226 protein-coding genes, 5 tRNA genes, 1 other RNA gene and 1 pseudogene (1 of these 233 running past the window's edge) are annotated in these 225077 nt (G+C 63.2%); 125 read left to right on the top strand and 108 right to left on the bottom strand.

Annotated features, from left to right (window positions below; translation table 11 throughout):
* The 5 genes in view from K3178_RS08755 to K3178_RS08735 are tightly spaced (at most 49 nt apart) and all read right to left on the bottom strand, a layout consistent with a single transcriptional unit that may run on beyond the window.
* On the bottom strand, nucleotides 1-703 hold the 5' portion of the coding sequence (locus K3178_RS08755; RefSeq protein WP_221571021.1) for a CCA tRNA nucleotidyltransferase. Its footprint begins 473 nt before the window's first position; the window shows 703 of its 1176 coding nt (coding positions 1-703); its start codon is at nucleotides 701-703; its stop codon lies beyond the left edge, outside the window.
* Between the two features lie 19 nt (nucleotides 704-722).
* Nucleotides 723-1316, bottom strand: a complete 594-nt coding sequence (locus K3178_RS08750; protein WP_221571020.1) for a CoA pyrophosphatase — start codon at nucleotides 1314-1316, stop codon at nucleotides 723-725.
* Nucleotides 1313-1861, bottom strand: a complete 549-nt coding sequence (locus K3178_RS08745) for a DUF1285 domain-containing protein (RefSeq protein ID WP_221571019.1) — start codon at nucleotides 1859-1861, stop codon at nucleotides 1313-1315. The genes K3178_RS08750 and K3178_RS08745 overlap by 4 nt, the downstream gene beginning before the upstream one ends.
* Before the next feature lie 36 nt (nucleotides 1862-1897).
* Nucleotides 1898-2443: a GNAT family N-acetyltransferase gene (locus K3178_RS08740; RefSeq protein WP_221571018.1), complete on the bottom strand. Its 546-nt coding sequence runs from the start codon at nucleotides 2441-2443 to the stop codon at nucleotides 1898-1900.
* Between the two features lie 49 nt (nucleotides 2444-2492).
* Nucleotides 2493-3659: a PQQ-dependent sugar dehydrogenase gene (locus K3178_RS08735; RefSeq protein ID WP_221571017.1), complete on the bottom strand. Its 1167-nt coding sequence runs from the start codon at nucleotides 3657-3659 to the stop codon at nucleotides 2493-2495.
* Between K3178_RS08735 and K3178_RS08730 the strand changes: the two genes are divergently transcribed.
* The gene (locus K3178_RS08730) at nucleotides 3658-4281 is read left to right on the top strand and encodes a ribonuclease HII (RefSeq protein ID WP_221571016.1); all 624 of its coding nucleotides are present in this window, start codon (nucleotides 3658-3660) and stop codon (nucleotides 4279-4281) included. The two genes, K3178_RS08735 and K3178_RS08730, sit on opposite strands and share 2 nt — an antisense overlap.
* On the opposite strand, the gene K3178_RS08725 is transcribed toward K3178_RS08730, so the two are convergent.
* Nucleotides 4278-5465, bottom strand: coding sequence for a fumarylacetoacetate hydrolase family protein (locus tag K3178_RS08725; RefSeq protein ID WP_221571015.1), 1188 nt, complete (start codon nucleotides 5463-5465; stop codon nucleotides 4278-4280). The genes K3178_RS08730 and K3178_RS08725 overlap by 4 nt on opposite strands.
* A 282-nt stretch (nucleotides 5466-5747) precedes the next feature.
* Between K3178_RS08725 and K3178_RS08720 the strand changes: the two genes are divergently transcribed.
* Nucleotides 5748-6884, top strand: coding sequence for a site-specific DNA-methyltransferase (locus tag K3178_RS08720; protein WP_221571226.1), 1137 nt, complete (start codon nucleotides 5748-5750; stop codon nucleotides 6882-6884).
* A 3-nt stretch (nucleotides 6885-6887) separates the two neighbouring features.
* On the opposite strand, the gene K3178_RS08715 is transcribed toward K3178_RS08720, so the two are convergent.
* The 4 genes from K3178_RS08715 to K3178_RS08700 all read right to left on the bottom strand — a co-directional run bounded on the left by K3178_RS08715 (nucleotide 6888) and on the right by K3178_RS08700 (nucleotide 11682).
* Nucleotides 6888-8111 carry a DmpA family aminopeptidase gene (locus K3178_RS08715; protein ID WP_247713666.1) on the bottom strand — a complete coding sequence of 408 codons (1224 nt, stop codon included), beginning with the start codon at nucleotides 8109-8111 and terminating at the stop codon, nucleotides 6888-6890.
* 136 nt (nucleotides 8112-8247) lie between these two features.
* Complete coding sequence (locus tag K3178_RS08710) at nucleotides 8248-9468, bottom strand: DUF418 domain-containing protein (protein ID WP_221571014.1); 1221 nt, start codon at nucleotides 9466-9468, stop codon at nucleotides 8248-8250.
* A 236-nt stretch (nucleotides 9469-9704) separates the two neighbouring features.
* Nucleotides 9705-10364, bottom strand: coding sequence for a potassium channel family protein (locus K3178_RS08705; RefSeq protein WP_247713665.1), 660 nt, complete (start codon nucleotides 10362-10364; stop codon nucleotides 9705-9707).
* On the bottom strand, nucleotides 10354-11682 hold the full coding sequence (locus K3178_RS08700; protein WP_221571013.1) for a TrkH family potassium uptake protein: 1329 nt from the start codon (nucleotides 11680-11682) through the stop codon (nucleotides 10354-10356). Before K3178_RS08700 ends, K3178_RS08705 begins: the two co-directional genes overlap by 11 nt.
* A gap of 232 nt (nucleotides 11683-11914) precedes the next feature.
* Here K3178_RS08700 and folP point away from each other — a divergent pair, with 232 nt between their 5' ends.
* Nucleotides 11915-13027 carry a dihydropteroate synthase gene (folP, locus tag K3178_RS08695; RefSeq protein ID WP_221571012.1) on the top strand — a complete coding sequence of 371 codons (1113 nt, stop codon included), beginning with the start codon at nucleotides 11915-11917 and terminating at the stop codon, nucleotides 13025-13027.
* Here the strand turns inward: folP and K3178_RS08690 are convergent.
* The 3 genes from K3178_RS08690 to K3178_RS08680 all read right to left on the bottom strand — a co-directional run bounded on the left by K3178_RS08690 (nucleotide 13024) and on the right by K3178_RS08680 (nucleotide 15821).
* Nucleotides 13024-13803 carry an SDR family oxidoreductase gene (locus tag K3178_RS08690; protein ID WP_221571011.1) on the bottom strand — a complete coding sequence of 260 codons (780 nt, stop codon included), beginning with the start codon at nucleotides 13801-13803 and terminating at the stop codon, nucleotides 13024-13026. The genes folP and K3178_RS08690 overlap by 4 nt on opposite strands.
* A 156-nt stretch (nucleotides 13804-13959) precedes the next feature.
* On the bottom strand, nucleotides 13960-14403 hold the full coding sequence (locus K3178_RS08685; protein WP_221571010.1) for a hypothetical protein: 444 nt from the start codon (nucleotides 14401-14403) through the stop codon (nucleotides 13960-13962).
* The gene (locus K3178_RS08680) at nucleotides 14403-15821 is read right to left on the bottom strand and encodes a sigma-54-dependent transcriptional regulator (RefSeq protein ID WP_221571009.1); all 1419 of its coding nucleotides are present in this window, start codon (nucleotides 15819-15821) and stop codon (nucleotides 14403-14405) included. The genes K3178_RS08685 and K3178_RS08680 overlap by 1 nt, the downstream gene beginning before the upstream one ends.
* Before the next feature lie 209 nt (nucleotides 15822-16030).
* Here K3178_RS08680 and K3178_RS08675 point away from each other — a divergent pair, with 209 nt between their 5' ends.
* The 17 genes from K3178_RS08675 (at nucleotide 16031) to K3178_RS08595 (ending at nucleotide 31645) form a co-directional block, all read left to right on the top strand.
* Nucleotides 16031-16156 carry an aa3-type cytochrome c oxidase subunit IV gene (locus tag K3178_RS08675; protein WP_221571008.1) on the top strand — a complete coding sequence of 42 codons (126 nt, stop codon included), beginning with the start codon at nucleotides 16031-16033 and terminating at the stop codon, nucleotides 16154-16156.
* Between the two features lie 7 nt (nucleotides 16157-16163).
* A complete protein-coding gene (locus K3178_RS08670; protein ID WP_221571007.1) occupies nucleotides 16164-17285 on the top strand; it encodes a Re/Si-specific NAD(P)(+) transhydrogenase subunit alpha in 1122 nt (373 codons plus the stop codon).
* Nucleotides 17282-17710: a hypothetical protein gene (locus tag K3178_RS08665; protein ID WP_221571006.1), complete on the top strand. Its 429-nt coding sequence runs from the start codon at nucleotides 17282-17284 to the stop codon at nucleotides 17708-17710. Before K3178_RS08670 ends, K3178_RS08665 begins: the two co-directional genes overlap by 4 nt.
* Nucleotides 17710-17994 carry an NAD(P) transhydrogenase subunit alpha part 2 gene (locus K3178_RS08660; protein WP_221571005.1) on the top strand — a complete coding sequence of 95 codons (285 nt, stop codon included), beginning with the start codon at nucleotides 17710-17712 and terminating at the stop codon, nucleotides 17992-17994. The genes K3178_RS08665 and K3178_RS08660 overlap by 1 nt, the downstream gene beginning before the upstream one ends.
* The gene (locus K3178_RS08655) at nucleotides 17994-19610 is read left to right on the top strand and encodes an NAD(P)(+) transhydrogenase (Re/Si-specific) subunit beta (protein ID WP_247713664.1); all 1617 of its coding nucleotides are present in this window, start codon (nucleotides 17994-17996) and stop codon (nucleotides 19608-19610) included. Before K3178_RS08660 ends, K3178_RS08655 begins: the two co-directional genes overlap by 1 nt.
* A gap of 4 nt (nucleotides 19611-19614) precedes the next feature.
* On the top strand, nucleotides 19615-19956 hold the full coding sequence (locus K3178_RS08650; protein ID WP_221571004.1) for a hypothetical protein: 342 nt from the start codon (nucleotides 19615-19617) through the stop codon (nucleotides 19954-19956).
* A 61-nt stretch (nucleotides 19957-20017) separates the two neighbouring features.
* Entirely contained in the window at nucleotides 20018-21544 is a 1527-nt protein-coding gene (locus tag K3178_RS08645; protein ID WP_221571003.1) for a tetratricopeptide repeat protein, read from the top strand.
* A gap of 58 nt (nucleotides 21545-21602) precedes the next feature.
* A complete protein-coding gene (locus K3178_RS08640; RefSeq protein ID WP_221571002.1) occupies nucleotides 21603-22790 on the top strand; it encodes a parallel beta-helix domain-containing protein in 1188 nt (395 codons plus the stop codon).
* The gene (locus K3178_RS08635; RefSeq protein ID WP_221571001.1) at nucleotides 22787-23785 is read left to right on the top strand and encodes an SO2930 family diheme c-type cytochrome; all 999 of its coding nucleotides are present in this window, start codon (nucleotides 22787-22789) and stop codon (nucleotides 23783-23785) included. Before K3178_RS08640 ends, K3178_RS08635 begins: the two co-directional genes overlap by 4 nt.
* A 171-nt stretch (nucleotides 23786-23956) precedes the next feature.
* Nucleotides 23957-24958 carry an alpha/beta fold hydrolase gene (locus K3178_RS08630; protein WP_221571000.1) on the top strand — a complete coding sequence of 334 codons (1002 nt, stop codon included), beginning with the start codon at nucleotides 23957-23959 and terminating at the stop codon, nucleotides 24956-24958.
* Between the two features lie 52 nt (nucleotides 24959-25010).
* Complete coding sequence (locus tag K3178_RS08625; RefSeq protein WP_221570999.1) at nucleotides 25011-25700, top strand: aspartate/glutamate racemase family protein; 690 nt, start codon at nucleotides 25011-25013, stop codon at nucleotides 25698-25700.
* A gap of 140 nt (nucleotides 25701-25840) precedes the next feature.
* The gene (locus K3178_RS08620; RefSeq protein ID WP_247713663.1) at nucleotides 25841-26980 is read left to right on the top strand and encodes a S8 family serine peptidase; all 1140 of its coding nucleotides are present in this window, start codon (nucleotides 25841-25843) and stop codon (nucleotides 26978-26980) included.
* Nucleotides 26981-27135: 155 nt separating this feature from the next.
* Nucleotides 27136-28296, top strand: a complete 1161-nt coding sequence (locus K3178_RS08615; RefSeq protein WP_221570998.1) for a deoxyguanosinetriphosphate triphosphohydrolase — start codon at nucleotides 27136-27138, stop codon at nucleotides 28294-28296.
* Entirely contained in the window at nucleotides 28289-28984 is a 696-nt protein-coding gene (locus K3178_RS08610) for an NAD(P)H-binding protein (protein WP_221570997.1), read from the top strand. Before K3178_RS08615 ends, K3178_RS08610 begins: the two co-directional genes overlap by 8 nt.
* A gap of 11 nt (nucleotides 28985-28995) precedes the next feature.
* Entirely contained in the window at nucleotides 28996-29448 is a 453-nt protein-coding gene (locus K3178_RS08605) for an ABA4-like family protein (protein WP_221570996.1), read from the top strand.
* Between the two features lie 56 nt (nucleotides 29449-29504).
* Nucleotides 29505-31055 carry a fatty acid--CoA ligase gene (locus K3178_RS08600; protein WP_221570995.1) on the top strand — a complete coding sequence of 517 codons (1551 nt, stop codon included), beginning with the start codon at nucleotides 29505-29507 and terminating at the stop codon, nucleotides 31053-31055.
* On the top strand, nucleotides 31052-31645 hold the full coding sequence (locus K3178_RS08595) for a DUF938 domain-containing protein (RefSeq protein WP_221570994.1): 594 nt from the start codon (nucleotides 31052-31054) through the stop codon (nucleotides 31643-31645). Before K3178_RS08600 ends, K3178_RS08595 begins: the two co-directional genes overlap by 4 nt.
* A gap of 53 nt (nucleotides 31646-31698) precedes the next feature.
* On the opposite strand, the gene K3178_RS08590 is transcribed toward K3178_RS08595, so the two are convergent.
* On the bottom strand, nucleotides 31699-31830 hold the full coding sequence (locus tag K3178_RS08590) for an entericidin A/B family lipoprotein (RefSeq protein WP_221570993.1): 132 nt from the start codon (nucleotides 31828-31830) through the stop codon (nucleotides 31699-31701).
* Between the two features lie 12 nt (nucleotides 31831-31842).
* Nucleotides 31843-31974, bottom strand: a complete 132-nt coding sequence (locus K3178_RS08585; protein ID WP_221570992.1) for an entericidin A/B family lipoprotein — start codon at nucleotides 31972-31974, stop codon at nucleotides 31843-31845.
* 88 nt (nucleotides 31975-32062) lie between these two features.
* Here K3178_RS08585 and K3178_RS08580 point away from each other — a divergent pair, with 88 nt between their 5' ends.
* Complete coding sequence (locus tag K3178_RS08580; protein ID WP_345719880.1) at nucleotides 32063-32332, top strand: hypothetical protein; 270 nt, start codon at nucleotides 32063-32065, stop codon at nucleotides 32330-32332.
* Nucleotides 32333-32335: 3 nt separating this feature from the next.
* On the opposite strand, the gene K3178_RS08575 is transcribed toward K3178_RS08580, so the two are convergent.
* Nucleotides 32336-33862, bottom strand: a complete 1527-nt coding sequence (locus K3178_RS08575; protein WP_221570991.1) for a TadA family conjugal transfer-associated ATPase — start codon at nucleotides 33860-33862, stop codon at nucleotides 32336-32338.
* A 197-nt stretch (nucleotides 33863-34059) separates the two neighbouring features.
* On the opposite strand from K3178_RS08575, the gene K3178_RS08570 reads away from it, so the two are divergent.
* The 5 genes from K3178_RS08570 (at nucleotide 34060) to K3178_RS08550 (ending at nucleotide 40937) form a co-directional block, all read left to right on the top strand.
* Complete coding sequence (locus K3178_RS08570) at nucleotides 34060-35358, top strand: O-antigen ligase family protein (protein WP_221570990.1); 1299 nt, start codon at nucleotides 34060-34062, stop codon at nucleotides 35356-35358.
* Between the two features lie 3 nt (nucleotides 35359-35361).
* Nucleotides 35362-36264, top strand: coding sequence for a DMT family transporter (locus K3178_RS08565; RefSeq protein WP_221570989.1), 903 nt, complete (start codon nucleotides 35362-35364; stop codon nucleotides 36262-36264).
* Nucleotides 36265-36319: 55 nt separating this feature from the next.
* Nucleotides 36320-38143 carry a glutamine--fructose-6-phosphate transaminase (isomerizing) gene (glmS, locus tag K3178_RS08560; protein WP_221570988.1) on the top strand — a complete coding sequence of 608 codons (1824 nt, stop codon included), beginning with the start codon at nucleotides 36320-36322 and terminating at the stop codon, nucleotides 38141-38143.
* Nucleotides 38143-38514, top strand: a complete 372-nt coding sequence (locus K3178_RS08555; protein ID WP_221570987.1) for a GFA family protein — start codon at nucleotides 38143-38145, stop codon at nucleotides 38512-38514. Before glmS ends, K3178_RS08555 begins: the two co-directional genes overlap by 1 nt.
* A 65-nt stretch (nucleotides 38515-38579) precedes the next feature.
* On the top strand, nucleotides 38580-40937 hold the full coding sequence (locus K3178_RS08550) for a putative bifunctional diguanylate cyclase/phosphodiesterase (protein WP_345719879.1): 2358 nt from the start codon (nucleotides 38580-38582) through the stop codon (nucleotides 40935-40937).
* Nucleotides 40938-40945: 8 nt separating this feature from the next.
* Here K3178_RS08550 and purQ read toward each other — a convergent pair whose 3' ends face one another.
* Complete coding sequence (purQ, locus tag K3178_RS08545; protein ID WP_221570986.1) at nucleotides 40946-41623, bottom strand: phosphoribosylformylglycinamidine synthase subunit PurQ; 678 nt, start codon at nucleotides 41621-41623, stop codon at nucleotides 40946-40948.
* A complete protein-coding gene (gene purS, locus K3178_RS08540) occupies nucleotides 41623-41856 on the bottom strand; it encodes a phosphoribosylformylglycinamidine synthase subunit PurS (RefSeq protein ID WP_221570985.1) in 234 nt (77 codons plus the stop codon). The genes purQ and purS overlap by 1 nt, the downstream gene beginning before the upstream one ends.
* Before the next feature lie 293 nt (nucleotides 41857-42149).
* On the opposite strand from purS, the gene K3178_RS08535 reads away from it, so the two are divergent.
* Nucleotides 42150-44411: a TonB-dependent receptor gene (locus tag K3178_RS08535; protein WP_221570984.1), complete on the top strand. Its 2262-nt coding sequence runs from the start codon at nucleotides 42150-42152 to the stop codon at nucleotides 44409-44411.
* Nucleotides 44412-44481: 70 nt separating this feature from the next.
* Here the strand turns inward: K3178_RS08535 and K3178_RS08530 are convergent, their stop codons facing one another.
* On the bottom strand, nucleotides 44482-47361 hold the full coding sequence (locus tag K3178_RS08530) for a M16 family metallopeptidase (protein ID WP_221570983.1): 2880 nt from the start codon (nucleotides 47359-47361) through the stop codon (nucleotides 44482-44484).
* A 167-nt stretch (nucleotides 47362-47528) separates the two neighbouring features.
* Between K3178_RS08530 and K3178_RS14390 the strand changes: the two genes are divergently transcribed.
* Nucleotides 47529-48410 (top strand): diacylglycerol/lipid kinase family protein, encoded by an 882-nt coding sequence (locus K3178_RS14390; RefSeq protein ID WP_221570982.1) that lies wholly within the window; start codon nucleotides 47529-47531, stop codon nucleotides 48408-48410.
* Here the strand turns inward: K3178_RS14390 and purC are convergent, their stop codons facing one another.
* Both purC and K3178_RS08515 read right to left on the bottom strand, forming a co-directional pair.
* Nucleotides 48411-49217: a phosphoribosylaminoimidazolesuccinocarboxamide synthase gene (purC, locus tag K3178_RS08520; protein WP_221570981.1), complete on the bottom strand. Its 807-nt coding sequence runs from the start codon at nucleotides 49215-49217 to the stop codon at nucleotides 48411-48413.
* 112 nt (nucleotides 49218-49329) lie between these two features.
* Nucleotides 49330-50652, bottom strand: coding sequence for a cation:proton antiporter (locus K3178_RS08515; RefSeq protein WP_221570980.1), 1323 nt, complete (start codon nucleotides 50650-50652; stop codon nucleotides 49330-49332).
* Nucleotides 50653-50720: 68 nt separating this feature from the next.
* Between K3178_RS08515 and K3178_RS08510 the strand changes: the two genes are divergently transcribed.
* On the top strand, nucleotides 50721-51623 hold the full coding sequence (locus K3178_RS08510) for an HPr kinase/phosphorylase (RefSeq protein ID WP_221570979.1): 903 nt from the start codon (nucleotides 50721-50723) through the stop codon (nucleotides 51621-51623).
* A gap of 36 nt (nucleotides 51624-51659) precedes the next feature.
* Nucleotides 51660-53561 carry a transglycosylase domain-containing protein gene (locus K3178_RS08505; protein ID WP_221570978.1) on the top strand — a complete coding sequence of 634 codons (1902 nt, stop codon included), beginning with the start codon at nucleotides 51660-51662 and terminating at the stop codon, nucleotides 53559-53561.
* A gap of 16 nt (nucleotides 53562-53577) precedes the next feature.
* Here the strand turns inward: K3178_RS08505 and K3178_RS08500 are convergent.
* The 5 genes from K3178_RS08500 to infA form a co-directional block, all read right to left on the bottom strand.
* Nucleotides 53578-53653: transfer RNA gene (locus tag K3178_RS08500), tRNA-Phe, on the bottom strand.
* An 87-nt stretch (nucleotides 53654-53740) separates the two neighbouring features.
* A complete protein-coding gene (yacG, locus tag K3178_RS08495) occupies nucleotides 53741-53920 on the bottom strand; it encodes a DNA gyrase inhibitor YacG (protein ID WP_221570977.1) in 180 nt (59 codons plus the stop codon).
* Nucleotides 53913-54860 carry a ribonuclease E/G family protein gene (locus K3178_RS08490; RefSeq protein WP_221570976.1) on the bottom strand — a complete coding sequence of 316 codons (948 nt, stop codon included), beginning with the start codon at nucleotides 54858-54860 and terminating at the stop codon, nucleotides 53913-53915. Before K3178_RS08490 ends, yacG begins: the two co-directional genes overlap by 8 nt.
* On the bottom strand, nucleotides 54853-55428 hold the full coding sequence (locus K3178_RS08485) for a Maf family protein (RefSeq protein ID WP_221570975.1): 576 nt from the start codon (nucleotides 55426-55428) through the stop codon (nucleotides 54853-54855). The genes K3178_RS08490 and K3178_RS08485 overlap by 8 nt, the downstream gene beginning before the upstream one ends.
* A 6-nt stretch (nucleotides 55429-55434) precedes the next feature.
* Complete coding sequence (gene infA / locus K3178_RS08480) at nucleotides 55435-55692, bottom strand: translation initiation factor IF-1 (protein ID WP_108786584.1); 258 nt, start codon at nucleotides 55690-55692, stop codon at nucleotides 55435-55437.
* 208 nt (nucleotides 55693-55900) lie between these two features.
* On the opposite strand from infA, the gene K3178_RS08475 reads away from it, so the two are divergent.
* Nucleotides 55901-58636: a TonB-dependent receptor gene (locus K3178_RS08475; RefSeq protein WP_221570974.1), complete on the top strand. Its 2736-nt coding sequence runs from the start codon at nucleotides 55901-55903 to the stop codon at nucleotides 58634-58636.
* 6 nt (nucleotides 58637-58642) lie between these two features.
* Here the strand turns inward: K3178_RS08475 and K3178_RS08470 are convergent, their stop codons facing one another.
* The 4 genes from K3178_RS08470 to K3178_RS08455 form a co-directional block, all read right to left on the bottom strand.
* Complete coding sequence (locus K3178_RS08470) at nucleotides 58643-59422, bottom strand: esterase/lipase family protein (protein WP_221570973.1); 780 nt, start codon at nucleotides 59420-59422, stop codon at nucleotides 58643-58645.
* On the bottom strand, nucleotides 59419-61062 hold the full coding sequence (locus K3178_RS08465; RefSeq protein WP_247713662.1) for a WS/DGAT/MGAT family O-acyltransferase: 1644 nt from the start codon (nucleotides 61060-61062) through the stop codon (nucleotides 59419-59421). Before K3178_RS08465 ends, K3178_RS08470 begins: the two co-directional genes overlap by 4 nt.
* 118 nt (nucleotides 61063-61180) lie before the next feature.
* Entirely contained in the window at nucleotides 61181-62305 is a 1125-nt protein-coding gene (locus tag K3178_RS08460) for a BaiN/RdsA family NAD(P)/FAD-dependent oxidoreductase (RefSeq protein ID WP_247713700.1), read from the bottom strand.
* Between the two features lie 54 nt (nucleotides 62306-62359).
* Complete coding sequence (locus tag K3178_RS08455) at nucleotides 62360-63706, bottom strand: APC family permease (protein ID WP_247713699.1); 1347 nt, start codon at nucleotides 63704-63706, stop codon at nucleotides 62360-62362.
* Between K3178_RS08455 and uvrC the strand changes: the two genes are divergently transcribed.
* Complete coding sequence (gene uvrC / locus K3178_RS08450; protein ID WP_221570971.1) at nucleotides 63705-65672, top strand: excinuclease ABC subunit UvrC; 1968 nt, start codon at nucleotides 63705-63707, stop codon at nucleotides 65670-65672. The two genes, K3178_RS08455 and uvrC, sit on opposite strands and share 2 nt — an antisense overlap.
* 35 nt (nucleotides 65673-65707) lie before the next feature.
* On the opposite strand, the gene K3178_RS08445 is transcribed toward uvrC, so the two are convergent.
* The 10 genes from K3178_RS08445 to hisG all read right to left on the bottom strand — a co-directional run bounded on the left by K3178_RS08445 (nucleotide 65708) and on the right by hisG (nucleotide 79372).
* Nucleotides 65708-66163, bottom strand: coding sequence for a DUF4440 domain-containing protein (locus K3178_RS08445; protein ID WP_221570970.1), 456 nt, complete (start codon nucleotides 66161-66163; stop codon nucleotides 65708-65710).
* 225 nt (nucleotides 66164-66388) lie between these two features.
* Nucleotides 66389-68026, bottom strand: a complete 1638-nt coding sequence (locus tag K3178_RS08440; RefSeq protein WP_221570969.1) for an SGNH/GDSL hydrolase family protein — start codon at nucleotides 68024-68026, stop codon at nucleotides 66389-66391.
* Nucleotides 68027-68169: 143 nt separating this feature from the next.
* On the bottom strand, nucleotides 68170-69960 hold the full coding sequence (locus K3178_RS08435; protein ID WP_221570968.1) for a DEAD/DEAH box helicase: 1791 nt from the start codon (nucleotides 69958-69960) through the stop codon (nucleotides 68170-68172).
* Nucleotides 69961-70176: 216 nt separating this feature from the next.
* Nucleotides 70177-72795: a M14 family metallopeptidase gene (locus K3178_RS08430; protein ID WP_221570967.1), complete on the bottom strand. Its 2619-nt coding sequence runs from the start codon at nucleotides 72793-72795 to the stop codon at nucleotides 70177-70179.
* A 28-nt stretch (nucleotides 72796-72823) separates the two neighbouring features.
* Nucleotides 72824-73720, bottom strand: a complete 897-nt coding sequence (locus tag K3178_RS08425) for an acyl-CoA thioesterase (protein WP_221570966.1) — start codon at nucleotides 73718-73720, stop codon at nucleotides 72824-72826.
* Nucleotides 73721-73813: 93 nt separating this feature from the next.
* Entirely contained in the window at nucleotides 73814-75967 is a 2154-nt protein-coding gene (locus K3178_RS08420) for a sodium-translocating pyrophosphatase (RefSeq protein ID WP_221570965.1), read from the bottom strand.
* Nucleotides 75968-76114: 147 nt separating this feature from the next.
* Nucleotides 76115-76984, bottom strand: coding sequence for a thiamine-phosphate kinase (gene thiL / locus K3178_RS08415; protein ID WP_221571217.1), 870 nt, complete (start codon nucleotides 76982-76984; stop codon nucleotides 76115-76117).
* The gene (gene nusB / locus K3178_RS08410; RefSeq protein WP_221570964.1) at nucleotides 76981-77433 is read right to left on the bottom strand and encodes a transcription antitermination factor NusB; all 453 of its coding nucleotides are present in this window, start codon (nucleotides 77431-77433) and stop codon (nucleotides 76981-76983) included. Before nusB ends, thiL begins: the two co-directional genes overlap by 4 nt.
* A complete protein-coding gene (gene hisD, locus K3178_RS08405) occupies nucleotides 77430-78719 on the bottom strand; it encodes a histidinol dehydrogenase (RefSeq protein WP_221570963.1) in 1290 nt (429 codons plus the stop codon). The genes nusB and hisD overlap by 4 nt, the downstream gene beginning before the upstream one ends.
* On the bottom strand, nucleotides 78719-79372 hold the full coding sequence (hisG, locus tag K3178_RS08400; RefSeq protein WP_221570962.1) for an ATP phosphoribosyltransferase: 654 nt from the start codon (nucleotides 79370-79372) through the stop codon (nucleotides 78719-78721). The genes hisD and hisG overlap by 1 nt, the downstream gene beginning before the upstream one ends.
* Before the next feature lie 44 nt (nucleotides 79373-79416).
* On the opposite strand from hisG, the gene K3178_RS08395 reads away from it, so the two are divergent.
* The gene (locus K3178_RS08395; RefSeq protein ID WP_221570961.1) at nucleotides 79417-80484 is read left to right on the top strand and encodes a DUF2332 domain-containing protein; all 1068 of its coding nucleotides are present in this window, start codon (nucleotides 79417-79419) and stop codon (nucleotides 80482-80484) included.
* Here the strand turns inward: K3178_RS08395 and K3178_RS08390 are convergent.
* The 4 genes from K3178_RS08390 to K3178_RS08375 are packed head-to-tail and all read right to left on the bottom strand — an operon-like array spanning nucleotide 80481 to nucleotide 83383.
* A complete protein-coding gene (locus K3178_RS08390; protein ID WP_221570960.1) occupies nucleotides 80481-81377 on the bottom strand; it encodes an alpha/beta fold hydrolase in 897 nt (298 codons plus the stop codon). The two genes, K3178_RS08395 and K3178_RS08390, sit on opposite strands and share 4 nt — an antisense overlap.
* Nucleotides 81377-82192: an SDR family NAD(P)-dependent oxidoreductase gene (locus K3178_RS08385; protein ID WP_221570959.1), complete on the bottom strand. Its 816-nt coding sequence runs from the start codon at nucleotides 82190-82192 to the stop codon at nucleotides 81377-81379. The genes K3178_RS08390 and K3178_RS08385 overlap by 1 nt, the downstream gene beginning before the upstream one ends.
* 10 nt (nucleotides 82193-82202) lie before the next feature.
* Entirely contained in the window at nucleotides 82203-83093 is an 891-nt protein-coding gene (locus K3178_RS08380; RefSeq protein ID WP_221570958.1) for a pirin family protein, read from the bottom strand.
* A 17-nt stretch (nucleotides 83094-83110) separates the two neighbouring features.
* Nucleotides 83111-83383, bottom strand: a complete 273-nt coding sequence (locus tag K3178_RS08375; RefSeq protein ID WP_221570957.1) for a BolA family protein — start codon at nucleotides 83381-83383, stop codon at nucleotides 83111-83113.
* A 59-nt stretch (nucleotides 83384-83442) separates the two neighbouring features.
* On the opposite strand from K3178_RS08375, the gene K3178_RS08370 reads away from it, so the two are divergent.
* Nucleotides 83443-84033: a DnaJ domain-containing protein gene (locus K3178_RS08370; protein WP_221570956.1), complete on the top strand. Its 591-nt coding sequence runs from the start codon at nucleotides 83443-83445 to the stop codon at nucleotides 84031-84033.
* On the opposite strand, the gene K3178_RS08365 is transcribed toward K3178_RS08370, so the two are convergent.
* Genes K3178_RS08365 through K3178_RS08355 form a run of 3 tightly spaced genes read right to left on the bottom strand, consistent with a single transcriptional unit; the run spans nucleotide 84030 to nucleotide 85507 of the window.
* Nucleotides 84030-84527 carry a VOC family protein gene (locus tag K3178_RS08365; RefSeq protein WP_221570955.1) on the bottom strand — a complete coding sequence of 166 codons (498 nt, stop codon included), beginning with the start codon at nucleotides 84525-84527 and terminating at the stop codon, nucleotides 84030-84032. The two genes, K3178_RS08370 and K3178_RS08365, sit on opposite strands and share 4 nt — an antisense overlap.
* Nucleotides 84520-85155, bottom strand: coding sequence for a glutathione S-transferase family protein (locus K3178_RS08360; RefSeq protein ID WP_221570954.1), 636 nt, complete (start codon nucleotides 85153-85155; stop codon nucleotides 84520-84522). Before K3178_RS08360 ends, K3178_RS08365 begins: the two co-directional genes overlap by 8 nt.
* Nucleotide 85156: 1 nt before the next feature.
* Nucleotides 85157-85507 (bottom strand): DUF1428 domain-containing protein, encoded by a 351-nt coding sequence (locus K3178_RS08355; protein ID WP_221570953.1) that lies wholly within the window; start codon nucleotides 85505-85507, stop codon nucleotides 85157-85159.
* Nucleotides 85508-85576: 69 nt separating this feature from the next.
* Between K3178_RS08355 and K3178_RS08350 the strand changes: the two genes are divergently transcribed.
* Nucleotides 85577-86260, top strand: a complete 684-nt coding sequence (locus K3178_RS08350) for a winged helix-turn-helix transcriptional regulator (protein ID WP_247713661.1) — start codon at nucleotides 85577-85579, stop codon at nucleotides 86258-86260.
* Between the two features lie 29 nt (nucleotides 86261-86289).
* On the opposite strand, the gene K3178_RS08345 is transcribed toward K3178_RS08350, so the two are convergent.
* Together K3178_RS08345 and K3178_RS08340 are read right to left on the bottom strand one after the other, a co-directional pair.
* Nucleotides 86290-86622 carry a hypothetical protein gene (locus K3178_RS08345; protein WP_221570952.1) on the bottom strand — a complete coding sequence of 111 codons (333 nt, stop codon included), beginning with the start codon at nucleotides 86620-86622 and terminating at the stop codon, nucleotides 86290-86292.
* Nucleotides 86623-87003: 381 nt separating this feature from the next.
* Entirely contained in the window at nucleotides 87004-87798 is a 795-nt protein-coding gene (locus tag K3178_RS08340; RefSeq protein WP_345719878.1) for an oxygenase MpaB family protein, read from the bottom strand.
* Nucleotides 87799-87904: 106 nt separating this feature from the next.
* Between K3178_RS08340 and K3178_RS08335 the strand changes: the two genes are divergently transcribed.
* Both K3178_RS08335 and K3178_RS08330 read left to right on the top strand, forming a co-directional pair.
* Complete coding sequence (locus K3178_RS08335; RefSeq protein WP_221571214.1) at nucleotides 87905-88897, top strand: AAA family ATPase; 993 nt, start codon at nucleotides 87905-87907, stop codon at nucleotides 88895-88897.
* A 50-nt stretch (nucleotides 88898-88947) separates the two neighbouring features.
* Nucleotides 88948-91134: a transglycosylase domain-containing protein gene (locus tag K3178_RS08330; protein WP_221570951.1), complete on the top strand. Its 2187-nt coding sequence runs from the start codon at nucleotides 88948-88950 to the stop codon at nucleotides 91132-91134.
* Here the strand turns inward: K3178_RS08330 and K3178_RS08325 are convergent.
* The gene (locus K3178_RS08325) at nucleotides 91131-91544 is read right to left on the bottom strand and encodes a PaaI family thioesterase (RefSeq protein WP_221570950.1); all 414 of its coding nucleotides are present in this window, start codon (nucleotides 91542-91544) and stop codon (nucleotides 91131-91133) included. The genes K3178_RS08330 and K3178_RS08325 overlap by 4 nt on opposite strands.
* The gene (locus tag K3178_RS08320; protein WP_221570949.1) at nucleotides 91537-91995 is read right to left on the bottom strand and encodes a PaaI family thioesterase; all 459 of its coding nucleotides are present in this window, start codon (nucleotides 91993-91995) and stop codon (nucleotides 91537-91539) included. The genes K3178_RS08325 and K3178_RS08320 overlap by 8 nt, the downstream gene beginning before the upstream one ends.
* A gap of 134 nt (nucleotides 91996-92129) precedes the next feature.
* Here K3178_RS08320 and K3178_RS08315 point away from each other — a divergent pair, with 134 nt between their 5' ends.
* Genes K3178_RS08315 through K3178_RS08305 form a run of 3 tightly spaced genes read left to right on the top strand, consistent with a single transcriptional unit; the run spans nucleotide 92130 to nucleotide 94153 of the window.
* Complete coding sequence (locus tag K3178_RS08315; protein ID WP_221570948.1) at nucleotides 92130-92294, top strand: hypothetical protein; 165 nt, start codon at nucleotides 92130-92132, stop codon at nucleotides 92292-92294.
* Between the two features lie 24 nt (nucleotides 92295-92318).
* Nucleotides 92319-93275: a hypothetical protein gene (locus K3178_RS08310; RefSeq protein ID WP_221570947.1), complete on the top strand. Its 957-nt coding sequence runs from the start codon at nucleotides 92319-92321 to the stop codon at nucleotides 93273-93275.
* On the top strand, nucleotides 93263-94153 hold the full coding sequence (locus K3178_RS08305) for a transposase (protein WP_221570946.1): 891 nt from the start codon (nucleotides 93263-93265) through the stop codon (nucleotides 94151-94153). Before K3178_RS08310 ends, K3178_RS08305 begins: the two co-directional genes overlap by 13 nt.
* 4 nt (nucleotides 94154-94157) lie before the next feature.
* On the opposite strand, the gene K3178_RS08300 is transcribed toward K3178_RS08305, so the two are convergent.
* Genes K3178_RS08300 through pyrE form a run of 10 tightly spaced genes read right to left on the bottom strand, consistent with a single transcriptional unit; the run spans nucleotide 94158 to nucleotide 101086 of the window.
* The gene (locus tag K3178_RS08300) at nucleotides 94158-94295 is read right to left on the bottom strand and encodes a hypothetical protein (RefSeq protein WP_221570945.1); all 138 of its coding nucleotides are present in this window, start codon (nucleotides 94293-94295) and stop codon (nucleotides 94158-94160) included.
* 18 nt (nucleotides 94296-94313) lie between these two features.
* Nucleotides 94314-94784 carry a Holliday junction resolvase RuvX gene (gene ruvX / locus K3178_RS08295; protein ID WP_221571213.1) on the bottom strand — a complete coding sequence of 157 codons (471 nt, stop codon included), beginning with the start codon at nucleotides 94782-94784 and terminating at the stop codon, nucleotides 94314-94316.
* Nucleotides 94778-96034, bottom strand: coding sequence for a DUF3089 domain-containing protein (locus K3178_RS08290; RefSeq protein ID WP_221570944.1), 1257 nt, complete (start codon nucleotides 96032-96034; stop codon nucleotides 94778-94780). Before K3178_RS08290 ends, ruvX begins: the two co-directional genes overlap by 7 nt.
* On the bottom strand, nucleotides 96035-97180 hold the full coding sequence (locus K3178_RS08285; protein ID WP_221570943.1) for an AI-2E family transporter: 1146 nt from the start codon (nucleotides 97178-97180) through the stop codon (nucleotides 96035-96037).
* Nucleotides 97177-98052, bottom strand: a complete 876-nt coding sequence (gene lepB / locus K3178_RS08280; RefSeq protein WP_221570942.1) for a signal peptidase I — start codon at nucleotides 98050-98052, stop codon at nucleotides 97177-97179. The genes K3178_RS08285 and lepB overlap by 4 nt, the downstream gene beginning before the upstream one ends.
* Nucleotides 98049-98450, bottom strand: coding sequence for a holo-ACP synthase (acpS, locus tag K3178_RS08275; protein WP_221570941.1), 402 nt, complete (start codon nucleotides 98448-98450; stop codon nucleotides 98049-98051). The genes lepB and acpS overlap by 4 nt, the downstream gene beginning before the upstream one ends.
* Nucleotides 98447-98719 (bottom strand): hypothetical protein, encoded by a 273-nt coding sequence (locus K3178_RS08270; protein ID WP_221570940.1) that lies wholly within the window; start codon nucleotides 98717-98719, stop codon nucleotides 98447-98449. The genes acpS and K3178_RS08270 overlap by 4 nt, the downstream gene beginning before the upstream one ends.
* Nucleotides 98716-99456 (bottom strand): pyridoxine 5'-phosphate synthase, encoded by a 741-nt coding sequence (locus K3178_RS08265; protein ID WP_221570939.1) that lies wholly within the window; start codon nucleotides 99454-99456, stop codon nucleotides 98716-98718. The genes K3178_RS08270 and K3178_RS08265 overlap by 4 nt, the downstream gene beginning before the upstream one ends.
* The gene (locus tag K3178_RS08260; RefSeq protein WP_221570938.1) at nucleotides 99453-100508 is read right to left on the bottom strand and encodes a serine hydrolase domain-containing protein; all 1056 of its coding nucleotides are present in this window, start codon (nucleotides 100506-100508) and stop codon (nucleotides 99453-99455) included. The genes K3178_RS08265 and K3178_RS08260 overlap by 4 nt, the downstream gene beginning before the upstream one ends.
* Nucleotides 100505-101086 (bottom strand): orotate phosphoribosyltransferase, encoded by a 582-nt coding sequence (pyrE, locus tag K3178_RS08255; RefSeq protein WP_221570937.1) that lies wholly within the window; start codon nucleotides 101084-101086, stop codon nucleotides 100505-100507. The genes K3178_RS08260 and pyrE overlap by 4 nt, the downstream gene beginning before the upstream one ends.
* Before the next feature lie 212 nt (nucleotides 101087-101298).
* On the opposite strand from pyrE, the gene coxB reads away from it, so the two are divergent.
* The 15 genes from coxB (at nucleotide 101299) to K3178_RS08180 (ending at nucleotide 112960) form a co-directional block, all read left to right on the top strand.
* On the top strand, nucleotides 101299-102333 hold the full coding sequence (gene coxB / locus K3178_RS08250; protein ID WP_425594612.1) for a cytochrome c oxidase subunit II: 1035 nt from the start codon (nucleotides 101299-101301) through the stop codon (nucleotides 102331-102333).
* 33 nt (nucleotides 102334-102366) lie between these two features.
* Nucleotides 102367-104088: a cytochrome c oxidase subunit I gene (gene ctaD, locus K3178_RS08245; protein ID WP_221570936.1), complete on the top strand. Its 1722-nt coding sequence runs from the start codon at nucleotides 102367-102369 to the stop codon at nucleotides 104086-104088.
* A gap of 81 nt (nucleotides 104089-104169) precedes the next feature.
* Nucleotides 104170-105129, top strand: coding sequence for an alpha/beta fold hydrolase (locus tag K3178_RS08240; protein ID WP_247713659.1), 960 nt, complete (start codon nucleotides 104170-104172; stop codon nucleotides 105127-105129).
* A gap of 29 nt (nucleotides 105130-105158) precedes the next feature.
* Nucleotides 105159-106079, top strand: coding sequence for a heme o synthase (locus K3178_RS08235; protein WP_221570935.1), 921 nt, complete (start codon nucleotides 105159-105161; stop codon nucleotides 106077-106079).
* Between the two features lie 123 nt (nucleotides 106080-106202).
* Nucleotides 106203-106766, top strand: a complete 564-nt coding sequence (locus K3178_RS08230) for a cytochrome c oxidase assembly protein (RefSeq protein WP_221570934.1) — start codon at nucleotides 106203-106205, stop codon at nucleotides 106764-106766.
* Between the two features lie 76 nt (nucleotides 106767-106842).
* On the top strand, nucleotides 106843-107664 hold the full coding sequence (locus tag K3178_RS08225; RefSeq protein ID WP_221570933.1) for a cytochrome c oxidase subunit 3: 822 nt from the start codon (nucleotides 106843-106845) through the stop codon (nucleotides 107662-107664).
* Between the two features lie 74 nt (nucleotides 107665-107738).
* Complete coding sequence (locus K3178_RS08220) at nucleotides 107739-108317, top strand: SURF1 family cytochrome oxidase biogenesis protein (protein WP_221570932.1); 579 nt, start codon at nucleotides 107739-107741, stop codon at nucleotides 108315-108317.
* A gap of 51 nt (nucleotides 108318-108368) precedes the next feature.
* A complete protein-coding gene (gene thrC / locus K3178_RS08215; RefSeq protein ID WP_221570931.1) occupies nucleotides 108369-109760 on the top strand; it encodes a threonine synthase in 1392 nt (463 codons plus the stop codon).
* Nucleotides 109760-110647: a class I SAM-dependent methyltransferase gene (locus K3178_RS08210; protein WP_221570930.1), complete on the top strand. Its 888-nt coding sequence runs from the start codon at nucleotides 109760-109762 to the stop codon at nucleotides 110645-110647. The genes thrC and K3178_RS08210 overlap by 1 nt, the downstream gene beginning before the upstream one ends.
* A gap of 12 nt (nucleotides 110648-110659) precedes the next feature.
* Nucleotides 110660-111073, top strand: coding sequence for a hypothetical protein (locus tag K3178_RS08205; RefSeq protein WP_221570929.1), 414 nt, complete (start codon nucleotides 110660-110662; stop codon nucleotides 111071-111073).
* 11 nt (nucleotides 111074-111084) lie between these two features.
* Nucleotides 111085-111459: a dihydroneopterin aldolase gene (locus tag K3178_RS08200; RefSeq protein ID WP_221570928.1), complete on the top strand. Its 375-nt coding sequence runs from the start codon at nucleotides 111085-111087 to the stop codon at nucleotides 111457-111459.
* The gene (locus tag K3178_RS08195) at nucleotides 111456-111761 is read left to right on the top strand and encodes a Rossmann fold domain-containing protein (protein ID WP_221570927.1); all 306 of its coding nucleotides are present in this window, start codon (nucleotides 111456-111458) and stop codon (nucleotides 111759-111761) included. The genes K3178_RS08200 and K3178_RS08195 overlap by 4 nt, the downstream gene beginning before the upstream one ends.
* Complete coding sequence (locus K3178_RS08190) at nucleotides 111758-112000, top strand: MoaD/ThiS family protein (RefSeq protein ID WP_221570926.1); 243 nt, start codon at nucleotides 111758-111760, stop codon at nucleotides 111998-112000. The genes K3178_RS08195 and K3178_RS08190 overlap by 4 nt, the downstream gene beginning before the upstream one ends.
* Complete coding sequence (locus tag K3178_RS08185) at nucleotides 111993-112460, top strand: molybdenum cofactor biosynthesis protein MoaE (RefSeq protein WP_345719877.1); 468 nt, start codon at nucleotides 111993-111995, stop codon at nucleotides 112458-112460. The genes K3178_RS08190 and K3178_RS08185 overlap by 8 nt, the downstream gene beginning before the upstream one ends.
* A 74-nt stretch (nucleotides 112461-112534) precedes the next feature.
* Nucleotides 112535-112960 carry a hypothetical protein gene (locus tag K3178_RS08180; RefSeq protein ID WP_221570924.1) on the top strand — a complete coding sequence of 142 codons (426 nt, stop codon included), beginning with the start codon at nucleotides 112535-112537 and terminating at the stop codon, nucleotides 112958-112960.
* Nucleotides 112961-112966: 6 nt separating this feature from the next.
* On the opposite strand, the gene K3178_RS08175 is transcribed toward K3178_RS08180, so the two are convergent.
* Entirely contained in the window at nucleotides 112967-113647 is a 681-nt protein-coding gene (locus K3178_RS08175; protein ID WP_221570923.1) for a Crp/Fnr family transcriptional regulator, read from the bottom strand.
* Nucleotides 113644-114162, bottom strand: a complete 519-nt coding sequence (locus K3178_RS08170; RefSeq protein ID WP_221570922.1) for a hypothetical protein — start codon at nucleotides 114160-114162, stop codon at nucleotides 113644-113646. The genes K3178_RS08175 and K3178_RS08170 overlap by 4 nt, the downstream gene beginning before the upstream one ends.
* 190 nt (nucleotides 114163-114352) lie before the next feature.
* On the opposite strand from K3178_RS08170, the gene rplU reads away from it, so the two are divergent.
* The 3 genes from rplU to K3178_RS08155 all read left to right on the top strand — a co-directional run bounded on the left by rplU (nucleotide 114353) and on the right by K3178_RS08155 (nucleotide 115882).
* Nucleotides 114353-114856, top strand: a complete 504-nt coding sequence (rplU, locus tag K3178_RS08165) for a 50S ribosomal protein L21 (RefSeq protein ID WP_221570921.1) — start codon at nucleotides 114353-114355, stop codon at nucleotides 114854-114856.
* A 12-nt stretch (nucleotides 114857-114868) separates the two neighbouring features.
* The gene (gene rpmA, locus K3178_RS08160) at nucleotides 114869-115138 is read left to right on the top strand and encodes a 50S ribosomal protein L27 (RefSeq protein ID WP_006833595.1); all 270 of its coding nucleotides are present in this window, start codon (nucleotides 114869-114871) and stop codon (nucleotides 115136-115138) included.
* 204 nt (nucleotides 115139-115342) lie between these two features.
* Nucleotides 115343-115882: a GNAT family N-acetyltransferase gene (locus K3178_RS08155; protein ID WP_221570920.1), complete on the top strand. Its 540-nt coding sequence runs from the start codon at nucleotides 115343-115345 to the stop codon at nucleotides 115880-115882.
* Between the two features lie 64 nt (nucleotides 115883-115946).
* Here the strand turns inward: K3178_RS08155 and K3178_RS08150 are convergent, their stop codons facing one another.
* A complete protein-coding gene (locus K3178_RS08150) occupies nucleotides 115947-116825 on the bottom strand; it encodes a metal-dependent hydrolase (RefSeq protein ID WP_221570919.1) in 879 nt (292 codons plus the stop codon).
* 117 nt (nucleotides 116826-116942) lie between these two features.
* On the opposite strand from K3178_RS08150, the gene K3178_RS08145 reads away from it, so the two are divergent.
* Nucleotides 116943-117542, top strand: coding sequence for a TetR/AcrR family transcriptional regulator (locus K3178_RS08145; protein ID WP_221570918.1), 600 nt, complete (start codon nucleotides 116943-116945; stop codon nucleotides 117540-117542).
* Here K3178_RS08145 and ygfZ read toward each other — a convergent pair.
* Nucleotides 117523-118266, bottom strand: a complete 744-nt coding sequence (gene ygfZ / locus K3178_RS08140) for a CAF17-like 4Fe-4S cluster assembly/insertion protein YgfZ (protein ID WP_221570917.1) — start codon at nucleotides 118264-118266, stop codon at nucleotides 117523-117525. The genes K3178_RS08145 and ygfZ overlap by 20 nt on opposite strands.
* Before the next feature lie 39 nt (nucleotides 118267-118305).
* Between ygfZ and pyrC the strand changes: the two genes are divergently transcribed.
* The gene (pyrC, locus tag K3178_RS08135) at nucleotides 118306-119352 is read left to right on the top strand and encodes a dihydroorotase (RefSeq protein WP_221570916.1); all 1047 of its coding nucleotides are present in this window, start codon (nucleotides 118306-118308) and stop codon (nucleotides 119350-119352) included.
* Here pyrC and rarD read toward each other — a convergent pair.
* Entirely contained in the window at nucleotides 119330-120232 is a 903-nt protein-coding gene (gene rarD / locus K3178_RS08130; RefSeq protein ID WP_221570915.1) for an EamA family transporter RarD, read from the bottom strand. The genes pyrC and rarD overlap by 23 nt on opposite strands.
* Nucleotides 120233-120413: 181 nt before the next feature.
* Here rarD and K3178_RS08125 point away from each other — a divergent pair, with 181 nt between their 5' ends.
* A complete protein-coding gene (locus K3178_RS08125) occupies nucleotides 120414-120908 on the top strand; it encodes a glycine zipper 2TM domain-containing protein (RefSeq protein WP_247713658.1) in 495 nt (164 codons plus the stop codon).
* A 108-nt stretch (nucleotides 120909-121016) separates the two neighbouring features.
* Here K3178_RS08125 and astD read toward each other — a convergent pair whose 3' ends face one another.
* A complete protein-coding gene (astD, locus tag K3178_RS08120) occupies nucleotides 121017-122465 on the bottom strand; it encodes a succinylglutamate-semialdehyde dehydrogenase (protein ID WP_345719876.1) in 1449 nt (482 codons plus the stop codon).
* Nucleotides 122466-122530: 65 nt separating this feature from the next.
* Nucleotides 122531-123943: a protein adenylyltransferase SelO family protein gene (locus K3178_RS08115; protein ID WP_221570914.1), complete on the bottom strand. Its 1413-nt coding sequence runs from the start codon at nucleotides 123941-123943 to the stop codon at nucleotides 122531-122533.
* A 79-nt stretch (nucleotides 123944-124022) separates the two neighbouring features.
* On the opposite strand from K3178_RS08115, the gene K3178_RS08110 reads away from it, so the two are divergent.
* The 4 genes from K3178_RS08110 (at nucleotide 124023) to K3178_RS08095 (ending at nucleotide 128266) form a co-directional block, all read left to right on the top strand.
* Nucleotides 124023-124892 carry an alpha/beta fold hydrolase gene (locus K3178_RS08110; protein WP_221570913.1) on the top strand — a complete coding sequence of 290 codons (870 nt, stop codon included), beginning with the start codon at nucleotides 124023-124025 and terminating at the stop codon, nucleotides 124890-124892.
* Nucleotides 124889-125992: a glycosyltransferase family 4 protein gene (locus K3178_RS08105; RefSeq protein ID WP_221570912.1), complete on the top strand. Its 1104-nt coding sequence runs from the start codon at nucleotides 124889-124891 to the stop codon at nucleotides 125990-125992. The genes K3178_RS08110 and K3178_RS08105 overlap by 4 nt, the downstream gene beginning before the upstream one ends.
* 125 nt (nucleotides 125993-126117) lie before the next feature.
* The gene (locus tag K3178_RS08100) at nucleotides 126118-126897 is read left to right on the top strand and encodes a tetratricopeptide repeat protein (protein ID WP_221570911.1); all 780 of its coding nucleotides are present in this window, start codon (nucleotides 126118-126120) and stop codon (nucleotides 126895-126897) included.
* 28 nt (nucleotides 126898-126925) lie between these two features.
* Nucleotides 126926-128266, top strand: coding sequence for an outer membrane protein assembly factor BamB family protein (locus K3178_RS08095; RefSeq protein WP_221571208.1), 1341 nt, complete (start codon nucleotides 126926-126928; stop codon nucleotides 128264-128266).
* A 15-nt stretch (nucleotides 128267-128281) separates the two neighbouring features.
* Here the strand turns inward: K3178_RS08095 and K3178_RS08090 are convergent, their stop codons facing one another.
* Genes K3178_RS08090 through K3178_RS08080 form a run of 3 tightly spaced genes read right to left on the bottom strand, consistent with a single transcriptional unit; the run spans nucleotide 128282 to nucleotide 130768 of the window.
* A complete protein-coding gene (locus K3178_RS08090) occupies nucleotides 128282-128584 on the bottom strand; it encodes a putative quinol monooxygenase (protein ID WP_221570910.1) in 303 nt (100 codons plus the stop codon).
* 14 nt (nucleotides 128585-128598) lie between these two features.
* The gene (locus K3178_RS08085) at nucleotides 128599-129969 is read right to left on the bottom strand and encodes a glutamate--cysteine ligase (protein WP_221570909.1); all 1371 of its coding nucleotides are present in this window, start codon (nucleotides 129967-129969) and stop codon (nucleotides 128599-128601) included.
* Nucleotides 129970-130012: 43 nt separating this feature from the next.
* Complete coding sequence (locus K3178_RS08080; protein ID WP_221570908.1) at nucleotides 130013-130768, bottom strand: 16S rRNA (uracil(1498)-N(3))-methyltransferase; 756 nt, start codon at nucleotides 130766-130768, stop codon at nucleotides 130013-130015.
* Nucleotides 130769-131051: 283 nt separating this feature from the next.
* Between K3178_RS08080 and K3178_RS08075 the strand changes: the two genes are divergently transcribed.
* From K3178_RS08075 to K3178_RS08060, 4 genes are read left to right on the top strand one after another with little or no spacing between them, the layout of a single operon-like run.
* Nucleotides 131052-131435, top strand: coding sequence for a hypothetical protein (locus K3178_RS08075; protein ID WP_221570907.1), 384 nt, complete (start codon nucleotides 131052-131054; stop codon nucleotides 131433-131435).
* Entirely contained in the window at nucleotides 131432-132352 is a 921-nt protein-coding gene (gene ubiA, locus K3178_RS08070; protein ID WP_221570906.1) for a 4-hydroxybenzoate octaprenyltransferase, read from the top strand. Before K3178_RS08075 ends, ubiA begins: the two co-directional genes overlap by 4 nt.
* The gene (locus K3178_RS08065; RefSeq protein WP_221570905.1) at nucleotides 132345-132965 is read left to right on the top strand and encodes an SOS response-associated peptidase; all 621 of its coding nucleotides are present in this window, start codon (nucleotides 132345-132347) and stop codon (nucleotides 132963-132965) included. Before ubiA ends, K3178_RS08065 begins: the two co-directional genes overlap by 8 nt.
* A gap of 4 nt (nucleotides 132966-132969) precedes the next feature.
* Nucleotides 132970-133422, top strand: a complete 453-nt coding sequence (locus K3178_RS08060) for a tRNA (cytidine(34)-2'-O)-methyltransferase (protein ID WP_221570904.1) — start codon at nucleotides 132970-132972, stop codon at nucleotides 133420-133422.
* Between the two features lie 62 nt (nucleotides 133423-133484).
* Here K3178_RS08060 and K3178_RS08055 read toward each other — a convergent pair whose 3' ends face one another.
* On the bottom strand, nucleotides 133485-133859 hold the full coding sequence (locus tag K3178_RS08055) for a VOC family protein (RefSeq protein WP_221570903.1): 375 nt from the start codon (nucleotides 133857-133859) through the stop codon (nucleotides 133485-133487).
* 115 nt (nucleotides 133860-133974) lie between these two features.
* Between K3178_RS08055 and soxR the strand changes: the two genes are divergently transcribed.
* Nucleotides 133975-134412 carry a redox-sensitive transcriptional activator SoxR gene (gene soxR, locus K3178_RS08050; protein ID WP_221570902.1) on the top strand — a complete coding sequence of 146 codons (438 nt, stop codon included), beginning with the start codon at nucleotides 133975-133977 and terminating at the stop codon, nucleotides 134410-134412.
* Nucleotides 134409-134981, top strand: coding sequence for a protein-methionine-sulfoxide reductase heme-binding subunit MsrQ (locus K3178_RS08045; RefSeq protein WP_345719874.1), 573 nt, complete (start codon nucleotides 134409-134411; stop codon nucleotides 134979-134981). Before soxR ends, K3178_RS08045 begins: the two co-directional genes overlap by 4 nt.
* On the opposite strand, the gene K3178_RS08040 is transcribed toward K3178_RS08045, so the two are convergent.
* From K3178_RS08040 to K3178_RS08020, 5 genes are all read right to left on the bottom strand, one after another.
* Nucleotides 134978-135478: a ComEA family DNA-binding protein gene (locus K3178_RS08040; protein ID WP_247713655.1), complete on the bottom strand. Its 501-nt coding sequence runs from the start codon at nucleotides 135476-135478 to the stop codon at nucleotides 134978-134980. The genes K3178_RS08045 and K3178_RS08040 overlap by 4 nt on opposite strands.
* Before the next feature lie 87 nt (nucleotides 135479-135565).
* Nucleotides 135566-136093: a SixA phosphatase family protein gene (locus tag K3178_RS08035; RefSeq protein ID WP_221570900.1), complete on the bottom strand. Its 528-nt coding sequence runs from the start codon at nucleotides 136091-136093 to the stop codon at nucleotides 135566-135568.
* A gap of 104 nt (nucleotides 136094-136197) precedes the next feature.
* On the bottom strand, nucleotides 136198-137031 hold the full coding sequence (locus K3178_RS08030) for a sterol desaturase family protein (protein ID WP_221570899.1): 834 nt from the start codon (nucleotides 137029-137031) through the stop codon (nucleotides 136198-136200).
* 110 nt (nucleotides 137032-137141) lie between these two features.
* A complete protein-coding gene (locus K3178_RS08025; RefSeq protein ID WP_221570898.1) occupies nucleotides 137142-138176 on the bottom strand; it encodes an AraC family transcriptional regulator in 1035 nt (344 codons plus the stop codon).
* A complete protein-coding gene (locus tag K3178_RS08020) occupies nucleotides 138173-140932 on the bottom strand; it encodes an ATP-dependent DNA helicase (RefSeq protein ID WP_221570897.1) in 2760 nt (919 codons plus the stop codon). Before K3178_RS08020 ends, K3178_RS08025 begins: the two co-directional genes overlap by 4 nt.
* A 167-nt stretch (nucleotides 140933-141099) precedes the next feature.
* Here K3178_RS08020 and K3178_RS08015 point away from each other — a divergent pair, with 167 nt between their 5' ends.
* From K3178_RS08015 to K3178_RS08000, 4 genes are all read left to right on the top strand, one after another.
* Nucleotides 141100-142191 carry a TonB-dependent receptor plug domain-containing protein gene (locus K3178_RS08015; RefSeq protein ID WP_221570896.1) on the top strand — a complete coding sequence of 364 codons (1092 nt, stop codon included), beginning with the start codon at nucleotides 141100-141102 and terminating at the stop codon, nucleotides 142189-142191.
* 19 nt (nucleotides 142192-142210) lie between these two features.
* Nucleotides 142211-142351: a hypothetical protein gene (locus K3178_RS08010; protein WP_247713654.1), complete on the top strand. Its 141-nt coding sequence runs from the start codon at nucleotides 142211-142213 to the stop codon at nucleotides 142349-142351.
* A gap of 267 nt (nucleotides 142352-142618) precedes the next feature.
* Nucleotides 142619-144247, top strand: coding sequence for a lysine--tRNA ligase (locus K3178_RS08005; RefSeq protein ID WP_221570895.1), 1629 nt, complete (start codon nucleotides 142619-142621; stop codon nucleotides 144245-144247).
* A gap of 149 nt (nucleotides 144248-144396) precedes the next feature.
* Entirely contained in the window at nucleotides 144397-145518 is a 1122-nt protein-coding gene (locus K3178_RS08000) for a PAS domain-containing protein (RefSeq protein ID WP_282098851.1), read from the top strand.
* A gap of 9 nt (nucleotides 145519-145527) precedes the next feature.
* Here K3178_RS08000 and K3178_RS07995 read toward each other — a convergent pair whose 3' ends face one another.
* On the bottom strand, nucleotides 145528-146196 hold the full coding sequence (locus tag K3178_RS07995; protein ID WP_221570893.1) for a prolyl hydroxylase family protein: 669 nt from the start codon (nucleotides 146194-146196) through the stop codon (nucleotides 145528-145530).
* A gap of 102 nt (nucleotides 146197-146298) precedes the next feature.
* On the opposite strand from K3178_RS07995, the gene K3178_RS07990 reads away from it, so the two are divergent.
* Entirely contained in the window at nucleotides 146299-146856 is a 558-nt protein-coding gene (locus K3178_RS07990) for a cytochrome b (protein ID WP_221570892.1), read from the top strand.
* Nucleotides 146857-146940: 84 nt separating this feature from the next.
* Here the strand turns inward: K3178_RS07990 and K3178_RS07985 are convergent, their stop codons facing one another.
* Nucleotides 146941-147915, bottom strand: coding sequence for an RcnB family protein (locus K3178_RS07985; protein WP_247713653.1), 975 nt, complete (start codon nucleotides 147913-147915; stop codon nucleotides 146941-146943).
* Nucleotides 147916-148085: 170 nt separating this feature from the next.
* On the opposite strand from K3178_RS07985, the gene K3178_RS07980 reads away from it, so the two are divergent.
* Together K3178_RS07980 and K3178_RS07975 are read left to right on the top strand one after the other, a co-directional pair.
* Nucleotides 148086-148661 (top strand): pyridoxamine 5'-phosphate oxidase family protein, encoded by a 576-nt coding sequence (locus tag K3178_RS07980; RefSeq protein WP_247713652.1) that lies wholly within the window; start codon nucleotides 148086-148088, stop codon nucleotides 148659-148661.
* A 76-nt stretch (nucleotides 148662-148737) separates the two neighbouring features.
* Nucleotides 148738-149565: a substrate-binding domain-containing protein gene (locus K3178_RS07975; protein ID WP_221570891.1), complete on the top strand. Its 828-nt coding sequence runs from the start codon at nucleotides 148738-148740 to the stop codon at nucleotides 149563-149565.
* A gap of 3 nt (nucleotides 149566-149568) precedes the next feature.
* Here the strand turns inward: K3178_RS07975 and K3178_RS07970 are convergent, their stop codons facing one another.
* The gene (locus K3178_RS07970; protein WP_221570890.1) at nucleotides 149569-150852 is read right to left on the bottom strand and encodes an aminotransferase class V-fold PLP-dependent enzyme; all 1284 of its coding nucleotides are present in this window, start codon (nucleotides 150850-150852) and stop codon (nucleotides 149569-149571) included.
* 137 nt (nucleotides 150853-150989) lie between these two features.
* On the opposite strand from K3178_RS07970, the gene mddA reads away from it, so the two are divergent.
* Nucleotides 150990-151724, top strand: a complete 735-nt coding sequence (gene mddA, locus K3178_RS07965; protein ID WP_221570889.1) for a methanethiol S-methyltransferase — start codon at nucleotides 150990-150992, stop codon at nucleotides 151722-151724.
* A gap of 274 nt (nucleotides 151725-151998) precedes the next feature.
* Here mddA and K3178_RS07960 read toward each other — a convergent pair whose 3' ends face one another.
* Complete coding sequence (locus K3178_RS07960) at nucleotides 151999-152436, bottom strand: FKBP-type peptidyl-prolyl cis-trans isomerase (RefSeq protein ID WP_221570888.1); 438 nt, start codon at nucleotides 152434-152436, stop codon at nucleotides 151999-152001.
* 268 nt (nucleotides 152437-152704) lie between these two features.
* On the opposite strand from K3178_RS07960, the gene K3178_RS07955 reads away from it, so the two are divergent.
* Complete coding sequence (locus K3178_RS07955; RefSeq protein ID WP_282098850.1) at nucleotides 152705-153985, top strand: APC family permease; 1281 nt, start codon at nucleotides 152705-152707, stop codon at nucleotides 153983-153985.
* An 89-nt stretch (nucleotides 153986-154074) separates the two neighbouring features.
* Here K3178_RS07955 and ettA read toward each other — a convergent pair whose 3' ends face one another.
* Complete coding sequence (gene ettA / locus K3178_RS07950; protein ID WP_221570886.1) at nucleotides 154075-155748, bottom strand: energy-dependent translational throttle protein EttA; 1674 nt, start codon at nucleotides 155746-155748, stop codon at nucleotides 154075-154077.
* A 140-nt stretch (nucleotides 155749-155888) separates the two neighbouring features.
* Here ettA and K3178_RS07945 point away from each other — a divergent pair, with 140 nt between their 5' ends.
* Together K3178_RS07945 and K3178_RS07940 are read left to right on the top strand one after the other, a co-directional pair.
* Nucleotides 155889-157046, top strand: a complete 1158-nt coding sequence (locus tag K3178_RS07945; RefSeq protein WP_221570885.1) for a glycosyltransferase — start codon at nucleotides 155889-155891, stop codon at nucleotides 157044-157046.
* Between the two features lie 107 nt (nucleotides 157047-157153).
* Complete coding sequence (locus tag K3178_RS07940; protein ID WP_221570884.1) at nucleotides 157154-158365, top strand: GGDEF domain-containing protein; 1212 nt, start codon at nucleotides 157154-157156, stop codon at nucleotides 158363-158365.
* Here K3178_RS07940 and K3178_RS07935 read toward each other — a convergent pair whose 3' ends face one another.
* The gene (locus tag K3178_RS07935) at nucleotides 158366-159643 is read right to left on the bottom strand and encodes an MATE family efflux transporter (RefSeq protein ID WP_221570883.1); all 1278 of its coding nucleotides are present in this window, start codon (nucleotides 159641-159643) and stop codon (nucleotides 158366-158368) included. It abuts the gene before it with no gap.
* A gap of 319 nt (nucleotides 159644-159962) precedes the next feature.
* Complete coding sequence (locus K3178_RS07930) at nucleotides 159963-160631, bottom strand: OmpW/AlkL family protein (RefSeq protein WP_221570882.1); 669 nt, start codon at nucleotides 160629-160631, stop codon at nucleotides 159963-159965.
* Nucleotides 160632-160772: 141 nt separating this feature from the next.
* Here K3178_RS07930 and K3178_RS07925 point away from each other — a divergent pair, with 141 nt between their 5' ends.
* The 11 genes from K3178_RS07925 to hemN all read left to right on the top strand — a co-directional run bounded on the left by K3178_RS07925 (nucleotide 160773) and on the right by hemN (nucleotide 170905).
* Nucleotides 160773-161474, top strand: a complete 702-nt coding sequence (locus K3178_RS07925; protein ID WP_221570881.1) for a helix-turn-helix domain-containing protein — start codon at nucleotides 160773-160775, stop codon at nucleotides 161472-161474.
* Nucleotides 161475-161553: 79 nt separating this feature from the next.
* Entirely contained in the window at nucleotides 161554-163227 is a 1674-nt protein-coding gene (gene ccoN, locus K3178_RS07920) for a cytochrome-c oxidase, cbb3-type subunit I (protein WP_221570880.1), read from the top strand.
* A gap of 12 nt (nucleotides 163228-163239) precedes the next feature.
* The gene (gene ccoO, locus K3178_RS07915; protein WP_221570879.1) at nucleotides 163240-164004 is read left to right on the top strand and encodes a cytochrome-c oxidase, cbb3-type subunit II; all 765 of its coding nucleotides are present in this window, start codon (nucleotides 163240-163242) and stop codon (nucleotides 164002-164004) included.
* Nucleotides 164001-164165: a cbb3-type cytochrome c oxidase subunit 3 gene (locus K3178_RS07910; protein WP_221570878.1), complete on the top strand. Its 165-nt coding sequence runs from the start codon at nucleotides 164001-164003 to the stop codon at nucleotides 164163-164165. The genes ccoO and K3178_RS07910 overlap by 4 nt, the downstream gene beginning before the upstream one ends.
* On the top strand, nucleotides 164155-165066 hold the full coding sequence (gene ccoP, locus K3178_RS07905) for a cytochrome-c oxidase, cbb3-type subunit III (protein ID WP_221570877.1): 912 nt from the start codon (nucleotides 164155-164157) through the stop codon (nucleotides 165064-165066). The genes K3178_RS07910 and ccoP overlap by 11 nt, the downstream gene beginning before the upstream one ends.
* Nucleotides 165053-166636 (top strand): cytochrome c oxidase accessory protein CcoG, encoded by a 1584-nt coding sequence (ccoG, locus tag K3178_RS07900; protein ID WP_221570876.1) that lies wholly within the window; start codon nucleotides 165053-165055, stop codon nucleotides 166634-166636. The genes ccoP and ccoG overlap by 14 nt, the downstream gene beginning before the upstream one ends.
* The gene (locus K3178_RS07895; protein WP_345719873.1) at nucleotides 166633-167082 is read left to right on the top strand and encodes a FixH family protein; all 450 of its coding nucleotides are present in this window, start codon (nucleotides 166633-166635) and stop codon (nucleotides 167080-167082) included. The genes ccoG and K3178_RS07895 overlap by 4 nt, the downstream gene beginning before the upstream one ends.
* Nucleotides 167079-169202 (top strand): heavy metal translocating P-type ATPase, encoded by a 2124-nt coding sequence (locus tag K3178_RS07890; protein WP_221570875.1) that lies wholly within the window; start codon nucleotides 167079-167081, stop codon nucleotides 169200-169202. Before K3178_RS07895 ends, K3178_RS07890 begins: the two co-directional genes overlap by 4 nt.
* Entirely contained in the window at nucleotides 169199-169354 is a 156-nt protein-coding gene (gene ccoS / locus K3178_RS07885) for a cbb3-type cytochrome oxidase assembly protein CcoS (RefSeq protein WP_221570874.1), read from the top strand. The genes K3178_RS07890 and ccoS overlap by 4 nt, the downstream gene beginning before the upstream one ends.
* The gene (locus K3178_RS07880) at nucleotides 169351-169560 is read left to right on the top strand and encodes a hypothetical protein (protein WP_221570873.1); all 210 of its coding nucleotides are present in this window, start codon (nucleotides 169351-169353) and stop codon (nucleotides 169558-169560) included. Before ccoS ends, K3178_RS07880 begins: the two co-directional genes overlap by 4 nt.
* Nucleotides 169561-169591: 31 nt before the next feature.
* Nucleotides 169592-170905 (top strand): oxygen-independent coproporphyrinogen III oxidase, encoded by a 1314-nt coding sequence (gene hemN, locus K3178_RS07875; protein ID WP_221571202.1) that lies wholly within the window; start codon nucleotides 169592-169594, stop codon nucleotides 170903-170905.
* A 33-nt stretch (nucleotides 170906-170938) separates the two neighbouring features.
* Here the strand turns inward: hemN and K3178_RS07870 are convergent.
* From K3178_RS07870 to K3178_RS07860, 3 genes are all read right to left on the bottom strand, one after another.
* Nucleotides 170939-171015 (bottom strand) — tRNA-Pro (locus K3178_RS07870).
* Between the two features lie 34 nt (nucleotides 171016-171049).
* A tRNA-Ile gene (locus K3178_RS07865) sits at nucleotides 171050-171126 on the bottom strand.
* Between the two features lie 79 nt (nucleotides 171127-171205).
* The gene (locus K3178_RS07860; protein ID WP_221570872.1) at nucleotides 171206-172888 is read right to left on the bottom strand and encodes a sensor histidine kinase; all 1683 of its coding nucleotides are present in this window, start codon (nucleotides 172886-172888) and stop codon (nucleotides 171206-171208) included.
* A gap of 239 nt (nucleotides 172889-173127) precedes the next feature.
* Between K3178_RS07860 and K3178_RS07855 the strand changes: the two genes are divergently transcribed.
* The gene (locus K3178_RS07855) at nucleotides 173128-173589 is read left to right on the top strand and encodes an Lrp/AsnC family transcriptional regulator (protein WP_221570871.1); all 462 of its coding nucleotides are present in this window, start codon (nucleotides 173128-173130) and stop codon (nucleotides 173587-173589) included.
* Nucleotides 173590-173612: 23 nt separating this feature from the next.
* On the opposite strand, the gene K3178_RS07850 is transcribed toward K3178_RS07855, so the two are convergent.
* The 6 genes from K3178_RS07850 to K3178_RS07825 form a co-directional block, all read right to left on the bottom strand.
* Complete coding sequence (locus K3178_RS07850) at nucleotides 173613-173999, bottom strand: c-type cytochrome (protein ID WP_221570870.1); 387 nt, start codon at nucleotides 173997-173999, stop codon at nucleotides 173613-173615.
* 57 nt (nucleotides 174000-174056) lie between these two features.
* A complete protein-coding gene (gene accC, locus K3178_RS07845; RefSeq protein WP_221570869.1) occupies nucleotides 174057-175406 on the bottom strand; it encodes an acetyl-CoA carboxylase biotin carboxylase subunit in 1350 nt (449 codons plus the stop codon).
* Nucleotides 175407-175415: 9 nt separating this feature from the next.
* On the bottom strand, nucleotides 175416-175874 hold the full coding sequence (accB, locus tag K3178_RS07840; RefSeq protein WP_221571201.1) for an acetyl-CoA carboxylase biotin carboxyl carrier protein: 459 nt from the start codon (nucleotides 175872-175874) through the stop codon (nucleotides 175416-175418).
* 107 nt (nucleotides 175875-175981) lie between these two features.
* Entirely contained in the window at nucleotides 175982-176416 is a 435-nt protein-coding gene (locus tag K3178_RS07835; RefSeq protein WP_221570868.1) for a type II 3-dehydroquinate dehydratase, read from the bottom strand.
* 51 nt (nucleotides 176417-176467) lie between these two features.
* A complete protein-coding gene (locus K3178_RS07830; RefSeq protein WP_221570867.1) occupies nucleotides 176468-176845 on the bottom strand; it encodes a hypothetical protein in 378 nt (125 codons plus the stop codon).
* 66 nt (nucleotides 176846-176911) lie between these two features.
* Nucleotides 176912-177325, bottom strand: coding sequence for a holin family protein (locus tag K3178_RS07825; protein ID WP_221570866.1), 414 nt, complete (start codon nucleotides 177323-177325; stop codon nucleotides 176912-176914).
* A gap of 148 nt (nucleotides 177326-177473) precedes the next feature.
* Between K3178_RS07825 and K3178_RS07820 the strand changes: the two genes are divergently transcribed.
* From K3178_RS07820 to K3178_RS14305, 5 genes are all read left to right on the top strand, one after another.
* Entirely contained in the window at nucleotides 177474-177968 is a 495-nt protein-coding gene (locus K3178_RS07820) for a hypothetical protein (protein WP_221570865.1), read from the top strand.
* 191 nt (nucleotides 177969-178159) lie between these two features.
* Nucleotides 178160-178408: a hypothetical protein gene (locus K3178_RS07815; RefSeq protein ID WP_221570864.1), complete on the top strand. Its 249-nt coding sequence runs from the start codon at nucleotides 178160-178162 to the stop codon at nucleotides 178406-178408.
* 102 nt (nucleotides 178409-178510) lie between these two features.
* Nucleotides 178511-179860 carry an O-antigen ligase family protein gene (locus K3178_RS14385; RefSeq protein ID WP_221570863.1) on the top strand — a complete coding sequence of 450 codons (1350 nt, stop codon included), beginning with the start codon at nucleotides 178511-178513 and terminating at the stop codon, nucleotides 179858-179860.
* Nucleotides 179850-180539, top strand: a complete 690-nt coding sequence (locus K3178_RS07805) for a polysaccharide biosynthesis/export family protein (RefSeq protein ID WP_221570862.1) — start codon at nucleotides 179850-179852, stop codon at nucleotides 180537-180539. Before K3178_RS14385 ends, K3178_RS07805 begins: the two co-directional genes overlap by 11 nt.
* 19 nt (nucleotides 180540-180558) lie before the next feature.
* Entirely contained in the window at nucleotides 180559-181131 is a 573-nt protein-coding gene (locus K3178_RS14305; protein ID WP_221570861.1) for a serine O-acetyltransferase, read from the top strand.
* A 6-nt stretch (nucleotides 181132-181137) separates the two neighbouring features.
* Here K3178_RS14305 and K3178_RS07795 read toward each other — a convergent pair whose 3' ends face one another.
* On the bottom strand, nucleotides 181138-182403 hold the full coding sequence (locus tag K3178_RS07795) for a glycosyltransferase (protein WP_221570860.1): 1266 nt from the start codon (nucleotides 182401-182403) through the stop codon (nucleotides 181138-181140).
* A gap of 110 nt (nucleotides 182404-182513) precedes the next feature.
* On the opposite strand from K3178_RS07795, the gene K3178_RS07790 reads away from it, so the two are divergent.
* From K3178_RS07790 to K3178_RS07780, 3 genes are all read left to right on the top strand, one after another.
* Nucleotides 182514-183584 (top strand): glycosyltransferase family 4 protein, encoded by a 1071-nt coding sequence (locus K3178_RS07790; RefSeq protein ID WP_221570859.1) that lies wholly within the window; start codon nucleotides 182514-182516, stop codon nucleotides 183582-183584.
* 98 nt (nucleotides 183585-183682) lie between these two features.
* A complete protein-coding gene (locus K3178_RS07785) occupies nucleotides 183683-183946 on the top strand; it encodes a spike base protein, RCAP_Rcc01079 family (protein WP_221570858.1) in 264 nt (87 codons plus the stop codon).
* Between the two features lie 4 nt (nucleotides 183947-183950).
* Nucleotides 183951-185423 carry a hypothetical protein gene (locus tag K3178_RS07780; RefSeq protein ID WP_221570857.1) on the top strand — a complete coding sequence of 491 codons (1473 nt, stop codon included), beginning with the start codon at nucleotides 183951-183953 and terminating at the stop codon, nucleotides 185421-185423.
* Between the two features lie 4 nt (nucleotides 185424-185427).
* Here K3178_RS07780 and K3178_RS07775 read toward each other — a convergent pair whose 3' ends face one another.
* Nucleotides 185428-186690, bottom strand: coding sequence for a lipopolysaccharide biosynthesis protein (locus tag K3178_RS07775; RefSeq protein ID WP_221570856.1), 1263 nt, complete (start codon nucleotides 186688-186690; stop codon nucleotides 185428-185430).
* Nucleotides 186691-186798: 108 nt separating this feature from the next.
* Between K3178_RS07775 and K3178_RS07770 the strand changes: the two genes are divergently transcribed.
* Nucleotides 186799-187719 carry a sulfotransferase gene (locus K3178_RS07770; protein WP_221570855.1) on the top strand — a complete coding sequence of 307 codons (921 nt, stop codon included), beginning with the start codon at nucleotides 186799-186801 and terminating at the stop codon, nucleotides 187717-187719.
* On the opposite strand, the gene K3178_RS07765 is transcribed toward K3178_RS07770, so the two are convergent.
* Genes K3178_RS07765 through K3178_RS07750 form a run of 4 tightly spaced genes read right to left on the bottom strand, consistent with a single transcriptional unit; the run spans nucleotide 187720 to nucleotide 193111 of the window.
* The gene (locus K3178_RS07765; RefSeq protein ID WP_221570854.1) at nucleotides 187720-189018 is read right to left on the bottom strand and encodes a hypothetical protein; all 1299 of its coding nucleotides are present in this window, start codon (nucleotides 189016-189018) and stop codon (nucleotides 187720-187722) included. It abuts the gene before it with no gap.
* Nucleotides 189015-189806 carry an alpha/beta hydrolase gene (locus K3178_RS07760; RefSeq protein WP_221570853.1) on the bottom strand — a complete coding sequence of 264 codons (792 nt, stop codon included), beginning with the start codon at nucleotides 189804-189806 and terminating at the stop codon, nucleotides 189015-189017. Before K3178_RS07760 ends, K3178_RS07765 begins: the two co-directional genes overlap by 4 nt.
* Nucleotides 189803-190951, bottom strand: coding sequence for a hypothetical protein (locus tag K3178_RS07755; protein WP_221570852.1), 1149 nt, complete (start codon nucleotides 190949-190951; stop codon nucleotides 189803-189805). Before K3178_RS07755 ends, K3178_RS07760 begins: the two co-directional genes overlap by 4 nt.
* Nucleotides 190952-190954: 3 nt before the next feature.
* On the bottom strand, nucleotides 190955-193111 hold the full coding sequence (locus tag K3178_RS07750) for a GumC family protein (RefSeq protein ID WP_221570851.1): 2157 nt from the start codon (nucleotides 193109-193111) through the stop codon (nucleotides 190955-190957).
* Nucleotides 193112-193616: 505 nt separating this feature from the next.
* Between K3178_RS07750 and K3178_RS07745 the strand changes: the two genes are divergently transcribed.
* On the top strand, nucleotides 193617-195008 hold the full coding sequence (locus tag K3178_RS07745; protein WP_221570850.1) for an exopolysaccharide biosynthesis polyprenyl glycosylphosphotransferase: 1392 nt from the start codon (nucleotides 193617-193619) through the stop codon (nucleotides 195006-195008).
* Nucleotides 195009-195045: 37 nt separating this feature from the next.
* Complete coding sequence (locus tag K3178_RS07740; RefSeq protein WP_221570849.1) at nucleotides 195046-196218, top strand: glycosyltransferase family 4 protein; 1173 nt, start codon at nucleotides 195046-195048, stop codon at nucleotides 196216-196218.
* A 61-nt stretch (nucleotides 196219-196279) separates the two neighbouring features.
* On the opposite strand, the gene K3178_RS07735 is transcribed toward K3178_RS07740, so the two are convergent.
* Nucleotides 196280-196356: transfer RNA gene (locus tag K3178_RS07735), tRNA-Pro, on the bottom strand.
* 212 nt (nucleotides 196357-196568) lie between these two features.
* On the opposite strand from K3178_RS07735, the gene yajC reads away from it, so the two are divergent.
* From yajC to secF, 3 genes are read left to right on the top strand one after another with little or no spacing between them, the layout of a single operon-like run.
* A complete protein-coding gene (yajC, locus tag K3178_RS07730) occupies nucleotides 196569-196883 on the top strand; it encodes a preprotein translocase subunit YajC (protein WP_221570848.1) in 315 nt (104 codons plus the stop codon).
* 28 nt (nucleotides 196884-196911) lie between these two features.
* On the top strand, nucleotides 196912-198507 hold the full coding sequence (secD, locus tag K3178_RS07725) for a protein translocase subunit SecD (protein ID WP_221570847.1): 1596 nt from the start codon (nucleotides 196912-196914) through the stop codon (nucleotides 198505-198507).
* A gap of 12 nt (nucleotides 198508-198519) precedes the next feature.
* Nucleotides 198520-199497 carry a protein translocase subunit SecF gene (secF, locus tag K3178_RS07720; protein ID WP_221570846.1) on the top strand — a complete coding sequence of 326 codons (978 nt, stop codon included), beginning with the start codon at nucleotides 198520-198522 and terminating at the stop codon, nucleotides 199495-199497.
* A 17-nt stretch (nucleotides 199498-199514) separates the two neighbouring features.
* Here the strand turns inward: secF and K3178_RS07715 are convergent, their stop codons facing one another.
* Nucleotides 199515-200087, bottom strand: a complete 573-nt coding sequence (locus K3178_RS07715) for a helix-turn-helix transcriptional regulator (RefSeq protein WP_221570845.1) — start codon at nucleotides 200085-200087, stop codon at nucleotides 199515-199517.
* Between the two features lie 95 nt (nucleotides 200088-200182).
* On the opposite strand from K3178_RS07715, the gene K3178_RS07710 reads away from it, so the two are divergent.
* Complete coding sequence (locus tag K3178_RS07710; RefSeq protein WP_221570844.1) at nucleotides 200183-200656, top strand: DUF6456 domain-containing protein; 474 nt, start codon at nucleotides 200183-200185, stop codon at nucleotides 200654-200656.
* A 67-nt stretch (nucleotides 200657-200723) separates the two neighbouring features.
* Here the strand turns inward: K3178_RS07710 and K3178_RS07705 are convergent, their stop codons facing one another.
* The 3 genes from K3178_RS07705 to K3178_RS07695 are packed head-to-tail and all read right to left on the bottom strand — an operon-like array spanning nucleotide 200724 to nucleotide 204703.
* Complete coding sequence (locus K3178_RS07705; RefSeq protein WP_425594611.1) at nucleotides 200724-201299, bottom strand: uracil-DNA glycosylase family protein; 576 nt, start codon at nucleotides 201297-201299, stop codon at nucleotides 200724-200726.
* On the bottom strand, nucleotides 201296-203101 hold the full coding sequence (locus K3178_RS07700; protein ID WP_221570843.1) for an ABC-F family ATP-binding cassette domain-containing protein: 1806 nt from the start codon (nucleotides 203099-203101) through the stop codon (nucleotides 201296-201298). The genes K3178_RS07705 and K3178_RS07700 overlap by 4 nt, the downstream gene beginning before the upstream one ends.
* A 42-nt stretch (nucleotides 203102-203143) precedes the next feature.
* Entirely contained in the window at nucleotides 203144-204703 is a 1560-nt protein-coding gene (locus K3178_RS07695; protein WP_247713650.1) for an amidohydrolase family protein, read from the bottom strand.
* A gap of 129 nt (nucleotides 204704-204832) precedes the next feature.
* Here K3178_RS07695 and K3178_RS07690 point away from each other — a divergent pair, with 129 nt between their 5' ends.
* The 5 genes from K3178_RS07690 to K3178_RS07670 all read left to right on the top strand — a co-directional run bounded on the left by K3178_RS07690 (nucleotide 204833) and on the right by K3178_RS07670 (nucleotide 209047).
* Complete coding sequence (locus tag K3178_RS07690; protein ID WP_221570842.1) at nucleotides 204833-205552, top strand: SIMPL domain-containing protein; 720 nt, start codon at nucleotides 204833-204835, stop codon at nucleotides 205550-205552.
* 62 nt (nucleotides 205553-205614) lie between these two features.
* Nucleotides 205615-205932, top strand: a complete 318-nt coding sequence (locus K3178_RS07685) for a PepSY domain-containing protein (RefSeq protein ID WP_221570841.1) — start codon at nucleotides 205615-205617, stop codon at nucleotides 205930-205932.
* Between the two features lie 97 nt (nucleotides 205933-206029).
* Entirely contained in the window at nucleotides 206030-206710 is a 681-nt protein-coding gene (locus K3178_RS07680; protein ID WP_221570840.1) for a response regulator transcription factor, read from the top strand.
* Nucleotides 206658-208151 carry a sensor histidine kinase gene (locus K3178_RS07675; RefSeq protein WP_425594610.1) on the top strand — a complete coding sequence of 498 codons (1494 nt, stop codon included), beginning with the start codon at nucleotides 206658-206660 and terminating at the stop codon, nucleotides 208149-208151. Before K3178_RS07680 ends, K3178_RS07675 begins: the two co-directional genes overlap by 53 nt.
* A 41-nt stretch (nucleotides 208152-208192) precedes the next feature.
* Entirely contained in the window at nucleotides 208193-209047 is an 855-nt protein-coding gene (locus tag K3178_RS07670) for a hypothetical protein (RefSeq protein WP_221570839.1), read from the top strand.
* Here the strand turns inward: K3178_RS07670 and K3178_RS07665 are convergent.
* The gene (locus K3178_RS07665) at nucleotides 209044-209358 is read right to left on the bottom strand and encodes a chorismate mutase (protein ID WP_221570838.1); all 315 of its coding nucleotides are present in this window, start codon (nucleotides 209356-209358) and stop codon (nucleotides 209044-209046) included. The genes K3178_RS07670 and K3178_RS07665 overlap by 4 nt on opposite strands.
* A 67-nt stretch (nucleotides 209359-209425) precedes the next feature.
* Between K3178_RS07665 and K3178_RS07660 the strand changes: the two genes are divergently transcribed.
* Entirely contained in the window at nucleotides 209426-210442 is a 1017-nt protein-coding gene (locus K3178_RS07660; protein WP_221570837.1) for a polyprenyl synthetase family protein, read from the top strand.
* 49 nt (nucleotides 210443-210491) lie between these two features.
* Here K3178_RS07660 and K3178_RS07655 read toward each other — a convergent pair whose 3' ends face one another.
* Nucleotides 210492-211295, bottom strand: coding sequence for a hypothetical protein (locus K3178_RS07655; protein ID WP_221570836.1), 804 nt, complete (start codon nucleotides 211293-211295; stop codon nucleotides 210492-210494).
* A 190-nt stretch (nucleotides 211296-211485) separates the two neighbouring features.
* Here K3178_RS07655 and hrpB point away from each other — a divergent pair, with 190 nt between their 5' ends.
* The 8 genes from hrpB to K3178_RS07615 all read left to right on the top strand — a co-directional run bounded on the left by hrpB (nucleotide 211486) and on the right by K3178_RS07615 (nucleotide 220466).
* Entirely contained in the window at nucleotides 211486-213912 is a 2427-nt protein-coding gene (gene hrpB, locus K3178_RS07650) for an ATP-dependent helicase HrpB (RefSeq protein WP_345719872.1), read from the top strand.
* A gap of 17 nt (nucleotides 213913-213929) precedes the next feature.
* Nucleotides 213930-214208 carry an ETC complex I subunit gene (locus tag K3178_RS07645; protein WP_221570834.1) on the top strand — a complete coding sequence of 93 codons (279 nt, stop codon included), beginning with the start codon at nucleotides 213930-213932 and terminating at the stop codon, nucleotides 214206-214208.
* Nucleotides 214209-214217: 9 nt separating this feature from the next.
* Nucleotides 214218-215105 (top strand): class A beta-lactamase, encoded by an 888-nt coding sequence (gene bla / locus K3178_RS07640; protein WP_221570833.1) that lies wholly within the window; start codon nucleotides 214218-214220, stop codon nucleotides 215103-215105.
* Nucleotides 215106-215135: 30 nt separating this feature from the next.
* Nucleotides 215136-215230, top strand: an RNA gene (gene ffs / locus K3178_RS07635) — signal recognition particle sRNA small type.
* Nucleotides 215231-215291: 61 nt separating this feature from the next.
* Complete coding sequence (locus tag K3178_RS07630) at nucleotides 215292-217106, top strand: DNA polymerase III subunit gamma/tau (protein WP_221570832.1); 1815 nt, start codon at nucleotides 215292-215294, stop codon at nucleotides 217104-217106.
* 11 nt (nucleotides 217107-217117) lie between these two features.
* The gene (locus tag K3178_RS07625; protein ID WP_221570831.1) at nucleotides 217118-217459 is read left to right on the top strand and encodes a YbaB/EbfC family nucleoid-associated protein; all 342 of its coding nucleotides are present in this window, start codon (nucleotides 217118-217120) and stop codon (nucleotides 217457-217459) included.
* Between the two features lie 129 nt (nucleotides 217460-217588).
* Nucleotides 217589-219979, top strand: a complete 2391-nt coding sequence (gene lon, locus K3178_RS07620; protein WP_221570830.1) for an endopeptidase La — start codon at nucleotides 217589-217591, stop codon at nucleotides 219977-219979.
* Between the two features lie 214 nt (nucleotides 219980-220193).
* Entirely contained in the window at nucleotides 220194-220466 is a 273-nt protein-coding gene (locus K3178_RS07615) for an HU family DNA-binding protein (protein ID WP_006834374.1), read from the top strand.
* 87 nt (nucleotides 220467-220553) lie between these two features.
* Here K3178_RS07615 and K3178_RS07610 read toward each other — a convergent pair whose 3' ends face one another.
* Together K3178_RS07610 and rlmB are read right to left on the bottom strand one after the other, a co-directional pair.
* Entirely contained in the window at nucleotides 220554-221408 is an 855-nt protein-coding gene (locus K3178_RS07610) for a hypothetical protein (protein WP_247713680.1), read from the bottom strand.
* A 33-nt stretch (nucleotides 221409-221441) separates the two neighbouring features.
* Entirely contained in the window at nucleotides 221442-222233 is a 792-nt protein-coding gene (gene rlmB, locus K3178_RS07605) for a 23S rRNA (guanosine(2251)-2'-O)-methyltransferase RlmB (RefSeq protein ID WP_221570828.1), read from the bottom strand.
* 154 nt (nucleotides 222234-222387) lie between these two features.
* Between rlmB and K3178_RS07600 the strand changes: the two genes are divergently transcribed.
* Nucleotides 222388-222473 (top strand) — tRNA-Tyr (locus K3178_RS07600).
* Between the two features lie 640 nt (nucleotides 222474-223113).
* Nucleotides 223114-225077: pseudogene (locus K3178_RS07595) on the top strand (hypothetical protein); the annotation flags it as partial.

The raw sequence follows: 225077 nt of genomic DNA, 5'->3' as shown, positions 1-225077 counted from the left end.
CGGGCAGGACTTCCTGCAGCACGCCGAGTTCGCGCATTTTGAACACGGTGGGCGAGGGGTCGGGCAGGACGAGAAGGTTCTGCAGTTCCCATCCCACCCGCTCGCGGCTGAGACCCTTGAGCGTGGAGGCAAGCTCGGAACAGGCGCTTGTCGCCTCGTCGTCCCAATCGTCGCCGAAGCGGGTCTGGAAGCGGAAATACCTGAGGATACGCAGGTGATCCTCGCGGATGCGCTCGGCAGCATCGCCGATGAAGCGCACGCGGCCGTTTTCCAGATCTTCGACGCCGCCGAAATAGTCGCTGATCTCCAGCGTTTCGGGGTGGGCATAGAGCGCGTTGATGGTGAAATCGCGGCGCGAGGCGTCTTCCTTCCACTCTGTGGCGAAGGCAACGGTGGCACGGCGACCGTCGGTCGTGACGTCGCGGCGCAGCGTGGTGATCTCGACATTGCCGCCGTCCATGATGGCGGTGACTGTGCCGTGATCGATACCGGTGGGGATGGTGCGGATGCCCGCCTCGCCGCAGCGGTCGATCACCTCGGCGGGGGTGAGCGGGGTAGCGCAGTCGATATCGTGGATGTCCTTGCCCAGCAGGCTGTCGCGCACCGCGCCGCCGACGTAGCGCGCATTGTCCGCCCCCAGCGCTTCGATCAGCGCTGCGAGGTCCTCGCGCCGGGTCCAGTCTGCTTGGGGCAATTGCGTCATGGGCGGGCGTTTAGCGGGGTCAGTCGAACCACGCCAGACGGCGCGAGAGATTGATGCAGATCGCCGCAGTCACGCCCCAGATGCGGTAGCCTTCGTGGTCCATCTCGTAATAGCGGCGGTTGGCGCCTTTCCAGAATACCTCGTTCTCGTTCCAGCGCCGCGCGTCCATCAGCAGGTCGAGCGGGGCCTCGAACCAGCTTTCGACCTCGCGCGCATTCGGTCGGATGTCGAGGTCGGCGGGGACGGTGGCGAGGACGGGCGTGATGTCGAAACCTGTGCCGGTCTGATAGCGGTCGGTCGTGCCGATGACGCGCACGGCCCCGTGCTCGATGCCCAGTTCCTCCCATGCCTCGCGCAGCGCGGCCTCGGTCGCATTCTCGCCCGCGTCGATCTTGCCGCCGGGGAAGGCGACCTGGCCCGGATGATCGCGCATGGTGCGCGGGCGCTTTGTGAGGAGCACGGTCGGATTCTCGCGCTCGGTCACGGCAATGAGCACGGCCGCATCGGCAGTGCGGTCGAGGTCGGCGAAACGCGCGTCGGACAGCAAATCGGCCACCTCGCGCGAATGGCCCTGCTCGAACAGCTCGGTAAGGCGGTCGAAGATGGCGCTCATGCGGGCAGGAGCGAGTAGGTCTCGCCGCCGCTGGTGACGGTCCAGTCGTCCCCCTCGGCGAGCGCGATCTGGGCAAGCTGCTGGTAGGTCGAACGGTTCAAGCGCGCCTCGCATCCGCGACGGATGTGGATGTACAGCGCAGGCGCTTGCGGGTCGCCCTCGGCGCGAATGGCGTTGTCGGGTCCCGCCACCACCAGTTCGTCGGTGTTGAGGCGGAAAGCGAGATCGCCGTCCACCTGGCTGACGTCGGTGGCGATGAAACAGGCGTCTTCGACCTCGATCGAGAGCTTCTGGTAGGGCACGACCAGCCAGTAGCTGCCGTCCTCCTCGCGGTTGAGGAGGCCCGAAAAGGCGCGCACCATCGCCGGGCGGGTAATCTCGCTGCCGTCATGAAGCCACGTCCCGTCGGTACGGATGACCATGTGGCTCTCGTCGACATTCTCGGGCGACCATTGCTCGACCGGGGGCAGGCGCCGTTCGGCCACCGCCTCGGCGATTTCGGCAAGGCTCATTCCGGCGAGTTCGGGGGGCGGGGTATAGACCATCGGTGCTCCAACCGATGGCAGAGGCGAAGGCTCCCTTCAATCCTTCGCTGCGTGCGTGGTCTCTTCGGTCCAGGGTCCGAGCATGCCTTCGGGGGGTAGGATCGCCGGATTGCCCGTGCGCAGCAGCAGCCGTTCGCGCTCGAAGGGGCCGGGGCAATGCCAGCCACTGGTATGCTCCGCGGTAAAGTCCCAGCGGTCGTAATAGTCGGGATCGCCGATCATCACCTGCGGAAAGGGCGGGGCGCCTTCATCGAAAGCGGCATCGATCGCGCCGAGGCTGGCGGCCATCAGCGCCTTGCCGAAGCCTTCACCCTGCCGTCCGGGCATGACCGCGACCGGTCCGACCATGATCAGCGGATGCGGGCGCCCCTTGGGATCGGTCAGCGCGACCGGCCAGAGCTGGATCGAGCCGGCGAGATAGTCCTCGTCGTCCAGCGCGGCGAAGCTGAGGCCGGGCAGGTAATCCCCCCCTTCGCGGATACGATAGGCGGTGCGCGCGTGCCGTCCCTCGCCGAAAGCGGCGTCGAGCAACTGTTCGACCAGCGCGGGGTCGATCGCATCGAGAGGGACGAGTGTCGCCATGGGCCGCGGCACCTAGGGGCGGCGTGCTGCGGTGTCGATATAATTCGGCTTATCCGGGGCGAAGTTCGAGCAGACGTCCGCCTTCGCCGTTTTCGAGCACCCACAGGGCTCCGTCGGGCCCTTCGATGACTGAGCGGATGCGCTTGCCCATGTCGTAGCGCGCGGCCTCGCGGGCCGTAGTGCCGTCGAAGCTGACCCGCACGAGCGCCTGGCTGCGCAGCCCAGAAATGATCGCATCGCCCTTCCATGCGGAGAACAGATCGCCTTCGAGGATGGTCATGTTGCCGGGAGCGATGACGGGGGTCCAGCCGACGACGGGCTTGGCGAAGCCGTCGTCAGCAGAATGGTCGGTGATCGGATCGTCATTGTAATGCACCCCGTTCGAACGGGTCGGCCAGCCGTAATTCGCGCCGCGCCGCACCAGGTTGAGCTCATCGCCGCCCTTCGGCCCGTGTTCGACCTCCCACAGCCTGCCTTCTGCATCGAAATCCATTCCGAGAATGTTGCGGTGGCCGTAGGACCATATCTCGTCGCCGAAGGGATTGCCCGCAGCGGCTGTGCCGTCGAGATTCAACCGCACGATGCTGCCGAGCGTGTTCGAGCGGTCCTGCGCGGGCTCGAGCTTTTGCCGGTCGCCGCTGGCGACGAACATGTAGCGCTCGTCCGGGCTGAACAGGATGCGGTGCGAATAATGGCCGCGACCGTCGGTCTTGGGCGACTGGCGCCAGATGACGCTCATGTCCTGGATGGCGCAGGTCTGGTGCTCCTCGCACAACAGCTTGCCGCGCCCGACAACGGCGCCGCGCGTGTCGCCTTCGCCCGCCTCGACCCAGCTGAGGTAGATAGTGCGCCCGGACAGCGGCATTCCGGCCTCGCTTTCGAGGAAGGCGACATCGCCAAGCCCGCCCTGACCGCCATAGTCCACCTCGGGCACGCCTTCGAAGAAGATGGCGCGCTTGTATTCGCCTGTCCGGTATCCCCGAATGCTGCCGCTTTTCTCGGTGATGACGATAATGTCAGTGCCGGGGACGAAGGCCGCTGCCCAGGGCTCGTTGTATTTCCCGTGCACGGTCGTCGCGAACCCTGCGAATTCATCGGTCGGGGCAGGCGTGGAAACCGCTTCTCCCGTGTCCTCTCCGGTGGAATATCCCGAACCGCAGCTTGCGAGCAGCGCGAGGGGGGATAGGGTGGCGGCGAGTTTGGCAAGGCGCTTCATGTTTTCATCTGCTCCCGATTATGGACTTGGCGACGCCCCGCTCGTGATCGGGGTGGACGAGGCTGGGCGCGGTCCGCTGGCAGGGCCGGTAGTGGCCGCTGCAGTGGTGCTGTGCAAGCCGTGCCCGGGCGGCCTCGACGATTCCAAAAAACTCAGCGCCACCAAGCGTTCCAAGCTCGAGCCGCAAATCCAGCGCCGCTGCGTCTGGGGGCTGGCGGTGGTGCAGCCGGAGGAGATCGACCGGCTCAACATCTTCGGCGCGACCATGTTTGCGATGACACTCGCGACGCAGCGCTGTGTCGAGGCCCTGGGCTGCGAGCCTTCCGAGGTCCTCATCGACGGAAACATGACCCCGCACGGTCGCCGCGAGGAATGGCGCTGGCCCGCCCGCGCGATCGTGGGCGGCGACGGCAAGGAAGCATGCATCTCGGCAGCCTCGATCCTCGCCAAGGAATATCGCGACCGGCTGATGGTGGAGGCCGCCGAGGCGCACCCGCAATATGGCTGGGCAAGCAACAAGGGATACGGTTCGAAGGAGCACATGGAGGCCCTGCGCATACACGGCCCGACCCCGTTGCACCGCCGCAGCTTCGCGCCGGTCAGCCAGATGGTGCTGATCTAGCGCACCACCTCGACCTCGATATCGCCGAGCCAGTTGGACGCGTAGCGCACGCGGTCGCCCGGCTGGAGATAGTGGCGTGATTCCAGCTCATTGGCGATGAAAGTGCCGCGGGCGGAGTCCATGAACCCGCGTCCCGAAAGCGGCCCGCCCTGCAGGATATATGCGACCACTGCCTCGATCATGTCGCCGCGGGTTGGTGCGGTGAAGATCGTGCCTTCGGACGTGCCCGACATCAGCGTGGTGGAGGTATCGATCCGCCCCTCCTCGGCCAGCTTCACGAAACGGCCGTCGTATGAGAAACGCGGGCTATCCATGTCGCGCAGCGCCTTTTCTGCAAGCTCGCCGAAATCGAGCGTCATTTCGCGACCGCGTGCATCCTGCCGCGCTTCACCGTTCACACTGGTGGTCATTCGCAAATCGGCTGTGAAGGCTTCCCAGTCGCGCGGAATCACCAGGAAGGGGCCGGTGGGGAAGAAATCGGGGCCGCTTTTGGCATCGGAAAAGCCGAAACCGCTGTCGAGATTTTCGGGATCGGCCATTTCGACCAGCGCATTGCGATTGGTGAAGTCGGCGCAGAGGAACAGGCCTTTCACCGCAGCCTCAAAATCCTCCCGGCTGGCAATGTCGCGGTCGAAGCGCATGCAGAACTCGACCTCGTAGTCGAGCAAGACGTCTTCTTCGGCGCGAACCTTGGTGCGGGCAGGGGTGGCGGGGCCAAACTTGGGGAAGATGAAGACGCTGGAGCTATTCGCTTCCTCGGCGTGTTCGGGGAAATTGGTTCCGATGCCGATATGACGGCTGCCATTGGTGCCGCTGGGCAGGAGGTCGGCCACCGCCACCGTCCTTTGGGGGAAACGGCCGAGTGCGTAATCTGAGAATTCGCCCATATCGGCAGAGGCGAGCGCTGCGAAAGGATCTGCGAGGGGCTCTGCGCCCAGTTCGCCGAGGTCCACCCCGGACACATTCGTGCCGTCGAAACTGCGCACTAGCATGGTGCCGGTCCCGCCGTCTTCGTCGCGGAATTGCGCCAGCGTCAAGGCCACTTCGAGCGGGGCCAGCCGCACCGAAACCGGCTCGTCCTCGAAGCTCGCGGGATTGAAGCGCGGATCGGGAGATGTGGCCCAGGCAAGCGCGATGCCCGCAACGGCAAACCCACCCACTCCCAGGATAATCTTGCCGATCAAAGCTTCTTCACCCCCCAGTCCCGTCTTACGCCTGAATTACACCCCGAACCTAGGGCCGGAGAGGCTTCAAAACAAATGCTGCCTTCGAAATCGAAGTGAGTCCTTCGCGCCACACCGCACCATCTTGAGTCCGCCCCGCAAGGCCGGACTCAATATCTTGTGGGGACTCGTTTCGTTCCGCTTATGGTTAACACCATCTTTAGAGGTTGCCCCTAAACAACTGTCTTGACTGGGAGTCCCTTTGGACTCACCCTGTGGATAACTATGACGGGGGTAAGCACGATGGCGGTCCTTGAGACCACGAAACCGCGCGCCAAAACGGCGGCGAGGACCAAACAGATTTCGCTGGAACTGCCGCTGGGGCAGATCCTCGATGGCGACTGCGTGGAAGCCATGCGCCAGATCCCAAGCGGCAGCATCGACCTCGTCTTTGCCGATCCGCCCTACAACCTCCAGCTTGGCGGCGATCTCAACCGGCCCGATGGCAGCCATGTCGATGCGGTGACCGATGATTGGGACAAGTTCGACACCTTCAAGGCCTATGACGATTTTACGCGCGACTGGCTGGTCGAAGCCAAGCGCATCCTCAAGCCTGACGGCGCGCTGTGGGTCATCGGCAGCTATCACAACATCTACCGCGTCGGCGCGATCCTGCAGGACCTGGGCTTCTGGATCCTCAACGACATCGTCTGGCGCAAGTCCAACCCCATGCCCAATTTCCGCGGCACCCGCTTTACCAATGCGCACGAAACGCTGCTGTGGTGTTCGCAGGGCGAAAAGGCGAAGTACCATTTCAACTACCGCGCGATGAAGACGCTCAATGACGAGCTACAGATGCGCAGCGACTGGGTGCTGCCGATCTGCAACGGGGCGGAGCGGCTGAAGGAGGGCGGCCACAAGGTCCACCCGACGCAGAAGCCCGAGGCGCTGCTCTACCGCGTGCTACTCTCCACCACCGAGCGCGGCGACGTGGTGCTCGATCCCTTCTTCGGCACCGGCACCACCGGCGCGGTCGCCAAGCGCCTGGGACGCCAATGGATCGGCTGCGAGCGCGAGGGGGTCTATCGCGAAGCGGCGCTCAAGCGGATCGAAAAGGAACTCCCGCTCGACGAAAGCGCGCTCACCACCATGCAGGCCGGCCGCAGCGCCCCCAAGGTGGCCTTCGGTGCGCTGGTCGAGAACGGCTATCTCAAGCCCGGCACCGAGGTGTTCGACAAGAAACGCCGCTGGGTCGCCACCGTGCGCGCGGACGGCTCGCTCGCCTGCGGCAAGCAGACCGGCTCGATCCACGGTCTCGGCAAGGACCTACAAGGCGCACCCAGCTGCAACGGTTGGACCTTCTGGCACTACGAGAACGGCGGCGAGGTCAAGCCGATCGACGCCGCGCGGCAGCTCTATCTGCTGGCGGTCGAGGATTAGAGCCTAGTCCGTTTCGGTTGGTCCGCTTTCCACCAGTCGCCCGTATTTTCTCAGCACTTCTCGCAGCCGGTCGTGGGGCAAGGCATGGGCAGTATTGCCGTTGATGCCGGTCATGGTCTTTGCTGCGACAAGGGCGTTGATTACCGCTTCCTCGGTAGCTTCGACGGTGGCGCGGAAGATCGGGCTTAGCGCGTCATTCGAAAGGCTAGTCACATTTGCCGGTTGCTCGCGGCTCCAGGCACCCGGATTGCCGGTCGAAAAAGCGATGAAGATGTCGCCCGAACCGTTCGACGCATAGGAGCCGTTGCGCGCTACGCCCATGGTCGCGCGCTGCGCCACGCGCTTGAGCTGGTGCGGCAGCAGGGGGGCATCGGTAGCGATCACGATGATGATCGAGCCGGTTTCCTGGTTATGGTCACCATAGGTCGTGGTCAGATCCGTAATCTCCCGGCCGACCGGCACACCCGCGACGGTGAATGTGTCCCTGATCCCGTAGTTGGACTGGACCAGCACGCCCACGGTGAACTCACCCCCGCCGGTTGAAACGACGCGCGAGGATGTACCGATCCCGCCCTTGAAACCGTGGGTGATCATGCCCGTGCCGCCGCCGACATTGCCCTCGGCAACCGGGCCTCCCGTCGCACCGTCAAGCGCCGCGAAAACATGCTCTTTCTTCACATGGAAGCCGTTGATGTCGCTGAGGTCGCCATCATAGGTCTCGCCCACGACCGGAAGCATCCAGAAGGTGTCCGGCTCTCCCGCCAGCGGCGCGAAGAACCTGCGCTTGTGCGCCCATTCGATGGTGGAATCGCGTACCGTGCCGACGCTGTGCGTATTGGTGATCATCACCGGCCCTTCGAGCCAGCCCGATTCCTCGATCCAGGTGGTGCCGGTAAGTTCTCCATTGCCGTTGAGCGCATACCAGCCCGCATAGACCGGATCATAGGTCTTGCCCCGAGGGAGGATCGCGGTGACGCCGGTTCGAACGGGTCCTTCTCCCACGACAAGGTCGCCATCGCCCGAGATCAGCGTGGTGTGACCCACTTCGATGCCGGGGACGTCGGTGATTGCGTTCAGCCTGCCGGGCGTACCGTCGAACGGGACGCCCAGATCGCGCGCACGGGGCGGATCAGAGGGAGGCGCGGCTTGCTGCGCCACCGAGCTAGCAGCCGTGGCCATCATGCCGAGCGCAAGCATTGCGCCGGTCGCCCGTTTCGCCAGTTCCATTATTTCGTCCCTTCCGGCCGTGCATCGCAAGACCTCTAATCCTATGTAACGTCAAAGAAAATGGCCAAAAAGGAAGGCTGCGGCGCACGCCTGAGGAAATCGACCGGACCCGCAGCCACACCAATCCGGGGCCACGTCACGTCGCTCGCGGGGTGACCCGCATCGGCACCTTCCAGTCGGTCAGCGTGGCGGCACGCCAGGTCCACTCGAGCGGGCCGTAGCGGTAACGCGCGTACCACCAGCGCGCAAAGACAATCTGCGCGCCATAGAAAACCAAACCTGCGAACAGCATGTCGCGGGTCGACCAATCGTCCCACATTCCGAGGCCGAAACTGTACAGGACCGGGACCGCGATGACCGAATGGGCGACATAGAGCGTCAGCGTCATCCGACCGGGTAGCTTGAAGATTTCGACCAGCTTTCGGGCCGGCGAATTCCAGAGCATGGCCAGGAGCGAAATCTGGATCGCCACGAAGGCCAGCGAGTACCACTGGTTGACGAAGGCTGATGCGCTGAAGACGCCCAACGGGAACTTGTCACCGTCGAAACTGGTCGGGATGAGCGGCTCCGCCAGAAAATGAAGCGCGGCAATCAAGAGGCCGCCACACACAATGACTTTCAAGGCCAGCCTGTGCTCCTGCGACAGGCGGGCGAAGAAAGCGGTCCGCTGCATGACCATGCCGAGCGCGAACAGGCCCGCGATCTCGCTCACCCGGCCAAACGACCAGTTAACCGACCATTTGAATTGCTGGCCTGCTGTCGCGTTGGTCATCACCACATCGGCAAAATCGCCCGTCTTGAAGGTCTCGAAGAATGTCGCGCCCATGAAATAGGGTTGTCTGGCAGCGAGGGCGTTGCCTGCCTCCGCCGCGAGCCATTGAGCGAGGAGCGGCAACTGGAGGAAACACGCCAAGGCGATGACCAGCAACACGGTATTGCTGCGGATCTTGTCGATCGGGATCAGCAGCAGGCCGATCAGGGCCAGGACCTGCAGGATATCGCCCCAATATATGAGGCTGTGCAGCGTTCCGACTGCCAGGAGCAGGAGCAGTCGCCAGGCGAAACGCTTGGTGAAATCCACCCCGCGCGCACGCTGGTTCGCCATGATCGTGGCGAAGCCGAACCCGAAGAGCAGGGCGAAAATCGTGAACGCCTTGCTCTCGAAGAGGAAGTAGACGACGTCGCTCCAGACGGTTGGAACAGCTCGCGCGGTCCCGGTGCCGAAGCCGTCCACCGAGTGTACCATCAGCAATCCCAGAAGCGCGTATCCGCGCAGAGCGTCGACGAATTCGAGGCGAGAAGACTTGGCTTTCGCCACCGTTGTGCTGCTGTGAGCTGCCGCCTGCTCGTCCGTCATGCCGTTTCCCCTCGGCAACCCGGCAGCAAGAAGGGCCGGTTGCGGACGAAATGTCAATACTGACCGCGACTGCCTGCCGCCAGCAGACGGGCCGCTCCGTGGTCTCTACAAGGAGCTACAAGGCAATCCCAGCGGCAATGGCTGAACCCTCTGGCATAACGAGGTCGATGGCGACGTGAAGCCCATTGACGCCGCGCGGCAGCTGTATTTGCTTGTGGACGGGAAGAAATCTCCGCTCAGATCGAAGAAAACTTCTCGATGTCCTCGATCTTACCCGAGACCACCAGTTCGTCGTCCTCGAAGATGATCGTGTCTGGGACCGCGTGGATGAAATTCTCGCCCTCGCGCTTTACGCCCACAACTGTGACGTCGAACTTCCGGCGGCATTCGCTTGTGACCAAGGGGACTCCAACGATTGGCTCAGGCGCCTTCAGGCGCGCGATGGCAAATTCGTCGCCGAAGGAGATGAAGTCGAGCAGGCGCTCGTTCAGAAGGTGGGCGACACGTTCGCCCATGCGTTGCTCGGGGAAGACGACATGATGGGCGCCGGTGCGTTCGAGGATGCGGGCATGGTTATCATTCGTGGCCTTTGCCCAGATGTTCTTCATACCGAGGTCGGAAAGCGCCAGCACTGCCAGCACACTGGCTTCGATATTGGTCCCGATCGCCACAACCGCGGCCTGGAAATCGCCGACCCCCAGTTGCTGCAAGGTGGCGGCATCGGTGCAATCCGCCTCGATGACCTTGGTCAGCCGTCCTGCGTGCTCCTGGACTAGACGCGCCTCGGTATCGACACCCAGCACCTCGTGACCCATGCGTTCGAGCGTCTGGGCAACAGCCGCTCCGAAACGGCCTAGGCCGATAACCAGGACAGGTTTGCGTTGATCAGCCGACAATGGGGTTCTCCTCGGGATAACGGAATGGTCGTTCTCGGCCGCCCAGCGCCAGCGCGGTGGCAACCGTAATGGTCCCTACGCGTCCGACGAACATCAGCAGGCACAGTACGAGCAGGGCGGATGGGGGCAGGTCTGCCGTGATGCCGGTAGAAAGGCCCACGGTCGAAAAGGCGGAAATGCATTCGAACAATATGTCGTCGAGCGGCAGCGGGCTGACCATGGCAATATAGGTCGTTGCCGCGAAGACCAGCGTAGCGGCGAGCACGGTAACCGACAGCGCCTGTCGCTCGATGGCGCGCCCGAAGCGCCGGTTGAACAGGCCGGCATCGCGGCGCCCGAGCACTTCCGAAAGGACGATTGCGAAGAGCACCAGGAAGGTCGTGATCTTGATCCCGCCGGCAGTACCCGCGCTGCCGCCACCCACGAACATGAGGAAGTAATTGCTCATGATGGTCTCGTCGGCAAAGGCACCCACGTTGAGGCTGTTGAAGCCCGCGGTGCGCGGCATGACCGAATGGAAGGCGGCATTCAGCATCTTGCCGCCAATTCCCATCGGGCCGAGCGTGTCGGGATTGCTCCATTCCATCGCCAGAGTGGCGAAAAAGCCGAACAGCAGCAGGCCGAGGGTACCCGTGACGGTGATCTTCGTGTGCAGCGACCATCGCCGCCAGGACAGGCGGTGGTGCCGCAAGTCCTGCATGACGGGAAAGCCGAGCGCTGTCAGGATTACCGCCAGCATGATCGGGCCCAGTATCAGGCCGTCCTGCTGAAAGCCCATCACGCTATCGGAAAAACTGGAAAATCCCGCGTTGTTGAAGGCGCTCACGGAATGGAACAGGCCGTGCCAGGCTCCCTCGGAGAGCGTCATCCCGTGCGCGGTCGTGAAACGCCAGGTCAGGATCAGCATGACTGCCGCCTCGACGACAAGCGTTATAAGCAGCACCAGCTTGAGAACGGAGATGGCGTCGCCGCTTTCCAGACGGCTCCGTTCGACCTGTGTGGCGAGCCTTTCCTTAAGGCCGAAACCCCTGCCGACCATGAGGCCGAACAGCGTCGCTGCCGTCATGATGCCGAAGCCGCCGATCTGGAATAGCAGCATGATGACCGACTGACCGAACCTGGACCAGAAAACCGGCGTGTCCTCGATGATGAGGCCGGTAACCGATACTGCCGACACCGAAGTAAAGAACGCCGAGAGGAGCGGCGCCCTGCTTCCATCGGCCGTTGCGACCGGAAGTGAAAGCAGGGCCGTGCCCGCAAGGATGAGACCGGCGAACAGCAGGGGGATGAGGCGGATCGGATCGCGCAAGCGTGTCATGAAGGGAGGCAAACTCACACGAACTCAGTCTAGGTTGGGAGTGAGCAAGTCGCCTGTTAGTTCCCGCCCTGTCCTACAAGGGGCCGGGCCGCTATTGGAGTGGTCATGGCAAGCATGCGATTTCCTGACCAATTGTTCCGGACGCGCAAAAACCGGAGGCGCCCAGATTTCTTCTCCAGGACCGCGTTCCACCTGTTCCATCCTGTCGGCAATCGGCTAGGGCAATCCAACCATGACTGACAGCATCTACATCCGCCCCTTCGGCCTCGTGCCCGGTCCGCAGGCAGAGCATGGCAATGCCATCCGGCTGGCGGGCGGGATGGTCTATGCGGCCCGCTTTGCGGTCGTGCTGCGCAGGGATGGCAAGGTGGTCGAACGCTGGCTCGCGTCGCCCGATACGATGGCCGAGGTGCTGGGCCAGCTGCCGGATGACCTCGCTGCCGATGCGGAAACGCAGTGGGCCAACCTCACGCTTGCGCATCCGCCGCTGGAGATGGGCGGGCGCACGGTTCGCCTCGACCAGCCGCAGGTGATGGGCATCCTCAACGTCACGCCCGACAGCTTCAGCGACGGGGGCGAGTTCATGGACAAGCCCGACGTCCAGCGCGAGGTGGCCTCCGCCATGCTCGAGGCGGGCGCGGCGATCATCGACATCGGCGGCGAGAGCACGCGCCCGGGTGCCAAGCCCGTTTGGGAAGGCGACGAGATCGTGCGCGTGGTCCCGGCGATCGAGATGTGCACAGCCATGGGCGCGGCGGTCAGCGTCGACACGCGCAAGGCCGCGGTGATGGAGGCAGCGCTCGATGCGGGTGCGAGCCTCGTCAACGACGTTTCCGGGCTTACCCACGATCCGCGCTCGGCCGAGGTGGTGGCGAGGGCCGGTTGCCCGGTGGTGCTGATGCACGCGCCGGGGACGGGACAGGACCTGCATGAAGGCGGCGACTACGAGAACGTGGTGTTCGAAGTCTTCGACGAGCTACGTGCCCGCCGCGATGCGGCGCTTGAGGCGGGTATCGACGCCAGCCGCATATTGCTCGATGTCGGGCTGGGCTTCGGCAAGACCGTCACGCACAACCTCGCATTGCTGAACGCGCTGCCGCTGTTCCATGCGCTCGGCCACCCGCTGCTGGTGGGGGCGAGCCGCAAGCGGATGATCGGCGCGATGAGCAAGGAAGAGGATGCCGACAAGCGCCTCGGCGGCAGCCTTGCGCTGGCGCTGAAGGCGATGGACGGCGGCGCGCAAATGCTCCGCGTCCACGATGTCGCCGACACGGTGCAGGCGCGCAATGTGTGGCGAGGTATGCGCGATGCGGCGCTGGTCGATTTCGGGGATTTGCCGGGCTAGCCGGGCGAAGCGGCGCTGCCTGCCAGCAGTCCTCCGTCGAGCGTCAGTTCCGCGCCGGTCATGTAGCCGCTTTCCGGCGAGGCGAGGTAGACGCAGAGCGACGCGACCTCCTCCACCGTGCCGAAGCGCTTCAGCGGCGTGTCCGCGACCAGCGCGGCCATCTTGGCATCGCGGTCGGGCCCGTCGCCCAGCATGGGCTCCCAGATTTCGGTCAGGATCGCTGCGGGATGGATCGAATTGCAGCGGATCGCCCAGCCGTTCTGCGCGGCATAGAGCGCGACCGACTTGCTGTGGTTGCGGATAGCCGCCTTGCTCGCCGCATAGGCCGCCGCGCCGGGAATGCCGACGAGGCCCGAGCGCGAGGACATGTTGATGATCGATCCCTTGCCTTTCGCCCTCATCGCCCGCAGCGCATAGCGGCAGCCGAGGAAGCAGCCGTCGGTGTTGACCGCATGGACGCGGTGCCATTCGGCAAGGCTCGCATTCTCCGGATCGTGTTGCGCGGGACCGTCCTCGAAGCCGGTGATCCCGGCGTTGTTGACGAGCACGTCGATGGCGGGGAAGGCTTGGGCCAGCGCGTCCCACTCCGCCTCGCTTGCCACATCGAGCCGGTGCCAATCGCAGCCCAGTTCTTCGGCAGCTTTCCTGCCCTCGTCCTCGTCGATATCGGTCAGCACGACGCGCGCGCCTTCAGCTAGGAATGCCGCGCACACGGCCTTGCCGATGCCGCGCGCACCGCCGGTTACCACGCAGAGCGTGTCGTTCAGTTTTTGCATGGGAAGTCTTTCGGAAAAATCAGGTGAGGCAGATCGGGACGCATGGTCCCGCCATTGTATCATATCCGCCGTGGCGGTGGCCTTAGTTCACCTGACTTGCTCCTCGATTGCCTGTCTTCGCTACACAGGATGCGGGACAGTGTCCACCGGTAGGGCTCAGTAGCCCGTATCGTTGCCCCAGCCGTTCGCATCGAGGTTCTCGCGCTGGAAATCCTCGAATTGCTCTTCGCGAGAGGCCACATTTCCGGTGCCCGGAGTCATACGGCGATAGAGCGTGTTGAGCCCGGCAACATCGCTTCGCGACAGCACGACCGGTCCATCGGGCGAGGGAAACTGCATCCGCGCGCCGTCGGTATCGCTGCCCTCGTATTTGCCCGAGGCCCGCCACTGGGTGAGAGCGACCTGCATTCGGGAATCGAACAGCGAGGCGTCGAGCCGGGGCGCGGAAGCCATTGCCTCGGCAGCCGTGCGGGGCGCCGCATTGGCCGAGGGAGGATTGATGAAGTTGTAAATCTTGCCGACCACGAAGATCGAGCAGGCGAGGGTGAAGATCACCCCCATGCGGAATATGAACCGCTTGAAGTACAGTCCAAAATCCATCACGCGGCGTTGTCGATGCCGAGTTCGTTCAGCTTGCGGTAGAGCGTCGAGCGGCCGATGCCTAGGCGGCGGGCGACTTCGGTCATCTTGCCGCGATAATGGCCGATGGCGAGGCGGATGATGTCGGCCTCGATATCTTCCAGCGCGCGGATGTTGCCGTCGTCTTCGTACAGCAGCACTCCGAGCCCGCGTGCCCGGCTCTCGCCCCGGTCGGCATCGCCGAGCAGTTCGTTCAAGTGCGGGAAGCTGTGCGCGGTGAGTGCCTCGCGCTGTTCGTGGACGCAGGCGCGGAACAGCACGGTCTGCAACTGGCGGACATTGCCCGGCCAGTCATAGGCCTCGAGCAGCGACAGTCCGCTGTCGGCGATCGAATGTTTGCTCAGCCCTTCGATCTCGCCAATTTCGGAGAGGAAATAGCGGGTGAGGGCAGGGATATCGCCCGGTCGCTCGCGCAGGGGCGGAAGGATGATGCGCGTTGCCGAGAGCTTCTCGTAGAGCTCGGGCGAGAAGTGGCCGTCCTCGACCTGGTATGCGAGCGGGCGGTCGCTTGCGGCGATGATCCGCACGTCGATCTTGAACCCGTGCGCTGCGCCGGTCGGACGCACGATGCCGCTTTCCAGCACTTCGGCGAGCCGTTCCTGGATATCGCGTTCGAGCGTGTCGATCCCGTCGAGCAGCAGCGTACCCGTATCGCAGGCAGCCAACGCGCCTTCCTGCCGGTCGAAGGCGCCCGCAAAGGCGCCCTTTTCGTGGCCGAACAGCATGGATTCGAGCGTGTTGTGCGGCAGGCCCTCGCAATTGACGAGGCGGGTGGGGGCCTTGGCGCGGCTGGAGGAATGCTGGATGGCCTGCATCAGCATTTCCTTGCCCGTCCCGCTCTCGCCCTCGACCAGCACGTGGCCATGCCCGCGCGCGGCGGTGGCGGCCTTGGCGAGCGCGGTGCGGAAATGCGTATCGGTCCCGACCATCGCATCGAATTCGAGGATGGGGGAGAGTTTTTCGGAAAGCGGCTGCAATTCGTCTCGCACGGCGGCGGCAAGCCGTGTCGTGCCCTTCAGCGCTACCGAGAGCCTTTCGGGCGCGACGGGCTTGATGACATAATCGTTCGCGCCTGCACGCATCGCCTCGACCGCGAGCAGCGGCGAGGTGCTGGCCGTGAGCATGATGACCGAGGCATCGGGCTTCTCTACCTTGACCTGGCGGATGAATTCGCACGAGTTTTCGCCTGGCACGCGCCCGTCGATCAGGATGGTGTCGACGTCCAGCCCGTCGGCGGATTTGAGCGTTTCGAGCGCCGCCTCGCAGCTTTCGACCACGAGCGAGCGCCACCCCTCGCGGTTGGCGAGCGAGGAAATGACCCGCGCCTGCGCGGGTTCGTCGTCGACCAGCATCAACAGGCGGCTGTCGTCTGTTGCCATCGCGCGTCTGCTCCATCTTGCGCAAGGGCCGGAAATGGCATGCGCATCTTGGCGGAAACGCTAGCGCAAATGGGTAAAGGGGCGATTAAGGGCGATTTGCGGTGCCGGAGCGGGTTTGGGGAACCTTGGTCCAATGCCCTTGTCGATTGGCGAAGTGCATTATAGACCCTCGCCCCAACAGTCAGACCAAACTCAAGGGTAATACGAACATGGAATCCGCCAACGACCGCAAGGCGCATGAGAAAACCTACGGCTCCTTCATCGCCATGCTCAAGTGGACCATTCCCCTGCTCGCGGTGATCACCGCTGTCGTCGTCGTCCTGATCTCGAGCTAAGCGCCCTTTGCGGATCGCGGTACTGAGGGAGCGGGCAGCCGGCGAAAGCCGGGTCGCCATCACGCCCGAAACGGTGAAGAAATTCGCCGCGCTGGGTGCCACGGTTGCAGTCGAGGAAGGGGCGGGGCTTACCGCCTCGATCACCGACGAGGCCTACCGCGAAGCTGGCGCAGAAGTCGCCCCTGAAGCGAAGACGGTCGAGGGCGCGGACATCGTGCTCGGCGTACAGGCGCCCGATGTGGCGGCGCTGGCAGGGGCCAAGCCGGGCGCATGGGTCGCGGCAACCTTCGATCCCTTCCGTAATGGCGAGCTGGTCGAGGCCTATGCCAAGGCCGGCTTCGAAGCGCTTTCGATGGAATTCATGCCGCGCATCACGCGTGCGCAGAGCATGGACGTGCTCTCCAGCCAATCGAACCTCGCCGGCTACAAGGCGGTGCTTACCGCCGCCAACGAGTATGGCCGCGCCTTCCCGATGATGATGACCGCTGCCGGCACGGTGCAGGCGGCCAAGGTCTTCGTCATGGGCGTGGGCGTGGCGGGCCTGCAGGCGATTGCCACGGCCAAGCGGCTCGGCGCGCAGGTGAGCGCGACCGACGTACGCAGTGCTACCAAGGAACAGATCCAGTCGCTTGGCGCCAAGCCGGTCTTCGTAGAGGACGTCGCGGGCATCGAGGGCGAAGGCTCTGGCGGTTATGCCACCGAGATGAGCGAGGAATACCAGAAAGCACAGGCCGAACTGGTGAGTTCGCACATCGCCAAGCAGGACATCGTCATCACCACCGCGCTGATCCCTGGGCGGCCCGCGCCGAAACTGATTTCGGACGCGCAGATCGCCACGATGAAAGCGGGCAGTGTGATCTTCGACCTCGCCGTGGCGCAGGGCGGGAATGTGGAAGGGTCTAAGCCCGACCAGACGGTCGAAAGGCACGGCGTGAAGATCGTCGGCTACTCGAACACCGCAGGACATCTTGCGGCGGACGCTTCGGCCTTGTTCGCGCGCAATCTGTTCAATTTCCTGTCTGCCTTCTGGGACAAGGAGGCGTGCAAGCCGATACTCGACGAGGAAATCGGCGATGCCGTGCGACTGACACAAGGTGGGAAGGTCGTTAACGAGAGGCTGGCAGGTTGAAGCTGGCGATCCTAATGCCCGCCTTGCTCTTAGCTTCCTGCGGGGATGCAGGAAAAACTATTGCCTATAATGAAGCCGATGCGCGCGATGGAGCGGAATTCCGACACGTCGCGGGTCAAGTTCTTATGAGGCTTGATCAAACGTGTCCGTACTCGACCGAGCCTGACCTGACTGGGTTATATGATGCGCCCAACAGTCGCTTCGCCAATCTGGTTTTCCGATTGGATGGAAGCGCGCGCGGCATGGATCTGGCGATCGCGCAAGCCGATTATGATTATCGGATGAGCCAGATGGTGCTCGAATGTGCGATGCCGGACCAGATCAATGCAGAAGACAGCATTAGGTCGCAGGTTGACCAAGCGATGGAGCTTGTCATCCGCCTCGAAACACTCGCGGCACATATGACAGCTGGGGAGGCTGGTTAGTGGACTTCATTTCGATCCTGTCGATCTTCGTGCTGGCGTGTTTCGTCGGCTATTATGTGGTCTGGTCGGTCACGCCCGCGCTGCACACGCCGCTGATGGCGGTGACCAATGCGATTTCCTCGGTGATTATCGTCGGCGCATTGATCGCGGCAGCGGCGGCTGAGGTCGCAGGGGCGAAGTGGCTTGGGCTGCTCGGCATCGTGCTTGCCAGCGTCAACATCTTCGGCGGGTTCGCGGTGACGGCGCGCATGCTCGCGATGTACAAGAAGAAGGAGAAGAAGTGATGCACCGCCTTCTCCTGGTCACGCCATTCGCGGCGGTGGCGGCCTTTGCTGCGGACGCGGTAGCGGCGGCCGTACCGTACACAACCCAAGTACGCGCAATAGAGAAGATCGCTCACGGTCCAGTGAACCCGTGGGTGGCGCTCGCCTATCTCGTGTCGGGCGTGTTCTTCATCCTCGCGCTGCGCGGCCTGTCCTCGCCCGCGACGAGTCGGACGGGCAACCGCTTCGGCATGGCGGGCATGCTGATCGCGGTGGTGACGACGCTGGTGACGCACGTAAGCCTGTTCAATTCCGAGCCGTGTCCAGAGTCTCAATCCTCAGAAAGCTTCGGAATCATCGTCGACTGTCAGGTCGATTTCCCTTCTCACTTATTTTCCTTCGGCGAAATCCTCGTCGCCATCGCCATCGGCGCGGTGATCGGCATCACCATCGCCCGCCGCATCGCCATGACCTCGATGCCCGAGCTGGTCGCGGCATTCCACTCGCTCGTCGGCCTTGCCGCGGTGCTGGTGGGCTGGGCGGCCTATCTCAATCCGGGCGCCTTCGGCCTGCTGGTGGGCGACAGCATCGGTGCGGTCTCCAAGGTCGAGATGGGCCTTGGCATCGCTATCGGGGCGATCACCTTCTCGGGCTCGGTCATCGCCTTTGCCAAGCTTTCCGGACGCATGAGCGGTTCACCGATCCTGCTGCCTGCGCGGCATGTCATCAACCTCGGCACGCTGGCGGCGATCATCGTGTTGACCGCGCTTTTCGCCATGGCTGGCCCCGCCGAGACCATGCCGCTGATCATTGCGCTGACGGTGCTGGCCTTCCTCATCGGCTTCCTCCTCATCATCCCCATCGGCGGGGCGGACATGCCGGTCGTGGTCTCGATGCTGAACTCCTATTCGGGCTGGGCAGCCGCCGCGATGGGCTTCACGCTCGGCAATACGGCGATGATCATCACAGGTGCGCTGGTCGGCTCCTCGGGCGCGATCCTGAGCTACATCATGTGCCGCGCGATGAACCGCAGCTTCATCAGCGTTATCGCGGGTGGCTTCGGTGCGGACGACAGTAGCGCGGGCGGCGGCGAGGCGAAGGAGCAGCGCCCCTACAAGCAGGGCAGTGCGGCGGACGCAGCCTTCATGCTCGAACAGGCGGAAAAGGTCATCATCATCCCCGGCTACGGCATGGCGGTGGCGCAGGCGCAGCACGCGCTTCGCGAAATGGCCGACATGCTGGAAGAGAAGGGCGTGGAGGTGAAATACGCCATCCACCCCGTCGCAGGCCGCATGCCCGGGCATATGAACGTGCTCCTCGCCGAAGCGCAGGTGCCTTACGAAAACGTCTTCGAGCTGGAGGACATCAACAGCGAATTCGCGCAGGCCGATGTCGCCTTCATCATCGGCGCGAACGACGTGGTGAACCCCGCAGCCAAGACCGACAAGTCATCGCCCATCTACGGCATGCCCGTGTTCGACGTGGACAAGGCCAAGCAGGTCTTCTTCATCAAGCGGAGCATGGGCGGCGTCGGCTATGCCGGGGTCGACAACGATGTCTTCTACATGGACCAGACGATGATGCTGCTGTCCGATGCCAAGAAGATGGTCGAGGAAATCGTGAAGGCGCTCGACTGACATCATGCGCAAGGTTTTGATCGGGATCGCGCTGCTGGCGCTGGTCGGCATCGGTGTCTGGGGGCTGATGGGCGGCTTCGAGCGGGTCACTGCGGGCCGGATCGAGACTGCGCTGGTCGAGCGCGGCGTGCCGCAACCTGTCGCAGCCTGCATGGGAACGCGCCTCTCCGAACGCCTCACCATCTCGCAATTGCGCGAGCTCGAGCGCATCGGCGAGCGCGAACGCGAGGCGGGCGTTCCCACCTCGACGGTCGAATTCCTCGAGCGCATCCGCTCGGTGGAGGACGTCGAGCTGATCGAGGTCGTCGGCACCTCGGCCGCAATCTGCTCCTTCACCGCGCGATAGGGACGCCCTTCCCAAGCTTGAGGTGGCACGGCATGATGCGGTCTCCACGGGGAGAGACATCATGAAGATCCGGCTCATCGCACCTTTCGCAATCGCCCTGGCGACGGCGGCCCACGCTCACGACGGCCATGACCACGCGGCAAGCGAGGCGGCTGGCAAGGTCGGCGCGGAATACATGGTCATGGAAATCAGTGCGGAAGAAGCGGCAAAGGCACCGTTCCTGCGCGGCCTCGCCCTGCTGCATAATTTCGAATACGACCGGGCCGCCGAGGCCTTTCGCGAGGCGCAGGCTGCCGATCCGGATTTCGTCATGGCCTATTGGGGCGAGGCGATGACCTACAACCACCCGTTGTGGGAACAGCAGGACCGCGAAAAGGCGCTGGAGGTACTCGCGAGGCTCGACGGCACGCGGGAAGGGCGCTTAGCCAAGACCCGCACGCAGCGCGAGGCGATGTGGCTCGATGCAGTGGAGACGCTGTATGGCAAAGGCACGAAGGAAGAGCGCGATTTCCTCTACCTGGCCAAGATGCGCGCCCTCTTGGCAAGCGACCCCGCCGATATCGACGCGCGCGCTTTTACCGGTCTCGCCATCCTCGGTACCGCACATGGAGGTCGCCAGATCCCGCTTTACATGGAGGCGGCGGGCCTTCTCGAACCGGGGTTCATGACTCATGAAATGCACCCCGGCATCCTGCATTACCTGATCCATTCCTATGACGATCCGGTCCACGCCCCGCTCGGCGCGCGCATGGCCGAACGCTATGCGCTCGTCGCGCCCGATGCAGGCCACGCACAGCACATGGTCAGCCACATTTTCCACGCGCTGGGCGATTGGGAGGCATCGGAAAGAGCCAATACGCTGGCCGATGCCGTGGTGGACCGGCAACGGGCTGTGGCGGGACGCCCGCCGTCGGATTGCGGCCACTACAACGAATGGTTGGTCTATTCGAAGCTGCAGCAAGGCAAGGATGCGAGCGATATCATTTCTCGCTGCCGCCTTCAGGCGATTGCCGCGATCGAGAGGGGTTCCGACCAGAAGCTCGGCTTCAGCGCTGCCTCGAGCTACGGCAATATCGCCCTCTGGAACGGCGTGGTGACGGGCAACTGGCCCGAGGAGCTGCCGATCACGGGCGATGGTTTCCTTCTCACACGCTTCGACATGGCAACTGCCAAGCTGTTGTCGAACCGCAGCGACATCGCAACGGCTTCCGAAGCGCTTGGCGAGATGCGTGCGATTGCCGAAGACATCGAGGCCGCGCTGGCCGCCGAACAGCCGCTCAACACCTACATCATGCCCTGGGTCACGCGGCAGCTCTCGCAGGGCGAGGCGGTAGTCGCGCTTGCATCGGGCGATACTTCGCGGGGCTTGTCCTTGCTCGAAGCTGCCGGTGCCGCCGAGGCGAACCTGCCGGAAGTGTTCGGTCCCCCGCCGATGGTCATGCCCAGCTATGAGATGCTGGGGCTGCACTTGCTCGAGCAGGGTCGAGCCAATGATGCGGCAGAGGCGTTCCGCAAGGCCCTCGAACTCGCACCCGGCCGCAAGATTTCGGTCGATGGCCTGGCGAAGGCATATGCAGCCATGAACTAATCCGCAGCTTGCATTCGTTCATCCTCTTGGCACTATGCGGTCCGAGAGGGAGAGACTCATGATCCGCACTGCCATTTCCGCCGTCCTGCTCGCCAGCGCCACTCCGGTTCTGGCCGAGATTCACGAGATTGCGCCGGGCGAAGGCGCGCAGGAGGCGCTGCAGGAGGCGCTGATCCTTGTCGAGCCGGGCGACGAAATCGTGCTCGCAGCAGGGCGCTACACCATCACCGACGGGCTTAGCCTCGATGTCGACGATGTTACGCTGCGCGGTGCAGGGATGGATGGGACGGTGCTCGATTTCACCACGCAGCAAGGCGCGGGCGAGGGACTGCTCGTCACATCAGACAATGTCACCCTGCGCGATTTCGCGGTCGAGAACCCCAAGGGCGACGGGATCAAGTCAAAGGGCGCGGACAATATCGTCTACCACCGCATCCGCGTCACCTGGACGCGCGGACCGCATCCCGAAAATGGCGCCTATGCCGTCTATCCGGTCGAAAGCACCGGCGTACTGATCGACGGGGTCAAGGTAACGGGGGCCTCGGACGCAGGCATCTATGTCGGCCAGTCCAACCGCATCACGGTGCGCAATTCGATTGCCGAAGCCAATGTCGCGGGGATCGAGATCGAGAACAGCCGCAACGCGCTGGTCGAGCACAATATTGCCACGCGCAACACGGGCGGCATCCTCGTGTTCGACCTGCCCAACCTGCCCGTGATGGGCGGGGGCAATGTTATCGTACGCAACAACCTCGTTGTGGCAAACGATACGCCCAATTTCGCGCCTCCGGGCAATATCGTCGCGGGCGTGCGGCGCGGGACGGGCATCATGGTGATGGCGAATGAGGACGTGCTGATCGAAGGCAATATGCTCTCGGGCAACCCGACCGCGCCTGTGATGGTGATTGCCTATGTCCAGCCCTTCGAGGACGAGCGCTACAACCCGCTCGCGCGCAATATCGTGGTGGGCGCGAACGCCTTCGATGGCGGCGGCTATGACCCGCAGCTTGACGGGGCGGAGATGCTGCTCGCGGCCTTCGGAGGGGCGCTTCCGCCTATCATGTGGGACGGGCTGGGGAGCCTCTATGTTGCGGGCGAGACGCCCGGCTGGACGCTCAACCTGACCGAGGCAGGCGTGGGACTTGGCGCAGCGCGGCCCGGACCGCTCGCTGCGCCTGCGCCAGAGGGTGAATTCGACGATTCGGGAATTGGCGCACCGGCAGAGCTGGACGACCGGCTGGGATGAAACTTGGAAGTGCTCTCCTTGGCCTCGCGGCACTCTCGTTGACGGTAGCGGCGACCGGACAGGCTGTGCCGCCGATTGACCGGGACGAAGTGATTAACAGCCAAAAGCTTCCTCGCAGTTTGAGGGAGTTTGGCTTTTTTATCGACCCGGCAGCCCAGGTGCCAGACCAGCGCGTCGTACCCTATCGGCTCAATACGCCGCTTTATTCGGACGGGGCCGACAAGCTGCGCTTTGTTTACCTTCCTGAGGGCGAGAAGATTAGCCTCGGGCAAGATGGTCTGCTGCAATTCCCTGTTGGGAGTGCGCTTATAAAAACCTTTGCCTTTGGCGAGGGCGATGACCGGCGGCTTATAGAGACCCGTGTGTTGCTGCATCGCGCCGACGGCTGGTTGGCGCTCCCTTATCTTTGGGATGACGAACAGTGGGATGCCCGTCTCGCTGTCGCAGGCGCGCGTATCGACCTGACCACGCCAAAGGGCGAGGCGATCAGCTACCGCGTGCCGAACAAGAATCAGTGCAAGGAATGCCACGGGCTCGATGGCGCAGTGACGCCGATCGGGCCCAAGGCACGCAACCTTTCCTCCGAGTGGCTTGAGGCCAATCTCGGTTCGCTTCCCGCTCATGCCGATCTCATGCCCGTATGGGAGGACCGTGCCTCTGCTACTCCGGAAGCCGCCGCGCGCGCCTATCTCGACGTCAATTGCGCGCATTGCCACCGGCCAGGTGCAACTGCCTCGAACAGCGGGTTGGACCTGCGCTGGGAGCAGGACGATCCAAAAGCCCTGGGGATCATGAAGCGGCCTGTCGCGGCAGGGCGCGGGGCGGGGACGCATCTCTTCGACGTGGTACCGGGCAAGCCGGGCGAATCGATCCTGCTTCACCGGATGCTCAGCAACGACCCCGGCGTGGCCATGCCCGAACTCGGCAAGGCAACCGTGGACGAGGAGGGCACCGAAGCGATCCGCAAATGGATTGCGGGTATGCCGCAAAGCTGACTTTCCTACATCGGCGGGGATTTGCTAGGCCGGGGCCATGACGGTTCACGATCACCACGAAAGCGCGCAATTCCGGCAGTTTGCCGCGGTCGGACAGGCTGCGGACTGTTCCTCTCAGGACCGTGTTCCATCCGTTTCATCCTGTAGGACGCACAGTTTGGGAGACGAGGCATGAAATGGATCTGGCGCGGATTGCTGGTACTGCTGGCGGTGCTGGTCATCGCCTTCTTCGCCATGCGTGTACCCGATACCGACCCGGCCGAGATGCGCGCGAAATATGCGGGCGAGCCCTCGCAGTTCATCGACATCGGCGAGGGCCGCGCGATCCACCTCCGCGATGAAGGCCCGCGCGATGCGCCGGTAATCGTCCTCCTCCACGGCTCGAATGCCGACCTGCACACCTGGCAGAAATGGGCCGAAAGCCTGAAAGAGGATTACCGCGTCATCCGCTTCGACCAGCGCGGCCATGGCCTCACCGGACCCGCAACCGATGGCGACTATTCTGCCGAAGGCTTCGGCGAGGACATTGATGCCGTAACCGAAAAGCTGGGAGTCGAGACCTTTACCCTCGCGGGCAACTCGATGGGCGGCGGGATCGCCATGGCCTATGCGATCGCCAGACCGTGGAAGCTCGATGCGCTGGTGCTGGTCGATGCGAGCGGTGCGCCGGTCAAGCGAGAGGGCGGGGGCAATCTTGCCTTCACGCTCGCCGGAATGCCGGTGGTGGGCGACATCCTCAGCCAGTTGCTGCCGCGCAGCCTCGTCGCCAAGAGCTTGTCTCAAAGCGTATCCAATCAGGATGTCGTGACCGACGAGGCGATCGACCGTTACTGGGAACTCGCCCGCTATCCGGGCAATCGCAGCGCGACCCGCAAGCGGTTCTCCACCCCGCGCGTCGCCTATGACGCGAAGGAAATCGAACGCGTTCAGGTCCCGACGCTTATCATCTGGGGCAAGGAGGATGCGCTCATCCCCTACGAAGCGGCGCTGTGGTATGACAAACACCTGCGCAATTCCACGCTCGTCGCCTATGACGGGATCGGCCACATCCCGATGGAGGAAGCAGCCGAGCGCAGCGCGACCGACCTCAAGATCTGGCTCTCCGAGGCGCTGATGCTGCCGGAACTTCCAACCGAGGAACCGCCGGCAGCCCGGCCCGTTCTAACCCCTTGAACATGAGGGGCCGCACAGGGGCGGCATAAACCACTCCAAGGGAAGGTCTGTCTTGCGAACACTGGGTCTCATCGGCGGGATGAGCTGGATTTCCACCCGCGCCTATTACGAACGCATCAACAAGATGGTCCAGAAACGCGCCCAGCCCATGGCAAGCGCGCCGATGGTCATCGATTCGATCGACTATTCGCGCATTGCCAGCGCCAAGCAGGACGATGATTGGGACACGATCGCCACTGTCCTCGTCGAAAGCGCGCGCAAGCTGGAAACCGCCGGCGCCGAAGGCCTCGTGATTGCCGCCAACACCATGCACAAGGTCTATGACCGCGTGGCGGAGGGCATTTCGATACCCGTCCTCCACATCGCCGATGCGGTGGGCAAGGAGATGGCCGAGGCGAAATGCGAAAGCGCCGCACTGCTCGGCACGCGCTTTGTGATGACCGAAAGCTTCTATCGCCAGCGGCTGGTCTCGCACGGCGTCGACCTGCTTCCGCCCGATCCTAACGATGTCGAACTGGTCGACGGGATCATCTACAAGGAGCTGATGCTCGGCCGCGTCACCCGCGATGCCGAACGCGCATTGAAGACGGTCATCACGATGAAGGAGAAGGAAGGTGCGGACGCCATCGTGTTGGCCTGCACCGAACTCGAATTGGTCGTCGACACCGATGCCAACGTCCTGCCGGTCTTCGATTCCACCGACATCCACTGCCGCGCGGCAACCGACTGGATATTGGAATAAAATTACAAAAATTGTAAATATGCGACATCGCCGCAACAGTACGCCGGCTTTCGGTGAAAATTAACCAAAGCGATATTGCCTCCACCATTCTCTGGTGCATTCTCCGCCTCCTCAATCCTTTTGGGAAGGGACTTGCACCAATGAAAATCAATATGGGTCGCCTCGCGACCGCAAGCCTCGTAGCGCTTGCGGGAGTTGGCATCGCTGCGCCTGCAGCAGCACAGAAAATCGACAACCAGTATATCTGCGTCTTCAATCCCGGCCTCGTCGCAAAGGGCCAGGTCAAGGCGGAAGCCAACCGTTCGGCCAACGCTGCAGGCGGTTCGGTCATGCACAGCTACCAAAATACCATCCGCGGCTTCGCCGTGCGCGCCTCGGCGCAGGGTGTGGCCAACATGCAGGCCAGAAACCCCCGCATTGCCTTTTGCGAGCAGGACCAGGTCATGAACTCGGACGCTCGCCCGGATGGTGTTGGCGCACGTAGGGGGAAACCCGGCGGCGGCGGAACTACGCAGCCGGCCGAACAGACCCCTTGGGGCATCACCCGCGTCGGTGGCGGCCAGTCGGGCTTTACCGGCCGTGCATGGGTCATCGATTCGGGAGTGGACATGGATCACCCCGATCTCAACGTGAGCCAGACCGAAGGCGCGACCTTCATTGCCCGCACCAAGAGCCCGGACGACGACAATGGTCATGGCACGCATGTCGCCGGCACGATCGGCGGTATAAAGGGTAATGGTATCGGCACGGTCGGTGTCGCGGCCGGCGCCACGATCATCCCGATCAAGGTTCTCGACCGTCGCGGTTCGGGTTCGAACAGCGGCGTGATTGCCGGTGTTGATTTCGCCGGCGCGAATTTCAAGCCGGGCGACGTCGCCAACATGAGCCTCGGCGGCGGTTTCAGCCAGGCGCTGAATGATGCCGTTATCGCGGCCGCTGCCAAGGGTCTCGTATTCGCCCTTGCCGCCGGCAACGAAAGCACCAGCGCGACCACCAAGTCGCCCGCTTCGGCCAATGGCGACAACATCTACACCATCAGTTCGTTTGCGAATGGCGACAACTGGTCCTCGTTCTCGAACTACGGCAACCCGCCCGTCGACTACGCAGAGCCGGGTTCGTCGATTTTCTCGACCTACAAGGATGGCGGCTACGCAACGCTCTCGGGCACCTCGATGGCCAGCCCGCATGCTGCCGGTCTCCTGCTTCTCGGCAATATCCGCAGTGGCGGCACCGTGAAAGGCGATCCGGACGGAAATCCGGACACCATCGGCATCAACTGATCCGGTTGAGGTCGCACCTGTGAAGGGCCGCGTGTCGTAATGGCACGCGGCCTCTTCTTTTGCCCGCTCCTTGCACCTTCCTGCCGAAAAGCCGCAAGGTTCGCTTTTCGTTCACGTTGTCGCGTCCTCGCCGCTGACCTAAGCCTCACCGCTCCATGGAAAGAGCCCCTTACGCTGCCGATCCCGCAAGCTCGCGCGGACGCGAATTCGCCGAAAACCGCGAGGGCGCGCGTGGGCCACGAAGCGAATTCCAGCGCGACCGCGACCGGATCATCCACTCGATCTCATTCCGCCGCCTGCGCTCCAAGACGCAGGTGTTCATCTCGCCAGACGGCGACCATTACCGGACCCGCCTGACCCACAGCATCGAAGTTGCGCAGATCGGCCGCGTCCTTGCGCGCGAACTGGGGCTGGACGAGGACCTGACGGAAGCGCTGTGTCTCGGCCACGATATCGGCCACCCGCCCTTCGGCCATGCCGGTGAAAAGGCGCTCGAAGAGGCGATGGGTCATGCAGGTGGCTATGACCACAATGCGCAGGGCATCCGCACGCTGGCGCGCCTGGAAAGCCCTTATCCCGATCATATCGGCCTCAACCTGACATGGGAAACGCTGGAGGGGCTGGCCAAGCACAATGGTCCGGTCGGTGCTGCTAACTGGGCGCTGGCGGATATCGACCAGGCTTTCCCGCTGGAGCTGGGCGACTGGCCCTCGCTCGAAGCGCAGGTGGCGGCCGTGGCCGACGACATCGCGTACGATAATCACGATATCGACGACGGGCTGCGGGCAGGTTTCCTCGACCTCGACGACCTGATGGAGCTCGATTTCCTCGCCGACCAGTTCCGCCGGGTCGAACAGCGCTTTCCCAATGCCCCGCGCGATATCCAGCTGCGCGAGCTGGTGCGAAGCCAGATCGGGCTGATGGTCAATGATGTGATCGAGCACACGCGCGCCAATGTCGCGGGCATGGACAGCATCGAACAGGTCCGCGGGGCGGGCAAGCGTCTGGCGGGGTTCTCGAACGATTTCGCCACCGAGGAACGACGGCTCAAGAAATTCATGTACCAGCGGCTCTACTACCATCCGGAGCAGATCGGCACTGCAGAGAAGGCGCGCGACGTGATTGCCCGCCTGTTCGTCGCCTACCAACAGGACCCGACGGCCATGCCCGACGACTGGGTAGAGCGCTTGCCTCCAGGCGAGCCCGACAAGAGCCGTCACATCGCGGATTTCATAGCCGGGATGACCGATCGCTTCGCCATCCAGCAATGCCGCAAAATCTACGGCCGCGCGCCAGAGGGCCTGTCCAATGTCTGAGGCATTGCGAATATGCCTCGTCGGCGCGACGGGCCTTATCGGCGGCAGGATCATGGAAGAATGCATCGGGCGCGAGGATGTACGCCTGCAGGCGATCGGGCGGCGCGAGGCGCAGATCCCGAGGGGGCTGAGGATCGAGTATTTCGTCGCCGATCCGGACAAGTGGGGAGAGGTCTTTGAGGCGCTACGACCCAAGGCGGTGATCTGCGCGCTCGGCACGACATGGAAGAAATCCGGTCAGGACGAGGCAGCATTCCGCGCGGTCGACCACGACCTTGTGCTTGCTACGGCCAAGGCCGCGCTCGGAAATGGCGTCGATCGCTTCGTCGCCGTCAGTTCGGTTGGCGCGGATGCCTTGTCGAAAAACTTCTACCTGCGTGTGAAGGGCGAGACCGAGCGCGAACTGACCCGCCTGCGTTTCAACCGGCTCGACATCCTGCGCCCAGGCTTGCTCGTGGGCAATCGCGAGAACGACCGGCGGACCGCCGAACGGCTCGGCATCATCGCTTCGCCACTCGCCAATCTCTTCATGCACGGGAAGTACCGCCAGTATCGCGGCATCAAGGCGGAAATCGTGGCGCGCGGTGCGATCGCACTGGCGAAACGCGCGGCGCGCGGCCGCTTCGTCCATGACAACGACGCGATCATGCGCGCGGCCAATTCGCTGCCCGCACTGGTCGAAAGCTGAGGAGCGCCACTATGTGGGAAACGGCATTTGGCGTGGCCAATCTTCTCGCTTTGGTAATGTGGGCAGCGCTCATCCTCCTTCCGCGCTGGCCGGCGCTGATGGCGGCGATCCTCTACCTCGGCATCGGCCTGCTGTGCCTCGCCTATGCGCTCGGCCTCGTCGGCATCCTTACCGGGACGCTCGACCCGGTCGGCGGCGGCGAGGCGGGCATGGACTTCGGCTCGATCGAGGGCGTGCGTAGCATCTTTGCGAGCGACGGCGGGGTGACGGTCGGATGGATCCACTATCTCGCCTTCGACCTCTTCGTGGGATTGTGGATAGCGCGCGATGCCGACGCGAAGGGGTTCTCGCGTTTCGTGCAGGCCCCGGTCTTGCTGGCCACTTTCCTCGCCGGTCCGCTCGGCCTCTTCGTTTGGCTTGTCGTTCGCGAACGACGCGCGCGGGCGAGCGGGCGCTGGCAATAGGGGCATTGCGCTAAGCCGCCCGCATGGCATGATGGCTTCCGAGAGAGGAGAGCCGCATGTCCGAGGAGCCGAAGCTCAGTTTCGACCAGTTCATCCGTCATTGGGCCGAGGATCGTCCCGACAATATCGCGATGGAGCAGGACGGCGAGGCAATCAGCTTCGGCGAGTTCGACACCCGCAGCCGCAAGATCGTCAATATGCTAAAGGCGCGCGGTATCGCCAAGGGCGACCGGGTCGCCTGGCTCGGCAAGAACGCGCGGCATTACTTCGAACTGTTCTACTCCGCTGCGCGACTGGGTGCGGTAATGGTGCCCATCGGCTGGCGGCTCGCCGCGCCCGAGATCGCCTATATCCTTGGCGATACAGGAGCGAACCTCCTGTTCCTCGGAGAGGGATTCGAGGAGCTGGCGGACAAGGCCTGCGGGCAGATGGAAAGCCCGCCCGAGGTGGTCTCCACGCCCGATGCGCTTTCGGCAATCGAGGCGGCCTCCGACGATGATTTCGAACCTGCCGGACCCGACAACGCTGTCCTCCAGCTTTATACTTCCGGTACGACCGGGAATCCAAAGGGCGCGGTGCTGACCAACCGCAATCTCTTCTCGCTCCGCGTGCCGAGCCAGGAAGAGGGCCAGCCCTGGTCGCATTTCGACGAGGACGAGGCGATCCTGGTCTGCATGCCCTGCGCGCATATCGGAGGCACAGGCCTCGGCATCATGGCGATGGGCAGCGGTATCCGAGCCATCGTGCAGGAGGAATTCACTCCCGACGGCGTGCTCGACGGGTTCGAGCAGGGCATCACGCGCCTGTTTATCGTGCCTGCCGCCCTTCAGATGGTGGTCCAGCATCCGCGCGCCAAGACGACCGATATGTCGGCTATCAAATACGTGCTCTACGGCGCCGCGCCCATTCCGCTCGACCTCCTGCGCGAGGCGGTCAAGGCCATTCCCGATGCAGGTTTCCTCCAGTGTTACGGGATGACCGAAACCACCGGGACCATCGCTGCGCTGCCGCCCGAGGATCATGACCTCGAAGGCAACCAACGAATGAAATCGGCGGGCAAGGCCGTGCCGGGAGTTGAACTGAAGGTCGTGGGCGAAGATGGCGGAGAATTGCCGCGCGGCGAGGTGGGCGAACTCATTTGCAAGAGTCCATCGAACATGGACAGCTACTGGAACCTGCCCGATGCGACCGAAAGCTCGCTGAAGGACGGCTGGATGCACACCGGTGATGCCGCCTATATGGACGAGGATGGCTACGTCTACATCCAGGACCGGATGAAGGACATGATCATCTCGGGCGGCGAAAACGTGTATCCCGCGCAGGTCGAAAGCGCGATCTATGGCCACCCCTGCGTTGGCGAGGTGGCCGTGATCGGCGTACCCGATGAAACATGGGGCGAAGCGGTGAAGGCCTGTATCGTGGCCAAGCCGGGAATGGAGGTCGATACGGCCTCGGTGATCGAATGGACGAAGGAGCGGCTCGCCGGCTTCAAGGTCCCAAAAAGCATCGATGTGATCGATGTCATGCCGCGCAATGCCAGCGGCAAGATCCTGCGCAAGGATTTGCGCGCGCCTTACTGGGAAGGGCGTGAGAGGCAGGTCAATTGAAGCGTCACGCTCCGGCGACGGCGCGCAATTCGGGGCCGATTGCCGACATTCTGACGAAAGAGTTGCCGCTAACGGGACTGGTGCTGGAGCTCGCAAGCGGGACAGGCGAACATGCCGTCTTCATGGCGCGGCAGTTCCCGGAAATCACATGGCAACCGACCGATCCGGACCCCGATGCGCTGGACTCGGCGGCCTCGTGGGCAAGGGAAGCAGGCCTAGACAATGTTGGCCCGCCGCTCGAGATTGATGCGCGAATGGAAGCGTGGCCGGTCGAAAGAGCCGACGCAGTGGTTTGCATCAACATGATCCACATCAGTCCCTGGGCCGCCACCGAGGGGTTATTCAGAGGCGCGGCCCGGATCCTGGACCAAGGCGCGCCCTTGATCACATACGGCCCCTATTTCGAAGACGACGTGGAGAGCGCGCCTTCCAATCTCGCTTTCGACGAGAGCCTCAAGCACCGCAATCCGGATTGGGGAATCCGGAACGTCGCCCAGCTCGACGAGTTGGCGGCCGAAACGGGCATGATCCGCACTGCACGCTACACCATGCCCGCCAACAATCTGACGCTGGTATTTCGGCGCACATAGCAAAACGCCCGCCGGTAAGGGCGGGCGTCTTACTGACAACGGAGTTCGAAAACTCAGTTGATCGCTTCTTCTCCGGCTTCGCCCACGGACTGGACGTCCCTGCCGAAACCCTTGACCGTGTTGCAGCCGGCCACCACCACCGACATGGTCAGGACAGAAAGAAGAAGGGTGATTTTCTTGGTCATCTGGATCGATCCTTAATCGATCGCGTCTTCCCCGGCTTCACCCACCGACTCAACGTCACGACCGAAGCCCTTGACGGTGTTGCAGGCGGTTGCAGTGAGTGCAATCGAAGTGATGCCGAACGCGATAAGCAGTTTCTTGATCATCGGTTTTCCTTCCCGAAGAACCAATTGGTGGCCTTCTGGAGCTTAACAACGGCTTACAATCGGCCCGGTTCCATCCGTAAAAACATACGTGAAGGCTTGGCGCGGCATCTGTGCCACACCATATGCCGCGCCGATGCACCAGTTCCTGACCTTTGCAAGTGATGCCGATATCCTCGCCATTTGGGGCGCGGGCTTCCTGCTGCTGGCCGGCCTGGCTCTGGCGATGGAGCGCCGCCGGATGAGGCGTGCGCGTATCGACGGGGTAGGGTGGGTCCCGTGGACTGGGCTGTTCCTGACGTGCGCGGTGCTCGGCGGCAGCCTTCTGGCTGTCGCCGTACCGGGCATGTTACGTGGCTAGTCCTTAGAGACAGGCTTCCAGATACGCCTGGTCGAAGCCGAACTGGCGGGCCTTTTCCAGCGTATAGGGGCGCAGGCCCTGGCTACGGAATTCGCCGAGAATCTTACCGTCCTCGCTCTCGTCCAGGTACTCGAACTTGAACAGGTTCTGCGTCACGATCACGTCGCCTTCCATGCCGATCACCTCGGTGATGTCGGTCGTACGGCGCGAACCGTCGCGGAGACGCTTAACCTGCACGATCAGGTCGACCGATTCTGCGATCTGGCGGCTGATGGCTTCCTTCGGGATCTTGATGTCGCCCATCAGGATCATGTTTTCCATACGGCCGAGGCATTCACGCGGGCTGTTGGCGTGAAGCGTACACATCGAACCGTCGTGGCCGGTGTTCATGGCGGCGAGAAGGTCGAAACATTCCGCGCCACGGATTTCGCCCAGGATGATGCGGTCGGGACGCATACGCAGGGCATTCTTCACGAGGTCGCCGATGGTGATGGCGCCCTGGCCTTCAAGGTTCGGCGGGCGCGTTTCCAGCGGCAGCCAGTGCGGCTGCTGCAGGCGAAGTTCGGCCGCGTCCTCGATGGTCAGCACGCGCTCGCCCGGGTCGATCATCTTCGACAGGGCGTTGAGCATGGTCGTCTTACCCGAACCCGTACCGCCCGAGATAACGATGTTCATGCGGCAGGCGCCGGCAATCTTGAGTGCGGTACACATCTTCTCGCTCATCGAGCCGAAGCCCTGGAGCATGTCGAGCGTGATGGGTTTCTCGGAGAACTTACGAATCGAAATCGCCGTACCGCGCAGCGAAAGCGGCGGCACGATCACGTTCACACGTGAGCCGTCCTTGAGTCGGGCGTCGGCGAGCGGCGTGGTCTGGTCGACGCGGCGGCCGACCTGGTTCACGATGCGCTGGGCAATCTGGAAAAGATGGGTCTCGTCGCGGAAGCGGATCGGCGCGATCTGCAGCTTGCCCTTCTTTTCGACGTAGGTCTGGTCTGGGCCGTTGACCATGATATCCGAGATATCCGGATCGTTCAGCAGCTCTTCCAGAGGACCGAAGCCGAGCAGCTCATCGACGAGGACCTTTTCGAGTGCGAACTGTTCGCGGCGATTGAGCGTGACCTTGAGCTCGGCCAGAACTTCCATGATGATCGGGCGGAATTCTTCCGACAGCTCATCCTTGGACAAAGTGGCGGCCGCTTCGGGGTCGACGCGTTCGAGCAGGCGCGGCAGCACCTGTTCCTTGATCTTGTGGACGCTGGCTTCGAAACCGCCGACTTCACCTTCCGACTGGTGAGTGGCGTTCATGCGCTCGTCGAGGCGAGCCTTCGCATCGGCGCTGGCAGCCGAACCCGGAGCAGGTGCTCCTTCGGCCGGAAGCGGCGGGAACTGGTCGCCCCCGTCCTTTTCCTTTTCCTGCAAGGGACCCTTTTCGGCCGAGCCGCCGCCCTGCATCGGGCGTGCAACACCAAATTGCGGACGTGCGCCGGCACCCATACCTGCCGGTCCGTTTTTCCGCCCGAATGCACTCATTGCCTAACCCCCGAGAAGATATCGTCTTGGCGCGACCCCTCTGACCGGAATACGGACAAGGGCGCGTTTTCAGGTTTGGTGAATAAGTCGGAAACCTTGATTTTTTCCTAACCACCCACTTGATCCGGACGCGCAATGTCGCGATGCGGCGTTCATGGGGCGGACAATCAACAGTGCCGCAGCGGAGGGGATCGCCCATGGACGGAAAACCGGGAACCGGCGCTGCCGGACTTCCGCGCGGCGACAGGCTGCTGCTGGCATTCGCTGTGGCGCTGGGTGTGGCAATGCCGATCGTCTCGGCAATCGCCTATCCCACCTATTTCGTCATGATGGCTTCCCAGGGAGTTGAATCGACGAGGCTTATCGAGGCACCGTTCCTGATATTCGAGTTTGCAGTGATCTTGTGGGCGGGGCGGCGCGGGTTCGACGTATCGAAGGCGGTTGCTTCCCTGCCACGCGACATAAAGATCGCCGGGGCGATTCTTGCTCTTGCCGCATTCGCGGGCGCGTTGCTCATTTCCAAGGATACCACCTATTCGCTGACCCACACCCTGATGTGGGTGATACATGCCATTTTCGCGCTGGCGCTGCTGCACGTGTTTTCCGCGCGCGCATTGTCTGCGGGCGATAGCTTCCTGCACTGGCATGTCATCGGTTTGGTGCTGCTGGCCGTCTACACCGCATGGTGGTTCGCCAGCGTTCCGCCGGTCGAGGAATTGCCGTTCAACAGGGTGCGATTGCGCGGTGCGGTGCCCGGCTGGATCGACGTGCGGCATTTCGGCTCCTGGTCCGGGGCGATTACTGCAGCCTTTGCCGTGCGCATCCTTTATGGCGCAAAGGGCCGCGATCTTACCATCGCCCTCCTGTGCTATTTCATTGCTGCGGGTGTCACCGTGTGGACAGGCACCCGTGCCGCGATCCTTACGATCATGGTGGTGACCTTTGCGTTCGTCCTGATCAACCGCCGCCTTCCGGACCTTCCCCGGATAGCATGGGCCGTTATCCTCACCGCGCTAGCCTGCCTTGCTGCCTACCTGTTGCTGCCCGATGACAAGGTTTTCTGGATGTTCACTCCGGAAGAGGTGGGATCGGCGGGCGAGATGACCAAGACCCGCCGGGTCATGTGGACGAGGACGGTGGAACTGTGGCTGCAATCGCCTATCCTCGGCCTCGGCACCGGCGCGATATTCTGGGAATATAGCGAGACCTTCACGCCTACCCAGCCGCACAACGTCGTGCTGCAGTTCCTCGTGTCGTGGGGGATTGTCGGCGCCGCGGGAGGACTATGGATCCTCGGCCGCGCTTTCGCACCGGTCATCGGTGCCGGCGCGAAAATGCCTTTGCTCCATCCCATGCTCGCGATGGTTCTGGCATTTCTTTTCCAGAGCATGCTGGAAGGCATGCTCCACTATCCGCGGTTCATCATCTCGATCATCGTCATGTCGATCATAATTTTCGTCGCCAGCCGCCAGGCGGAAGCGTCGAAAGCCGGCTGATACATGCAGAAAAGCGAAAGAAGCGGGATCCTGATCGCGCTGTGCGGCTTTGCGCTGCTCAGCGTGGGCGATGCGGTAATCAAGTCCATGGCGGGCGAATTCTCTCCGCTCGGCGTCGCCGCAATACGCTTCGCACTCGGATCGATCGGCTTGTCGGCATTGTTGGCGGCCAACGAGGGCGCAGCGGCCTTTCGCCCTCGCAGCCTGAATTTGCAGGCTGCACGAGGAATTTGCCTTGCCGCTGCCTCGCTGTGCTTCTTTTCCGCGATTTTCGTCATGCAACTGGCCACCGCAATGGCTCTCGCTTTCGTTTCGCCGGTTATCGTGGCCTTGTTGAGCGGGCCGCTGTTGGGCGAGAAGGTGCGGCGTGCCGTGTGGCTGGCCTCGTTTGTGGCGCTGGTCGGCGTTATGCTGGTGTTGAGGCCCAATCTGGCCGAGCTAGGCTGGGTAGCATTGCTTCCGCTTGCATCGGCCTTCTTCTTCGCGCTCATGATCATCGCCAATCGCGCCAGCGCGGGGCAGGGCAGCGCGCTTTCGATGCAGGTCTTTATCCAGATCGGAGCCATGCCGCTACTCGTGCTTGCCGCGCTTGGGGGGCATTTGTCGGGGGTTGAAAGCCTCGAATTGGCCATGCCCGACTGGAGCATCATCGGGCGCTGTGCAGTGGTCGCCGTCACAGCCAGCAGCGCGCACTGGCTCGCCTATATCGGAACGCAAAGGGCGGGGGCTGCAACCATCGCGCCGACTACCTATGTGCAAATGCTGGTGGCCACTTTCATGGGCTGGTGGTGGTTCGGCGATGTGCCCGACCTCCTCACGCTGGCGGGGGCTGCGATCATCATCGGGGCCGGACTGATATTGTGGTGGACCACGCCGCGGGAACCGGCCACCCCGCGCGCCGATTGATTGGCAAACGGGAGGCGGTAAGGCTGCCTCGCAGGAATTTCAGGGATCAGAGACTATGTGCGGAATTATCGGGATCGTCGGCAAGCAGGCTGTGGCTGACCGGCTGGTCGATGGCCTAAAGCGGATGGAATACCGCGGCTACGACAGTGCGGGCATCTGTACGATCCATGACGGAAAGCTCATCCGTCGCCGCGCAGAGGGCAAGCTGAACAATCTCGTCGAGGAACTGGCCGAGCATCCCGCGCCCGGCACGATCGGTATCGCGCATACACGCTGGGCGACCCACGGTGCACCCACGGCCAACAATGCCCACCCGCATGCCACCGACAAGGTCGCGATCGTCCACAACGGTATCATCGAGAATTACAAGGAACTGCGCGCCGAGGTGAAAGAAGCCGGGCGCACGCTCGAAAGCGATACCGACAGCGAGGTCGTCGCCCACCTCCTCACGCGCCGCATCGAGAATGGCGAAACCCCGCACGAGGCAGTCGCCAACATGCTGCCGCGGCTGCGCGGTGCCTTCGCCCTGGCGATCACCTTCCGCGACCATCCCGACATGCTGATCGGTGCAAGGCGCGGCTCCCCGCTCGTGGTCGGATATGGTGAAGGCGAGACATTCCTCGGCTCCGACGCACTCGCGCTGGCACCGCTGACCCAGCAGATTTCCTATCTCGAAGAGGGCGACTGGGTCGAAATCCGCCAGGAAGGTGCGACGATCTTCGACGAAGAAAATCAGGAGGTTCAGCGCGAAGTCCGCACCTCGGGAGCATCGGCTGCCGCGACGGAAAAGGGCAATTACCGCCACTTCATGCAGAAGGAGATATTCGAGCAGCCGACCGTCGTTGCGCAGACGCTCTCTTCCTACCTGCATCGCGAAAGCGTCTCCGTTGCGCTGCCGCAATTCGATTTCGATATTTCCAGCATCAAGCGCGTGACGATCGTCGCATGCGGCACTTCCTATTATGCTGGCATGGTGGCGAAATACTGGTTCGAGCAGTTCGCCCGCGTTCCGGTGGACATCGATGTCGCCTCCGAATTCCGCTATCGCGAACCGGTGCTCGAAGAGGGCGGGCTGTCGCTGTTCATTTCGCAAAGCGGCGAAACAGCCGATACGCTGGCTGCGCTGCGCCATTGCAAGGAGGCTGGCCAGACGATCGCAGCAGTGGTCAACGTTCCGACCAGTACTATGGCGCGCGAGGCCGACCTGCTCTTGCCGACCCATGCCGGCCCCGAAATCGGTGTTGCGTCGACCAAGGCCTTTACCTGCCAGCTGGCGGTTCTGGCAGCGCTGGCCGCGCATATGGCGGTCAAAAAGGGCTATATGAGCCGCGAGGAAGAATACGAGGTGGTTACACACCTCCTCGAAGCGCCCGCCTGCCTCAACGCCGCGCTCGATCACGATGACGATATCGCGGCCATGGCGCACCTTATCGCCCCGGCTCGCGACGTTCTCTATCTCGGCCGCGGCCCGGACTATCCGCTGGCGATGGAAGGTGCACTAAAACTCAAGGAAATCAGCTATATCCACGCCGAAGGCTATGCGAGCGGCGAGATGAAGCATGGCCCGATCGCGCTGATCGACGACGACGTGCCCGTTATCGTACTGGCGCCTTCGGGACCGCTGTTCGAGAAGAGCATCTCGAATATGGAAGAGGTGCGCGCGCGCGGCGGGCAGATCGTCCTGATTTCCGATGCCGAGGGTCTGAAGGATGCGGGTGAGGGCTGTCTGGCCACCATCGAGATGCCCAATGTCCATCCGCTGATCGCGCCGCTCGTCTACGCGATCCCCGTCCAGTTGCTCGCCTACCATGTCGCCTGCGTCAAAGGCACCGATGTCGACCAGCCGCGCAACCTTGCAAAATCGGTCACTGTGGAGTGATGCGGATCGAGGGTGCTTGCCATTGCGGCGAGGTGCGTTTCGAAGCGCAGATCGAGCCGCCGGTGGAGTTGCTCGAGTGCAATTGCTCGATTTGTTCGATGACAGGCTTCCTGCATCTCATCGTCCCGCATTCCGATTTCACGCTGCTGAGCGGAAAGGAAGCGCTGGAGTCCTACCGCTTCGGGAGCGGTCAGGCAGAGCACCTGTTCTGCAAATCATGTGGAATCAAGAGCTTTTACCAGCCCCGGTCGCATCCCGGCAGCTGGAGCGTGCACTGGAAATGCGTGGAAGGTCACGAAGACATCGCGCATGATGTCACTCCCTTCGACGGGCGTAATTGGGAAGCGGCACGGGCCCGGCTCGACCCCTGAAAGTCCGGCCGGAAATCGGTAATTCCTTTACTCCGAAATAACCTTTCGGCGCTAACCCGCATGGTGTGAGCGAGACGAATATCGTGCCGTCCTTCGGGGACGCGCCGCTGACCTTGCGGCAGATCGTCGGGCTGGAAGCGCCCGACGGCTTCGATTTTTCGCGCGCTTTCGCCAAGCAATACTCGCTCGTCACCAAGCGCGCCGGAACCCGCGTGGTGCTTCACCTTCTCGCTGCGCTGGCCGTATATTGGTTCTGTCGGAACAGCATTGCCGACGAAGTCCTTGCCGGCTGGGGAACTGCGCTCGCTTTCGCAGCAGGCTACGCCTTCTACCTCGACCGGCGCCTGCGCGATGCGGACCAGCGGGCGTTTCCGATCGAGGAAATGCGTCGCCACGCCATCGGCTCGGCGATCAAGGGGTCGGTCTGGGCTGCCGGCATCGTCTCGTTGACCTTCTCCGATGCGGCTGGACAGCTCGCGGAAATATGGGCGGTTGTCGCCTTCCTCGTGATGGCAAGCGCAGTCAGCCGCTACAGTGCGCCGCTCAGCGCCATCGCTTTCACGCTCACCGTGAGTGCCGGCTCGCTCGCTGCCGCGTTTGCCATGTTCGATTACGGTCTCGCCGCAGTTGCGGCTGCCAGCGCTTTCTTCGCCTGCTTTGGCATCATCGAAACCGCTCGCATGGCGATCGGGGCGCGCATTGCCGAACTCGAAATGACCGAGAAAAGCGAGACGGTCTCGATGCTGCTGCGCGAATTCGAGGATGGCCAGGCCGACTGGCTGTGGCAGATCGACACCAGCCGTCGCTTGCGCTCGGTCAGCCCGCGCCTTGCTTTTGCGATGGGCCGCGAAATTTCGGAAATCGAAGGCAAGTCCTTCCTCCAGCTGATCTCGGGCGATGGGTGGAAAACGGGTCAGTTCCCCGCCAGCCTGCATGAACTGGCCGACCGCCTGAAGGGCATGGAAAGCTTCTCCAATTTGACTGTCCGCGCGCTGGTCAACGGGCAGGTCCGCTGGTGGGAGATGTCTGGCACGCCGATGTTCAACGAGGACGGTTCGTGGCTCGGTTTCCGCGGGGTCGGTTCGGATGTGACCGCACAGCGCGAAAGCAGCGAGAAGATCGAGTATCTCGCGCGATACGACACGCTCACGCAGCTGCCAAACCGCCTCCAGATCAACGAGACCCTGTCGCAGGCGCTCGCATATTCGGAACAGTGGCGCGCCCGCTGCGCCCTGCTGATGATCGACCTCGACCGCTTCAAGGCGATCAACGATTCGCTCGGTCACCTCGTGGGTGACCGCATGCTCGCCCAAGTGGCATCGCGCCTCAAGCCGCTCATGGATGAAGGTGAATTGTGTGGACGCCTCGGCGGAGACGAGTTCGCCGTGGTCATCCGCGATGCGAGCGATCGCAAGCGGGTCGATACGCTCGCCAAGGCAATCATTTCGGCGCTTTCGGCGCCCTATCACGTGGACAATCAGGTGCTCTACGTGGGCGCCAGCGTCGGCTCGTGCATTGGTCCGCGCGACGGCAACAAGGTCGAGGAGTTGCTGCGCAACGCCGACCTCGCCCTATACCGCGCGAAGGACGAAGGCGGCGGCGTGCATTGCGAGTACGAACCCTCGCTCCACGTCAACGCCGAAGAGCGCCGCGTGCTCGAATTCGCGCTACGCCACGCGCTCGAAAAGAAAGAGTTCGTGCTCCACTACCAGCCGGTGGTCGACGCCCACTCGGAGGAGGTCGTCAGCTTCGAGGCACTGATTCGCTGGAACAGCGAAGAACACGGGTTCGTCAGCCCGGCCAAGTTCATCCCGCTCGCCGAAGATACTCGCCTGATCGTGCCGATCGGTACCTGGGTCATGCAGGAAGCTTGTCGCGAGGCGGCGCAGAACTGGCCCGAGAACGTGAAGGTCAATATCAACGTCTCGCCTGAACAGCTGGTCGAGCCGGACTTCGCAGGCACGGTGGTGCGGGCGCTTTCGCATAGCGGTCTTGATCCCAAGCGGCTTGAGATCGAAGTGACCGAGAGCATCTTCATGCGCGATGCCAATGTCGCGCGCAAAGCGCTCGAACAGTGCATGGCGCTGGGTTGCTCGGTCGCGCTCGACGACTTCGGGACCGGCTATTCCTCGCTCGGTTACCTGCGCAAACTCAAGTTCACCACGATCAAGGTCGACCGCAGCTTCGTCCAGGGTGCAGCGCAGAACAGTCCGGAAAGCCTTGCGATCATTCGCGCCGTGGTGGCCATGGCGGACAGCCTCGGCATGACCACGACCGCAGAGGGCGTCGAGAACGAGGACGAGGCGCAGCTCATCCGCCACCTCGGCTGCAACAAGATCCAGGGATACCACTTCGGCCGTCCGATGGAGGCCGCGGAAGCGGTGAAGATTTTCGGTCGCTCGGGCAGCCGCAAGAGCGCCTGAAGCATGGATCAGGCGCTGGCGAGCGCCTTCATCGCACCTTCGAACAGGGCCAGGCCATCCGTGCCGCCGTGCGCTGCGTCCACTGCGCGTTCGGGATGCGGCATCATGCCAAGCACATTGCCGGCCTTGTTGAGCACACCTGCAATGTCACGGCGCGAACCGTTGCAGTTTTCGGTATACCGAAAGGCCACGCGGCCCTCGCCTTCGAGCCGGTCCAGCGTGTCCTCGTCGGCGAAGTAATTGCCGTCATGATGCGCGACCGGGATGCGGATTTCCTGGCCTGCCTCATAGCCGCTGGTGAAGATCGACTGTGCGTTTTCGACCTTGAGGCCAACCGTGCGGCAGATGAAATGCTGGCTCGCATTGCGCATCAGCGCGCCGGGCAAAAGACGAGCCTCGGTCAGCACCTGGAAACCATTGCAAACGCCTAGGACCGGCACGCCGCGATCGGCCGCGCGGATGACTTCGCGCATGATCGGGCTGTTTGCAGCCATTGCGCCCGAGCGCAGGTAATCGCCGTAGGAGAAACCGCCGGGCAGGGCGATGAAATCGAGGCCATCGGGCAATTCGGCATCGCCGTGCCACACGCGCAGCGGAGCAGTGCCCGAGACCTGTTCGAGCGCCACCGCCATGTCGCGGTCGCAATTCGAACCGGGGAAGGTGATGACGGCGCTACGGAAACCCATCAGCCCAGCTTCTCGATCTTGTAGTTTTCGATCACCGTGTTCGCGAGCAGCTTCTCGCACATTTCGGTGAGCGCTTCGTCGCTCGTATTGTCGGCAACATCGAGCTCGACCGTCCGGCCGATGCGCACGTCGTCGACACCCTTGAAACCGAGACCTTCCAGCGCATGGTGGACGGCACGACCCTGCGGGTCGAGCACGCCGGGCTTGAGGCTGACGAGAATGCGAATCTTCATGGGCGGCCTTTCGGGTTTTACCGGTGGGGCAAGTTGCGCGCGCCTATGCCGCGAGTGAGCGCCGAGAGCAAGCTTTGGAGGAAAGACGAATTGGGACAGACACTTGGCCGCCTCGTCACATTCAGTCGATGTAACCGCAATGCAACAAACGCTAAAAACCGCGCAGTCCTGCGGGTTTCGGACTCGCAGATTGTGACGTTTCGGCTACAGGCGGCAGGGTCAATTCACCACACTCCATCCCACCAACCCGCGCACCTGGATCGTAGCGCAGGGCCAAAAGGATTATCTCTCCCATGATTGACCGCAAAACCACTCTCCGCTTCCTGACCGCCAGCACCTTCGCGCTCGCCTTCGCCCAGCCGGTTCTCGCACAGGACACCATCGACAGCTCGGACAGCGAAGCGACCGGCGCCGAAGAAGCCGACAACGGCGCTCTCGACGTGATCGTCGTTACCGCCAACCGCCGCCAGGAAAACCTGCAGGACGTTGCTGTCTCGGCAGCGACCATTTCCTCCGACGCCGCGCAGACCATTTTCGATGCCGGTGCCGATATCACCGCGCTCGCCGCGCGCGTGCCGGGTCTCTTCGTCGAAAGTTCGAACGGCCGTGCTGCTCCGCGCTTCTACATCCGCGGCCTCGGCAACACCGACTTCGACCTTGCCGCTTCGCAGCCGGTTTCGGTGGTCCACGATGAAGTGGTGCTCGAAAACGTCACGCTCAAGAGCTTCCCGATCTTCGACGTCGAGCGCATCGAAGTGCTGCGCGGCCCGCAGGGCACGCTGTTCGGCCGCAATACGCCGGCCGGTATCGTCAAGATCGACACCACCAAGCCGGGCGACGAGTTCGCCGCGCGCCTGTCGGCCAGCTACGGCAGCTTCGATTCGGTCGCACTCGACGGCGGTGTCACCGTTCCCGTGCTGCCCGGCATCGTGTCGGTCCGTCTTTCGGGCATGTGGCAACAGCGCGCTGACTGGGTTGATAACGGCTTCACCGGCGAAGAAGACGCCTATGGCGCATACAGCGATATCGCCGGCCGTGCGCAGGTGCTGATCACCCCCACCGATCGCCTATCGATCCTCGGTAGCTATGCCGTTCGCGATCTCGACGGCACCTCCACGCTGTTCCGTGCCAACATCCTCGGCCCGGGCAGCAACGAACTGAACGAAAACTACGACCGCGACACCGTGTATTACGATGCCGGCGGCGGCAACCAGGCACAGTACGAAGCCGAAATTTCGACCGTGAAGCTCGACTACGAGGCCGATTTTGCCACGTTCACCAGCATTTCGAGCTGGGCCGACAGCGAAGGTTCAAGCCGCGGAGACATCGATGGCGGCAATGTCGTCTTCGGCCCGGGTCCGATCCCGTTCCCCTCGGATACGCGCGACAGCATCACGCTCGACCAGTTCACGCAGGAAGTGCGTCTCGCCTCGAACAGCGGCGGAATGTTCGAATGGCAGGTCGGCGGCTTCTACTTCGACAGCGATTTCGACGTGACTACGGTCGGTTTCAATTTTCCGCCGCCCGTGACCGTAAACCATACCAATGAAAGCTGGGCGGTGTTCGGTCAGGTAACGAGCCAAGTGACCGACCTGCTCAAGCTGACCGGCGGTGTGCGCTACACCGATGATGAGAAGAATTTCGAGGTCATCTCGGGTTATGATCTTCAGCCACCCCTTGCGGTTGAAGACGACCGCCTGAGCTGGGACCTTGCCGCGTTCTTCGACGTCAGCGACGATGCCAGCGTGTTCGCCCGTGTCGCAAGCGGTTTCCGCGCGCCGACCATCCAGGGTCGTGACGTTGCATTTGCAAATCCGGGTAATCCGGCACCGGCCTCGATCGCGACCAGCGAAAAGATCATGAGCTACGAAGCGGGAATCAAGTCCGAACTCATGGACCGCAAGATCCGCTTCAACCTGACCGGCTATTACTACACAATCGACGATCCGCAGTTTTCGGCGGTCGGCGGCGGGGGCAACCTCGTGCAGCTGGTCAACGCCGACAAAGGCGAAGGATACGGCTTTGAACTGGACAGCGCGTTCCAGATCACTCCGGACTTCCTGATCACTGCTGGCGCAAGCTGGAACAACACCGAGATCAAGGACGATTCCCTGCTGGTCGGTGTTTGCCAGCCCTTCCCGGGTGCGCCGGTCCATTGTTCGGTTACCAATCCGACCGTCGTCATCGACGGCGCAACCCGCGCATCCGTCGACGGCAACCCGTTCCCGAATGCCCCCGAATGGATCGCCGACCTGACTGCGCGTTATGCCGTGCCGATCACTTCGGAAGGCGAGCTTTTCGCCTATACCGACTGGACCTACCAGGGCGCGACGAACTTCTTCCTCTACGAGAGCGCGGAGTTCAACGCCGACAACCAGATCGAGGGCGGCCTGCGCGTCGGCTATGCCAAGTATGACGGCAGCCTCGAAGTGGCACTGTTCGCTCGCAACATTACCGACGCGGACAATGTGAAGGGCGCGATCGACTTCAACAACCGCACCGGTTTCGTCAACGACCCCCGGGTCATCGGTATCTCGGTGCGCTTCGAGCACTGATCGCCGGTTTGAGGCAAAAGAAAGGGCCGCGAGGGAACTCCCCTCGCGGCCCTTTTCCTTTGTCCGGTGCCTATTCGCCTTCGGCCAGACTTTCGTGCACGACGCGGATGCGGAGCTGATCGGCCGGGTCGAGGAAGCGCCGGGCAGCCGCCAGAAGCATTTCCGGCGTGACGGCGTTGTAGCGCGTCTCGAGCGAACGAACGCGGTCGAGCCTTTCGGCATCGAGTTGCGCCTCGTCTACTACACCCAGCCACCAGCCGTTGTTCTTGCGCTGCTGCGCGATCTGTTCGAGCAGCGGCTTGCGCGCACGATCCAGCTTGTCGGCATCGACCGGACCTGCGCGAAGTTGCCCGACGATCTCGTCGACCGTATCGAACACCAGTTGCGCTTCTGACGGTTCGACGATGACGAAGGTCGAGAAGGTTCCATAATCGTCATAGAAGTCCGACATGGAGGAGCTGACCCCGGGCGAATAGGTCGCACCCAGCTTTTCACGGACGATCTCTTCCATGTCGAGTTGCATGACCCGCGCCAGCAAGCTCATCGTCGCCTCGAGCTGCGGATCGTCATCGTCGTTTGTCGGCCAGTAGATCAGCGCCAGTGCCTGGTCCTCTGCCCCGGCGTGGGCAAGTACGCGCTCGCTGCGATCGGTGGCGAATTGCGCCATGCGGCGTGCGGGCTGATCGGAAAGCGACGTCTCGCGTTTCGGCAGCGCTCCGAAGGAGGAAGCGACGGTATCGATCACCTCTTGGGCATCGAAATCGCCCACAACGGCGATCTCGATCGGCGCGCTCGCGAATTCGCCCGCGATCGCTTCTCTTGCCTTCGTGGTGTCGACCGCCATCAGTTCGGCTTCGCCAGGGATGCCGAAGCGCGGGTTTTCGTTGGCGACAATGCGAGATGCGCGGAACTGCGCGACGCCCTGCGGAGTGGCATCGATCTGTGCCATGTAGGGCGGCACGATCCCCTTCCATCGGCTGACCATCTCCGCCCGCAGGCCGGGATCGGTCAGATAGGCGAGGCTGAGCTGCATCTGGTCGGGCAGGTCGGCCATGGTCCCGGCCCCTGCCATGGTGAACTTGTCGTCCCCGATGTTGAAACCATAACCCAGCCTCTTTCCGGCAAAGATCTGGCGCAGTTCGTCATAGCTGTGCTTGCCGACACCGCCCTGCGCGCTGAGGCTGGAGAGCATGACCGCTTCGGCGAGGCTTTCGGTCGGGAAGGCCAGTCGGCCCGAACCTACGCGGATCGAATACCGCAGCCTGCCATCCTCGAATTCGGTCGGCTTCAGGTTCAGCATGACGTTGTTGGCGAAACGGATGGTCCGGATGCCAAGATCTTCGATCATCGTGTCCGAAACAACGGCCCCGGGATTGTCTGCAACGGAATAGCCGAACTCGGCAACGCCGGTGTCTTCCGGAGGCGCGACCTCCGTCCGGGCCGAGGCGTCGTATGCCGCAAGGATAGTCGCCTCGGCATCCTCGATAGGTGTCTTGGTCGAGACGTGGATCAGCGGATCGCTGAGCGCATAGTGGCGCGCAAATTCCGCGTTGACCGCATCGAGCGTGAAGCCCGATTTCAGCCTTTCGAACATTGCAAATCGCGTGCTCGGCTTCACAAATACGCGTTCGGTACGGGCCGTGGAAAGGATGCCTTCCGCCAGCGCCTTGTTGCTGCGCGTGCCTTCCTGGCTTGCTGCATCCGAATAACGTTTTGCCAGATTGGCCAGCTGCTCGGCCAACTCGGCCTCGGTGAAGCCATGCGTGACTGCGCGGCGCCATTCCTGTTCGCCGACCTGCAAGGCGCTTTGCCAGTCGCCTTCCTTGCCCTGCAGCTGGATCGCGGCCTGGTCGTTGACGTCGAAGAAGTCGCTGGCGCTCGCGCTGCCCGAAACGATCGGCGCGTCTTCGCTGTTGGCGATCTTCTGCAGGCGGCGGTTGAGGATAGCCGTGCCAAGGCCCAGCAGTACCTCGTCCCTGAATTCCGCCATCGTGCTTTCCGTATCGCGATAGGGTGCGAAACGGTCGATGGTGACGAGATATTGCACATCGGGATCTACGAAGTTGGTTGCAGCGCGGCCGCGCGCGAGGTCGATCATCCCCTTGTCGACACGGTCGATCGGCGTTGCGGGCGCCTGCCAGCTGGCGAATGTCTCGACAATCTTCGCCTCGATCGCATCGGGATCGATATCGCCCACGATCACCAGCGCCGCATTGTCCGGGCGGTAGAAGCGGCGATACATGTCTCGCAGGACCGAGGCGGGGGCCTTGTCGATATTCTCGACCGTGCCGTCGGCACGAAAGCGCTGGGCGAAGCGCGTGTCGGGCGAGACGAAATTGAAGTAATGCTTGAAGCGGCGCATGTTGTAGTTGTTGCGCGTGCGCGTTTCCGACTGGATGATCCCGCGCTCGCGGTCCACCGCATCGTCGGCAATGGTCAGCTCGGACGCGGTCTCGCGCATCAGCATCAGGGCTGTGTCGATCATTTCCTCGTCGACGCGCGGCAGGTCCAGCTTGTAGATCGTATCCTCGAAGAAGGTCGAGGCATTGGTGTCCGCGCCGAATGCGAGCCCGAGGCGTTCGAGAAGCTTGATCATCTCGCCTTCGGGAACATTGGTGGAGCCGTTGAAGGCCATGTGTTCCAGCACATGAGCAAGGCCGAGTTCTTCCTCGCTCTCGTCGATCCAGCCGACATCGAAGCCGAACCGTACAATGGCCGTGTCTTCGGGTGTCTCGTTATGTGCGATTGCATACTTCAGGCCGTTCGGGAGCACTCCGAAACGCACGTCCGCGTCCGCTGGCACGTCGTAAACCGGGATGCCCCAAGGCGTTTCGCCGGTCTGCGCGACCGTGCTGGTGCTGGCGCTTTCCTGCGCAGCGAGCGTGGCCGGCGTGGCAAGCGCAAGAAGCGGAAGCGTGGCAAGCACGCGGGCGATGGTCTTGTGTCTCATTGAATTGCGTCCCCATGATAAGCGCCAAATGCGCCAGTCTCCGTAGACGACGCTAGAGCATGCGACGCGGCGATTTAAAGGAAAATTCCGCCATAATCGACGAATGGTATATGAGAGTGGACGCAGGTCATGCTTGTTATTGCGGCGCGCTTGCCTAGGACGGGGGCGTGACCGCTCTCGATCTTGTCTACAACCCTGTTTCAGGAAGCTTTTCGCAGCCGCATCTCGAAGCACTCGTCGCCGCACTGGAGGGTGAAGGGTTCGCGGTGACGGCCATCCCCACCGCTGCCGAGGGCGCACAACTGTCGGGCTCGGCCGACCTCATATGCGTGCATGGCGGCGACGGCACCTTGCGCGACGTTGTTCGTGCACTTGGCGAAGAGGCAGGCCGCTTCCCGCTCTGTGTCGCTCCTTCGGGCACGATCAATCTCGTGGCGCGCGAGCTGGACTATTCGCGCAAGCCTGCACGTTTCGCCCGCAATCTTGCCGAAGCATGGGCGCGAGGCCTCGAAAGCTGGGTCCACGCCCCGCTGTACCGGTTGGGTGACATGCCGATTGTATCCTGCCTCTCTATCGGCCCCGACAGCCATGCGGTTGCGCGCGTGTCAGGGCCACTCAAGAAGCGTATCGGGCGCTATGCCTATGTCGTCGCGATGATGCAGCAGATGCGCGAATGGCCGCGCGAGCCCATGAAAATCCGCGGTACGACCACCGAGGGCGAGGAATTCGCCGACGAGGCCGAAGCCGTGATCGTTTCAAATGCGGCCCTTTATGCCGGCCCGTTCCGGCTGAGCCCCGAAGCAGCGCTGGACGCGGACTCGGTCGAGTTGATCAGCGTGAGTGAGGGGACGCGGCTGAGGATCATGGCGCTGAGTTTTGCCGCCATGCTGGGCCTGCCGGTGGAACGCTTCGCCAAGGCGCGGGTCCGCAGCTGCAAGCGGATCGAGTTCGACCGCTGCGTTACGCCCGTACAGGTAGACGGGGACCACATGCCCGACTGCGCCTACGCGGTCGCGCCGAGCGGGCTCACGCTACGCTACGTGGTGTAGTCATTTCTTCGGCGGAGTGATCTTGTTGCGCAGACGGCTGCGGTGCGCGCTCATGTCGAGAACTTCGCCCGGACCGTCGTCGCTGTTCTGCAAGAGGCCAAGACGGCGCGCGACTTCCTGGTAGGCTTCGCTCTCGCCGCCCATGTCGCGGCGGAAGCGATCCTTGTCGAGCTTTTCGCCGGTGTTGATGTCCCACAGGCGGCATCCGTCGGGGCTGATCTCGTCTGCCAGGATCGTGCGGCTGTAATCGCCATCCCAGATACGGCCGAATTCGAGCTTGAAGTCGATGAGGCGGATGTCGATCGCCGCGAACATGCCGCACAGGAAATCGTTGATGCGGATCGCCATGCTCGACATGTCCTGCATCTCTTCATGGCTGCACCAGTTGAAGCAGGCGATTTCCTCTTCGGAGACCTTGGGATCGCCGAGTGCATCGTCCTTGAGGCAGTATTCGATCAGCGTGTGCGGCAGCAGCTCGCCTTCCTCGATGCCGAGGCGCTTGGAAAGCGATCCTGCGGCGACATTGCGTACCACCACTTCCAGAGGAATGATTTCGACTTGGCGCACCAGCTGCTCGCGCATGTTGAGGCGGCGGATGAAGTGCGTTGGGATGCCGATGTGCGAGAGGCGGGTGAAGACATACTCGCTGATGCGGTTGTTGATCACGCCCTTGCCGTTGATCGTGCCCTTTTTCTCGGCATTGAAGGCGGTCGCGTCATCCTTGAAGTACTGGATGATCGTGCCCGGTTCGGGGCCTTCGTAGAGGATCTTGGCCTTGCCTTCGTAGATCTGGCGGCGACGTGCCATCGGCGTGTTCCTTCAAGCTTAAAAGCGTTCGCCCCGGTGGGTGGAATCAGTGGCGATCCGCACGGCCCGGGGCGTTCGGCTGCCGCTTACCGGAAGGGGGCGGGGAAAGCAATCAGGCGGGCGGCGAGACCGGTGTTCCCTCCACCGCATTCCCCTCGACCGCGGGCGCGTGGTCTTCCTTGAGCTTCTCGATCAGGCGGCCGAGCGTGGCGCGCTGGACGAGTACGCTAAACAGGACGGCGGCGAAGGTCGCGGCGAGGATGAGGTCGCGCGTCTCTCCGGGCGGGAGCGAGAGCGCCAGCGCGATCGAGATGCCGCCACGAAGGCCGCCCCACCACAGCACGCGGCCCGCACCCTTGTCCTGCAGGCGCGCGGCGGGGATGGTCTTGGTCGAGACGAAAATGCCGACCGCGCGGGCGATCAGCGTCAGCGGGATGGCAAGCAGGCCGAAGATCAGCACGTCGCCGCCCACCATCAGCACGATCATTTCGAGCCCGATCAGAAGGAACAGCACCGAATTTAGCAGTTCGTCGAGCAGTTCCCAGAATTTCAGCAGGTAATCGCGCGTCACATCGCTCATGGCATAGGTCACGCCGTGATTGCCAATCAGCAGGCCTGCGACCGCCATCGCGAGCGGGCCGGAAATGTGAAGCTGGCTGCACAGGGCATATCCGCCCATTACTACGGCTAGCGTGATCAATACCTCGAGCGTGTATTCGTCCATTCCGGCCAATGCCCGGTAGCCGAGATAGCCCGCGACAAGGCCGACAAGGATGCCGCCGCCCGCCTCGATAGCGAACAGTTCGGCGCCTTCGAGGAAGGAGAAGTCATTGCCGCTCACCGCTGCGCCTAGCAGGATGATGAAAACCACGATCCCGACGCCGTCATTGAACAAGCTCTCGCCCGCAACCGCGCTCTGCAGCGACTTGGGGACGTTTTCCTCTTTAAGTACGCCGAGCACCGACACCGGATCGGTAGGTGCGATCAGCGCGCCGAAGACGAAGTACCAGATCGGCGCGATGGTAAGTCCGATTAGCGAGCCGACACCCCACATGGCGAGGCCGACAAGTATCGTCGAAATCATCACGCCCACGGTGGAGAGGAGTAGCACGGGCAGCCATGCGACCTTCAGCCGGTCCAGATCCACGTGCAATGCACCTGCGAAAAGCAGGAAGCTCAGCATGCCCTGCAGCAGCGTATCGGTGAAGTTCATCTGTTGCAGCGTGTCGGCCACCCAGTCGTCGAGCGTTATTCCGGGGATAACCGCATCGACCACGGTCAGACCGATCGCGGCGATCGCGCCCATTACGGTCAGCCCGATGACATGCGGCAGCCTGATGAAATGGTGGTTGAACCAGCCGAGGAGGGCGGAGGCGACTACCAGCAGGGCGGCGATGTCGAAGGCGGAGAGCGCGGTCGCGGTTTCTTCGTGCATGGCGGGCGGGATAGCGCGGGTCAGGCGAAAGGCAAAGCTTGCGTGGAAACCGCGGCTTGGGCAGCACTGTGCGTGCCATGCCGGAGCCATTCCATTATCGCCATTCGGGCCTGCAGATCGCCTCGCAGATAGAACTGCCAGAGTGGCAGGCTTTCGTCTGCAAGAAAGGCGAGCCCGATGTACGCATCGTGCTGTCGGACGAGCCATGCCACGATTGCCCGACCGACGGCAGCGTGGCTGTCGGCGAGACATTGCGCTTCGCGGTGGAAGGGATCGGCGGCTGGCAGGTCGAGGGTGGGCGCACGATCCGGCTGCACCCGGGGCTCACGGCTGATTTGCCCGAATTGCGGCTGTTTACGCTTGGCAGCGCCTGGGGCGCGCTTGGCTACCAGCGCGGCTTCGCCATGTGGCATGGCAGCGCGGTGGAGCGCGACGGCCGCGCGGTGCTGTTCTGCGGCGATACCGGTGCGGGCAAGAGCACCTTGGCCGCGCAACTCTGTGCTGACGGCGCCAGCCTCGTCGCGGACGATCTTAGCCGGGTCGAGGCAAGCGAGGGCAATGCGCTGATCCATCCCTCGTCATCGCGCATCAAACTGTGGCGAGAGGCCATCGGAAATTTCGGCTGGGACGACTACATCCTCCAGCGGGACTATTACCGCGAAGACAAGTTTCACTGTTCCGCACCGAAGCACCTTGCGGAAAGGGAAGCCGTGCCCCTGGCCGCAATCGTGGTGCTGGGCGAAGCGCCCAAAAATCGGCTCGAGCGCGTGTCCGGGGCAGCGGCGCTGCAGGCCGTGATGCAGGGAACGATCTACCGCCCCGAGATGCTCGATGCACTCGGAGGCTGGTCGCGGCAGGGTGCCTTGGCGGCCGAGATCATTCGCACGGTGCCGGTCTGGCGTTTCGAACGCCCCAAGGATTTCGATGCCGCTCCGGCGCGTGCAATGCTCGACCGGGTCCTTTCCGGTTAGGCAGAACCATAGCCTGCTTCGCGCGTTCGGTGGTCCATGAAGGCTGAATTTCAGGCAGCATTGCGACACCGGGGCGCGCAGGCGCGCGACTGGTGGCTCGACCGCGCCTGGCCTTTCCTTCGCGACCGCCCGCTCAAATATACCATTGCCGGGGCCGCGCTGGTCCTCCTCCTTTTGTGGGAAATCGCCTCTATCCCACCGTGGAGCGCGGGCGAAAGGAAGCAGCAGGAAAGCCTCACCTTCCTCGCAAGCGACGGCAGCATCATTGCCCGCCGGGGCCCTGCGCCGGTCGAGGAAGTGGACGCCGCTGCGCTTCCACCGCACGTTCGCAACGCCTTCATCGCCATCGAGGACCGGCGCTTCGAGGATCATGGCGGTATCGATTTGCGCGGGCTGGCGCGCGCCATGCTCGCCAATGCCAAGGCGGGCGGCGTGGTGGAGGGCGGCTCCACCATCACGCAGCAATACGTCAAGAACACCTATCTTACGCAGGACCGCACTTTCACGCGCAAGTTCAAGGAGTTCCTCCTCGCCGACTGGGTGGAGAACTGGATGGACAAGGACGAGATCCTCTCGCGCTATCTCGAAACAGCCTATTTCGGTGGCGGACAGACCGGATTGACCGCGGCCGCGCACCACTTCTTCGACAAGAAACCGGACGAACTGACGCTGGGCGAGGCAGCAATGCTTGCAGGTGTGATCAAGGCGCCATCCAACCTTGCGCCCACGGTCGACCGCGAAGCCTCGCTAGAGCGGATGGAAGTGGTGCTCAGCGCCATGGTCGATGGACAATTCATCACCCGCGCCGAGGCCGACGAAGCCGACGATCCGCGCGTGGACAAGGGCAAGAGCAGCGAGGTCGCCGCCGGAAGCTGGTTCACCGACTGGCTGCTGCGCGACATGGACGAGGACGATACCGGCGAGGTCCAGACCACGCTCGATGCCGATATGCAGGAGGCTGCCCAGAAGGCCATCGACCGCGCGCGGCTCGGCGGGGCGGAAGCGGCGCTGATCGCGATCCGTCCGGATGGACGGGTGCTGGCGATGGTAGGCGGCAAGAAATGGGAGCCCGAGGCCTATAACCGCGCGCTTTTCGCGCAGCGCCAGCCCGGTTCGACCTTCAAGCTTTACGATTATCTCGCTGCTTTCCGCGACGGTGCCACCCCAGACGACACAATGCTCGACGCGCCGCTCGATATCGAGGGGTGGAAGCCGAAAAACGGATACGAGGGCTATTACGGCGTTGTCAGCATCCGCGAGGCCTTCGCCTGGTCGAGTAATACGGTTGCCGTTCGCGCGGCGCAGGCTGCGGGCTATGACGAGGTGCGCGATGCAGCGCGCGATCTGGGCGTCCATTCGGACCTCCCCGAAGCTCACAGCCTGCCGCTAGGTACGGCAAACATGACGCTGGCCGAACTGGTGACTTCCTATGCCGCCTTTGCCGGGGGGAGCTATCCGGTGAAGCTCTACGGTATCGAGGACGATTTCGAAAAGCCCGACAAGAAGCTTGAGCGACACGCCGAATGGGCGGCCATGCTCGACCTCCTCTGGTATGCGGCAAATTACGGCACCGGAAAGCGCGCTGCGCTCGATGTGCCGACCTTCGGCAAGACCGGCACGACGCAGGACGGGCGCGATGCCATCTTCGTCGGCTTTGCAGGAAATGTAGTTACTGCCGTGTGGATCGGCCGCGACGACAACAAGCCGGTGGCAGGTGCAAGCGGTGGACGGCTCCCGGCGCAGATCTGGGAAGATTTCATGTCGAACATCGAGCTCGAGCCGATGGCGCTACCCTTCATCGCCGCTGGACGGCCCGCCGAGATTCGCTCTGCCCAGCCGGTGACACAAAGAATTGCCGAGCGGCGCAGCGAGCCTCGCTCGCGCGGCCGGGACAAGCGCAAGCGGAAGCGCAGGGGACCGCACCACACGCAATACTGATTCTGTTTTCAGGTGATGGTGCCCGGGGACGGATTCGAACCGCCGACACTGCGATTTTCAGTCGCATGCTCTACCAACTGAGCTACCCGGGCTGACCCTCGCTGCGGCCTCGCATGGGGCGCTGCAGCGGTTGGAGTGCGCGCCTATGGCGAAGGTGCGCGCGCTTGGCAAGGGCTTTGTCAGTCGTCTTGCGGCTTGACCACTTCTGCAGCGATTTCTTCGGGCAATGCACGGCGGCCCGGCACGGCGTAACCGTCACCGAACCACTGCGCGAGATCGCGGTCGCGGCAGCGCGTGGAGCAGAAAGGAGCGTGGTCTTCGGAACGCGGTTTCTTGCAGATCGGGCAGGGCTTACTCATGCCCCACGATCTGGGCAGTGGCACCTTCGATGGCAAGGGCGGGATCGACGCCTATCCGCAAGGGTCTGCCCGTGCGGCGCTCGACTTCGGCGAGCCATTCGGACTTGAGCTTGGCTTTGATGGCCGGATGGACAGTGAGCAGCGTCGAGCCTGCGCCTTCGATCATTTCTGCGCGGCGCAATGCCATACGGGCCGCCATCCCCACACGCGAAGCGGCGAACCGGTGGAGCAGCGAGGGGCCTTCAAGGCGCGCGACAAACTGGACGAAACCGAAACCGTTCATGGCGGTGCGCTCGTGCGGCCAGTCGGCAAGCGCGTCTTCCAGAGCGGCATCGACGACCTTGCGGTCGGCCTTGGCTGCGAGGGTCGGAAAGTCCACGCCGATAGACCCGCCGAGATCGAATTGCCGCAGGGCCGCTACGAGAGGTTTCACCGCTGCGAGAGCCAAAGCGCGAGGATCCAGGTCGCCATCGATATCGACCAGCGTCATCGCCGGAGTGACGGCGAACAGCAAAGAACCGCCAGCAAAGGCGATCTCGCCCGAACTGGCGGAGTGCCAGACCTCTTCCCAGGCGCCTGTCGGGAATCGATGCACACGGCGAGCGGTAGCGAAAACATCTCCGGAGAGATTCGCCTGCGATGCGAGGCGCGCTGCCGGCAGTTTGTAGCGACCGCGTTCGGTCATCGCGGCGCGGGTTACGACGAGATCGAGCGTAGCGCCCTCGCTCGCATCGCGCGGAAGCTTGTCGACCAGCATCTCGCGGCCTTCCGCCGTGACCGCAGTCCCGCGGGCTCCGCGCTTTGTCGTCAGTTTGGCGGAAATGGCATCCCCAGCATGGAACTCGCCCGGCCAGCGGCATTTCGCGGCCAGAACTTCGTCACCGTCGAGCAGGAGCGCGCGGGTTTCGCCTACGCCTTCCTCGACCAGCCACTCAGGCAATGTCGAATCCTGCCGCTTTCAGCAGCGCGCGGGTCTCGTAGAGCGGAAGGCCGACGACGCCCGAATGGCTGCCCTGGATGCGTCTGATCAGGCCCTCCGCAATGCCCTGGATGGCATAGCCTCCAGCCTTGCCGTCCCATTCACCGCTGGAAATGTAATCGTCCACTTCCTGCGCGGAGAGGCGCTTGAAAACGACCACTGTCTCGCTCAACCGCTCGCGCATCGAACCGTCGGGAGCGCGCAGGGCAATGGCCGAGAGCACGCGGTGGCGGCGCCCCGAAAGCAGTTCGAGGCACTTGCGTGCCGTCGCCTCGTCCTCGGCCTTGGGCAGGATGCGGCGTCCGGCGGCGACGACCGTGTCGCCAGCCAGCACGAATCCATCGTCACTGGCCGCAGCGTCGGCTTTCTCGCGCGCCATACGCCTGGCGTAGTCCCGCGGAAGTTCGGCCTTGGCAGGCGCTTCGTCGATATCGGCAGGAGCGATGGCGTCGGGCACCACACCGAGGCGCGCGATAAGTTCGCGGCGGCGCGGGCTGGCACTGGCGAGGATAAGAGTGGGCTTACCCACTGGCTGTTAGGCCGGGCCGGGGCCCTGGCCGGGTCCGCCGCGTCCGGGCATGAAGCGATAGGTAATGCGCGCCTTGGTCAGATCGTATGGCGTCAGTTCGCACAGCACCTCGTCGCCCACCAGCACGCGAATGCGGTTCTTGCGCATCTTGCCGGCGGTGTGGCCGAGGACCTCATGGCCGTTCTCGAGCTCGACGCGGAACATGGCGTTGGGCAGCAGTTCCACAACGCGCCCGCGCATTTCGAGAAGTTCTTCCTTGGCCATTCGTTTCCTTAATTGATGCAGTTGGTCGATTTGTGTCGCGCGCCCATAGCGGGAGGCGGGATAAAAGGGAAGAGTTTGGCATTCACGTGAGTGCAAGGGACCTGCGACCATTCGATACGCGGCAACCCCTTGTGCCCACTTGTCCTTTCGCCGACACATCCAAGCGAGGGGGCCTGACGACCGCGATGATCGAAAGACCCGAGCTTTGATGCGAATTTCCGGAAAACCCGCGCTTCTCGCGCTCACCGCCATATGGGTATGGCAGGTGCCGCCTGCACTGGCACAGGAAGAGAGCGGGCAAGAAAGCCCGGCCGAGGGCGCGCAAGATGCCCCGTTCGTCGATGAAGACGAAAACATCGTCGTTTTCGGCACGCGGCTGAAGGGGCAGCTCACTATCGACCAGCCCGCCCTCGCGGAATATGACGAGGCCGATATCGCCGCATTCGGGGCAGGCTCGATTGCGGAGATCGTGGCGGCCATCACTCCGTCGACCGGCAGCGGCGCGCGCGGCGCGCGGGGCGGCGGACGCCCGATTTTCCTCATTAACGGTATCCGCGTGTCGAGCTGGCGCGAATTTCGCAGCTATCCGCCCGAAAGCGTCGCCAAGGTCGAGGTGTTCCCCGAAGAAGTGGCGCAGCGCTTCGGCTATTCGGCCGACCAGCGCGTGGTCAACATCATCCTCAAGCCCAATTTCTCCAGCCTCACTTCCGAGGTAGAATACGAACAGCCGGCCGAAGGCGGATATTCGCGCAACGAACAGGAGGCGACATACCTGCGGATCGGCGAGAAGGGACGGCTGAACCTCAATGCGCAAGTCGAGGACCGCAGCTTGCTGACCGAAGCGGAGCGCGACCTGACGATCGGCGGGTCTACGGATGCAGCCGGTTTCCGCAGCCTGGTCTCGGACACCTTCGCCGCCCAGCTCGAGGCCAATTACGCCCGCGCCGTGATCGAGAGTGGGACCTCGATCAACCTCAATGGCACGATCGCTCACAACGAGGGCCGCAGCCTGTCTGGCCTCGCCATCGACGGCATGACGCCACTTGAGAGGCGAAGCGACACCGATAGCCTATCTGCGGGCCTCTCGCTGAACCAGCCGCTGGGCGCATGGACCGCAACCTTTACCAGCGATGCGAACTTCACCGACACCGTGACCCAGATCGACCGCAACGATGCAAGCGGTTTCGATACGGCGAAGAGCCGTATCTATACGAGCGTCAACAAGGCGACGATCAACGGCTTCCCCCTGTCGCTTCCGGCGGGGGAACTCAGCACCACGTTCGATCTCGGTTTCGACTGGAATCGGGTCGAAAGTGAGGACACACGCGCCGATGACGATCTTTCGCTTACACGGCGGCGGCTCAATGCAGGACTGACTGTGGCCGCGCCGGTCCTGCGCGCCAGTCCCGTCGGCGGTCTGACCTTTACCGGCACAGGCGGGATCGAGGACCTTTCCGATTTCGGCGCGCTGACCAACTGGTCGCTGGGAGTGAACTGGTCTCCCACTGAAAAGCTGAACCTCTCGGCTACGCGCATCTGGCGCGAAGTGGCTCCAACGCTGACCGATCTGGGCAGCCCGCGGATCGACGAACTCAATTCAACGGTGTTCGATTATCGCAGCGGCGACACCGTGCTGGCGACCCTTGTCACCGGGGGCAACCCCGATCTGCTCGCCGAAACGCAATCGGACTGGAAATTCAGCGCGAACTGGGAACTGCCGTTCTGGAAGGATGCGCGGCTCAACGCCGATTACGGGATCAACCGTTCGCGAGACGTGACGGCAACCCCGGCCTTCAGTTCGGCTTTCGAGCAGGCCTTCCCCGATCGGGTAACGCGCGATTCCGCCGGCGAATTGTTGGCGATCGATCGCCGCCCGCTGACCCTCTACCAGACCCGCAGTCGGATCCTCTCCTTCGGCCTCAATACGAGCGGCCAGATCGGCAAGGCCCCGCCGCAGCCCGAGCGCGGCGAGCGCGGCGGACGTGGCGGTCCTCCCGGAGCAGGGGCTGGTGGCCCACCTGCTGGCGCGTTCGATCCCGCCCGCATGGAGGCTGTGCGCAAGGTCTTCTGCGAGACACCCGAAGGCGAAACGCCCGACCTCTCACAAGTGCCGGAAATGTTCCGTGCGCGCCTGATGGACGAGAACGGCAATCCCGACCCTGCGAAGATCGCAGCGGCGCGCGAGCGCTTCTGCGGGGCGGAGGCAGGCGAGCGTTCGGAGCGTTTTGCCGCCATGCGTGCAGCAGTATGCGCCGATCCCCCCGAGCTCGACGGTCTGCCGGAAGAAATGCTCGCCCGATTGAAGAACGATGACGGCGAGATCGATCCCGAAAAGCTCAAGGCCCTTCGCGAGCGCATGTGCAGCGCCGATGGCGCGCAGGCCGAGGGCGGCGCACAAGGCGGCCGTGGTGGCGGTCGCCGGGGCGGGGGGATGTTCGCCATGATGGGCGGCAATCCCAGCGACACGCGACCGCGCTATTTCCTCGGCCTCGGCCACAATCTGACGCTGGAAAGCGAAGTGCTGCTGTCGGAAAACGGGCCGCTGTTCGACCAGCTCGACGGTTTCGTGCTCGGGAGCGGGGCGATCCCGCGCAACAGCTCGCGGCTAGAAGGCGGGATATTCTGGCAGGGCTACGGCATGCGCTTGTCTGGCCGCTATGTCGGCGATGCCGTTGTTCGCGGAGGGGATTTCCCCGGATCGAGCGACCTTTTCTTCAGTGACCTAGCGACGTTCGACATCCGCCTGTTCGCCAACCTTGGCGAGATCTTCGAAAAGGAAGACGGCTGGATGGACGGGCTGCGCGTCTCGCTGCTGATGGACAATGTCTTCGACGCGCGCCGCCGCGTGACCGACGCGAACGGCGATGTGCCCGAAGCTTACCAGCCCTATCGGATCGATCCGACAGGCCGGTATCTCGGCATCGATATCAGGAAGGCGTTCTAGCCTGCCTCAGTGCAGCGCACGCTTGGGGAACAAGAGGCTGGCCAACCCTTTTGCCTCGAACCGTTTCCAGGCGCCTTCTTCCTGCGCGAGCCGGTCTGCCACGGCATAGACCACCGCGGGGTTCACGCCGAGGCCGCAATGGCTGGCGACGACTTCGATATTCTCGCAATCCTCGCGGTCGCCGCATTGCACCGAGCCGCGCCAGTGGACCACGCCGTCGGTCCGCGTGAGGATCGAGGTGGTCGGCACGGGCGGAGCTTCGCCGAGCCCCTTGAAGCCGCCATCGCGCAGCGGTTCGGGTTCCTTGCCGTTGAGCATTTCGAACAGCCGCGTCGCATTGGTGTGGTTGCGATCGTCACTGATCGGCGAGCCGAGGCTTATCACGAGGCGGACCTTTTCGGGTGCCATCTTGGCCAGTTCGCGGGCGAAGACCCCGCCAAGGCTCCAGCCGATAATGCTGATCGGTCGGCCGGTGCGTTCGAAAAGCTCCTCGACGCAGCCCATCATCGCCTCGATGCGCGCATTGTCGACACGTACGTTGCGCCCAAGCTTCCAGCCCACGGCATCATAGCCGAGGTCGGAAAGCATGCTGCGCAGCGGGCCGGTGGAATAATCGGATGCCATGAAGCCGGGCAGCACCAGAACCCCGTGTCCGTCGCCGCGCGGGAGCGAGCCCATCAGCGGGCGCAGCGCGTAGAAGCTGGCGAGTTCGCCGAAAGCGCGCCCCGGTTCGGCCAGCAGCAGGAGGCGGCTGGGCGGGCGGGCGGTGGTGGCTAGTGCCGTCATGACTTGGTTGTTCCTTTCCCTTTCGGGGCAGCCGCTTTCCTCGTCGGCGAGGTTTTGGAACGGCTGGCGACCCCCTTTGTGCCCCCCTTCACGGGTTTTGCGGGCGTTTTTGTCTTGGCAGGAGCAGCCCGCTTCTTGGCGGCAGGCTTGGTCGCTCCCTTCTTAGGCTTTTGTGGTTTATTTTTGGTTTGCTCCGAAACGCGCGTCTCGGCTTTTCCCCCGGATTTCGCGCATCGGACCAGTTCTGCGAAGCTTTCCTCGATGCAACTGCGGTAGAACTCCGGATCGGGCATCATGTCGCGGTCTGCGGTGAAGGCGATGGTCGCCTCGTCAGTATAGCTCTGCACCACATGGCCGAGGCCGAGACCGTCGGTGAGGCACAGGAGCCCCAGCATGCTCTCCATCTTCGCGCCGGCCGAATAGATCGGGATGGGCGGACCGGGGACATTGGTAACGACGGTGGTGAACACCGGCCCGACACCGCGATTGGCGAGGCTGAGGCGGCTGTAGAGCTGCGCGCCGAGCGCCATGAAGAGCGCGGGGCTGGCCTTGCTCATCTCTGTCATGTTGCGCGCACCGAGCGCGTCGGTCATCGCCTTGGAATTCATCGTCCGGCCATGCACCCAGTTAAGCCGCTCGACCGGGTCCTCGATATGCGTGCCGAGCGGAGCGATCATCGCCGCGACCTGGTTGCCCATCGAATTCTTCTCGCCCTTGGAGCGGACCGAGATCGGCGCCATGGCGGTGAGGGTTTTCTTCGGCAGCTCCCCCTTGTCTTCGAGATAATGCCGCATCGCCCCGCCGATGATGGTGAGGAACACATCGTTGACCTTGGCTCCCTCGGCACAGGCGCGGATCGCCTTGATCTCGGCGAGCGGGACGCTGACGCCTTCGACCACGCGGTGCGGGCTGATCTTGCGATTGAAGCGCGTCTTGGGAGCGATCATCTCGGTCGAGACGTCGAATTCCTTCGCCGCGAGGCCCTTGAGCGCTTTCGCCAAGCCCGGCGCGGCCTTGGCAGCGACCTCCAGCTGCTTCATCGGGTTGGTGATCGCGTTGAAATAGCTCTTGCCCAGCAGTTCGACCGGGTTGGGCAGCTTTTCGGGCTTCCAGTTGTCGGGTCCCGGCGGCGGCGGTTCGTCGGGGCGCAGCGTATGGGTCGCCTCCATCAGATCGATCCCGCTCATCCCGTCGATTGCGGCATGGTGGACCTTGGTGATGTAGGCATAACAGCCTTTGGGGATGCCTTCGACATTGTCGAGGCCTTCCACGACGGTAATCTCCCAGGGCGGGCGGTCGAGATCGAGCGGGCGGGCAAAGACGCGGGCGGCCTGGATGCACAGCTGACGCCAGTCGCCCGGTTCTGGCAGGGCGACGTGGCGGACATGGTATTCGAGGTCGAAGTCGGGATCCTCGATCCAGTAGGGATAGTCGAGGTCGAAAGGCACACGCACCAGCCGCTGGCGCATCGTGGTGGACAGTTTGAGCCGGCTCTCGATGAAGGACAGGATATCCTTGAACCTTACGAAGCCGCCGGGCGCGGTGGCCGGGTTGTAGATCAGGATCGAGCCGATATGCATCGGCGAATTGCGCGTTTCCAGCGCAACGAAACTGGCATCCATGCCCTGGAGCTGCTGCATCCTGTTCCCCTTGCTACGGCCCGCTTTTCGCAGGTCCGCAAAGGAAAGAGGCTAGCAGAGCCGGGAATCCGGTCAACTTGCCGCGCCGGTCAATGACTGCCGCAGCAGTTACAAGGACTTAAAGCGCCTCGCCTGCCGCAACGCCGCTCGCCCAAGCCCATTGGAAGTTGTATCCGCCCAGCCAGCCGGTCACGTCGACCGCCTCGCCGATGACGTAGAGGCCAGGGACTTTCTTCGCTTCCATGGTCTTGGAGGAGAGCTCGGCGGTGGAAATGCCGCCCACAGTCACTTCGGCCTTGGCGAAACCCTCGGTGCCCGAGGGACGAAAAGCCCACCGTTTCAGCCGCTCCTGCGCCAACCGGAGCGCCTTGTCGCTGGCATTGCCTAGCTCGGTGTCCACGCCGAGCTTCTCGGCAAGGATATCGGCGAGCCGGTCGGGCAAAGCCTCGCGCAGGACCGAGCGCAAGGAGGCACGTGGATTGTCGCGCTTGCGGTCGAGCAGCCAGTCGCCCGAGCATGCGGGAAGGAAGTCGATCGCAACTTCCTCGCCCGGCTTCCAGTAAGAGGACACCTGCAGGATCGAGGGCCCCGACAGCCCGCGGTGGGTGAAAAGTGCCGCCTCCGGAAACCGCGCCTTGCCCGCGCTGGCCACGACCGGGGCGGACACGCCCGAAATCTCGCGGAACAACACCTCCTCGCCGCCCAGCGTCAGCGGGACGAGGGCGGGGCGCGGTTCGACCACCTTGAGGCCGAACTGGCGGGCGAGGTCGTAAGCGAAGCCGGTAGCGCCCATCTTGGGGATGGAGGGGCCGCCCGTGGCGATGACAAGCGATGATGCCGTCAAGACCTCCCCGTTCGCCATCACGGCAAAGCGCTCGCCATCTTGCTCGACGGCGGTTACCTCGGCGTTGCAGCGGACCTCCACATCGCCTTTCGCGCACTCCTCCAGCAGCATCTCGACGATCTGCTTCGACGATCCGTCGCAGAACAGCTGGCCGAGCGTCTTCTCGTGCCAGGCGATGCCGTAGTTCTCGACCAGCTCGAGGAAATCGCGCGGCGTGTACCGCGCAAGCGCGCTTTTCGCGAAATGCGGATTGCTGGACAGGTAATTCGCCGGACCCGCACCGATATTGGTGAAATTGCACCGCCCGCCGCCCGAGATGAGGATCTTCTTTCCCACCTTCTCCGCACGCTCGAGCACGAGCACCCGCCGCCCGCGCTGGCCCGCGCGCGCTGCACACATCAGGCCGGCCGCACCTGCGCCGAGGATTATGGCGTCGTAACTGTCGGGCACGGCTCAGCCTGCGGTTTCTTCCAGCGGCTGCTGCCTTGCCGCGATGAAGTAAAGCAGGGTTCCCCCGACGATGATGCCGCCAAGCACCAGCAAGGCCTTCATGTCGGCATGGCTCGCGACCCATACCGAACTGCCGAATGCCAGCAACGCCACGACAAGATGCAGCGCATTCGATGCGCCATCGCGTCTTTCGAGGACGGGAAGCGCCGCGCAGGAAATGAGATAGGTGACGAGGCGCGTCAACGTCCCTGCGATAGCAAGCACGGCGAAGCCTTCCCACAGGCCGAACAAGATCCCGCCGGTGCCGTAAGCGAGGATGGAATTGAACGGCGTCAGGTAGCGGGGATGGACATAGGCGAACCAGCGGGGAAGCATGCCCCTTTCGGCCATTCCGAAGGTCATGCGCGGCAAGCTGATGGCACCGGCGAAACTGTTCGCGCCAATGCTGAAGGCTGCGGCGACCACGATGGCGAACGCGCCGAACTGGCCCATCACCTCCTCGGCAGCACCAACCAGGGCGTTTCCATCGTTTCCGGCACCCGGCGCGGCGAGGAGATAGGCCCAGATGACCAGCATGTAGAGCAGGGTAACGGCTGCGAGCGTGGTCACGAGCGCAAGCGGCACGTCGCGTTTGGGCTTGCGCATTTCGCCTGCCGGCAGGGTTACGCTCTCGAACCCCATGAAAGCGTAATAGGTCAGCAGGATCACCGTTTCCGCATCGCTGAACTCGGGCAGGGCGAGCTTTACGTCACCCTGTCCGGCAAACAGTGCGGCGATGACGAGCAGGGCGAGCGGAGCCAGCTTGAGCGTTGTCATCATTCCGAGCGTACCGATCGATTTACGCATTCCGAACAGGTTGATCGCGGTCAGCAAGCCGATGATCGTCGTAACGGCGCCTGCCCGCATGACGGGTTCGTCGAGGACGGGGAACATCGCCGCAAGATAGGTCACCATCACATGCGTATTGGCGGCGACGGTCACGATCGAACTGGCATAGCGAGCCCAGCCCGCCTGGAAGCCGATGAATTTTCCGAAAGCAGCCTCGCCATAGAGGACTGGGCCACCCGAATGGTCGAAACGCGCTGCCAGCCATGCGAACACGAGGATGAGCGGCAGGAACAGCAATCCGCCCAGCAACATCATAAATGGTGCAAAATCGCCGACTGCTGCGACCAGTATCGCCGGCATGGCAAAGATGCCCGCCCCGATCATCCCGTTTACCGGGAAGAGCGCCGTGCCCCAAAAGCCCACCGTACGTGGCGGCGCTATCTGTTTTTCGTCCATGGCGCAGGGGATGGCGGGAAACATCGCTTTGCACAAGCGCCGCAGCGCGCCTATCTCCACGCCCATGTCGCGCACGAAAGCCGGTTCCCCGCACGATCCCAGAGGCAAGGAGCGTTTCAACGAAGAGCGCGCCACCAAGGTTGTGGCGAGTGCGCAGCCCGATCTCGAAACGGGCATCAAGGCGATCCGCGAGACGGTGAAGACGCTCAAACCGCGCCCCGGCGTGTACCGGATGCTCGATACCCGCGGCGATGTGCTTTACGTGGGCAAGGCGCGCAGCCTGAAGGCGCGGGTGGCGAATTACACGCAGGTGAAAGGGCTCTCGAACCGGCTCCAGCGCATGGTCAGCCAGTGCCGCGCGATGGAGATCGTGGTGACGAACTCCGAAGCGGAGGCGCTGCTTTTGGAAGCGCAGCTGATCAAGCGCTATCGCCCGCCCTTCAACGTGTTGCTGCGCGACGACAAGAGCTTTCCCTTCATCCTGCTGCGCGCCGATCACGCATTCCCGCGCATTCAGAAGCATCGCGGGGCGCGGCGGGCGAAAGGTAACTACTACGGGCCTTTCGCGAGCGCCGGTTCGGTCAACAAGACGCTGAATGCGCTGCAGAAACTGTTTCTGCTGAGAAGCTGCACAGACAGCTTTTTCAACAATCGCGACCGGCCTTGTCTGCTCTACCAGATCAAGCGCTGCTCGGCACCGTGTGTCGGGCGGATCGACGAGGAGGGATATGATGCCCTTGTGCAGGAGGCGAAGGATTTCCTCTCGGGCAAGTCCAGCGCGGTGCAAGCCAATATCGAACAGCAGATGGCCAAGGCCGCAGAGGATCTCGATTTCGAGACCGCCGCGATCCTGCGCGACCGGCTGCGTGCGGCGACATTCATCCAGGGTTCGCAGGCCATCAACGCCAGCGGCGTGGGCGATGCCGATGTCTTCGCGCTTGCCGCCAAGGGTGGGCAGATCGGGGTGCAGGCCTTCTTCATCCGCGGCGGGCAGAACTGGGGGCACAAGGCCTTCTTCCCCAAGAATACGGGCGATCTCGAGCATCCCGAGGTGCTGTCCGACGTCCTCCTGCAATTCTACGAGGAGGTTCCGCCGCCGCGCACCATCCTCGTCGACCGCGAACTCGCCGAGCAGGAACTGATTGCCGAGGCACTGGCGGAGAAGGCGGGCCACGCGGTTGCCATCTCGATCCCCCAGCGCGGCGACCGGCGCAAGCTTATGCAGCAGGCGAGCCGTAATGCGACCGAGGCGCTCGAGCGGCGGCTGGCGGAAAGCGGGACCAAGGCGCAGCGCATGCGCGAGCTGGCGGAATTCCTCGAACTCGACGAGGTGCCGCAGCGCATCGAGATTTACGATAACAGCCATATCCAGGGCGACAAGGCGCTGGGCGCGATGGTGGTCGCCAGCCCTGAAGGTTTCGAGAAGGGCCAGTACCGCAAGTTCAATATCAAAGAGGCCAGGACGAACGACGATTTCGGCATGATGCGCGAGGTCATGGCGCGCCGCTTTCGCAAGCTCGCCGAGACCGAGCGGGATGCGGAGGTTGCGCCCAAGGGCAAGGGCCACGAAGCAATCTGGCCCGACCTCCTGCTTATCGACGGGGGCAAGGGGCAGGTCTCATCCGTCATGGCAGTCCTCGAAGATCTTGGTATCGCCGAACAGGTCCCTGTTATCGGCATCGCCAAGGGGCCGCATCACGGGCGCGAGGGGCGCGAGGTGTTCCACTTCCCCGACGGGCGCGAGAAGACGCTACCGGTCAATTCGCAGCTCCTGTTCTACCTCCAGACGCTACGCGACGAAGTCCACCGCTTTGCCATCGGCGCGCACCGCGCCAAGCGCAGCCGCGCAATCACTGCCTCACCGCTCGACGAAATCCCCGGCATCGGACCTTCGCGCAAGCGCGCGCTCCTCCTCCATTTCGGAACCGCAGGAAAAGTCCGTGCCGCCGCGCTGGATGACCTGAAGCGTGCTCCCGGCATCAGCGAAGGCGTGGCGCAGCAGATTTACGATTTCTATCACGCGGGCGGTTAGGGGGGCGACCGGGAGGCCGCGCCCCCATGGAACGCTCAGCCTTCTCCGTCACTCTTGCTGAAGCAGTTCCAGCCGAGGAACCGCCACTGTCCGCCACGCTTCACTAGCGTGTCGGCGCACATCTCGCGGCTGTTCTCGCGTTCGCCCTTGTGGTCCGTTTCGGTGATACCGGCATAATAATAGGCGATCGCCGTGTCTCCGCTGACGGTGATTTGCAGGGGGTCGAGGCGATAATAGAGAACCTCTCCTTCCTTGCCGAAAACATCCGCGCGGCGCTTCATCTCGGCCTTCGATGTCGGCACCGGCCATCTGTTTCCCCAGCCGAAACCACTATCATCGAGCACCGTATGCCAGGTGTCGCTATCGGCATGGCTTGCCCAGGCATCGGAAACGAATTTCCAGACTTCGGTCTGTTCTTTCGACCACGTTTGCGCAGACAGAGGGGCTGCCACCAAGGCAAGGCCTAGGGCCAGCGAGCTCACAAGTTTCATGTTTTTCTCCCAGTCGAGGGAGAACACCCCGAGGCGCCAGCGAGAATGCCTCCCGGTGACCAATCGAAGCTTCCGTTGCCACGTGCCGACCCGGCTACACGGCGATCCCGGCGGCGAGTCGAAGCCCAGCGCCTGCGCGCGGCATATCAACTAACGGCATTGCCCGGAAGCAGAGGTTTTTTGGTTCGATGGCGGGCCCACCAGCTTTCCTCTCTTTGCTCTCGGCTAGAACAGTAAGTCGGGCAAGTGGCCGACAGGCTCTGACAGGAGGCCGGGTGGCTTTGGCGGGACGAAATCAAAGACGGCCGGAAGATCCGGAAGTTGCATCGGCGGAGCGTCGCTGTCGGGGGAATCGCCCTTCGCTGCCGGTTCGAAGGCGACCGTCTCCACGACCGTCTCTTCCTCGACGATATCGAAAACACCGGCGCAATCTTCCGGGCGCTTGTAGGTCGGATCATAGCCTACCTGGACCTCGTAGGTCCCGGTCAGCGCGCCTTCCGCGCCGACGGTGAGCGTGTAGATACCGCTGTTCTGCACCATGAAAGTCATGCTGCAATCGAAACCGAGGCCTGCATCGCTGCCCGATGGCGCGCGAAAGCTGTCGACCACATTGCCGTAGGGATCGATGATCGAAAGCGTCGCATCGGCGAGCGAGCCGTCCAGCGCCAGGCTCGCTATGCCAAGTACGTTGACCGTATAGGCCTGCCCGGCGAGCAGCTTGACGGTGTAGACATCGGCCTCGCCCGCCACGCCGATCGCGCCCTCGAAGCCGTAGAGAATGTCGTTGTCGGTCAGGAAGGGCATGGTCTCGACCCATTCCACTCCCTCCATGCGCGCGTGGATATAGCTGCCGACCATGGCATGGACCTGCGCGGTCGGGTGGACCTGGTCGAAGAAGACCACCTGCGACCAGTTCATCCAGTCGGCCTGCATGGTCTCCACGGTGGTGTCGTAAAGGGTGGCGAGGTTGGGGAGGACCAGCTCGAGCGCGCCCTGTTCGAGAACGCCGCCCATGCCATCGGGCACATTCATCAGCGGGGTGTAATGGACGGTTGCGCCCAAGGCCTCGAGCGCGGGGACGACCTCGCCGCGGATCAGCGCATCGAGATAGAGCGAATATTCGGTCGCAGCCGCCGCCCTTTCGGCTTCGCTGCTGGTCTCGCCCGCGTGCGGGGTGGTGTCGATCACTCCGTTGCCGTCGACATCGTAGCGCGGGATCAGTCCGACATCGGGAATGCCGGTAATCAGAATCGTGCCGAGTCCTCGCGCAATGAGATCGCCGAGCTGGCCGATCATCTCGGCGGCAACGGCATCGAGCTGCGCCTGCGCGGCAGCCGTACCGGCCGGATCGCCCCCATGCGGGGCAAGTGCGCGCACATCGTTGCCGCCCATGGTGATGACGAGAAGGTCCGACCCGCGCAAATTGCCGTCGACCGCATCGCGCAGGGCGTCCTGCTGCTCGTCGAGACCGGAGACATACTCGGTCCCGCGGATGACTTGCGCGCCGCCATAGGCGAAGTTGAGGCTGTTTCCGTCGGGATCGCCCCTGAACGGGGCGATCGGGATGCCCACCCAGGGATCGTCATAGCCGAAAGGAAAGACTGCCTCGCTCGGCTCGCCTGCATAGCGGTTGGCGATCAGGTCGGCGAAGGTGTAGCCATTGGAGAAGCGGCCATCGAAATAGCCGTTCTCCTCGGTCGGTGCGCCATCGGGCAGGGCGGTGAAGGGCAGGTCGTCGTACCACTCGGCCAGCCCCAGCGCATTGCCCGAATCCACCAGGCTGTCGCCAAGCACGAATACGCGCCCGAAAAACAGCGTGTCCGCCGACAGGATGAACTGCTGTTGCTTGTCGCGCTTTCCCATGACGACCTCCCGAGACACGGGCGGAATCGCTCACGCGCAGAGGCGCGCGACCCTAGCCCTCTGGGGCCATTGTCACGCTCAACCTGCTGATTTGTCAAACCGCTTAATGTGTGTGGCCGAAATGCGGTCGGGCCGGGAGGTGCCTAATCGCGAGGCTTCTTGCCCGGCTTGCGCTTGCCGTCGAATTTCTTGCCGGTCGGCTTGGGGCCCTTGCGGAAGGGCGCGCCCGGCTTCTTGTGACCACCCTTTCCGAAGGGCTTGGGGCGGACCCGCGGACCGTCGTTGCCGCCGAATTCGCGGCGGTTGCGGCGCGCTTCGACGCGCGGACCCTCGGGCGCTTCCTCGATCAGGATCGCATCCTGTTCGTCCTCGGATGAGGCGGTGCGTGCCACGGCGGCAGCAAATTTGGGGGCGACCTGGGTCGGGACCTGGAACCAGCTTTCGAACTGTCCGATGCGGATCGCGCCGATTTCGTTGCGGGTGATGTGACCGCGGCGGCACAGAAGCGGCAGGATCCAGCGGGCTTCCGCATTCTGGCGGCGGCCAACACCGATCTTGAACCAGACCACGTCTTCAAAGCCCGGCCGCTGGCGATCGGCCTTGGCCTTGTCGCGCGCTTCCGGCGTATTCGGGATCAGTTCTTCGGGCGTCGGCATCTTGGCACGGTGCGCCCGCACCAGCGCTGCGGCGATGTCTTCCGGCGCAAGCTTGCCCATGAGTTCGCCCGCGAGTTCGCGGTCGTGCTCGTCGAATTCGGTTTCGGCGGTCAGCACCTCCATCAGGCGCGAGCGATCCTGCTTGTGGATCATCTCGGGTGTCGGCGCATCCATCCACTTGGCCTCGATGCCCGCACCGCGCAGCATGCCTTCGACCCTACGGCGACGGTTGTAAGGGACGATAATCGCCGCCGTGCCCTTCTTGCCCGCACGGCCCGTACGGCCCGAGCGGTGCTGGAGCGTTTCTGCATCGCGCGGGATTTCGACATGGATCACGAGGCTGAGCGTCGGCAAATCGATCCCGCGCGCCGCCACGTCGGTCGCCACGCAGACGCGGGCACGCCGGTCGCGCAGCGCTTGCAGCGCCTGGTTGCGCTCGGACTGCGAATGCTCGCCCGACAGCGCCACCACGCCGAAGCCGCGCTCCTGCAGGGTGGCGTGGAAGCGGCGCACATTGTCGCGCGTGGCGCAGAACAGGATCGCCGTTTCCGCTTCGTGATAGCGCAGCAGGTTCACCACCGCATTCTCGATTTCGGCGGGCGAGACGGTGATCGCCTGGTAGCTGATATCGCCATGCCCGCGGTCCTGCCCAACGAGGCTGAGGCGCAGCGAATTGGTCTGGTACCGCTCGGCCAGCCGCTCGATCGGGCGCGGCATGGTGGCCGAGAACAGCAGCGTGCGGCGCGTGTCTGGCGTCGCGTCGAGGATTTCTTCCAGGTCCTCGCGAAAGCCCATGTCGAGCATTTCGTCGGCCTCATCCAGCACCACGCCGAGCAGGCCCGACAGGTCCAGCGCCCCGCGCTCGAGATGGTCGCGCAAGCGTCCCGGCGTGCCGACCACGATGGCGGGCCCGGCCCGCAATGCGCGGCGTTCCTTGCTCGCGTCCATCCCGCCAACGCAGGTCGCGATGCGCAGGCCAGCGCCCGCATAGAGCCAGCCGAGCTCGCGGCTGACCTGCAACGCCAGCTCACGCGTCGGCGCGATTACCAGCGCCAGCGGCTTGTCGACCAGCGGCAGGTTGGCGGTCTCGGCGAACAAGGCATCGGCCAGCGCAAGGCCGAAGGCGACTGTCTTGCCCGATCCGGTCTGCGCCGAAACGACGAGGTCGCGTCCCTGCGCCTCCGGCTCGATAACGGCGGATTGCACGGGGGTAAGGTCGGTATATCCGCGCGCGGTCAGCGCATCACCGATCAGCGGCGGGAGGGTTTCGAAAGGCATCGTGTCTCACGTAGACTGGGCGCCGCGGCCCTGGGGCCGGAGCGCGGAAAAAAAGCAATGGCGAGGGCCGCTCGTACCGGCGGCAAGCGGGTCGCGGACCGGCGTTACGGCTCCCACGCGACCATGGTTGGCGCGGCCCTTACACGAGTGCGCAGGGTTTGGCTTGTGTTATTTTCCGCCCACCCTGTTTCCAACGACTGGTAGAACGATTGCCTTTTACTTTGTGTGCGCCGGGGCCAGCAGGATCGCGTTGGCGATCAGCAGGTCCAGTCCGTCGAGATAGCCGCGTTCGGACGGGTCATGCGCGAAGCCGATGGCGATGCCGCGACCGGTCCGCTCGGCCATGAGATAGGGCTTGAAGGCCATCTGCCGCCGGTTCTCGTCCCACACATAGCCGCTGGCCACCAGGTCCGCCGCCGGGGCGAAGCGCAAGACATTGACGCCGTCCTGCTTGTTGAGCGGGGTGAACACGAGATCGCCTGATGCGCTGACCACCGGCCCCTTGTCATAGCCCGAAGACAGGAAGTGGCTGCGATCGGCGACCGTGTTGACCAGCGCGCCGGGCAAGGTGTCGGGCAGCGCGTTGGGATCGTCGATCAGTTCCTCATAGGCATCGGCATCCTCGATCTCGGTGCCTTCGCTGAGCGGGGTCTTGTCCTCGTCGTCATCCTCGTCGCCCGCACCCTCGATGGTCTTGCCGAGGGCGCCCTGGCGGCTGGTTGCGAAGAGGCGGGTCTCCTCCTTGGTGAAGCCGGTCAGTGCTTCGCCGACGATCACCGCCACGCCGCCGTTCTTCACGAAGGCGAGCACGGCCTTGCGGGCAGGCAGGTCGAGCGTGCCCTCGGGAACGAGCAGGACGTCGTATTCACTAAGGTCCGCGCGGGGCAGGGCGGCGGTGCGGATCGGTACGACCGGCGTAGCGAGGCGGCGCTCGATCACATAGCGCAGGGATCCGGCGGAGGTGGGCGTGATGCCCCGGTCCCAGGCCATGGCGATACGCGGCGCGGCCAGGCGGGCGAAGTTGTCGCTGCCGTAATTGGGGCCGCTTTCGACCCAGCTGTCAGCCAGCGGCACGGTTTCGGCGCCGATATTGCGGGCGAGGGCGGAAATGCGGGCGAGCGCGTCTTCGTCATTGTTCCGGCGCGGTATGATGACGGTGCCGCGCGGAAAGCTGCGACCTCCGGCTGCAAAGTCCTTCTCGCTCGCGCGGGCCTCGATACCTTCGCGCAGGGCCGCAAGGACCAGCTGCGCCTGCCCCGTGTCGGTCCACGGGATCGCCATGCCGAAATCGCCGAATTCGGCGCTGCGGGGTTCGATGGGGGCTAACGCGTCGAGCGGGGTTCCCTGACCGACGCTTGAGGAACACACGGCCACATCGACACCGGACATCATGCCGACCGACCACGCGGTCGTATCGTAGAGTTCGTGGGGCTGGCCATCGGTGCGGCGCTCTTCCTGCCGCCTCACGAAATCGGCATCGAGCGGCGTGTCGCGGTCAAGCAGGCTGCGGATGAGGCGGCCGGTCGGCTGGTTGCGATCGATCGCCAGCGCCCCTTGCGGATAGGACTTGCCACAGGCGGAAAAGCCGTTGCCGATGCGGCGCACGGCGATGCCCTGTTCGGCAAGGCGGCGACCGAGGCTCTCGGCATTCCAGCGCCGCTGGGAAAGGTCGATAAGGTAGGTGCCGCCCTTCCTCCCCTGCACCGCAGTGCGGCGATAGGCGGCATAGTCGGCAAGGAACCGGTCGGCGTTCTGCGCCACCGTCTCGGCATAGGCGAAGCTCGACAGGAAGTGGTTGCGCACGCCTTCGGCATAGGTGAGCACATCCCCGTCGGTGCGCTCCCAGGCGAGGCCGCGGGCCGAAGCCTGTTCGAAGGTCGCCCCGATCGCCCCCTGAAGAGTGGGCCAGGTGTCGCCGTATCCGGGATAGAAAGCGTCGTAGATTTCGCGGGTGAAATAGGGAATGCCGAGCTGGTCGAAATCGCGCGCGATCGCGCGTCCGAGCAGGACCTGCTTCTGCTTCTGCTCGGCGGTGATGTTGGGATTGAAAGGTTCGGCAGCAGGCGGGAAATAATAGGTCTCGTCCCCGCCCATCTCGTGCGCATCGACGAATACGACGGGGTTCCATTCGAGTAGCGCCGCGACCTTGCCGCGCGTTTCGGGCTGGGTCAGCGCAAACCAGTCGCGGTTGAGATCGAAAAGGTAGTGATTGGTGCGGCCGGCGGGCCAGGGCTCGTCATGTTCGGCCGAAAAGCGATCGGCCGACGGTTCGAGGCCGAGTGCGTTGCGGAAATTCGTGACGAAGCGGTTGCGCCCGTCCGGGTTCTGGCTCGGGTCGATAATGACATAGCTGTTGGCGAGGATATTGTCGGTCCTCGCATCGCCCTGCGCGGCGAGCAGGTGATAGGCGAGCGCCAGCGCAGCATCGCTCGATGAAATCTCGTTCCCGTGTACGCCGTAGGACAGCCAGGTGACGGGGAGCGTCCCGGCAGGCGGGGTGGAGCCGCCAGCGATGCTGGCCATGGCCGCCTTGTTGGCATCGAGCCGCGCCATGTTCGTCGCGCTCGAAATCACGAGATAATGGAGCGGGCGGCCTTCCCAGCTCGTCGCGTAGCGGACCAGACGCGTCTGTTGGGGCGCCGCTTGGTGCAGCGCCTCGAGGTAATCGGTGATTTCGTGCGGGGCGCTGACCTGTGCGCCGGTCGGGTGCCCGACGGTTTGCTCGAGCGTCGGGATCGAGGGATCGAAATTGCCTTGCAACACCGATTGCGCGGCGAGCGGACCGGCAACAGCAGCCAGTCCAAGAAGCGCAGCGGCACGCAAAGATTTCAGCATCGAATTCCCTCCAGTCCTGTTCCGGCGACTAATCGCGTTTCGCGCGCCTGACCACGCCTTCCTGCGCCACGCTGGCCACGAGCTCTCCAGCGCGGTTGAATATCCGCCCACGATTGAAGCCGCGTCCGCCTCCGGACCACGGGCTGTCGGTCGCATAGAGCAGCCATTCGTCGGCGCGCGCCGGACGGTGGAACCAGATCGCGTGATCGAGGCTTGCGCCCTTGAGCTCGCCGCGGGCCCAGCTGAGACCGTGGGGCAGGGCAGAGGTGCCGAGAAGGGTGAAGTCGCTCGCATAGGCGATCACCGCGCGGTGGATTGCCGGATCGTCAGGCAATGGCGCGACCGTTCGGAACCAGCTGTGCGCGTGGGGAGGCTTCTTCTCCGAATTCATCCAGTGCAGCTTGCCGCTGGTGCGCATGTCGATCGGGCGCGGGCGGGTCATGAGAGTGCGCTGGACTTCCGACACCTCACCCATCTCGTCGAGAAATTTCTTGCGCAATTCCATGTCCGAAGGGAGCGTTTCGGGATCTGGGACATCGGGCATCGGGCTGTCGTCGTGTTCCAGACCCTCCTCCGGTTTCTGGAAGCTTGCAGTGAGGTTGAGGATCGGTTCGTCCCCCTGCCGCGCCACCACCCGCCGGTTGGCGAAGCTGCGGCCCGTGAAATCGGCGGCGACCTGGTAGTCGATGTCCACGCCCTCGCGCCCGCCGCGCAGGAAATAGGCGTGGAGCGAGTGGGCCTCCATGCCATCGGGCGCGCTGGCCTGGGCTGACTGGAGGGCCTGGGCGATGACCTGCCCGCCGAAGACGCGGCCTATGCCGCCGGGCTGCTGGTTGCCGGTGAAGGCGTCCTCGCCTGCCGGTTTGACGGTCAGCAGGCGGACAAGTCCGGCGACGAGTTGTTCGGGGGTCTTCGTTTCGCTCACATGGGGCGATGTGCTTGGCGTTTACGGGGGCGTCAAGAAAAAGGCGGCGACACTTTCGTGCCGCCGCCCTTCAAAGCGTTATGATCGGATGGATCAGGCCGCGAGTGCCGCGAGCAGCAGCAGCGCGACGATGTTGGTGATCTTGATCATCGGGTTCACTGCCGGACCTGCAGTGTCCTTGTAGGGATCGCCAACAGTATCGCCGGTCACGGCAGCCTTGTGGGCTTCACTGCCCTTGCCGCCATGGTTGCCGTCTTCGATATACTTCTTGGCATTATCCCACGCGCCGCCGCCGGCGGTCATGGAAAGTGCCACGAAGATACCGCCGATGATGACGCCGAGGAGCAAGGCTCCGACGGCGGCAAAAGCGTTCTCCTGGCCAGCCAGCAGGTTGATCGTGAAGTAGACCACGATCGGTGCCAGTAGCGGGAGCATCGAGGGCAGGATCATTTCCTTGATCGCCGCCTTGGTCACGAGGTCCACTGTCTTGGCATAGTTGGGCTTGCTCGTGCCTGCCATGATGCCAGCATCCGCTGCGAACTGCTCGCGCACATCGACCACCACGTCGCCCGCAGCGCGGCCGACGGCGGTCATGCCCATCGCACCGAAGAGGTACGGGAGCAGCGCGCCGAGCAGCAGGCCGACGATCACGTAGGGGTTCTCGAGGCTGAAATCGACATCGGCATTCGGAAACAGCTTGGCGAGATCGGTCGTGTAGGCGGCAAACAGCACCAGCGCGCCGAGGCCCGCCGAACCGATCGCGTAACCCTTGGTCACGGCCTTGGTGGTGTTGCCGACCGCATCGAGCATGTCGGTCTTCTCGCGAACGCTGTCGTCGAGACCGGCCATTTCGGCGATGCCGCCTGCGTTATCCGTCACCGGACCGTATGCATCGAGCGCCACGACCATGCCTGCCAGAGCCAGCATGGCGGTTGCCGCATAGGCGATGCCCATGAGGCCGGCGAGCTGGAAGGTGGCGATGATGCCTGCCACGATGACGAGCGTTGGAAGCGCGGTCGATTCAAGACTGATCGCGAGACCCTGGATCACGTTGGTGCCATGGCCCGTTTCCGAGGCCTTGGCGATCGAGCGCACCGGACGATAATTCGTGCCGGTGTAATACTCGGTGATCCAGATGATCAGGCCGGTGATCGCCAGACCGATGAGCGAGCACCAGAACAGGTCCATGCCGGTAAAGCCGACAACCTGCTCGGCCGTGCCTTCTTCGGCCAGCGGAGCGCCCGGATCGACACCAGCGACAGTACCGCCGATTTCCGTGCCCATTCCGCCCAAAGCATAGCTGATGACGAAGTAGATCAGCGGAATGGCAAGCACCGCCGAGACGATGAAGCCCTTATACATCGCGCCCATCACGTTGGTGCCGCCCTTGCCGAGCTTCACGAAGTAGGTGCCGATGATGCTCGTCACGATGCACGCGCCGCCGATCAGCAGCGGGAGCGCCATCATTGGCAACAGGAGATCGCCCAGCACTTCGCTGAAGAGCAAGGCGGTGAGGACCATGGTGACACCCACGGTGACGACATAGGTTTCGAACAGGTCGGCAGCCATGCCGGCGCAGTCGCCCACATTGTCGCCGACGTTATCGGCGATCACGGCAGGGTTGCGCGGATCGTCTTCGGGGATGCCTGCCTCGACCTTGCCGACAAGGTCGGCGCCGACGTCGGCAGCCTTGGTGAAGATACCGCCACCAAGGCGCGCGAAGATCGAGATTAGCGATGCGCCGAAGGCAAGGCCGACGAGGCCGTAGACCACTTCGTCGCTATCGGCGGCAAAGCCTGCCGGGCCGACGAGGTACCAGAAGAACACCGCGATCGAGAGCAGGGCGAGGCCGGCCACGAGCATGCCGGTGATTGCACCTGCGCGGAAGGCGAGGGTAAGGCCCTGCTGCAGACCGCTCTGCGCGGCAGCGGCGGTACGCACGTTCGAGCGCACCGAGATGTTCATGCCGATGAACCCCGCAACGCCCGACAGCACGGCGCCGATGACAAAGCCGATGGCAGGCATGATGCCGAGGAACACGAATACCAGCACTGCGACGACCACGCCGACAATGCCGATGGTGGTGTACTGGCGCTTGAGATAGGCCTGCGCACCTTCCTGGATGGCGCCGGCGATTTCCTGCATTTTCTCGTTACCGGCACCCGAATTGAGCACCTGGCGGCTGGTGATGAAGCCGTACACGACGGCAAGCAATCCCAGCACGATTGCTATGATGACTAAGTCCACGAAAATTTCCCCTCCCGTTATGTTTCATGCGACCCGACGTGGGAGACGTCGGTGCATTGTGGCGGAGAGGTATAAGGGTCATGCATACGCTTGCAAGGGGTCAAAAGCGCAAGATTCCGCGCTTATCGACCGCTTGTTGCGCAATTGTCAGTGCTGGTAGCCGAGACCGTCTTCGGGGGTGAGAATCCGGTCATCGAGCCAGAGGGGCGCGAAGTCGGCATTGGTGACTGTGCCGATGCGGGTCGCGGGGACCGGTAGCGTGACTTCGGGGCGCGCGGTGAAGAGCAACTGGTAGTCGTCTCCCCAGCGGATGCACTCCTCGAACCGGTCGGGGTCGGCAACGGGAATGGCCGCGCTGTCGAGTTCGAAGGCTACGGATTCCGCCGCACGGGCCATGCGCCAGCAATCGAGCAGTAGTCCGTCCGAAATATCCATCATCGCGGTGACATGCGGGGCGAGCGCCTTGCCCTCTTCGAGCAGCGGGAGGGGGCGGCGGTAGGCGCTGCTGTCGCTCTCGTCCCCATCGCGCAGGGCCTCGAAACCGAGCATGGCCGCGCCGAGCTTGCCGGTGACGTAGATCGCATCGCCGACCTTGCTGTCACCGCGCCGGGGCACGGGGCTATGCGTCGCGCGCCCGATTGCGGTGCAGCCCCAGACGCGCGGGCCCTCGCCGCGAACGGTGTCGCCGCCAAGCAGCGGAACGTCGTAGATATCGAGAACCTCTTTCAGTCCGGCCACGAAGCGGTGGTCGTCCGCGCCGAGCATATGCGAGACCAGTACGCCAACCGGCTCGGCGCCCTTGGCGGCAAGGTCGGACAGGTTCACCGCGACCAGCTTCCACGCGATGTCCGCGGGGTCCTGCCCGTCGAGGATGTGCACGCCGTCGACCAGCGTGTCATGCGTCAGGACGAGGCTCTCGCCGCCGAATTCGATAACCGCTGCATCATCCTCCAGCCCGCGCGCCGCCGGATTTTTCGCCAGCGCGCGCAGGGCGGAGATGAAATCGGCTTCGTTCAGCGCCCTGCTTCCTTGGCCACCGCATCCAGGATCCCGTTGACGAATTTCGCCTCGCGGTCGTCGAAGAAGGCTTTGGCGACATCGACATATTCGCTGATCGCGGCGGCCTTGGGCACATCGGCGCGAGCGAGCAATTCATAAGTGCCGGCGCGCAGGATCTGCAGCATGGTCTTGTCGAGCCGCGCGAGCGTCCAGCCCGAAGCGAGGCGCGCGGTCAGGAGGTCATCGATCTCCTCGCGGCGGGCATCGACGCCTTTCACCACATCGTCGAAGAAATCGACGTCGGCATCGGCATATTCCTCTTCCTCGATCACCTGGCCGAGGCGGTGCTGGTGAAATTCGTTGAGCAGCTTGGCGGTCTTGGTGCCTTCCATCTGCTGCTGGTAGAGAGCCTGCACTGCGCCCAAGCGGGCGGCACTGCGGGACTGGCTGCGGGGGTTATGGCTCACGAAAGCCTCCTGGAAATCGAAAGGGCGTGCGCGGGGAGGCCCTCGGCCTCGGCAAGGCGCACGGCGGCGGGGCCGATGGCGTTGAGTGCGTCTTCCGACACGCCGATGAAGCTGGTGCGCTTCATGAAGTCGAGCACCGACAATCCGCTCGCAAAACGCGCGCGGCGACCGGTGGGAAGGACGTGGTTGGGGCCGGCGATATAGTCGCCCACCGCTTCGGGAGCCATGCGACCGAGGAAGACGCTGCCCGCGTGGCGGAGCTTTGCGAAAATAGCTTCGGGATCGGCGGTGGCGATCTCGACATGCTCGGCGGCGAGGCGGTCGGAGAGCGCAGGTGCCTCATCGAGGCTGTCGACCAGCACCACGAGGCCGTGATCGTCCCAGCTGGCCTTGGCGGTTTTCGCGGTCGGCAGCTTGAGGAATTCGAGGTCGATCTGGTCCATCACCTGGCTGGCGAAACCGCGATCGTCGGTGATCAGGATCGACTGGCTGGTCGGATCGTGTTCGGCCTGGCTCAAGAGGTCGGCGGCAATCCATTCGGGATTGTTGTCCTTGTCGGCGATGACGAGGATTTCGCTGGGGCCTGCCACCATGTCGATGCCGACCACGCCATAGAGTTGGCGCTTGGCCTCCGCGACCCAGGCATTGCCCGGGCCGGTGACCACATCGACGCGGCCGATCCGCTCGGTCCCATAGGCGAGCGCGGCAATCGCCTGGGCGCCGCCGACACGGTAAATCTCGTCCACGCCCGCGATATGCGCGGCGGCGAGCACGAGGTCGTTGGCCTCGCCCTTGGGTGTCGGCGTGGTGACAACAAGCCGCTCCACGCCCGCAACCTTGGCGGGAATTGCGTTCATCAGCAGCGAGGAGGGATAGGCTGCACGGCCGCCGGGGACGTAAAGCCCCGCCGCATCGACAGCACTCCAGCGCGCGCCGAGGCGCATGCCGATATTGTCGGTGTAATCGCGATTCTCGGGCAGCTGCCCCTCGTGATAGGCGCGGATGCGGGTGGCAGCGGTTCCCAGAGCATCGCGTAATTCCGCATCGAGGCCGTCATAGGCCGCCTTGCAGGCCTCTTTCGAAATCGACCAGTCCTCGTCACTCGAGAGGTTGTGCTGATCGAAACGAGTGGTGTATTCCACCAGCGCGCTGTCACCGCGCTCGCGAACCTCGTTGAGGATTGTCGACACGTCGCGGCCGACCTGCGCATCGCTTTCGCGGCGGTCGCGGACCACTTTTGCAAACTTCGCCTCGAAATCGGCGTCGCTGGTGCGCAGCAGCTGCATCAGGCGGCGCTCCGCTTTTCGCTGTCGGCGCGGAAGGCTTCGACCAGTGCGCCCACGCGCGGATCGGTCTTCAGCGCGGCACGATTGACGATGAGGCGCGCGGTGATGTCCATGATGTGGCCGGTTTCGACCAGGCCGTTGTCCTTCAGCGTCTGCCCGCTGGACACGAGGTCCACGATCCGCCCTGCCAGCCCAAGCTCGGGCGCAATCTCCATCGCGCCGTTCAACTTGACGCATTCTGCCTGGATGCCCTGCTTTTCGAAATGGCGGCGGGTGAGGTTGGGATATTTGGTCGCAACGCGCAGGTGGCTCGCGCCATTGGTTGCGCTGGCACCCTTCGGCTCGGCCACGGCGAGATGGCAGTGGCCGATATCGAGATCGACCGGCGCATAGAGATCGGCGTAGTCGAATTCCTCGATCACGTCCGACCCGACGATGCCCAACTGGGCCGCGCCATGCGCAACGAAAGTCGCCACATCGAAAGCGCGCACGCGGATCAGGCGCATGTCTTCGCGCGTGGTTGCGAAGGTGAGCGAGCGGTTCGCCTTGTCGTGGAAGGCATCTTCCGGCACCACGCCGGCACGCGCCATCACGGGCAGCGCCTCGTCGAGGATGCGCCCCTTGGGGATGGCGAAGGTCAGGCTGTCGGTCATTGCGGTGCGGCAGATAGGGTCACGGAGTAAAAAGGGCAACGACTATGGGCGATGCAGCGGTGATGGATATCGTTTCGGTGCCGCAAGCCATCGAATGGCAGGCAAAACACGCGGAAAATGCGGGCGCACCCGGCACGGCGCAGGTCGTGCGCGCGCTGCTCGCGCTGGAGGACAGCCATGCGGCGACGGCGCGGCGGATTTTCAACTGGCAGGGCCTTTCGCTGCGCGATGCCATGCCGCTGAGGATTGCGGGCGGGATCCACAACCTCCTGCTCACCGGCGAGGAGCCGCGGCTGGAGGATGTCTATGCCGGCCGCATGCCCGACCAGGGGCAGGTGGACGCGCTGGTGCGCGAAATCGTCGAAACCCACGATTTCCAGCTGATGCCCTGGCTCGACGGGCCGCCGCAGACCAATGAGGTCGGGCGTTCGGCCAATTTCGCTGCCGGCCTTCTATGGCTGGCCGACGGGCGGACGACGGCGCAGTTCGAATTCCTCGAGATCGGGGCGAGCGCGGGCATCAACACGATGATCGGGCGCTATCATTACAATCTGGGCGGCGTGACCACCGGTCCGGCTGCGAGCCGGATGCAGATATCTCCCGAATGGCGCGGCAATCCTCCGCCTGCGAGCGAGATTGCTTTTGTCGATGCACGGGGGAGCGACATCGCGCCAGTCGACCTGACCGACGAGGCGCAGGCCCTGCGGCTCAAGAGCTACGTCTGGCCCGAGGCTACGGGGCGGATGGCGCGGATCGATGCCGCGATCGCGCTGGCCGAACGTATGCCTCCCGAAATCGAGCGGATGGATGCGGGCGACTGGGTCGAGAAAGAACTGGCCAAGCCGCAGGAGGAGGGGGTGACCCGTGTGCTCGCCCATTCGATCATGTGGCAATATTTGCCCGACGCCACGCAAGCGCGCATTGAGGCGGCGCTGCAAAAAGCCGGCGAGGCGGCGAGCGCGGAGAAGCCGTTGGCGCATCTCTCGCTCGAGACGAACCGCGAGACCTTCGCACACGAACTCAGGATCCGTTACTGGCCCGGCGGCGAGGAACAGGTTCATCTCGCCAATGCGCACCCGCATGGCGCCTGGGTGGAGTGGTTGGGCGGCTAGGCCGTCCGTGCGAGGAATTCCTCCATCGCCGCGTTCACTGCATCCGGCGCCTCCCACGGGACGAAATGTCCGCAGTCGGGGACCTCGACCAGCGTGAGGTCCTTCACATGCTCGCCCAGTCCATCCGTGTTTTCGGGCGGCAATGCGAGGTCGTCCTGCGCCCAGATCACCAGGGTCGGGATGGTGAGCGGCGGGAAGGGCGGCGGCGACCAGTCTCCGGGCACCTCGAAAGGCGCGTCCATAGTCGGGATGTCGACCGGGCTGGCACGATACCAGTTGAGCATGGCGAAAGCGGCGTCGCGGTCCTGCCAGTCTTCCAGCAGCTTTGCGCGCTCTTCCGGTTCCATCTTGTCTGGCGCGTCCCAGCGGATTTCCTGCGCGAGGATTCCGTAAAGTCCATGCTCGCGCACCACTGCATCGTTCGCAGGATCGCTAAAGCCGCGCATATACTGGCTCGCCCCGCGCTGTACGGGCGAAGTGTAAAGCAGCTTCTGGAAGACCGCATAATGCGGTGCATTGGCGACGATTGCGCGGGTCACCTTGCCGGTATCCTCGCCAGCCCTCGCCACGCCCCATGCTATTGCGCCGCCCCAGTCGTGGCCGACGATCGTGAAATTCTCCACGCCCAGGGCAGCAGCCAGGAGGAAGATATCGGCCACCAGCTTGTCGGGCGTGTAATTGTCGACGCCCTCGGGCTTGGACGATCCGCGATAGCCGCGCTGGTCGGGCGCGATGCAGCGGAAGCGGTCGCTGAAGTGGGCGATCTGGTGGCGCCAGGTGCGGTGGCTTTCGGGAAAGCCGTGGAGGAATATCAGCGCGGGCGCATCGCGCGGGCCGACATCTACGCAATCGAGTTCGATTCCGTTGGCGAGTGTGACGCGTATCTGCTCCATCAGTCCTCCGCCTGCATCTTCTCCATGTAGCCAGCCGCGACCATGCCTGCGACCTGATCGAGCAACTGGTCGGGCGTGCGGCGCAGCTCGCCCATCGCCTCTTCCATGCCGTCTGCCACGATAATCTCGCGCTGGTTCAGCTCGACCGCATCGACGATGCGCTTGGCGGCGTCCGCAGGGTCGATGCCGTTGTCGATCACCTTGTCGCTGCGCCCGCGTACCGATCCATCGCCATTCAATGCATTGCGGCTGACATCGGTCGCTACCGAGCCGGGGCAGACGACATGGACATCTACCCCGCTCTGCGACAATTCGCCGCGCAGCGCGTCGGCATAGCCGATGAGGCCGTGCTTGGCCGCGCAATAGGCGGTGCGCATGGGCACGCCGACCTTGCCCGCGATGGAGGAGATGAAGAGCAGCTTTCCGCTTCCGCGCCCGGTCATGTGGGGCAAAAGTGCCTGCGACGCGGCGATCTGCGAGGTGAGGTCGATATCGATGATGTCGCGATAGACCTGCATGTCGGTATCGACCGCCGGGCTGCGCTGCGAAATGCCCGCATTGGCGACGAATATATCGACGCCGTCCGTCCATCCGGTGGCGGTGTCGGTTGCCGCGCGCATCGCCTCCTCGTCGCGCACGTCGAAGGGGAGGGTGAGCGTTTCGGTTTCAAGCCGGTTCGCCACTGCGCTCAGCCGGCCCTCGTCGCGGCCCGAGAGGATGATGTTCGCCCCGCGGCTGGCCCATTCTTCCGCGAGCGCCGCGCCGATGCCGCTGCTCGCGCCGGTGATCCAGGCGGTCATGCCTTCGAAACTCATGTGCTCTCCCTCAGGGGTAGGTGACGGTCTTGGGCTCGCCCTCGGGCAGCGGGATGCGCTCCTCGCTGTCGCCGGGAACTTCGGGGAAGCGGCGGGCCTGCCAGTCTTCCTTGGCCTGCCGGATGCGCTCGCGGCTGGAGCTGACGAAATTCCACCAGGCATGGCGCTGTGTCTGGAACGCCTCGCCGCCGAGCAGCATGACCCGCGCGCCCGACCTGCTTTCCAGCGTCATGTCGCGGCCCGGTTGCAGCACGGCGAGTTCGTAGAGGCCCAGCTCGTGCCCGTCGACGCTCGCCTCGCCGCCGACCAACATGACCGCACGTTCGTCGGCATCTTCTTCCAGCGGGATCGCGCCGCCTGCGCCCAGAACGATCTCGGCATAGATCGTATCGGCATGGGTGGTGGTCGGCGCGCGTTCGCCCCACAGTTCGCCCATGATGACAATGGCCTTGGCGCGGCCGTCCTCGACCACGGGCAGGTCCGAAACCGCTTCGAAGGCCGGATCGATCTCCTCCCTGCCATCGGGCAGGGCAAGCCATGTCTGCATGCCGTAGAGCTTAGGCCCCGCCTTGCGTTCTGCCTCGGGCGAGCGTTCCGAATGGACGATGCCCTTGCCCGCCGTCATCAAATTCACCTGCCCGGGGCGAATGGTCGAGAAACTGCCCAGGCTATCGCGGTGGTCGATCGCGCCTTCGAACAGCCAGGTGACCGTGGCGAGGTTGATATGCGGATGCGGCCGCACGTCCATGCCGCTGCCGAGATCAAGCTGCGCCGGGCCGAACTGGTCGACGAAGATGAAGGGGCCAACCATGGTCCGTTTCTTGGCCGGCAGCACCCGCCTGACCTCGAACTGCCCGAGATCATGTGTCGTCGGTGTGAGCGTGAGGTCGATTTGGCTCATGGACTTGCCCCTTGTTGTTATGGCGTCGGTGCGGAAGCCTGGATGGCGAGGGCGTGGACGCGCTCTCCGGGAATATCGCCCAGCGCCTTGTTGACCATGCGCTGGCGGTCGAGCCGGGACTTGTCGGCAAAGGCGGGCGCTTCGATCACCACGGTGAAATGCGATTCACCGCTGCCGTCGTCCCCGGCATGGCCGTGATGCTTGGCGCTGTCGTTGATGACTTCGAGGCGCGTGGGGGAGAAGGCGTCCTGCAAAAGGCGCTCCATCTCCTGCTGGACCGGTCCTGCCATGCGCTCGAATCTCCTCTCGGGTCTTTCCATACAGGGTTTCACTCCCCATCCTAGAACGAATGCGCCAGTCAAAGTTTCACGGACGATATGAAGATACGGGCCGCGTATGCGCGCACCCTGCCTGCCAGCAGCCGGGCGAATTCCGCGCACCGGGCAGCGGGCACCGCTTCGACGGGCCGGGCGAATGGCGCTGGTTCTGCCTCGACCATGTGCGCGAATTCAACGCGGGCTACGACTGGTTCGAAGGCATGAGCGCGGAGGAAATCCTCGACGCGCAGGGCCCGGTGAGCGGCTGGCGCACCGAAAGCCCGAGCTTTCGCCCGACAGCAGGCGTCGACGGCATGCCGCGCTGGGCCGATTACGACGACCCGCTCGATGCTATTTCCGCGCGCGCCAGCGGCATCAAGAGCCGCGCCCGCCGCGAGGCCGAGATGGCCATGGACGGCCGCTTCAGCCGCGAGGAGGCGGAAGCTCTGGAAGTAATGGGCCTCGGCACGAACACCGACCGGCGCAGGCTCAGGCGGCGTTATTCGGAACTGGTGCGGCGCTATCACCCGGACCGGAACGGTGGCGACCGGCAGTACGAGACCCGGCTCAACCGCGTGGTAGAGGCTTACAACACGCTGCGTCAGTGCAGGGCGATCGCCTAGCGAGCGATCGCCGCCTCAATGCCGGCATGGTCGATCTTCACCATCTCGCTCATGGCAGCGAATACCCGCTCGCGGGTTGCCGCATCGGGATGGCGCAAACCTTCCATCAGCACGCGCGGGACGATCTGCCAGCGTACGCCGAAGCGGTCCTTGAGCCAGCTGCACATCATCGGCTCGCCGCCAACTGATAGCAGCGCGTCCCAGTAGCGATCGGTTTCTTCCTGCGTATCGGTGAAGACTTGGAAACTCACCGCATCGGTAAACCCCGCTTCGGGACCACCATTGAGTCCGAGAAATGGACGGCCGAGCACGGTGAAGTCTACGGTCAGGACATCGCCTGCGTTGCCGCCCGGATAATCGCCCGGCGCGCGCGTGGTTTCGACGATCTCGCTGTCGGGAAACAGGTCGCAATAAAGCCTTGCTGCCTCCTCGGCCTTGCCATCGAACCACAGGCAGGTTGCCATCGCGTTGTCGGAGATCGGGCCTTCAGCCATTGCCCTGCGCCTCCGCGATCAGTTTCATGTCGATGGCCTTGGCTTCCTTGTAGGCGCTGCGCTCGCGCAGGCGCTCGGCATAGTCCTCGAAGGTCTTGCGCTTGGGAATCGAGCCGAACTGCAGGCCCCAGTCGACCTGGCTGCCGACATAGACATCGGCCATGGTGAACCGGTCCCCGCAGACGTAATCGCCCTCTTTCAGCAGTACTTCGAATGTGTCCATCGCGCGCTCGTAGCTGCCGAAACCGGCCATGCCCTGTTTCTGCGGGTCGTCGATAGTCCAGCCCATCGAACGCGCGGTAACGGCCTGTTCGACAGGGCCGGCCGAGTAGAAGAACAGCCGGAAATAGTCCGCTTTCTCATGCGCTTCGGGCAAGAGGCCTGCTTCTGGGTGCATCTCGGCGAGGTAATGGCAAATGGCCGCCGCCTCGGTCACGACATGGACATGCGTTTCGTGGTGGTGGACAAGCGTCGGGACCTTGCCGAGGGGATTGGCCGTCAGGAAAGCCTCGGACTTGGCGGCCCATTCGACGATCTCGGTATCGTAATCCGCGCCGACTTCATGCAGCGCCCACCGCGCAATCTGGCCGCGGCTCATGGGATTGGTGAAGAAGGTATAGTCGGCCATGTCAGCGCTCCTCGTGGAAGATTGTTTCGAAGCCGCCGAAGATCATTCGCTTGCCGTCAAAGGGCATGTCGAGCTCTTGCCAGCGCTCGTCGGTTTCCATCGTGGCGTAGCAGGCATCGGCGGCCGCCTTGTCGGGCCAGACGATCCAGCTGAAGACGGTGGTCTCTCCGTCTTCCAGCGCGACCGCACGGCGCAGGTCGGTCTGCTTGCCCTCGGGCACGTCGTCGCCCCAATTCTCGGTCATGGAAATCGCGCCATATTCCCTGAACAGTTCCCACCCGGCCTTGGCGGCGGCGATATAGGCGTCCCTGTTTTCGTTCGGGACGGGCTGGACGAATCCGCTGACATACATTGGCTGGTCTCCTCTTTCCTGCGACTCGGTACTTGAGAACTTTGTGCGTATGAGTTACTAAAAGCAACCATGAAGTTACAAAAAGAAACTACGGGTCAGGCGCAGGGACACGGCAAGTGGTATGGCGATGCCTGCGGAACCGCTTTCGGCATGGAGCTGATCGGCGAGCGATGGTCGCTGCTGGTGGTCAGGGAACTAATACTCGGCGCGCGGCGGTTTTCCGACCTCAGGGCAAGCCTGCCCGGAATATCGGCCAAGGTGTTGACCGAAAGGCTCGGCACGCTGGAGGCGGCAGGCGTGCTGGTGAAGCGCAAGCTGCCACCCCCGGTCTCCGCGCAGGTCTACGAATTGACGCAATGGGGCTATGCGGCCGAGCCGATGGTCCAGGAGATCGGCCGCTGGGCCGCCATGTCCTCGCAGCACGATCCGACGCTGCCCCTGTCGCCGGTCAGCTTCATGCTCTCGCTGAGGACGATGTTCGATCCGGCGAAAGCCAGGGGCATCAAGGCGCGGATCGGCTTCCGCTTTCCCGACACAGCATTCGTGGCCGAACTACGCGACGGCGTCCTCCCCGTCGTCCGCGCAGAGCCGGACGATTGCGATGCCGTCTTCACCGCGGCCGCAGCGCCTGCGCTGGCTGTCATGTTCTACGTCGGAATACCGGCCGAGGAAGTCGGGGTGACGATCGAGGGCGATGCCGCAGCCGCCGCGCGGTTCATGGGCATCTTCGAGCTGCCGGAGAAGATTGGGTGAACGCCCAATTATGGGGTGGTATGCTGACACTAGGCTGCACCAGCCAAAAGCTCTCCCATAACTTTATCCAGCGCCAGCGATTTCGGCTCGCTCGGCCAATGATTGATGCGTAGCTCTTGATCACGTGAGAGGTATGTCTCGAAGTGGTCGGAATAGATTTCGACTTGAAGGCTGTCCCATTCACCGCTCACCAGCCAATCAAAGCAAATCGCGTTCGTGAAACGGTTGAGCGAGATGTCCTCGCTTTCAATTGCTCCGAGGACAGTGCCTTCAAGAGCCGCGAGCAGCGAGATAGCGTTGCTACGTTGTGCGGCATCGCTAGCCAGATCTTCCACCCTACGTTCGAGCAATCCCTTCGACATTCTTGGATGGTAGCGCTTATCCGAATGACGGCAATAATGTGGGAAGCGGGCGTTAGGATTTTTCTCTCAATAGAAACTTGACGCTCGGTATTGAGTATCGCGTAATCCAAGCTGCAAAAGCGAATACCATGACGATCTGGCTAATCAGAAAGTCAGATTGCGAAAGCTCCTCTACATAATTGTTCAAGCCTAACCGATGGAAATGATAGGCGAAAATCACAATAGCCGTTGCTGGCGCGGCAATCGCGACAACAGATTTGGCATGTGTAGGCTTCCATGGCTTCAGCATCGCGTATCTTACCGCCCTAGACCGAAAAATCGGAGACTGAAGTCAAATTCAGTCCAAAGTCTAACGTCCGCTATCGGGTCGTTAACTGCCATTCAACTCTGCCGGAATGCCCAGCGTAGCGTCCTTGCCGCGCCCCATGCCGCCGCCCTTGCGGGTATCGCGCCCAGACCCGGTCGCTCCAGCCCCAGCATCGACCTCGCGAAAGGCGGCAAGAGCGCGATGCTTTCGGCGACGATCGCCTTTTGCAGGGCGGGGGGCGCGCCTTCGGGTTTGATGCTGACCACGAATTCGGCGACCTCACGCGCTTCCGGACTGGTCGAAAGGTCTTCGCGCAGTTCGCGGAAGATCGCCTGGGCCTCGCGCCGGTCGGTGGGGACGGGGTCGGCACCCAATGCCCGCGCAACAAGAGCGAACTGGCGGTAGTATTCGTCCTGCTCATGGCCCGGCATGTCGGGCTTGGTCACGCGCATGTAGCCGGCAAGGAAGCTCGTCGCCTCCGCCACATGGACCCAGGCCAGCGTACGGGGGTCGGTGGCGGAATAGGGTGAGCCGTCGGGCAGGGTGCCTTGCACGCTGCGGTGGATGCGGTTGACGCGCTCGATAGATTCCATCGCGATCTCGCGGTGGGCGAAGGTGGTGTCGGTGATGAAATGGGCGGTGCGCGCCAGCCGCCCGTGCATGTCGGCGCGGAAGTTGGAGAAATCGAGCACCCCCTGCAGCGCATGCGGGTGGAGCATCTGGAGGAACAGTCCGCGGATGCCGCCCACCATCATCCCTACGATATCGGCATGGACCATGCGGATCGGCGTGTCCCTGGCGAACAGGGCCTCGTCCGAAACGCCGCGCGGCTGCGCCTTGGCGTCGCCCTCGTTGAAGGTGGCCCGCACGCTGCCAACTATTCGCTGGCGTAGAAATTCGAGGGGGTCGGGGCGACTCACAAGGGGCAATATAGGCTTGGCGCGGGGGAGATAAATGCCTAGGTCGCCATTCGAGATGAACGACATGACCGACAAGACCTTCGAGCCTTCCGCCAAGACCGTCCTCGCAGCGCCCGACACCGAAGTCGATGCGCGCGAGACTTTCGGCATCGATATCGACTGGAAGGTGCCCGCCTTCTCCAAGCCCGATGCGCGCACGCCCGATCTCGACGAGGCCTACGTCTTTGACGCGGATACCACGCTCGCGATCCTTGCCGGCTTCGCGCATGATCGCCGGGTGATGGTGCAGGGCTATCACGGCACGGGTAAATCGACGCATATCGAGCAGGTGGCAGCGCGCCTCAACTGGCCGTGCATCCGCATCAACCTCGATGCGCATATCAGCCGTATCGATCTCGTCGGGCGCGATGCCATCGTGCTGCGCGACGGCTTGCAGGTCACCGAATTCCGCGAAGGCCTGCTGCCCTGGGCGCTCCAGCATCCGGTCGCGCTGGTGTTCGATGAATATGACGCGGGCCGTCCGGACGTGATGTTCGTGATCCAGCGCGTGCTCGAACAGCAGGGCAAGCTCACGCTGCTCGACCAGAACCGCGTCATCCGTCCCGATCCGCATTTCCGCCTCTTCGCCACCGCCAATACGGTCGGCCTCGGCGATACCAGCGGGCTCTATCACGGCACGCAGGCGATCAACCAAGGTCAGATGGACCGCTGGAATATCGTCACTGCGCTGAACTATCTGCCCGCCGAGACCGAGCAGCAGATCGTCGAGGCGAAGAACCCCGATATCGATCCCAAGATCCTCGCCGACATGATCAAGGTCGCCGATTTGTCGCGGCAGGGCTTCATCAATGGCGATATCTCGACCGTGATGAGCCCGCGTACGGTCATCACCTGGGCGCAGAACTACGCCATCTTCAAGGATGTCGGCTTCGCCTTCCGCCTCTCCTTCCTCAACAAATGCGACGAGGAAGAACGCATGCTGGTGGCCGAATACTACCAGCGCGTCTTCGGTGAAGACCTGCCCGAAAGCGTGGTCGGGAAGAGTTAAGGTTGCAGACCCTATGCATGACTGTGTTATTTGTGTAGCACAGTAGGTCCATGGGCGTTCTCGATTCCATCTTCCGCCGCAACCGGCCCGAACCGGAACTGAATCCGCATCGCGGCTACTATTCGCTCGGCGACGACTGGGAAGATGACGACGCCTGGGACGAACGGCTCGATGAAATCGACCGCGGAGTTCTGGCCGAAGAACGCAAGCGCCTTCGCTGGTGGCAGAAGCCTACCTGGTTCGGCCGCCGAAAGCGCTGGTGGATCGTTCGCGCGATTGCGGCGCTGATCGGACTGTTCATCCTGATCGTTGCATGGCTTGCCGTGACGGCACCGCTCAACAAGTCGCTTGAACCAATTGCGCCGCCGCAAATCACGCTTCTGGCCTCGGATGGGACCCCGATTGCGCGCAACGGGGCCATCGTCGATGAGCCAGTCGATGTGGACACGCTTCCCCCGCATGTGGTCGAGGCCTTCCTCGCGATCGAGGACCGGCGCTTCTACGATCACTGGGGCGTCGACCCGCGCGGCATCGCCCGTGCTGCCTTCACCGGAACGGGTGGCGGTTCGACGATCACTCAGCAGCTGGCGAAATTCACTTTCCTCACCCCCGAACGCACGCTGACCCGCAAGGCACGCGAAGCGCTGATCGCCTTCTGGCTCGAGGCTTGGCTGACCAAGGACGAGATCCTCGAACGCTATCTCTCGAACGCCTATTTCGGCGACAATGTGTATGGTTTGCGGGCGGCAAGCCTTCACTATTTCTATCGCAAGCCCGAAAACCTGCTCCCCAACCAGGCTGCCATGCTGGCTGGTTTGTTGCAGGCCCCCAGCGCCTATGCTCCGACCCGCCACTACGACCGTGCCGAGAAGCGGATGAAACTGGTCATCCAGTCGATGGTCGCGGCGGGATACATTACCGAGGCCGAGGCCAAGGCGATGCGCCCGCCGGCGCTCGACGTGCGGTTGAAGAGCGATCTTCCCACCGGCACCTATTTCGCCGACTGGGCGCTGCCCCAGGCGCGCCAGGCATCGGAAACCGGCTATTCGCGCACCACGCTGACGACCACGCTCGATGCGCGCCTCCAAAATATCGCCCGCCGCGTGACGTCGCGCGCGCCTTTGGGAGAGGCGCAGGTGGCCCTCGTCGCCATGCGTACCAACGGCGAAGTGGTGGCGATGATCGGCGGCAAGGATTACGCCAAGTCGCCCTTCAACCGCGCCACCCAGGCCAAGCGCCAGCCAGGTTCGACCTTCAAGCTGTTCGTCTATCTCGCCGCCATGCGCGACGGGTGGGATCCGGACGACCGGATCAGCAACCAGAAGATCGAACAGGGAGGGTACCGCCCCGAAAACTCGGGTGGGCGCTATTCGGAAAGCCTGACGCTCGAACAGGCATTCGCCCAGTCGAGCAATGTTGCCGCCGTTCGCCTCTTCGGCGAGGTCGGCAGCGCCAAGGTGATCGATGCTGCGCGCGATCTCGGGGTGACCTCGCCGCTGGCCAAGGGCGATCCCAGCATGGCGCTCGGCACATCGACCATGAGCCTGATCGAGCTGACGGCGGCTTATGCGGGTGTGGCAGGCAATGCCTATCCGGTCGAACCGCGCGCCTTTGCAGTGCCTGAAAAGGGATGGTTCGAGAGCATGGTCGACGGTCCTTCGAGCTTTTCCGGTGCAACCAGTCGCAAGATGGACCGGCTTCTGGGCGCCGTAATCGATGGCGGCACGGGTCGCAGTGCGCGGCTTTCGATGCCCGCCTTCGGCAAGACCGGAACCACGCAGGACAATCGCGACGCGCTATTCGTCGGCTATGCGGGCGATCTGGTAGTCGGCGTGTGGATCGGCAATGACGACAACACACCGCTGAGAGGCATCTCCGGAGGGGGCCTGCCCGCGCGCATCTGGCGCGACTTCATGAGCCAGGCGCTCGGTGCCTCGGCCGCGCCCAGCCAGCCGTCGCCGACCGAACTTCCCGACCCGGGCGGGCCGGTGGAGCCGCTCGACGTTCCCGACCTCGGCGACATTCCTGTCGGCGACAACTCGCGTATCCGTATTCGCGACGGCGAGGCAGTTTTCTCGACCGAGATCGACGGCGTACCGATCGATATCCGTATCGGCGAAGACGGCATCGGTGTGGACGAGGAGCAGATCGAGGAAGCCCGCCGCCGGGCGGAAGAGCGCCGCTATGAGGAAGTGCGTCGCCAACTCGAGCGAGAGGGAGTGATCGAGGGGAACTAGCCCTCCGGCTCTCCCATCAGGACATTCATCACCGCTGTGGCGATCGGGCGCGAACGGTCATCCTGCCATGCCTCGACGGTCAAATTCGCGCTACGCCGGCCGAGCTTGGTCACACGACCCTTGGCAAAGCTCGCCTGTGATTTTCCTGCCGACAGATACTGAACCGTGATGTTGATCGGCTTGAGCACCGCCGCGCGCTCGCGCTTGGCCAGTTCGGCACGCAGCGCCGCGTAGCCCGCCGTCTCGAGCAATCCGCCTGTTGCGCCGCCGTGATAGTGCTCAGGTCGCCCCTCGACGGCCTCGACGAAGGCAACCTGCATGACAGGTATGCCATCTTCCCACTCGGCCAGTTCGATACCGAGCGAGCGAGCGTAGGGCGTCAGAACGCCGATGTCGGGATTGTCAGCCATTCGGCAGCTCCCGCTTCGGCCCGCCGCCGATTTTCATGAAGACCGCCTGGATATGCGCGACCGGATCGTCTGCGTCGCCATCATGCGCAAGCCCTCGGACGAAGGCAGCACTGCGGGTAATCCGGTAGCATTGCGAGCGGCCGAATACCGCAGCGCCTTCGCGTGCCGGGCGCACGTAATCCACCCGCAGGTCGAGCGTCGCGATCGCCTCGAACTTGTCCATCGCTTTCCAGATCGCGAGCCCGCTCGCCATGTCCATGAGGCTCAAAATCGGGCCCGAGGCGAGCACATGCTGGCCCTCTTCGCCGAGCAGGTCCTCGCGCCAGGGCAATTCCAGTTCAACCCAGTCGTCGCCATGCTGCGAATAGCGCATGCCCAGCCATCCGGGATGCCCGCGGCTGGTGAGGAATGGGGTCGCTGTGGCGGGGTCGAATTTTTGCGGTTCGCTCATCTGCAGGGGCCGATAGCGCCCGGCTCCGGCCCATTACAATGTTTTAATTCGATTGCCGGGAACTCTCTTGCGACGACAGCCGCACGGGAGGAGTGGCACGGGGTCGCGCCTCCCCTCAACCAGGGAGAATACATATGAACCTGCCCAAGATCGACCTTTCGAGCCTTCCGGGACTCGACACCGCAACCGGCCTTTTCGGCTCGCTCCTCAATACGAGCGGAGGTCCGACGGTGGACGATCGGATCGTGGTGATCATGACCTACATCTATGAACTTCAGCCTTCCGAACTGCTTTTCTGATCGAAGAGGCTCAAAGCGATGCGCATGGATCCGCAAATCGCTTCGCTGCGGGGAGATCTTTCCCCGCAGCGTGAAGCGCAGCTGGCGCTGGAAAAGGTTCGCGACGAATGGCGCCATGGTGTCTTCGCAAAGGCGCGGGCAGACCTTTCTGCCTTTGGTCAGGGCAGGGCGCTTGGGGATTGCCCCGATCTGGCGCGCCTTCTTTCGAGCCGCGAAGAAGCATACGCGATACTCGACGCCCTGTTCGAACCGATGACCGCCGCGCTCGCACGGTATCCGCTCGGCCAGGTCCCCATGCGCCACCAGCAGTCCAACGGACTGGCGATGATCCAGCTAGGCCGTACCGGTCGTGCAACCTTAACCCTGCTTACTTACGATGCGCTCGAGCAGAGACCGGATACGGTCGCATTCTCGGGCAGCGACTGCCATGAAATCGTACTCGAAGGGGCGGGCGATTTCCGTTTCACCGAATTGCTCGAGGAGCGCGACGGCGTGGCGGCGCTCGACCAGCAAGTGCGCCGGTTGGTGGCTGGTGAAACGCTGTCCTGCGATGCGCGCCGACAGGTCCGATACATCGAACAGGTCCATGGTCGGCTCGTCATGCTGCGGCTCGCGCGGACGGACGAAAACGCGCAGCCTACGCGACAATTCTCGCTTGCCGACGGTCGGCTGGTGCACAGTGCCAGCGGGACGCGCGAGGAAAGCCAGCGCGAAATGGCGATGGCGCTGCTCGGGCGCATGGGCCGGAGCGATGCCGCGCCGCTGCTCGCCGAACTCGCCATGGAAGGCGGAGCGCATATCCGCTGGCAGTCCCTGCGCGAATGCCTCGCGCTCGACACGGCGACCGGTTTTGGCGTGCTGTCGCGGATTGCCGCCGATCCGGCCGATGAGCTTGCCGCCCAAGCCGGAGCTTTGCGCGCGCAACTCGTGGAAGCCTATCCTGTCCTCGCCCAACTGGAGAGCGAAGCATGCCCCGCCTGATTACTTCGGTCGAAACCCTTGCGCACGGCATCGGTGATTGCATGGCGATGCTTGAAGACACGCCATTCGATCCTTCGGACGAGGTTTCGCTCGAAAATGGTGTGGTCGCACTGAAACGTCTCGCAAACGACCGGCAATTCCTCGGTGACATGCTGGTCGACCAGCTAGAGCGCCGCTTTCGCGACACCGGTCTCGAAAGTTCCTACGGTCCGCAATCGATCGTCTTGTCGCGTGCCAGCACCAACAGCTTCCTGCGCGCCAACATCTGGCCGAGCGAGGACGAGAGTTGCTTCCGCTCGAGCGGGGCCAAGGCCTTCGTCTACGAAGTCCCGCACGACCACAATTTCAACTTCCTTACGGTGGGCTATTTCGGCCCGGGCTATGGCAGCGACTATTACGAATACGATTACGAGAGCGTGAGTGGCTGGCGCGGCGAAGTGGCGGATCTGCGCTTCGTCGAGCGGACGAATCTCGCCGAGGGCAAGATGATGCTCTACCGCGCCAATCTCGACATCCATTCGCAGCTGCCGCCGCCTTCGATGTCGGTCTCGCTCAACATCATGCATATCGACCAATCGCAGGGCTGGTGCGACCAGTACGGCTTCGACCTCGATAGCAATGCGGTGACCGGTATCCTGAACCCGACTTCCACCGAATGCTTCATGCGCTGCGCCGTTGGGCTGGGCGGCGAACAGGCGATCGCATTCGCCGAATGGGCCGGCAAGGCACACCCCAGCGACCGGATGCGGCTGGCCAGTTACGAGGCGCGTAGCGGATTGCTGGATCGCGACACGCGCGATGCGCTGTGGCGAGAGGCCGAGCTGTCGGGCAGCCTGATGGTCGCCAAGGAAGCCGCGATGCGCCGCGCGACGCTCTGATGACTTACCAGAGCGCGTAGATCGTCAGGATGAAGAGCAGCCCGATCGCGGCAAATGCAGCCATGCGGAAGAGGGCGGAAAGCAGCCAGCTTGCGCGGATATCGGCGCGCTCGGCCTCGAAAACCTTCAGGAAACTCAGCATTGGGCGACCCTCTCCCTTTTAAATCCCACCTCCCGCAAGGGCATCGATAGCGCCCTGCAGGATGATCGCAGCCGCGTGGCTGTCGATCTTTTCGGCTCGCTTTGCGCGGCTCATATCCTGGCCGATCATGGCGCTCTCGGCCGAGCTTGTCGACCAGCGTTCGTCCCATAAAAGCACCGGTAAATCGAAGGTTTGCGCGAGATTCTTGGCGTAGGCGCGGCTGGCCTGGGCGCGTGGCCCCTCGGTCCCGTCCATGTTGCGGGGAAGGCCGATCACGATTCCCTTCACGCCGCGTTCGTCCACGATCTCGCGTAGTTTGCCTGCATCCTTGGTGTACTTGCTGCGGGAGATCGTCTTGCCTGCCGTCGCATAGCGCCAGCCAGCGTCGCAGGTGGCAACCCCGATTGTCTTCGTGCCGAGGTCCAAGCCCAGCAGCGCGCCGCCTTCGGACAGCGCGTCGCCATATTCGAGGGCATTGTCGGTTACGATGAGGTGCGCGCCTCGAACGCGCGGACAGTATGTGCGCGGGCGCGGGCAATCACGTCTTCCTGCAGGTTCTTCCAGAACAGCGGGATGTCGTAGACGTGGAAATTGCCGCCCGGCAGCACGCCTTCGCCCATTTCCGGCGGGTCTCCGATCAGCAGAAGCCCGCGCTCGTCGCAGCGTGCAGGGACGGCACCCGCGATAAGTTCGCCCGAGCTGAGGTCTGCGCTGGGCTTGAGCGTGCCGAGATTGGCGGATGCAGGGGCCTCTCCGCCGGTTCCGCCGGTGAGAGGGTTGACGCACAGGATCGGCCCTTCGCCGCGCGGCTCGCCATCGAACCCGGGCGTTGCTTCATAGCGGCGCTTGAGGAAGTCGGGATCGCCATCGTCGGAGAATGCGGAATAGGCGATGATGCAGCCGGTCTGATCGGCCGAGGCGCAGGCGGGCAGGGGCAGGGCAGGCAGGTCGTGCTCCATCGAAATGGGCCAGCCGATGGCGTAGACTGCCACCACGCGGTCGATCATCCCCTGTTCCGAGGCATGCTCCATCAGCAGCCGCAAAACGTGGATCGATCCCTGGCTATGTCCGGCAAGGACGATGGGCTTGTCCTCGTCCACGCTCTCGAGGAAATAGTCGAAGGCCTGCGTCACATCGGCATAGGCCGCGTCGATCGCCTGCTGGGCTTCGGGTTTGTTGGTCAGGAATGCACCTGCCGCAGCCTGGCGATACTTTGGGGCCCAGATTTCATCCGCCCGGTTGAATGGGCTGGCAAGGCCGCGCAGGAAAGTACGCGCGCGGCTGTTGGTGGTGGCGTCGTCCAGCGTGGCGTTCCACGCCGTGCCGCCTGCCTTGAGGAAGCTGGTGGGGGGGACGAAGAACACCGCAAAGCTCGGGACTTCCGAAGCCTCGGCCGCCTCGCCTGCCACAGATCCGGAGGTTGCCATCGCGCCCGGCTCGTCGAGGCTCTGTTCGGCGGCAGGGGCATCGGGCGAAGGTGCCTGCTCGGCCGGGTCGACCGCAGGCTGAGCCACGGCGGGCTGGTAACGCGACGGATCGTCGATGCCGAGGCCGGGGCGCGAATACCACATGTCCGGGTCTTCATAGGCATTGGCGGCGAGCGCTTCCTGCTCGACGAATTCGCCGCGCGGGACGAATGCGATCTCGGTGGCCTCTCGCGACCAGATCGACAGGGCAATCGCGCCGACGATGAAGACGACTATCACGAATGCGACGACATAGAGGAATTTGCGGACCATTCAGGCAGGCTCCGGGGCTTCGACAGGCTCGACTTCGCCCTTGCGGCGCGCGCTCCGGCGCTCGAGCGCAACCTTGATCATCGCAAGGAGCGGGTCGGCGAGGGCGAGGCCAAGGAGGCCGAACAGCACGCCGAAAATAAGCTGGGCCGAGAGCACCAGTGCCGGAGCGAGATCGACCGTCTTCTTGGCGATCAGAGGCACGAGCACATAGCCGTCGAAATTCTGGACGAGGAAATAGACGAAGATCGTGTAGAGACCCATGTCGGTTCCTCCGGAAAAGCCGACCAGCACCATCAGCACGCCCGAAATGATAGCGCCGATATTGGGGATGAAGGCGAGGAGGCCGGTCAGCAGCCCCAGCAGTGCTGCCATCGGTACCGGATCGATGCCGATCAGCATGCCGCCGAATGCGAGCATAACCCAGGTGAAGAAGCCTTCGAACGCCATGCCGACGAGGCGGCCCGCCATCAGGCGGCGCAGCGTGTAGGCCTGGTGGCTCAGCGTATCGTAGAAAGCGCTGCGCTCCTTGTTGGGTACCATCCACGCCACGCCGCGCTCGTACAGCCGCGGATCGATGGCGAAGTAAATCCCGATAATGATGATCAGCAGCAGGGTAGTAAGTCCGCCGAAAATCCCGCCAATGGCCTTGGTTACTGTCCCGACACCGCTCGCCATGCTGCCAGCGAAGTTCTCTATATCGGCCGTCGAGATCGCGAAGCCCTGGCCTTGCAGGAATGTGATCAGGCGGGCGATCTGCTCCTTGATGATGGCAGGAAATTCAGCCGCCTGCTGTGAGATCTGGGAGCCGGCGAAATATCCCAGCCAGATGAAGAACGCCGTCACAAGCAGGAGAACGACCGCCACACGCAGTCCGCGCCCGATCGGAAGCGCCTTGCCGAGCAGCCGTGCGCCGCCGTCGACCATGCAGGCAAAGACCAGCGCGCCGAAGATGACGAGCAGTGAATGCGAGATATGTACCGTCAGCCAGATCAGGCCGATGACAAGGCCCCACACCAGCGCCCGCCCTGCCTCGAAGCGCAGCTTGGCGTTGCTTATATAGGTCGGGCTGGCCCCCGGATCGTCGTGATAGGCGAGATCGTTTCCGCTGACGGGATCGTCCTGCTTACCCGACGAACTATCTGTCATTCCGCATTGTCCCCTGTGATTGCGGGCCTGAGCGTGGTCCACGCGCGACCTTCACGCAAGCTGGTAAACCATGAAACCGGATTGAGCGTAGTGGTTCCATCGAGGGAGAAAGTGATGAACTCCGCGCGCCCGCCGACATTCTCCAGCGGGACGGGGCCGAGCAGGCCGCGCGAGGAATTGAGTTCGCGACTGTCGGCCGAATGGTCGCGGTTGTCGCCCATCACGAAAACCGCATCGTCCGGGACGGTGATCTCGGGGAAATTGTCGAGCGGCTGGTTCAGGTGGTCGATGACCAAATAGGTCGCGCCGTTGGGCAGAGTCTCGCGATATACGGGCACGCGGCACACGTTCTTTCCTGTCTCGTCGGTGACGAGGAAGGTCGGGTCGCCGAAGCCATAACACCGTGAATTCTCGTCCACCGGCAAGTCGAGCGCGGGCTCGGCTTCCTGCGGCACGGGCTTGCCGTTGAGGATGATCTGCCCGTCGCGCACTGCGATCCGGTCACCCGGGCGGGCAACGACGCGCTTGATGTAATCTTCGTCGCGTTCGGGATGGACGGGGATGACGATATCGCCATATTCGGGCGTCGATCCGAATAGCCGCCAGTCGCCGCGAGGGGCGAGGTGGAAGCTGACCGAGGACCAGTTCCAGCCATAGGGATATTTGCTCACCACCAGCCGGTCGCCGACCAGCATGTTGGGCAGCATCGATTCCGAAGGGATGTAGAAAGGCTTGGCGATGAAGCTGTGAAAGGCGAAAACCGCCAGCAGCATCAGTCCTAGACCGCGGATTTCCGCGACCCAATCGACCTTCTTGTCGTCTTTTTTCTTCTTCTTGATGTGGTCGGTCACGTCGGCAAGATCTGCACTCATTCGGGGAAGGCCTCGATAATCACGAATGCCTGCGCCCATGGATGGTCGTCGGTGAGGGTGAGATGAATGCGCGCCTCATGGCCGTGCGGCATCATTTCGGCAAGCCTTAGTGCAGCGCCGCCTGTCAGGTGGAGCGTGGGCGCGCCGGAACGCGCATTCACAACGCCGATATCCCTGTGGAACACGCCGCGCGAGAAACCGGTGCCGACCGCCTTGGCGAAGGCCTCCTTGGCGGCCCAGCGCTTGGCGAAGGTGCCGACGCGGGTGAAGGGGCGTCTGGCCGCCTTTTCGCGCTCGATTTCGGTGAAGCAGCGGCGCTCGAACTTCTCGCCCCACCGCTCTAGCGAATTGGCGATGCGGTCCATATTGGTAAGATCGTTGCCCATTCCGATGATCATGAGACCCTCATCCAAAGTGCAATCAGCAGCACCAGCACGAGCCAGTGCAGCACCACCTGCGTTATGACCAGCGGATGATTTACGGCCCCGCCGGATCGCTTGAGTGAACCCCAATAGCCGATTACCTGAAGGACCGGCCATGCGATCGCGAAGGCGAAAGCGACCTGCTGCGCGAGCGTATAGGCAAGCAGGGCAATACTCAGCAGGAACGGGACCACTGCGGCAACGGCCCACAGCGTGTCGGCACGGGTGGCAGATGCCTGGCTCATCGAGCCTCGTCCATCAGTTCGCGCATCTGCCTCACCGCGTTCTCCAGCCCGACGAAAACGGCCTCGCCGACGAGGTAATGGCCGATATTGAGTTCGGCCAGCTGCGGGATGGCGGCGATGGGCTGGACATTTTCGTAAGTCAGGCCGTGGCCGGCATGCGGTTCGATCCCGTTCTTGGCGGCGAGTGCGGCCATGTCGGCAATGCGCTTCAGCTCGCGAGCGGTCTTCTCGCTGTCCCCTTCAAGATGAGCATGCGCATATTCGCCGGTGTGGAATTCCACCACGGGCACGCCGAGCTTCAATGCGGCATCCAGTTGCAATTCGCTCGCCTCGATGAAGAGCGAGACGCGGATGCCCTTGTCCTTCAGCTTCCAGACGATCGGCGCGAGCGTATTGTGCTGGCCGGCGGCGTCGAGCCCGCCTTCGGTGGTCCGCTCCTCGCGCTTTTCCGGCACGATGCATGCGGCATGCGGCATGTGCCTGAGCGCGATCTCGAGCATCTCCTCGGTCGCCGCCATCTCGAGGTTGAGCGGCAGGTCGGTCGCTTCCTGGATGCGCCGAAGATCCGCGTCACGGATATGCCTCCGGTCTTCGCGAAGGTGAGCCGTGATCCCGTCGCCACCGACCCTCGCCACGATTTCCGCCGCCCGCACCGGATCGGGATGGTCGCCCCCGCGCGCATTGCGGATGGTAGCGACGTGGTCGATATTCACGCCAAGGCGGAGCGAATTGGTCATGTGCAGGCTACCGCGCTCAGGACATCGTGCGTGACGCCGCTGCCTGTCCAGATTTCGCCGAAACTGTAGTCTTTTTCGCCCCGATCGGTAGCCATTGCGATGACGATATCCTTCTGTGGCAGAATGATATTGCGGACTTGGTATTTCCCGATCGCTCCGCGCCGCTCGATAATGCGAACAGGCCGCTCGCAACCGCGAATCGGCGCCTCGAACGACCACTGACCCAGCGCCATGTAGCCCAGCGCGGGATCGCCGCGCCAAAGGCGCTCGCGACTTTGCGCATCGAGAAGCAGGCCGGACAGCAGGGCCCTGTCGAACCGCACCATGTCTTCGAGCGGACCCACCAATGCGCCCGCGCCCCGATACCGGGGCAGCACGCGATCGTAGAGCGGTTCTGCAGCGGCAAAGGGTCGCGTGTCTTCCGCGCCGAGAAGGCTCGTGTTTTCCCAGCCGGAGGGTTTGCCGATACGTTCGGAAATCAGAGCATCGAGCGATTCCCCGGCCGCTCGTTGCAGGAAGGCACCGAGAACGATGTAATCGCAATTGTTGTAGACGTAGCCTTCGGTAACGACGGGGCCGTAATTGAGCTGGCAGGTGCCGTCATCGAGCTGCCCTTCCGGGCCGTAGAAAGCGGGAAAACCGCTCGGTGTTGCCGGTCTGTCGTCTGGATTTGCGAAACCGGAACGATGGGTCAGGAGGTCGAGAACCGTCGCCTCGCTTTGTGCGAACGGGGGAAGCAATGTCGCGATTTTCGTATCGAGCGCCGTCTTGCCTTCCGCCACCTGCTGCAAGGTGACCACCGCCATGACCTGCTTGGTCACCGAACCCCAGGGCCAGGCGGTCCCTTGCGGGAAGTCGTCATGCGCCACGCGGTGGATCGTGCCCGGAGCGGGAGAGACAAGGGCCTCGCCGTGAAAATCCGCAAGATCGAGCACCTGCGCGACACGGGCGAGGCCTCGTGCTGGCGCCGGGCTATCCACCGGATCAGGCAGGGGCGTCGTCGCGCAGCCAGCGAGTGCGGCACAAGCAGCGATCGCCAGGAATTGCTTCACGCCTTGCGGCTCCCGGGCTTCGTGATCTCGATCGCTGCCAATTCCGCCGGGACCTCTCCTTCGGCATAGGTAGGGAAGTTGATGTCGATCAGCGGGAAGAACGGCACTCCAAGGTCTGCTTCGCCATTGCTGCGATCCACCAGCGAGACTTCGGCGATAACCTCTCCGCCCTCGCGGCCAACGGCGGCAATTGCTTCGCGGCTGGAGAGGCCGGTGGTGACCACGTCTTCCACCATCAGCACCTTTGCGCCCGGTTCGAGTCTGAAGCCTCGGCGCAGGTGAAACTCGCCCTCGGGGCGTTCGAGGAACATCGCGTCCTTGCCCAGCGCGCGGCCCATTTCCTGGCCGATGATGATGCCGCCCATCGCCGGGCTGACCACCACATCGATCTGGCTGCGGATGTCGCGCGGGATTTTCTGGGCCAGCGCGAAGGCCAGCCGTCCGGCGCGCTCGGGGTTCATGAGCACCCGTGCGCATTGCAGGTAATGCCCGCTGTGCCGGCCACTGGAAAGCAGGAAATGGCCTTCGAGCAGGGCTTCGCTCGCGCGGAATTCGGAGAGGATTTCGTCTTCTGTCATGTCGGGTCCTGCCAAAGCGTCTTGCGGCCGATTGCGCAAGAGGCAAAGCAGCATGCACATTTTTATCGGCCACACGCTTGAGGCTGGCGGAAACCCTGCCTATAGGGCGCATCGCAATCGGACCTCGCTCGAGGGGCGGATTCCCGCGCGCATGTGGGACAAGAGCCGCCGCAGGGCCGACAAAAGACACGACACGAAAGAGTTCCAACGTAATGAAAACTCTCGGATTTCACCGGATCGTAGCCAGCCTGGCCCTGGCGTTTTCACTGGTAGTCGGCACCCCTGCCGCCATGGCGCAGGAAGCGACCGAGGCCGCGCAACTCGAATCCGTCGACCCGGCAGTTGCCGCCGATGCATCGAGCGAAGATGTCGGCGCGGGTTCCTCCGCCTACACCCCGATGAAACCCACCGAAGGTGTCGGCATGCCGATCCCCGCTGGGCTCGACATCCAGGACCAGTACAACGAGACCGGCGAGTTTGCCTATGGCCTGCACATCGGCCTGGTCTGGGTCATGGCGATCATCAGCGCATTCGTGCTCGCGCTCCTGCTCTACACCATGATCCGCTTCCGCAAGAAGGCGAACCCGGTACCTTCGCGCACCAGCCACAACACGCTGATCGAAGTCATCTGGACTGTCGTTCCCGCGCTGATCCTGCTTGGCATCGCGATCCCCTCGATCTCGCTCATCGCCAAGCAGTACGAAACCCCGCCCAAGGATGCGATCACCATCAAGGCGATCGGATACCAGTGGTACTGGGGCTATGCCTATCCCGACAATGGCGACTTCGAAATCGTGTCGAACATGCTCGATGAAGAAGAGGCCGAGGCCCGCGGCGAACCGCACCAGCTGGCAGTCGACAACCGCATGGTCGTCCCCGTCGGCGTGCCGATCCGCCTGCAGGTCACCGCTGCCGACGTCATCCACTCGTTTGCTGTTCCTTCGCTGTGGTTCAAACTCGATGCCGTTCCGGGCCGGTTGAACGAGAAGCTGTTCCAGGTCGACAAGCCGGGCGTCTACTACGGCCAGTGTTCGGAACTCTGCGGCGCGCGCCATGGCTATATGCCGATCGCCGTCGAGGCGCTCCCGATGGACCAGTACAACGCCTGGGTCCTTGCCCAGGGCGGCACCGTCGCCGGTGAAGAAGAGGTCGGCATGGAAGCCGATCCTTCCGCGGCACCGCTGCAGGAACCCGAAAGCAGCGAGCCCGGTGCACCCGGTGCCGGCGCTGCCCCGACCGAAGCCTGATTTTTCCAGTTTACGAAGCCGAGAGACAAACCGATGGCTACAACCGCCGATAACTTCCAGGCCCACGCCGACCACGCGCACGACGATCATGCCGATCACAAGCCCGGCTTCTTCGCCCGCTGGTTCATGTCCACCAACCACAAGGACATCGGCACGCTGTACCTGATCTTCGCGATCATCGCCGGTATCATCGGTGGTGCGATCTCGGGCATCATGCGCATGGAGCTTGCCGAACCCGGCATCCAGTACCTCCAGTTCTGGGCCGAGTTCATGGGCGGCACCCCCGATTTCGATACCTCGCTCCACATGTGGAACGTGTTTATCACCGCCCATGGCCTGATCATGGTCTTCTTCATGGTCATGCCCGCGATGATCGGCGGCTTCGGCAACTGGTTCGTGCCGCTGATGATCGGTGCGCCCGACATGGCGTTCCCGCGCATGAATAACATCTCGTTCTGGCTGACGGTCGCAGGTTTCGTCTCGCTGCTGTTCTCGCTGTTCGTTCCCGGCGGCACCGGCCCGGGTGCAGGCACCGGCTGGACGGTCTATGCGCCGCTCTCGACCTCGGGCTCGACCGGTCCGGCAGTCGACTTCGCGATCTTCTCGCTCCACCTTGCGGGCGCTGGCTCGATCCTGGGTGCGACCAACTTCATCACCACCATCTTCAACATGCGTGCGCCGGGCATGACCCTGCACAAGATGCCGCTGTTCGTGTGGTCGGTGCTGGTCACCGCCTTCCTGCTGCTGCTGGCCCTCCCGGTCCTCGCAGCCGCGATCACCATGCTGATCACCGACCGTAACTTCGGCACGACCTTCTTCGATGCCAGCGGCGGCGGCGATCCGATCCTCTACCAGCACCTGTTCTGGTTCTTCGGCCACCCCGAAGTCTACATCATGATCCTGCCGGGCTTCGGCATGATCAGCCAGATCGTGGCGACCTTCAGCCGCAAGCCGGTGTTCGGCTATCTCGGCATGGCCTACGCCATGGTCGCGATCGGTGTTGTCGGCTTCATCGTCTGGGCGCACCACATGTATACCGTGGGTCTCGACGTGAACACGAAGATGTACTTCACCGCGGCGACCATGGTCATCGCAGTGCCGACCGGCGTGAAGATCTTCAGCTGGATCGCAACCATGTGGGGCGGCTCGATCGAGTACAAGTCGCCGATGGTCTGGGCGATCGGCATGATCTTCCTGTTCACCGTGGGCGGCGTGACCGGCGTCTATCTCGCCAATGGCGGCGTCGACGACGTGGTGCACGATACCTACTTCGTGGTCGCGCACTTCCACTACGTTCTCTCGATGGGCGCGGTGTTCTCGATGTTCGCGGGCTTCTATTACTGGTTCCCGAAGATGAGCGGACGCATGCACTCCGAACTGCTCAGCCACATCCACTTCTGGCTGTTCTTCATCGGCGTGAACGTGATCTTCTTCCCGCAGCACTTCCTCGGCCTGCAGGGCATGCCGCGTCGTTATCCCGACTATGCCGATGCCTACACCTACTGGAACGAGATCAGTTCGTTCGGCTATCACATCATGGCGTTCTCGATGGTGTTCTTCTTCATCAACCTCATCTACGCCTTTACTGCCGGCAAGAAGGCCCCGGACAACTATTGGGGCGAAGGCGCGACGACGCTCGAATGGAGCCTGTCGAGCCCGCCGCCGTTCCACCAGTTCAGCGAACTGCCGGTGATCGAGGACCACCACGATTACCACGACCACATCGGCGACAAGGGCAATGCTACCGCCCACTGAGCCGATCGCTTACTGGACAAGACATTGCGGCCGGTCCCATGAGGGGCCGGCCGTTTTGTTTGCACGGACGAAGGAGTGACCATGCCCGAAATGCGGATGATCGATGTCGGCGAGCTGAGCCTTCGCTGCGCCATCGAAGGCGATGGTCCGCTCGCGATCATGGTGCACGGCTTTCCGGAGAGCTGGTACAGCTGGCGCCACCAGATCGGACCGCTTGCCGAGGCGGGCTTTACCGCCTGCGCGATAGATGTTCGCGGCTATGGCGGCTCGGACAAGCCCGAGGCCATCGACGCCTATGCGATGGAGCGCATCGTCGGAGATCTGGTTGGCCTCAAAATGGCCCTGCAGCCCGACCAGCCGGCAATCCTGATCGGCCATGATTGGGGCGCGCCCATCGTATGGAACTCGGCGCTGACCCACCCGGAGCATTTCGGCGCGGTGGCTGGCCTCTCGGTTCCCTTTGCAGGTGTTCCGCACCAACCCTTCACCAAGACCTTCCACGAGCATTTCACCAGCAAGGGCAAGTACTTCTACCAGGAGTACTTCCAGGAGCCGGGTGTCGCCGAGGCCGAGGCGGAAAAAGATCCGCGCGACTGGGTGGCGCGCATGATGTATTCGATCAGCGGCGATGTGCCCCCGGGGACCTATTGGGACAAACCATACGGCGCGACCTTCCTCGAAGGCCTGCCCGACCCGCAGCCGGTGCCCTGGCTGTCCGAGGAAGACCTCGATTTCTACGAAAGCGAGTTCAAGGCCTCGGGCTTCCGCGGCCCGCTCAACCGCTATCGCAACCACGAGAACGACTTCGAATGGCTGCAGGGCTGGAACGGCAAGCGAATCGAACAGCCCGCGCTTTTTATCGGCGGCACGCGCGATCCTGCGACCTATCTCTTCGGTGCGGTGACCGATCCGGTGATGCTGATGAAGATGTTTGCACCGAGGGTTGAAGGTCATATCCTGGATGGTGTGGGCCACTGGACGCAGCAGGAGCGACCCGACGAGGTGAATCGCATACTGATTGACTGGATTCTGCGCGTCTGAACCCCTATAGGCGCGCCAAAGCGAATCCCATGACCGAAGCCGTCTCCACAACCCAGCTCCCTGCGGACTGGCGCGACTTTTTCGCGCTGACCAAGCCGCGCGTGATGACCCTGGTGATTTTCACCGGCCTGTGCGGCCTGCTCGCCGCGCCGGGCAGCATCCATCCTGTGATTGGCTTCACTGCCATTCTCTGTATCGCGCTCGGCGCAGGCGGGGCGGCGGCACTCAACCAGTGGTGGGAAGCCGATATCGATGCGGGCATGAAGCGCACGGCCAAGCGCCCGCTACCGTCCGGCCGGATGCAGCGCACCGATGCGCGCGATTTCGGCATCCTCATATCGGCTGCATCGGTCGTGATCATGGGGCTGGGCGTGAACTGGCTTGCGGCCGGTATCCTAGCGCTCAGCATTTTCTATTATTCGGTGATCTACACCATCTGGCTGAAACCGCGCACGCCTCAGAATATCGTGATCGGCGGCGGGGCGGGGGCCTTCCCACCGATGATCGGCTGGATCGCGGTGACGGGCGACATCACGCTCATGCCCGTATTGCTGTTCGCGATCATCTTCTTCTGGACCCCTCCGCATTTCTGGGCGCTCGCGCTGTTCGTACAGTCCGATTATGCGAAGGTCGGCATCCCGATGATGCCGGTAGTGAAGGGCGAGAAATCGACCCGTCGCCAGATCCTCGCTTATTGCGTGCTGCTGCTGCCCATTGCGGCTGCCCCCTGGTTTATCGGCGGCACGGGCGCGATCTACGGCGTGACCGCGATCGCCCTGTCGTTGGCCTTCCTGCTGATGAGCCTTCCCGTCGCCTTCCGCACCGCAGTCGAAAACGACCCCATGCGGCTCGAGAAACGGCTGTTCGGTTTCAGCGTTTTCTACCTGTTCGCGCTTTTCGCGGCGCTGGTCGTCGACCGGCTTGTCGCCCATCATGGAGTATTCGGATGACCCCCGAAGAGGAAAAGGAATTCCGCCGCCGCCAGAAGAGCCGCAATCTCGTGCTCGGGGGACTGCTTCTGTTCATGGCGGTCCTGTTCTATGCCATCACCATCGTGAGGATGTAACGACGCCATGACGACCGCTACCCTTGAATCGCGCAACCTCCGCACAGCGATCCTTGCGCTGCTGGGTGCTGTCGCAATGCTCGGGTTGGGTTACGCGGCGGTTCCGCTTTACGAACTGTTCTGCCGGGTCACCGGCTTCGGCGGAACGACGCAGCGCGCTACCGAAAGCGATGCGGCGCTTGCCGAGCGGCTCGCGCAATCGGCCGGCGGGAAGCAGATCTCGATCCGTTTCGACGGTAATGTCGCCGCAGGCTTAGGTTGGAGCTTCCGCCCCGAACAGGTGACCGACACCGTCACCATCGGCCAGCGTGACATGGCGATCTATCTTGCCAGGAACGATTCCGACCGCCCGATAACCGGTACCGCGACCTTCAATGTCGAGCCCGAACAGGCGGGTGCCTATTTCAACAAGATCCAGTGCTTCTGCTTTACCGAGCAGACCCTGCAGCCCGGTCAGGCAGTGCGCATGCCCGTGCTCTATTTCGTCGATCCAAAGGCGCTCGACGATCCCAACATGGAAGGCGTGGAGCAGATTACCCTCTCCTACACTTTCCACGAGGCCAAAGAATAACAACGGCTGCCCCCTAGACCGCCGAGCAATCGCGCTTTAAGGGCAGCGCCAAAGCGAAACCCAGGACACAGGTACAATGGCTGGTAACGTCAATCACGAATATCACATCCTCGAACCCGATATCTGGCCGCTGATCGGCTCGATCTCGGCGCTGACCTTTACCAGCGGCATGGTGCTCTTCATGCACGAGATGGCCTCGGCGCATCTCGTGCTCGGCCTCGGCATCGCCGGCCTGATCGCCACCTTCTTCAGCTGGTTCTCGAACATCGTGAAGGAAGCCGAGCGCGGCGACCACACTCCGATCGTCCAGCTGCACATGCGCTACGGCATGATCCTGTTCATCGCTTCGGAAGTGATGTTCTTCGTCGGCTGGTTCTGGAGCTGGTTCGATTTCGCGCTGTTCCCGAGCGAGATTTCCGAGGTGATCGGCGGACAATTCCCGCCCGTGGCCATCGAGGCGGTCATCAACCCCTTCGGCCTGCCGCTGCTCAACACGCTGATCCTGCTGTGCTCCGGCACGACCGTTACCTGGGCACACCACTCGCTGATCCACGGCGACCGTGACGGCCTCAAGAAGGGCCTGTGGCTGACGGTCATTCTGGGCGCAGTATTCACCGCGATCCAGGCTTATGAATATGCTGCGGCGCCCTTCGGCTTCGGCGGCAACACCTACAGCTCGGCCTTCTACATGGCGACCGGCTTCCACGGCTTCCACGTGCTGGTCGGCACGATCTTCCTGATCGTCTGCCTCGTGCGCGCCTACAAGGGCCACTTCACCCCGCGCCAACACTTCGGTTTCGAAGCGGCTGCGTGGTACTGGCACTTCGTCGATGTGGTGTGGCTGTTCCTCTTCGCCGTCGTCTACGTCTGGGGCGGCTGGGGCGCAGCGACGCACTGATGCCAGCCGGCATTGGTTGATTTTGAGATGGGGCAGCCCGGTTCGCCGAGGCTGCCCCTTTCGTTTGGAAAGACATGACCACCCGCATCCCCATCATCCCGACGATCATCGTAGCTGGCGCGATTGCCGTGATGATCGCGCTCGGCATCTGGCAACTCGGCCGGATGGACGAGAAGGAAGCGCTTGTTGCCAAGGCCGAGCAGTCGGCGCGCATGTCTTCGGAAGTGGGCTATCCGCGTACAGAGGCCGAACTGCAGGATCGCCTCTATCGCCGGACGACAATCGAATGTCCCAATCCGACAGGTGCGACATCGACCGCGGGAACGAGCGAGCGTGGCCAGAACGGCGTTGCGCAGCGGGTCACCTGTACGCTTGAGGACGGCACGCAGGTACCGGTCGACATCGGTTTCTCGCGCAACCCGCAGCCGGTCGAATGGAGCGGGGGTCAGGTCCGCGGAACGATCGCGCCTGGCGGCCGCGTCGTGTCGGCACAGCCGCTTGCCGGCCTTGAACCCCTGGCCAGGCCCGACCCGCGCGACCTGCCCAACAACCATCTCGCCTATGCGGGGCAGTGGTTCTTTTTCGCGCTGACCGCACTGGTCATTTACATCCTTGCGCTTCGGCGCAGGGCGACGCGGGCTAGGGACGATTAAAGACCCGCTTGCTTGCCCGCTTGTGCCAGCGCGGCTAACCGCATCCGCGCAATGAAGTACGTCTCCACCCGAGGTGAGGCCCCGAGCCTCGATTTCGCCGAAGTCACGCTGGCAGGGCTGGCCAGCGATGGCGGGCTCTATGTGCCCGAAAGCTGGCCGCAGTTCTCTCTCGAAGAGATCGAAGCCATGCGCGGGCTGCCCTACGCCGAACTCGCCGCGCGGGTGATGGAGCCCTTTGTGGGCGACTGCCTCAGCTCCGAGGCTCTGCGTGTGCTCACCGCCAAGGCCTATGGCCGCTTTGCGCACAAGGCGGTCACCCCGCTGGTCCAGCTGGACGAGCAGCACTGGGTGCTCGAACTCTTCCACGGCCCCACGCTCGCCTTCAAGGATGTTGCGTTGCAGATGCTCGGCCTGCTGTTCGAGGAATTCCTTGCCCGCGAGGAAGGCAGCCTGACCATCGTCGGGGCGACCAGTGGTGACACCGGCAGCGCAGCCATCGATGCGGTGGCGGGGCTCGACAATGTCGAGATCTTCATGCTCCACCCCAAGGGCCGGGTGAGCGATGTGCAGCGCCGCCAGATGACCACGGTGCGCGCGCCCAATGTCCACAACATCGCCATCGAGGGTTCGTTCGACGATGCGCAGGCCATGGTGAAGCGGATTTTCGCCGACAGGGATGTGACCGCAAAGCACCGCATCGGTGCGGTCAATTCGATCAACTGGGCACGGCTGATGGCGCAGGTGGTCTATTACTTCGCTGCCTCGCTCCAGTTGGGCGGGCCGGAGCGCAAGCTTGCCTTCAGCGTGCCGACCGGCAATTTCGGCGACGTATTCGCCGGGCATGTCGCGGCGCGAATGGGGCTGCCGATCGAGCAACTCATCGTCGCCACCAACGTCAACGACATCCTCCACCGCGCGCTGAGCAAGGGCGATTATTCGACCGGCACGGTCACACCAACTGCCGCACCGAGCATGGATATTCAGGTGAGCTCCAATTTCGAGCGGTTGCTGTTCGATGTCGGCGGCCGCGATGGCGCGGCGCTCGCAGGCCAGATGAGCGATTTCGACGCGAAGAAGGCAATGCAGCTCACCAATGCCCAGCGCGAGGGCGCCTCCGCGCTCTTCACCAGTGCGCGGGCGGACGAGGGCGATACCGCGCAGGCCATGCGCTGGGCCTACGACCAGTGCGGCGAACTGCTCGACCCGCATACCGCCATTGGCCTTCATGCCGCGCGGGCCGCAGGGATCGACGCAGCCATACCTGTCGTGACGCTCGCCACAGCGCATCCCGCGAAGTTCCCCGATGCCGTCGAACGCGCCACGGGTATCCGGCCCGGCCTTCCGGCACGCGTGGGCGATCTTTTCTCCCGCGAGGAAAGCTTCGTCGAATTGCCGGGCACCTACGAAGCCGTGCGCGATCATATCCTTGGAAATGCCGCCTGATGGCCGAACTCCACCGCGATCCCGTGTTGATGGTGGGCGAGGGCTGGGACGGCTATCGCCTGCTCGACAGCGGCCATGGCCGCAAGTTCGAGGAATACGGACCCTATCGCTTCATCCGCCCCGAACCGCAGGCTATGTGGTCGCCGCGGCTCGAAAACTGGGACGCGCATGGCGAATTCGTCCCCGGTAGCGACGAGGACGGCGGCGGCCGCTGGCAGTTTGCGAAGGATGTGCCGGAAGGCGGCTGGCCGCTCGGCTGGGGCGAGGAGGTGCGCTTCACCGCACAGTGCACGCCCTTCCGCCATCTCGGCTTTTTCCCCGACATGGCCCCGGTCTGGACCTGGATGGGCGAGCAGCTCGACGGACGCACCGATGCCGAGACAATGAACCTCTTCGGCTATACCGGCGTCGGTACGCAGGCGCTGAGCAAATACGGCCGCGTGACCCATGTCGATGCGAGCAAGAAATCAGTCGCCCAGGCGCGCGAAAATGCCGCGCTAGCTGGGCTGGAAGACCGCCCGGTGCGCTGGCTGGTCGAAGACGCGATGAAATACACCGCGCGCGAGGTCCGGCGCGGTCGGCGCTACGACGGCATCATCCTGGATCCGCCGAAGTTCGGCCGCGGTCCCGATGGCGAGGTGTGGCGGCTGGAGGAGGGCCTGCCGGGCCTCGTCTCCGATTGCCGCCAGCTCCTCGACGATGACAGCAGCTTCCTCTTCCTCACCGTCTACGCCGTGCGCATGAGCAGCCTCGCGCTTGGCGGACTGCTCGAAGAAGTATTCCAAGGCCTGCCCGGAAAGATCGAACACGGGGACCTCTCGGTGCGCGAAGCGGGCGACGGAGCACGCTTGCTCCCAACAGCGATCTTTGCGAGGTGGTCACGCTAGGGGAGGGACACGATGGAAGATAGCTGGCCATTGAAGATCGCGCGCTGGATACTCGGCGGGTGGTTCCTGTTCAGCGCAGCCCTGTTCTTCGCCGCGCGCATATTCCCCGAAATCCAAGTGCCAGCCGACGGTTCACCGCAAGCGGAAGCCTTCATGGGTGCCCTGCGCGAAAGCGGCTTCATCAGCCCGCTCATGTACTTCTTCTTCGTGACAGGCGGACTCGCGACGCTGTTCCACCGCAGTGCGCCGCTTGGCCTCGTGCTGCTGGGCCCCTTCGTCACGGTGATCTTCTTCTACCACCTTGTGCTGACCGGAAGCTGGCCCTGGGGCACCTTCTGGTTCGCGCTGCTGCTGGGCCTCGTCTGGGCCTATCGCGCGCGGCTTTCCGCGCTCTGGACCCTGCCCGAAACCTCAAAGCCAAGCTAGAAGCTGCGCCCATGAACGATTCGCTGATCCTCGAAGTCGCAGATTTCGAACATGACGTGCTCACCGGCATCTTTTCCGAAGAGACCGGCAAGCCCCAGCCGCTGCGCTTCACAATCCAGGCGCGCATGAAGCCGCTGCGCCATTACGATCCCGACACCTCGCTCGACGATTCCAAGAATTACATGGACCTGAAATTCGCCGCTTCGGAGGCTCTGCCCGAAGGCGTGCATTTCAAGCTGATCGAGGCGGTGGCCGACCACGTTTGCGAAACGTTGTTCCTGCAGGATAGCCGTGTCGAGGCGGTGACGGTGAAGATCGTAAAGCTGGCGATTGCCGAGGCGGACGAGAAGATCGGCATCACGCTCCACCGCGAGCGGCGCGAATGAAACGGATCGAGGTCGAAGGCCTGCCGGAAGACCCGCTGGGCGCGGCGGGGCTGTTCCACCAGAACTGGACGGACCCGATCGAACGCGCGCTGGGCGAGGGTCAGGACGTGATGGTCACGCTAGAACCCACCGACCACACCCACGGCGAATGGCGCAAGGCGGCCGCCGCCATGCTAGCCCGAAAGCACGCGCCGCAGCGAGTAAACCTGGTTGCGGGAGAGGGCGATGCGCTCGATGCGATCGAGGCCTATCTCGCCAAGGCACCCGGCATCACGGGGCAATATCTCGAGGCAGCGCAGTGAGCGTCACAATCCTGTTCCTCGGTCCCCTGCGTGACCTTGCGGGCGAAACAGAGCGTCAGGTCGAAGCTCCGCTCGACTGGAACGGGTTGTTGAAGGCCGTCGGGCCGGAAGTCGCCGAGCAGCTCGATCAGGAGCGCGTCAACCTGGCCTGCAAGGGGAAGGTGCTCGCGGACAAACGCAGCCTGTATGCCGAAGACGGTGACGAAGTGGCGCTGCTGCCCCCGGTCAGCGGTGGCTAGGCTCAGCATCTCCACGCCGCTCGATGTGCGGTTGCTCGACAAGGGGCTTTCGGTGGGAGAGGCGCTGGCGGCATTCAACGCTGCGCACGAGCAGGCGGGAGGTGTGGTGTCCTTTCTTGGCAAGGTACGGCCCGATGGCGGCGTGAAAGCGCTCGAACTGACGCATTATGAGCCGCTGACGCAGCCGGGTATGGAAAGTCTCGCGCAGGATGCGCTTGCCCGGTTCGAACTCGACGGCGCGCTCGTCTGGCACCGGGTGGGCGTGATGACCCCGGGCGAGGCGATCGTCCTCGTCGCCGCAGCCTCACGCCATCGCCGCAATGCCTTCGAGGCGGCCGACTTCCTGATGGACCACCTCAAGTCCGCCGCGTGGTTCTGGAAACGCGAGAAGCGCGCCGACGGCTGGCACTGGATCGAACCGCGCGATGCAGACCATGCGGACCTCGCGAGGTGGAAATAATCCGCAGGATTTGATTTCGATCAAGGAAGCGCAGCGGCCCCTGCCGCAAAAGGTCTCCAACAAAGGAGATCGTCATGTCGAAGCATCTTACCCGCGAACTCGTTGCCGAGCAGGCCGCAATCGTCGCCGCGCCGCGCAAGGGCCACGAAGTCGACCGTACGTTCGAGCTACCCAAGGCGCTTTATGGTGCGACCGTCGCGCTCTACCTCGGCTTCCTCGCAGTCATGGCAACCGGCCTTTCGACGCCCGGCCTGATCATCCCGATGACGATTTTTGCGTTCTTCATCGTTGCAGGCTTCGCAATTCCCGCGATCTGGACCAAGCTCGAGCCTGCCTCGCGCTCGAAGCAGAAGAGCTGGGCCGGGCTGCGCAACGAGGGCGTTGCCACCTACACCGGCCGCGTGAGCGCGAAAGATGCAGCCGTGCAGATGCTGCTGCTGCCCGCGATCGTGTTTTGCTGGGGTATTGCAGCGGTTACCGTGGCAATGCTGGTCCGCTGACCTATTTCAGTTTTGGGGGAGCAGCGCGGGGTCGACCAGTTCGATCCCGCGCTTTCCGTTGCGCTTGATCGCGCCGTCCTTCTCGAACCTTGTCAGCATCCGGCTGACCGTCTCGATGGTGAGGCCGAGCATATCGGCCATTTCACCGCGGGACAGCGGAAGGTCGAACTGCATGGCCGGGTGACAGGGCGAATCGCTCGCGGCACGGGCCATCGACAGCAAAGCCCCTGAGACCCGCTGTTCGGCTGAGGCGTTGCCGGTAAGCGCAAGCAGTTCGCGGCTGGCGAAAAGGTCTTCCTGCGTGCGGCGCAGCAGCGCCTGGCCCAACCGGGGGTATTTCTCGATAGCATCGGCAAAGGCGGGTCCGGAAAACACGCACAATTCGGCGTCGCCCAGTGCGACCACGTCGTGGCGCATATAAGGCCCGAACATCTCGCCGACAAAGCCCGACGGGTGCACCAGCGACAGGATGCGCTCGCGGCCGTCGACATCGGTGGAAGTGATCTTGAGTGCGCCGCTCTTCAAGGTGGCGCAGGCCGCCTCGCTTTCTCCGGCGGCAAACAGGGTCTCGCCCTTGGTCAGTTTTCGCGTTCGGCCGGCCTTGGCCAGTTCGTCACGCTCGGCCTCGTCGAGGACGGCACAGGCTGCGCGGTCGCGCACCGGGCAGACGGAACAGGCAAGGCTCATCGGATCTTTCCGCGCAAGGCCTCAAGCGCGGCGTCCTCTTCGCCCACCAGTGCAACAACCGCATCGCGCGCCGCCTCGATTGCCGATGCATCCTCTGCGGCAACGCGCGCCGCGGTATAAAGCATGTCGAGATCGCCCAATGGCACCGCAGCACGACTGCGCGCCGAATCGAGTTCGGCCAGCGCCACCTGCGCGGCAGCCCAGCTGTCGCTTCCCACCGCGCTGCCGCTCGCGGCAGATACCAGCTGCGTGGCCCTTGGCTGGACGCTGACGAACTCCTCATGGGCCTCTCGCGCCGCCGAAACCAGCGAAGTCAGGCGCGCATCGAGACCGCCCGTCAGGTCGACCTCGACCGGCGGAACGTCGAGCCGCGCAGGCTCGCCCGTTTCGAATTGCCCCTCGGCGCGCTCGGCATCGCGGATTGCGAGTGAGGGATAGTCGCCCTGCGGCGTGGCGCAGGCGCCCAGCATGGCGGCGAGTGTCGCGGAGGCGGAAAGTCTTGCAAAGCGCGGCATGCGGGCCACATAGCATGGTGCCCGCCACGTTCCAGCGTGAATGCCAAAAAAGCGCATGCTTCGGCGTTGACTTGGGGCAGGGTTTCGCCTAACGGCACGCTTCTTTCCGGGCCCGCACACCAGCGGGTCGACGGGCGCGCCGTAGATTCGCAAGGATGCGGCACAGCAATTTGAACGAGAGATACGTACCATGTTCGCAGTAGTGCGCACGGGCGGCAAGCAATACCGGGTTGCCGCCGGAGACAAGATCGCGGTTGAGAAGCTGGCTGGCGAAGCCGGTGACACCATCACGCTGGGCGACGTCCTGCTCGCAGGCGAAGGCGACAAGCTCGCCGACGCTGCGAAGACGACCGTGTCGGCCGAAATCATCGCACAGGCGAAGAGCGAGAAGGTTACGGTCTTCAAAAAGCGCCGCCGCCACAACTATCGCCGCAAGAACGGTCACCGCCAGCAGATGACCCTGCTGCGCATCACCGCGGTTGGCGATTCGAAGGCCGAGAAGAAGGCAGCTCCGAAGAAGGAAGCCGCTCCGAAGGCCGAAGAGAAGAAGGCTGCTCCGAAGAAGGAAGCCGCCGAGAAGAAGGCACCTGCCAAGAAGGCTGCTCCCAAGAAGGAAGCTGCAGCCAAGAAGGCACCCGCAAAGAAGGCCGCGCCCAAGAAGGCTGCAGCCAAGAAGACCGAAGCCAAGAAGTAAGGAGCGCGAACCATGGCACATAAAAAAGCAGGCGGTTCATCGCGTAACGGTCGTGATTCGGCCGGTCGTCGTCTTGGCGTGAAGAAGTTCGGCAGCGAAAACGTCGTCGCCGGCAACATTATCGTGCGTCAGCGCGGCACCAAGTTCTACCCGGCCGTCAACGTAGGCATGGGCAAGGACCACACGCTGTTCGCGCTTACCGACGGCGTCGTCCGATTCCACTCGGGCAAGCTCGGCCGCAAATACGTATCGGTCGACCAAATGGCAGAAGCCGCCGAATAACCGGACGCTCCGATAACGGGATCGTCCAGACGAGACGGTCCCAGCCGGGCTAACGATCCGGCAGACGAAGAGGGAGATGGGGCCGACCCGTCTCCCTCTTGTCGTTTCTCCCTCTCCATTCGACGCAATTTTGTTACGTCGCCACGAAATCGTCACGCGTCCGGCCTAGGAGCCCGGAGCGTGGACCCAACGGGGAGAATACCGATGTTCCATGTCACCGAGAGGCTGCTGTTGCGGCCTGCCTGGCCCGAAGATGCAGAAGCGCTGTTTGGCTCAATCGCCGACCAGGGCGTCGTCCGCAATCTTGCCCGCGCGCCGTGGCCTTACCTCCCTGAACACGCCAGCGATTTCGTCATGCGTACACAGGATCCGCGCTATCCGGTCTTCCTGATTACCCTGCCGACGCCCGAAGGCTCGCACCTGATCGGTTGCATCGGGATCGATCCCGGTGAGGATGCAACCGAGCTCGGCTACTGGATCGCTCGGCCCTATTGGGGGCGTGGATTCGCCACCGAGGCGGGACGCGGTGTCCTCGAAATCGCCAAGTTGCTCGGCCATAACCGCATGAGTGCCGGCCATTTCACCGACAATCCGGCTTCGGGGAAGGTCCTGCGCAAGCTGGGTTTCCAGCCGACGGGCAAGGTCGCGCCGCGGCACAGCTGCGGACGCGGCGAAAAAGCCGATTGCGTGATGTACGGCCTCGACCTCGAAGCCGATGGGCAGGTCGGCCTCCAAGCAGCCTGACCCAACAAGAAAGGCCCCGCGATACGCTCGCGGGGCCTTTCCCTTGCGACCCGATATCTCGGGATTATTCGGCCGGCATCAGCGCGGCTTCGAAATCGCCTTCGTAAATCTTGATCAGCTCGCGATCGTCGTGATCCCACGGGTGGAATCCCGGCTTGAAGTAGGCGAGCCATGCCGGGAAGATCCGGCGCACCACGCCCGGCGAAACGGTGAGGTACTTGAACAGGCCCCAGCGCGCCTTCCAGCCGGTGATACCGTCCTGGGCCAGCAGTTCGAGCGAATCGTACCAACGGTTCTTGAAGAAGCGTGCGGTCACGGTGAGCATCACGAGGCTGCGAACGCGCCAACGCTTGCCGTCGGTCCAGTCGCGGGTGGCGTGGTTCCAGGTGTCGAAGGCGACGCCCTTGTGCTCGATTTCCTCGGCCGCGTGCCAGCGCCACATGTCGCGCACTTCGGCATCGGCATCCTTGAAATGTTCGGGATTGGCGAGGAATTCGGCCGCCATCATCGCGGTATAATGCTCGAGCGCCATGGTCACCGCGAGATTGGCGATGGCCGGACGGCCCTTGGTCAGTTCGAGCAGTTCCTTCACGCGCAGGTCGATCGCCTTGATGTCGTAGCCCGCATCCTCGGCGAGGCGGTTGAAGGCGATATGCTCGCGCGTGTGGTTGATTTCCTGTTTCACGAAGGCGCGGATTTCCGCCTCAAGGCGAGGGTCGGCGCCTTCGCGATGCGCCTTCACGGCTTCGATGAAAAAGGCCTCGCCGCGCGGGAAGGTTGCGGAAAGCGCATTGTGCCAGGCAGTGCCGAAGGGCTCGCCCGCCCACCAGCGCCGCGGCGTGGTGCCGCGGTTGAAGCGCTCGTCGCGCACGGTGATGGTCAGGTCTGCCGGGGTCGGCGCCTTGGTCTGGGTGGGGGTGTCGATTTTGACGGGGGCGTTCATGTGCCGGCTCCGGAATTAACTTACACTGTTGTCAGTAGTGCTTACTTACATAAGTGTCAATAACGTGGGCTTAACGCCTTTGCGATTTCCGGTCTTTGGAGTAACGCAGGGGCAATCATGGCTACCCGCAAGCGTCTCTCACCCGAAGAATCGCGGCTCGCAGCGCTCGAAGCGGCGCGCGGCCTGCTCATAGAAACCGGTCCGCAATCTGTTACGCTCAAGGCGGTTTCAGGGCGCATCGGGCGCACGCACGCGAACCTTCTGCATCATTTCGGATCGGCGGCGGGCCTGCAGAAGGCGCTGGCGGGACACCTCGCCGAAGCGGTTTGCTCGACGATTGCCGATGCGGTCAGGGCGAGCAGGGCCGGGCTGGGAAGTCCGCGCGAAGTGGTCGATCTCGCCTTCGATGCCTTCGACAAGGAAGGCGCAGGCGCGCTGGCCAGCTGGATGATCCTGACGGGCAACGAAGATGCGCTGACCCCGATCGTCGAGACGATCCACCAGCTGGTGGACGAAATCGCACCCGAGGAAGCCGCGCATTCGGGCAATGCCACGCAGGTCCACGAGGAAACACTCGCACTGGTGCTGATGGCGATGGGCGATGCGCTGATCGGTACTGCCCTGGCGCGATCGCTCGGACTGCCTGATACGGCGGCACGCGACCGGGCAGAGCGGATGCTGGTCCGCTCGCTGGAGGCTACTGCTCCGCCGCGGTAAGACCTGAGCGCATCCATTCAGGCGCGTTTTCCGGATCGATATCGCTTACCCGCAGGTGATCGACTGCGAGGCCCAGGTCCTCGTAAGCGACCTTGCGCCGCTTCTCGTCCGATTGCTCCAGCGGGACCACCACCAGCCGGCGGTTGACCTTGCTGCGCCAGTTCATCCGCGCGGTGTTTTCCTGGCCGATATAGCAGCCCTTGTCGAAGGCGACGCCGTGCAGTTCGACCGCATTGGTTTCGAGCCAGAGGATGTCGCCCAGTTCCGCGCGGGTTTCGGGCACGCCCATGGCCAGGCGATGGGCGCGGTACTCTTCGTCGGCGGCTTCGTAATTGTCCGATACGGGTGCAAGCCAGCGCTGGCCGAGCGCGGATAGCCGCGGATCGGGGGCTCCTCCATCGCCGCCATGCTTTTCCCAATGGACCGCGACACCTTCGTCGACCTCGATGGCGATCTTCCGGCGCAAGCGGTACAGCTTGAGCCGCTTTGCCAGATCTTCGGCGAATTCGGCTTCGCAGTCGAGAAGCAGTTGTCCGTCGCCGGCGGGCCACACGATCATGTCGAACAGTGCCTTGCCCTGCGGCGTGAGTAGGCCGGCATAGGCAGGCAGCTTGCCCTTCACGTCGTTGGTCAGCAGCCCCTGCAGGAAGTCGGCGACGTTCTCGCCCTCGTCCTCGGGGGTGAGGCGGATCACGGCGCGGTTCATCAGGCGGGTGGCTGTCATGCGTGACAGATAGGCCGCCCGCCGCCATAGGCAACCGCCATGAGCACGGCATCCGAATCGCTAACCATCCGCCGCCCCGACGACTGGCACCTCCATTTCCGCGATGGCGAGACCATGCGCGCCGTCGTGCCGCACACCGCGCGCCAGTTTGCACGCGCCATCGTGATGCCCAATCTCGCGCCGCCAGTGACCACCAGCGCGCTCGCTGCCGCCTATCGCGAACGCATCATGGATGCGGTGCCGGAAGGGCTGGAATTCACCCCTCTGATGACCGCCTATCTCACGGACGAAACCGATGCCGAGGACCTGGCGGCAGGCTTCGCCGATGGCGTGCTGACCGCTGCCAAGCTCTATCCCGCAGGCGCGACCACCAATTCGGCGCATGGCGTGACCGATATCGCCAATATCGAGCGCGTGCTCGAGCGCATGGCGGAAATCGGCATGCCGCTTTGCGTCCATGGCGAAGTCACCCACGCGGATATCGATATCTTCGACCGCGAGGCGGTGTTCATCGACCGCATCCTCGCCCCGCTGGTCGACCGGATGCCCGAATTGAAGGTCATCTTCGAGCACATTACCACGCGGCAGGCGGCCGAATTCGTCGATGGCACCGGCCCGCAGGTCGGCGCGACGATCACGCCCCAGCACCTCCACATCAACCGCAATGCCATCCTTGTCGGCGGTATTCGCCCGCATATGTTCTGCCTGCCCGTGGCCAAGCGCGAAGAGCACCGGCTGGCGCTGCGCAAGGCGGCCACTTCGGGGTCGGCGAAGTATTTCCTCGGCACCGACAGCGCGCCGCACCATCGCCACGCCAAGGAAAGCGATTGCGGTTGTGCAGGCATCTTCAACGCGCCTTTCGCGCTGGAAAGCTACGTCACCGTCTTCGACGAGGAAGGCGCGCTCGACAGCTTCGAGGCTTTTGCCAGCCTCAACGGCCCTGCCTTCTATGGCCTCCCGGTCAATGAAGAGACCATCACGCTGGAAAAGGCTCCGGTCGAAGTCCCGGCGGAAGTTTCGGGCGGCGAGGCACAGATCGTGCCCTTCCACGCGGGCGAGACGCTCAAGTGGCGGCTGGCTTCCTAGAGCGCGACCACAGGTCCCACACGAAGATCGCCGCTGCCGCCCAGATGCAGGCGAAGCAGGCGGCTTGCACGGGTTTCAGGTCTTCGCCGAATACCGTCAGGCCGAGGATGAAGACGATGCTGGGCGCAAGGAACTGGATGAAGCCGAGCGTCGAATAGGGCAGGCGCCGCGCCGCGATGGCGAACAGCAGCAGCGGGAATGCCGTCAGCGCGCCACCCAGCATGATCGCTAGGCTGAGGTCGATGCTCTGCGCAAAGGATGAGCCAGCAGGCAGGCTTGCGTAGTACCAGGTGACCGCGGCCGAGGGTACCAGCAGGAGCATGGACTCGATCGTCAGCCCGGGAAGCGCGCCAACATCAACCTGCTTGCGGATCAGGCCATAGGTCCCGAAGCTCAGGGCCAGCGTCAGGCTGATCCATAGTGTGGTCAGTGCGCCGCCGAGCAGCAGCGACACCCCGGCCGCCGCTATGCCTACCGCCACCCATTGCGGGCGCGAGAGTTTCTCTTTGAGCAGCAGCGTGCCGAGGAGCACGTTGACCAGCGGGTTGATGTAATACCCCAGGCTCGCCGCGTAGATGTGGCCCCGTTGGATCGCCCAGACGTAGACCACCCAGTTTACCGCGATCAGCGTCGCTGAAAGCAGCAGCCAGCCCATCGTCCGCCGATTGGTCAGCGCCTTGAGAAGCTCCGGTACCTGCTTGCGGAATACCACGATCAGCAGGCAAAGCGGCAGCGTCCAGATGATCCGCCAGCCGACGAATTCGAACGCCGGAACCTCGCGCACCAGGATCAGGTAGAGCGGCAGGAAACCCCAGATGATGTAGGCCCCGAGCGCTGCCCACAGGCCCGTCTTCGGGTGTTCGGTTGCTGTCGCGCTCATGAATGAAGCGCGCGTAGGCGGTGCGAATTCGCGCGGCAAGCCTCAATTCGTCGGGCTGTTTGGCACGGCTCGTCGATTAATCGAAATCTGACGCCGGCGTTGCAATCCGTTCAGGAAAGCATCTCTAACTATTAACGGCATGAACAGGGACACCGAGTCGAACACGACCAAAGGAATGACCATGCCGCGACTGACCAAGACACTTTCACTGGCGCTTGCCGCCACCGGCCTCACGCTAGCCATGCCGGCATCTGCCGCTGTGCCCAGCCATGCCGCCCCCGAAGCCCACGCCGCCGTAACCGGCGACATGACCTTCGAGCACGGCAAGAAGCACAAGAAGCGCAAGCATCATCGCCATCATTCGCGCCATTATGACGATCGCTATTACGGTGACCGCTACTATCGCGACGACCGCCCCTATTACATGCGCTACGACCGCAACTGGGGCCGTCCGGTCTATCGCGACACCCGTATCTGGCGCGGCCGCGACAACCGTTACTACTGCCGCAAGGAAGACGGCACTACCGGCCTGCTGGTCGGGGCAGGTGTCGGCGCGTTGATCGGTCACGAAGTGGCCGGACGCGGCGGCGACCGCACGCTCGGCGCCATCGTCGGCGGCGCGGCAGGTGCACTGCTCGGCCGGTCGATCGACCGTTCGAGCACGCGCTGCGGCTAAATATTCAACAGCTTCGGGCTGCGCCCACCCGCAGCCCGGGGACGACCTTTCGGGGTCATCCTGGGCGTCGTCTGCAACCCCTGTAAAAAGGGGAGCGGGCGGCGCCCTTTACTTATGCGCGTCCTTGAGCTTGCGCACGGGCTTGTCGCCATCCCTGAGGCCCACCCCGATGCTGGCGCGCGGCTGGTCTACCTCGGTGCTGGCGACCGGATAGGCGCAGTAATCGGCAGCGTAGAAGGCGGCGGGGCGATGGTTGCCCGACAGGCCGATGCCGCCAAAGGGTGCGGCCGAGGAGGCTCCGTTGGTCGGTCGGTTCCAGTTGACGATGCCCGCGCGCGCCTCGGTCCAGAAATGCTGGAAATCGCCCGGCTCGCCCCCGATCAACGAGGCGGAAAGGCCGTAGCGCGTGTTGTTCGCCTCGACGATCGCCTCGTCGAAATCCTTGACCCTGATGACCTGCAGCAGCGGGCCGAACAGCTCGATGTCGGGCCTCTCGTCGATATCGGTCGTATCGATGATGCCGGGAGAGAGGAAGGGCAGGCCCTCCTTGAGGCGCTTAATCTCGAGGATATCCCGCGCCCCGTGTTCCAGCAGGGCTGCGCGGCTTTCGACCAGCACATCGGCAGCATGATTGTCGATGACCGTGCCCATGAAAGGCTGGGGTTCGGCGAAGGGTTCGTCGACCAGCAGCCGCTCGGCAAGCGATGTGACGGCAGGGACGATCGTGTCGTAGAGATGATCCGGCACGATGAGGCGCCGCGCGGCAGTGCAGCGCTGTCCAGCGGTGGTAAAAGCCGACTGGATGATGGTGGCCGCCGCATCCTCGATCTTGGGCGTGTCGAGCACGACGATCGGGTTGTTGCCGCCCATCTCCAGCGCGACGATCTTGCTCGGATCGCCCGCGAGCTTCTTGTTGATGGCGATACCGGCCTGTGCCGAGCCGGTGAACAGCAGCCCGTCGATGTCCGGGTGGCCGACCAGCGCCTTGCCGGTGGCCGCCGCGCCGTGGACGCATTGCACCACGTCTTCCGGCACTTCTGCCTCGTGGAACAGCTTGGTCAGGAATTCGCCGACGGCGGGCGTCTTCTCGCTCGGCTTGAAGACCACGACATTGCCCGCGATCAGCGCAGGCACGATGTGGCCGTTAGGCAGGTGTGCGGGGAAATTGTAAGGGCCGAGCACCGCCATTACGCCATGCGGCTTGTGACGCAGCGCGGCGCTGCCCTGCAGCGCGCTGTCGAGCTTCTTCATGCCCGTGCGCTCGGCATAGGCGGTAATCGAGATTTCGACCTTGTTCTTGACCGCCTCGACTTCGGTGCGGGCTTCCCACAGGGGCTTGCCCGTCTCGCGCGCGATCAGTTCGGCGAAGGGTTCGGCGTGCTTCAGCACCTGGTTGGCGAAGCGGCGCATGAATTCCATGCGGCGCGCCGGAGCTTCCTGCGCCCATCCGGCCTTGGCCGCGAGCGCGCGCTCCATTGCCTGGTCGACATTGCCGACCTTCCCGCGCCAGATCTGGTCGCCCGTTGCCGGCTCGGTGGAAATCATCTTGTCCGACACGAAATCGCCTGTCCTTGAACCCGTTGCCCTTTGTGAAATCGCCTATGCCTTTTTACATAAGCCCGTCAAATTGAGTTTGTTCTAATGTGTCCACAAGGCTCCGGCGCGGGGCCGTGAGCCTCGCCCATCCGGCGCAAGGCCGCCACCTTGTCGTGCAAGGGCTGCCAGTCGTCGCGCTCGTCAATGGCGGACCATATGGTCTCGACCTCGTCGATCAGCATGCTCTCGGGCGCGCCCTCGGACCAATAGGGGTGACTGTCGGCGACTGGAGTGTAGGCGGCAAGCAATTCCGCGAGTTTTCCCTCGGCATTTCGACCACCACGAAGGCGATGGAAAAAGGCGTCGGGCTGCTCGCCGCTTTCGGCCATCATTGCCTCGCAGGTGCCGACGAGCTTTCCGTCCTCCTCGACGCCGCGGCTTTCCAGACCCAAGCGCCAGCACCAGCGCCGCCCCACTGCGGCCATGTACAGCGGCCCGAAACGCTCCATTGCCGCAATCAGCGGAGGGGCATCGGCGATGAGCCGCAGCGCGATGGCGAACTGGCCGCAATTCCAGTGCAGCGCCTCGGGCTGGCGGCCAAAAGCATAAAGGCCGGCGTGGTCGAAATAGGCGGCGGTGAACCCAGGCTCCCACTTGGGGAGGAAGCGCCATGGGCCATAGTCGAAGCTTTCGCCCGATATATTCATGTTGTCGGTGTTGAGCACGCCGTGGACGAAGCCTGCGACCATCCAGCTGGCGGCTAGATCGGCAAGGCGCTCGACCACCAGATGCATCAGCCGCACGGCCGGTTCGTCGCGGCCCGGCGCGTCTTCTGGCGGAGGAGGGCCGGGGAATTGCGCGAGGCAATAGTCGACCAGCTGCTCCATATGGGCCTTCTCTTCGAGGACGAGCAGGCGCTGGAAGGTGCCGATGCGGATGTGGCCGTGGCTCAATCGCGTCATTACGGCGGAGCGGGTGGGCGAGGGCTCGTCACCGCGCATCAATTGCTCGCCCGTCTCGACGATGCTGAAGGTCTTCGACGTATTGACCCCCAGCGCCTCAAGCATTTCGGTGGCGAGGATTTCGCGCACGCCGCCCTTCAAGGTCAGCCGCCCATCGCCATCACGGCTCCACGGGGTCTGGCCCGAACCCTTGGTGCCGAAGTCGAGCAGGCGGCCATCGCCATCGCGCAGCTGGGCAAACAGGAACCCGCGACCGTCGCCGATTTCCGGATTGTAAGTGCGGAACTGGTGGCCGTGATATCTCAGCGCGAGCGGGTGGGGGAGATTGCCTTCGAGCGGCTCGAAACGGCCGAAATGCCGCAGCCATTCCTCCTCGGACAAATCGGCCAAACCCACCGCACGCGCCCAGCGATCGTTGCGAAAACGCAGGCGCGTCCCGGGAAAATCGGCCGCTTCGACCTTGTCTCCCAGCCAGCCGGCGAGGTCGAGAATGGGCGTATCGGGACGATATTCGGCTGGTTCGGGTGCGCTCGGCATGGGTCGGGGATGGGGATGCATGACGAACCATGCAAGTCGTCTCTCGAAATTTGCGTGAAGTCGCGCTACCGGTCGCCTCATGGATAGCGAATTCAGCGAGCGCAGCTGGCAGAGCCCCGACGGGCTGGAGCTGTATTTCCGCGAGTATGCGGGTGACGATACGGGCAAGACGCCCGTCGTCTGCCTCCACGGCCTGACCCGCAACAGCCGCGATTTCGAAGGGCTGGCCCCGCATATTGCGAGGCAGGGCCACCGCGTAATCGTTCCCGACATGCGCGGGCGCGGGCAAAGCGCCTATGCCGACGACAGCGCCACCTATGCCGTGCCGAACTACATTGCCGACCTGATGGCCCTGCTCGCGCAGGAGGGGATCGAACGCTACATCTCGATCGGCACGTCGATGGGCGGGCTGATGACCATGCTGATTGCGCAATTCGCACCCCAGAAGATCGCGGGCGCCGTGATCAACGACATCGGTCCCGTGGTCGACCCGACGGGCATCGACAAGATCAAGACCTACCTCGGCAAGGGCGGCAGCTTCCCCACCTGGATGCACGCCGCGCGCAGTCTCGAGGAAGTTCACGGCGAATCGCATCCCGGATTCGATACGAACGACTGGATCACCATGGCCAAGCGTTCGATGACGCTGTGCAACAACGGCCGGATCGCCTTCGATTACGACATGAAGATCGCCGAGCCCTTCAACGAGGCCGACGAAAACGCCGTACCTCCAGACCTGTGGCCGGGGTTCGAGGCATTGGCGAAGAAGCCGCTGTTGCTGGTGCGCGGCGGGATATCGGCCATCCTGTCGGCCGATACGCTTGCCGAAATGCAGAAGCGCGCACCCGATGCCGACACGGTTGTCGTACCGCAGGCAGGCCACGCGCCCACGCTCGACGAGCCCGAAGTACGCAGCGCCGTCGATGCGCTGCTCGCCAGCGTCGGATGAGTTCAGGCGGCAGCGGCCTTGCGCCGCATATCCTGCATGTCCTCCCGCAAGGAGAGGCGCTGGCGTTCATAAACGCGTTCGGCAACGCTTTGCGCCACACGCTGGTGACCGCAGATGGAGGTTTGCCCGCGGGCCTGCAGCAGAGCGCCTATCTCAAGCCGGCGAGCAATTTCCCGTCGCTGGAAGGCCTGCCGACGCCGGGACGGATGCAGAAACTCGCCCGCGCGATGACGCCCTTCGACCTCGTGCTCACCTACGGGTACGAAGCGCTCGACGTCGCCATGGCGCACACGCTGTTCAAGGACGCGATGGACCTGCCTGCGCTGGTCCACCACGAAACCGAGCCCGATCGGCGGGGCGGGTTGAAGCGAAGCTGGTATCGGCGGATCGCGCTGGGCAAATCGGCCGGGCTCGTCGTTCCGGGCGAGGAACTGGAAGAGGCGGCACTGGTCGACTGGCAGCAGCCGATGGGACGGGTGAAGAAGATCGCGCCCGGCATAGACACCAAGGCCTTCGCCAGGCGCCCGAAGAAGGATGGCTTCCGCCTGATCAAGCATGATGGCGAATTCTGGGTCGGTGCCTGGCCCGAAGAGGGGGCGGAGGAGGCGCTGCTCAGCCTTGTCCGGGCTTTCGTCCATCTCGACCCCAAGTGGCAATTGATCGTCCTGGGCGAGGGTGCGCGAACCCGATCGATCGAGGCGGAAATCGACCGGCTGCAGATCAACGACCGCGTCTATTTCCCCGGGGCCGTACGCGATCCGGCCAAGGTGCTGGGCCTGTTCGACATTTTCGTCGAACCCGGAGCGACGGGCGGATTTCCGGAGAGAATGGTGCAGGCCATGGCTGCTTCGTGCCCAATAATCGCGCCGCGTGGCGGCGAGATGGAATATGTACTGGCCCCGCAAAGCTCCGAGTGGCTCTTCGACCCCGGAAATGACACCATGCTCGGTGCAAACCTTCTCGGTCTGGCCAAGGAAAAAGAGGCTCGATCCGCCGTCGGAGAGGCGAACCGCGCCCGCGCCGTGAAGGAATTCGACCGCACGAAGGCCATCGCCACCTATCGCCGCCTTTATTCGAGCGCGATGAAGCGCGAGTTCTGACACTTCATCGACTGTTCACGCGGGCGGGGACAGGCTCTCGTCCATAGGGAGCAAGGCATTGCCCTTGCGCGGTGTCATCCCTAAAGACCCGCGCAACCAGAATTGAACACCGGAGACGCGCCGCAGTGGCACGCACACCCAAGTCCGAACCCACCCGCGAAGAAAAGAAGGTCGAACGCGACAATGCCGAGCAGGAAGCCCTGCTGCGCGAAGTCGACGATGCCGTGCGCGAAGGCGATTTCAACGCATTCATGGCCAGCTACGGCAAGCCGCTGCTTGCCGTGGTGGTACTCGGCCTCGCGGCCTTCGGCGGCTACCTGTTCTGGGACAACCGGCAGGAAAAGGCGATGGAAGGCTCCAGCGAAGAGCTGGTGATGGTTCTGGACCAGCTCAACGCGGGCAATATTGCAGAGGCATCGAACCGTGTCGACGCTTTCGAAGGCAAGGGCACGCCTGCCCAGAGCGCCAAGCTGCTCCAGGCAGGGCTCGCCGCAGAGAAGGGCGATACCGAAACGGCGGCGACGCTGTTCGGCGAAGTGGCCGATGACGCCTCTGCGCCCGAGGTCATGCGCAATATCGCTCTCATCCGCCGCACGGCGCTCCTGTTCGACAGCATGGAGCCGGCAGAGGTCGAGGCCGCGATGAAGCCGCTGGCCGTACCCGGCGAACCCTTCTTCACCAGCGCGGGCGAGCTGCTGGCCCATGCCTATCTCGCGCAGGACAAGCGCAGCGAAGCGGGCACGCTGTTTGCGGAAATCGCGCGCGACGAGGATACACCCCAGAGCGCTCGTGCGCGAATGCTGAATATGGCCGGGATTCTCGGCGTCGATGCGGTGGACGATGTCCAGGACGTGCTCGATGCGCAGAGCAGCGCGGGCGAAGGCACGCAGATCGTCAGCGAATAAGATCAAAACGGAAAACCAGATGAGCCACATGAACGCGAAAACCACTATGCGCACGGCGATCCTCGCCGTCTCGACGCTGGCGCTGGCTGCCTGCAGCGGCGGCCTGTTCGGCGGAGGCGACAAGAAGGAAACGCCCACCGTCGGCGAGCGTACGCCGATCCTCTCGCGCATCCAGAGCGGCGCCAAGGTCGATCCATCGCTGGCGGGTACCGCTGTCGTGCTGCCCGCAGTGCAGACGAACGCCACCTGGGGCCAGGCCGGCGGCACGGCGAGCAAGAGCTATGGCCACCTTGCCCTGTCGGATGCTCCTGCACCCGCGTTTTCGGTGCAGGTGGCAGGTGCCGATAACAAGCGCCGGCTCGGGGCAGCTCCCGTGATCGGTGATGGCAAGCTGTTCGCCGTGGGCACCGATGGCCGCGTCGAAGCCTTCGACGCGCAGACTGGCGCTCGCGTCTGGAGCTACCAGAGCGAGCTGACGGACGATTTGCGTCCCTCCGCTTTCGGGGGCGGCGTGAGCTTCGACCAGGGCAAGATCTACGGCACCGATGGTGCGGGCAATGTCTATGCCCTCGATGCCACCAATGGTGCGGAACTGTGGAAGGTGAAGCCGGGCGGCCCGCTACGCGGTTCGCCGACCGTCTCTTTCGGCAACGTCTTCGTGATGAGCCAGGACAACCAGCTGTTCGCGCTGGGCGCTGCCGACGGCAAGCTTGCGTGGCAGGAATCGGGTTCGACGACGATGGCCGGTGTCTTCGGCGTGGCCGCGCCTGCAGCGGGTAACGGCACGGTCGTGACGGGCTACACCTCGGGCGAACTGATTGCCTATCGTTACGAAAACGGTCGCAGCCTGTGGGCCGATGCGCTCGCCCGGACATCGATCTCGACGCAGGTCGGTGCGCTTTCCGATATCGACGCCGATCCGATCATCGACCGCGGACAGGTCTTCGCGCTCGGCCAGGGCGGCCGCATGGCAGCCTACGAGCTGGTCACCGGCCAGCGCCTGTGGGAACTGAACGTGGCCGGCATCAGCACCCCTGCGATTGCGGGTGACTGGATCTTCGCGCTGACCGACGATGCGCGGTTGATGGCCATCGCGCGCAGCACGGGCAAGGTGCGCTGGCTCACGCAGATGTCGCGCTACCGGGTCGAGGAAAAGAAGAAGGATCCGATCTTCTGGCAGGGTCCGGTGCTTGCCGGTGGCCGCCTGTGGGCGGTCAATTCGCAAGGCGAGGTCTGGACGGTCAGCACGGGCGAAGGCTCGGCAAGCCTGTTCACCGATCTCGACCAGCCGATCAGCCTGCCGCCGGTGGTCGCCAACGGCACGCTTTACATCCTCGACGACAGCGGCCGGATCTCCGCCTTCCGCTAAGCGATGGCGAGGGGGTCAGCCCAGCGGTTGGCCCTCGTCGGTCTCGTAAATCCTGATATCACGCGAGGCGGGCGGGTTTGCTGCCATGACTTCGCGCCATACCGCCATGTGCGCGGAGGTGCCATGCGCCTCCAGCGCCGCGCGGTCGCGCCAGCGTTCGAACAGAACCAGCGTATCGGGATCGGCGATATCGCGAGCGAAGCTGTAATCGAGGCATCCATCTTCCGCGCGGCTGGCGCGAACCATCTCGACCATCGCCTTCTGCATTGCCGCATCGATGGTACGTCCCAGCTTGATAGTCCCGTTGATCTGGATCATCGGCGTCTCTCCAATCAGAAACTGTATTTGTAGACCCGCGAAATATCGCCGCCCCATTCTCCGTGGTAGCGGTCGAGAAGGACTTGCGCGGGGACCTTGCCCGAAGCGACGATTTCATCCAGCGTCTCGAGGAAACCGGTTTCGTTGTCGCCAGAGACATTAAGCCGCGCGCGCTTCGTCAGTCCCGAACGGGCGATTGCCAGAACCTCCCCGGCAAGGTCGCGCAGCTTCCCGCCGCCCGGAATGGGCGCGTCAAGGGCGAGCTTGGGGACGGCGTTGCGCAGGTCCTCGCGTTCTTCCATCGTCCAGTTCTTCACCAGGTCCCAGGCCGCATCGAGCGCGTCCTGCTCGTACAGCAGGCCGACCCAGAATGCGGGCAGGGCGCAGATGCGGCTCCACGGACCACCATCGGCACCGCGCATCTCGAGGAAACTCTTCAGGCGCACTTCGGGAAAGGCGGTGGACAGGTGGTCCCACCAGTCGCTCTCGCGCGGCTTCTCGCCGGGGAGGACTTCCAGCTTGCCCTCGAGGAAATCGCGGAAGCTGAGGCCCGCGGCATCGATGTATTTGCCCTCGCGGAAGACGAAATACATCGGCACGTCGAGCATGTAATCGACATAGCGCTCGTAGCCGAAGCCATCCTCGAACACGAAGGGCAGCATGCCGGTGCGGTGCGGATCGGTGTCCGACCAGATATGGCTGCGATAGGAGAGGTAGCCGTTGGGCTTGCCTTCGGTGAAAGGCGAATTGGCGAAGAGCGCAGTGGCGAGCGGCTGGAGCGCCAGGCCGGTGCGGAATTTCTGCGCCATGTCGGCTTCGCTGGAATAATCGAGGTTCACCTGGATGGTGCAGGTCCGCAGCATCATGTCGAGGCCGAGGCTGCCCACGCGCGGCATGTGGCGCATCATGATCTCGTAACGGCCCTTGGGCATGATCGGCAGTTCTTCGCGCGTCTTGTCGGGCCACATGCCGAGGCCGAGGAAACCGACATCGCATTGTTCGCCGATGGCTTTCACCTGCGTCAGGTGGCGGCCGGTCTCGTTGCATGTCTGGTGCAGGTTTTCGAGCGGAGCGCCCGATAGTTCGAGCTGGCCTGCCGGTTCCAGGCTGACCGTGCCATCGTCGCCGCGCATGGCGATGACCTTGCCGCCTTCCTCGACCGGCTCCCAGCCGAATTCGCGCAAGGAGAGGAGTATGTCGCGGATGCCGCCATCCTCGCCATAGGAAGGCGCGCGGTGGTCGCTCTTGTGGAAGACGAGCTTTTCGTGCTCGGTTCCGATGCGCCAGGCATCCTTGGGCTTTTCGCCCCTCTGCATCGGCGCGACCAGCTGGTCGCGGCTTTCGATGATGGGATCAGCTGCTCCCGAGGCCTCTCTCGTGCTCATGGTCGGTGGCGATAGGCAACCGAACCCGCGCGCGCAAAGAAAATTATTCCTCGTCGATCCAGTCGCCCGCTTCGGCCATCCAGACCGCGATCCCGGCCAGCGCAGCCGTCTCGCCGCGCAGGATGCGGGGGCCGAGGCTGATGGGCCGGGCCGCCGGATGAGCGCGGATCGCTGCGCGCTCTTCGTCGGTAAAGCCGCCTTCGGGTCCGGTCAGCAGGGCGGCGGGGCCTTCGGCGTAGCAAAATGCATCGGCAGCCGTCTCGCCGCCTTCCTCGTCGGCAAAGAACAGCGTGCGTTCTTCGGGCCAGTCGCGCAGCAGGGCGTCGAGCTTCACCGGCGCTTCGACCCCGGGCAGGGCAGTGCGCGCGCATTGCTCCGCCGCCTCGGTCACGATCGACCGCGCCCGGTCGGGATTGAGCTTGTCTGCCACGCAGCGGGAGGTCACCACCGGCTGGATACCGGCCACACCCAGTTCGGTGGCCTTCTCCAGGACCATGTCGAACCGGTCCTTCTTGAGCAGCGCGGCGCACAGCCAGAAATCGGGCACTTCCTCGCGCGGTCGCAGCCGTTCCTCGACCTCCAGGTCGACCTGGCGCTTGGCCACCTGCGCGACCCTGCCGACCCATTCGCCGGTGATGTCGTCGCACAGGATCACCGCATCGCCTTCGCTCACACGCATGACGCGGGCGAGGTAGTTGGCCTGATTACCCTCGATCCCGACTATTCGCCCTTCGCCAAGCTCGTCTTCGACGAACAGGCGGGGTGCGCTCTTGGGCGGCCAGGCGGGAGTGGCGGGCATGGCGTCCCTTAAACATATCCGGCATGCCAGCGAAAGCCGGGATCGCTAACCTCATGGCGCTTTGCCGGTAAGGCGTTAGGTGATGCAAGGCTTTCCTACGCGCCGATTTTGCGGCACTTGGGTGGCTGAAGCTCCGGAAGTTCCGATACAAGGCGAGAAGCGATTTGCCGCGACAAGTGTCAATTTTGGTCGATCTAAGTAACCGTATGAAATCAAAGGGAAAATCGATCTTCTTGCGAGGCGACATGGTGTCAACTTCGTCATCTTCGAAGGGTAGGCAGGCATGAAGGCCCGGATTGCGGGCTACTACATCGCCATCGTGTTTCTCGGCCTCGGCGGCTGGGCGTTGCTCGCGCCGGGCAATGTCCTCGAGCTGGCGGTGACCGATGCCTACCGCGAAACCACCTATCTCAACCGCTTCACCATGGCCTGCTTCGGCGCACAGGCAGTGCTGTTCGGTGTCATGACGCTCGTGCTGAAATGGACCTCGCATGCGTTTGCCGTATTCGCTCTGCTCTTGCTGCCGTTCTTCTGGTTCAACTACCATTTCCACTATGTCGAGCCGGTCCTCACCTCCATCGGCATGCTCGATTTCGCAGGCAATCTGACGATGCTCGCCGCTGCGCTTGTCGGTTGGAAAACCGTACCGAAAGGCGCTGCCGCATGACCGACACCGCTGCCCAGAACATAGTCCCCGACAGCGAACACCGCGGACTGGTGGCGCGCTTGCCGCAGATTCCACGCGATCTTGCGCAGCTCGCGCGGTTCGACCGGCCCATCGGCTGGTGGCTGCTGTTCTGGCCCTGCGTCTGGGGCGTGTGGCTGGCGGGCGCGGGCTGGCAGTGGGCGCTGCTCGGCTGGCTGCTGCTCGGCAGTATCGCCATGCGCGGGGCGGGCTGCGTCTACAACGACATCGTCGATGCCGATCTCGACCGGAAGGTGGCGCGTACCGCAAGCCGACCGGTCGCGAGTGGGCGGATTTCTAAGAAGCTGGCTTGGGGCTGGCTGCTGGCGCTGTGCCTGATCGGGCTGGTCGTCCTGCTGCAACTGAGGTGGCAGGCGCAGCTTGTCGCGCTGGGCAGCCTGGCGATGGTTGCCGCCTATCCCTTCATGAAGCGGATCACCTGGTGGCCTCAGGCCTGGCTCGGGCTGGTGTTTACCTGGGGTCTGCTTGTCGGCTGGACGCAGTTGCGGTTCGACAATTTCGATGCGCTTGCCGCGATGTATGCAGGCGCCGCGCTGTGGGTCATCGGCTACGACACGATCTACGCCATGCAGGACCGCGAGGACGATGCGCTGGTGGGTATCCGCTCCTCTGCCTTGCGGATGGGCGCGCATGTGAAGGGCGGGGTGGCGCTGTGCTATGCCGGGGCGCTGGCGCTCTGGGCGCTGGCCTTCTGGCTCTACCGCGCCGACTGGATCGCCCTGCTGGCGCTGATACCTGCTGCAGGGCACCTCGCCTGGCAGGTCTCGACCCTCGATGGCGAGGATCCGGGCAATCCGCTCGACCGTTTCCGCTCGAACCGCTGGGCCGGCGCGCTGGTGGCGGCGGCCAGTTTCGTGGTGGGGAATGCCGGTGTGTAATCTCTACCGCATGACCAAGAACAAGGACGAGGTCGCTGCATGGTTCGATGCCGTGAACGAACTGGGCGGCGCGAATTTCGGCGAGGAAGTCTATCCCGGCTATCCCGGCGCAGTGGTGGCGGGTGGCAAACTCAAGCAGATGAGCTGGGGCTTCCCGCTGGTGATGAAGGGCAAGAGTGGCCAGCCGCTGAAGCCCAAGCCGGTCAACAATGCGCGCACCGACAAGCTCGACAGCTTTTTCTGGCGCTACAGTTTCGAGGAGCGGCGCTGCCTCATCCCGCTCACCGCATGGGCGGAGGCCGAGGGGCCCAAGGGCGGCAAGACGCGCAGCTGGCTCTCGCGGCCCGATGCCGAACTCTTCGCCTGCGCGGGAGTATGGCGCGACAGCGACGAATGGGGCGAGTGCTACTCGATGGTCATGACCGATGCCGGAGGCCTCGCAAAGGAGGTCCACACCCGCATGCCGGTGCTGCTGCGCAAGGACGACTGGGCGACATGGACCGATGCCGCGCCCGAGGATGCCCGCGCGCTGTGCCGCCCGTGGGAAGGCGAGCTCGTGCTCGATCGCACCAAGGTGCCATGGTCGGGCAAAGGGCAGGTGGGGCTGCTCTGACGCCATGCGCATAGCCCTGTTCGAACCCGAGATCGCCGGGAATGTCGGCGCCGTTATGCGCACCGCCGCCTGCATGGGCGCGGGCGTGGACTTGATCGAGCCGATGGGTTTCCGTTGGGATGACAGACGCGTCCGCCGTGCGGCGATGGACTATATCGATCACGTCGAGGTCGTGCGGCACGATGGCTTCGAAGCCTTTCGCAAAGCCCGGACCGGGAGCCGGATCGTTCTCTTCACTACGCGTGCGACGCAGTGCTCTTACGATTTCGACTATCGCGACGACGATATCTTGCTGTTCGGCAAGGAAAGCGCCGGCGTGACCGATGCGGTGCGCGCCTCGGTCGACGCCAGCGTGAAATTGCCGATGAGGCCCGAAGTGCGCTCGCTCAACCTGGCGACAAGCGCGGCGATCGCCTTGACCGAGGCCTTGCGACAGACGGGGACCTTGCCGCGTTAGGCTTGTCCGACTCCGGCTCCTGCTCGGGGCGGGAAGCGAAGAGCGGGCGGCGGGGCATGATCTCATTCATAGCTCACCACCTCGAATTCGATGCCGTCCCAGTCGAGGAAATAGAAGCTGGCCGGTCCCGGCTCGTAGGCGCCATGGTTGAAGGGGCGAAGACCGTGCCGGGCCACCACTTCTTCCGCGGCATCGAGATCGGCAACCTGCAAGCCGACATGGTTCAGCGGGATTCCCTTGGCGAAATCGCCTTTCGCGGTATCGTTCGTGTAGATGGCCAGGTAATTGCCTTGGTCCCCGACATGGATGGTCTTCCCGCCCAGCTTGGAAGGCCCGCGCCAGCGTTCCTTCCAGCCGAGCAGGTCCTCGAACAGTTTCAGGCTGCGCTCGGGATCGGTGACCGTGATGTTGACGTGCTCGATATTGCCAAGAGCCATGGTGCATCTCCTTGATAGGCTGCGCCGCCAGGCAGCGGCGCGTTTGCGATGCACAGACATATGCAACCTCAAGTTGGCTTGAGGTCAAGCATGATTTGCACTATCTCTGTAATCGATGAAAGCGAACGACCTCCTTCCTATCGGCGACTTGGCGCGGCGTACGGGACTCTCGGTCTCGGCCATCCGCTTCTACGAGGAGAAGGGCCTGGTCGAGGCGCTGCGAACCTCGGGCAACCAGCGCCGGTTCCTGCGCAGCGATATCCGGCGGCTGAGTTTCATCCTGATCGCACAGAAGCTCGGGCTGAGCCTTGCGGAAATCGAAGACGCCCTGTCCGGCCTGCCCCATGGCCGCACGCCCAATTCCGCCGACTGGAAACGCATCAGCAGCCTTGTTCGCGACCGTATCGATGCACAGATTGCCGCGCTCGAGAAGGTGCGCGAAGACCTTGATGGATGTATCGGCTGCGGCTGCCTGAGCCTCAAGAAATGTGCGCTCTACAATAGGGATGACGAGTGGGGACAAAGCGGCAGCGGGCCGAGGGTGCTTCGGTGACAACAATCGTGAAGTCGCGGCCATTTCTGTGGCTGGTTCTGGCGCTCCCTGCGCTCTGGATCGGGTGGCGCTGGCAATTCACGCCCGACGAATACGGGTATGGGCATGCCGTTGCCGACAGCGGCGACTGGGCGGCGTGGTTGCTGATGCTGACGCTCGCGGTCACTCCCATACGGTTGCTGTTCCGCAAGGCGGGCTGGGCGATCTGGCTGATGCGCAGGCGGCGCGATCTTGGGGTGGCGAGCTTTGCCTATGCGGCGCTGCACACGGGCTTTTACCTGTGGCGGAAGGGCTGGCTGGCGCTCGATGCGAGCGAAATCGGGCAGGATTTCATTATCGCGGGCTGGCTGGCCTTCGCGCTTTTCCTGCCGCTTGCACTAACCTCGAACGATGTTTCCGTGCGCGCATTGAAGCGCAGCTGGAAGCGGCTGCACCGCCTCGTCTATCCGGCGGCTGTGCTGACTTTCCTGCACTGGGTGTGGTCGGCCTTCGACCCGACCACGGCGTGGATCCACACCGGGATCCTCGCCGGGATCGAGGGTTTCAGGATCTGGCTCCAGCGCCGTTAGAGCGTAACGTACTGGCGGAAGCGCGCGACTTCCTCGGCATCGACATACTTGCCGATCTCGCGGTCGAATTCGTCCATGTCCGCATAGGGGCGGTATTCCATGAACTCGTGTTCCATCTTCGGCGTCATGCCGGGGATGAGCTTGATATCGGCTTCGCTAGCAGTGTTGAGATTGACCGGGACGAACAGCTTTTCGCGTACGGCGGCTGCCTGTTCCTCGCTTAGCGTTTCCATGAGCACTGCGTTGAAAGCGCTGGCGCTTTCATAAGGCTGGCCGGCGACGATGGCGGCGGCGAGTTCTTCGGTCATGCCTTCCATTGCGGCAAGCTCGTCCGCGGTTGCGGTGCTGGCATCGATTACACCGGCAGCGGCGCTTTCGTCCGCGGCTTCGGTGGTTACTTCGGTGGTCGTCTCATCGGCGGTCTCGCCGGCCGCGCCCGAGCAGGCAGCGAGAGCGATGGCGCTGGCGGCAAGGGCGGTGAAGGCAAATTTACGCATCATAATTCCTCTTATTGCTAAGCATTCGCATTAGCATTTAAATCTGTTTTGGGAAGGGGTTTGTGCGTAACCAGCGCGGCGCAACGATTAATGTTCCGGACCGAGTTCCGGGTCGAGATCGCGCGGGCGCGCGAAATGGACCAGCTTGCCGCAGCCTTCCTTGAGGTCGGCCCAGTCATCGATCTCGAGTTCGAACACCGCGAAGGCGGCGGTCGGGAACTTGACCTTGGCCTCGTCGAAAAGACCGTTCTCGTTACGCGGGGCGACCAGTTCGAAGACCATGTCGCCGAACCCGGGATTGTGGCCTGCCAGCAGCATGGCATCGGCATCGCCGCCGTCTTCGCGGATCACGTCGCAGATCGTCTCCGTGCTGGCGAGGTAAAGCTGTTCGTCCCATTCGGGCTCGGGACCGATCGCCGCTTCCTCGAGCGTGGTCTTAACCCGCTGTGCCGGGCTGGCGACGATCTTGTCCCACTTCACACCGTGATCGCGGATATGCTGCCCGATCAGCGCCGCACCCTTGCAGCCGCGCGTGTTGAGGCCCCGGTCGAAATCGCGCTTGTCGCTCTGCCCCCAGTCGGACTTGGCGTGGCGCAAGAGGCCGAGGATCTTCACGAGGCAGGTGTCTCCCGAAAAATTGCCTCTCCGCTATAGAGCAGCTTCGTGCCGAGACAACTCCACCGGGCGCCACGATGCCGAATTTCGGTGACACGACCGTGTCAGGCGGCGCTCGTATCGCCCTGCAGGCCACCGCGCCTAATTATCACCGGCTTCGCGACCGCGCGGAACCGCTCCTTATACTGCGGATGTTCGGTGCCCATCCAGCGGTCCCACCAGGTGAAATAGAAGCCGAAATTGTGGTTGCCGCCCGAATGGTGGAGGTCGTGATGCGTGGTCGTGCTGATCCAGTCGGTCCACTTGCTGTCGACCCAGCCTGCCGGATGGATTTCCACCCCTGCGTGCTGCATCACGTTGCGGCTGATCTGGATCCAGATGAAGAACAGGATCGCAAGGCCGGTGTAGGCAATGCCCATGAGGCTGGTCGCAAGCAGGAACAGCGGGACGTAGGCGGCCTCGATAATCGCCTCCCAGATGGAGAAACTATAGGCGGTAAAGGGCGTCGGCACGCGCGACTTGTGATGATGCAGGTGGGTCGCGCGGAACAGCCGCTTGGAATGCATCGCCCGGTGCGACCAGTAGAAATAGGCATCGTGCACGAGGATCATGATCGCCGCCTGGAAGATGGCGAGCCAGAGGGGAAACTCGTTCAGTTCGAAGCGGATGATGCCGGCCTCGCGCAGGCCGAGGGTGGCGAGCGTCGTGATGCCGAAGAAGAAGACCGTCCGGAACGATGAAAGGATTTCCCGGGCATAGTCCGTCCGCTTGGCGCGCCTCTCCTGTATACGGCGATTTTCCGCCCAGGCGCGGAATATCACCAGCACGCCGAACATCGTGCCCGCCGCAATGGCGTAGCGCGAAAAATCGAAATACATCACATTCAATATATGGTCCGATATGACCGTGAAGAGCGATGCCAGCGTTTCCTGCGTCATTGTTCGGGGTCCTCTTTCCCGGAGTTGCAGGGCACTAATGGCATGCGCCTCGCCCACACTCTCCGCAAGAGCGAAAAATGCCGGTCGAATTCGAAAACGACCGGCGTTTTTCAGTTCTGACCGATGGCCGTCCGGCGAAAATCCGTAGGGTTCGTGCCGGTTTCCGCGCGAAATGCCCGGTTGAAGGTCGGCAGCGAATTATAGCCCAGATCCATCGCGATCGTGAGGACGGGAAGGTCTACCTTCGCCGGATCGGCCAGCGCCTCGCGCGCTTCGGCGATGCGGTGCCGGTTGAGGAAAGCCGAGAAATTGCGATAGCCGAGACGCTGGTTGACCAGCGCACGCAGGCGATGCTCCGGCGTCTCGAGATGCTCGGCAAGGCCCGTGATGCCGAGGCCGGGGGTGCGATAATAGCCGTCGGCCATCGCCTGTTCGAGCTTGCCCTTGAGGACCTTCTCGCTTGGCGAGAGGATCGGTCCCTCTTCGCCGCGCATTGGCTGTGCTCGGACGCTTTCGACCAGCAGCTGGCGGTCGGTCTCGAGCAGGACCAGGCCCGCGAACAAGGTCAGCGCGAGAATCAGCACGGCGTTCACCAGCTGGACAAGCGGGTCGACCCTCCCGGAACCGATGTAGAGTTCGATCAGCAAGATGCCGCCAGCTTGCGCACCGACGAGAAGCGGCAGCCAGAGCCGGATCATCCGGCGCTTCTCTATCAGATCGTCGTCCCGACCTCGCAACGCGACACGTGCAAGGTCGGCGATCAGCGCTAGCGAGGTAACGTGGATGATGTAGAAACCGGTAAGTCCCGTGGACGGAACAAAATTCGACAGGAACCAGCTGCCGACGTAGATCGCGATATAGACCCACGCCCAGCGTGCCGGGGGCTCGCTTTCGAAAAGGCGTCGCGCAAATATCCAAGTCCAGAATGGGGTGAGCAGCGACACGAGGTCTACCCAGGGTTGGACCGCCATGCTGCGTTCTATGAGCGGCGAGGAATTGAGCAGGTATGCGCTGCTACCCAGCAACAGACCGGCCACGGCAACCTTGATGTCGAAACGGACCTTGCCGCTGACCAGTATCAGCAACAGGAGCATCGACGCGCCAAGCGCAAACCCGCGCGCGGTCATGTTGACGTCCTCGATCATATGTCGCTGTCTGCCGCTTCCTCGCGCGCTGCGCCAGTCTCGGCTTCGCCTGCGCCAATCCCCCGCTCGACCCGTTTCAGCGCTTCGTCTAGCGTTACGCGGTGGACGGGCGTTCCTTCGGGAAATGCGGAGAGGAGCCGGCTGGGGAAGGCGGGCGAGAGAACCACGAAATGGCCCGCATCGTCCTTGCTGCGGATCAGCCGCCCGAAGGCCTGTGCGAGACGCGCGCGGATGATACGGTCGTCGTAGCGCTGGGCGCCGCCGGCCTCTTCGGCAGCAGCGGCGCGGCGGGCGCGGTGGAGGATGGTAGGCCGGGGCCAGGGCACGCTTTCCATCACCACGCACCTTAGCGAGCGGCCCGGCACGTCCACGCCGTCGCGCAGCGCATCAGTGCCGAGCAGGCTGGCGCGGGCATCGTCGCGGAAGATGTCGGTCAGCGTGCCGGTATCGATCGGGTCGACATGCTGCGCGTAGAGCGGCAGGCCCGCGCGGGCGAGGCGGTCGGCGATCCGGCCATAGACCGCGCGCATCCGGCGGATGGCGGTGAACAGGCCGAGGACGCCTCCGTCGGAAGCCTCGATCAGGCGCGCATAGGCTCCGGCGAGCGCGGGAATGTCGCCGCGCTTGATGTCGGTGACGATCAGTACCTCTGCGCGGCCCGCGTAATCGAATGGGCTATCGGCCTGCGCGGTCTTGGGAAGCAGGTCGAGATGCGGCGTTCCGCTCTTGGCGATGGCGTGCTCCCAGTCCGCGCCGCTTTCGTCGCGGTCGGTCAGCGTGGCGCTGGTGAGCATCACCCCATGCGCCGGTTCGAGCACGACCTTCGCAAAGGGCTTCATCGGGTCGAGCCAGTGGCGATATAGCCCGACATCGAATTCGCGTGCATCGTTGCGATCGACCGCGAGCCAGTCGACGAATTCCGGATCGGCCGGTCCGCCGAGCCGCGAGAGCAGAGCCTCCCATGCAGCGATGAGGTCGATCCGCCAAGCCAGCGAGTGGCGCGCGCCTTCGATACGGGCGCGGCCCTGTCCGTCGAGCCAGTCGGGCGCGTCTTCGAGCACGGCTTCGAGCCGACCGGCCAGTTTAAGGAGCGGCTGGCGGATTTGCGCGAGGGCTTGGGCCGCAGTCCCCGCAGCCTCGACCAATTCACCCGGCAGTTGCGAGGTCTCGGTTTCGATGCCGTAACCTGCCTCCTGCCCGCTCTCGTCGCGCGCATAGGTAACGGCTCGGACCTGCCCCAGCAGTTCCTCCAGCGGCCCCGAAGGTGCGGCTTCGGCCAGCCGACCCAGCCAGCCATCTGAGGGCAAGGCTTCGGCTGCCCCGATAGCGGCTTCCACCGCATCGCCGCCCGCCTCGTCATAGCTCGCGACATCGGCAAGTCGCGCAGCCAGCCCCCGCCGCCGCCCGCGCGAATTGCGTTCCGGTCCGATGATCCAGCGCCTGAGTTCGATGGCCTCCTGCCCGGTGAGCGCGGCGGAGAAGGTGCTGTCGGCAGCGTCGAAGACGTGATGGCCCTCGTCGAACACGATGCGCGTCGGGCGGCTAGCAAGGTCGCGTCCGCGCGCGGCGTTGACCATGACCAGCGCGTGGTTGGCGATGACGAGGTCGGCCTGCGCCGCGTTCCTCGCGCTACGCTCGATAAAGCACTTCCGGTAATGCGGGCATCCGGCATAGACGCATTCCCCGCGCTGGTCGGTCAGCGCCGCGATCCCGCGCTTGCGGAACAGCGTGCCGAGCCAGCCGGGCAAATCGCCGCCGATCATGTCGCCGTCCTGCGAATAGGCTGCCCAGCGCGCCACCAGATGGGCGAGGATCGCGGGTCGGCCGGCGAACCCGCCCTGCAGGGCGTCCTCAAGATTGAGCAGGCAGAGGTAATTCTCGCGTCCCTTGCGCACCACCACCGGCGGCGATCCGTCGGGCCGCGTGGCAGGCCACGCCCGCGCGCTCTCGCGGCGGAGCTGGCGCTGGAGGTTCTTGGTATAGGTCGAAACCCAGACCGTCCCGCCCGATTGCGCCGCCCACAGCGAAGCGGGCGCGAGATAGCCGAGCGTCTTGCCGATGCCTGTCCCCGCCTGCGCGAGCAGCACATGCGGCCGTTTCTGCCGGTCGCGCGGGCCGAAAACATGCCCCGCTCCGCGCGCATAAAGCCGCTGACCCTCGCGCTTCTCAGCCCCTTCGCCAGTCAACCGTTCGAGATGCGCCTCGATCTGCGGCTCCTCGATCAGCACCTGCGCGGGTTGCGGGCGTTCGGGCGTCTCCTCCCATTCGGGCAGTCGGGTAAAGAGCCATTTCTCCGCCTTCTCCGGCTTCTTCACGTGGGGCGCGAGGACATTTGCCCAGGGCCATCGCAGGCGGCTGAGCGATTGAAGGCTCGACCACGCGCCCTCGCGCTCCGCCCAGTCATCGCTTTCGCAGGTCGCTACTAGCGCGCCCGCTGCCTGTTGCAGCAGCAGCGGCACGCCCGCATCGTCTGTCGGTTCCTCCAGCCCCAGCGCATGGGCGAGGCCCTTGGGCGTCGGCACGCAGAATTTTGCCGGATGGATGAAGGCGAAGAGCTCGAGCAAGTCGAGACCCGACAGGTCCGGATAGCCCAGCCTGCTCGCCACCAGCGGCGCGTTCATAAGCAGGAGCGGGGTGTCCGCCGCCGCCATTACCGCCTCGCCCTTCGAACACCCGCGCGTCGCGCCATTCGCATCGCGCAGCCAGGTGCCCGCGTGGCTGGCGTGGAGGGAAGGGAGGGGGAGAGGCTGGCTCACGCTTGCGGCGTTAGAACACAAACGGAACGCGGGGCAAGCGCCTCGTCATGAAACCCCACCGAGCGCAATCATCCGGAAAACATCAGCCTGCATCCATGGACCGGCTTGCTGGTCCGGAATTAAGCTAGGATAATGCACGAACAACAACCTGGGCGAAATTACGAACGATGATTTCCGCTTTGCTCTTTGCCACTGCCCTGGCCGCCAGTGATGGCGAAGAACCTGCCGGTGTTCCGGACAAGGCTGACGCGGGCGAAATCATCGTGACCGGCGAGCGCATTCGCCGAACCACCATGGAAACCGCTTCGAGCGTCCATGTCCTTGAGGCGGAGGCGATCGATACGGCTGCCATGGACCGGCTCGACGACGTGCTCATGATGGTACCCAACGTGCAATTCGGGTCCGGGGAAGAGGCGCCGGCCATCCGCGGAATGGATTCGACGGGAGTGTTGCGGAACCTGTTTGCATTTCTGGGCGGGACACGTCCGCGCGCCACCCTGCAGATCGACGGACGCCCGGCAAACTACTACGAATATGTTTCGTCGGTTACTCCCATGTGGGACATCGAGAGGATCGAGGTCTATCGCAGCCCCCAGACGACCACCCAGGGCCGCAATTCCATCGCCGGCGCGATCTTTATTGAAACCGAGGATCCCACGTTCGGCTGGCATGGCAGGTCGCGCCTGGTCTTGGGAGATGCCGATACCGGCCAGTTTTCCGCCGCCCTTTCCGGCCCCATCGTCGGCGACCAGCTGGCGTTCCGCTTTTCCGGCGACATCCGCAGCAGCACGGTTTCCAGCGATATGGCGGATTTTATAGCGGATGCGGATATCGATCGTGACGATTACGAAGCGGCTAGGCTCAAGCTTCTCTACAGGCCTGCAGCCATGACTGGTCTCGAGATCGCGGGGAGTTATTCGCACACCCGCTCGCAGGCCCCCCAGTTCGAGGCAGTACGCCGTCCGTTCGAAGAAAGGCGGACCGATGTGTACGAACGGACCGTGGGTGTGAACAAGGTTCGAAGCGATGCGGTAACCGCCCGGGTTCGCTACGCGTCCGACGACAGCTTCTCCGCATCGCTGACGGTCAGCCATGGCGATGCGCTGATCCGCCGATTGGCCCTGAAGGGCTTCGGCCAGACGCGCGTCGAAGCCAGGGATACATCTGCCGAGGCCGTGGTGAACTGGAAGGTCTCGCCCTCATTCTCGCGAGCTGAAGGCCGACGAACGGCTCTCCCTCCTGCCGCGCGCACGCCATGACCGCACGACAAGAGCCAATTTGGGCATCGTTTTCAGGCAGGTCAGTTTCATGGGGGTCTCGCCGCTGGCACGCGTCGTGATCGAACGTAACCGCAGCTCGGTCGAATTCTACGACTATTCGCGCAAGCGAGCGGAGATCGGCTTCAGCAAGTCATTCTGATGGCTTGAGCCGGGAACAGCCGCACATCCGGTAGCTCTGGAAGGTTTCTTGCGCCTGTCGCTGTCCAACACCTGAGCATCGCGATACCACACGGGCCATGATCCGCGACTTCGCTTGCTGGCCCGGCACAACACGCGGCGGCCTTGCTGGTCGCGACGGTTTTTCTGCCCGAACCGTGTTCCTTCCGTTCCATCCTGTCGGGCTATCGGGCGCGCGCTCCAACACTTCGCACTTGCAACACGGCGGCGGACCAGCAAGAGGGTTCGCATGAGCATGACCGACCTGATCGAAGCCGCACGCGTGTCCAAGGCCTGGCCCTTCCAGGAGGCGCAGCGGCTGCTCAAACGCTATCCCGATGGCGCAAAGCCCGATGGCTCGCCGGTCCTGTTCGAGACGGGCTATGGCCCCAGCGGCCTGCCACATATCGGCACCTTCCAGGAGGTGCTGCGCACCACGCTCGTGCGCCGCGCCTTCGAGGCTATGATCGGCGCGAAGCCGGAGGACGGAAAGACGCGCCTCGTCGCCTTTTCCGACGACATGGACGGGCTGCGCAAGGTGCCCGACAACGTACCGAACCAGGAACTGCTGCAGGCCAACCTGCACCTGCCGCTGAGCCGCGTTCCCGATCCTTTCGAAAAGGGGCACGAGAGCTTTGCCGCGCACAACAACGCCATGCTGCGCGCCTTCCTCGACCGCTTCGGCTTCCAGTACGAGTTCATCGCGGCGAGCGACATGTACAATTCGGGCAAGTTCGACGATGCCCTGCGCCAGGTGCTGCGGAAGAACGAGGCGATCCTCGACATCATGCTGCCCACGCTGCGTGAGGAACGCCGCAAGACCTATTCGCCCGTCCTGCCGATCAGCCCTAATACTGGCCGCGTGCTGCAGGTCCCGGTCGAGGTGGTCGATGCCGAAGCCGGCACGATCCGCTTCACCGACGAGGACGGTAGCGTGGTCGAACAGTCGGCGCTGGGCGGCATGTCGAAGCTGCAGTGGAAGGTCGACTGGGCGATGCGCTGGTATGCGCTGGGCGTCGATTACGAGATGTACGGCAAGGACCTGACCGACAGCGGCGTGCAGTCGGGCAAGATCGTCCAGGCACTGGGCGGCCGCAAGCCTGAAGGCCTGATCTACGAGATGTTCCTCGACCAGAACGGCGAGAAAATCTCCAAGTCCAAGGGCAACGGCCTCTCGATCGAGGAATGGCTGCAATATGGTAGCGAGGAGAGCCTCGGCTTCTACATCTTCCCCAACCCCAAGAGCGCAAAGCAGCTGCATGTCGGCGTGATCCCGCGTGCGGTGGACGATTACTGGCAGTTCCGCGAACGGCTGGCCGAGCAGGAGCTCGACAAGCAGTTGGGCAATCCCGTGTGGCACCTCGCGCGCGCGAATGGCGGGTTCGAGGGCAGCGAGGCACCGGGTGCGGGCGACAGCCTGCCGGTGACCTATGGCCTGCTGTTGAACCTTGCCAGCGTGCTCGGTGCGGAGGCGAGCGAGGAGAGCCTGCGGGACTATCTCGCCAGCTATATCGGGGCGGACAAGATCGGACCGGAGCTAGAAGTGCTGATCGAAACGGCCGTCGCCTATACCCGCGACTACATCGTGCCGACGCTGTCCAAGCGCGCGCCTGCCGCGAACGAGGCCGAGGCGCTCAAGGCGCTCGATGCCTTTCTTGCAGAGGCAGCGGCCGACACCAGCGCGGAAGACCTGCAGACCGAAGTCTACGAGATCGGCAAGCGCGAGGAATACGGTTTCGAATCGCTGCGCGACTGGTTCAAGGCGCTCTACCAGACGCTGCTCGGCAGCGATCAGGGGCCGCGCATGGGCAGCTTTATTGCGCTCTACGGCATCGAAAATTCACGCAAGCTGATCGCCGAAGCACTTTCGCGCTCTTGAACGTTAACAAATGATCTAGCACTCTCAATCGTTTGTGCCAAAAATGGCGGAAAAACGGCAGAATACCGCCATTTTTCCGCTTGCATTCCGAAAAATCGGCGGCAGAATTTCCCTTGATCGTTTGGGACGCAATTAAGGGAGACCTCGCCATGGGTCGTATCGATGGCGGGGACGGTGGCTCGGGGCCACCGTCTAAGAGCAACAGGAAGTTTATGAAGTTCGCCGCTCGCAATGCGCGGCAGGCTGGCCGCTTGGCCGATCTCAAGATCGGATCGTCGGAGCTGTTCCTTCAGACGACCGAACAGACGCGCATGGCGCTGTGCATATCGGACCCCAATCAGCCCGATTGCCCGATCGTCTATTGCAACCAGGCCTTCGTCGAACTGACCGGCTATTCGCGTGAGGAAATCGTCGGGCAGAACTGCCGATTCCTGCAAGGGCGCGGCACCCGTGCCGAGGCGGTCGAAAAGCTCCGCAATGCGATTATGACCGAAGATTATACGGTCGCCGACATCCTCAACTATCGCAAGGACGGCACAGCCTTCTGGAACGCGGTCCACGTCGGACCGATCTATCACGAGGACGGAAAGCTCGCCTATTTCTTCGGCTCGCAGTGGGACATCACCGAACTGCTCGCCGCGCGTGAAACCATTATCGAAAACGAGCGCATCGCAAGGGAACTGCGCCACCGCACGGACAATCTCTTCGCCGTCTTGACGGCCATCGTGCGGCTATCGTCGAAAGGTGCGACCTCGGTCCCCGAATTCTCGGACAAGATCGAGCGCCGCATAGAGGCGCTGTCGAGCGCGCACCGCATCAGCCTCGAGGGCGAGGGCCTGAGCGAGGACAGGACCAACCTTCGCAATCTCGTCGAAGCGGTGCTGAGGCCCTATCGCAATGCCTATACGGACCGGATCGAGATCGAGGGCGGGACGGTCGGCCTGTCGCGCAAGAACGTGACGCCTGTCGGCCTCACGCTGCATGAGCTGGCGACCAATGCGCTCAAATACGGCGCGCTGTCACGCGAGGACGGCCGGGTTCACGTGGACTGGGATGCCGACGAGGACTGGCTCGAAATCCACTGGATCGAGCATCTCGGCGAGGGCGCAGAGCCGCTCGCACCCGCGCCCGAAACCAAGGGTGGCGGTTCGGGCAGCTTCCTCATCAGCGGCGTGATTCGCGGTATTCGCGGCTCGATCGAGACCGATTACCGCCCCGAAGGCTTGCGCGCCACGATCCGGGTTCCGCTGCTCACGCGGGTGACCAGCTGACTACGGATTTCAGGTGTGCTTGCGCGTGCGATACCACTTGGTGAGCACGTATTTCGACCCCTCGATCACTGGCGTGCCGGCGTGCATCGTGTCGACATTGGGCGTGCCGTCGGGCTTGGCATTGTTCCAGATCAGGAGCACGCCCGGCTTGGGTTCGATCGAAGCGCCGACCTCGGTGAAATGGGTGTGCCCGCCCTTGGGGACCTTGTTCAGGAAAGCCATGGCCGTCCAGCAGCGTTGGCCGCCACGCTTGCGTTCCAGCTTCCAGTATTCCTGGTCGGTATAGAACCAATCGTTATGCGGCTTGAATTCCTGGCCCGGAAGGTAGCGTTGCCCCTGGATCGCCTCGCCCGTCACGGGGTTTAGCCCCAGCAGGTCGTCGATCCGCCGCGAGACGCCCTTCACAAAGGGGTCTTGCGGGTTGAAATTACCCGAATACGAGGTGCGAAACTTCTCGATGTAGGCTGTCTCGTGCAACTCGCTCGGCTGCGCGACCACATCGATCATGGTGATGAAACGGCGGCATTCGTCGGGCGTCAGGAAGTTCGGTACCGCGAAGATCTCTGCCTTGTCGGTCGGCACCTTGTAGATATCGGGATCGCTTTCGAGACGCTCGCGCACCTTTGCGCCCAGTCGTTTCAGTGCATCCTGGTCGGGAATCACGGCTGTCTTGGTCATACGCGCAAGTGTTAGCAATGCGCGCACCTTGGGCAAGTCGCCATTGCCAAACTTCCCACCTGCAGTAGGTTCACGCCTTCGGGGAAATTGAGGGGATCTGCCATGACCGAGACTACGACCGCTCGCCGCTATTCGATCGGCGCGATGATCTTTCACTGGGCGATAGCGATCGCCGTGATTGCCAACTGGCGGATCGCGGAGGCAGGCGAGCATGCCAATATGCCCGAGAAGGCGGAAATCTTCGCAAACCACAAGGCGCTGGGTATCATTATCCTACTGCTCACCCTTGGTCGCCTGCTGTGGCGGTGGACCCATCCAGTGCCGCCGCTACCTTCCGACCTTGCGCGGTGGGAAGCGGTACTCGCTCGCGCAGTGCATGTTATCTTTTACGTGCTTTTGATCGGCCTGCCTCTGGGCGGCTGGTTTGCCAATTCGCTCGCCGGGCGAGAGATCGATATGTTCGGCCTCTTCCTCATCCCGCCGCTTCCCCTCGGTGACGATCCCGAGGCCGCGAAGGCGATTTTCGGCCTGCATGCGACGGGAGGCTCGATCTTCATCTATCTGATCGGCCTGCACATCCTCGGGGCTCTGAAGCACACCTTTTTCGACAAGAACGGCGGCATCTTCCGCATGCTTCCCTTCGGCAAGGTCCCGGACTGAGGCCATAAGAAAACCCCCGCCGATCGCTCGGCGGGGGCCTTGGTGCCACTTGCGGTCCACTCTCACACCGCAAGGGCGGGGGATTTACCAGAAGAAGTCGTAAATCACGTCGACCACTTCGCCGCTGTAGACATCGACCAGCAGCACGTCGTCGTAATAACGGACCCAGCGGTAGGGACCGTAGACTTCCGGCAGGCGATATCTCCAGGGATCGTTGATCCAGTAACGGCTGCCGAAGAACAGGCTGCCAAGACGGAAACCGATGCTCAGGCGGCTGTAGCGGTAATCGCGGTAGGGCGCGTAATAGCGACCGAGGCGATAGAGGCTACGGTTGTGATACCGATGGCGATGCCAGTCATAGCGGTTGTTGTCGCGCCAACGTCGCGTGTCCCACCGGTCATAATCGTGCCAGCGGCGACCGTCGTAATAACGCGAGCGCCGGTGTTCTGTGCGGCGGCCGTCACGATAACCGTCTCGGTAGGCATGCTGCTGGATGCGACGATCCTCGCGTGCATCGCGGCGGCGCTCGTCACGGCGTCCTTCGCGATATGCGTCGCGGCGGATCGTACGCTCATCGCGTGCGTCACGGCGGCGTTCGTCGCGGCGCCCTTCGCGATAGGCATCGCGGCGAGCATCGCGGTAGGTCCGATTGCGCTCGCCTACATAACGGTCGTTGCGCCCGGCCGAACGATTGTCATTGTCGCGGCGATTCCACTCACGGCCCGAACGCTCCTGCGCTACTTCGGCGCGGCGCTCGCTGCGGTTCCAGCCGCGACCACGACGATCCGACCTGTCCTGCCTTGAACCCTGCCGTACCACTTGTTCACGGCCCGAACGACGATTGTCGCTACGGGTTGGCTGCTGCTGGCGTTCGCTACGCTGCGCGCGCCTCTCCTGGCGTCGTTCGCTGCGGCGTTCCTGGCGATCGCCACGGTCGCCGCGTTCGTTCTGCTGCTCGGACCTCGGCTTGGCCTCGGCGGTATCGGGCAGGGCAGTCATCGCCATCGCGACTGCGAGGGCGCTGAGCGCGCTGCCTTTCATCAGCTTGGAAAAAGTCATGGAGCGTGTCCTCTTGGCTCGATAGCCGCTCCACACCTGCGGCTTCATGTTTCGATGTCGCAAGTTGTATCACACCGGCCTGACCCGAAACTGAACCGGGCCTGCTCCTTTACGTTCATTTTTATGCGCCATCCGATGAATGAGAACCAGTCGCGATTTCTTGCGTTCAAATGGTCATGGAACTGACGCTCGACGAAGTTCGTGATTATATCGTTGCCCGCCTCGACACGGCGGCGCATGACCGGCACTCGCCCATGCACACTCCCGTCGTTGCAACGAGCGACGCCGATGCGCGGATCATGGTTTTGCGAGATTTCGACAAGGATAGTTGGACGCTGAGGTTCCATACCGACGTGCGGGCCCCGAAGGCGAAAGCCGTGGAGGAGGACAACAGGGTCGGCGTCCTGTTCTATGATCGCGAAGGCAAGGTTCAAATCCGTTGCCGGGGCTTGGCGCGCTTGGAAAGCGAAGGTGAAACCGCGCAAAGGGCTTGGGAGCAAAGCGATACCTATGCAAGGCGGTGCTATCTTGGCGCGCCGCCCGGGCATTCAAGGGCCGCACCTACCAGCGGTTTGCCGGATTGTATCGAGGGCGAGAGGCCTACGGAATATGAGCTTGAGCCGGCGCGCCAGAACTTCGCCGTTCTTCTGGTGGAAGTGGCAAGCGCAGACTGGTATCACCTTGCCCATGGCGGCCACCGTCGTGCAATCTTCGAAAATGGCGAGGGGCGCTGGTTAACACCGTAATACCGGGCTCTTTCGCGATTCTTCACCATTGGCTTGCTAACGGGGTCGGATAACACTTCACGGGACAAGGATTACGATGACTACCACCGGTCGCATTCTCATGCTCTTCGACAATACGAACCGCGATTACGTCGCGCGGCTCAGCTCGGGGGCAAGCCGCCAGGCGTCGAGTTCGGGCGTGAAGGTAGAGGTCGAAAACGTCTACGGGACCGATCAGAAAGCCGAAGACCTGCTTGACCGCGAAGGTGTGGGCGGCGTGATCCTCACAGCCCCTCTGTCGGATGACCGCCACGTGATGCTGCAGATCGAAAAACGCGGACTTCCGTTCGCTCGAATAGCATCGATGCTCGATCCGGGACGCGGTATCACTGTGGCAATGGACGAATACGAAGCGGCGCGCTCGGTTGCTGCGAAGCTGCTTGAGGCGGGGCATCGCAAGGTCGGTATCCTGCGCGGTCCGCGTTCGCACTTGTCCAGCATGCGCCGTTACAACGGCTTTACCGCAGCGCTGGGATCGAAAGGCGTCAAGCTCGACCAGTCGCTGGTGATGGAAGGCGATTATTCGCGCGAATCCGGCACGGATATCGGTGCGAAGCTGCTTGCTGCCGGACCGACGGCAATCTTCGCCAGCAACGACGCCATGGCCGCCGGTCTCGCCGATGCGGCGCGCCGTGCAGGCAAGAGTCTGCCTCAGGAGCTATCCATCGTCGGTTTCGACGATGATCCCATCGCCAAGACCATGAACCCGCCGCTGACCTCCGTACGCCAGCCGCTAGAGGACATGGGTGCCAAGGCCTGCGAGATGCTGGCCAATTGCATGACGGGCAAGGGCGACAAAAAGGGGCACGCTGAGATCCCCTTCGAAATCGTCGAACGCGCCTCTGTCGGGCCCGCACCTGAATAGGGATCAGAGCGCGGCGATTGCCCGCACTGTCCGCTCGACATCGGCCTCGTCGTTCATGAGGCTGGGCGCCACACGCACGTAGAGCGGATTGTAGAAGGACGGCACGACGCTGGCGATGATGCCGCGCTCGTGCAGCTTGTCGACCGCATCGTAGGGATCGTAGCCCGCGACGTCGAAGGCGATGATCCCGGCGGACAAATCCTGTGACATGGGCGTGGCGAATGTCACCTTCGGGAGCTTGGACATGCCGTCCTTCGCCATGGTGGCGAGGGTGGCAATCCTTTCGGCAATCCGCTTACGCCCGATCGCGCTCGACCAGCGGAATGCATCCTCGACCGCCCAAGTGTGTTCGAAAGCGTGGAAGCCGCCGGGCGAATGCCATGTGGCCACCGGCATTTCGGGGATGGGCCCATCGCGCCATGCCGGATCGAAACTCGGGATCGTGCTCTGGACGAATGCCTGCGCTTCGGGGCGTGCCCACACGATGCCGGTACCGCGCGGCCCGTACATCCACTTGTGCGTGCCCGCGATGAAGAAATCCGCACCGATATCGGGAATGTCGATGTCCTGGTTGCCAAAGCCGTGCACCCCGTCGAGCGCGAAGAGCGTGCGGCTTTCGTCGGACTTGCCCTTATTGTGCTCGGCGACGACTTCACCGATCTCGGCGACCGGCATTTTCACTCCCGTGCCCGAATGCACCCAGGTCATCGCGAACACCCGCGTATTGTCGCGCAGGTTCTTGCGGACGTTGGCGATCACCTCGTCCTTGGTCACGCGGAACGGGTCGGCGTAGAGCGCCTCGCGCCGCAGGTCTGCCCCGGTGCGCTGCGTTCCATAAGTGGTGGAGGTCTGGGTGACGATATGGTCGCGCGTGTCGGTCAGCACTTCCATACCGGGTTCAAGGGCGATGCTGCCCAGCGTCAGGCCCAGTCCCGCAGTGGTGGAACCGACCTGCGCGATATGGTCGGCATCGGCTCCCATATATTCGGCCGCAGCCTTGCGCAGGCCATATTCGCATGTGGAATACATCGCTTTGAGATAGCTATGGCTATCATGATCGAGGCCGAGGCGATGCTTTGCGATCGCGTCGCGCACGGGTTTTGGATGCGAGGCGAGGTAGAAGGCGCTCATCTGGGTGATGCCGGGAGCGGGATTGAACTGCGCCTTGATTTCCGACCAGCTGAGATCCGCCGCCGGTTTCGCCGCCGCTGCAGCGCCTCCGCTCGCCAGTGCCACACCTGCAGCACCGCCCACACCGGTGCCGACGAGAAAGTCCCTGCGCTTCATGATTAACTCCTCCCCGAGTCGTTGTGGTATCCTAACCCAAGGTCCCCCGCGCTCAAACCGGCTTGACTTTGCAAAATAGATTGAGCATCCAATATCGGAAAAGGGGTCCCCGGGTCGGTAACTGGGAGGAGATTACCATGCCCGCCTTGCGCTTCGGCTATGCCGTGCTCGTCTATCTCGCGTTCTTCGCGACCTTCGTTTACCTGATCGCCTTTACCGGCGACGTCATCGTGCCCAAGACCGTCGATAGCGGTTTCGCGCCTGCCACCGGAAACGCGCTGCTGATCAACCTTGCGCTGATCGCGCTGTTCGGCGTGCAGCACACGGTGATGGCGCGGCCGGGCTTCAAGGCCAGCTGGACCAAGATCGTCCATCCCGCGATCGAGCGGGCGACCTATGTCCTCGCGACCCTCGTGGTGCTGTGGCTGCTGTTCCACTTCTGGCAGCCGATGCCGCAGGTCATCTGGGCGGTCGAAGCCGGCTGGGCGGTGACCGCGATCTGGGCGCTGTTCCTGATCGGCTGGACGATCGCCTTCATCAGTACCTGGCTGCTCAACCACTTCGAGCTGTTCGGCCTGCAGCAGGTCTGGCTCGACATGAGGGGCAGGGAGCCGGTGGACCAGAAGTTCCGCCAGCCGCTCTTCTACAAGGTCTCGCGCCACCCGCTCTATCTCGGCATGCTGATCGGCCTGTGGGCCGCGCCCGAAATGACGCTGGGCCACCTCGGTTTCGCATCGGGCCTTACCGTCTACGTCCTGATCGCGATCAGGTACGAAGAGCGCGATCTCACCACTTTCCTGGGCGACCAATATGCCGATTATCGCACCAGGGTAGGAATGCTCGTCCCGGGCATCGGCAAGGCGCGCAGCTGACCCCCTGAACCCTTGATTGCGCGCTGACCGGTCCGCAGGCCTGCTCCCCAAGCGCAGGTCTGCGGATCGGATCGACTCATACTTGCAACAAATGCAAGTTGATGAAGTGCATCCGCTGGCCTCGCGTCCATAGTGGCGCGCTCGAACGAGAAAGCCCCGCTGCGAGGCGGGGCTTTGCTGCATGGGTAATCGACACGGTCAAAGAGCGCGCCAATGGTAGCGGGCGCGGGGGCTGTAGGAAAATCCTTTCGCGCCCCGCGCCCGGTCTGGAGGTTTACGCCGCCTGCGTGATTTCGCGCAGGGTGAGGTCGAAGGTCACGTCTTCGCCGGCGAGCGGGTGGTTGCCGTCGGCCTTGACCGCTTCCTCGCCCACTTCGAGGATGAACAGCGTCATCGGCTGGCCATCGGGCGTCTGGGCGTTCAATTGCATGCCGGGCTGCGGGGCGGGCTCGGGCGGCAAATTGGCGCGGGGGATGTCGATAACCAGCTCCTCGCGGCGCGGACCGAAGGCCTTGTCGCAAGGGATGGCGATCGATTGTTCATCGCCCACTTCCATGCCGGTCAGCGCCTCTTCGATCTGCGGGAAAATCTGGTTCTGGCCGAGCGTAACCTGCTGCGCGCCAGTCTGCTCGGTTGTGCCGATCACCTCGCCGTCGCCCCGCTTGAGGACGTAGTCGATGGTCACGGTGTCACCGTTGTTGGGAGTAGTCATGGATATCCTTTGAATTTCGCGTGTCCGGCGCGGGTTGGATGCGCCGTCAGGAACAGCACCCGCGGTTCGGGCGCTTCGTGAGCGATTGTGTCAAAGGTGGGTGGGGTGAGTCAAATTTGCCTTAAATGCGGTACCGATGACTGCTTTTAGGCATTTCACCACCTAGTCTGGACGTCCACGTATGGGTGGAAAGCGGACGCTACCATCAATTGCTTAGCTATTCCCCAAACCGGGTTTCTATGCGACACCCCGAGAGGGGGACAAAATTATGGAGCGTTCGTTCGGGTTCTGGACCGCGATTTCGATGGTCGTCGGATCTATGATCGGAGGCGGCATCTTCGTCCTCCCGAGTTCGCTGGCCCAATTCGGGTGGACTTCCACCGTTGGTTGGCTCGCTGCGGGGATCGGCGTCCTGACGATTGCCCGCGTGATCGGTGACCTAACGGTCAGGAATCCCGACGAGCCCAGCATATTGACTATTTCCGGCGACATCCTCGGACTTCTTCCCGGACGCATCATCGCATGGAGTTACTGGCTCTTGCTGGTCGGAACAGGCGCCGTGCTGTCGATGGTCGCCGCCAACTATCTCTCGTTCCTCCTGCCAATGATGGCTGGGGAGCAATCGATGCGTATTTTCGTCGCATTCCTAATTCTTTCGGCCATCGCCATCCTAAACCTGGGCGGGGTGAAAGGTGCAGGAATCTTCCAGCTCGCCACGACGGTCTTGAAGCTGCTGCCGCTGGTGTTCGTTATTGCGATCGCCGCCTATCTCTTCATTTCGAGCCCCTCGGTCTTCACACAATCGCGCTCCGCACCGTTCAGCGCCGACCTGTTGACGCCAACCGTGGGTGTGCTGTGCTTCGCCTTGCTGGGGTTCGAAGTCGCGAGCCTTATAGCGCAAAGGGTTCGCGACCCGGAACGCAATGTCGTTCGCGCCACCCTGTTGGGGCTGACGTTCGTCCTTATCATCTATTTCGCGGTCAGTAACGCCGTCGTGCTGGCCACTCCCATGGAAGAGTTGAGAGGGGCACCCGCTCCCATTGCCATGTTTACCTCAACCCATGCCGGTGCCTGGGCCGGCTCTGCTGTCGCCCTGTTCGCCGCCATCTCCGCCATTGGATGCCTGAATGCAGTCGTGCTCCTGCTTGGCGAAGTGCCGTTCGGGATGGTCCGCGACGGCCAGTTGCCGGAGTGGATCGCCCCGGGCAGCGCGCATGGGATCGGCAAGCGTCCACTGCTTGCCGGAACTGGGCTTGCCGCCACTCTGGTGTTGGTGAGTTCAAATTCGGTCGGAGAGCAGGTTCTCGACTTCCTGCTCCGCATCACGACGGCATCTTCGATCTTCTTCTATGCCGGCATTTGCCTCGCAGCGATCAAGGTCGGGGTGCAGCGCCCGCTCGCGACCTTGGGTGTCGGATTTTGTGCCTGGGTTCTTTACGGAACCGGCCCCGAAGCAAGCGTTTTGGGCATTTTGCTCATGATGGTTGGGGGGATGCTGCATTTCTTGATCGGCGGGCGCACAAAACCTCGAGGTACTGCTCCGGCATAGCTTGCGGTCCCAGCCTCGAACCCTCCGATATGCGGAGGTCTGCTATCGGGTCGTTAGCGGACTGACCGCTAACGACCTCAGAAGCCAGCTTACCTAGTCAGCTTCTTATACGCCAATCGCGTCGGCCTGTCCGCCGCATCGCCCAGACGGCGCCGCTTGTCTTCCTCGTAAGCCTCGAAATTGCCCTCGAACCATTCGACGTGGCTGTCGCCCTCGAAGGCGAGGATGTGCGTTGCCAGGCGGTCGAGGAAGAAGCGGTCATGGCTGATGACCACGGCGCAGCCGGCGAAGTTTTCGATCGCCTCTTCCAACGCACCCAGCGTTTCCACGTCGAGGTCGTTGGTCGGCTCGTCGAGCAGCAGGACGTTGCCGCCCTCCTTCAGCATCTTGGCCATGTGGACACGGTTGCGTTCACCGCCCGACAGCTTGCCGACGTTCTTCTGCTGGTCCGCGCCCTTGAAGTTGAACGCGCCGACATAGGCGCGGGTCGAGGTGTCGTGGCCGTTGACCTTCATGTAGTCGAGGCCGTCCGAAATCTCTTCCCAGACGTTGTTCTTGGGATTCAAATGGTCGCGGCTCTGGTCGACATAGCCGAGGTGGACGGTGCTGCCGATTTCCACCGTGCCGCTGTCGGGCTCTTCCTTGCCGGTCAGGATCTTGAACAGCGTGGACTTGCCCGCGCCGTTGGGCCCGATCACGCCGACGATGCCGCCCGGGGGCAACATGAAGGAGAGGTTTTCGAACAATAGCTTGTCGCCATAGGCCTTGGAAATGTTCTTGGCCTCGATGACCTTGCCGCCGAGGCGCTCGGGCACCTGAATGACGATCTGCGCCTTGCCGGGTTTCCGGTCCTTCTGGCTTTCCTGCAGTTCCTCGAACTTGCGGATACGCGCCTTGGACTTGGTCTGGCGCGCGCTGGGCGTCTGCCTGATCCATTCGAGTTCGCGGTTGAGGGCCTTCGAACGGCCGCTTTCCTCGCGTGCTTCCTGCTCGAGGCGCTTGGCCTTCTTTTCGAGGTAGGTCGAGTAGTTGCCTTCGTAGGGGTAGTAGCTGCCCCGGTCGAGTTCGAGGATCCACTCCACCACATTGTCGAGGAAGTAGCGGTCATGGGTGATCATCAGCACCGCACCCGCATAGTCCTTGAGGTGGTTTTCGAGCCACTGGACGCTTTCGGCGTCGAGGTGGTTGGTCGGTTCGTCGAGCAGCAGGATCGAAGGCTTCTGGATCAGCAGGCGGGTGAGCGCGACGCGGCGCTTCTCACCGCCCGAAAGATCGGTGACGGGCCAGTCGCCGGGAGGGCAGCGCAGCGCTTCCATCGCGACTTCGAGCTGGTTGTCGAGCGTCCAGCCATCGACCGCGTCGATCTTGTCCTGCAGCTCGGCCATCTCGGTGCTGAGCGCGTCGAAATCGGCGTCTTCCTCGGCCATTTCCATGCCGATCGCGTTGAAGCGTTCGACCATGTCGGCCACTTCGCGCGCGCCGTCCTTGACGTTTTCGAGCACGGTCTTGCTCTCGTCGAGCTCGGGCTCCTGTTCCAGATAGCCGACGGTGATGTTCTCGCCCGGCCATGCCTCGCCGGTGAAATCGGTGTCGATGCCTGCCATGATCTTGATCAGCGTCGACTTGCCCGCGCCATTGGGGCCCACGATGCCGATCTTCGCGCCCTGGTAGAACTGCAGGTTGATATTGCTGAGCACCGGCTTCTGGGCACCGGGGAAAGTCTTGGTCATGTCCTTCATGACGAAGGCGTATTGCGCGGCCATCGGGCGAATCCTTGGGTATGTCTGATGTGACGGGAAAGTTGGGGGCCAGATAGGGATTGGCGGGGGAATGGGCAAGGTCGCTCTGGCATTCGCGCACGCGCTCGCATAGGCCGTGCGGCACCATGGGCGAGGAAACGGGAATGGACGGCAGATTACCGCAAGTCGCAATCCTGTTTTCGCAGTTCGCCGGCTACCATGTGGACCGCGTAGAAGCGGCGGCACGGCGGCTGGCGGGACGCGCCGAAGTGCTTGCGGTCGAATACGCGACCACGAGCGAGACTTATGCGTGGGAGCGGCCGGGAGAGGTTGCCCATGCGCGCCATGTGACGCTGTTTCCGGGGCGGTCCTACGAGACGCTCGGTGCCTTCGAGAAATATCGCGCGGCGATGAATGCCTTGCGCGGGGCGGACATGGTCTGTGTCGGCGTGCCCTATTCCGAGCGCGACATCATCGCGCTGTCGTGGCGGCTGGCGGCGGCGGGCAAGACGATGGTCATGATGACCGACAGCAAGTTCGACGACAAACCGCGCAGCGTGGTGATGGAAGCGGCCAAGGCGCGGCTGCTCAAGCCCTACAAGGCGGCCATCGTGGCAGGTGTGCGGCAGCGCGAATACGTGCGCTTCCTGGGTTTCGGCGACAAGCCGGTGATGCCGGGATACGACACGATCGACCTAGAGCGCGTGCGGAAGGCTGCCGGAAGCGAGGCGGTGCGCTGGGAGGACCGCGACTTCCTTTACGTCGGGCGCTTCGTCGGAAAGAAGAACCTGCCCGTGCTGCTGGAAGGCTATGCACGCTATCGCGAGCTGGCGGGCAGGACTGCACGCGGCCTCGTGATGGCGGGCGATGGGGAGCTTGCCGGCATGTTGAAGTCGCAGGCCGGGGATGGCGTCAGCTTCACCGGTTTCCTGAAGGCGGGCGAGGTGGCGCAGGCCATGGCGCGCGCCTTGGCATTGTGCCTCGTCTCGACGGAGGAACAATGGGGGCTGGTGGTCAACGAGGCCTCCGCACTGGGCATCCCCGCGATAGTCTCCACGCCGGTCGGCGCGCGCGATGCGCTGATTCGCAACGGCGTGACCGGCCACGTCGTCGATCCGCATGCTCCCGAGGAAATCGCGCGCGCCATGCTCGCGCTTTCGCAGAGCGAACAGGCGTGGCAGCGCTTCAAGGAAGAAACCGCCGCGCGCGCACCTCTCGGCGATGTCGAGCATTTCGCCGATGCGGTGGAGGCGTTGTTCGATCCGGCCGGCGAGGCGGTGGAGAAGTGCGAAGCCCTGTGGTCTGCAATGGAAGATAACTGATTGGAAATCAGCGATTTTTTGCGTAGCACTTGTAAGCACGCGACAAATCTTTACGAGATGCTAAGACAATTTCCCTAGCCGGGGGGCTAGGCGGTCAGGGGCGACCAATGCAGGGACAGATACTCGGTTTGATAACGCCGGTGACGGCGGTCATCTTTTGCTTGACTTTCCTCGTGCTGTGGCACCGGGGGAAGATGGGCAGCTACGTGCTCGCCTTTGCCGCGGGCTATCTTTTCTTCACCCTTGGTTTCGTCGCCACGCACGTGCTGCCGACCGACGCCTTTTACACCTGGCACCTGACCCAGTTCTTCTACACGCTGAGCGTGATCTCCGGTTCGTGGGGCATGCTGAAGCGAGTGGGCCAGCCGACGCATCTGGGCATCTTCGTGGGCATTTATGCGCTCGCTGCGGTCACGCTGGGCCTTGCCATGGTCATGTCGCCCGACATCGGGGCGCGGCTGATCGTGATCAACATCGCCTATGGTTGCATGAAACTGGTGTGCATGATGGGCCTGATCGCGGCGCCAAAGCGCGAGGCGATCGATCGGCTGATCATCTTCATGCAGGGTTTGATCGCGGCGCAATTCCTCATCCGCCCCTCCATCACGCTGATGGTCGAGCAGGCCGTTACCGCCGATGTCTACCGCGAGACTCTCTACTACACCATTGTCTCCTTCTCGCTCACCTTGATCACATTGCTGGGCGCGCTCGTGCTCGTGGGCGCCTGCGTCTACGACCAGATCAAGGCGGTGCGCGAGAGCGCCGAACTGGACATGCTCACCGGGCTCAGGACCCGCCGCGGGTTCGAGCAGGAAGTGCTCGCGCGGATGGACGAGGCCCGTCAGGAGAATGTGCCGGTCGCGCTGGTAGTGGCGGATCTCGACCATTTCAAATCGGTCAACGACGTCTGGGGCCACCAGGTGGGCGATCGCGCCATCGCTGCCTTCGGCGAGGTTATCAATCGCACGATCCGCGACCACGATATCGCCGGGCGCATCGGTGGCGAGGAATTCTGCGTGCTAGCGTGGAATTGCGACGGCGCGGCAGCTGTCGCGATGGCCGAGCGTATCCGCCACGGGATATCCACGCAGCCTGTCGAGGGCATGCCGGACGATCATCGTCTCAGCGCCAGCTTCGGCGTAGCCGGACGCCGTGAGGGCGAGGGCTACGGCAAGGTCTTCGCAAGGGCCGATGCGGCGCTGTATACCGCCAAGCAGGAAGGCCGGAACCGGACAGTGCGCGGCAATTCCGATGGAGTGGGCGCGACGATCAGCAATATCATATCCGGCAAGCGGGACCCGCAGTCCGCGACTGGCTAGTCAGCCGCTTCTAGGTGCGAACTCGCGGTTCAACAGCCTTGGCATGAAGGCCAGTTGCAAGACTGCGCGGGCAACCAGGAACAGGCAGAAGGATAGCCAGAGGCCGTGGCTGCCGAGCGGCCAGCTGAGCCAGAGCGCGAGAGCATAGACCGCTGCCGCCCCCAGCATGGTAAGCAGGAGGTGCCGCGTCCAGCTGGCACCGACATAGACCCCATCGAGCACGAAACCGGCAAGGCCTAGAAACGGGATGACCACCAGCCACCAGCCGAGCGCCTGCGCCTCTAAGCGCACCGCCTCGGTCGCCGCAAAGCTGGCAAGGATCGGGTCCGCAAATAGTGCGAAGCCCAGAGATAGGAGCGCTGCCGCTGCCATGCCGCGCAAGAGGATTGCGCGCACATAGGCGGTGAAGCCGCTCCGGTCCTTCCCGCCGACGCGTTCGCCATTCAACACCTGCGCTGCATTCTCGAACCCGTCGAGCAACAGGGCGGTGAAAACGAACAGCTGGTAGATGATGCCGTTGGCCGCCAGCGTGACAGCCCCCCTTTCGGCAGACAGGCGGGTCAGGCCCGCCAGTGCGACGACCAGCACCAGCGTGCGCAGGAACAGGTCGCGATTGACCGACAGGAAAGGCCTCAGTTCGGAAAGCCTCGCGATCCCGCCCTTGCGTGCCCTTTTCCATAGCGCTTTCCCGCCCGCGCCGCCCATCAGGATCATCGCAAGAACGCCAAGCTTGGCAAATTCGGCGATGAAGCTCGACCAGCCGATGCCCGCAATGCCCCAGTCGAGGCCGAGCACGAACCACAGGCCCAGCCCGACATTGAGGAGGTTGTAGGCCACCTCGAGCAGCAGCACGGTCTTCATCCGCCGCTGGCCCACGAGGAAACCGATGGCGGCGAAATTGGCCATCACGGCCGGCGCGCTCCAGTAACGGATATCGGCGTAGATGCCCGCGGCCGCGCGCACATCGCCATCCGCTCCCAGCGCATCGAGGGCGAACGGCAGCAGCAGCGGCTTGGCAAGCAGCAGCAGCGCCGCAATCGCCAGGCCGACCAGCAGCCCGCGCAGCAGCACCGCCGCCTGCGCGTCCGCACCCGAACGCGTACCGGCCTGCGCCACCAGTCCGGTCGTCCCGGTCTTGAGGAAGTTCATCACCGTGAACAACACGGCGAAAAGCCGTGCGCCGACATCGACCGCCCCTTGTGTCGGCGCGTCGCCGAGCTGGCCGACGATCCACATGTCGCCGATCCCGATCAGCGCCGTGGCGACATTGGTCACCATGGCGGGCAGGGCAATCGCCCAGATCGCGCGGGTATCGAGGCTGGGGGAGGGGGAGGCCGTAGTCGTCAGGTCTGGCTCTTCGGGCAGGTCGACAATGTGTCGGCAGGCTTGGTGGAAGAGCGGCCTATCCGCTGTCAGACCGTTTCACAAGAATGCCGAGCCTTGCGGCGGCTTCCTGCCGAAGTCGTGACTGCAAAGATCCAGCAGGCCGAGCCTCGGTTGCTGGACCCTATCTGAATAAGAAAAGCCCCCCGGCGGGAGAAGATGCCGGGGGGCAGCAAGGCGTCCACTCCCCCGAGGGACGCCTATGGAAATGGGGTCAGAAGCGGTAGCTCACGCCTGCACTGAGGACCCAGGGGTCGAGATCGTGTTCGGTTTCGATGGCCAGCGTGTCGCCGGCGAACCAGCGCGCCGTCGTGCCGACGAAATAGCGCTTGGCATCGAGCGTGAAGCCCATGCCGCCATCTCCCAGCGCGATGTCCGCACCCGCCTGCAGCACGAAGCCGAATTCGTCGGACAGCGTGGTGCGCGTCACACCGAGGGGGATGGTATCCGCGCCGGGTTCGGCGTCGATCCACCAGAAATAGGTCGCACCCGCTCCGAGATAGGGTTTCACCCCGCCGGCATCGAAATGATACTTGGCGGTGAATGTCGCCGGGATGAGCTTGCCGTCCGAAACGAGTTCGGCGCCGGTCAAGCCCGAAACCGCATCGACATCATGCTGCGTCACGCAGCAGATCGTCTCGATCGAGAATTCGGGACTGACGAAATATTCGACTGCCAGCGTGGGGACGAAATTGTCGTTGGCCTCGGTCTGCGTGCCCGCGGGAAGGCCGACGATGTCGGTATTCACCGAAGAGATTTCGCCGTCGGGCATGACATAGGTGCCAAGCAACTTGACCTGGATCTTGCCGTCATCGTCCTGCGCCATGGCAGGGGTTGCGAGCATGGCAGCACCGCAGAGTGCGGCCGCGAGCAACTTCTTCATCGTGTCGTCCTTAGCGCCGCAGCGGTCGCACCATGCGACCCAGGGTTCTTGCGGCGTCGGACGATGAATTAATGCGGCAGACCCGGCCCGGCATTGATCTGGATCAAGGCAAGCAAACCGGTTTCGCGCCAGTCAGGCTGCATGATTACTTTCGCCCAGGCCTTCGAGCTGTTCGCCAGCCGGGTTCTTCCGGCAAGCCTGACGGATGCGGCGCACCTGCGCTTCCGCACGCTCGCGACCCTGCGCCAGCTTGCCCGCGATACGTCGCTCGAAATCGCGGAAGAAGGCCAGCAGATCGTCTTCGTAGCGCGGGGTGCGACGAAGCTGGTCGCCCACGCCTCGCAATCGCGCGACCAGATCGTGGCATTCCATTTTCCCGGCGATGTTTTCACCGTCCCCGAACCCGATAATTATTCCTACTCGCTAAGCGCGCTGCGCGACAGCGACATCCTGACCTTCGCATCGGCGGATTTCCTCGCGCTGGCAGCAGGCGAAGCGGGCGTGTTGCGATATCTGCTCGAGAATACGACGCTTTCTCTGCGGCGTTGCCGCGAGAAGACCATTGCGCTTGGCCGCAAGAACGCACGCGAGAGGCTCGCCGTGTTCCTCCTCGCGATGGCCGAGCGCATCGGTGTCGAACAGGACGGGCGCATCGCGCTCGACCTGCCGATGTCGCGCCGCGACATTGCCGAAAGCCTCGGACTGACGATCGAAACCGTGAGCCGCCAGCTCACGAAGCTGAAGGACGAGCGGGTCATCGAAACGCTCGGACGCTCCGGCATCGTCCTCCTCAAGCCCTCGCTACTGCGAGGCCGTGCGGGGTTCCTGCGCGAGGCGGCGTGATTTCTTTTCCAAATTTGATCTGGGTCAATGCCCATCGCGGCCCTGCCGCCTAACCCACCGCAAAAGGACGGAGAATTTTATGCGAGCGGAAACTGCGCTGGGCCGGGTGGGCCTGTGGTTCCTGGTAATGCTTGCCGCGATGGCGGCGGCCCTGGGTGCAGCCGATGGCGGCTTTGCCGCGCATGCCTGGATCATCGCCCTGCTGGGCTTCGTAATGATCTGGATGAGCGCATCGCGGTTCGACCCGATGGGCAAGGCGCAGGGCTTTTTCAGCATGCCGGAAGGCCCGTCGCGCTATGACGATGACGTGATTCGCTGGGGCGTGATCGCGACCATGTTCTGGGGCCTCGCAGGCCTTTTGGCAGGCGTCTTCATTGCCGCGCAGCTTGCCTTTCCGCAGTTGAATTTCGAGCCTTACTTCAACTTCGGCCGCCTGCGCCCGCTGCATACCAGTGCAGTGATCTTCGCCTTTGGCGGCAATGCCCTTCTCGCTACGAGTTTTTACGTCGTCCAGCGTACCAGTCGTACGCAGCTCGCCTTCCCTGGCCTCGCCCGCTTCGTGTTCTGGGGCTACCAGCTGTTCATCGTTCTAGCGGCGACCGGCTACCTGCTCGGTGTCACGCAATCGAAGGAATATGCCGAGCCCGAATGGTATGTCGACCTGTGGCTGACGATCGTCTGGGTGGCCTATTTCATCGTCTTCGTGGGTACGCTGGCCAAGCGCAAGGAGCCGCATATCTATGTGGCGAACTGGTTCTACCTCGCCTTCATCGTGACGGTGGCGATGCTCCACATCGTCAACAACCTCGCCATGCCGGTGAGCCTGCTGGGTGCGAAGAGCTATTCTGCCTTCGCCGGTGTCCAGGATGCGCTGACCCAGTGGTGGTACGGCCATAACGCTGTCGGTTTCTTCCTGACCGCCGGTTTCCTGGCGATGATGTATTACTTCGTGCCGAAGCAGGCCGAACGACCGGTCTATTCCTACCGCCTGTCGATCATTCACTTCTGGTCGCTGATCTTCCTCTATATCTGGGCGGGACCGCACCATCTCCATTATACCGCGCTGCCCGACTGGGCGCAGACGCTGGGCATGGTGTTTTCGATCATGCTGTGGATGCCGAGCTGGGGCGGGATGATCAACGGGCTGATGACCCTGAACGGTGCCTGGGACAAGGTCCGCACCGATCCGATCATCCGCATGATGGTGATGGCGCTCGCCTTCTACGGCATGAGCACTTTCGAAGGCCCGATGCTGTCGATCAAGAGCGTCAACAGCCTGTCGCACTATACCGACTGGACGATCGGCCATGTCCATTCGGGCGCGCTGGGGTGGAACGGGCTGATTACTTTCGCCTGCGTCTATTTCCTCGTGCCCCGCCTGTGGAAGCGCGAACGGATGTACTCGCTGCGCATGATCAACTGGCACTTCTGGCTCGCGACGATCGGCATCGTCTTCTACGCCGCCAGCATGTGGGTCGCCGGCATCATGCAGGGTCTCATGTGGCGCGAATACGGCCCCGACGGATACCTCGTGTGGTCGTTTGCCGACAGCGTATCGGCGATGTTCCCCATGTACGTGATGCGCGCCGTGGGCGGGCTCATGTATCTCGGCGGTGCGCTGATCATGTCCTACAACGTCTGGATGACGCTGGCTGGCAAGCTGCGCGAGGAAGCGCCGCTGCGCGACGCCGCCTACGACCCGCAGGCCGACCGCCCCATCGTCAACCAGCCCAGCGCCGTTCCGGCCGAATAGGATCCTGCAAAAATGACCGATCCCATCGTCGAAGAAACCGTCACGGGCCACAAGCGGCTCGAGCGAAACATCACCCTGCTTGCCATCGGCACCTTCGTGACCGTCGCGATCGGCGGCCTCGTCCAGCTGGTCCCCCTGTTCTACCTCGAAAACACGATCGAGCAGGTCGAGGGCGTACGGCCCTATACCCCGCTCGAACAGGCAGGGCGCGATATCTACATCCGCGAAGGCTGCTATGTCTGCCACAGCCAGATGATCCGCCCCTTCCGCGACGAGGTGGAGCGTTACGGCCACTACAGCCTCGCGGCGGAAAGCATGTTCGATCACCCCTTCCAGTGGGGCTCGAAGCGTACGGGACCGGACCTGGCCCGTGTGGGCGGCCGCTATTCGGATGAATGGCATGTCCAGCATCTCGAAGACCCGCAAAGCGTCGTGCCCGAAAGCGTGATGCCGCCCTATGCCTTCCTGAAGGAAACCGATCTCCAGATCGGCGATCCGAAGGCCACGATGACGGCGCTCATGCGGGTCGGTGTGCCCTATACCGACGAGGATCTCGAAAACGCCGAGGCAGACATGCTCGCGCAGGCCGATCCAGACCTCGATGCGGGAGATCTGGCAGAGCGTTATCCCAAGGCGCAGATCCGCGATTTCGACGGCAACCCCGACCGGCTGACCGAAATGGACGCGCTGATCGCCTATCTCCAGATGCTTGGCACACTGGTCGACTTCGAAAGCGCCGCGGCCCTTGAGGAACTGGCTGAGGAGAAGGGACGATGAGCCTTTACGAGACCCTGCGCCACTTTGCGGACAGCTATGCTCTGGTGATGATGCTGGTCCTGTTCGTCGGCCTGTGCGCCTGGCCGTTCCGCCCGGGCGCGAAGAAACGCAATCACGAAGCTGCAACCCTGATCTTCGAAGGACAAGACGATGGCGAATAAGCGCATCGATGAACCGACCGGCACGCGGACCGTCGGCCACGAATGGGACGGGATCGAGGAACTGGATACGCCGCTGCCGCGGTGGTGGCTGTGGACCTTCTATCTCACCATCGTTTTCTCGATCGGGTATGTCATTGCCTATCCGGCCTGGCCGATGATCGACCGTGCGACGGCGGGCGTTCTCGGCTGGTCGAGCCGGGGCCAGCTGGCCGAAGAAATGAGCGCAGCCGACCAGGCCCGTGCCACGGTACGCGAGCAGCTTGCCCGCATCCCGCTCGAGCGCCTGCCCGAGGACAGCGACCTCATGCAGCAGGCAGTTGCCGGCGGCGCTGCCGCCTTCCGGGTCAATTGCGTGCAATGTCATGGCTCGGGTGCGGCAGGCAGCCAGGAACTGGGCTATCCCAACCTCAATGACGACGACTGGCTGTGGGGCGGCGACCTCAAGGCTATCGAGTACACGCTTGTCCATGGCATTCGCCAGGCAGACGACGACGAGACGCGCACGAGCGTGATGCCGCCCTTTGCCGGAGCCTTCGACAACGCGCAGCTCGACGCGCTGACCGATCACGTGCTTTCTCTGAGCGGCAAGGCCGACAGCAACACGGTAGGAGCGCAGCTCTACGCCGATAACTGTGCCGCCTGCCACGGTGTGCGCGGCGAAGGCGACCGGGCGCAGGGTGCGCCTAGGCTCAACGACGCGATCTGGCTGCGCGGTAGCGGCCGCGACCAGATCAAGCGGCAGATCCTTAACCCGCGCATGGGCATGATGACCAAGTGGGAAGGGCGTCTCGACCCAGTGACGATCAAGATGCTGTCCGCCTATGTCCATTCGCTCGGGGGAGGCGAAGACTTCATCGAGGTCGCCGAGGATCCCGAGGTCGAGGTCGATGAGCAACCCTGACGAGAACAAGCCAGGGGGCGGGCGAGACTGGTCGGTAATCGTCGAGGACGGTGTCGCCAAGACCAACGAGCCCGTCTCCAGCGCCGTCGCCGAGCCCGAAGCGGCCACGCGTCGCCACGAACCGCATGAACCGCCGCGCCAGCATCTGCCGGAAAAGCTCTACGAGCCCCGCAAGGCGGTGCACAACAAGCGGATCGACGGACCTTTCCGGCGTTTCAAATGGCTGGTGATGCTCGTCACGCTGGGCATTTACTACATCACGCCGTGGATACGCTGGGATCGCGGGCCCTACGCGCCCGACCAGGCGGTGCTCGTCGATCTCGCCAACCGGCGCTTTTACATGTTCAATATCGAGATCTGGCCGCACGAATTCTATTTCGTCGCCGGGCTGTTGATCATGGCGGGAATCGGCCTGTTCCTCGTGACCAGCGCCGTCGGCCGGGCATGGTGCGGCTATGCCTGTCCGCAGACGGTGTGGACCGATGTCTTCCAGCATGTCGACCGTTTCGTCGACGGCGATCGCAACGCGCGCCTGCGGCTCGATGCGGAACCGTGGACCTGGAACAAGGTCATGCGCCGCGCGCTGAAATGGACGATCTACCTCTTCATCGGCTTCTGGACCGGCGGCGCGTGGATCATGTATTTCGCCGACGCGCCCACGCTGGTGTACGATTTCTGGCGCGGCGAGGCGGCGCCTGTTGCCTATATCACCGTTGCCATCCTGACGCTGACCACGGTGACCTTGGGCGGCTTCATGCGCGAGCAGGTCTGCATCTACATGTGTCCCTGGCCGCGCATCCAGACAGCGATGATGGACGAGAAGTCGCTGCTGGTGACCTACAAGGACTGGCGCGGGGAGCCCAGGGGCAGCGTCAAGAAAGCGCAGCGCAGCCCGGACAAGTTCGGCGACTGCATTGACTGCACACAGTGCGTGCAGGTCTGCCCGACCGGTATCGATATCCGCGAAGGCCCGCAGATCGGCTGCATTACCTGCGGCCTGTGCATCGACGCCTGCGACCGGGTCATGGCGGACATCGGCCGCCCGCGCGGGCTGATCGACTATGCCACGCTAGAGGACTGCGAGCGCGAGGCGGCAGGGGGCGAGGTGAAATCGCCGCTGCGCACGCTGCTGCGCCCGCGCACGATCGCCTATTTCATGATCTGGGCGGGCATTGGCGGCGCACTTCTGTTTGCGCTGGGCAATCGCAGCCACACCGAACTGACCGTAGCGCCCGACCGCAACCCGCCCTTCATGCTATTGTCCGATGGCTCGGTGCGCAATTCCTACACGCTCAAGCTGCGCAACATGGAAAGCCGCCCGCGTGACATGGAAATCGTGGTCGAAGGCTTACCCGGAGCGGTGATGTGGACCGATACTATCGGGCGGAACCAGTCCGCACCTACGCAGACCGTGACCGTGCCAGCCGATCTCGTGCGACAGGTGCGCGCCTATGTTGCTGTCCCCAAGGGTGCGGCATCGCAGCAGTTTACCTTCCGCGTCACCTCGCTCGACGAACAGCGCGAGACCGATACCGTCCAGACCCGCTTCGACGCACCGGAGAACGAATGATGCAGCGCCCTTTTACCGGCAAAGACATGGCAGCAATCCTCGTCGGGGGGTTCGGTATCGTGATTGCGGTCAATTTTTACATGGCCTCGGTGGCGATTGGCGGGTTCGGGGGTGTGGTGGTCGAGAACTCCTACGTCGCGAGCCAGAAGTTCAACGGGTGGCTGGAAGAAGCAAGGGAGAGCGAAAGGCTCGGCTATGCTGCCGAGCTGTCCCGCACCGGGGACGGGCGGCTGCTAGTGGCTACCGAGGGCGTCCCGCATTATGCAGAGCTGTCGGCCGATCTGAGAAGGCCGCTTGGTCAGCCCGACGACCGTTCGATCACTTTCGAAAGAACCGGTGACGGCCTCTATGCCTCGACCGACACGCTGCCTTCGGGTCGATGGATCGCGCGAGTTGCAATCGAGAGTGGTGACGAGCGCTGGGTCGAGGAAACGGAGCTGCAATGAACGCCCCGCTCGCCCGCGAAAAGCTCGAAGGCAAAAGGCTCACGGACAGCCGCTTCACGGTTCCGGGCATGCGCTGTGCCGGATGCATAGCCAAGATCGAGCGGGGGCTGGGAGAGATCGAAGGTGTCGCGGCGGCGCGGGTCAACTTCTCATCCAAGCGCGTCGCGGTCCGGCACGATGAAAGCCTGAGCGATCAGGACCTCGTCGCTGCGATCGAGAAAATCGGTTTCGAGGCGCAGAAGGTCGCCGACAATCCGCTCGCAACGGACGACCGCGAGAGCAAGGCGCTGATGCGCGCCGTGGCCGTAGCGGGCTTCGGCATGATGAACATCATGCTCCTGTCGGTCAGCGTGTGGTCGGGCGCGGGCGGTGTCACGCGCGAACTCTTCCACTGGCTTTCGGCGCTGATCGCCGTGCCTGTCGTCGCCTATTCCGGCCGCCCCTTTTTCGAAAGCGCGGCCATGGCTTTGCGTCACCGGCGCACGAACATGGACGTACCGATCTCGATCGGCGTCCTGCTGGCAACGGGGCTGAGCATATTCGAAACGATGACCGGCGGGGAGCATGCCTATTTCGACGGCGCGGTGATGCTGCTGTTTTTCCTGCTCGCGGGCAGGGCGCTCGATGCAGTCATGCGCAACAAGACGCGCGCGGGCATTGGCGCGCTTCTTTCGCGCATGGGCAAGAGCGCGACGGTCCTGGGCGAAAACGGCACGCACCGGACGCTGGCCGCAGAAGATCTCGGGCCCGGCATGCTGATGCTGGTGGCCGCCGGAGAGGCGCTCGCCGCCGACGGTGTCATCGAAGACGGCTCGACCACGCTCGACAATGCCATGCTTACCGGCGAGAGCGCGCCTGAAGGCGTGGGTCCGGGCGATCTCGTCCATGCGGGCGCGATCAATCTGGGCAACCCGGTGCAGGTGCGGGTGACGGCGGCAGCGTCCGACACCGCGCTGGCCGAAATCGCCCGCTTGATGGACGAGGCAGGCCAGTCGCGCAGCAGCTATGTTCGCATCGCCGACCGCGCCTCGCGCCTCTACGCCCCTGCCGTCCATTCCCTGGCCCTGCTGGCATTTGCAGGCTGGATGATTGCCGGGGCCGGCTGGCACCAATCGCTGATCATCGCGATTGCCGTACTCATCATCACCTGCCCCTGTGCCATGGGCCTCGCCGTGCCGGCAGCGCAGGTGGTCGCTTCGGGAGCACTCGCGAAACGCGGCTTGCTGGTAAAGGACGGCAGCGCGCTTGAGCGGCTGGCCGAGGTCGATGTCGCTTTGTTCGACAAGACAGGTACGCTCACGCTCGGTGAGCCCGTTCCGCAGCTCGACCATCTCACAACCCATCAGGCGTCCGTCGCGCTGGCGCTCGCACGAAGCAGCAGGCACCCGCTGAGCAGGGGGATTACGAAAGCTCTCGTAGCGCAGGGGATCGAACCAGCCACCTTGTCTGGCCTGCGCGAGGAAACCGGCAGGGGCGTGATGGCGCTTTGCGGAGATACGCCGGTGGCGCTCGTCCGACCCCGCAACGCGAGCGCTCCCATCGCGACCAGCCTCGCGATAGGCGAGGAGGCGATCGACATCCCCTTCAATGACCCGCTTCGCGACGATGCCGGAGATGCGCTGGCCGCGCTCAGGCAAGAGGGGGTGGATGCCTCGATAATATCCGGCGACCGCTCGGGACCGGTCGAGGCGGTGGCCGGTAAACTCGGCATCGCCGCTAAGGCCGAGCTCCTCCCAGATGCAAAGTTGCGCCTTCTCGAAGACCTGAAGGGCGACGGGCTCAAGCCGCTGATGGTCGGCGACGGGATAAACGACGGACCGGCCCTCGCGGCAGCACATGCTTCGATAGCGCCGGGAAGCGCCAGCGATGCAAGCCAGCAGGCAGCAGACGCGGTGTTCCTCGGCAAAGCGCTCATGCCGGTTGCGCTGGCAGTGCGCGTTGCCCGCAAGACCATGGCGATTGTCCGCCAGAACCTGGCTTTCGCAATCGTCTATAACGTGCTGGCGGTGCCGCTGGCGCTGGCAGGATTGGTGACACCGATGATAGCGGCAATCGCCATGTCGCTGAGTTCTGTGGTGGTCGTGGGCAATTCGCTCCGCCTCGCAAAGGCCGCGCAGTGAGCGGGCTCGCCTTCCTGATCCCGATCGCGCTGGGCCTGGGGTTGCTGGGACTGGCTGCCTTTTTCTGGGCCATGCGCAAGGGCCAATTCGAGGATCTCGACGGGGCCGCGCAGCGCATCCTGATCGACGACGAGGAGGAGGACGCGCCATGAGCCTGCCGACACTTACCGGCTTGCTGGCGCTGCTTCCGCTGGCCCTTGGGCCGCTGCCTGTGGCCGAGAAATCGATCAAGGCTGGCCTGTGCCAGGGCGGATCGGTGGAAATCCCGCTAAAGCGAAAGGCTCCGCCAGAGCCACCCTGCAATGCCAAGGCCTGCCACAGCGGCTCGTGCCGAAAGAGATTTGATCTGGCTCAATGACCCCTCGCCATGTCCGGCCCATCAGTCGGGCATGTGGACCTATTACCCCGACCTGCTCGCCAAGCCCGTGCCCCGCTACACGAGCTATCCCACCGCTGCGGAATTCGGCGATCTGGATACCGACCATTACCGGCAGGCACTGCGCCACGCCGAAGGCGACGTGTCGCTCTACATCCACATCCCGTTCTGCGAGAAAATCTGCTTCTATTGCGGGTGCAACACAGCTGCGGCTGGGCGGCGCCAGCGGCTGGAATCCTACCTGGCCGCACTCCACCGCGAAATCGTCCATGTGGCATCGCTGCTCCCGCAATCTGCTCGCGTCAGGCGGATCGCCTTCGGGGGCGGAAGCCCCAACGCCATCAACCCGGACGATTTCCAGCGGTTGGTCGATGCACTGTTCTTCAACTTCGCTGCGCCCGATCCGGCTATCTCGATCGAGCTCGACCCGCGCACGATGACGCGGGAATGGGCGGCGGTGATCGAACGCGTCGGCATCCAGCGCGCCAGTCTTGGCGTGCAGACATTCGCCCCGCATTGCCAGGAAGCCATCGGGCGCGTCCAATCGGAGGATTGCATCGTGCAAACGGTCGACTGGCTGCGCGAGGCAGGCGTTGCCTCGCTCAATTTCGATCTCATGTACGGCCTGCCCGGCCAGTCGATGCACGATCTCGAAGACAGCCTCCAGCGCACCCGCGTGCTTGGCGCCGACCGCGTGGCGCTGTTCGGCTATGCGCATGTCCCGCATATCGTGCCGCGGCAGAAGGTTATCGACGATAGCAACCTTCCCGACCAGCGAGAGCGTTTCGCCATGGCCGAGATGGGATATTCCTATTTCGCCACCCACGGCTATGCGCCGATCGGCTTCGACCATTTCGCAAGGCCAGGCGGTGATCCGCTGGCGCGGGCTGCTTTCGAGGGGAAACTCCGCCGGAATTTCCAGGGCTTTACCGATGATCCGAGCGATGTCCTGATCGGCCTCGGCGCCTCCGCAATCAGCAGCTTCCCGCACCTTCTGTCCCAGAACGAGAAGAACAGCGGCCGTTACCGGATGATCGCCTCGCAGGACCACTTGGCCGCCAATCGCGGAATCAGGCGCACGGCCGACGACCGCTATCGCGCAGCGGTCATCGAGCAGCTGCTATGCCAGGGCCGAGCTCAACTCGGAGCTTGCCTGATGAGAGAGGGGAGGGAGGCTCTCCAGCCGTTCCTCGACCGCGGTCTCGCGTCGATCGACCGGCAGTGGCTCGACATCCTGCCCGAAGGCTTGCCCTATGCGCGGACCATTGCGGCAATTTTCGACGGCTACCGTTCGCCGAGCAGTCGCAAGTTCAGTTCTGCTGTCTGACCCGGGATGTTAGCCCGTGCAGGGTTCGACGTGTGGTCGGGGAGACAGGATTCGAACCTGCGACCCCTTGTACCCAAAACAAGTGCGCTACCAGGCTGCGCCACTCCCCGACACGTACGTCGAACTTCTTTGCCGGACGGCGGTTGGTAGGCCCGGCAGGACTCGAACCCGCGACCTAGCCGTTATGAGCGGCCAGCTCTAACCAACTGAGCTACGGGCCCCCGCCAACCGTCCGAGAAGGCGAAATCGCCGCCTAGCGCCGCGCTCCTCCAAGGGCAAGCGGCGATGCGCGAGTTGTGCCTATCCGGTTGCATTTTCGGGGCTGGGCACGGTGCCGGCAGCGGCAAGCAGCGGCAGCGAGAGCACCAGCCGATCGCCGTCGCGCGCCAGGTCGCCGCCGGCCGCGCGCGCTTCTGCACGCGCCAGCCTGAGCGAGAACCCGGCGCCGAAGATGCCGGCACTGAGCGCGCCGGTGCTGGGTCGGGTCTCGACCGAGAATATGTCTTCCGCGCCGCGTAGCGTTGCCGGCAGCTTGACTGCGAATTCGATCTGCTCGCTCTCGGTATCTAGACGGATGCCGATCGCCTCGCCCGCGCCGGTGGCTCCCGCCAAGGTGGCAAGCAGGCGCCACGCGAGCATTTCGGCTTCCGACCGGTCTATCGCGATCGGCGCGCGTGCATCGCCGAGGTCCGCATCGAAGCGCGCCACGCGCGGGCTGAGCACGGTCTGAAGCTGCTGGACCTGCCGGCGGACGATGGCGGCAAAATCGGCCTCGCCCGGCTCGAGGTCGAGGGCACCAGCCTCCAGCTTCGCCAGCCGATCGAGTTCATCGAACCCGGCGAGGATATGCGCCGAATCGCCCGCGATGGTGGCGGCGATGGCGCGGTACTCGTGCGGGACGGGCCCGATCATCTGCTGCTGGATGATCTCGGCATAGCCCTGCATGGCGTTCACCGGCGTGCGCAGTTCGTGGAGCAATTGCCGCAGGCGATCGGCATGGGCGGCCTTGCGGTCGACGACCTCGGTCACTGCGCGGCGGAAGCGGCCGGCATAGCCGAAAAAGCGCCCTTCGCGGGTGAAGCGCGGGGTGGCGTCGATAACCCATTCGCCCTCGATCCGCGTTGCCCCGCGCAAGGTGACTTTGGACCCGTGCAGCGGCTGGCGGCGCGCAAGCGCCTGCTTCACAGCATCCGAACCGAGCGTCTTGAGATCGGTGCCCACCACCATCGGGGCGATGTGTTTGTCGGCCCAGTCGATCCGGCCGTCGAAATCCGCGCCGAAAAGAAAATGGCCTGGCTGACCGGGTTCGGCCATGTCGTCACCCATCGGCAGGCGGGGAGCTTCGGCATTGCCGTCGGCATCCTTCTCTGCAGCGTGGGCCTTGCGGAACCCTTCGATCCGCTCGACCAGCGTGCGGACATCCTCCTTGGCGGGGGCAGGGCGGTGGGTGGGCTCGTCTGCGTCAGGCCCGGGCGACGGCGTAGGCGCTGGTTCTTCCGTTTCGGGCAACGCGTCCAGCTCGTCCATCAGGTCGAGGATTTCGGGTTCGGGCAGGGCGCGATCGGATACGCCCAGTCGGTCGAGCACTTCCACGGCCTCATGCGGCAAGTCCTTGCGGTGGCGCAGGAAACCACGCGCGCGGATCGGCAGTTTCGGGATGAGTTCGGCCCACTCGGGTCCGCGCAATTGCGCACGGTAGAGCGCTGCTGCAGCCACATGAGGATGCGCTTCGCCAAACCATTTCACCAGTTCCGGGTTGCGGAAGCGCCAGCCGTGCTCGCCGACGATGGATGCGCGGGTCTTGGGCGGGATCATTTCGCCCAGCGCGATCAGCCGGAGGTAGGCCGCCGCCTTCAGCGCCGGGTCACCCGCCTGCGGCCGCTCGCCAAGCAGGTCGATGAGCTGGCGGAACTGCGTCTTCGCCGCACGCTCGCCGGTGGCGCGAATGCGCAACACAGTGGCAAGGCGGTCGTCGAAATGCATCAATTCTCCGGCGGAAATTACAATGGTCGAGCGTCCGCCATGGCAGAATCGCCCTCAAACTGGGACAACAGATACGGTTACCCGGCCGTTAACCAGTGGGCTCCTCAGGAGCGTTGCAAAGCGGGACAATTGCTGGCAAAGATAATAATGTTATCCAACACTGCGTTTTCGCCTTTTCATCATTTCATAATAGCGAAGCGCTACAAGGGGCTTCTGGCTCGAACAGGGAAGAATTTGTCATGGCCAATCTCGACGATATCGATCGTCGGCTGCTGTCCGAACTACAGGACGAAGGCCGGATTACCAATGTCGAACTGGCTCACCGCGTCGGCCTGACCGCACCGCCATGCCTTCGCCGCGTGCGCGCGCTGGAGGAAGACGGCGTGATCCGCGGCTATCATGCCGAACTCGATCCTTCCAAGCTGGGCTTCTCGATCACGGTATTCGCCATGGTCAGCCTGAAGAGCCAGGCCGAAGACGCGCTGCGCGAATTCGAGACCGCGATGAAGGACCTGCCCGAAGTGCGCGAGGTCCACATGCTCAATGGCGAGATCGATTTCATCATCAAGATCGTCGCGCGCGACTTGCAGGCGTTCCAGGAATTCCTGACCAGCAAGCTGACGCCCGCACCCAATGTGGCGAGCGTGAAGACATCGCTGACGATCCGCACCAGCAAGAACGAGCCGGGCGTACCGTTATAGGTCCGATCGGCTAAGAGCCCGGGTCAGGCTCCGGCATCGGGTTTCTGGCTGCGCAGGGTCATCACATAAGCGACCAGATCGTCGATATGCTCGTCCGGGACGGCGAAATACATCGCGTCCGGAAAATCGTGCTCGTCCTTCAGCCATTCGCTCAAACCGGCCCGGTCGATGCCCGGCGTATTGGCGATCGCCATGAAAGTCGGCGCGTCGGGATTGGCAGACACCTGGCCCTGCTCGACACCGTGGCAAGTCGAGCACCGATTGCGCGCGAATTTCAGTCCCCGCCATTCGGGCGAAGTGCGCGCGAACGGCGTGCTCTCGGACGAGTGCGGACCGAGCGGCTTCTCCGGCACCATCTGGCAGCCGGCCAGCCCAAAGACGGCAAGCAAGGGCAAGATCGGATATTTCACCCGCTCACCCTACCGCTCATCGCGCAGGAAATCCAATCGAGAGCATTCAGCCGGGCCCTAGCCCTCGCGCTCCTTCAGCCACTCTTCCAGCCACTTGATCGAATAATCGCCGCTCTTGATGTCGTCCTGCTCAAGCAACGCCTGGTGCAGCGGGACCGAGGTCTTCACGCCCTCGATCACCATCTCTTCCAGCGCGCGCTTCAAGCGCATCATGCAGCCTTCGCGGTTGCGGCCGTAGACGATCAGCTTGGCGATCATGCTGTCGTAATAGGGCGGGATCGAATAGCCGGCGTAGAGCCCGCTATCGACGCGCACATGCATGCCGCCCGCCGGGTGGTAATGCGTGACCTTGCCGGGGCTGGGAGCGAAGGTGAAAGGGTCTTCCGCATTGATACGGCACTCGATCGCATGGCCCTTGAACTCGAGATCCTCCTGCGTGACGGACAGCGGCTTGCCGTCGGCGATGCGGATCTGTTCGCGCACCAGGTCGACGCCGGTTATCGCCTCGGTGACCGGGTGTTCGACCTGCAGGCGAGTATTCATTTCGATGAAATAGAACTCGCCGTTTTCCCACAGGAACTCGATCGTACCCGCGCCGCGATAGCCCATGTCGCGCATTGCCTGCGCGCAGATTTCACCCATGCGCATGCGGTCTTCCTCGCCCAGCACGGGGGAGGGGGCTTCCTCAAGCACCTTCTGGTGGCGGCGCTGGAGCGAGCAGTCGCGTTCGCCCAGGTGGATGGCATTGCCATTGCCGTCGCCGAAAACCTGGAATTCGATGTGGCGCGGATCGCCGAGATACTTCTCGATATAGACGGTGGCGTCGCCGAAAGCGGCCTTCGCCTCGCTGCCCGCCTGCTTCATCAGCGTTTCAAGCTGGTCTTCGCTTTCGCAGACCTTCATGCCGCGGCCGCCGCCGCCCGAAGCGGCCTTGATGATCACGGGATAGCCGATTTCGGCTGCGATCTTGCTGGCTTCCTCGACAGTCTCGACCGCGCCGTCCGAACCGGGGACGAGCGGCAGGCCGAGCGCACCGGCCGTCTTCTTCGCTTCGACCTTGTCGCCCATGGTGCGGATGTGCTCGGGCTTGGGGCCGATCCAGGCGATGTCGTGTGCTTCGACGATCTCAGCGAACTTGGCGTTCTCCGAAAGGAAGCCATAGCCCGGATGGATCGCATCGGCATGGCTGACTTCGGCTGCCGAGATGATGTTGGCGATATTGAGATAGCTGTCCGCAGCTGCCGGCGGGCCGATGCACACGGCATGGTCGGCAAGGCGGACGTGCATGGCATCGGCGTCGGCGGTGGAGTGCACCGCGACCGTCTCGATACCCATCTCGTGCGCGGCGCGGTGGATGCGCAGCGCGATTTCGCCGCGATTGGCGATGAGGATGCGTGAAATCGGCATGGCTGACCCTTAGCCGAGGACGACGAGCGGCTGGTCGAATTCGACCGGCTGGGCGTTCTCGACGAGGATCGATTTGACCGTGCCCGCCTTGTCCGCGGTGATCGGGTTCATCACCTTCATCGCTTCGACGATGAGGAGGGTCTGGCCTTCCTTCACGCTGTCGCCGACCTTCACGAAGTCCGCTGCACCCGGTTCGGGGGCGAGGTAAACGGTGCCGACCATGGGCGATTTGATCGCGCCGGCAGTGTCGGTTGCGGCAGGCGCGTTGTCGGTTGCCGGTGCTGCGGCAGGAGCGGGCGCGGCAGGCGCGGGGGCTGCCATCGGGACAGGCGCTGCTGCGGCCATTGCCACGCCGCCGCCGCGCGATACGCGGATCTTGCGTTCGCCGTCTTCGACTTCGATTTCGGTGAGCCCGGTGTCGCCAAGCATCTCGGCGAGTTCGCGCACGAGAGCGGTGTCGACATTCATGCCGGATTTTCCGGCAGTTTTACGATCGGCCATGAATGGTCCCTTGTCAGTTATCGGCAGCGCCTATGCTACCGCTGGCGCGCCAAGACAAGGGGCGCGGGCGAATTCTAGAACGCGGCGGCCTTGTCCAACGCTACGGCATAGCTGCGCGGACCGAGGCCCTGCACGCAGTCCGCGGCCGCCATGCCGACATAGGAGATGTGGCGGAAATCCTCGCGGGTGGTGGGGTCCGACAGGTGAACTTCGATCACCGGAACATCGATCGCCTTGATCGCGTCGAGCAGCGCGATCGAGGTGTGGGTATAGGCCGCAGCATTGAGCAGCACCGCCCTGGCCTTCTGCCGGTTCGCCTCGTGCAGCCAGTCGACCAGCTGGCCTTCGTGATTGGTCTGGTGGAAACTGATTTCCAGTCCCAGCGGCCCTGCCTGATCGTGCAGCATGGCCTCGATATCGGCCAGAGTTTCGGTGCCATAAATCTCCGGCTCGCGCGCACCGAGCAGGTTGAGGTTGGGGCCGTTCAGGACAAAGACGGTGTTGGTCATCGGCCGACCCTTAGGCGAGGCAGGACAAGAGGCAAAGCCCTGCGCGGCCAGCTAGAAATAGTCTGTGAGTGACTTGAGCGACAGGGCCAGCCCTGCGGGGATGGCGAAAATCGCATAGGAAAGGGCGAAGCGCGCGCGGGCTTTCCGCTGCTCGCCGCCTTCGAGCATCCCCCAGGCCGAGTAGGCCGCGAACAGCGCGATCATGGCAAACATGCCGACGATGAAGACGGCGAGGATCATCGGCCACATTTCGGGCCATGTCGAAACATCGATCACGCCGTCCCGGTCGAGGAGCATGATCGGCGCGATGAACAATATCGCGCCGATGATCGCGACGAACGCGCCGAGAAGCACGCCCAGTTCGCTTGCGCAAACCAGCATGAAAAGTGTCAGCAGGACGATTAGCGTCCAGAATAGTCCGCGTGACATTCCCGGCCCTCCATATGTACCAGCGGGTAACGGACAATCCTCAATTTCCGATGAAGCCTCGCGGGCTTAGCTCTCAATGCCTTTTATCTTACCCCACTGCCGGGCTGCGGTGTAGCCGAGGTAGCCGGTCCCGAAGAGCGCATACAGTTCGTCGGGCAAGCCGCGCAGGTAGGATGTGATGCCCCTGCCGATACCTTCCGCCGCCGACGGAGCGAAGGCTGCGAGGATGCCCATCGGCAAGGCAAACAGGATCATCGCATACATCACATAAAGGAAGCTGGGCCGGGCCCGGCTTGTCCAGGGATCTCGCGAGTTGGCCTCGGCAACGATGGCAGACAGGCGCACCTCTATCTGCCGCAGCTCATGCGTGCCTTGGAGCGCCAGCAGTTCCAGCTTGGCTTTCGCGCGGGCTTCCTTGTCGGGGATGATCTTGTCGATGATCGAGGCGATGGGGCCGATGAGGGACTCGATAAGTGCCATTTGCAATCTCCTTCTCGCTGACGAATGAACCAAATCGGTTCGTGTAGGAAAGGAGATTCGCCTCGTTTGCGCCTGTGCGGATTCCCGGTGCTAAGGGAAAATTCACACTTTGCAGCCAATAAGCGCATAGGTAAAAGGCCAAGTAACCGTGAAGAAGCGCAGGATTCTCCCGATTATGCTGCTTGCCGCGACGGGCTCGCTCGCCGCGAATGGCAGCGTTGCGCTTGCCACCGGGGCCGAAACCGCGATCATCATGTCCAGTGCCGAGGGCGCGCTCCTGCCGCCGGATCGGTGGAACTGTGATCTCTACGTCTCCGAATACGACAAGTTCATCGCAGACGGTAACAAGCCCGAGCTCTGGCGCTTCTTCGGCAAGCGCTACCGCGTCGACACTTCGGGCGACGACTACGACTGGTCCATGTGGCTCGCCTGGCGCGAGAACCAGAATTGCGGCGGCCTCAGTCCGGTGAAGCAAGCCGGACAGGGTGCGCAATCGGGTACTGGTGGCAGCGGTGGCAGCGGCGGCGGTTTCGGCGGCATGACGGCAGTGGGCATCGTTGGCGGCCTCCTCGCGACGGGAGCCGTTGCCGCGGGCGGCGGGGGCGGGGGCGATAGCGAACCCAAGGCCAAGAGCCCCGGCTGACCCGGTTGGTTAGTAGGGGTGGGAGGTGCACTTTGTCCCCCCGTGGGGACGCCTGATCGGCCATGTTGCGGTGCAAAAAAGCAACACGCACTGAATAGGTTGTCAGAGGCATTTAGTCGCGTTGACAGTTCCGTAAGCGAAACCTACGAAAACGCTCAAATCAAATTGATTCTAAATACAGGGTAGCACTCATGAAAAAGATTTCGGCCGCAGTTGCGGCAGGCCTGTTGTTCTCGTCGTTCGGCGTTTCCGCGGCTCAGGCGGAGACCGTGCGCGCATCGCAGGCGATTCCGTCTGCTCCGGTTAAGGTCGCCCGCGCGACCGCTCCTGCAAAGGAGAAATCGGAAATCGTGGGTTCGGCGCTCTTCCTCCTCGTCGCCGCTGTTGCTGCGACTGTGGTTGTTGTCGCTGCGACTACGGGCGGTGACAGCAACGGCTGATCCCGCTGGGTCGAGTCCGGCCCGGCCATGATGCATGGTCGGGCATAGCTTGAAGATGTAAAAGCGCCCGTCATCGGGCGCTTTTTTTCGAGATATCGCAAAGTGATCAAATCCCGCGACAATTGGCGCAGCGCCGTCACAAGCGACCGCGCGTTTCTCGCGCTGGCAGTCGTCGTGCTGTGCGGGTTCCTGTTTGGCGCTGGCGGCACACCGTCGCCCCTGGGCGAGACACTGGCTATCGCAGCAGCTGTGGTATCGCTCGCCTATGTGGCGGCCCTCGCAACGCCTCGTACAGGTAGCCGGAAGGCATGGCTTTTCGCCATCGCGCTTCCTGCGCTCGCACTGCTGCAATTGGTCCCCTTGCCAGCGGAAACGTGGTCCGCAATGCCGCTCCGCTCGGTCAACCACCAGGCACTGGAGGCAGTGTCTGGTGAGGGAAGCTGGTTTTCATATTCGCTCGATCCGCTGGCGACCTGGTGGAGCTTCCTGTCCTTCATACCCTTCGTCGCGGCAGTAACGCTCGCGGGATCAATTTCCGGGACAAGCCGGGTGCACCTTTTGCTGGCGATTTGCCTGCTCGGACTTGCCAGCTCGATCCTGGCGGGCCTGCAACTCGTTCTTGGCGATGCGTTCTTTATCCATCCCCGCAGCATCGACGCAGGGGAGAGCGGCTTCTTCGCAAACCAGAATACGCAGGCGACCTTCCTCGCCTGCGCAATTTATGCTGCTGCAGCCTACCTTGCCGAACAGGAGAGACCTCGCGGCTCTGAAAAGGCTTTTGTCATCGGCTCTGTCCTGTTGATGGCTACGGCCATATTCCTGAGCGGTTCGCGGATGGGTCTCCTGCTTCTCGTGCTCTCCAGTATTGGTGGTGCGCTCCTGGTCATGGCGCGCGGCACATCTCGCAAGACAGGCAAGATCCGTCTTGCAGTGCCGGCTGTCCTGGCGGTCGGCGGATTGGGCGCAGTGGCATACGCCGCACGGATACCGGCGCTGGTCGATGTCCTTTCGCGTTTCTCGCAATCGGCTGGCGGCAGGACCTCGCAAATCTGGCCCGACGCTGTCTGGCTGGCTGGTCAGGCCTGGCCGTTCGGCACGGGACTGGGGACCTTCCCCCATGTATTCGGGCTGGCCGAACGCCTGGCAGTGGTCGACACGACCTATGCCAACCGCGCGCATAACGACTGGCTCGAATTCGTCATCGAAGCCGGTTTACCCGGCCTCGTCGTGCTTCTTGGAATGGGAGCGATCCTGTTCGTTTCCATGGTGCGCAAATGGCGGGGCATGTGGGATCCTGCCGATAGCTGGGCGGCTTTCGCTCTTTTTGTTATTGGCCTGCATTCGCTGGTCGATTATCCGCTCAGGGCGATCGCGATGTCTATCGTTGCTGGAATTGCAGCAGGCCTGCTGCTGGCGAACAAATCCGATAAGGTTGCATCAGATGAAATTTAGGTACCTGATCCTGTCGCTCTTCGCAGTGCTCGTAGCCGCTTGCGCGACCGCGCCGTCTCCGGACGTTGCGCGCGACGGTGATGCTTACTCCACTCTCGAAGGGACCGCCCCGGAAGAGGGTGCCTTTTACCGGATTGGCCCGTTCGACCGGTTGACGATTTCGGTCTTCAATGAACCCTCGCTTTCGTTTTCGGACATCCCTGTCGATGCGCGGGGGCAGTTCGAATATCCGCTGATCGGGACGGTCGAGGCGCAGGGCAAGACGCCAGCCGAGCTGACCGCCGAACTCAAGCAGCGCCTCGATGCGGATTATTACAACGATGTGCGGGTCACCGTTTTCGTCAATGCATCGGCGAGCCAGTATGTCACCGTCGAAGGCAGCGTGACCGAACCGGGACGCTACGAGCTGCCCAACGGGCGCGCCAGCCTGCTCGAGGTAATTGCGCTGGCCAAGAGCCCGACACGCACCGCCGCGCTCGACGAAATCATGGTCTTCCGCGAAGTTGACGGGACTCGCTACGGTGCTCTGTTCAATCTGAGTGACATCCGCAAAGGCAGCGCCGAAAACCCGGACATCATCAGCGGGGATGTGGTCGTCGTGGGCTACTCGGGCCTCAAGGGTGCGTTCCGCGACTTCCTGCAGGCCGCACCGTTGTTCAACGTTTTCAGGCCGTTCTGAGCCGCTGGCAGGGCTGATCATGGCAAGGTTTGATGAAGACCGGCCGGTTTCGGTCCCGGCAAAGGATCGGAGCAAGTTCGCTCAGGACCTTGCGGCGATTGCGCGCAGAACGGGCCAGGAAGCAACGCTTGGATACGTGCTGCGATACCTATTGTTCGCGCCCTCGTTTCACTACGTGGCCGGGCGGCGGCTCCAGGAGGCGGTAGCCGGAATACCTCTCGTCGGCGGGGTGCTGCGCCGTATCCTGTGGTTCCTGCACGCCATGTGCTTTTCCAGCGATATCTCGCCGACAGCCGAACTGGGGCCGGGTATCTACCTGCCGCATCCGTTCGGCATCGTGATCGGTGACGGCGCCGTGATCGGGCGCAACGTCTCGATCTACCAGAACGTCACCATCGGTCAGCGCAACGATACCAACCCGGCGATGGGCCGGGTGGAAGACGGCGCCTACATCGGCGCAGGCGCCGTGATCCTCGGCGGGGTCACCGTGGGCGCGAATGCCATCGTCGGTGCCAATGCGGTGGTTTTGAACGACGTTCCGCCCGGTGCCACGGTCGTCGGCAATCCGGCGCGGATCGTCAGCCAGTCCTGACCGGTATCAGCGCGGAAAGACCCTGTCCTGCGCGCCCAGTTTCGTAGCGGGTCGGTCCGGATCGATAGTCAGGGCGAGTACCTCCTCGATCTTTTCCGACAGGGCCTGCGGACTTTGCAGTGAGGCACGCTCGCGCGCGGTCTTGGCCAAATGTTCCAACAATCCGGCGTCCGAAAGCACATTCTCGAAGGCGCCCTTCCATGCAGCTACGTCGCCGGGCGCGACGAGCAGGCCGTCCTGCCTGTCATCGACCATTTCGGGCAGGCCCCCGATCCGGCTCGCCATGACCGGCAGCCCCGACTGCTGGGCGTGCTGGATGACACCGGGAAAGTTTTCCTGCCATGTCGAGGGCACCAACAACACGTCAGCCCAGCCCATGGCCTCGCCCACTTCCTCCATCGAAACGAAGCCATCGAAGCTGACCCAGTCCAGGCTATCGTAACGCTGCTTCAACTCGGCTTCGTCGGGGCCCGTCCCCAGCAAGCGGAGCTTGAAACGATGCGCCGTCGCCAGCGGGAGCAGAGCTTCGATGGCAATGTCCACGCCCTTCGAGGAATGCAGCCTCCCGACGAACAGTAGATTGGTCGTGCCCTCGCTCCGTGCGCCGGGCGCATGCACCGGATAGGAATTCGGGTTGCCGATGGCGAAGGCCGGTCTTTCGGCGACCTCGGGGACGAATTGCGCGACCGTCTCGAGATTGGCGCGGGAGGGTGAAATGAAGCTGAGGCGCTTCGTCCGGTTCCACGCTTTCGTCTTGACCTTGGAGGAGAAACGACAAGCGGTGCACTGTCCCTCGCACAGCTTGCCATCGCGGAAACGCGACATGTTGATGCAGGCAAGTCCCTGGTCGTGGAGCGTATAGACTACCGGCAATCCGGCCTTTGCGTAGGCTTTCACGCTGTTGTGCCCCAGGCCCTGGATGGCATGGATGTTGACGAGGTCCGGTTTGAAATCGGCAATAACCCGATTTGCAAGCGCAGGATTGAAGGGCGCGAAGTGATCGGCGAGGTGATATCGCGCCTTGTCGAGCGGAGACACATCAGACCGGTCGAACAGCGTATAGGGCCGCGGCATCATGACCCGGTAGACCTTCATTCCGTCCTCATTGACCTCGCCCCAGACCTCGTCATTCTTCGACGGGGAGGTGGTCAGGATCGCGATCTCGTAGCCCTCTTGCTGCAAGCGCAGGCAAAAAGTGCGGGCACTCTGTTCCGCCCCTCCGATAACAAAGGGCTCGTAGGCACTGGAGACGACGAGTAGGCGCGTTTTCACGGGATTTTTCCGGTTTCGGGAATAGGAATTTTCGGGCGGCTTTAACGCTTTTATCGCCCGAATGAACAGCTAAAAGGCGCAACTTCCCGTTAACTCGATAAAGCAACAAGATGTCGCGAATAATCCTCAACGCCCGTTTCACAAATCAAGCGCTTACCGGCGTACAGAGGGTCTGCTACGAACTCGGCGGACGGCTGATGAAGTTGCGCGGGAATGTCGAAGCAATGGCACCAGCCGCACCGCTGCCCGATTACGACATACCGATCACGGTTAAGCCACTCTCGACCAAGGCGCCGGGCCATTTGTGGGAGCAGACGATCCTCAGAAAGGCTGCCGGGCAAGCCGATCTTTTGGTCAATCTCAACAATACCGGACCACTGGGCCTGCGCCGGCAGATCGTGATGATCCACGATGTGAATTACCTGCTCGGACCCGATGGCTATTCATGGGCTTTTCGCAGCGGCTATCGCGTGGCGCAGTCGATCCTGACCAAGACCGCAACGATCTGTACCGTATCGCACTGGTCGGCAGATGAGATTGCCAAGGCATTTTCGATAGACTCTGCCGATATCGAGGTCATCCATAATGCGGCGGATCACTTGTTGGACATAGCGTCCGACCAAGGTGCGGTCGCGCGCTTCGGATTGTCGGAGCGGCCCTATGCCCTGTGTGTCGGCAGCGCGAACCCGAACAAGAACTTCTCGGCGGTCGTCGAAGCTTACGCTGGGATCGAAAACCCGGATTTCGACCTTGCGATAGTTGGCGGATCGGCTTCCGGAGTGTTCCGGAGCGAAGCAACGGCGGCTGAAATCCCGGGGGTTCGTCGGCTTGGCAGGGTGAGCGACGAGGAATTGCGCGCGCTGATGGAAAATGCCGCAGTTTTCGTGATGCCGTCCTTTCTCGAAGGCTTCGGCCTCCCGCCGCTCGAAGCGATGGCGCTCGGGACGCCTGTCGTCACGTCCAGCGCTTCGGCCCTGCCCGAAGTGTGCGGCGATGCGGCGCTCTACTTCGATCCCCTGCAGCCCGGCGAAATCGCCAAGGCCATGTGCAAGGTGATCGAGGACCGGGCCTTGGCCGATCAACTCACGGCGCTCGGCCTCGACCGGGCCCGTCAGTTCAGTTGGGAAGCAAGCGCCCGAAAGCTTTCTGCGCTGGTCGATCGAACGCTTGGCATGGCCTGACCGCATCAGAGCGCAGCCCCAATCCGAAATTGGGGGGTTTCCTACAGTTGGCCACCGTGCCTAATCAGCGTGCTCCGTGAATTCCCAAGGAGCACAGCATGGATCGTTTTGCCGATTACCGAGACAGCGCCGATCAACCCTCGCGCGCACCTTTTGCCATCATACCCCACGACACGACGCCCCCCCCATCGGTACCCAAGGGCATCTATGTGGGAAGTGGCGGAGATATCACCTTGCGCGGGATCGATGCGGCCGAGGACGTGACGTACCGCAACCTGCCCGATGCCAGCTACATTGCGGTGCGGGCCAGTTTCGTCCGCGCGAGCGGCACGACCGCCAGCGATCTCGTCGGGGAGGGCTAAACACATGCGGACCAGCGGAAGCATCGGGAGCCTGAGCCCGAAAGCCCTCGGCGAATATGGCGTACCGCTCGCCGGATATGCATTGCCCACTGCCATGCCTGCCGAATTCGCGGCGGCATGGAGCGTAGGCGAATACGTGCCAGAGGCGCGTGTCACTTATCCCGCGCGCGGCCTTCCCGTGGCCAGCCTCGACAAATCGCCCGCCGAGATTTTCGACCTGTTCTCCACGGCGCGCTCTGCGCCCGCGAATACCTATTATGTCTCTCCGACAGGCAGCGACGGTGCGGGCAACGGCACGCAGGGCAATCCGTGGCGCTCGATGTTCAAGGCGGTGATCGCTGCCAATGCCAGCGGGCAACCCGCGAAGGTTTTCGTGGCAGCGGGCGATTACGGCATCTTCTACAATCAGGCTGCCCAAGCCAATTACCCGACCGTGGACATGGCCTTCATCGCCACGGGCGGGCGCGTGGTGACGGGAACATGGGCCGACTTCGCCGCGCCCACGCTCGATGCGACCTATACCAACACCTACAGCTTCGCTTACGCAAACTGCACGCGCGTGATCGACCTTGCCAATGTGGACCGCGATGGCTTCCATCCCGACCTCAAGCATGTCGATAGCCCTGCTATCTGCAACAGGATGCCCGGGAGCTGGCATCAGGACGGGGCGAATATCTGGATCAACCGTGCGGACGGTGCGGCGGTAACGGCGCAGAATACGCGCGTGCTGCGCTCGGGCGTTGCCTCGTGGCAGGTCAAGAACCCCGTGAGCATCTATCTCGGCGGGCAAGACCCCACCTGCGGCTTCGACAATCAGGGCGCGTTCTCGACGGGCGGCGGGCTACATTACCAGCCCACCACTCTGCCCGCTTCGCGCAAGGCAGTCGTCGTGGAGAATTGCACCTTCCGCTATGGCGGCGGAGTGCTGGCTCCGCTTCACACGGGCAACGGCATATCGGTGCATGACCTGCACGGCCTCGCGCTGTTCTCCAATTGCGACAGCAGCAACAACACCGCCGATGGCTTCAACTGCAATCAGGCCTCGGTTGCCAATGCCAAGGGCCACATGATTACGGTCAACTGCCGCTCGGTGAAGCTGGGCCTTTCGACCGGACAGACTACGGTTGCGCAAAGCGCCAATGCCTACACGCTGCATTCCGATGTGCTGGGGATCGACCTTGCGGGCGATTACGAGCGCGGCGCGGGCGGCACGGTGCGCAATATCCACAGCAGCCTCATGTGGGCGGCAGGAAGCCGCTTCGGGCATGACAATGGCGACCGGATGAACGGCGGCGCGGTCAAGCCTACGGCGGTGATGATAAACGACACCGCACAGGCATGGCTCGACCGCTGCGAAATCGACGCGGGGCCGGGAGTGCTGGGCTTCTACACCGACGCGGGCTCGGCGATCCGCACGCGCGGCATGGGGCCGAACCGCGTCAACGATGTGGCGAACGGCACGGTGGAGGCGTGGTAGCCGATTAGCGGGGCGGGGGTGCCGCCCGGTCCTGGCGTCCTTCGGCAGAAACTGCCAGAGCGCGCAGGACCAGAAACAGGAGCGACACCCCCGCCATCGCGATCATGGCCCCGGTAAGTCCGCCCGCCATGGCTCCAGCCCAGCAAGCGGCAAGGGTCGCCACAGCATAACCGATATTGAGCGCCGCGAAGCTTGCCACCCTGCCTGCGCTGTTGAGCGCCATGGAGAACATGTCCGCCACCAGGCGCAGTATCGTGCCGATGAAGATGATACCTGCAAGCGCCGGTGCCCATGGGAAGTCGAGTTGCGGCAGGAAAACGTGGCCGAACCAGATCCCGAAGAATGCCGCAACCGACAGCGCGATTGCAGAACCCGCGACCGGAAAGGCCAGGCCGGTTACCTTGTTGCGCCACTGGTCGAGGTCCTCGCGATGCATGCGGACAAGGCGCGGGAGCGAAGGAGTGAGCACGCTTGTTTGTACGAGCGTCTGCACCGCGTTGGCGAAAGTCCAGAAAAACACATAGAGGCCAAGCGCGGCTTCGGAGACCAGGGCGGCAAGGATGAACCGGTCGCCGAAGGTGATGGCGACGAGCGCAAGGTCCGAAGGCCAGATCGCCATTGATTGGGGGAGCGCCTTGCGCGTCCAATCCTTGCTGACGATGGTCTCGGCGCGAGCGAACAGTCCCCTGCGGGAAAACCAGTAGAGGACGGCCGCCAGGTTGACGATCGATCCGGCCGCCCAGCCTGCCATCACCACTTCGAGGACCCGGTATGCGGGATCCAGCAATCCCATCGCCACCGCCAGGGGCACCCAAAGCGCGCTGCGCAGGGCGACCGAGAGATTGGCTGCGAAATTGGCATTGAGGGCGGTCAGCGCAAGATAGAGGTCCATCCCCAGCGCCTCTCCCCAGGCCACGATCAGCGCGAGGACGAACAGCGCGCCGATGTCGTTGCCGAGGGCCAGCCACACGGGCACAGCGACGAGCGTCCCGATCGAGAGCATGACCACGCGGGCAAGCAACCGGTGCCGCAGCACGCCCATGCTGTCGGCCATGTCGTCGGAGACCATGTCGCGCACGAGCTTGAAGTTGAGGCCAAGCCCCAGCAGCGAGGGTGTAACCATCACCGCTCCCACGATGAGGCCGAAGAGGCCCAGTTCTACCAGGCCGATACTGCTCGTAATGTAGATCGTCAGCGCAAAGCGCAGGGCAAGCGTCCCTATGCGCAGAGCAAAGATCGCCATTGGTGAGTTGATGGCCTTGCTCATCGGGTAGGTTGCTCGGTCACGGGATACTGTTAAATCGGGCTCGAATCGGAAAGCTTTCGATTCCATGCCGGATAGGCGTTTTTCGAACAGCCCCAACCCCGAAATTTTATGGCCGCACAATCCAACTATACGCCCGATTTCTTTATCATCGGTTTCCCGAAATGCGGCACCACCAGTCTTGCCGATGCCTTGGACCTGGTGGATGGCATTTGTTTGGCAAAGCTGAAGGAGCCCCATTACTTCGTTCCAGAAGTGGACTGGATTCCGCGGGTGGACAGCGAAGACGCCTATCGCCGTTTATTCGCCCACGCCGGGGCGGGAGACCTGACCTTCGAAGCTTCGACTTGGTATGGCTATTCGCCCTCCGCCATCTCGACGATCCTCGAGCGGCGATCCGATGCGCGCTTCATCATTTGCGTGCGCCATCCCACTGGCCTGATGCGGTCCCTTTTCGTCAATAACTTGCGCGACGGATACGAAACGCATTCCACCGCAGAGGAGGCATGGCTGGGTCAGGACGACCAGAACGCTGGTCGCCTGTCGCCGCACCCGCTATTGGTGAATTATCGCGATCGAACTGCCGTCGGGTCGCATCTTGCCGCCATCGACGCGGTCGTCCCGCCGGGCCAGTTGCTGATAGTTTCTCAGGAGGCCATGGCCTCCGACCCTGCTGGTGAGCTTGCCCGCATCGCCCAATTTCTCGACCACCCGCCGATCGCACAGGCTACGCTTGAACGGAAGAACGAGGCGCGAACCTATCGTTCGGCCACGATGCGCAAGCTGGACAAGTGGCAAAACCATTCGCGCTTGGGGAGGGCACTGTTACCCATGGCCCGTGCATTGCTTCCGCGCGAGGCGATTAAAAGGGCGCTTTTTTCGACGCCTGAGAAACCGGCGGACGATGAGGCCGGAAGGCTAAAGCAGCTATTGTCGGGCCATTCACGAGAGCAATTGCAAGTTGTGGAACAGGTTGCCCGGCGACGCGAAATGTATGGAGTGTCGGAATTGGCGCTCCGACTGTCCAAGTAGTTACGCTGCGGTGAGTACCGGAGTTGCGTTGCGAGCGCTGCTTTCCACCCGGACCAAATGCATCGCGCTCATGGCGTAACCGCCGCAGAAAAGGATGAAACTCGGAGCTATCATTTCAAGAGCGAACCCGGCCAGATTGAACGCAAAAAGGATCATCAACTTGGTCCGGTCGCTCTCGAACACTGCGGAGAACAAGGCCAGGAGCGCGAGTACGACCCCGCCCAGCCCGAACATGAGGTAGCTCAATAACCACCAGTGATCGACCTCTGCGATGAAAAAGCCCCAACGTGTACTATCCATTGGGTAAGCCATGCAGCCAAGGCCGCATCCGAAAATGAGCGCCGTCGGCGATTTCTCGTACAAGAATTTCAGCGGATTGACCCATGATTCGTCGATCCGGGTATCAAAGCTGCGCAGCGACTCAGAAACGCTTGCCAAATCAAGCGGGCCCAATAGCGAATAAAAGATAATGGGAAGAACTACTACGCCGAAAGACATGCACGCCAAGACCCGGTGAGCTTTCCTCGTCCGCAAGTTCTGCGACACATACGATTGGAGGAAGACCCAAAAACCTGCCGCGACCACGACTATCAGGGCCGTACGGCTGGTGGTAATGACAATCGAATAAGTGATCAACGACCACAGAGCCAGACTGACTATCGGCCTGAACTGCCGGTGTATTAAAATATACGAAAACGCGAGGATCATCCCCGTCGCGGTCGAATCTCCAGCAAAACCGCCAACCCGCGTTGTGCCGTTGATCCACCATTCCTTATAGGCGGTTTTCTCCTGACCGAACTGCACGATCTGAAAGCCTTCCCAGGGGAAGTAGAAATAGGGATCAATAATTACGCCGACGGAGAGGATAACGCAAAAGATCGCGACGGTTTTGCTGAGCCAGGCGATGCTGGAGATGGACTGTCCTGCAAGTGCCCATCCGGCCACCAACGGCAGGATCATTTTGATGGCCATCAAGATCCACACAAAGGAATTATCTACGGTGAGCCAGGCTATTGGAATAGAACACACCAAAAGAAGTAATGAGAATATCGCGACTGGCGATCTCCCGCGCCATCCAAACTCTGCAATAAAATAGGTTGCGGCAATTAGCACAACGAGATCGGGCAGGAACCACAGAGGGCTCAGGCCAACGCTATCCAACGACCATCGCCAAACGGCGCTTAGCCCGTCGCGCAGCAGCAAAAGGCAAGCTGCGGAAATACCTGCCCAATAGCCGAGCTTGGCTAGGCTAAGGCGGCGAGTTGGAGCAGTATCAAGAAGGGCTGCGTGAGAACTCATTGTTCCGTTTCGCCTGCAGTCTCAAGGCGAGCCGCCAGATCGCGGAGATAACTCGCCGAAGCCCGGGAGAGTTTTTCGTCGAACCGGTGGGTATCGAGATCGAAGGAGCGTGCGTTCAATCCTCTCGATCGGGCAAATTGAGGGATAATGTCGCTGCTTCCGACGAAGTCGCTCGTTATGTAGTAAATTGCCCCATCCGGGTAGTCGGCGTAATTTTCCGGCTTGCACCTATCATTCGATTGGAACCGGTAACGCGGTATTCGGCTCACGTAAAAAGAAGGGATGAGCGCGACGAATCCGTCGATGAAATCCAACTCCGCTGCCGCCAGAAGAGAATGCAGCCCCCCGTAGCTGACGCCTGCCGCGAAAGTCAGATTTGCGGGCGATTTCGCGTCGAGTTTGGCTTGGGTTTGGTTCATCCAGTTCCGGAAGGCATCGCAATACCGGGCGCCGTCATCGGTGAAATAACTCGAATCGTCGACAACAAGCCGTACGTATACGCGCTGCATGTCGATTTCGTCTAAGGGCTCGAGTCCGGCTTCGCTCCATTGGTCTTCGTCGGTCATCATCCCGTGAAACAGGTAGATGCGGTTCGGTCCGGTTCCTTCGACCCGTGCGACGGTAAATTGCGGCTCGGAGACATCACGAGACAAATAAGCGTAGGACGTGCTCACTAAATTGATGAGACCCACCCTTACCCTGTTACTCGCGATCGTCAGCGAGGCAGAAAAGGCGACGAAGCACAACACGGCCAGAATCAGCTTATGTCGCCGCGCCCACTCCATCATCCCGCCCTCCCGAGCACCACGTCCTCGAGCCTGCGTTCGCCGCTCTTGCCGGACATTGACATGACGCGCAGGGCGGCAGCGCAGGGGGTCATGACCTCGACCGATCGCGCGAACTGGCCCTCGATTTCCAGCACCGGCCCCTGCCGCATGGAAGCGGGCGAGGCGGGGCACTGGAGGGTCAGGGTGATGGCCGGTTCACCCCGAGCGCGCTCGGCGGTGCGCCATGCCAGGGCATAGGCGCCCGGCTCGATCATCAGGTGCTGGATCGCGACCGTATCGGCTGCGCTCGCGCGCCCGTCGATCATCAGCGCTTCGCCCTCGGTGCCGATCTTCAGCGGGCTGCCCGGAATACGGCGCCATTCGAAGGGTCCCCTTGTGCGCAGCTCTGCATCGGCGAGGCCGGCGAACCCGCCTTGCCACAGGCCTGTCGAGGCCCTTTCGCCGGGGCCCAGCAAGGCCGTCCAGGCGCTCGACGCAGCGGCGGGGTCGCGCTCGAACAGGCGCTGGGCAAAGCGGCGGGCACCGAGCTGATCGGGCCGGTATCCCTTTTCCCGCGCGGCATCAATGAGGGCAAGGCGGTCCTGCAGGGGCCCGGCATCGAGCGTGGCAGCACCGCCAAGCGCCGCCGTGGCCCACGGTTCGTTCCGTGCCATCGCGCCCGCCAGCGCCTCGCGCGAAGGCGCATCCGCTGCGACCAGAGCCAGTGCCGCGCGGGTCACATCGCCATCGGGATCACTGCGAAGCAAAGCCTCGATGCGCTGTGCGGCGATGGCGTATTCTTTCCCGCGAATTGCCTGCTCGACCGCGAGCCCCTGCGCGCGCGTGTCGCGCCACCCGGCCGCAAGCGCGGCGGCCAGAGCCTGCGATGCCGCATCCTCCTCCCCATCGTAAGCGAGCGACAAGGCAAGAAGCGAGAGGTGTCCCTGCCGAAGCGGGGCATAGCGCACCAGTTGCCGGGCCTGTTCGGAAGCTGGTTGGCTATCCTCGAGCTGCGCGGCGAGCACGCGTGCGCGGTAGCTCTGCGAAAACGGACCCATTCCGGGCATCGGGGCACCGGCCCGGTCCAGTCCTGTAACAAGGACCAGAACCGTAAGCAGAGCCGCCACGGCCCAGATGCCGACAGACTTTGGATAGGGTCGTGTCACGGCTCAGGCTTCGTATTCGTAGTACGCGTATCCGCCGTAGGAGTAGCCATCATTGGCAAATCTGGACTTCGACAGATCGTAGCGGGAGAAGACGACACCAAGGATGTCGGCACCGCCCGCGCGCAGCCGCTCGATCGCACCACGCAGGCGGCCGCGGGTCGCTCCCTGCGCATCGGCGAGCATCATTGTCTTCGCCTGGGGAAGCGCGGACAGGATGACGGCGTCTGCCAGGCCAAGAACCGGAGGCGCGTCCAGGATTACGATGTCGAACCGCGCCTCAAGGTCATCAAGCAGTGCAGCGAACCTATCCGAGGCCAGCAGGTCGCCCGGATTGGTGGCGATGCTGCCGGCCGGAAGCACGCTGACCTGATGCCCGGTGCCCGACTTGAGCGCTTCATCGAGTGTCGCCTCGCCGGTCAGCAGTTCGACCATGCCGCGGCCATTTTCGACACCCGCTTTCTTGTGCACCGTCGGACGACGCAGGTCGCAGTCGACGAGGACGACCGACTTGCCAAGGTCGCCGATCGCGCAGGCTATGCCGTAGGCGGTCAACGACTTGCCCTCTTCCTTCTGGGAGGAGGTGACCAGCAGCTTGCCCGGCAAGCCTCCGGCATCGGCAAACTGGAGCGCGGTGCGGATCGAGTAGAATGCCTCGGAAAGCGGCGACTTGGGATCCTGCATTGCTTCTTCGGGCGTCGCGCCATCCTTGGGGACAGGCGTGATGCCGAGCAACTTCACCCCGAGGCGATCCTGCAGTTCGCCAGGCGAACGGATGCGGTCGTCGATCTGTTCGCGGAAGAAGATATAGGCCGCGGCCAGGCCCATCCCGCCCAGAAGCGCGAGGGCGAGATTGAGAAGAAGGCGCGGCGATGAAGGCTTCACCGGCGGTTCGGCCACGTCGATCTGCTGGACGTTGTTGGCGGTGATATTGGCCTCGGCGCTCATTTCGCGGAAGCGCTGGAGCAGCCCGTCGTAAAGCTGGCGGCTGGTTTCGACCTCGCGCAGCAGCGTATTGAGCTGAACCGAATCGTCGCGCTCGCGCTGGTTTTCCCGCACGAGGCCCGACACGCGGCGGATCAGCTCGTTCTCGCGGTTCTGCGCGGTCAGGAAATTGTCGCGGATGGATTCCCGCACACCCGAGGTCAGGCGCTCGATCTGGCGGTCGTATTCGGAAAGCTCCTGCCGGATCGGCACGACGGTCGGGTGGTTGGCCTGCTTGGTTGCCAGTTCCTGTTCAAGCTTGGCGGCAAGTTTCGCGCGTTCACCGTAAAGACTTTGCAGGGCCTGGTTGCCGGCGACTTCCGGGATTGCCAGGGCCGGGGCATCGCGCACCTGTTCCCACCGGCTTTGCGCTGCGATCCGCGCGTTGCGGGCATTGGTCAGCGCTTCGTTATAACGCCCAAGGTCGACAGCGGTCAGCGTGCTTTCGGATCCGTCCGCGCTTCCGCTGGGCAGGCGGACAACGCCGGAATTGCGCGCATAGTCGTTCGCGGCCCGTTCGGCACGCTGCAGCCGCTGGCGCGCCTCCTCGAGTTGCTCGGAAAGGAAGTCGCGGGCGTAGACCGATTTATCGAGGCGGCGTTCGATGTTGTAGCGCAGGAAATTGGTGATGAAGTTGTTCACGAATCGCGCCGAGAATTCCGGATCGGGGCTGGTGAAACCGATCGTGACAACGCGCGAATCATTGGCCAACGAGACCTGCAGATTGTCGTGGATCAGCTTGACGATAGCCTCGTTGCGCGCCTGCTCGTAATTGGCGAGTTCCGGATTGGGAGCGCTTGCGCGCATGAGCTCGAAGAAGGCATCCCCCTCGAACAGATCCAGTTCGCGACCGACGCGTTCGGCCATCTGGCGGCTTCTGAGGACATCGACCGTCGTCTTGAGGAAACGCTCGGATTCCTGGAAATTCGCGGCCGGCGCCTGTTCCTGCGAATCGAGGATGCGCTGCTCTTCCTGGTCGACCTGGATCGTGCCGAAAGCGGTATAGCGCGGCGTCATCAGGAATGTCGCCACCAGTCCGAGAAGCACAGCCCCGAACACGCTGGCGATAATCGCGCGGTGATACCGCCAGGCGATACCGAATAGCTGGCGCAAATCGAGTACGGGACGCGCATCGAGCGCGTCGCGCGGCGTCTCCCCGCCCATACTGACGGTGTTCACGTGTCTAACAGTTTCATGCATTCCGACGGGCCAACCCAACCAAGTCTCTATCGCTTGTTTAGCCCTGTCCAAACACCAGCCAGGCTCCCGATCCGGATCCGATTGGCTCGGTAGTCGTGAGGCGGCTCTGCGCAGATTCGCAGAGCAAACCAGCGGAGTGCTCTTCAGCGCGGAATACTTGATATTTGGGCGAGGCCGGCGCCGGTTAAACGATACGGCTTGTTAAAACAAGATGTCTGTTAGACAGTCCGGATACCTATTCGTGTTGCTGCCAAGTCACATGCGGGCAGCAGCAAACAATTGCTATCATTTGTTTATACCAATTTGGTTCGGCTCCGTTACACGGGCCGTGCAATCGATGAGGATAACCTCACGATGCGTTCGGGGGAATGCACGCAATCCGAAGATCCCGGCCGCCAGTGGCGGCTCGATGCGTATGCGCGTCGGGGGGACGGTTGCGGGTAGGCCTCAGGGTTCGAATTCAAATATTTAATACGGTCGCAAAATGAATTTCCAGTCATCGCTCGCGGGCTTTCAAACCGCACAGCTGGCCTTTGGTCACGGCATGTCACGAACCGAGCGCGCCGGTCAGCGCCTGGTGCTGCTTGTCTCGCTGCCATTGCTCATGATGTGGGGAGCGCTCGTTGCACTGTGGGTGAACGGGTTGGATCTCAATCACCCGACCTCCTACCTCGCGGGGCTGTCCGCATGCACTCTCCCGGTTCTGGCCTACGCTACGAATTATGCGGGGCGACAGAGTCTCGTCAGGTACGGACTGAGCGCAGTTGAAACCTTGCATTTGTACTTTGTCGTGGGAGCGACACTGTTGCTGGTAATGTTCCTGCTCCAGTCGGGAATTACCGTCTCGCGCCTGTCGTTCGTCTATATGATGGCGATATCGGCCTGCCTGACGATCGGCTTCCGTTGGGCGCTGGTGGCGAGGAACCGGCGCCGCTACGGCACCGAATTCGAGCAAACGCTGGTGATCGAGGATTCCGCTTTTCTCGACGATGGAGTCTACGCGGGCGGACAGAGCCTACGGCTGTGCGGATTCGACGTGCACTCGGCGCGGTCCAATCCCGCCACGCTTGATGAGCTCGGTCGGATGCTGCGACCCGTCGATAGGGTGGTGGTGAGCTGCGAAACGGACAAGCGCTACGACTGGGCGCAATTGCTGACCGCATACGACGTCAGGGTGGATATCATCGACAGGCAGGCAACCGAATTGCGTGTGCTGGGCGCCGGGCAGTTCGGAAATTGGCGCACGCTTAAGATTGCCGGTTATTCGATGCGTCCGCGCGATGAGTTGCTGAAGCGCGTATTTGACATCGTGGTTTCGGCCCTCGCGCTCGTTGCGCTCGCTCCTGTTTTTCTTGTCACACTCGCAGCAATCGCGATTGAGGACGGTCGCCCGTTCTTCTTCAGGCAACAAAGGGTGGGACGGGACAATTGCCTGTTCCCCATGTACAAATTCCGCTCGATGTCAGCGGCAAAGTGCGATGCCGATGCGAGCCAGCTGACCCAGCGTAACGATGCTCGCGTTACCGGAGTGGGCCGCATCATTCGCGCCACTTCGATCGACGAACTGCCGCAGATCCTCAACGTATTCCTAGGACAGATGAGCATCGTCGGTCCGCGCCCCCATGCGGTCATGGCCCGGGCTGGCGAAAAGCTCTATTGGGAAGTCGACGATCGCTACTGGCATCGCCACCGCCTCAAGCCGGGGATGACCGGACTAGCGCAGGTGAGGGGGCATCGCGGAAATACCGAGGAGGAGGGCCACCTCAGGGACAGGCTCAATGCCGACCTCGAGTATATCGAAGGCTGGTCGATCTGGCGCGACGTGCGGATCGTTCTCGCCACGGTGAAGGTTCTCGTGCATTCGCGCGCCTTCTGAGCCGCTTGAAATCTGCCTAATGCAACGGTCGACCGACATGGCGAAGACTGCCACCGAAAAGCCGGGTACTTTCCAGCGCATTTCTTCCGCCTTGCGCGGCGGGCATGCCCGCGGAGCTGACGGGAAGGGAGTGAAGCGGAACTCGCCGACGACCATGCATGTCAGCGACACCGCAATAACCGGAGTTGCGACCTACCTCTGCCTGTTCGAGCAAACACAGCCTGCGCATCGCAAGAGCGTATACGTCATTCCTGCGCGGCACCGCGAAACGGTTGCGGAGCTGGCCGATGCGGTTCCGTTCCCCGGCAAGCGAGGCCTTTACGGCTTCTGCGCATTCGTTTTGGCCAGCTTGCGTACCTATTACCGGGTCCGGCCGGACGTCGTCTTCTTCCATTCGACCTTCAGCATGCTGCCGATGGCTGTGCTGCGCCTGTGCGGCGCGCGTGCGCACATGATCTATTGCTCCCACGGCTGGTCTATCGTGCGATATACCGAGGACCGCGGATGGAAGAGTGCGCTGGTCACGCTTGTAGAGGGTCACGTCCCCCGGCTTGCCGACACGGTCATCAATATTTCGTCCTACGAACACAAGCTGGTCGCCGGGCTGGGCTACAGGGGTAACCACAAGCTCATAGAAAACGCCGTTGCGCCCTCACGAGTGTCGAGCGGGCAAAACGCCCAGCGCGAGGAAGGTGACGATCTGAACCTTTTGTTTGTCGGAAGGTTCGACAAGCAGAAAGGAGCCGATCTGCTGCTTTCAGCGATGACGGACATCGCCGCGTTGCGCCCCGACATACGGCTGACGATGATCGGTGCCGGGGAAATGGGTGAGTTGGAAGCGGCGATGCCGCCTTCGGCGCAGTTCCTCGGAGCCAAACCGCAAGACGAGATAGACCGGTGGTACGCATCGGCCGATGCGCTGATCGTACCCTCGCGCTGGGAAGGCTTCGGCCTCGTGGTGCCGGAAGCGCTGCGCAATGGCACACCGGCGCTGGTCAGTGACCGCGGAGCATTGCCGGACCTCATCCGTGCGGGGGAGACGGGAATGATCTTCTCGCTTGAGGATTTGCCAGCTTTCCTCGCCAAGCTGCAGCGTAAGGACCTGTTGGCCATGCGCGAGGCTTCTCGCCGTAGCTATTACGAGAGGTTCGATATCGAGCGGTGGGCTAGCGCCCTCCACGCTGAAGTGGAACGCGCAGGTCGCAACTGAGTGCGCCTGCCGGATGCAGGAAAGCACTCGTCCCGATTCTGCTAATGCGAAGAACTACCACTGGTCGGGACGACTGGATTCGAACCAGCGACCCCCACACCCCCAGTATGGTGCGCTACCAGACTGCGCTACGTCCCGAAGCCAGTGGAAGCGGCCCTATAGGCGGGGGGATTGTGCATGGCAACACCTCTCATGTCCACTTCTTCGGCATTTAATTGCGCGCCTGCCGCATTGCTGCTAACCGCGCGCCACCTAATCGACGGAGGGGTTGCCCGCGCCGCTTGAACTGCGCGCGTGGAGCGCCCAACTGAACTCCACCGGACGCGCCCTTCAATTACAGGTTTCCCTTCATGATCACCCTTATTGCCGCCGCCCCGCAGCCGCCGGTCTGGATGCAGGTCCTGCCCTGGATCGCAATCTTCGCCGTTTTCTGGTTCCTCATGATCCGCCCGCAGCTGCGCCAGCAGAAGGCGCACCGCGAAAAGGTCGAGGGCCTCAAGCGGGGCGACGAGGTGGTTACCGCTGGCGGTCTCGTGGGCAAGATCACCAAGGTGGAAGAGCATTTCGTCGAGCTCGAGCTGGCCAAGGGCATGAAGGTGCGCGCGGTCAAGAACACTATCGGCGAAGTGCTGAGCGCCAAGCCCGCCAAGCCCGCCAACGACTGATCGCTCGGCAAGGACGAAAGACACCGCCATGCTGGAATTCCCGACCTGGAAGAAGGTCATGCTCTGGGGCATTGCCTTGCTCGGCTCGCTCGCAGCGCTTCCCTCGATTTTCTCGCTGACCAACCAGCCATGGCCTGAGAGCCTTCCCAATCCGACCGTAAACCTCGGTCTCGACCTTGCAGGCGGCAGCCACATCCTGCTCGAGGCAGAGCGCGAGCAGGTTGCGGCAAAGCGGCTCGAAGACATGGAAGAGGCGGTCCGCAATGCAATGCGCCGCGCCGAACCGCGAATCCGCATCGGCGACGTCTCAACCGATAACGGCCGTTTGAGCTTCCTGCTCGACGATGCCGGCGACATCGACCGCGCGCGCGGCGAAATCGAAGGGCTGATGGCCGGCACGGGACCGGTTCGCGAATGGGACCTGCAGGTGGTCGACGGCCAGCGTTTTGTCCTGACCCAGACCGAAGCAGGTCTCGACAATGCGGTCGATGCCGCCATGGAAGGCGCGCTGCGCACCGTCGGCATCCGTATCGACGAGCTGGGCACGCGCGAGCCTACGGTGCTGCGCCAGGGCGATACGCGCATCGTTGTTCAGGTGCCTGGCCTCCAGGACCCCGAGCAGCTCAAGGCCCTGCTGGGCAAGACTGCGCAGCTCGAATTCAAGCTCGTCCTGCGCGGCGCCACTGCCGAGGAAGTCGAGCGCGGTTTCGTGCCCGGCGGCGAAGTCCTCCCCTATGCGGACGAGGAAGTCTACCAGGGTACCGGTGTCGTGGTGCAGCGTCTGGGCGGTATCGATGGCGAAACGCTGACCGGCGCGGTGCAGACGGTCGATCAGCGCACCAACGAGCCCGTCGTCTCGATCACCTTCAATCCCGAAGGCGGCAAGCGCTTCGCCACCATGACGACCAAGTACACCGGTCGCCAGTTCGCAATCATCCTCGATGGCGAGGTTATCTCGGCACCGACGATGATCGAACCCATCCGCAACGGCCAGTCGCAGATCTCGGGTAGCTTCACCTTCGAAACTGCAAACGAGCTGGCCATCCAGCTCCGCTCGGGCGCGCTGCCGGTCGATCTGACGGTGGTGGAAGAGCGCACGGTAGGTCCGGACCTGGGCGCCGATTCGATCAGGCAGGGCCTGCTCGCCATGGGCGTGGGCACGCTGCTCGTCATGGTCCTGATGATGGTGACATATGGCCGATTCGGCATCTACTCGACGGTCGCGCTCGTCATAAACGTGCTCATGTTGCTGGGTATCATGGCCGCTCTGGGCGCAACTCTGACGTTGCCGGGCATCGCGGGTTTCGTGCTCACGATCGGCGCCGCGGTCGACGCCAACGTGCTCATCAACGAGCGTATCCGCGAGGAGCGCAAGCGAGGTAGGCGCGTGGTTGCCGCAGTGGAAAACGGTTACAAGGAAGCCAGCCGCGCGATTTACGACGCCAACGTCACCAACTTCATTGCCGGCGTGCTGCTGTTCAACTTCGGTTCGGGCCCCATCAAGGGATTTGCCGTGGTGCTGGTAGTGGGCCTGTTTACTTCGGTCTTCACCGCCGTTCCGCTGACGCGGATGTGGGTGGCGGGATGGCTGCGCAAGGCGCGGCCTTCGGACCTGAACATTTAAGGAGGGCGGACGATGAAACTTCTCAAGCTCGTCCCCGACGACACCAATATCAAGTTCCTCAAGTGGCGCGTGCCCTTCTTCGTGGTCAGCCTGCTGCTTATTGCTGCGAGCTGGGCGCTGGTGATGACCAAGGGCCTCAACTACGGCGTCGATTTCGCCGGCGGCCTCGAAGTGCGCGCGACTTTTACCGAGCGCGCTGAAGCGCCGATTGCTGAACTGCGTTCGGATATCGAAGGGCTCGGTTACGGCTCGCCGGTGGTCCAGCGTTTCGGCGAGGACAACCAGGTCTCTATCCGCGTGCGCCTGCCCGACGAGGTCTCTGCGGACAAGGACGCGGCACAGGCTGCCGCCAATGCCGTCGTGTCCGAATTGCAGGGTAACTATCCCGATTTCCGGCTCGACGGGAACGACAACGTTTCGGGCAAGGTCTCGGGCGAATTCCGCGAAGATGCGGTCTTCGCGTTGATCCTCGCCATGCTGGGTGTGGCACTTTACATCTGGATCCGCTTCGAATGGCAGTTCGGCGTGGGCGGCCTGTTCGCGCTGTTCCACGATGTCAGCCTTGCGCTGGGTATGTTCAGCCTGTTCCAGCTCGAATTCAGCCTGCAGATCATCGCTGCAATCCTGGCGATCATCGGTTACTCGCTCAACGACACGATCGTCGTATATGATCGCATCCGCGAAAACCTGAAGAAGTATCGCAAGATGCCGGTGCCCGAACTGCTCGACCTGTCGGTAAACGAGACCCTGGCGCGTACGGTGATGACCTCGCTGACGCTGCTCGTGGCGCTGATCCCGCTGCTGTTCTTCGGACCGGCCAGCCTGTTCGGCCTCACCGCCGCGATCACGCTGGGAATCTTTGTGGGTACCTACAGCTCGATCTACATGGCCGCGCCGCTGCTGGTGTGGATGGGCGTGAATTCGGACAGCTTCATCCCTGAAGAGACCGTCGCGGACAAACAGGAAAAGAAGCTGCGCGGGGAAGTCTGACGCCGGGGGCGCCGTTGTTACAGGCGGCGCACCAGCATCTCTGCAACGCCGATCCAGGCAGGGCTATCGACGACCTGCTGCTTCTCCCCGTGACCGGGGGGCAGCAGGCCGACAAGATTGCCCTTGCGGTCGATCAGGCGACCGAATGCGAAGCGCCCGCCCTTTTTGGGAACCAGTACATCGCGGTTTACCGCGCGGCCCGCATCTGCGGGGTCGAACTGGCGCAGCCATAGCTGGTCGCCGGGGCGGTATTCGCCGTGGGGATAGTCGATGGTCAGCACCATCAACGCTCCGTCACCGCCGAGATCGGTGGCAAGGATGGCGTCGCGGGTGGTGGGGAGCGCTTCGGGACCGGACTGGCCGAGCGTCGCGACGACTTGCGGGTGTCCGGCCTTTTCCGAGCGCACCAGCATTTCCGGCTCGACGCCAAGCGCAGCGCCGATCCGCTCCATCCATTTGAGCGAGAGGTTGCGCATCCCGGTTTCGAGCCTGCCGACCGTCTGCGGTGTGGTGGGCGGAGAGCAGGCCTCGGCGAGGTCTGCGAGGGTCATGCCCTTCTGCTTGCGGATATCGCGAATGCGGTTGATCACGGCTTTGTAAATCCCTGTAACCGAATTGGTAAATTCCCTTTCCTACACTAACCGCACGAATGCAAGCCCGCTATCCACAACCAAGGAGATGCGGGATGCGAAGAGAACTGGTCGAGCGCGAGTTGACCGAGGTGGGACCGAAAAAGGCCGGTTCGGCGCGTGGCAAGCGGCGAACCGTTACGGTGAATGTTGGAGAGAGCCCTCTGACCTGGCTGCACGCGCGCGGTCACCTGGACGACCGGCAGTTTGATGCAGGCGAGCGCTTGCGTGCCGATTACGAACGCGCCCAACTATCGCCTTCGATCACCATGCGCTGGGACCCGGTCCGCGTCGATGGCGGAGGTGGTGACGGCTTGACGCCAACCGAACGGCAGCTTGCGGCGAAGGCGCGGTTCGACGGTGCGATGAGCGAAGCGGGGGCGGGCCTGAAAGACATCCTCTGGCGCGTCGTCTGCGGCTGCGAGGCACTGCCCGAAGCGGAAAAGGGCCTGGGCTGGCCCGCACGCAGCGGCAAGCTGGTGCTCAAGCTGGCGCTCGACCGGGTGGCGAATTTCTACCGCATCCGCTGACTGAAGATTTTAGCTCCAGGACCGTGTTCCATGTGTTCCAGCCTGACGGAATAGCAGGGCGGAATTCCTAGATATGTCCAACAACCGCTTCGCGCAGAACGGGCAGCACCTCGGCCTCGAACCAGGGGTTCTGCCTCATCCAGATCGCGCTGCGCCAGGCGGGGTGGGGCAGCGGGAAGAAAGACGGCTGGAACTCGTGGAAACGCCGGACGCGCTCGGTCATCGACAGCTTGCGTGCCTCGGGAAGGTAATGGGATTGAGCGTAAGTCCCGACCAGCAGCGTCAACCGGTCCTGGGGCAGGACTTGCAGCACGCGCTCGTGCCAATGTGGCGCGCATTCGGGACGCGGGGGCTTGTCGCCGCCGCTCGCTTTGCCGGGATAGCAGAATCCCATCGGCACGAGGGCAACGCGGGCGGGATCGTACATCTGCTGCTTGGACAGCCCGGTCCACTCGCGCAGCCGGTCGCCGCTCGCATCGTCCCACGGAATCCCGGTCTCGTGCACCTTCGAGCCCGGCGCCTGCCCGATGATCAGCAGCCTTGCGGTGGGAGAGAAGCTTGCGACCGGGCGGACCCCGTGGGGCAGGTGGGCGGCGCAGAGGCGGCAACCCGCGATCTCGTCGGCGAGCGCCGCGTGGCTCAAAGCGCCTCGACCTGCTCGGCAAGGTCGAGCCAGCGTTCCTCGGCAGCTTCCTTTTCGCTGCGCGCATTCTCGATGCCCTTCGAGACATTGGCGAAACGCTGCGGATCGGATGTGTAGAGGTCGGGATCGGCCAGGATCGCCTCGCCCCGGCTTATGGCCGCTTCCAGCTCCTCGATACGGGCGGGCAGCAGTTCGTAGTCGCGCTGGTCCTTGTAAGAGAGCTTGGTCGGCTTGGAGGGCTGGGGAGGGGGCGCGGGCCTGGCCTCGGCCTTCTCCACCTTTGCCTTGCCCGTAATGGGTGCCTGGCGCTTGGCCTGCCAGTCCTCGTAACCGCCCGCGACCACGTCGACCTTGCCCGTCCCGTCGAGACCCAGGGTGATGGTCACCGTGCGGTCGAGGAAGTCGCGGTCATGGCTGACGATCAGCACAGTACCTTCGTAATCGGCGATGACTTCCTGCAGCAGGTCGAGCGTCTCGAGGTCGAGGTCGTTGGTCGGTTCGTCGAGCACCAGCAGGTTGGAAGCCTTGGCGAACTCGCGCGCCAGCAGCAGGCGCGAGCGCTCGCCGCCCGACAACACGCCCACGCGCATGTCGACGATCTTGGGGTCGAACAGGAACTCCTTGAGATAACCCTGCACGTGCTTGCGCACCCCGCGCACATCGATCCAGTCGCCGCCTTCGGCCAGCACCTGTCGCACCGTCTTGTCGGCGGTTAGGAGCTGGCGCTGCTGGTCGATCATTACGCCGGTCAGCGTCTTGGCGATCTCCACCGTCCCGCTGTCTGGTTCGAGCTCGCCGGTGAGCATCTTCAGAAGCGTCGTCTTGCCCGCGCCATTCGCGCCGACGATGCCAATCCGGTCGCCGCGCTGGATGCGCAAGGAGAACGGCTTGATGATCGTACGGTCGCCATAAGCCTTGGTGATCTTGTCGGCGACGATGACCGATTTCGACTTGAAGTCCTCCTCGGTCGCAAGCTTGAGCTTGGCCGTCCCGCCGGCAGAGATCATCGAGGCCCGCTGTGCGCGCATCTGCCACAGCTTTTCGAGCCGCCCCTGGTTGCGCTTGCGCCGCGCGGTCACCCCGCGTTCGAGCCAGTGCGCCTCGATCTTGAGCTTGGCGTCGAGCTTTTCAGCGGCCCGCGCTTCCTCGGCATAGACCTGTTCCTCCCAAGCCTCGTAGCCGCCAAAGCCCACTTCCTTGCGGCGCAGGTTCCCGCGGTCGAGCCAGATCGTTGCGCGGGTCAGGCGCTTGAGAAAGGTGCGGTCGTGGCTGATGACGACGAAAGCGCCCTTGTAGCGTTCGAGCCAGCCTTCGAGCCAGTCGATCGCGCCAAGATCGAGGTGGTTGGTGGGCTCGTCCATCAGCAGCAGGTCGGGTTCCTGCGCCAGCGCGCGGGCGATCGCGGCGCGGCGCTTTTCGCCCCCGCTCGCACCCTTGGTCTCGCGGCTCATGTCGATGCCGAGCTGTCCGGCAATGGCCTCGACCTCGAACTCCTGCGGCGCGTGCTCGCCGTCGAGCGCCCAATCCATCAGCGTGGCGTGGCCGCTCAGGTCAGGGTCCTGTTCGAGCAGTACGATCTTGGCATGCGGCTTGACCTTGCGTGTGCCCGCATCGGTTTCGATCCGGCCATCGATCATGCGGAACAGCGTGGTCTTGCCCACGCCGTTGCGGCCGATCAGCGCAAGGCGATCGCGCGGAGCGATGTGGAGATCGAGCGGCTCGTTATCGGGCCCGCCGAACAGCCATTTGCCGCCCTGCTGCAGCGCCATGCCTTCGAGGCTGAGGATGGGTGGCTGTGCCATAGGGGGCGCGAGGTAGTCGCGCCGGGGCCATCCCGCAAGCGGTTAGCGCGTCGCCTTCTGCGTCTCCACCATCCGTGCCACGTCTTCGAGGAGCGCGGGCGCGTCGAAGACTATGCCGTCCTTGATGGTCCAGCGCACGCCGCCGACCTGCTCGATCGCGCCGGTCTCGTAATTCAGCTTGGTGTGGCCGGTGCCGTAAAGCAGCTTCAGATTGTCGAGCGGGTTGCCCGGAACGATCACGAGATCGGCCAGCTTGCCAGGACGGATCGTACCCATGGGCGGCGCCTGCCCGCGCGACTGGTAGATTTCCTCCGCACCCGCGAGAGTCGCGGCGCGGATCACCTCGAGCGGCTCCAGTCCTGCCTCGCGCAGCATCTCCAGCTCGCCGATATAGGCGAAGCCCCAGGTCTGGTAGATATATCCCGGATCGCTGCCTGCAGTGACGCGGCCACCGCGGCGGTGGAACTCCTTCGTCAGGTCGAACCAGTAGCGGTAGAACTTGCGCCAGGCGACCTCATCCTCGGTGGTCCAGTCCTTGTAGTAGCTGCCGTGATTGGTCGCGCTGGGCGCATAGAAGTCCATCAGGCTCGGCAGGGTATAGCGTTCGTGCCAGTCGCGGTTTTTCGCGGCCATCACGTCACGGCTGGCGGAATAGATGTTGAAGGTGGGGCTGAGCGTCACGCCGCTATCGACGAGAAAGTCGATATACTCCTCCCATTCCTCGCTGCCGGGCTCGACCACCTGGTCTGCCAGCCGCGCGACCCAACCGAAGCGCGATTGTTCGTCGAAGTAGTTGTAACTTTCCGGATACTTCACCAGCGCCCCGTCATCGAGCAGGCTCTCGAAATGGCCGTAGAAATGGGTGATGCCGTCCATCCCGATACTGGTGGCCTTACGGGCGTTGACCAGCTGGACGCCGGGCTGCGCGAGGTGGGCGACGCTGCCCATGCCCTGCTTGTCCGCCTCGTCCAGAGCGGCGGCGAGGATATCGGGTTCTAGCGAGTTGAAGAACTTGATGCCCCAGAACCCTTGTGCCTTGGCCCAGCGCACCCATTCACGCGCCTTTGCGGCACTGTCGATGGCTCCGCCCGGCCATTTGTCGCCCATTGCGGCGTAGGGGAACAGGCGCGGGGCTGTAATCGTGTTGGCGGCACTGCGGCGGGTATCTTCAAGATCGGGTTGGCCCGGCCCGAAATAGAACGACACGCCACGCACGCTGGTCACCCCGTGGGCGAGCCAGAGCTTGTAGCCATAGGAGGGCTGGGCGGCCTTCATGGGATCGCCATTGTGCCCGTGCGTGTCGACGAAGCCGGGCATTACGGTCATGCCCTTCGCGTCGATGATGCGGCCTGCCTTGGCGCGAATGTCATCCGGTGCGGCGCCGGGATGGATCGCCGCAATACGGTTGTTTTCGATCACGATGTCGACCGGTCCCATCGGCGGCGCGCCCGAGCCTTCGACCATGGTCGCTCCCGAGACGATCAGCGTGGGGTAGGGGCCATCACCCTCGGTGCGGTCGGGCACGCGCTCCATCTGGGCAGCGAGCGGCATGGCGGTTATCGCGGCCACCGCGGCGAGCACGAGCTTGGGCAGTCGGATCATGTTGTATCCCCCTTGTGCGGCTTGGCTAACGCGCAATGCCTCCAAGCGAAAGCGATATCGGAACTTCCCCGTTCAGCCGCGCGTAAACCGGCGAAGTGGACATTGCGTCCGACCAGAGGAGAGTCGCTTATGCTACGTTTTGTCGTTCCCGCCCTGATGATGACCGCTGCCATGCCGATGGCTGCGCGAGCCGCCGAGGTGCAAATCGCCTCGCAAGGTCCGGTGGTCGAATTGACCGTGCAGGAAATCGTCCAGTCGGCGCCGGATGTCGCGCAGATCGGAGCAGGGGTCGTCACCCGGGCTGCGACCGCGCAGGAAGCCGTTCGCCAGAATGCGCAGGCGATGGACCGGCTGGTCCAGCGGATGAAGGCGCTCGGGATCGACCGCAAGGACATCCAGACCTCGAACTTCAACCTCAATCCCGACTACCGCCACGATCGGGAGACCGGAGAGCAGAGCTTTTCAGGCTATACGGTCCACAACCAGGTCAATGTGAAACTGCGCGATTTGAAGCGTGCGGGCGAAGTGCTCGATGCGCTGGTATCGGCTGGTGCCAACAATATCCATGGCCCCAATTTCATGCTTGAGGACGATGCGGATGCGAAAGCCCGCGCCCGTGCTGGCGCTTTTGCCAGCGGCAAGGCCATGGCAGAGAACTATGCGCGGATGGCCGGCTATTCGGGCGTTCGCCTGCTCGAAATATCCGAAAGCTTTCAATCCTATGGTCGCGGTCCGATCGTGGTCACCGGTGCGCGAATGGAAGCGGCGGCGGATGCCTCGACCCCGATCGAACCGGGTGAAGTAGGGACCGGTGTAACCGTGCAGGTCAAGTACGAGATGGTTCGCTGAACGGGTGTGAACGTCAACATTCACACCTTGTTCAATGGTCCCGGGTTAGTCACAAGACCATCATGAAACAGGTATTCGCCTCTTTGCTCGCCTTCGGCCTCATCGCCGGGCCGATTGCTGCAACAGTTGGTGCGGCTCCGGCCGAAGCGCAGCGTCGCTCCGACCAGGGCGAAGCGCGCAAGGAAATGCGTGCGGGCAATATCCTGCGCGCGCGGGAGATCGAAAATCGCGTCCTGCCGCGCATGGGCGATGCCGAATATCTCGGTTTCGACTATGATTCGACCGCGATGGCCTACCGCCTGAAGTTCATCAAAAAAGGCAAGGTGCTCTACGTCGATGTCGATGCGCGGACGGGTCGCATCCTCCGCAGCAGTCGGTAACTCTGACGCCGATTTGCACTATCAGAAACCTCGTTCATCTTGACGCGTTCATGTACATGAACAACACGCGCAAGATAATTATCGAGGAAAGCAATTCATGAGAATCCTGATCGTCGAAGACGAGCCAACACTGGGCCAGCAGCTGAAAAGCACGCTGGAGCAGAACGGCTATGCGGTCGATTTGTCGACCGATGGTGAGGATGGGCACTTCCTCGGGTCTACAGAAGATTACGATGCCGTCATCCTCGACCTCGGCCTGCCCGAGATCGACGGGCTGACCGTGCTCGGCATGTGGCGCAAGGAAGGGCGCAAGTTCCCCGTCCTGGTCCTGACCGCTCGCGACAGCTGGTCCGACAAGGTCGCCGGCCTCGATGCGGGCGCGGATGATTACCTTGCCAAGCCGTTCCAGACCGAAGAACTGATCGCCCGGCTGCGTGCGCTGATCCGCCGCGCCTCGGGCAACACCTCGAGCGAACTGACTGCCGGCAGTGTTCGCCTCGATACGCGTTCGGGCCGCGTCACGCTGGGCGGCGAGCCGGTCAAGCTTACGGCGCAGGAATACAAGCTGCTCTCCTACCTCATGCACCACAAGGGCAAGGTGGTTAGCCGCACCGAACTCATCGAACACATCTACGATCAGGATTTTGATCGCGATTCGAACACGATCGAAGTCTTTGTCACCCGCATCCGCAAGAAGCTCGGTGCGGAAGTGATCACAACCATCCGTGGCCTCGGTTACAGCCTCGACGACCCCGCTGACCAACCCCGCGCATCCTGAAGATGGCGCCGGGGCGAGGGCGGCGGCGGGTTCTCCGCTCGACGCCGCCGGTGCGCCTGCCGACGGCGCTCCGGTAACCCTCGCAACGCAGGCGGCACCGCAGCGCAGTCTTGCGAAACGCATGATGGCGATTGCCGCCATCTGGATCACAGTCCTGCTACTGGGCGGGGGCTTTGCGCTCGAACGCGCGCTGACGCGTCAGGTCCAGGCAAATTTCGACGACCAGCTCGAGTATGTCCTCACCGCCCTGATCGCATCGGCGGAGGTCGATGACTGGGGCGATGTACGTTTCTACCGGTCACTCGGCGACCAGCGCTTCCTCGAAGTCAATTCGGGCGTCTACTGGCAGATCAGCGGGCCGGGAAAGGATCCTTATCCCAGCCGCAGCCTGTGGGACCGGACGCTCGATGTGCAGGGCGACCATGTCGACGCCCTCCCGCATTTCTATGACAGCGAGCAGTTTCCCGAAGAGCCCCTGCGCGTTGTCGAGCGCAATATCATCCTTCCCGACAGCGACACGCGCTGGACCTTCACGGTGGCTTCGGCGACCGAGGAACTGGACGCGCAAATTGCGCGCATCCGTTCGATCCTCGTATGGAGTTTCGCGGTGCTCGGGCTTGGCCTGCTCATCATGGCGGCGCTGCAAAGCTATTACGGCCTTTCGCCCCTGCGCCGTGTGCGGGCGGCCATCCAGTCGATGCGTTCCGAAGGTGCGAACCGGATCGAGGAGCCGCTTCCCCTCGAGGTCGAACCGCTGGTCGACGAAATCAACTCGCTCCTCGCGCATAGCGAAAAGCAGGCCGAGGAGGCGCGTACGCATGCGGGCAATCTCGCCCATGCCCTGAAAACGCCGCTCACGGTGCTGACCAATGCCGCGACGGCGCATGATCCCAAGCTGTCCGACCTCGTGTGCCGCGAGACCAAGACCATGCAGCGCCACGTCGAGCACCACCTTGCCAGGGCACGGGCGGTCGGTCGCCGGGCAACCGGTCATGCGCGCGCGGAAGTTTGGCCCAGTGCGGAAAGCGTGCTGCGCGCAGTGACTCGCATCTACGAGAAAACCCGCTTCGATCTCGACGGCAATAAGACCGCCGTGGTCGCGATCGAGCGGCAGGATCTTGACGAAATCCTCGGCAATCTGATCGAGAACGCAGCCAAGTACGGCGGCGGCAGCGTGTTCGTCACCGTGGATGCCGATCCGCTCGATTATGACAACTGCACCATCTGGGTCGAAGACGACGGGATGGGCATTCCGGCGGCGGAACGCATCCGTATCTTCGATCGCGGCGCCCGGCTCGATACGGGAAAGCCGGGAACAGGGCTCGGCCTGGCTATCGTCCGCGACGTGGCGGAAATCTACGCGGGCGAGGTCGAATTGGGCGAAAGCGAGGATCTGGGCGGGCTGATGGTGAAACTAAGATTGCCGAGAGCAGGCAGTTAGGTTCAGAAATGGTTCAATTCGTCGTGCTTACGTAACGGCCTATGGACGAGAAAAAGATCAGCGGGCGCGCGGCGCCAATCGCAGTGAGGGCGGGGTTCATCGGGCTTGTAGGGCTCGGGCTGTCCGGATGTACCATCGTGAACGACCCGTACGGTCATTCGAGCGTGTCGGTCGGCGTCGGCTATTACGACGATTATTACGATCCCTATTACGACAATCACTATTACGGCTGGTACGAGGACTACTATTACCCCGGCACCGGCTATTACGTCTACGATCGCCGCGGGCATCGTCACCGCTGGAGCGATCGCCATCGCCATTACTGGATGGTACGACGCAGCGGCGTTAGGACCCTGCGCGACAACTGGGGTGGGTACAGTCGCGACCACGACGGTGTCTATCGCGACCAGCGCCGCCATGCGCGCCGCGGGGATCACGACGGACGCCGCGGAGATCACCATGGCCGCCGCGGCGGCAATCGCGAAGACCGTGACGGCCGCCGCGAAGCCAGGCGCGGAGACGGTGAACCCGTTGCCGAACGCCGCGAGCGGCGCGACGGCAGGTTTGCCGAGGAAGCGGTTCGCCGGGCTGCAGAAGCTGGCGCGCGAGAACGTCGCGGACAGCGAGAGGAAAGCGGTCGCAGGTCGGGCGTGGCTCCCCGTGCAGAGCGCGGGAATACGGCAACCGCGCCTACGCGTCGCCAGCAGGCAACTGCTGCTCCCGCTGCAACCCCGACACGGCGCGCGGCTCCGGTGGTGGCACGGCCTGCCCAACCGCGGCAGAACCTCGCCCGTCAGGCGCGGGAACAGGCGCGTTCCGAACGGACCCAGTCGCGCGGCCAGTCAACGACCAGGCGCGCGGAAAAGCCCGCGAAGTCCAAGAAGGACGAAGACTAACTTCCCTCTCGGCGGGCCTGCTCGTGGTGTCGAATGACTTCGTCGATGATGAAGCGCAGGAACTTCTCGCTGAACTCGGGATCGAGTTCGCTCTCTTCCGCCAACCGGCGTAGCCGCGCGATCTGCTCGGCCTCGCGCGCCGGATCGGCGGGAGGGAGCGTGGCTTTCGCCTTGTAGGCACCCACCGCCTGCGTAATGCGGAAACGCTCCGCCAGCATGTGAATCAGCGCGGCATCGATATTGTCGATGCTCTTGCGGAAGCCTGCCAGCGTGGCGTCTTCGGCGGCGGTCTGTTGCGCGTCCTGCGTCATTGCTTGCCAACTTAGCGCCAAAGCGGCTCTTGCCAAGAAAGCTTAGGCAGGACATGGCCAAGCTGACATGACAGCCGACATCGTTCCCCTCCCGCGCAAGGGCCCAGAGGCCTCGATCGAGCCGATGCTCGCGCTGACCGCGCAGGGCATGAATGCGGTCAACCAGGTCATTCTCGACCGCATGCAGAGCGAAGTGCCGCTCATTCCGGCGCTGGCCGGGCACCTGATTTCGGGTGGAGGCAAGCGCCTGCGGCCGATGCTGACGCTAGCGGGGGCGGAACTGGTGGGCTATACCGGCACGCGCCACCACAAGCTCGCCGCTGCGGTAGAGTTCATCCATACGGCGACCTTGCTCCACGACGATGTCGTGGACGGCAGCGATCTGAGGCGCGGCAAGGCCGCAGCCAACATCATCTTCGGCAATCCGGCGACCGTGCTGGTGGGCGATTTCCTGTTCAGTCGCAGTTTCGAGCTGATGACCGAGGACGGAAGCCTCAAGGTGCTCAAGATCCTGTCTGGTGCCAGCGCGATCATTGCCGAGGGCGAGGTCGACCAGCTCACCGCCCAGCGCAAGATCGACACCAGCGAGGAACGTTACCTCCACATCATCCGCGCCAAGACCGCCGCACTGTTCGCCGCTGCAAGCCGTATCGCGGCGGTTGTGGCCGAATGCAGCGAGGAAGAGGAGCAGGCGCTCGACGAATATGGCCGCAATCTGGGTGTTGCCTTCCAGCTGGTCGACGACGCGCTCGATTACGATGCCGATGCAGCGCAGATGGGCAAGGATCGCGGCGACGATTTCCGCGAAGGCAAGATGACGCTGCCTGTCATCCTTGCCTATGCGCGAGGCAGCGAGGAAGAGCGCGAATTTTGGAAAGCAGCGATCGGCGGTTTCCGTACGTCGGATGCGGATCTCGACGAGGCGATCCGCCTGATCGACCGCCACAATGCCGTCGCCGATACCAAGGCCCGGGCGCGTCACTTCGCCCAGCGTGCCATCGATGCGCTTTCGATCTTTCCCGACGGGAAGGCGAGGGCAGCCATGACGCAAGCCGCGCTTTTCGCCGTCTCGCGCGGATACTGAAAAGCCCGACCCGCACGAAGCGGGCCGGGCCTTTACGGTTCAGGGCAAATTACTGACGGGTCGCGGACCAGCGCACGACGCTGTCGTCGCGTGCATCGGTCGAAACTCCGTTCATCGTGTCGCCATCGATAGTGATATCGGTGGTGGAGAGCGTTTCTCCGTCGCGCGTAAAGGTCTGGCGGTAGGTATTGTCGCCAGTCCGCTCGATGGCGGCCATCACGTTCGAGTTGTTGCCTTCGATGGGCACAGGCTCGCCGCCCAGTTCCGCCGTCCAGCTCCTACCATTGCCGGTGCTGGTGAAGGTATTGCCGTCGAGGCCATAGCTGAAGCGAAGACCGGCATCGTCCATCTCAGCCATGTCGCCTACCGACCATTTGCCAGACAGGGCATGGGAGCCGTCAGGACCAGCTTCGGTGCGGTTGAAGCTTTGCGAAGCGTTGACCGGTGTGTCGCCGGAAAGGTCTGTGAATGCGACCTTCATGGTCTGGCCGTCTTCGGAAACGGTCCAGGTGGCGTTGCCGAGATCCTTGTCGCCGAGCCTTGTAGCCGTTTTTACGGTGCGGTCGTCGACGATTTCGATCATCTGGCTATCGGCACCCGGACGGTCGATTTCCTGCCATTCGCCATCTGCAGTGACGCTGTAGGGCGGGGTGCAGCTGTTGCATTCCCATTTGCCGTCGGCGAGCACGAAGTCGCGGTTGTCGTTTTCGAACTGTGCGCTGTCGAGATCGATCAGCCAGTCACCTGCGATGCTGCCTGCTTCCGCAGTGGCCTCGGTGTCCTCGGTCTTGGTGCATGCCGACATGGTCGTGACAAGCGTGAAGGCTGCAAGCGCCGTCATCATCTTTTTCATTCATTTCTCTCCCTTGCTTGGTCTCTCGAAGACCCGCCTTTTGACGGTGCCGGTTCGCCTGGACCCTCACCCTCTCCACCCGAATGAAAGAGCAAGGACGCTACGGCATAGGGGGCACAAATGCTTGTCGGCAAGTGGTTTTGGAATCTCGGGGGTTTCACCGGCAGGCGAATGTGCCAAGAGCGTGTCCGTGTCGGAGCCTTTGCCCATCCATGATGTCCTGCCGGGATTGCTGGCGGCCTTGCGCGAGAAAAACGGCGCGGTGCTGGTCGCTCCTCCGGGTGCGGGCAAGACGACCGCCGTTGCTCCGGCGCTGCTGGGAGAGGAATGGTGCAGCGGCACGGTAATCCTGACATCGCCCCGCCGTGTGGCCGCGCGCGCTGCTGCCGAGCGGATGGCGCAGATGATGGGTGAGAAAGCGGGCGAGACCGTGGGTTACCTCACACGCCTCGACAGCAAGCGCTCGGCAAGAACGCGCGTGCTGGTGGTCACCGAAGCTATTTTCGTGAACCTGATACTCGACGACCCGGAGCTCGACGGCGTGTCCGCCGTGCTGCTCGACGAGGCGCATGAGCGTCATCTCGACAGCGATTTGGGCCTTGCGCTGGCGCTGGAAACTCAAGGCGTGCTGCGCGAGGATTTGCGCGTTCTCGTCATGTCGGCCACCATCGACGGTGCGCGGTTCTCCTCATTGATGGGCGAGGGTACGCCCGTGATCGAAAGCGAGGGGCGCGCCTTTCCGCTCACCATACGCTGGCTCGGCTCCTCGCCGCAGGAGCGGATCGAGGACGCCGTGTCGGCCGCAATTGCCACCGCATGGCGCGAGGAAGAAGGCGACATACTAGCCTTCCTGCCCGGCGTGGGCGAGATCGAGCGAGTGCGCGAGCGGCTGGAGGAGAGGCTGCCATCGGCGCTGGTCCTGCCACTTCACGGTCAGGTCCAGCCTGCCGAGCAGCGCGCTGCGATCCGCCGCGATCCCGAGGGGCGAAGGAGGATCGTGCTCGCGACCGCGATCGCCGAGACTTCGCTGACGCTGGACGGGGTTTCGGTCGTGGTCGACGCCGGCCTCTCGCGCCGCGCCGAATTCGATCGGGCGGCTGGGACGACGCATCTCGTCACACACCGCGCCAGCCAGGCCGCCGCGGCGCAACGTGCGGGGCGTGCGGCAAGGCAGGGGCCGGGCGTCGCCTATCGCCTGTGGGAAGAAGGCGGGCATGGCGGGAGGCCGCGTTTCGACCCGCCCGAAATGGAGACTTCGGACCTCGCCCCGCTCGTCCTCGATCTCGCCAAATGGGGGACGGGCGATCCGCTTTCGCTACAATGGCTCGATCCGCCGCCCGCTGCATCGATTGCGGCGGCGCGGGCGACGCTAACCGGACTTGGCGCGCTCGATACCGAGGGCAGGCTGACGGAAAAGGGCGCACAGATCGCCAGCCTCCCGCTCGATCCGGCATCTGCGGCCAGCGTGCTGTTCGGGGCCGAACATGGTGCGGCCGAGACGGCTGCGCGGCTAACCCTGCTGCTGCAGGAACGCGGGCTCGGCGGGCGCGGAGAGGACCTCGAAGCAAGGCTTTCGCGCTGGAATGGCGACCGCGGCGCGCGCGCCGAGGCGAGCCGCAGGCTGGCGAGGCGTTGGGCCGAGCGCGCCGATGCGCTGGTAGGGGAGAGCGAAGCCCAGGACGTGCCGCTACCGATCCTCCTCGCCGAGGGACTTCCCGATTTCATCGCCAGGCGGCGCGATGCCTCGGGCGAGAACTGGATCGCTGCTGGCGGGCGCGGCTTCATGCTCGATCCCGCATCGCCGCTCGCGCGAGCGGAATTCCTCGTGATCGGTGATGCCCAGGGACAGGCCAAGGGCGCACGGATCACCTCAGCCATAGCGCTGGAACCTGCCGATCTCGACCAGTGGCTCGGCCATCGTATCGAGCAGCGCCGGGTGTTGCGCTGGAAAGACGGGCGCGTCGAGGCGCGGCGCGAGAAACGGCTTGGTGCGATTACGCTTTCGAGCGGTCCTGACGCCGAACCGGATCCGCAGGCGATTGTGGACATGCTTGTGGACAAGGCTCTGGAAAACCCGGCAAAACTGCTTCCGGCAGAAATGCTGGCGCGGGCGAAGTTCATCGGCCTCGACACCTTCGATCCCGAAAAGTTCGCCGAGACCGCAGACCAATGGCTAGCCCCGCTTCTTGCCGGAAGGCGCAGTCTCGACATTCCGAAGGGCAAATTGGTCGACGCCCTCCTCGGCACGATGGAGTGGCCCGACCGCCAGCGGCTCGATAGCGAGGCTCCGCGCGAATTCACTTCGCCCGCAGGCACCACCCACCGGATCGATTACACCGGCGACGATGCCCCCAGTGTCGAGGTGCGCGTGCAGGCACTGTTCGGACTCGACCGGCAACCGATGGTCGGCACCACGCCGCTCCTGTTCAAGCTCACCAGCCCCGCCGGTCGTCCCATTCAGTCGACCCGCGATCTGCCCGGTTTCTGGCGTGGCAGCTGGGACGATGTGCGCAAGGACATGAAGGGTCGCTATCCCAAGCATCGCTGGCCCGAGGAACCATGGACCGAAAAGCCCAGTTTGAAGACCAAGAACGCCTTCCAAAATTCGGGGGGGTGAATTACAGGGCGCCCACTATGGCAGCACGAATCTACCAGCGACCGCAAAATGCGATGCAATCGGGTAAGGCCCGCACCGATGAATGGGTGCTCGAGTTCGAACAGTCCGAAGCGCGCCGTGCAGACCCCCTTATGGGCTGGACCGGCAGTGGCGACACGCAGGCGCAGGTGCAGTTGACCTTCCCGAGCAAGGACGAGGCGAAGGCCTATGCGGAAAAATACGGCATCGCCGCCCGCGTCCACGCCACGCCGCCGCACAGCCTGAAACTGCAGGCCTACGCCGATAATTTTCGGTAATCGTCGGCCTTGAGGGCGCTCCTTTTCCCGCTCGCTTTGTCGTTATCCGCTTGTGCAACGGGCGCGGCGGACGCTCCTTCAATCCAGCAGCAGGTCGATGATCTTGCTGTAAGCATCGCCGATCTCGAAGAGGCGTCGGGCGGCAGGCTAGGCGTTGCGCTTCATGAATTCGGCAAGGGAACGGCGTTCGAACATCGCGGCCCCGAGCGCTTTGCGATGTGCTCTACATTCAAGTTCGCGCTTGCGGCGATGACCCTGGAGCGCGATGGGCTGCGCGAGCGCAAGCTTCCCTTCGCGCCCGACGACATCCTTTCCTATGCGCCCTACACGAAGAAACGCGCTGAGCTCGGCTGGATGAGCGCGCTGGAGGCAGCCCGGCGTTCGGTAACTTTAAGCGACAACACGGCTGCGAACCTGCTCTTGGCCGAACTCGGCGGGCCCGCAGGATTTACTGCGTGGGTACGGTCTTTCGGCGATACCGAAACAAGGCTCGACCGAAACGAGCCGAGCCTGAACGAAAACGCGCTGGGCGATCCTCGAGATACTACCACTGCGCAAGCTCATGCGCGATTGGTCGCCGAATTGCTGGAGACAGGTCGGCTTTCTGTCTCGGATCGTAAGCTCCTCGGCGATTGGCTCGTGGAAACCTCGACAGGACGTGCGCGCTTGCGGACGGGGCTGCCCGAGGCCTGGAATGCCGGAAACAAGACCGGGACTTGCGGGGCAAAGGGCCGGGACGAGGTCAACGACATTGCTGTGTTCACGATTCCAGACGGCCGGCGCTTCGTGCTCGCGGCTTATCTGGATGGCGCGACCGGCAGCACGGCCGATGCCGAAGCAGTCCTCGCCGATGTCGCCCGCACGGTGGCCGCCTGGCTGACACAAACGGACGCTTGAATTCTCGGGCGCGCGCCGCCATATGGCGCGCCGGGAGTCGGGTGGACGTTTGCGTTCGCTCACCGGGTCAGGTCCGGAAGGAAGCAGCCCAGGTGAATTGCGACGGGTCGCTCGGCTCCTTTTTCACCCACAATTCGCGTGTCGCACCATGTGACATTCGGCGCGTCTGCGCTTACCTGTTATCGCATGGGTGATTCACCGGAAAATACCGACGGCCTTCCTTGGGAGACCGAAGCCGAGGGCGAGGCGCCGAGCGCGGCGGAGCTCGAGGCGGCAGGGCAGAACGCGATGTTCGGCGATGCGCCGGAACCTTCGCCTGCTCCCGCGCGTCCAGAAAAGCCTGCCGAGCCAGCGCCCTCTCAGGTTGAAGCGCCTTCCGAATCCAACCAGCCCTACCGCGTTCTCGCGCGCAAATACCGGCCGCAAACCTTTGCCGAGCTGATCGGGCAAGATGCGATGGTCCGCACGCTCGCCAATGCCATTGCGCGCGACCGGCTGGCACATGCCTTCCTGATGACCGGCGTGCGCGGGGTGGGCAAGACCTCGACCGCGCGTCTCATTGCGAAGGCGCTGAACTGCATCGGGCCCGATGGCGAGGGCGGTCCGACGATCAGCCCCTGCGGTGTGTGCGAACCCTGCACGGCGATTGCCGAAGGTCGCCATATCGACGTGATCGAGATGGACGCCGCCTCGCATACCGGTGTCGACGACGTACGCGAAATCATCGAGGCGGTCCGCTATGCCGCGGTTTCGGCGCGCTACAAGATCTACATCATCGACGAGGTCCACATGCTCTCGCGCAACGCCTTCAACGCGTTGCTAAAGACGCTGGAAGAACCGCCCGCACATGTGAAATTCCTTTTCGCCACGACCGAGGTCGACAAGCTTCCCGTCACCGTTCTCAGTCGCACCCAGCGCTTCGACTTGCGGCGCATCCCGGTCGAACTCCTCGAAGCGCATTTCGCCGAGATCTGTCGCAAGGAAGGCGTTGAGGCCGAGGCAGAGGCGCTCCACATCATTGCCAATGCCGCCGAGGGATCGGTGCGCGACGGGCTCTCCATCCTCGACCAGGCGATCGCCCATGCCGATATGGACACCGATGGCAAGGTCACGGCCGAACGTGTCCGCGATATGCTGGGTCTCGCCGATCGCGGCGCGCAGCGTCGGTTGTTCGGCCATATCCTCGATGGCGATGCCAAGGCGGCGCTGGCTGCGGTCGACGACCAGTATGCGCTGGGTGTCGAGCCGCTGGCGCTGATGCGCAGCCTGATGGACCTCACTCACCGTATCGCGCTGGCGCAAGTCGCGGGCGGCGCGGCGGACGGGACCACCGCCGAAGAACGCGAGCAGCTGACCGAATGGGCAAAGCGCCTCGAGGTCGGGCAGGTTCACCGGCTGTGGCAGCTGTTACTCAAGGGACATGAGGAGGTGCGCCACGCACCCGATCCTCTAGTCTCAGCGCGCATGGCATTGCTGCGCGTGCTCCACGCAAGCGGGATGCCCGATCCCGGCAAGCTGGTGAAGCAACTCGAGGAAATCGCTGCGCGCGGTCCTGCACCCGCATCGACGGCGGGCAAGGGCGGGGCAAGCGCTGCCTCCGCCTCGCTCGACTGGGAGGAACTTGTCGAAAAAGTCTCGGCGGTGGGCAAGCTCCAGGCCGAGAGCATCATGCGCCTGCAAATCCGCCCCATCAGCGTAGAACCGGGCAAGCTCGTCTATGCCCGCGATCCGAAATATTCCGACGCGATCGAGCCCGTGCTCAAAGATGCGCTCTATGCGATCACCGAAACGCGCTGGCAGCTCGAAACGGGCGATCCGGCGCTCGCCACGCCCTCGATGGAGGAGCAGCGCGTGGCCAAGGCCGAGGCCGCCAAGGCGGCGATGCGCGAACATCCGATGGTGAAAGCGGTTGAAGCTGCCTTCCCCGATGCCGAACTAATCGAAGACGGCGCCGATCTCCCCCCGATCCGGCGCGAGGTTCCCTGGAACCGCAGAGCATAAGGACGCAAGACATGAAATCGATGGAAGAAATGATCGCCGCCGCCCAGAAGGCCGCCGAGCAGATCCAGACGCAGATGAACGATGCGCAGGCCAAGCTCGACCAGATCGAGGTCGAAGGCACGGCTGGCGGCGGGCTTGTGAAAGTCCGAGCAACCGCACGCGGCCGCATCCTCGGCGTCGAAATCGACGAAAGCCTGATGAAGCCCGAAGAAAAGCAGATGGTCGAAGACCTCGTTACCGCTGCCTTCAACGACGCGCGCGACAAGGCCGACCGCAAGTCGGCCGAGGAAATGCAGGCGATCCAGGGCGGAATGGGCCTGCCGCCGGGCATGAACATCCCCGGTCTGGGCTGAACCCCTGCTAGTCCAAGACAGCGGCAATCCCCAAGATATAGCGCCTCCCGCGTTGCGAAGCGCGGGAGGCGTTCCCATATTCGGTACCAACCCACGGCGCGCATTTGCGCCGCAGATGGATAGCCGAATATGACCGAGACCTTTCCCCTCCTTCCCCTGCGCGACATCGTCGTCTTCCCCGGCATGGTCGTCCCGCTTTTCGTGGGGCGAGACAAGTCGGTGGCGGCGCTCGAGGTTGCGATGGAAGGATCCAAGGACATCTTCCTCCTCTCGCAACTCGATCCCGGTTGCGACGATCCGGAAGGAAGCGATCTCTACGATACCGGCGTAATCGCGCAGGTCCTACAGCTGCTGAAGCTGCCCGACGGCACCGTTCGCGTGCTGGTCGAAGGCCAGGCGCGTGCCAAGCTGCATGAACTCAAGACCGTCGGCGACTATGTCGCTGCCGAGGTGACCGAAATCGAGGAGCCGACCGCTTCGGGTACCGAAATCAGCGCGATGATGCGCCAGGTGGTTGAACAGTTCGGCGAATACGCCAAGCTCAACAAGAAGATCGGGGAGGATGCTGCCGAGCAGCTGGCCGAAATCGACGACGCGGGCGAACTGGCCGACACCATCGCCGCTGCAATCCAGGCCAAGGTTTCCGACAAGCAGTCGCTTCTGGTCGAGCCCGACCCGCTGAAGCGCCTCGAAATGGTCATGTCCTTCATGGAAGGCGAGCTGTCGGTGCTGCAGGTCGAACGCCGCATCCGTGGCCGCGTGAAGCGGCAGATGGAGAAGACGCAGCGCGAGTATTACCTCAACGAACAGTTGAAGGCGATCCAGAACGAGCTGGGCGATGGCGACGAGGACGGCGGCAACGAGATTGCCGAGCTGACCGAAAAGATCGGCAAGACCAAGCTATCGAAGGAAGCGCGCGCCAAGGCCGAAAGCGAGCTCAAGAAGCTCAAGGCCATGCAGCCGATGAGCGCCGAGGCGACCGTGATCCGCAACTATCTCGACGTGCTGCTCGGCCTGCCCTGGGGCAAGAAGAGCAAGGTCAAGAAGGATATAGGCAAGGCGCAGGAGATCCTCGATGCGGATCACTATGCGCTCGAGAAGGTCAAGGACCGGATCATCGAGTATCTCGCCGTGCAGGCGCGCACCAACAAGCTGAAAGGCCCGATCTTGTGCCTCGTCGGCCCTCCGGGTGTCGGCAAAACCTCGCTCGGCAAGAGCATCGCCAAGGCGACCGGGCGCGAGTTCATCCGCCAGTCGCTGGGCGGCGTGCGCGACGAGGCCGAAATTCGCGGCCACCGCCGCACCTATATCGGCTCGCTGCCGGGCAAGATCGTCACCAACCTCAAGAAAGCCGGCAAGAGCAACCCACTCTTCCTGCTCGACGAGATCGACAAGCTCGGACAGGATTTCCGCGGCGATCCGGCTTCGGCGCTGCTCGAAGTTCTCGATCCCGAACAGAACAACAAGTTCCAGGACCACTACCTGGAACTCGACCTCGACTTGTCGGACATTATGTTCGTTACCACGGCGAACAGCCTCAACCTGCCGCAGCCGCTGCTCGACCGCATGGAGATCATCCGGCTCGAGGGCTACACCGAGGACGAGAAAGTCGAGATCGCCCAGCGTCACTTGCTCAGGAAGCAGGTCAAGGATCACGGCCTCAAGGACGGCGAATTCGAACTGACCGAGGACGCGCTGCGCGACCTCATCCGTTATTACACGCGTGAAGCGGGCGTCCGCACGCTCGAACGCGAACTTGCGCGGCTTGCTCGCAAGAGCCTGCGCAAGATCCTCGAAGGCAAGGCGGAGAGCGTCACCATCACGCCCGAAAACCTCTCCGAGTTCGCCGGTGTGCGCAAGTTCAAGCACGGCATGGGCGAGGACGAGGCGCAGGTTGGCGCGGTCACCGGTCTCGCCTGGACCGAGGTGGGCGGCGAACTGCTGACCATCGAAAGCGTGACCACGCCGGGCAAGGGCGAGATCAAGACCACCGGCAAGCTGGGCGAAGTGATGAACGAAAGCGTCGCCGCCGCCTTCAGCTTCGTGAAGGCGCGCGCACCCCATTACGGCATCAAGCCGAGCATCTTCCAGCGCAAGAACATCCATATCCACCTGCCCGAAGGTGCGGTGCCCAAGGATGGTCCTTCCGCAGGCATCGGCATGGTCACTTCGATCGTCTCTACCCTGTCAGGCGTCGCGGTACGTCCCGATGTGGCGATGACCGGCGAAGTTACCCTGCGCGGACGCGTGCTACCTATCGGCGGGCTCAAGGAAAAGCTGCTCGCGGCGCTGCGGGGCGGGATCAAGAAGGTCCTCATCCCCGAAGAGAACGTGAAGGACCTCGCGGAAATTCCGGCGAACGTGAAGGAAGGGCTCGAGATCGTGGCTGTCAGCCATGTCGACGAAGTGCTCAGGCATGCTCTGACCGCGGTTCCGACTCCGATCGAATGGACCGAGGCCGATGATCTCGCGAGCCAGCCCGGACACCCGCATCCGGCGCCTTCGCCCACCGCTCATTAACAATTGATATGCTGCGCTGCAGCGAGATGTCTCGTTGCGGCACAGCATTTCTTCGATTTGCCGTATAAATTGGTTTGCAAGGCGTAAATCCGCCGATTTTGGCGGAATTTGCCTTTGACACCTGCGGGAAAAGTCTCTCAATTCGCTGCTTCGCCGGGGGAGTCGATTCACCGGACATAATATCAAAACTCGAATGAGGGGGTTCTACCTTACAATGAACAAGAACGATCTGATCGGTGCTGTCGCAGAAGCAAGCGGCCTGTCGAAGAGCGACGCTTCGAGCGCAGTCGAAGGTGTTTTCGACGCGATCACCAAGTCGCTTTCGAAGGGCGACGAAGTGCGCCTCGTGGGCTTCGGCACCTTCTCGGTCGCCAAGCGCAAGGCCTCGACCGGCCGTAATCCGCGTACCGGCGAACCGATGAACATCCCCGCTTCGAACCAGCCGAAGTTCAAGGCCGGCAAGGGCCTCAAGGACGCCGTCAACTAAGACGCGCCTTCGGTAAAAACAAAGCGCCGCAGCCTCGACGGGAGGCTGCGGCGCTTTTCTTTTGCCCGTCAGCGGCGTGATCTGCGATCAGTCGAATGCGATAAGCGCGGTCGGTGCCTGTTCGGTAAGCGGGCTGATCTGCCAGGTCAGCGCCTGGCCGCGCGCGTGACGCGTCGCGCCTTCGTCGGTATTGTTGGCAAGGATGCGCCCATCGGTGACGATGGTGAAAGTGCCTTCCGGCACGACCACGCGCACCGGTTCTCCTTCGTCGCCGTCCTCATTACCGAGCTGGGCGAGGCCGGCCATGCCCGCCATCATGCCCTGCATCGGGTTGCCGCCGCCCTGGTTGGCAAAACCGGGAGCATCGACGCGCACCTGCGCATCGTCGCGCAACACGACGGTCACGAACATGTTCGACATTGGCAGCTTCTCGATCATCGGGAAGGCAAAGTCGTGGGTCATCCGGCCCTCGACCGAGAAATCTACCTCGAACAGCCCGTCGCCCTTGTAGACGACCTCGTCCCAACCGCGCTGGCGCTCCAGCTTTTCGGCGAGTTCCTCGGCCGCCTTGGGGTTCGACGGGTCGATGCCGCCGAGCATGACTTTCATTTCCTCGGCCTTGCGCTTGCGTTCGGCTTCGCGCTTGCCGGCTTCCGCATCCCATTCGGCGCGCTGTTCGTTGACTTCGGCGAGCGTGCATTCGCGCTCCTCGAAATCGTCGTCCCAGCACTCGGCTTCGAACTTATCCTCTGACTTCGCCCCCATTTGCGCCAGCTTCGAGAGCATCAGCATCTGGATTTCGCCGTCATAGCTGTAGGAAAAGCTACCGTCCTTCATCAGCGCCAGCTCGCTGGTGAAAGTGCCCGGCGTCAGCAGGCAACCCGTCAGCGCGAGCGAACTTGCAGCAGCGAGCGCGCCGGCGCGCAGTTTCATCGAAATCATCGTCACGTCCAAAAATCCCCCTGAACCCGGATATCAGCTTCGTGTCGCAACCGCGTATAGCGCGATGGCAGCCGCGTTGGACACGTTGAGGCTTTCGATTTCGTTAGAGATCGGCAATTTTGCCAGCGCGTCGCAATGCGTTTCGATATTGTGCCGCATCCCTTCGCCTTCGGCACCCAAGACGATCGCGACCGGTCCTGCGGGCAGGGCATCGGCGAAGGTCGTCTCTGTGTGGCCGGTGAGGCCGATGCGCCAGTATCCGGCTTCGGCCATCTCCTCCATCGCGCGGGCGAGGTTGACCACGCGGATCCATGGCAGCGTTTCGAGCGCGCCCGAGGCGGATTTGGCAATGACGCCGCCTTCTGGCGGGGCGTGGCGATCTTGGGTCACCAGCGCCGCAGCGTTGAACGCGACGGCGGAGCGCATGATCGCGCCGACATTATGCGGATCGGTCACCTGGTCCAGTACCACGATCGGACGCGCGGGATCTCGGTCGAGAACGTCGGAGAGGAACTGGTCTTCCAGCGCCGCGCATTCGAGAACGAGGCCCTGGTGGGGCGCATCCTTGGCGACCAATCGCGCAAGGTCCGCCACGTCGGCGTATTCGACGGGAAAATCGGCTGGCAGCTCGCCATCGAGCGATGCCACGCCCTCGCGCGTTGCCCAGAGCTTGCGATGCTGGCGCTCGGGGTTCTTGAGCGCTGCCTCGACTGCATGGCGCCCCCAAAGCCGGACATGACCGGCCGAGGCCCTGCCGCTTCCGCGTCCGCCTTTCATACGGCCTGCGCGGCCTCTCAATGCGCGTTTGCGTTCGCCCTTTGCCATGCTTCTCGTCCTGTAAACTTGATTGCGAGGCGCTAGTGCCAGCGAGGGCATTGACAGGCAAGCGCCGCTTCGCCAAAGGGGCGCCTCTCGGCAGGGGATGCCCTAGCGAATCCCCGCATATTTCTCTCGCAGCAGAGATTTGGCGAACCGGTGTGGACAGGTGGCCGAGTGGTTAAAGGCAGCAGACTGTAAATCTGCCCGCGCAAGCGTACGCTGGTTCGAATCCAGCCCTGTCCACCACCCGCCTATCCGATCAGCCCATGATCCCGGAAACTCTTCTCGAGCAAAATGGACATTGATGGCGATGGCATTGCCGATCTCTTCCTGCGGCTCGGCGGACTGGTCGACCTGACCTCGAAGGACTTCGTACTTTGAGGCAATGGCCGAACTGCCAATGAGAGCGGAGCGGCGGATACTGCTGCCACTTTAGCCAACCGAAACCTAAATTTCGAAGCCCTCCGAATCGGCGATTCGGGGGGCTTTTTTCAATCTCCGATACGAGAAACCCAGAAAAAAGCGCTACCTTCCAATAGCTTGTAAGATTTCCAAGAAACTGGATTGCTATTCCAAAACTCTAGAACTAAGCTCTAGTTCAATGATCTAGAAGGTTGCTCGAAACTGGCCGCTCACGTTTTCTTGAGAAGCGTCAGTTGAGCGCAGCCCGAAGATCGAAAGCAAACCGCATTCCCCGGCAATGAGGCTGGCGATGCGGAGGGGTGGAGGGCCGGACAAGCTCATTCTCCCCACTGTCCTGTTTCGCAAAACGGGGGTCGCAGGGCTCCTCGCGAAGGGGCTGATCCGAACGGGATCGGGGCCTTGCCCTGTCCTGCAAATTTTTTGGAAAGCCGCTCCTTCAAGGGCGGTCTGAGGAGTTAGAACTATGCCTACCCCTACTGAGTGGCTCGCAGAATTTCAGGTCAACACCGGCGATGCAGCGATCGGCGGACAGATCCAGCCGAAGATCATCGGTCTGGCCAATGGCAACATCCTTGTCGCCTGGGTCGAAAACGCTTCCGGCGTGATCGGCGATTCCGCCGGCTTCGATATCGTCGGCAAGATATACGATATCCAGGGGAACGTCGTCGTCGACAGTTTCCAGCTGAACCAGTCCGCGCTGGTCGATAACGAATACGAGTTCGACATCGCTGCCACCAATGATGGCGGCTTCGCCATGACCTATATCGACGACAGCCTCTCCGATCCGGACCTGGTTACGGTGCGCTGGTCGCGCTTCGATGAGACAGGTGACGAGATCGATACGGCGGTCATCGCCAACACCAACAATTCTGCGGTCGATTTCACCAACCCGCAGATCACTGTCAGCCAGGAAACCAACAATTCGGTCGTGACCTTCACCCGCGATATCAGTGGTGATTTGGATGTCCGGGGCATGCTGATTGATGCCAACGGGAATACTTATGACGCTTTCGATGCCGGTACGAACGGAGCGGACGCCAACTCCAACAGTGATCTGGCAATCCTGACCGACGGCTACCTCGTCTCCGTTTACGAGGCGGATATCGGCGGCACGCCGACGATCGAATTTCAGATAGTCAATGCCGCTGGTAACGTCAGGACGACAGTGACGCTCGACCCGGGTACCGACCCCAAGGTCGCAACCCTCGCCAATGGCAACTTCGTCATCGTGAACGAGGAAGCGAACAACATCCGCTACTGGGTCTATGATGCCGACGGCAACTACGTCAGCACCTCGTATGCTACAGCACTCGTAGCCGACGAGAACGAGCCCGATGTCGTGGCGCTGCCCGACGGCGGCTTCGTGATCATGTGGGATAACGACACCGATGATTCCCTGCAGGCACGCAAGTTCACTGCCGCAGGTTCTGCCGACGGCGGCGCCTTCACGATCACGGAGATGAACGGTACCGATCCCGATGTATCCGTGACGTCCGACGGGCGCCTCCTGTTCACCTGGGTTGAAGCGCCGAGCGGCGAAATACACGCCTCGATCTGGGATCCGCGTGACGGTACGCTCTTCACCGGTGACTACGAACAGGGCCTGAAAAATTTCGTCGATACCGATTATGTCACGACATCGGTCGACGGAAGCAGCATCTTCGCCGACTCCGATCCCGGCGCGGATCTAGTTTACGGACAGGGCGGCGTCGACATTATCTTTCTCGGCGAATTTGACTCAGCATATGGCGGTGGCGGCAATGATCTCATCTATTCGGGCGGTCAGGGCAGCTCGGTCGATGCAGGCGAAGGCGACGACCTGGTTATCGGTGCCGTTGGCGGAAACCAGTGGCTCCACGGCGGCGACGGGATCGACAAGCTCGACCTCTCATCGATCGATGTGGATTACGCCTTCGACCTGAATACCGGTCAGACCAATTTCGAAACCCAGAGCTTCACTGCCTTCGAAAATGCCTCGACCGGGGATGGCGACGATTTCCTCTCCGGCACCAGCGGCGCGAATATCCTTTCGGCAGGATTGGGTGCGGATACCATCTACGGCCGTGGCGGCGACGACGTGCTCAACGGTAGTTCCGGTGACGACCTTCTCGAGGGCGGTTCCGGCAACGACGAGATCAATGGCGGCGCCGATACCGATACCGCGTCTTACACCCAGGCATCTTCCGGCGTCTTCGTTCGGTTGCAACAGCAGGGCAGCTACCAGTACACAGAGGGTGCAGGTAACGACCGGCTGACCGGCATCGAGAACCTGACCGGATCGCAGTTCCGCGACCGTCTCGAAGGTGACGATGGCAGCAACCGTATCGAAGGCCTGGGAGGCGACGACCGGGTCTACGGCCATGGCGGCAACGACGTCATCGTTCTCGACATGGGCAACGACCGCGCCTGGGGCGGCGGCCAGGACGA

The sequence above is a fragment of the Qipengyuania sphaerica genome (genome assembly GCF_019711595.1).
Classification (GTDB): Bacteria; Pseudomonadota; Alphaproteobacteria; order Sphingomonadales; family Sphingomonadaceae; genus Qipengyuania; species Qipengyuania sphaerica.
Note: the sequence above shows the minus strand (reverse complement) of the source record. Positions and strands in the feature narration are given on the sequence as shown.

Coding starts and splice junctions, on each gene's coding strand:
- K3178_RS08095 (WP_221571208.1), top strand. CDS start 126,926: ATGAACGCGAAAACCACTATGCGCACGGCGATCCTCGCCGTCTCGACG.
- K3178_RS08375 (WP_221570957.1), bottom strand. CDS start 83,383: ATGGCAGGACCGGTCCAGCAGGAGATGGAGCGCCTTTTGCAGGACGCC.
- K3178_RS08555 (WP_221570987.1), top strand. CDS start 38,143: ATGCGGATCGAGGGTGCTTGCCATTGCGGCGAGGTGCGTTTCGAAGCG.
- K3178_RS08685 (WP_221571010.1), bottom strand. CDS start 14,403: ATGGATTTTGGACTGTACTTCAAGCGGTTCATATTCCGCATGGGGGTG.
- K3178_RS07925 (WP_221570881.1), top strand. CDS start 160,773: ATGATTACTTTCGCCCAGGCCTTCGAGCTGTTCGCCAGCCGGGTTCTT.
- pyrC (WP_221570916.1), top strand. CDS start 118,306: ATGAGCACGGCATCCGAATCGCTAACCATCCGCCGCCCCGACGACTGG.
- hemN (WP_221571202.1), top strand. CDS start 169,592: ATGTGGACCTATTACCCCGACCTGCTCGCCAAGCCCGTGCCCCGCTAC.
- ccoN (WP_221570880.1), top strand. CDS start 161,554: ATGCGAGCGGAAACTGCGCTGGGCCGGGTGGGCCTGTGGTTCCTGGTA.
- K3178_RS08630 (WP_221571000.1), top strand. CDS start 23,957: ATGAAATGGATCTGGCGCGGATTGCTGGTACTGCTGGCGGTGCTGGTC.
- K3178_RS08470 (WP_221570973.1), bottom strand. CDS start 59,422: ATGACGGCACTAGCCACCACCGCCCGCCCGCCCAGCCGCCTCCTGCTG.
- K3178_RS07765 (WP_221570854.1), bottom strand. CDS start 189,018: ATGAGTTCTCACGCAGCCCTTCTTGATACTGCTCCAACTCGCCGCCTT.
- uvrC (WP_221570971.1), top strand. CDS start 63,705: ATGTCGCGCACGAAAGCCGGTTCCCCGCACGATCCCAGAGGCAAGGAG.
- K3178_RS08620 (WP_247713663.1), top strand. CDS start 25,841: ATGAAAATCAATATGGGTCGCCTCGCGACCGCAAGCCTCGTAGCGCTT.
- K3178_RS08265 (WP_221570939.1), bottom strand. CDS start 99,456: ATGACCAATTCGCTCCGCCTTGGCGTGAATATCGACCACGTCGCTACC.
- K3178_RS08370 (WP_221570956.1), top strand. CDS start 83,443: ATGCGCCAGTCAAAGTTTCACGGACGATATGAAGATACGGGCCGCGTA.
- ccoO (WP_221570879.1), top strand. CDS start 163,240: ATGACCGATCCCATCGTCGAAGAAACCGTCACGGGCCACAAGCGGCTC.
- K3178_RS07880 (WP_221570873.1), top strand. CDS start 169,351: ATGAGCCTGCCGACACTTACCGGCTTGCTGGCGCTGCTTCCGCTGGCC.
- K3178_RS08225 (WP_221570933.1), top strand. CDS start 106,843: ATGGCTGGTAACGTCAATCACGAATATCACATCCTCGAACCCGATATC.
- K3178_RS08305 (WP_221570946.1), top strand. CDS start 93,263: ATGCCCCGCCTGATTACTTCGGTCGAAACCCTTGCGCACGGCATCGGT.
- K3178_RS08735 (WP_221571017.1), bottom strand. CDS start 3,659: ATGAAGCGCCTTGCCAAACTCGCCGCCACCCTATCCCCCCTCGCGCTG.
- K3178_RS07710 (WP_221570844.1), top strand. CDS start 200,183: ATGCGAAGAGAACTGGTCGAGCGCGAGTTGACCGAGGTGGGACCGAAA.
- K3178_RS07610 (WP_247713680.1), bottom strand. CDS start 221,408: ATGATTTCGATGAAACTGCGCGCCGGCGCGCTCGCTGCTGCAAGTTCG.
- K3178_RS08210 (WP_221570930.1), top strand. CDS start 109,760: ATGGCCGAACTCCACCGCGATCCCGTGTTGATGGTGGGCGAGGGCTGG.
- K3178_RS08640 (WP_221571002.1), top strand. CDS start 21,603: ATGATCCGCACTGCCATTTCCGCCGTCCTGCTCGCCAGCGCCACTCCG.
- K3178_RS07770 (WP_221570855.1), top strand. CDS start 186,799: ATGGCCGCACAATCCAACTATACGCCCGATTTCTTTATCATCGGTTTC.
- K3178_RS07660 (WP_221570837.1), top strand. CDS start 209,426: ATGACAGCCGACATCGTTCCCCTCCCGCGCAAGGGCCCAGAGGCCTCG.
- K3178_RS07930 (WP_221570882.1), bottom strand. CDS start 160,631: ATGAAGAAGTTGCTCGCGGCCGCACTCTGCGGTGCTGCCATGCTCGCA.
- K3178_RS08195 (WP_221570927.1), top strand. CDS start 111,456: ATGAAACGGATCGAGGTCGAAGGCCTGCCGGAAGACCCGCTGGGCGCG.
- K3178_RS08315 (WP_221570948.1), top strand. CDS start 92,130: ATGAACCTGCCCAAGATCGACCTTTCGAGCCTTCCGGGACTCGACACC.
- K3178_RS08300 (WP_221570945.1), bottom strand. CDS start 94,295: ATGCTGAGTTTCCTGAAGGTTTTCGAGGCCGAGCGCGCCGATATCCGC.
- K3178_RS08235 (WP_221570935.1), top strand. CDS start 105,159: ATGACCGAAGCCGTCTCCACAACCCAGCTCCCTGCGGACTGGCGCGAC.
- K3178_RS07990 (WP_221570892.1), top strand. CDS start 146,299: ATGACCGAGACTACGACCGCTCGCCGCTATTCGATCGGCGCGATGATC.
- K3178_RS08390 (WP_221570960.1), bottom strand. CDS start 81,377: ATGGAGCAGATACGCGTCACACTCGCCAACGGAATCGAACTCGATTGC.
- K3178_RS08345 (WP_221570952.1), bottom strand. CDS start 86,622: ATGTCGAAGGGATTGCTCGAACGTAGGGTGGAAGATCTGGCTAGCGAT.
- ettA (WP_221570886.1), bottom strand. CDS start 155,748: ATGGCCGCGCAATACGCCTTCGTCATGAAGGACATGACCAAGACTTTC.
- K3178_RS08605 (WP_221570996.1), top strand. CDS start 28,996: ATGTGGGAAACGGCATTTGGCGTGGCCAATCTTCTCGCTTTGGTAATG.
- K3178_RS08320 (WP_221570949.1), bottom strand. CDS start 91,995: ATGAGCGAACCGCAAAAATTCGACCCCGCCACAGCGACCCCATTCCTC.
- K3178_RS08005 (WP_221570895.1), top strand. CDS start 142,619: ATGAGCATGACCGACCTGATCGAAGCCGCACGCGTGTCCAAGGCCTGG.
- K3178_RS07790 (WP_221570859.1), top strand. CDS start 182,514: ATGTCGCGAATAATCCTCAACGCCCGTTTCACAAATCAAGCGCTTACC.
- K3178_RS08310 (WP_221570947.1), top strand. CDS start 92,319: ATGGATCCGCAAATCGCTTCGCTGCGGGGAGATCTTTCCCCGCAGCGT.
- K3178_RS14305 (WP_221570861.1), top strand. CDS start 180,559: ATGGCAAGGTTTGATGAAGACCGGCCGGTTTCGGTCCCGGCAAAGGAT.
- K3178_RS08125 (WP_247713658.1), top strand. CDS start 120,414: ATGCCGCGACTGACCAAGACACTTTCACTGGCGCTTGCCGCCACCGGC.
- K3178_RS08395 (WP_221570961.1), top strand. CDS start 79,417: ATGGGCGATGCAGCGGTGATGGATATCGTTTCGGTGCCGCAAGCCATC.
- K3178_RS08675 (WP_221571008.1), top strand. CDS start 16,031: ATGGAATCCGCCAACGACCGCAAGGCGCATGAGAAAACCTACGGCTCC.
- K3178_RS08330 (WP_221570951.1), top strand. CDS start 88,948: ATGGGCGTTCTCGATTCCATCTTCCGCCGCAACCGGCCCGAACCGGAA.
- K3178_RS08365 (WP_221570955.1), bottom strand. CDS start 84,527: ATGGCTGAAGGCCCGATCTCCGACAACGCGATGGCAACCTGCCTGTGG.
- K3178_RS08085 (WP_221570909.1), bottom strand. CDS start 129,969: ATGAGCACGAGAGAGGCCTCGGGAGCAGCTGATCCCATCATCGAAAGC.
- K3178_RS07665 (WP_221570838.1), bottom strand. CDS start 209,358: ATGACGCAGGACGCGCAACAGACCGCCGCCGAAGACGCCACGCTGGCA.
- lon (WP_221570830.1), top strand. CDS start 217,589: ATGACCGAGACCTTTCCCCTCCTTCCCCTGCGCGACATCGTCGTCTTC.
- K3178_RS08170 (WP_221570922.1), bottom strand. CDS start 114,162: ATGCCGCGCTTTGCAAGACTTTCCGCCTCCGCGACACTCGCCGCCATG.
- coxB (WP_425594612.1), top strand. CDS start 101,299: ATGAAAACTCTCGGATTTCACCGGATCGTAGCCAGCCTGGCCCTGGCG.
- K3178_RS07995 (WP_221570893.1), bottom strand. CDS start 146,196: ATGACCAAGACAGCCGTGATTCCCGACCAGGATGCACTGAAACGACTG.
- ccoP (WP_221570877.1), top strand. CDS start 164,155: ATGGCGAATAAGCGCATCGATGAACCGACCGGCACGCGGACCGTCGGC.
- K3178_RS08145 (WP_221570918.1), top strand. CDS start 116,943: ATGGCTACCCGCAAGCGTCTCTCACCCGAAGAATCGCGGCTCGCAGCG.
- K3178_RS07910 (WP_221570878.1), top strand. CDS start 164,001: ATGAGCCTTTACGAGACCCTGCGCCACTTTGCGGACAGCTATGCTCTG.
- K3178_RS08110 (WP_221570913.1), top strand. CDS start 124,023: ATGGATAGCGAATTCAGCGAGCGCAGCTGGCAGAGCCCCGACGGGCTG.
- accB (WP_221571201.1), bottom strand. CDS start 175,874: ATGAATGTCGACACCGCTCTCGTGCGCGAACTCGCCGAGATGCTTGGC.
- K3178_RS08075 (WP_221570907.1), top strand. CDS start 131,052: ATGAAGGCCCGGATTGCGGGCTACTACATCGCCATCGTGTTTCTCGGC.
- K3178_RS07945 (WP_221570885.1), top strand. CDS start 155,889: ATGGACGGCAGATTACCGCAAGTCGCAATCCTGTTTTCGCAGTTCGCC.
- K3178_RS08335 (WP_221571214.1), top strand. CDS start 87,905: ATGAACGACATGACCGACAAGACCTTCGAGCCTTCCGCCAAGACCGTC.
- K3178_RS08565 (WP_221570989.1), top strand. CDS start 35,362: ATGCAGAAAAGCGAAAGAAGCGGGATCCTGATCGCGCTGTGCGGCTTT.
- yajC (WP_221570848.1), top strand. CDS start 196,569: ATGATCACCCTTATTGCCGCCGCCCCGCAGCCGCCGGTCTGGATGCAG.
- purC (WP_221570981.1), bottom strand. CDS start 49,217: ATGGCACGTCGCCGCCAGATCTACGAAGGCAAGGCCAAGATCCTCTAC.
- K3178_RS08460 (WP_247713700.1), bottom strand. CDS start 62,305: ATGTGTGCAGCGCGCGCGGGCCAGCGCGGGCGGCGGGTGCTCGTGCTC.
- K3178_RS08150 (WP_221570919.1), bottom strand. CDS start 116,825: ATGAACGCCCCCGTCAAAATCGACACCCCCACCCAGACCAAGGCGCCG.
- K3178_RS08155 (WP_221570920.1), top strand. CDS start 115,343: ATGTTCCATGTCACCGAGAGGCTGCTGTTGCGGCCTGCCTGGCCCGAA.
- ygfZ (WP_221570917.1), bottom strand. CDS start 118,266: ATGACAGCCACCCGCCTGATGAACCGCGCCGTGATCCGCCTCACCCCC.
- K3178_RS08585 (WP_221570992.1), bottom strand. CDS start 31,974: ATGATCAAGAAACTGCTTATCGCGTTCGGCATCACTTCGATTGCACTC.
- K3178_RS08350 (WP_247713661.1), top strand. CDS start 85,577: ATGAAGTTACAAAAAGAAACTACGGGTCAGGCGCAGGGACACGGCAAG.
- secF (WP_221570846.1), top strand. CDS start 198,520: ATGAAACTTCTCAAGCTCGTCCCCGACGACACCAATATCAAGTTCCTC.
- K3178_RS08060 (WP_221570904.1), top strand. CDS start 132,970: ATGCGCATAGCCCTGTTCGAACCCGAGATCGCCGGGAATGTCGGCGCC.
- K3178_RS08380 (WP_221570958.1), bottom strand. CDS start 83,093: ATGAGCCAAATCGACCTCACGCTCACACCGACGACACATGATCTCGGG.
- K3178_RS07780 (WP_221570857.1), top strand. CDS start 183,951: ATGCGGACCAGCGGAAGCATCGGGAGCCTGAGCCCGAAAGCCCTCGGC.
- pyrE (WP_221570937.1), bottom strand. CDS start 101,086: ATGACAGAAGACGAAATCCTCTCCGAATTCCGCGCGAGCGAAGCCCTG.
- ubiA (WP_221570906.1), top strand. CDS start 131,432: ATGACCGACACCGCTGCCCAGAACATAGTCCCCGACAGCGAACACCGC.
- K3178_RS08205 (WP_221570929.1), top strand. CDS start 110,660: ATGGAAGATAGCTGGCCATTGAAGATCGCGCGCTGGATACTCGGCGGG.
- K3178_RS07935 (WP_221570883.1), bottom strand. CDS start 159,643: ATGGTGACCAATGTCGCCACGGCGCTGATCGGGATCGGCGACATGTGG.
- K3178_RS08055 (WP_221570903.1), bottom strand. CDS start 133,859: ATGGCTCTTGGCAATATCGAGCACGTCAACATCACGGTCACCGATCCC.
- K3178_RS07775 (WP_221570856.1), bottom strand. CDS start 186,690: ATGAGCAAGGCCATCAACTCACCAATGGCGATCTTTGCTCTGCGCATA.
- K3178_RS07980 (WP_247713652.1), top strand. CDS start 148,086: ATGGTCATGGAACTGACGCTCGACGAAGTTCGTGATTATATCGTTGCC.
- K3178_RS08015 (WP_221570896.1), top strand. CDS start 141,100: ATGATTTCCGCTTTGCTCTTTGCCACTGCCCTGGCCGCCAGTGATGGC.
- K3178_RS07815 (WP_221570864.1), top strand. CDS start 178,160: ATGAAAAAGATTTCGGCCGCAGTTGCGGCAGGCCTGTTGTTCTCGTCG.
- K3178_RS08040 (WP_247713655.1), bottom strand. CDS start 135,478: ATGCGTAAATTTGCCTTCACCGCCCTTGCCGCCAGCGCCATCGCTCTC.
- K3178_RS08430 (WP_221570967.1), bottom strand. CDS start 72,795: ATGCTGAAATCTTTGCGTGCCGCTGCGCTTCTTGGACTGGCTGCTGTT.
- K3178_RS08700 (WP_221571013.1), bottom strand. CDS start 11,682: ATGACACGCTTGCGCGATCCGATCCGCCTCATCCCCCTGCTGTTCGCC.
- K3178_RS08025 (WP_221570898.1), bottom strand. CDS start 138,176: ATGATCGAGGACGTCAACATGACCGCGCGCGGGTTTGCGCTTGGCGCG.
- K3178_RS08530 (WP_221570983.1), bottom strand. CDS start 47,361: ATGAGACACAAGACCATCGCCCGCGTGCTTGCCACGCTTCCGCTTCTT.
- K3178_RS08465 (WP_247713662.1), bottom strand. CDS start 61,062: ATGCAGCAGCTCCAGGGCATGGATGCCAGTTTCGTTGCGCTGGAAACG.
- K3178_RS08355 (WP_221570953.1), bottom strand. CDS start 85,507: ATGTATGTCAGCGGATTCGTCCAGCCCGTCCCGAACGAAAACAGGGAC.
- K3178_RS08505 (WP_221570978.1), top strand. CDS start 51,660: ATGAAGGCTGAATTTCAGGCAGCATTGCGACACCGGGGCGCGCAGGCG.
- K3178_RS07890 (WP_221570875.1), top strand. CDS start 167,079: ATGAACGCCCCGCTCGCCCGCGAAAAGCTCGAAGGCAAAAGGCTCACG.
- K3178_RS08680 (WP_221571009.1), bottom strand. CDS start 15,821: ATGGCAACAGACGACAGCCGCCTGTTGATGCTGGTCGACGACGAACCC.
- K3178_RS08030 (WP_221570899.1), bottom strand. CDS start 137,031: ATGACGCAGGAAACGCTGGCATCGCTCTTCACGGTCATATCGGACCAT.
- K3178_RS07825 (WP_221570866.1), bottom strand. CDS start 177,325: ATGGCACTTATCGAGTCCCTCATCGGCCCCATCGCCTCGATCATCGAC.
- K3178_RS07960 (WP_221570888.1), bottom strand. CDS start 152,436: ATGACTACTCCCAACAACGGTGACACCGTGACCATCGACTACGTCCTC.
- K3178_RS07860 (WP_221570872.1), bottom strand. CDS start 172,888: ATGCATTTCGACGACCGCCTTGCCACTGTGTTGCGCATTCGCGCCACC.
- K3178_RS08730 (WP_221571016.1), top strand. CDS start 3,658: ATGTTTTCATCTGCTCCCGATTATGGACTTGGCGACGCCCCGCTCGTG.
- rlmB (WP_221570828.1), bottom strand. CDS start 222,233: ATGGCAAAGGGCGAACGCAAACGCGCATTGAGAGGCCGCGCAGGCCGT.
- K3178_RS07970 (WP_221570890.1), bottom strand. CDS start 150,852: ATGAAGCGCAGGGACTTTCTCGTCGGCACCGGTGTGGGCGGTGCTGCA.
- K3178_RS08175 (WP_221570923.1), bottom strand. CDS start 113,647: ATGAGCCTTGCCTGTTCCGTCTGCCCGGTGCGCGACCGCGCAGCCTGT.
- soxR (WP_221570902.1), top strand. CDS start 133,975: ATGAAAGCGAACGACCTCCTTCCTATCGGCGACTTGGCGCGGCGTACG.
- K3178_RS07855 (WP_221570871.1), top strand. CDS start 173,128: ATGGCCAATCTCGACGATATCGATCGTCGGCTGCTGTCCGAACTACAG.
- K3178_RS08285 (WP_221570943.1), bottom strand. CDS start 97,180: ATGACAGATAGTTCGTCGGGTAAGCAGGACGATCCCGTCAGCGGAAAC.
- K3178_RS08590 (WP_221570993.1), bottom strand. CDS start 31,830: ATGACCAAGAAAATCACCCTTCTTCTTTCTGTCCTGACCATGTCGGTG.
- K3178_RS08690 (WP_221571011.1), bottom strand. CDS start 13,803: ATGCAAAAACTGAACGACACGCTCTGCGTGGTAACCGGCGGTGCGCGC.
- K3178_RS07805 (WP_221570862.1), top strand. CDS start 179,850: ATGAAATTTAGGTACCTGATCCTGTCGCTCTTCGCAGTGCTCGTAGCC.
- K3178_RS08515 (WP_221570980.1), bottom strand. CDS start 50,652: ATGCACGAAGAAACCGCGACCGCGCTCTCCGCCTTCGACATCGCCGCC.
- K3178_RS07740 (WP_221570849.1), top strand. CDS start 195,046: ATGGCGAAGACTGCCACCGAAAAGCCGGGTACTTTCCAGCGCATTTCT.
- K3178_RS08655 (WP_247713664.1), top strand. CDS start 17,994: ATGCACCGCCTTCTCCTGGTCACGCCATTCGCGGCGGTGGCGGCCTTT.
- K3178_RS08200 (WP_221570928.1), top strand. CDS start 111,085: ATGAACGATTCGCTGATCCTCGAAGTCGCAGATTTCGAACATGACGTG.
- K3178_RS07680 (WP_221570840.1), top strand. CDS start 206,030: ATGAGAATCCTGATCGTCGAAGACGAGCCAACACTGGGCCAGCAGCTG.
- K3178_RS07830 (WP_221570867.1), bottom strand. CDS start 176,845: ATGTCACGCGGACTATTCTGGACGCTAATCGTCCTGCTGACACTTTTC.
- rpmA (WP_006833595.1), top strand. CDS start 114,869: ATGGCACATAAAAAAGCAGGCGGTTCATCGCGTAACGGTCGTGATTCG.
- thrC (WP_221570931.1), top strand. CDS start 108,369: ATGAAGTACGTCTCCACCCGAGGTGAGGCCCCGAGCCTCGATTTCGCC.
- glmS (WP_221570988.1), top strand. CDS start 36,320: ATGTGCGGAATTATCGGGATCGTCGGCAAGCAGGCTGTGGCTGACCGG.
- K3178_RS08535 (WP_221570984.1), top strand. CDS start 42,150: ATGATTGACCGCAAAACCACTCTCCGCTTCCTGACCGCCAGCACCTTC.
- K3178_RS07625 (WP_221570831.1), top strand. CDS start 217,118: ATGAAATCGATGGAAGAAATGATCGCCGCCGCCCAGAAGGCCGCCGAG.
- K3178_RS08745 (WP_221571019.1), bottom strand. CDS start 1,861: ATGGTCTATACCCCGCCCCCCGAACTCGCCGGAATGAGCCTTGCCGAA.
- K3178_RS07975 (WP_221570891.1), top strand. CDS start 148,738: ATGACTACCACCGGTCGCATTCTCATGCTCTTCGACAATACGAACCGC.
- purQ (WP_221570986.1), bottom strand. CDS start 41,623: ATGGGTTTCCGTAGCGCCGTCATCACCTTCCCCGGTTCGAATTGCGAC.
- K3178_RS08115 (WP_221570914.1), bottom strand. CDS start 123,943: ATGCCGAGCGCACCCGAACCAGCCGAATATCGTCCCGATACGCCCATT.
- hisG (WP_221570962.1), bottom strand. CDS start 79,372: ATGACCGACAGCCTGACCTTCGCCATCCCCAAGGGGCGCATCCTCGAC.
- K3178_RS08220 (WP_221570932.1), top strand. CDS start 107,739: ATGACCACCCGCATCCCCATCATCCCGACGATCATCGTAGCTGGCGCG.
- K3178_RS07690 (WP_221570842.1), top strand. CDS start 204,833: ATGCTACGTTTTGTCGTTCCCGCCCTGATGATGACCGCTGCCATGCCG.
- K3178_RS07685 (WP_221570841.1), top strand. CDS start 205,615: ATGAAACAGGTATTCGCCTCTTTGCTCGCCTTCGGCCTCATCGCCGGG.
- K3178_RS07785 (WP_221570858.1), top strand. CDS start 183,683: ATGGATCGTTTTGCCGATTACCGAGACAGCGCCGATCAACCCTCGCGC.
- K3178_RS07695 (WP_247713650.1), bottom strand. CDS start 204,703: ATGATCCGACTGCCCAAGCTCGTGCTCGCCGCGGTGGCCGCGATAACC.
- folP (WP_221571012.1), top strand. CDS start 11,915: ATGACTGACAGCATCTACATCCGCCCCTTCGGCCTCGTGCCCGGTCCG.
- rplU (WP_221570921.1), top strand. CDS start 114,353: ATGTTCGCAGTAGTGCGCACGGGCGGCAAGCAATACCGGGTTGCCGCC.
- K3178_RS08750 (WP_221571020.1), bottom strand. CDS start 1,316: ATGAGCGCCATCTTCGACCGCCTTACCGAGCTGTTCGAGCAGGGCCAT.
- K3178_RS07745 (WP_221570850.1), top strand. CDS start 193,617: ATGAATTTCCAGTCATCGCTCGCGGGCTTTCAAACCGCACAGCTGGCC.
- K3178_RS08475 (WP_221570974.1), top strand. CDS start 55,901: ATGCGAATTTCCGGAAAACCCGCGCTTCTCGCGCTCACCGCCATATGG.
- K3178_RS07940 (WP_221570884.1), top strand. CDS start 157,154: ATGCAGGGACAGATACTCGGTTTGATAACGCCGGTGACGGCGGTCATC.
- K3178_RS08080 (WP_221570908.1), bottom strand. CDS start 130,768: ATGCCCGCCACTCCCGCCTGGCCGCCCAAGAGCGCACCCCGCCTGTTC.
- K3178_RS08570 (WP_221570990.1), top strand. CDS start 34,060: ATGGACGGAAAACCGGGAACCGGCGCTGCCGGACTTCCGCGCGGCGAC.
- K3178_RS08635 (WP_221571001.1), top strand. CDS start 22,787: ATGAAACTTGGAAGTGCTCTCCTTGGCCTCGCGGCACTCTCGTTGACG.
- K3178_RS08000 (WP_282098851.1), top strand. CDS start 144,397: ATGGGTCGTATCGATGGCGGGGACGGTGGCTCGGGGCCACCGTCTAAG.
- acpS (WP_221570941.1), bottom strand. CDS start 98,450: ATGATCATCGGAATGGGCAACGATCTTACCAATATGGACCGCATCGCC.
- K3178_RS08650 (WP_221571004.1), top strand. CDS start 19,615: ATGCGCAAGGTTTTGATCGGGATCGCGCTGCTGGCGCTGGTCGGCATC.
- K3178_RS07655 (WP_221570836.1), bottom strand. CDS start 211,295: ATGAAAAAGATGATGACGGCGCTTGCAGCCTTCACGCTTGTCACGACC.
- purS (WP_221570985.1), bottom strand. CDS start 41,856: ATGAAGATTCGCATTCTCGTCAGCCTCAAGCCCGGCGTGCTCGACCCG.
- K3178_RS08575 (WP_221570991.1), bottom strand. CDS start 33,862: ATGAGTGCATTCGGGCGGAAAAACGGACCGGCAGGTATGGGTGCCGGC.
- hisD (WP_221570963.1), bottom strand. CDS start 78,719: ATGCAGCTGCTGCGCACCAGCGACGCCGATTTCGAGGCGAAGTTTGCA.
- K3178_RS07895 (WP_345719873.1), top strand. CDS start 166,633: ATGATGCAGCGCCCTTTTACCGGCAAAGACATGGCAGCAATCCTCGTC.
- K3178_RS08290 (WP_221570944.1), bottom strand. CDS start 96,034: ATGGTCCGCAAATTCCTCTATGTCGTCGCATTCGTGATAGTCGTCTTC.
- K3178_RS08710 (WP_221571014.1), bottom strand. CDS start 9,468: ATGACGGACGAGCAGGCGGCAGCTCACAGCAGCACAACGGTGGCGAAA.
- K3178_RS08615 (WP_221570998.1), top strand. CDS start 27,136: ATGGAAAGAGCCCCTTACGCTGCCGATCCCGCAAGCTCGCGCGGACGC.
- K3178_RS08180 (WP_221570924.1), top strand. CDS start 112,535: ATGTCGAAGCATCTTACCCGCGAACTCGTTGCCGAGCAGGCCGCAATC.
- K3178_RS08270 (WP_221570940.1), bottom strand. CDS start 98,719: ATGAGCCAGGCATCTGCCACCCGTGCCGACACGCTGTGGGCCGTTGCC.
- K3178_RS08610 (WP_221570997.1), top strand. CDS start 28,289: ATGTCTGAGGCATTGCGAATATGCCTCGTCGGCGCGACGGGCCTTATC.
- K3178_RS08445 (WP_221570970.1), bottom strand. CDS start 66,163: ATGAAACTTGTGAGCTCGCTGGCCCTAGGCCTTGCCTTGGTGGCAGCC.
- K3178_RS08240 (WP_247713659.1), top strand. CDS start 104,170: ATGCCCGAAATGCGGATGATCGATGTCGGCGAGCTGAGCCTTCGCTGC.
- K3178_RS08090 (WP_221570910.1), bottom strand. CDS start 128,584: ATGATCCAGATCAACGGGACTATCAAGCTGGGACGTACCATCGATGCG.
- K3178_RS08230 (WP_221570934.1), top strand. CDS start 106,203: ATGACGACCGCTACCCTTGAATCGCGCAACCTCCGCACAGCGATCCTT.
- K3178_RS08440 (WP_221570969.1), bottom strand. CDS start 68,026: ATGGGAAAGCGCGACAAGCAACAGCAGTTCATCCTGTCGGCGGACACG.
- K3178_RS07760 (WP_221570853.1), bottom strand. CDS start 189,806: ATGATGGAGTGGGCGCGGCGACATAAGCTGATTCTGGCCGTGTTGTGC.
- K3178_RS08360 (WP_221570954.1), bottom strand. CDS start 85,155: ATGGCCGACTATACCTTCTTCACCAATCCCATGAGCCGCGGCCAGATT.
- K3178_RS07955 (WP_282098850.1), top strand. CDS start 152,705: ATGGAGCGTTCGTTCGGGTTCTGGACCGCGATTTCGATGGTCGTCGGA.
- K3178_RS08600 (WP_221570995.1), top strand. CDS start 29,505: ATGTCCGAGGAGCCGAAGCTCAGTTTCGACCAGTTCATCCGTCATTGG.
- K3178_RS08325 (WP_221570950.1), bottom strand. CDS start 91,544: ATGGCTGACAATCCCGACATCGGCGTTCTGACGCCCTACGCTCGCTCG.
- K3178_RS08740 (WP_221571018.1), bottom strand. CDS start 2,443: ATGGCGACACTCGTCCCTCTCGATGCGATCGACCCCGCGCTGGTCGAA.
- K3178_RS07630 (WP_221570832.1), top strand. CDS start 215,292: ATGGGTGATTCACCGGAAAATACCGACGGCCTTCCTTGGGAGACCGAA.
- K3178_RS08385 (WP_221570959.1), bottom strand. CDS start 82,192: ATGAGTTTCGAAGGCATGACCGCCTGGATCACCGGCGCGAGCAGCGGC.
- K3178_RS07835 (WP_221570868.1), bottom strand. CDS start 176,416: ATGACCAACACCGTCTTTGTCCTGAACGGCCCCAACCTCAACCTGCTC.
- K3178_RS07670 (WP_221570839.1), top strand. CDS start 208,193: ATGGACGAGAAAAAGATCAGCGGGCGCGCGGCGCCAATCGCAGTGAGG.
- accC (WP_221570869.1), bottom strand. CDS start 175,406: ATGCCGATTTCACGCATCCTCATCGCCAATCGCGGCGAAATCGCGCTG.
- K3178_RS08435 (WP_221570968.1), bottom strand. CDS start 69,960: ATGCCTTTCGAAACCCTCCCGCCGCTGATCGGTGATGCGCTGACCGCG.
- K3178_RS08715 (WP_247713666.1), bottom strand. CDS start 8,111: ATGGAACTGGCGAAACGGGCGACCGGCGCAATGCTTGCGCTCGGCATG.
- K3178_RS08455 (WP_247713699.1), bottom strand. CDS start 63,706: ATGGGCGTGGAGATAGGCGCGCTGCGGCGCTTGTGCAAAGCGATGTTT.
- K3178_RS08645 (WP_221571003.1), top strand. CDS start 20,018: ATGAAGATCCGGCTCATCGCACCTTTCGCAATCGCCCTGGCGACGGCG.
- K3178_RS07700 (WP_221570843.1), bottom strand. CDS start 203,101: ATGGCACAGCCACCCATCCTCAGCCTCGAAGGCATGGCGCTGCAGCAG.
- ccoG (WP_221570876.1), top strand. CDS start 165,053: ATGAGCAACCCTGACGAGAACAAGCCAGGGGGCGGGCGAGACTGGTCG.
- K3178_RS07985 (WP_247713653.1), bottom strand. CDS start 147,915: ATGACTTTTTCCAAGCTGATGAAAGGCAGCGCGCTCAGCGCCCTCGCA.
- K3178_RS08105 (WP_221570912.1), top strand. CDS start 124,889: ATGAGTTCAGGCGGCAGCGGCCTTGCGCCGCATATCCTGCATGTCCTC.
- lepB (WP_221570942.1), bottom strand. CDS start 98,052: ATGAGTGCAGATCTTGCCGACGTGACCGACCACATCAAGAAGAAGAAA.
- rarD (WP_221570915.1), bottom strand. CDS start 120,232: ATGAGCGCGACAGCAACCGAACACCCGAAGACGGGCCTGTGGGCAGCG.
- mddA (WP_221570889.1), top strand. CDS start 150,990: ATGCCCGCCTTGCGCTTCGGCTATGCCGTGCTCGTCTATCTCGCGTTC.
- K3178_RS08720 (WP_221571226.1), top strand. CDS start 5,748: ATGGCGGTCCTTGAGACCACGAAACCGCGCGCCAAAACGGCGGCGAGG.
- K3178_RS07615 (WP_006834374.1), top strand. CDS start 220,194: ATGAACAAGAACGATCTGATCGGTGCTGTCGCAGAAGCAAGCGGCCTG.
- yacG (WP_221570977.1), bottom strand. CDS start 53,920: ATGAGTAAGCCCTGCCCGATCTGCAAGAAACCGCGTTCCGAAGACCAC.
- secD (WP_221570847.1), top strand. CDS start 196,912: ATGCTGGAATTCCCGACCTGGAAGAAGGTCATGCTCTGGGGCATTGCC.
- infA (WP_108786584.1), bottom strand. CDS start 55,692: ATGGCCAAGGAAGAACTTCTCGAAATGCGCGGGCGCGTTGTGGAACTG.
- ctaD (WP_221570936.1), top strand. CDS start 102,367: ATGGCTACAACCGCCGATAACTTCCAGGCCCACGCCGACCACGCGCAC.
- K3178_RS07645 (WP_221570834.1), top strand. CDS start 213,930: ATGGCAGCACGAATCTACCAGCGACCGCAAAATGCGATGCAATCGGGT.